157 protein-coding genes are annotated in these 172,678 nt (G+C 43.9%); 101 read left to right on the top strand and 56 right to left on the bottom strand.

The window, feature by feature from the left end:
* Positions 1-394 precede the first annotated feature (394 nt).
* Complete coding sequence (locus ACTS60_RS09000) at positions 395-994, top strand: hypothetical protein (RefSeq protein WP_440887958.1); 600 nt, start codon at positions 395-397, stop codon at positions 992-994.
* 73 nt (positions 995-1,067) lie between these two features.
* On the opposite strand, the gene ACTS60_RS08995 is transcribed toward ACTS60_RS09000, so the two are convergent.
* Both ACTS60_RS08995 and uspA read right to left on the bottom strand, forming a co-directional pair.
* Complete coding sequence (locus tag ACTS60_RS08995; protein WP_010444899.1) at positions 1,068-1,946, bottom strand: carboxylate/amino acid/amine transporter; 879 nt, start codon at positions 1,944-1,946, stop codon at positions 1,068-1,070.
* Positions 1,947-2,016: 70 nt separating this feature from the next.
* The gene (gene uspA / locus ACTS60_RS08990) at positions 2,017-2,442 is read right to left on the bottom strand and encodes a universal stress protein UspA (RefSeq protein WP_010444901.1); all 426 of its coding nucleotides are present in this window, start codon (positions 2,440-2,442) and stop codon (positions 2,017-2,019) included.
* A 210-nt stretch (positions 2,443-2,652) separates the two neighbouring features.
* Here uspA and ftnA point away from each other — a divergent pair, with 210 nt between their 5' ends.
* The 3 genes from ftnA (at position 2,653) to ACTS60_RS08975 (ending at position 4,935) form a co-directional block, all read left to right on the top strand.
* Positions 2,653-3,180 carry a non-heme ferritin gene (gene ftnA, locus ACTS60_RS08985; RefSeq protein WP_010444903.1) on the top strand — a complete coding sequence of 176 codons (528 nt, stop codon included), beginning with the start codon at positions 2,653-2,655 and terminating at the stop codon, positions 3,178-3,180.
* Between the two features lie 90 nt (positions 3,181-3,270).
* Positions 3,271-3,594, top strand: a complete 324-nt coding sequence (gene uspB, locus ACTS60_RS08980) for a universal stress protein UspB (protein ID WP_440887957.1) — start codon at positions 3,271-3,273, stop codon at positions 3,592-3,594.
* Between the two features lie 147 nt (positions 3,595-3,741).
* Entirely contained in the window at positions 3,742-4,935 is a 1,194-nt protein-coding gene (locus ACTS60_RS08975; protein ID WP_010444909.1) for an NAD(P)/FAD-dependent oxidoreductase, read from the top strand.
* Between the two features lie 42 nt (positions 4,936-4,977).
* Here ACTS60_RS08975 and ACTS60_RS08970 read toward each other — a convergent pair whose 3' ends face one another.
* Together ACTS60_RS08970 and ACTS60_RS08965 are read right to left on the bottom strand one after the other, a co-directional pair.
* Positions 4,978-7,425: a sensor domain-containing protein gene (locus tag ACTS60_RS08970; RefSeq protein ID WP_440887956.1), complete on the bottom strand. Its 2,448-nt coding sequence runs from the start codon at positions 7,423-7,425 to the stop codon at positions 4,978-4,980.
* Between the two features lie 199 nt (positions 7,426-7,624).
* Positions 7,625-8,530 (bottom strand): DMT family transporter, encoded by a 906-nt coding sequence (locus ACTS60_RS08965; RefSeq protein WP_010444912.1) that lies wholly within the window; start codon positions 8,528-8,530, stop codon positions 7,625-7,627.
* Between the two features lie 169 nt (positions 8,531-8,699).
* Here ACTS60_RS08965 and rmuC point away from each other — a divergent pair, with 169 nt between their 5' ends.
* The 9 genes from rmuC (at position 8,700) to ACTS60_RS08920 (ending at position 16,375) form a co-directional block, all read left to right on the top strand.
* Positions 8,700-10,232, top strand: a complete 1,533-nt coding sequence (rmuC, locus tag ACTS60_RS08960; protein WP_440887955.1) for a DNA recombination protein RmuC — start codon at positions 8,700-8,702, stop codon at positions 10,230-10,232.
* Positions 10,233-10,310: 78 nt separating this feature from the next.
* Positions 10,311-11,090 carry a bifunctional demethylmenaquinone methyltransferase/2-methoxy-6-polyprenyl-1,4-benzoquinol methylase UbiE gene (ubiE, locus tag ACTS60_RS08955; protein WP_440887954.1) on the top strand — a complete coding sequence of 260 codons (780 nt, stop codon included), beginning with the start codon at positions 10,311-10,313 and terminating at the stop codon, positions 11,088-11,090.
* 11 nt (positions 11,091-11,101) lie between these two features.
* Complete coding sequence (locus tag ACTS60_RS08950) at positions 11,102-11,737, top strand: ubiquinone biosynthesis accessory factor UbiJ (RefSeq protein ID WP_440887953.1); 636 nt, start codon at positions 11,102-11,104, stop codon at positions 11,735-11,737.
* Positions 11,734-13,368, top strand: coding sequence for a ubiquinone biosynthesis regulatory protein kinase UbiB (ubiB, locus tag ACTS60_RS08945; protein ID WP_440887952.1), 1,635 nt, complete (start codon positions 11,734-11,736; stop codon positions 13,366-13,368). The genes ACTS60_RS08950 and ubiB overlap by 4 nt, the downstream gene beginning before the upstream one ends.
* 48 nt (positions 13,369-13,416) lie before the next feature.
* A complete protein-coding gene (gene tatA / locus ACTS60_RS08940) occupies positions 13,417-13,665 on the top strand; it encodes a Sec-independent protein translocase subunit TatA (protein WP_005429959.1) in 249 nt (82 codons plus the stop codon).
* Between the two features lie 3 nt (positions 13,666-13,668).
* On the top strand, positions 13,669-14,067 hold the full coding sequence (gene tatB / locus ACTS60_RS08935) for a Sec-independent protein translocase protein TatB (RefSeq protein ID WP_440887951.1): 399 nt from the start codon (positions 13,669-13,671) through the stop codon (positions 14,065-14,067).
* Positions 14,068-14,135: 68 nt separating this feature from the next.
* Positions 14,136-14,885 carry a twin-arginine translocase subunit TatC gene (gene tatC, locus ACTS60_RS08930; protein ID WP_440887950.1) on the top strand — a complete coding sequence of 250 codons (750 nt, stop codon included), beginning with the start codon at positions 14,136-14,138 and terminating at the stop codon, positions 14,883-14,885.
* A 253-nt stretch (positions 14,886-15,138) separates the two neighbouring features.
* Positions 15,139-15,936: a glycoside hydrolase family protein gene (locus ACTS60_RS08925; protein WP_206361397.1), complete on the top strand. Its 798-nt coding sequence runs from the start codon at positions 15,139-15,141 to the stop codon at positions 15,934-15,936.
* Positions 15,926-16,375: a lysozyme inhibitor LprI family protein gene (locus ACTS60_RS08920; protein WP_045386162.1), complete on the top strand. Its 450-nt coding sequence runs from the start codon at positions 15,926-15,928 to the stop codon at positions 16,373-16,375. The genes ACTS60_RS08925 and ACTS60_RS08920 overlap by 11 nt, the downstream gene beginning before the upstream one ends.
* Positions 16,376-16,439: 64 nt before the next feature.
* On the opposite strand, the gene ACTS60_RS08915 is transcribed toward ACTS60_RS08920, so the two are convergent.
* Positions 16,440-17,204 (bottom strand): TatD family hydrolase, encoded by a 765-nt coding sequence (locus ACTS60_RS08915; RefSeq protein ID WP_182026427.1) that lies wholly within the window; start codon positions 17,202-17,204, stop codon positions 16,440-16,442.
* 186 nt (positions 17,205-17,390) lie between these two features.
* Between ACTS60_RS08915 and hemB the strand changes: the two genes are divergently transcribed.
* The 4 genes from hemB to ACTS60_RS08895 all read left to right on the top strand — a co-directional run bounded on the left by hemB (position 17,391) and on the right by ACTS60_RS08895 (position 22,650).
* Entirely contained in the window at positions 17,391-18,452 is a 1,062-nt protein-coding gene (hemB, locus tag ACTS60_RS08910) for a porphobilinogen synthase (RefSeq protein ID WP_440887949.1), read from the top strand.
* Positions 18,453-18,575: 123 nt separating this feature from the next.
* Positions 18,576-19,010, top strand: coding sequence for an N-acetyltransferase family protein (locus tag ACTS60_RS08905; protein WP_440887948.1), 435 nt, complete (start codon positions 18,576-18,578; stop codon positions 19,008-19,010).
* A 606-nt stretch (positions 19,011-19,616) separates the two neighbouring features.
* Positions 19,617-22,409 (top strand): DNA polymerase I, encoded by a 2,793-nt coding sequence (gene polA, locus ACTS60_RS08900; RefSeq protein ID WP_440887947.1) that lies wholly within the window; start codon positions 19,617-19,619, stop codon positions 22,407-22,409.
* 193 nt (positions 22,410-22,602) lie between these two features.
* The gene (locus ACTS60_RS08895) at positions 22,603-22,650 is read left to right on the top strand and encodes a hypothetical protein (protein WP_438356636.1); all 48 of its coding nucleotides are present in this window, start codon (positions 22,603-22,605) and stop codon (positions 22,648-22,650) included.
* A gap of 516 nt (positions 22,651-23,166) precedes the next feature.
* On the opposite strand, the gene yihA is transcribed toward ACTS60_RS08895, so the two are convergent.
* Positions 23,167-23,826, bottom strand: a complete 660-nt coding sequence (gene yihA, locus ACTS60_RS08890) for a ribosome biogenesis GTP-binding protein YihA/YsxC (protein ID WP_010444941.1) — start codon at positions 23,824-23,826, stop codon at positions 23,167-23,169.
* A 159-nt stretch (positions 23,827-23,985) separates the two neighbouring features.
* Here yihA and ACTS60_RS08885 point away from each other — a divergent pair, with 159 nt between their 5' ends.
* The 5 genes from ACTS60_RS08885 to hemN all read left to right on the top strand — a co-directional run bounded on the left by ACTS60_RS08885 (position 23,986) and on the right by hemN (position 28,598).
* Positions 23,986-24,603, top strand: a complete 618-nt coding sequence (locus ACTS60_RS08885) for a c-type cytochrome (RefSeq protein WP_010444943.1) — start codon at positions 23,986-23,988, stop codon at positions 24,601-24,603.
* A gap of 743 nt (positions 24,604-25,346) precedes the next feature.
* Complete coding sequence (locus ACTS60_RS08880; protein ID WP_440887946.1) at positions 25,347-25,985, top strand: class I SAM-dependent methyltransferase; 639 nt, start codon at positions 25,347-25,349, stop codon at positions 25,983-25,985.
* Entirely contained in the window at positions 25,985-26,527 is a 543-nt protein-coding gene (gene yihI / locus ACTS60_RS08875) for a Der GTPase-activating protein YihI (protein ID WP_440887945.1), read from the top strand. Before ACTS60_RS08880 ends, yihI begins: the two co-directional genes overlap by 1 nt.
* Before the next feature lie 7 nt (positions 26,528-26,534).
* A complete protein-coding gene (locus ACTS60_RS08870) occupies positions 26,535-27,023 on the top strand; it encodes a DUF2489 domain-containing protein (RefSeq protein WP_440887944.1) in 489 nt (162 codons plus the stop codon).
* 183 nt (positions 27,024-27,206) lie between these two features.
* On the top strand, positions 27,207-28,598 hold the full coding sequence (hemN, locus tag ACTS60_RS08865) for an oxygen-independent coproporphyrinogen III oxidase (RefSeq protein WP_440887943.1): 1,392 nt from the start codon (positions 27,207-27,209) through the stop codon (positions 28,596-28,598).
* A 67-nt stretch (positions 28,599-28,665) separates the two neighbouring features.
* Here hemN and add read toward each other — a convergent pair whose 3' ends face one another.
* The 6 genes from add to glnA all read right to left on the bottom strand — a co-directional run bounded on the left by add (position 28,666) and on the right by glnA (position 37,254).
* Positions 28,666-29,670 (bottom strand): adenosine deaminase, encoded by a 1,005-nt coding sequence (gene add / locus ACTS60_RS08860; protein WP_440887942.1) that lies wholly within the window; start codon positions 29,668-29,670, stop codon positions 28,666-28,668.
* A gap of 112 nt (positions 29,671-29,782) precedes the next feature.
* Positions 29,783-32,329 carry an EAL domain-containing protein gene (locus ACTS60_RS08855; protein ID WP_440887941.1) on the bottom strand — a complete coding sequence of 849 codons (2,547 nt, stop codon included), beginning with the start codon at positions 32,327-32,329 and terminating at the stop codon, positions 29,783-29,785.
* Positions 32,330-32,426: 97 nt separating this feature from the next.
* Entirely contained in the window at positions 32,427-33,830 is a 1,404-nt protein-coding gene (glnG, locus tag ACTS60_RS08850; RefSeq protein ID WP_440887940.1) for a nitrogen regulation protein NR(I), read from the bottom strand.
* Between the two features lie 59 nt (positions 33,831-33,889).
* Entirely contained in the window at positions 33,890-34,978 is a 1,089-nt protein-coding gene (gene glnL, locus ACTS60_RS08845; RefSeq protein WP_440887961.1) for a nitrogen regulation protein NR(II), read from the bottom strand.
* Between the two features lie 79 nt (positions 34,979-35,057).
* Complete coding sequence (locus ACTS60_RS08840; protein WP_440887939.1) at positions 35,058-35,648, bottom strand: DUF4124 domain-containing protein; 591 nt, start codon at positions 35,646-35,648, stop codon at positions 35,058-35,060.
* A 196-nt stretch (positions 35,649-35,844) separates the two neighbouring features.
* Positions 35,845-37,254, bottom strand: coding sequence for a glutamate--ammonia ligase (glnA, locus tag ACTS60_RS08835; RefSeq protein WP_440887938.1), 1,410 nt, complete (start codon positions 37,252-37,254; stop codon positions 35,845-35,847).
* A gap of 530 nt (positions 37,255-37,784) precedes the next feature.
* Between glnA and typA the strand changes: the two genes are divergently transcribed.
* Both typA and ACTS60_RS08825 read left to right on the top strand, forming a co-directional pair.
* Positions 37,785-39,614, top strand: a complete 1,830-nt coding sequence (typA, locus tag ACTS60_RS08830) for a translational GTPase TypA (protein WP_440887937.1) — start codon at positions 37,785-37,787, stop codon at positions 39,612-39,614.
* A 75-nt stretch (positions 39,615-39,689) separates the two neighbouring features.
* Positions 39,690-40,232, top strand: a complete 543-nt coding sequence (locus tag ACTS60_RS08825; RefSeq protein ID WP_440887936.1) for an AAA family ATPase — start codon at positions 39,690-39,692, stop codon at positions 40,230-40,232.
* A gap of 31 nt (positions 40,233-40,263) precedes the next feature.
* On the opposite strand, the gene ACTS60_RS08820 is transcribed toward ACTS60_RS08825, so the two are convergent.
* Complete coding sequence (locus ACTS60_RS08820; protein ID WP_005448522.1) at positions 40,264-40,905, bottom strand: DUF2959 domain-containing protein; 642 nt, start codon at positions 40,903-40,905, stop codon at positions 40,264-40,266.
* A 35-nt stretch (positions 40,906-40,940) separates the two neighbouring features.
* Between ACTS60_RS08820 and ACTS60_RS08815 the strand changes: the two genes are divergently transcribed.
* From ACTS60_RS08815 to ACTS60_RS08805, 3 genes are all read left to right on the top strand, one after another.
* A complete protein-coding gene (locus tag ACTS60_RS08815; RefSeq protein ID WP_440887935.1) occupies positions 40,941-41,885 on the top strand; it encodes a virulence factor BrkB family protein in 945 nt (314 codons plus the stop codon).
* Positions 41,857-42,291, top strand: a complete 435-nt coding sequence (dtd, locus tag ACTS60_RS08810) for a D-aminoacyl-tRNA deacylase (RefSeq protein ID WP_038884235.1) — start codon at positions 41,857-41,859, stop codon at positions 42,289-42,291. The genes ACTS60_RS08815 and dtd overlap by 29 nt, the downstream gene beginning before the upstream one ends.
* Before the next feature lie 108 nt (positions 42,292-42,399).
* Complete coding sequence (locus ACTS60_RS08805; protein ID WP_440887934.1) at positions 42,400-43,317, top strand: bifunctional GNAT family N-acetyltransferase/hotdog fold thioesterase; 918 nt, start codon at positions 42,400-42,402, stop codon at positions 43,315-43,317.
* On the opposite strand, the gene ACTS60_RS08800 is transcribed toward ACTS60_RS08805, so the two are convergent.
* The 4 genes from ACTS60_RS08800 to hslR form a co-directional block, all read right to left on the bottom strand.
* The gene (locus ACTS60_RS08800; protein WP_440887933.1) at positions 43,303-45,480 is read right to left on the bottom strand and encodes an AsmA family protein; all 2,178 of its coding nucleotides are present in this window, start codon (positions 45,478-45,480) and stop codon (positions 43,303-43,305) included. The genes ACTS60_RS08805 and ACTS60_RS08800 overlap by 15 nt on opposite strands.
* A gap of 120 nt (positions 45,481-45,600) precedes the next feature.
* Positions 45,601-47,229 (bottom strand): phosphoenolpyruvate carboxykinase (ATP), encoded by a 1,629-nt coding sequence (gene pckA / locus ACTS60_RS08795; RefSeq protein ID WP_010444979.1) that lies wholly within the window; start codon positions 47,227-47,229, stop codon positions 45,601-45,603.
* 336 nt (positions 47,230-47,565) lie between these two features.
* Positions 47,566-48,441 carry an Hsp33 family molecular chaperone HslO gene (gene hslO / locus ACTS60_RS08790; protein ID WP_440887932.1) on the bottom strand — a complete coding sequence of 292 codons (876 nt, stop codon included), beginning with the start codon at positions 48,439-48,441 and terminating at the stop codon, positions 47,566-47,568.
* A gap of 31 nt (positions 48,442-48,472) precedes the next feature.
* Positions 48,473-48,859 carry a ribosome-associated heat shock protein Hsp15 gene (hslR, locus tag ACTS60_RS08785; RefSeq protein ID WP_440887931.1) on the bottom strand — a complete coding sequence of 129 codons (387 nt, stop codon included), beginning with the start codon at positions 48,857-48,859 and terminating at the stop codon, positions 48,473-48,475.
* A gap of 250 nt (positions 48,860-49,109) precedes the next feature.
* Here hslR and gspC point away from each other — a divergent pair, with 250 nt between their 5' ends.
* From gspC to ACTS60_RS08725, 12 genes are read left to right on the top strand one after another with little or no spacing between them, the layout of a single operon-like run.
* The gene (gene gspC / locus ACTS60_RS08780) at positions 49,110-50,033 is read left to right on the top strand and encodes a type II secretion system protein GspC (RefSeq protein WP_440887930.1); all 924 of its coding nucleotides are present in this window, start codon (positions 49,110-49,112) and stop codon (positions 50,031-50,033) included.
* 36 nt (positions 50,034-50,069) lie between these two features.
* Positions 50,070-52,094 carry a type II secretion system secretin GspD gene (gene gspD / locus ACTS60_RS08775; protein WP_440887929.1) on the top strand — a complete coding sequence of 675 codons (2,025 nt, stop codon included), beginning with the start codon at positions 50,070-50,072 and terminating at the stop codon, positions 52,092-52,094.
* Positions 52,094-53,593, top strand: coding sequence for a type II secretion system ATPase GspE (gene gspE, locus ACTS60_RS08770; RefSeq protein ID WP_010444984.1), 1,500 nt, complete (start codon positions 52,094-52,096; stop codon positions 53,591-53,593). The genes gspD and gspE overlap by 1 nt, the downstream gene beginning before the upstream one ends.
* Positions 53,593-54,813: a type II secretion system inner membrane protein GspF gene (gene gspF / locus ACTS60_RS08765; protein ID WP_440887928.1), complete on the top strand. Its 1,221-nt coding sequence runs from the start codon at positions 53,593-53,595 to the stop codon at positions 54,811-54,813. Before gspE ends, gspF begins: the two co-directional genes overlap by 1 nt.
* 60 nt (positions 54,814-54,873) lie before the next feature.
* Positions 54,874-55,317 carry a type II secretion system major pseudopilin GspG gene (gene gspG, locus ACTS60_RS08760; RefSeq protein WP_440887927.1) on the top strand — a complete coding sequence of 148 codons (444 nt, stop codon included), beginning with the start codon at positions 54,874-54,876 and terminating at the stop codon, positions 55,315-55,317.
* A 31-nt stretch (positions 55,318-55,348) separates the two neighbouring features.
* Positions 55,349-55,948, top strand: a complete 600-nt coding sequence (gene gspH / locus ACTS60_RS08755) for a type II secretion system minor pseudopilin GspH (RefSeq protein ID WP_440887926.1) — start codon at positions 55,349-55,351, stop codon at positions 55,946-55,948.
* Positions 55,929-56,324 carry a type II secretion system minor pseudopilin GspI gene (gene gspI / locus ACTS60_RS08750; protein WP_440887925.1) on the top strand — a complete coding sequence of 132 codons (396 nt, stop codon included), beginning with the start codon at positions 55,929-55,931 and terminating at the stop codon, positions 56,322-56,324. Before gspH ends, gspI begins: the two co-directional genes overlap by 20 nt.
* Positions 56,311-56,988 (top strand): type II secretion system minor pseudopilin GspJ, encoded by a 678-nt coding sequence (gene gspJ / locus ACTS60_RS08745; protein ID WP_440887924.1) that lies wholly within the window; start codon positions 56,311-56,313, stop codon positions 56,986-56,988. Before gspI ends, gspJ begins: the two co-directional genes overlap by 14 nt.
* Positions 56,981-57,991, top strand: coding sequence for a type II secretion system minor pseudopilin GspK (gspK, locus tag ACTS60_RS08740; RefSeq protein WP_440887923.1), 1,011 nt, complete (start codon positions 56,981-56,983; stop codon positions 57,989-57,991). Before gspJ ends, gspK begins: the two co-directional genes overlap by 8 nt.
* Positions 57,960-59,159 carry a type II secretion system protein GspL gene (gene gspL, locus ACTS60_RS08735; protein WP_440887922.1) on the top strand — a complete coding sequence of 400 codons (1,200 nt, stop codon included), beginning with the start codon at positions 57,960-57,962 and terminating at the stop codon, positions 59,157-59,159. Before gspK ends, gspL begins: the two co-directional genes overlap by 32 nt.
* A 7-nt stretch (positions 59,160-59,166) precedes the next feature.
* The gene (locus ACTS60_RS08730) at positions 59,167-59,658 is read left to right on the top strand and encodes a type II secretion system protein M (RefSeq protein WP_440887921.1); all 492 of its coding nucleotides are present in this window, start codon (positions 59,167-59,169) and stop codon (positions 59,656-59,658) included.
* 1 nt (position 59,659) lies between these two features.
* Positions 59,660-60,421 (top strand): type II secretion system protein N, encoded by a 762-nt coding sequence (locus ACTS60_RS08725; protein ID WP_440887920.1) that lies wholly within the window; start codon positions 59,660-59,662, stop codon positions 60,419-60,421.
* 288 nt (positions 60,422-60,709) lie between these two features.
* On the opposite strand, the gene cysQ is transcribed toward ACTS60_RS08725, so the two are convergent.
* From cysQ to ACTS60_RS08705, 4 genes are all read right to left on the bottom strand, one after another.
* Complete coding sequence (gene cysQ / locus ACTS60_RS08720) at positions 60,710-61,537, bottom strand: 3'(2'),5'-bisphosphate nucleotidase CysQ (protein ID WP_440887919.1); 828 nt, start codon at positions 61,535-61,537, stop codon at positions 60,710-60,712.
* Between the two features lie 43 nt (positions 61,538-61,580).
* Positions 61,581-62,150 (bottom strand): ADP compounds hydrolase NudE, encoded by a 570-nt coding sequence (nudE, locus tag ACTS60_RS08715; RefSeq protein WP_440887918.1) that lies wholly within the window; start codon positions 62,148-62,150, stop codon positions 61,581-61,583.
* Between the two features lie 174 nt (positions 62,151-62,324).
* A complete protein-coding gene (gene nfuA / locus ACTS60_RS08710) occupies positions 62,325-62,909 on the bottom strand; it encodes a Fe-S biogenesis protein NfuA (protein ID WP_409582139.1) in 585 nt (194 codons plus the stop codon).
* 97 nt (positions 62,910-63,006) lie between these two features.
* The gene (locus ACTS60_RS08705; protein WP_440887917.1) at positions 63,007-63,729 is read right to left on the bottom strand and encodes a ComF family protein; all 723 of its coding nucleotides are present in this window, start codon (positions 63,727-63,729) and stop codon (positions 63,007-63,009) included.
* 79 nt (positions 63,730-63,808) lie between these two features.
* Here ACTS60_RS08705 and bioH point away from each other — a divergent pair, with 79 nt between their 5' ends.
* Both bioH and ACTS60_RS08695 read left to right on the top strand, forming a co-directional pair.
* Positions 63,809-64,576, top strand: a complete 768-nt coding sequence (gene bioH / locus ACTS60_RS08700) for a pimeloyl-ACP methyl ester esterase BioH (RefSeq protein WP_440887916.1) — start codon at positions 63,809-63,811, stop codon at positions 64,574-64,576.
* 129 nt (positions 64,577-64,705) lie between these two features.
* Positions 64,706-65,170, top strand: coding sequence for a hypothetical protein (locus tag ACTS60_RS08695; RefSeq protein WP_038883402.1), 465 nt, complete (start codon positions 64,706-64,708; stop codon positions 65,168-65,170).
* Positions 65,171-65,271: 101 nt separating this feature from the next.
* Here ACTS60_RS08695 and ACTS60_RS08690 read toward each other — a convergent pair whose 3' ends face one another.
* Positions 65,272-67,593: a Tex family protein gene (locus ACTS60_RS08690; protein ID WP_440887915.1), complete on the bottom strand. Its 2,322-nt coding sequence runs from the start codon at positions 67,591-67,593 to the stop codon at positions 65,272-65,274.
* 212 nt (positions 67,594-67,805) lie between these two features.
* Between ACTS60_RS08690 and ACTS60_RS08685 the strand changes: the two genes are divergently transcribed.
* A complete protein-coding gene (locus tag ACTS60_RS08685; protein WP_440887914.1) occupies positions 67,806-69,686 on the top strand; it encodes a putative ATP-dependent zinc protease in 1,881 nt (626 codons plus the stop codon).
* A 71-nt stretch (positions 69,687-69,757) separates the two neighbouring features.
* Here ACTS60_RS08685 and greB read toward each other — a convergent pair whose 3' ends face one another.
* Complete coding sequence (greB, locus tag ACTS60_RS08680; protein ID WP_440887913.1) at positions 69,758-70,243, bottom strand: transcription elongation factor GreB; 486 nt, start codon at positions 70,241-70,243, stop codon at positions 69,758-69,760.
* 510 nt (positions 70,244-70,753) lie between these two features.
* On the opposite strand from greB, the gene ompR reads away from it, so the two are divergent.
* Positions 70,754-71,473 (top strand): osmolarity response regulator transcription factor OmpR, encoded by a 720-nt coding sequence (ompR, locus tag ACTS60_RS08675; RefSeq protein WP_005430151.1) that lies wholly within the window; start codon positions 70,754-70,756, stop codon positions 71,471-71,473.
* A 125-nt stretch (positions 71,474-71,598) separates the two neighbouring features.
* Positions 71,599-72,891, top strand: a complete 1,293-nt coding sequence (gene envZ, locus ACTS60_RS08670) for a two-component system sensor histidine kinase EnvZ (protein ID WP_440887912.1) — start codon at positions 71,599-71,601, stop codon at positions 72,889-72,891.
* A gap of 78 nt (positions 72,892-72,969) precedes the next feature.
* On the opposite strand, the gene ACTS60_RS08665 is transcribed toward envZ, so the two are convergent.
* The 13 genes from ACTS60_RS08665 to ACTS60_RS08605 all read right to left on the bottom strand — a co-directional run bounded on the left by ACTS60_RS08665 (position 72,970) and on the right by ACTS60_RS08605 (position 88,771).
* Positions 72,970-74,361 (bottom strand): uracil-xanthine permease family protein, encoded by a 1,392-nt coding sequence (locus ACTS60_RS08665; protein ID WP_009698969.1) that lies wholly within the window; start codon positions 74,359-74,361, stop codon positions 72,970-72,972.
* A 234-nt stretch (positions 74,362-74,595) separates the two neighbouring features.
* Positions 74,596-76,677 (bottom strand): ATP-dependent DNA helicase RecG, encoded by a 2,082-nt coding sequence (gene recG, locus ACTS60_RS08660; protein ID WP_440887911.1) that lies wholly within the window; start codon positions 76,675-76,677, stop codon positions 74,596-74,598.
* Between the two features lie 131 nt (positions 76,678-76,808).
* Positions 76,809-77,492, bottom strand: coding sequence for a tRNA (guanosine(18)-2'-O)-methyltransferase TrmH (gene trmH / locus ACTS60_RS08655; RefSeq protein WP_440887910.1), 684 nt, complete (start codon positions 77,490-77,492; stop codon positions 76,809-76,811).
* A gap of 53 nt (positions 77,493-77,545) precedes the next feature.
* Complete coding sequence (spoT, locus tag ACTS60_RS08650) at positions 77,546-79,666, bottom strand: bifunctional GTP diphosphokinase/guanosine-3',5'-bis pyrophosphate 3'-pyrophosphohydrolase (protein WP_010445035.1); 2,121 nt, start codon at positions 79,664-79,666, stop codon at positions 77,546-77,548.
* 39 nt (positions 79,667-79,705) lie between these two features.
* On the bottom strand, positions 79,706-79,978 hold the full coding sequence (gene rpoZ, locus ACTS60_RS08645; RefSeq protein ID WP_005379346.1) for a DNA-directed RNA polymerase subunit omega: 273 nt from the start codon (positions 79,976-79,978) through the stop codon (positions 79,706-79,708).
* 216 nt (positions 79,979-80,194) lie between these two features.
* A complete protein-coding gene (gene gmk / locus ACTS60_RS08640; protein WP_071234844.1) occupies positions 80,195-80,818 on the bottom strand; it encodes a guanylate kinase in 624 nt (207 codons plus the stop codon).
* A 317-nt stretch (positions 80,819-81,135) separates the two neighbouring features.
* Positions 81,136-82,350 carry a tetratricopeptide repeat protein gene (locus ACTS60_RS08635; protein WP_440887909.1) on the bottom strand — a complete coding sequence of 405 codons (1,215 nt, stop codon included), beginning with the start codon at positions 82,348-82,350 and terminating at the stop codon, positions 81,136-81,138.
* A gap of 11 nt (positions 82,351-82,361) precedes the next feature.
* Complete coding sequence (locus ACTS60_RS08630) at positions 82,362-82,994, bottom strand: energy transducer TonB (RefSeq protein WP_440887908.1); 633 nt, start codon at positions 82,992-82,994, stop codon at positions 82,362-82,364.
* A 4-nt stretch (positions 82,995-82,998) separates the two neighbouring features.
* Positions 82,999-83,406 (bottom strand): ExbD/TolR family protein, encoded by a 408-nt coding sequence (locus ACTS60_RS08625; protein ID WP_010445055.1) that lies wholly within the window; start codon positions 83,404-83,406, stop codon positions 82,999-83,001.
* A 25-nt stretch (positions 83,407-83,431) separates the two neighbouring features.
* A complete protein-coding gene (locus ACTS60_RS08620) occupies positions 83,432-83,959 on the bottom strand; it encodes a MotA/TolQ/ExbB proton channel family protein (RefSeq protein ID WP_440887907.1) in 528 nt (175 codons plus the stop codon).
* A 9-nt stretch (positions 83,960-83,968) separates the two neighbouring features.
* A complete protein-coding gene (locus tag ACTS60_RS08615) occupies positions 83,969-85,330 on the bottom strand; it encodes a MotA/TolQ/ExbB proton channel family protein (protein WP_440887906.1) in 1,362 nt (453 codons plus the stop codon).
* A gap of 3 nt (positions 85,331-85,333) precedes the next feature.
* Positions 85,334-86,098, bottom strand: coding sequence for a DUF3450 domain-containing protein (locus ACTS60_RS08610; RefSeq protein WP_105064651.1), 765 nt, complete (start codon positions 86,096-86,098; stop codon positions 85,334-85,336).
* 72 nt (positions 86,099-86,170) lie between these two features.
* A complete protein-coding gene (locus ACTS60_RS08605) occupies positions 86,171-88,771 on the bottom strand; it encodes a TonB-dependent receptor plug domain-containing protein (RefSeq protein WP_440887905.1) in 2,601 nt (866 codons plus the stop codon).
* Between the two features lie 826 nt (positions 88,772-89,597).
* Here ACTS60_RS08605 and ACTS60_RS08600 point away from each other — a divergent pair.
* The 11 genes from ACTS60_RS08600 to ACTS60_RS08550 all read left to right on the top strand — a co-directional run bounded on the left by ACTS60_RS08600 (position 89,598) and on the right by ACTS60_RS08550 (position 101,096).
* Positions 89,598-90,623 carry an ABC transporter permease subunit gene (locus ACTS60_RS08600; RefSeq protein ID WP_440887904.1) on the top strand — a complete coding sequence of 342 codons (1,026 nt, stop codon included), beginning with the start codon at positions 89,598-89,600 and terminating at the stop codon, positions 90,621-90,623.
* A 1-nt stretch (position 90,624) separates the two neighbouring features.
* Positions 90,625-91,668, top strand: coding sequence for an ABC transporter permease (locus tag ACTS60_RS08595; RefSeq protein ID WP_440887903.1), 1,044 nt, complete (start codon positions 90,625-90,627; stop codon positions 91,666-91,668).
* Positions 91,669-91,706: 38 nt separating this feature from the next.
* Positions 91,707-93,536 carry an extracellular solute-binding protein gene (locus tag ACTS60_RS08590; RefSeq protein WP_440887902.1) on the top strand — a complete coding sequence of 610 codons (1,830 nt, stop codon included), beginning with the start codon at positions 91,707-91,709 and terminating at the stop codon, positions 93,534-93,536.
* A 9-nt stretch (positions 93,537-93,545) separates the two neighbouring features.
* Positions 93,546-94,403, top strand: a complete 858-nt coding sequence (locus tag ACTS60_RS08585; protein WP_010445063.1) for an ABC transporter ATP-binding protein — start codon at positions 93,546-93,548, stop codon at positions 94,401-94,403.
* Positions 94,404-94,439: 36 nt separating this feature from the next.
* Entirely contained in the window at positions 94,440-95,279 is an 840-nt protein-coding gene (locus tag ACTS60_RS08580; protein WP_010445064.1) for an ABC transporter ATP-binding protein, read from the top strand.
* A 162-nt stretch (positions 95,280-95,441) separates the two neighbouring features.
* Positions 95,442-95,867 (top strand): phosphate-starvation-inducible protein PsiE, encoded by a 426-nt coding sequence (locus ACTS60_RS08575; RefSeq protein WP_440887901.1) that lies wholly within the window; start codon positions 95,442-95,444, stop codon positions 95,865-95,867.
* Positions 95,868-96,037: 170 nt separating this feature from the next.
* Positions 96,038-96,409 carry a hypothetical protein gene (locus ACTS60_RS08570; protein WP_440887900.1) on the top strand — a complete coding sequence of 124 codons (372 nt, stop codon included), beginning with the start codon at positions 96,038-96,040 and terminating at the stop codon, positions 96,407-96,409.
* A 198-nt stretch (positions 96,410-96,607) separates the two neighbouring features.
* A complete protein-coding gene (locus ACTS60_RS08565) occupies positions 96,608-97,561 on the top strand; it encodes a DMT family transporter (RefSeq protein WP_440887899.1) in 954 nt (317 codons plus the stop codon).
* A 603-nt stretch (positions 97,562-98,164) separates the two neighbouring features.
* On the top strand, positions 98,165-99,769 hold the full coding sequence (locus tag ACTS60_RS08560) for a DUF6056 family protein (RefSeq protein ID WP_440887898.1): 1,605 nt from the start codon (positions 98,165-98,167) through the stop codon (positions 99,767-99,769).
* Positions 99,769-100,116: a GtrA family protein gene (locus ACTS60_RS08555; RefSeq protein WP_274792294.1), complete on the top strand. Its 348-nt coding sequence runs from the start codon at positions 99,769-99,771 to the stop codon at positions 100,114-100,116. Before ACTS60_RS08560 ends, ACTS60_RS08555 begins: the two co-directional genes overlap by 1 nt.
* Positions 100,116-101,096 carry a glycosyltransferase gene (locus ACTS60_RS08550; RefSeq protein WP_440887897.1) on the top strand — a complete coding sequence of 327 codons (981 nt, stop codon included), beginning with the start codon at positions 100,116-100,118 and terminating at the stop codon, positions 101,094-101,096. Before ACTS60_RS08555 ends, ACTS60_RS08550 begins: the two co-directional genes overlap by 1 nt.
* A gap of 117 nt (positions 101,097-101,213) precedes the next feature.
* On the opposite strand, the gene ACTS60_RS08545 is transcribed toward ACTS60_RS08550, so the two are convergent.
* Positions 101,214-102,080: a YicC/YloC family endoribonuclease gene (locus tag ACTS60_RS08545; protein ID WP_143691710.1), complete on the bottom strand. Its 867-nt coding sequence runs from the start codon at positions 102,078-102,080 to the stop codon at positions 101,214-101,216.
* Between the two features lie 174 nt (positions 102,081-102,254).
* On the opposite strand from ACTS60_RS08545, the gene rph reads away from it, so the two are divergent.
* Together rph and pyrE are read left to right on the top strand one after the other, a co-directional pair.
* Positions 102,255-102,971 carry a ribonuclease PH gene (gene rph / locus ACTS60_RS08540; RefSeq protein WP_440887896.1) on the top strand — a complete coding sequence of 239 codons (717 nt, stop codon included), beginning with the start codon at positions 102,255-102,257 and terminating at the stop codon, positions 102,969-102,971.
* 104 nt (positions 102,972-103,075) lie between these two features.
* Positions 103,076-103,717 (top strand): orotate phosphoribosyltransferase, encoded by a 642-nt coding sequence (pyrE, locus tag ACTS60_RS08535; protein ID WP_005379384.1) that lies wholly within the window; start codon positions 103,076-103,078, stop codon positions 103,715-103,717.
* Positions 103,718-104,096: 379 nt separating this feature from the next.
* Here the strand turns inward: pyrE and ACTS60_RS08530 are convergent, their stop codons facing one another.
* The 3 genes from ACTS60_RS08530 to coaBC all read right to left on the bottom strand — a co-directional run bounded on the left by ACTS60_RS08530 (position 104,097) and on the right by coaBC (position 107,015).
* Positions 104,097-105,047 carry a Kdo(2)-lipid IV(A) acyltransferase gene (locus ACTS60_RS08530; protein WP_440887895.1) on the bottom strand — a complete coding sequence of 317 codons (951 nt, stop codon included), beginning with the start codon at positions 105,045-105,047 and terminating at the stop codon, positions 104,097-104,099.
* A gap of 5 nt (positions 105,048-105,052) precedes the next feature.
* On the bottom strand, positions 105,053-105,643 hold the full coding sequence (slmA, locus tag ACTS60_RS08525; RefSeq protein WP_043046348.1) for a nucleoid occlusion factor SlmA: 591 nt from the start codon (positions 105,641-105,643) through the stop codon (positions 105,053-105,055).
* A gap of 169 nt (positions 105,644-105,812) precedes the next feature.
* Positions 105,813-107,015, bottom strand: a complete 1,203-nt coding sequence (gene coaBC, locus ACTS60_RS08520; RefSeq protein ID WP_440887894.1) for a bifunctional phosphopantothenoylcysteine decarboxylase/phosphopantothenate--cysteine ligase CoaBC — start codon at positions 107,013-107,015, stop codon at positions 105,813-105,815.
* A 207-nt stretch (positions 107,016-107,222) separates the two neighbouring features.
* On the opposite strand from coaBC, the gene ACTS60_RS08515 reads away from it, so the two are divergent.
* From ACTS60_RS08515 to ACTS60_RS08470, 10 genes are all read left to right on the top strand, one after another.
* Positions 107,223-108,896, top strand: a complete 1,674-nt coding sequence (locus ACTS60_RS08515; RefSeq protein ID WP_440887893.1) for a methyl-accepting chemotaxis protein — start codon at positions 107,223-107,225, stop codon at positions 108,894-108,896.
* Between the two features lie 113 nt (positions 108,897-109,009).
* A complete protein-coding gene (gene radC / locus ACTS60_RS08510) occupies positions 109,010-109,684 on the top strand; it encodes a RadC family protein (RefSeq protein WP_071234852.1) in 675 nt (224 codons plus the stop codon).
* Between the two features lie 303 nt (positions 109,685-109,987).
* Complete coding sequence (gene rpmB, locus ACTS60_RS08505) at positions 109,988-110,224, top strand: 50S ribosomal protein L28 (protein WP_005467944.1); 237 nt, start codon at positions 109,988-109,990, stop codon at positions 110,222-110,224.
* 13 nt (positions 110,225-110,237) lie between these two features.
* On the top strand, positions 110,238-110,408 hold the full coding sequence (rpmG, locus tag ACTS60_RS08500; RefSeq protein WP_004410866.1) for a 50S ribosomal protein L33: 171 nt from the start codon (positions 110,238-110,240) through the stop codon (positions 110,406-110,408).
* An 87-nt stretch (positions 110,409-110,495) separates the two neighbouring features.
* Complete coding sequence (locus ACTS60_RS08495) at positions 110,496-112,028, top strand: phosphoethanolamine transferase (protein ID WP_440887892.1); 1,533 nt, start codon at positions 110,496-110,498, stop codon at positions 112,026-112,028.
* Positions 112,029-112,109: 81 nt separating this feature from the next.
* On the top strand, positions 112,110-112,586 hold the full coding sequence (locus ACTS60_RS08490) for a hypothetical protein (protein ID WP_440887891.1): 477 nt from the start codon (positions 112,110-112,112) through the stop codon (positions 112,584-112,586).
* A gap of 105 nt (positions 112,587-112,691) precedes the next feature.
* Positions 112,692-113,501, top strand: a complete 810-nt coding sequence (gene mutM / locus ACTS60_RS08485; RefSeq protein ID WP_440887890.1) for a bifunctional DNA-formamidopyrimidine glycosylase/DNA-(apurinic or apyrimidinic site) lyase — start codon at positions 112,692-112,694, stop codon at positions 113,499-113,501.
* Between the two features lie 22 nt (positions 113,502-113,523).
* Positions 113,524-114,276, top strand: coding sequence for a glycosyltransferase family 25 protein (locus ACTS60_RS08480; protein WP_440887889.1), 753 nt, complete (start codon positions 113,524-113,526; stop codon positions 114,274-114,276).
* A gap of 9 nt (positions 114,277-114,285) precedes the next feature.
* Positions 114,286-114,768, top strand: coding sequence for a pantetheine-phosphate adenylyltransferase (gene coaD, locus ACTS60_RS08475; protein WP_440887888.1), 483 nt, complete (start codon positions 114,286-114,288; stop codon positions 114,766-114,768).
* Entirely contained in the window at positions 114,755-115,690 is a 936-nt protein-coding gene (locus tag ACTS60_RS08470; RefSeq protein WP_440887887.1) for a glycosyl transferase family 90, read from the top strand. The genes coaD and ACTS60_RS08470 overlap by 14 nt, the downstream gene beginning before the upstream one ends.
* Positions 115,691-115,730: 40 nt before the next feature.
* On the opposite strand, the gene ACTS60_RS08465 is transcribed toward ACTS60_RS08470, so the two are convergent.
* The 3 genes from ACTS60_RS08465 to ACTS60_RS08455 are packed head-to-tail and all read right to left on the bottom strand — an operon-like array spanning position 115,731 to position 118,376.
* Positions 115,731-116,519 (bottom strand): glycosyltransferase family 2 protein, encoded by a 789-nt coding sequence (locus ACTS60_RS08465; protein ID WP_440887886.1) that lies wholly within the window; start codon positions 116,517-116,519, stop codon positions 115,731-115,733.
* Positions 116,516-117,283: a glycosyltransferase family 2 protein gene (locus ACTS60_RS08460; RefSeq protein WP_182026395.1), complete on the bottom strand. Its 768-nt coding sequence runs from the start codon at positions 117,281-117,283 to the stop codon at positions 116,516-116,518. The genes ACTS60_RS08465 and ACTS60_RS08460 overlap by 4 nt, the downstream gene beginning before the upstream one ends.
* A gap of 37 nt (positions 117,284-117,320) precedes the next feature.
* Positions 117,321-118,376, bottom strand: a complete 1,056-nt coding sequence (locus tag ACTS60_RS08455) for a glycosyltransferase family 9 protein (RefSeq protein ID WP_440887885.1) — start codon at positions 118,374-118,376, stop codon at positions 117,321-117,323.
* A 121-nt stretch (positions 118,377-118,497) separates the two neighbouring features.
* Between ACTS60_RS08455 and ACTS60_RS08450 the strand changes: the two genes are divergently transcribed.
* From ACTS60_RS08450 to ACTS60_RS08405, 10 genes are all read left to right on the top strand, one after another.
* A complete protein-coding gene (locus ACTS60_RS08450) occupies positions 118,498-118,878 on the top strand; it encodes a diacylglycerol kinase (RefSeq protein ID WP_440887884.1) in 381 nt (126 codons plus the stop codon).
* Between the two features lie 10 nt (positions 118,879-118,888).
* A complete protein-coding gene (locus ACTS60_RS08445) occupies positions 118,889-119,602 on the top strand; it encodes a 3-deoxy-D-manno-octulosonic acid kinase (RefSeq protein WP_440887883.1) in 714 nt (237 codons plus the stop codon).
* Between the two features lie 80 nt (positions 119,603-119,682).
* A complete protein-coding gene (rfbB, locus tag ACTS60_RS08440; RefSeq protein ID WP_440887960.1) occupies positions 119,683-120,747 on the top strand; it encodes a dTDP-glucose 4,6-dehydratase in 1,065 nt (354 codons plus the stop codon).
* Positions 120,747-121,631, top strand: coding sequence for a glucose-1-phosphate thymidylyltransferase RfbA (rfbA, locus tag ACTS60_RS08435; RefSeq protein ID WP_440887882.1), 885 nt, complete (start codon positions 120,747-120,749; stop codon positions 121,629-121,631). The genes rfbB and rfbA overlap by 1 nt, the downstream gene beginning before the upstream one ends.
* Positions 121,621-122,700: a DegT/DnrJ/EryC1/StrS family aminotransferase gene (locus tag ACTS60_RS08430; protein ID WP_440887881.1), complete on the top strand. Its 1,080-nt coding sequence runs from the start codon at positions 121,621-121,623 to the stop codon at positions 122,698-122,700. The genes rfbA and ACTS60_RS08430 overlap by 11 nt, the downstream gene beginning before the upstream one ends.
* A gap of 77 nt (positions 122,701-122,777) precedes the next feature.
* Complete coding sequence (locus tag ACTS60_RS08425; protein ID WP_440887880.1) at positions 122,778-123,836, top strand: 3-deoxy-7-phosphoheptulonate synthase; 1,059 nt, start codon at positions 122,778-122,780, stop codon at positions 123,834-123,836.
* 27 nt (positions 123,837-123,863) lie between these two features.
* Complete coding sequence (locus ACTS60_RS08420) at positions 123,864-124,901, top strand: Gfo/Idh/MocA family protein (protein WP_318119337.1); 1,038 nt, start codon at positions 123,864-123,866, stop codon at positions 124,899-124,901.
* Between the two features lie 17 nt (positions 124,902-124,918).
* The gene (locus ACTS60_RS08415; RefSeq protein WP_440887879.1) at positions 124,919-126,061 is read left to right on the top strand and encodes an ATP-grasp domain-containing protein; all 1,143 of its coding nucleotides are present in this window, start codon (positions 124,919-124,921) and stop codon (positions 126,059-126,061) included.
* Positions 126,062-126,191: 130 nt separating this feature from the next.
* Positions 126,192-128,513 carry a glycosyltransferase gene (locus tag ACTS60_RS08410; RefSeq protein ID WP_440887878.1) on the top strand — a complete coding sequence of 774 codons (2,322 nt, stop codon included), beginning with the start codon at positions 126,192-126,194 and terminating at the stop codon, positions 128,511-128,513.
* A gap of 95 nt (positions 128,514-128,608) precedes the next feature.
* Positions 128,609-129,466 (top strand): glycosyltransferase family 2 protein, encoded by an 858-nt coding sequence (locus tag ACTS60_RS08405; protein WP_440887877.1) that lies wholly within the window; start codon positions 128,609-128,611, stop codon positions 129,464-129,466.
* Positions 129,467-129,523: 57 nt separating this feature from the next.
* Here the strand turns inward: ACTS60_RS08405 and waaA are convergent, their stop codons facing one another.
* The 9 genes from waaA to ACTS60_RS08360 all read right to left on the bottom strand — a co-directional run bounded on the left by waaA (position 129,524) and on the right by ACTS60_RS08360 (position 139,004).
* Positions 129,524-130,792 carry a lipid IV(A) 3-deoxy-D-manno-octulosonic acid transferase gene (gene waaA / locus ACTS60_RS08400; RefSeq protein WP_440887876.1) on the bottom strand — a complete coding sequence of 423 codons (1,269 nt, stop codon included), beginning with the start codon at positions 130,790-130,792 and terminating at the stop codon, positions 129,524-129,526.
* Positions 130,786-131,841: a lipopolysaccharide heptosyltransferase II gene (gene waaF, locus ACTS60_RS08395; protein WP_440887875.1), complete on the bottom strand. Its 1,056-nt coding sequence runs from the start codon at positions 131,839-131,841 to the stop codon at positions 130,786-130,788. The genes waaA and waaF overlap by 7 nt, the downstream gene beginning before the upstream one ends.
* Positions 131,838-132,560 (bottom strand): glycosyltransferase family 25 protein, encoded by a 723-nt coding sequence (locus ACTS60_RS08390; protein WP_440887874.1) that lies wholly within the window; start codon positions 132,558-132,560, stop codon positions 131,838-131,840. Before ACTS60_RS08390 ends, waaF begins: the two co-directional genes overlap by 4 nt.
* Positions 132,557-133,543: a lauroyl-Kdo(2)-lipid IV(A) myristoyltransferase gene (gene lpxM / locus ACTS60_RS08385; protein ID WP_440887873.1), complete on the bottom strand. Its 987-nt coding sequence runs from the start codon at positions 133,541-133,543 to the stop codon at positions 132,557-132,559. The genes ACTS60_RS08390 and lpxM overlap by 4 nt, the downstream gene beginning before the upstream one ends.
* 89 nt (positions 133,544-133,632) lie before the next feature.
* Positions 133,633-134,574: an ADP-glyceromanno-heptose 6-epimerase gene (gene rfaD, locus ACTS60_RS08380; protein ID WP_440887872.1), complete on the bottom strand. Its 942-nt coding sequence runs from the start codon at positions 134,572-134,574 to the stop codon at positions 133,633-133,635.
* A 499-nt stretch (positions 134,575-135,073) separates the two neighbouring features.
* Entirely contained in the window at positions 135,074-137,272 is a 2,199-nt protein-coding gene (locus ACTS60_RS08375) for a YjbH domain-containing protein (RefSeq protein ID WP_440887871.1), read from the bottom strand.
* 2 nt (positions 137,273-137,274) lie between these two features.
* Positions 137,275-138,036 (bottom strand): capsule biosynthesis GfcC family protein, encoded by a 762-nt coding sequence (locus tag ACTS60_RS08370; protein WP_440887870.1) that lies wholly within the window; start codon positions 138,034-138,036, stop codon positions 137,275-137,277.
* The gene (locus ACTS60_RS08365; RefSeq protein WP_440887869.1) at positions 138,036-138,707 is read right to left on the bottom strand and encodes a YjbF family lipoprotein; all 672 of its coding nucleotides are present in this window, start codon (positions 138,705-138,707) and stop codon (positions 138,036-138,038) included. Before ACTS60_RS08365 ends, ACTS60_RS08370 begins: the two co-directional genes overlap by 1 nt.
* A 72-nt stretch (positions 138,708-138,779) precedes the next feature.
* Entirely contained in the window at positions 138,780-139,004 is a 225-nt protein-coding gene (locus ACTS60_RS08360; RefSeq protein WP_020904330.1) for a hypothetical protein, read from the bottom strand.
* A 529-nt stretch (positions 139,005-139,533) separates the two neighbouring features.
* Here ACTS60_RS08360 and ACTS60_RS08355 point away from each other — a divergent pair.
* The 21 genes from ACTS60_RS08355 (at position 139,534) to ACTS60_RS08255 (ending at position 165,526) form a co-directional block, all read left to right on the top strand.
* Positions 139,534-140,049 (top strand): porin family protein, encoded by a 516-nt coding sequence (locus tag ACTS60_RS08355; RefSeq protein ID WP_440887868.1) that lies wholly within the window; start codon positions 139,534-139,536, stop codon positions 140,047-140,049.
* A gap of 67 nt (positions 140,050-140,116) precedes the next feature.
* On the top strand, positions 140,117-142,789 hold the full coding sequence (locus tag ACTS60_RS08350; protein WP_440887867.1) for an SLBB domain-containing protein: 2,673 nt from the start codon (positions 140,117-140,119) through the stop codon (positions 142,787-142,789).
* Positions 142,790-143,094: 305 nt separating this feature from the next.
* Entirely contained in the window at positions 143,095-144,069 is a 975-nt protein-coding gene (locus tag ACTS60_RS08345) for a Wzz/FepE/Etk N-terminal domain-containing protein (RefSeq protein WP_069508758.1), read from the top strand.
* Between the two features lie 103 nt (positions 144,070-144,172).
* On the top strand, positions 144,173-145,441 hold the full coding sequence (locus tag ACTS60_RS08340) for a hypothetical protein (RefSeq protein ID WP_440887866.1): 1,269 nt from the start codon (positions 144,173-144,175) through the stop codon (positions 145,439-145,441).
* Positions 145,442-145,470: 29 nt separating this feature from the next.
* Entirely contained in the window at positions 145,471-146,505 is a 1,035-nt protein-coding gene (locus ACTS60_RS08335) for a glycosyltransferase (RefSeq protein WP_440887865.1), read from the top strand.
* Positions 146,492-147,604 (top strand): CgeB family protein, encoded by a 1,113-nt coding sequence (locus tag ACTS60_RS08330; protein WP_440887864.1) that lies wholly within the window; start codon positions 146,492-146,494, stop codon positions 147,602-147,604. Before ACTS60_RS08335 ends, ACTS60_RS08330 begins: the two co-directional genes overlap by 14 nt.
* 101 nt (positions 147,605-147,705) lie before the next feature.
* Positions 147,706-148,941 carry an oligosaccharide flippase family protein gene (locus ACTS60_RS08325; protein WP_440887863.1) on the top strand — a complete coding sequence of 412 codons (1,236 nt, stop codon included), beginning with the start codon at positions 147,706-147,708 and terminating at the stop codon, positions 148,939-148,941.
* Entirely contained in the window at positions 148,929-150,080 is a 1,152-nt protein-coding gene (locus ACTS60_RS08320) for a glycosyltransferase (protein WP_440887862.1), read from the top strand. The genes ACTS60_RS08325 and ACTS60_RS08320 overlap by 13 nt, the downstream gene beginning before the upstream one ends.
* Positions 150,081-150,094: 14 nt before the next feature.
* The gene (locus ACTS60_RS08315) at positions 150,095-151,099 is read left to right on the top strand and encodes a GDP-mannose 4,6-dehydratase (RefSeq protein ID WP_069508747.1); all 1,005 of its coding nucleotides are present in this window, start codon (positions 150,095-150,097) and stop codon (positions 151,097-151,099) included.
* Positions 151,100-151,109: 10 nt separating this feature from the next.
* A complete protein-coding gene (locus ACTS60_RS08310; protein ID WP_440887861.1) occupies positions 151,110-152,195 on the top strand; it encodes a glycosyltransferase family 4 protein in 1,086 nt (361 codons plus the stop codon).
* Between the two features lie 16 nt (positions 152,196-152,211).
* On the top strand, positions 152,212-153,330 hold the full coding sequence (gene gmd / locus ACTS60_RS08305; RefSeq protein ID WP_069508743.1) for a GDP-mannose 4,6-dehydratase: 1,119 nt from the start codon (positions 152,212-152,214) through the stop codon (positions 153,328-153,330).
* 88 nt (positions 153,331-153,418) lie between these two features.
* Positions 153,419-154,378, top strand: a complete 960-nt coding sequence (gene fcl / locus ACTS60_RS08300) for a GDP-L-fucose synthase (RefSeq protein ID WP_440887860.1) — start codon at positions 153,419-153,421, stop codon at positions 154,376-154,378.
* Positions 154,379-154,616: 238 nt separating this feature from the next.
* On the top strand, positions 154,617-156,059 hold the full coding sequence (locus tag ACTS60_RS08295; protein WP_031845824.1) for a mannose-1-phosphate guanylyltransferase/mannose-6-phosphate isomerase: 1,443 nt from the start codon (positions 154,617-154,619) through the stop codon (positions 156,057-156,059).
* 22 nt (positions 156,060-156,081) lie between these two features.
* On the top strand, positions 156,082-157,509 hold the full coding sequence (locus ACTS60_RS08290) for a phosphomannomutase (RefSeq protein ID WP_440887859.1): 1,428 nt from the start codon (positions 156,082-156,084) through the stop codon (positions 157,507-157,509).
* Between the two features lie 83 nt (positions 157,510-157,592).
* Positions 157,593-158,783: a mannose-6-phosphate isomerase, class I gene (gene manA, locus ACTS60_RS08285; protein WP_025586892.1), complete on the top strand. Its 1,191-nt coding sequence runs from the start codon at positions 157,593-157,595 to the stop codon at positions 158,781-158,783.
* 6 nt (positions 158,784-158,789) lie between these two features.
* Positions 158,790-159,551, top strand: a complete 762-nt coding sequence (locus tag ACTS60_RS08280) for a glycosyltransferase family 2 protein (protein WP_440887858.1) — start codon at positions 158,790-158,792, stop codon at positions 159,549-159,551.
* Positions 159,552-159,553: 2 nt separating this feature from the next.
* On the top strand, positions 159,554-160,456 hold the full coding sequence (locus ACTS60_RS08275; protein ID WP_440887857.1) for an NAD-dependent epimerase/dehydratase family protein: 903 nt from the start codon (positions 159,554-159,556) through the stop codon (positions 160,454-160,456).
* Positions 160,457-160,470: 14 nt separating this feature from the next.
* Entirely contained in the window at positions 160,471-161,019 is a 549-nt protein-coding gene (locus ACTS60_RS08270) for a sugar transferase (protein ID WP_005496908.1), read from the top strand.
* Between the two features lie 160 nt (positions 161,020-161,179).
* On the top strand, positions 161,180-163,129 hold the full coding sequence (locus ACTS60_RS08265) for a polysaccharide biosynthesis protein (RefSeq protein ID WP_069508736.1): 1,950 nt from the start codon (positions 161,180-161,182) through the stop codon (positions 163,127-163,129).
* A 157-nt stretch (positions 163,130-163,286) separates the two neighbouring features.
* Positions 163,287-164,453, top strand: a complete 1,167-nt coding sequence (locus ACTS60_RS08260) for a nucleotide sugar dehydrogenase (RefSeq protein ID WP_188015419.1) — start codon at positions 163,287-163,289, stop codon at positions 164,451-164,453.
* A 68-nt stretch (positions 164,454-164,521) separates the two neighbouring features.
* Positions 164,522-165,526, top strand: a complete 1,005-nt coding sequence (locus tag ACTS60_RS08255) for an NAD-dependent epimerase (RefSeq protein ID WP_440887856.1) — start codon at positions 164,522-164,524, stop codon at positions 165,524-165,526.
* Between the two features lie 29 nt (positions 165,527-165,555).
* Here ACTS60_RS08255 and ACTS60_RS08250 read toward each other — a convergent pair whose 3' ends face one another.
* On the bottom strand, positions 165,556-166,905 hold the full coding sequence (locus ACTS60_RS08250; protein ID WP_440887855.1) for an MBL fold metallo-hydrolase RNA specificity domain-containing protein: 1,350 nt from the start codon (positions 166,903-166,905) through the stop codon (positions 165,556-165,558).
* A 1,099-nt stretch (positions 166,906-168,004) separates the two neighbouring features.
* On the bottom strand, positions 168,005-168,775 hold the full coding sequence (gene tpiA, locus ACTS60_RS08245; protein ID WP_005428123.1) for a triose-phosphate isomerase: 771 nt from the start codon (positions 168,773-168,775) through the stop codon (positions 168,005-168,007).
* Positions 168,776-169,046: 271 nt separating this feature from the next.
* On the opposite strand from tpiA, the gene ACTS60_RS08240 reads away from it, so the two are divergent.
* The 3 genes from ACTS60_RS08240 to ACTS60_RS08230 all read left to right on the top strand — a co-directional run bounded on the left by ACTS60_RS08240 (position 169,047) and on the right by ACTS60_RS08230 (position 170,891).
* Positions 169,047-169,394: a 5-carboxymethyl-2-hydroxymuconate Delta-isomerase gene (locus ACTS60_RS08240; protein WP_440887854.1), complete on the top strand. Its 348-nt coding sequence runs from the start codon at positions 169,047-169,049 to the stop codon at positions 169,392-169,394.
* Between the two features lie 65 nt (positions 169,395-169,459).
* Positions 169,460-169,882, top strand: coding sequence for a DUF805 domain-containing protein (locus ACTS60_RS08235; RefSeq protein WP_440887853.1), 423 nt, complete (start codon positions 169,460-169,462; stop codon positions 169,880-169,882).
* 718 nt (positions 169,883-170,600) lie between these two features.
* Positions 170,601-170,891: a GIY-YIG nuclease family protein gene (locus ACTS60_RS08230; protein WP_440887959.1), complete on the top strand. Its 291-nt coding sequence runs from the start codon at positions 170,601-170,603 to the stop codon at positions 170,889-170,891.
* On the opposite strand, the gene ACTS60_RS08225 is transcribed toward ACTS60_RS08230, so the two are convergent.
* Positions 170,885-171,229: a DUF3135 domain-containing protein gene (locus tag ACTS60_RS08225; protein ID WP_440887852.1), complete on the bottom strand. Its 345-nt coding sequence runs from the start codon at positions 171,227-171,229 to the stop codon at positions 170,885-170,887. The genes ACTS60_RS08230 and ACTS60_RS08225 overlap by 7 nt on opposite strands.
* A gap of 132 nt (positions 171,230-171,361) precedes the next feature.
* A complete protein-coding gene (locus ACTS60_RS08220) occupies positions 171,362-171,976 on the bottom strand; it encodes a helix-turn-helix transcriptional regulator (protein ID WP_440887851.1) in 615 nt (204 codons plus the stop codon).
* Between the last annotated feature and the right edge of the window lie 702 nt (positions 171,977-172,678).

Genomic DNA, 172,678 nt, shown 5'->3' with positions numbered 1-172,678 from the left:
ACCTGATAAGCCGATAACGCAGTAGAAAGGAGCCACAAACGCTGCCCAAAGGGTTCGGCTAAAAGCGTTTTACTCTTTGTTGAGAGGATTTTGCTTAGAATAACTAGGCTACAAACCTCTCGCCGCGATTAAAACGCTTTTGACTAGGCGTCCCCATCCGAACAAAATTTAACCGCAAAAGGTCAACAGACCCTAAACACCTGACGACAAAATACTTCTTCTCACAGCGCCTCATTAGGCGCTGTGTTTGTATCTGGCGTTTGCTCCGCTTATTGATACTTTTCTCTTGCTAATTCGGCATACTGACTGTATATCTAACTAAGAATTATTATTATTACACTTGTGTGATGTCGTAGAGTAAGACAGTCGAGAATTGGGAAGCTGGAGTAGTAGCATGGCGAAACGATTATGTAAGATGAGCCGCAAACAGATTGCTGAGAGTTTGGGTGACATCCACCGCTTGGTGGTAGCGCCTAAGTTTATATGCCGCTCTTGTGCTCGTTCTTCTGCATCCAAAGATACCTTATGTAAACCTGCCGCGATTCCTCCTCAAAAATGCCAAGATAAACTGCTGTCCGAGCAACAAAGTTGTGGTTTGTTGGCAGAGGCGTTACCAACCCCATCTCTTACACAAGATACGCCAATCATCATGGTGCCTGAGCAAAGCGCAGAGAAAGCGGCGATCGTGAAGCGCGTGGTGGAACGAGTGAAAGAGAAAAAACTGGCAGCGAAAGTGGCAGCCGTAACCTCAGCCACCCAGCTAGAGACACCAGCGATGTTTGATTTATCAGATAAGAAAGCGCTGAAGAAGGCGAAGAAAGCGGTTAAGAAACACTACAAGCAGCAGAAGAAGTTGCTTAAGTTAGCCAAAAAGCAGCAAAAACTGCTGAAACGCCAACGCAAGCTCGAAGCACGTAATGCCAAGCTAGAGGTGCAGCTACCAACGCCACCTAATGCGTTGATGAACACAAGCTCGCAAGCCAAAGTGCATTAATCAAATCAACAAAAAACGCTCTCCAGTTGGAGAGCGTTTTTTTATGGTTGGAATGTTTGTTGGGATCGATGTATTACTTGTTGGCGTAACTCATCTCTACGCGCTTTTTCACCCAAGTCTCATTGATCCACAGCGACAGCATGATGATCGCGCCGCCAATAGCAAGTCGCGTCACATCAACATCGCGGTTCCAAATCACGATATTCACAATCAATCCAGCAGGGACAAGCGCGTTGTTCATCACCGCAAGTGCGCCAGCATTGACCATAGTCGCGCCTTTGTTCCACGCAAAGTAACCAAAGCCTGATGCGATCAAGCCGAGGTACGTCAAAATACCCCATTGTGTTGCTGTGGTTGGCATCTTGTCTAAGTTACCCATTAGAGCAAAAGCAACGGTCGCCACGCACAATGCACCTAAGTAGAAATAACCAAACACCGTATGCTGCGGCAGATCCACCGGTTCGGTTTCCATAATGTACTTGTAGCCGACCTGACCGATGGCAAAACACAGGTTTGCCCCTTGTACGACCAAAAAGCCCATCAAGAAGTTTTCATTGATGCCTGCAAACTTAATCCACGCCGCGCCTAGCACCGCAATTGCAGCGGTAACCAAATACCAAGGCGAGAAACGACCTTTCAAGAAGTCATAAATCAAGGTGACATAAATAGGCGTAAATACGGTGAACAGTAGTACTTCTGGTACAGAAAGGAGTAGGAAAGATTGGTAGTAGAAGCAATACATCAAACCGAGCTGGAAGCCGCCGACGATCATCAGTTTTGCAATCAGAGACTTGCTTACGCCACGGAATTTTAAGAAAGGAATGAAGACGAGGCTCGCCAACGCAACGCGCATGAAAACGGAGAACCAAGAATCGACCTGACCGGCTAGGTAAACGCCGATCAGGCTAAATGAGAATGCCCAAAGTAGGGTAACTGCGGATAGATAAGCCATGGATGAGAATCTTTATCAACAACAAATGTGCCCGCAGTCTAACCAAGTTTTAAGGTCACGCCAATGCAAATTAGTCTTTTAGCGGTACGACCAGCATGTCGACTGGTGAGCAGTTAATGAGCTGACGAGTCGATGAGAGAATCTTGCTCCAGAAGTCTTGGTGATGACCACAAACGACCAAATCGATACTGTAGTCTTGAATGGTATCGCACAGTTCGTTACTTAAATCACCGCTACCAACCAAAGTATGCGTGATTGGGTATCCCGCATATTCCTCAAAGTTGGCCAATTGTGTGCGCGACGCTTCCATTGCTTGGTGTTGCGCCTCCGCCATATTGATATCGATAAGCCCGGTGTAAAGTTCGGCGTAATTCACATCGATATGAATGAAAGAGACTTTCGCATCCAGAGGTTTAGCCAGTGATACGGCTTTCTTAATCAACACTTTACTGTCGTCTGATAGGTCAACTGCCACAAGTATGTGTTTGTAACTCATATTGCCATCTCCTTGATAAGGTCATACTGTCAGATTAGCACTAAGTCTAAGATAATTTTGCTGAAGTGATCTCATATCAATCTAGTAGGTAGAATCTCATGGCAAAGGAATCATGTTATAGTGGCGTTATACCCAAGTGACTTTGTTGTCCTTGAACCATCTCTTTTGAGGTTACTTGGGTATATTGCATGCACATAAATAGGAGTTAACATGCTGTCTCAAACTATGGTTGAACAATTGAATGAGCAAATTAACCTAGAATTTTTCTCATCCAATCTATACTTACAAATGAGTGCTTGGTGTGAAGACAAAGGTTTTGAAGGTGCGGCTGAATTTTTACGCGCTCACGCCGTAGAAGAAATGGAGCACATGCAACGTCTTTTCACTTATGTGAGTGAAACTGGCTCAATGCCAATCCTGGGTGCAATTGAAGCACCAAAGCATGATTTTGCGAGCCTAGGTGATGTTTTCCGTGAAACCTATGAACATGAGCAAATGATCACGGAAAAAATCAACAAACTAGCGCATGTTGCATTTACAAGCCAAGACTACTCAACGTTTAACTTCCTACAGTGGTACGTGGCTGAACAGCACGAAGAAGAGAAGTTATTTAAAGGGATTTTAGACAAGATCGAATTGGTTGGTGAAGATGGTAAAGCATTGTTCTTCATCGATAAAGATCTAGCACAAATGGCAAAAGAAGGTTCATCTTCAATCATGGATGCTCCAGCTGCATAACGCGTTCTCAACGCGATAAGTAGCGGGTAAAGGACGAAGCATTGGTCGTCTTTTTCTCTTGAGCATCATTGAAGATGTAGGGAGGAAAAGATGATCAGTGGAGACACAATCTTATTTGCGCTAATGGTTGTAACGGGACTGAATATGGTTCGTTACTTAACCGCTCTTCGTTCTCTTATTTACATCATGCGTGAAGCACATCCTTTGCTGTATCAGCAAGTGGATGGTAATGGGTTTTTTACTACTCATGGCAACGTCACCAAACAAGTGAGGCTCTACCATTACATTAAGAGTAAAGAGTATCACCATCATCACGATGAGATTTTTACGGGTAAGTGTGAGAGGGTACGTGGACTCTTCATTTTATCGACCGCTTTACTCGGTGTAACCCTACTGGCTGCCTTCATTCTATAAGCCAGCAAGCAGTGCTTGGAATTTAAGCGCTTTTCCCGCTCGACTTTTGTCGTTAGAATAGCGCCCGCAGAAAGCAAGGATGTGCATTACGCACATCCTTTTTTATTTTTGGATTTACCAATCTAAATAAGTAATTGAGCGTTACCGATGAGTAAGAAATTTGATGTTGTTGTAATTGGCGCTGGCGCGGCAGGTTTGATGTGTGCTGCGGAAGCAGGTAAGCGCGGACGCAGTGTGCTCGTGCTGGATCATGCGAAAAAGCCAGGACGTAAAATCCTTATCTCAGGTGGTGGTCGTTGTAATTTCACTAACTACGATGTTTCCGCAAACAACTACTTATGCCAAAACCCGCATTTCGTGAAATCGGCGCTGTCGCAGTACACCAACTGGGACTTTATTTCGATGGTCAGTAAGCATGGCATCGAGTTTGAAGAGCGCGATCACGGACAGCTATTCTGTGTTGATGCGTTTACTGCAAAAGACATCGTTAAGATGCTACTAGCAGAATGCGACATGCCAAACATCCAACAACGCTACCAATGTGACGTACATTCGATTGAGAAAACTGACGCGGGCTTCCGTCTGCATGCGGGTACTGAAAATATCGAATGTGAATCTTTGGTGGTTGCCACCGGCGGTCTGTCGATGCCTAAGCTTGGCGCGACGCCATTTGGCTACAAGATTGCTGAGCAGTTCGAGCTTCCAGTGATTACCACTACGGCAGGTCTAGTGCCGTTTACGCTGCATAAAGAAGACAAAGAAGATTTCGCTGAGCTATCGGGCATTGCGATTCCAGCAGAAATCACCGCGCAAGACGGCACCATGTTCAAAGAAGCGCTGCTGTTTACTCACCGCGGCTTATCTGGTCCATCGGTTCTGCAGATTTCTTCGTTCTGGAAAGCGGGTCAGAAGGTGACAATTAACCTCGTGCCAAACGACGACATCGCAGAGTTGCTAGAACGCAGCCGTGAGAAGCATCCGAACCAATCCCTAAAGAATACACTGGCGAAAGTGCTGCCAAAACGTTTAGTTGAAGTGCTGATCGAGCGTAAAGAATTAGCAGATAAACCACTTAAACAGTTCAACCCGAAAGAGATGGCAAACATCGTTGAACGTCTAGAGAACTGGGCTGTGGCACCAAACGGCACAGAAGGCTACCGCACCGCGGAAGTTACTTTAGGTGGCGTAGATACTGATCACCTGTCTTCAAAAACCATGGAATGTAAGAACATCAAAGGTTTGTACTTCATCGGTGAAGTGATGGACGTAACTGGCTGGTTAGGTGGTTATAATTTCCAGTGGTGTTGGTCGAGCGGCTTTGTCGCGGGTCAGTGGGTGTAATTAGATCGAATAAAAAGACCGAGCTAGTGCTCGGTCTTTTTATTAATGAAACAGCCTTTCTGGCAGTACTGGAGCGCTAAATCGGTAGCCCTGCCCGTACAAACATCCTTTCTCTTTTAAATATTTTGCTTGTTCGTCTGTTTCAATACCTTCTGCGACTACCTTCAATGACAAGCTATTGCTCATTGCGATGATGGCATCAACAATGGCTTTACTATCTTCATTACTTGGCACATCAGAGACGAATGAACGGTCTACTTTGAGCTTAGTAATAGGTAAGCCTTTTAGGTATGACAATGAAGAGTAGCCAGTACCAAAGTCATCCAGTGAAATCTCAACGCCGAGCTCTCTTAGTTGGTTTAACGACTCAATGGCATGTCGCGGGTCGTTCAACAAAAAGCTCTCGGTAATTTCTAGATCCAACAAGTTTGCGGGAAATTGAGTGCGTTCGAGAATGTCTTTCAATCGCTCAATAAAGCCGTTTTTTTGCAATTGAAGTGCTGAAACGTTGATCGCCATTTTTCCGAAGGCGATGCCTTTATCTAACCAGTATCGGCCTTGTTTGCATGCTTGCTCCATGACCCAAGGACCAATCACTTGAATCAAACCTGTTTTTTCAGCGATTGGGATGAAATCCGCTGGAGAAACTTGGCCAAGTTCTGGATGTTTCCAACGTAGTAGGGCTTCTACGCCGATTAGGCTTTTATTACTGAGTTGATATTGTGGCTGATACACGAGATACAGTTCGTCTTTCTCAATGGCTTCGTGCAAAGCAGATTGCAGGCGGACGTGAGATACCGATTTATCGGTTAGCTCTGGAGAGTAGAAAGCATAACCATTTCGTCCATTCTTCTTAGCAAGGTACATCGCCGTATCGGCATTTTTAAGTAAGGTTTCACTGTCTCGACCATCTTCAGGGTAGAGCGCAATACCGATGCTGGTTGATACTCTCAGTGATTCGTGGTTTGCCAATGAAAAAGGCTTTTTGAAGACAGTGAGAATGTCTTTAATCGTCGTGATTAGGTGCTCATTGTCATCGATCTCTGGCAAAATGATCACGAATTCATCACCACCAATTCGAGCTACATGAGCCGATAGATCAAGGACATGTTGCAGTCTTTCCGCAAGTTTTGTTAGCAATTGGTCGCCACAAAAATGACCTAAGCTGTCATTGATATGCTTGAAGTGGTCAATATCAAGGAATAGCGTAGCAAAAGACTGTTGGTTTTTTTGTCCGCTTTCAATGTGTTGTTCTAGCAGAGTGATTAGGTGTGTACGATTTGGCAGATTAGTGAGCGGATCATAAAATGCCATGCGTTGAAGCTTCTCTTCATGCGCTTTGCGAACGGTAATATCTTCAAATACGCAGATATAATTAATCAGATGATTCTTATCATCTTTTACTGCACTGATGGTCGCTAACTGCGGATAGATACACCCATCCTTTTTGCGATTGATAAATTCGCCTTTCCATTGCCCTTTTGTTTCTAGCTGATGCCACAGCTCTTGATAAAAGCGGTCATCATGATGTCCAGAACGAAGAATATTAGGGTTTTTACCTATCACCTCTGCGGCTGAGTAACCCGTGATATGAGTAAATGCGCTGTTAACGTCTAAGATATTGGCGCGACGATCGGTGATCACCATCCCTTCTTGAGAGTTATTGAATATCTTTGAAGCGAGAGAAAGTTGCGTTTCTATCATCTTCCTGCGGGTAACGTTGCGTGTCATACCCAAAATACCAATCAGCTCACCAGCATGGTTGCGGACGGGTGATTTGATGGTTTCTAGCCAAGTCGGGTTATTGTTGTCATCAATCAAAGAGCACTCTTCAACAGTGTTTTGGCTGCCTGTCGCGATCACCAACTGGTCGGTATCGATGAACTTTTCCGCGCGAGCTTGGCTAAATAACTCAAAGTCGTTTTTCCCGACAATGTCATTGCTGGTCATGTTCCATGCTTGTTCCACACTGCGATTGGTCAAAGAGTAGCGGCCATCAATGCTCTTTATCCATGTATGATCATCAAGACAATCAACAAACTCTTGCAAGCTTGGTAGCAGCGACGTGTCTTGGTGCAGGTGTCTTGATTGCTCGCGATGAAAGCAAGTGCCCGCATCAAAGCTAATGCGCCCTGCGAGTGAAGATAGCCAGCCCTCTAACTCAGCGCCGTTATGGTTATCATGAACAAGAGCAATCGCTGCAAATAGCGTTTCATCGGGCAACCAGATAGGGCAGTAGCTTAATACTTGATTGGCAAAGCTGATACTTTCTACAGTTAAACTTGGGGCTTGGAAATCGCTTGTTGCAGAAGCGAGCTGGACAGCAATATCGCGACTGTGCCCAGTGGTGGTTTTAACTTCACTTAACTGCCATTGGCGAGTGTAGCTAAAAGTAAATAACTGACCTTGGGCTTGATAAGCTTGGCAGCACTGCTCAAGGGCTGCTTGCCAAGTATTAAGTTGGTCTGGTGAAATTGCAAAGCGAAACATATTAAATTAATTATCCTGACATGCCCCTGTTTGGCGCGCTACCACGTGCACCAATATGAGTAGTTAATTTGGGGCTTTGGTTATATCGTATCCAAAGCCCCCATAAATCCAAGTCAAGAATGAGAGATAAGATGAGTAATTTGTTAGCTATCTCTCTTTTTAACGAAATTGCATTTGGTTTTGTAAAGTTTCGCTTTATTTATTGCTGGGGCTCTGAAAGCTGCTTTTTGCCAAATTTTACTTGTTGGATCACCAAGCCGCTGATGATCAGCACCAAGCCTATCAAAGTGGATGGATGAATCTCTTCGCCAATGATGGTGGCAAGTAGCATTAAAGAGATGAACGGTGAGGCAAAAATCAGATTGCTAATGCGAGCTGTGTTTTCGGTTAGCTTCAGTGCTGATAACCAAAGTACGAAGGTGACCCCCATCTCAAACAGACCCACGTAGGTCACTGCCGCCCAGCCTTTCGCGGTGATTTGGCCCCAGTCTGCACCTTCGTAGATACTCAAGCCAATCGCAAATGGGATGGCAACCAAAAAGCCAAGGAGTACGCCAATTACAGGATCGGCTTTGTTTTTGGTATTGAGAATCCAGTAACTTGCCCAAAGCAGAGTCGAGAGCAGAGCTAGCCCGACACCAAGCGGACTTTCAAAATCCATCCCTAACACATTGCCTTTGGTGGCAATCACGATGACTCCCAAATAACTAAAGCAGCATGCGATCCAGTCTTTACTTCGGATTTTTTGGCCTAAGAAAACCGCCGCCATTAAAGTCAAGGTGATCGCCCAACTGTAGTTGATCGCCTGTGCTTGGGAGGCGGGTAGCAAATCATAGGCCTTGAACAAAATCAGGTAGTAGGCCAGTGGGTTAATTAAACCGAGCAGTAAGTAGTACCAAGGATTAGAAAGAAACGTCGAGCTGAGCTGATTGAGCTTACCCTGCACACCACACACCATGATGAGTGCGATGGCTGAGACAATACTCGCCATGGTCAGCATCTGAATTGGTGTGAATTCCGCTAAAGTCAATTTAAATGCGGTCGCTACTGTTGACCAAAGTAATACCGCTGATAGCCCAAATCCTAGGGCGCGACGCTCGTTCATGATGCCTCTGTGTGATGAAGTACCGCTCATTGTTGTTGGTTTGAGCTGGTGTGAGTATGTTGTACGGAGCACCTAGTGTATGCGAGGATTTTTCATCCAACAAACTGGACATTTATCCAGTATGTAAATACCATTGTTAAAGATAAAAAACACAGGCTAACTCGCTATTATGCAATGGATTCTTGAGCATCAATCTCTCATTTTGTCTTCTCTTTTTACCGCGACTATTAGCGGCATTGCAGTGGGTTGGTGGGTCAAACAACGTTTTGCCACGCAAACCCAGCTACTTGAACAGCAGCTCTTTTCTGAAAAACAACTTCATCAACAACAACTTGAGCAAGTGAAGCAAAGCCTTGCTGAGGCGCAGCAAGAACTAGATGAACTCGATGATGAACGCGATAAAGCAGCATTCGAGGTGCGCCAAACCCATGGTAAATTGATGGCGGCGATGGAAAAGTTGCGTTATTTCGAAGCAGTAAAACAAGAGCGCCAGCAGTATTTTGATGAGCTAGGGCAGATGCGAGAGCACAAATCACGTCTTGAAACCCAACTTGGTGAGCAGCAAGCGCGCCACGAGCAAATCAACCAAGCCAACGCAGAAAAGCTTCAGATTCTTGAGCAAGCAGAAGTGCGTTTGAAGCAGCAATTTGAACACTTAGCGAATCAACTATTCGAAGAGAAAACCGCCAAAGTCGACATGCAAAACCGCCAAAGTTTGGAAGGTTTATTGTCTCCACTAAAAGAGCAGTTAGAAGGGTTCAAAAAGCAAGTCAACGACAGCTTTAGCCAAGAAGCCAAAGAGCGTCATACCTTAGTACACGAACTTAAAAACCTACAGCGCTTGAACGAGCACATGACCCGAGAAGCGGTCAATCTTACTCAAGCGCTGAAAGGTGACAACAAACAGCAGGGTAACTGGGGTGAAGTGGTTCTGGCTCGTGTATTGGCAGAATCTGGCTTACGTGAAGGGCACGAGTACCAAACTCAGGTGAGCTTGCAAAACGAAGCAGGCAAACGCTATCAACCGGATGTGATTGTTCACTTACCGCAAAACAAGCAAGTGGTAGTCGATTCGAAAATGGCACTGGTGGCGTACGAGCGCTACTTCAACGCAGAGAATGACATTCAACGTGAGCAGGCGCTGAGCGATCACTTAGCCGCACTGCGCGCCCACATCAAAGGCTTGAGCCTTAAAGATTACCATCAGCTAAAAGGCATCCAGAGCTTAGACTACGTACTGATGTTTATTCCGGTCGAGCCTGCATTCCAAGTCGCAATTCAAGCTGATCCGAGCCTAGTCAAAGACGCAATGGAACAAAACATTATTTTGGTCAGTCCTACTACTTTGCTGGTGGCACTACGTACGATAGATAACTTGTGGCGTAACGAGCGCCAAAACGAAAACGCCCAACTGATCGCTGAACGCGCTGCGAAGCTGTATGACAAACTGCGCTTGTTTGTAGACGATATGGAAGGGCTTGGCGGCGCATTAGACAAAGCCAACCAAACGTACCAAGGCGCGATGAATAAGTTGGCGACAGGGCGCGGTAATGTGATTCGCCAAGCAGAAAGCTTTAAGCAACTTGGCGTTGAGGTAAAACGTCCTATTTCTCCTGATCTTGCCCAGTTAGCGCAGAGTGAGTCATTTTCGGAAAATGCTCCTTTAGTAGAAAGACATCCGGCTGAGGATAAAGTAAACTAATCGCCCGCAGTGCAGTGGGCGACCATATTTGTCAGCTATCGCCCCGAAGTGAGAAAGTGCTGCCCAAGAGGAATCAGAATGACGGACACAAGTGTGCAATCAAATACAGCATTAGATAATGACACTACCCACTTTGGCTTTACCACAGTGGCAAAAGAAGAAAAAGTGACCAAAGTTGCCGAAGTTTTCCACTCAGTGGCAGCGAAATACGACATCATGAATGACTTGATGTCAGGTGGCGTTCACCGCCTTTGGAAGCGTTTTACTATTGATTGCAGCGGCGCTCGTCCGGGACAACGCGTTCTTGACTTAGGTGGTGGTACTGGCGACCTGACGGCGAAATTCTCGCGTATTGTTGGCGACCAAGGCCACGTGATCCTAGCGGACATCAACAACTCAATGCTAAATGTAGGTCGTGACAAGCTACGCGATAACGGCATTGTAGGTAACGTGCATTACGTGCAAGCAAACGCAGAAGAACTGCCTTTTCCAGATGATTACTTTGACGTAATTACTATCAGCTTCTGCCTACGTAACGTAACGGATAAAGACAAAGCGCTGCGCTCGATGTTCCGCGTATTGAAGCCGGGTGGTCGTCTGTTGGTGCTTGAGTTCTCAAAACCAATTCTAGATCCGCTATCAAAAGTGTACGACGCGTACTCTTTCCACCTATTGCCGAAAATGGGTGAGCTAGTGGCAAATGACGCAGACAGTTACCGTTACCTAGCAGAATCTATCCGCATGCACCCAGACCAAGATACGCTGGAAGGCATGATGAAAGAAGCAGGCTTCGAAAACACCAAATACTACAACCTAACGGGTGGTATTGTGGCGCTGCACCGCGGCTACAAATTCTAAGGATAAGCGGTATGCCATTTGAACCTCTTATCACTGCCGTTATTGAAACGACACTAAATACGCTGATTAAAGACGATCCTGAATTGGGTCGTCGTTTGTCACGTCTTAAAGGTCAGGTGATTCAAATTCATCTGAAAGAAATCAATAAGACATTGACGTTCATCTTCAGCCAGCAAATCGATGTTTTGGGCAACTACGAAGGTCAGCCAGATTGTTATCTGTCGCTGAATCTAAGCGTCCTGCCTGAGCTGCGCGATCAAGCCAACATCACTCGCCTTATCAAGCAAGACAAACTTGAGCTTGAAGGTGACATTCAATTAGCACAGAAATTCTCTCAATTGATGGTGGATTGCAAACCCGATATCGAAGAGTGGCTGTCTCGCGTGACGGGTGATGTCGTGGCTCATACGTTTGTGCAAGGCACCAAAAACGTCGGCGGTTTCTTTGCTTCTCAAGCAGAAAAACACCAACGTCATCTTGCTCAAGTAGTAACAGAAGAGTGGAAACTAGCCCCTGCACCATTGGAAATCGCCCACTTCTGTGATCAGGTGGACGATGTTCGCAGCCAAGCTTCTCGCGTTGAAGCTCGACTTAACGTACTGTTAAATAAATTCGATTTGGATAAGCCTGCGCTGGAGAAATCATGACGCCAGCAGAAATAAAGCGCTTATACCACATCATCAAAGTTCAGCTGGAATATGGCTTGGATGAGTTGCTGCCAGAGCATCAACTGACCAAAGCGCCGCTTTTGATGCGCAGAAGCTTATTCTGGATTAAGAACAAGCACCCTGAGAAACCATTAGGTGAGCGTCTTCGTCTCGCTCTACAAGAACTTGGTCCGGTTTGGATTAAGTTTGGTCAGATGATGTCGACTCGTCGTGATCTTTTCCCTCCACATATCGCCGATCCTCTTGCGCTTTTGCAAGACCAAGTTGCGCCATTTGATGGGCAGTTGGCGAAGGAGCAAATGGAACTGGCACTGGGTGGTCCATTAGATAACTGGTTCACGGAATTTGATATCAAACCGTTAGCGTCTGCGTCGATTGCCCAAGTGCATACGGCGCGTTTAAAAGACACTAACCAAGAAGTGGTATTAAAGGTCATCCGTCCAGATATTCGTCCGGTGATTGATTCAGATCTAAAACTGATGCACCGGATGGCGCGTATAGTCGCCGGAGCGATGCCTGAAGCACGTCGTTTAAAACCAGTTGAAGTGGTTCGCGAGTACGAAAAAACCTTACTTGATGAACTCGATTTGCGTCGCGAAGCAGCGAACGCGATTCAACTGCGTCGCAACTTTGAAGGCAGTGAAGAGCTTTACGTACCAGAAGTTTTTCCTGACTTTAGTAATGAAACTGTCATGGTTTCTGAGCGAATATATGGCATCCAAGTTTCTGATATTGAAGGCTTGGAAGCGAATGGTACTAATATGAAATTGCTCGCGGAACGCGGTGTGAGTGTGTTTTTCACTCAGGTGTTCCGAGACAGCTTTTTCCATGCCGACATGCACCCGGGCAACGTGTTCGTTAAGCCGGAACATCCAGAGAACCCGATGTGGATTGGGCTGGATTGTGGGATCGTTGGTACACTTAATAGTGAAGACAAACGCTATCTGGCAGAAAACTTCCTCGCTTTCTTCAATCGTGACTACCGCCGCGTAGCGGAACTGCACGTTGACTCAGGGTGGGTGCCTGCCGATACCAATGTCGATGAATTTGAATTTGCGATTCGCATTGTGTGTGAGCCAATTTTTGCTAAACCACTGTGTGAAATCTCTTTCGGTCATGTACTGTTGAACCTGTTCAACACGGCACGTCGATTCAATATGGAAGTGCAACCGCAGCTTGTATTGCTACAGAAAACGCTGTTGTACGTCGAAGGGTTAGGTCGCCAGTTGTACCCGCAACTTGATTTGTGGGAAACAGCAAAGCCCTTCCTTGAAGAATGGATGATGAATCAAGTCGGTCCGCAAGCTTTGGTTAATGCGATCAAAGACCGCGCGCCGTTCTGGGCAGAGAAGTTACCGGAACTGCCGGAGCTGCTTTACGATAGCCTTAAGCAAGGTAAAGCCATGAATCAACGCATGGATCAGCTTTATCAAGGTTACCGTCAGAGTAAGCGTCAGCAGGCGACAGGAAAGTTTTTATTTGGTGTTGGCGCCACTTTAGTCGTATGCTCGGCAATATTGGTGGATAACGCTTATGAGCAGCTATCGATGGCCTGCGGTATCGCAGGGGTCACATTTTGGTTGCTTAGTTGGCGAGCTTATCGTCGATAGACGTTAAACTCTTGAAATAAATTTGTTTAAAGACCCGAGGTAAAAAGAATGGGTGGTATCAGTGTTTGGCAACTTCTAATCATTGCTGTAATTGTTGTATTGCTATTCGGAACTAAGAAACTACGCGGTATCGGTGGCGATCTGGGTGGTGCCGTTAAGGGCTTCAAAAAAGCGATGAGCGAAGATGAACCTGCGAAGAAAGACGACAAAGACGCAGACTTCGAGCCAAAAAGTCTAGAAGAGCAGCAAAAGAAAGAAGCAGCTCCTGAATCGAAAAAAGACAAAGAGCAGGCGTAAAACGTGTTTGATATCGGTTTTTGGGAACTGGTATTAATATCTGTTGTTGGTCTGGTTGTTCTTGGTCCCGAGCGTTTGCCACATGCCATCCGCAGTGTCTCTCGTTTTGTCGGAGCAGCGAAGAGTATGGCAAACAGCGTCAAAGACGAGTTGTCACACGAGCTGAAAGTTCAAGAACTGCAAGAAAACTTGCGCAAAGCTGAGCAAATGGGGATGGATGATCTGTCTCCTGAGCTGAAATCTTCAGTCGAAGAGTTGAAGAAAGCGGCGCAATCTGTAAACCGCCCTTACGCGGAGCCAACCAAATCAGAAGCGGAGCCTAAACCAGAGGCACCTGCGACTGAAACCGTTGAGAAAGCGGAAGAGATTAAGGTTACAGCGGCAGATAAGAAAGCCGAATAGTCTCATTAGGAGGAGCTACTAGTGATTGGTAGCTCCTTTTTGATCAGGTTTTAAAAAAGAGGTTTGCCATGTCTACCGTCGAGCAGACACAACCTTTAATTAGTCATTTATTGGAACTTCGCAACCGACTGCTAAAAGCTATTGCCGCAGTATTGGTGGTGTTTGTTGGGCTAATTTACTTCTCTAACCACATCTACGAGTTTGTTTCAGCACCTTTGGTAGAACGTTTACCTGAAGGTGCAACGATGATCGCAACCGATGTGGCTTCACCGTTTTTCACACCTTTGAAGCTAACGCTAATTGCTTCGGTGTTTATTGCGGTGCCGTTTATCTTGTACCAAGTTTGGGCATTTGTTGCGCCAGGTTTGTACAAGCATGAGCGTCGATTGATCATGCCACTGCTGTTTTCAAGCTCACTGCTTTTCTACTGCGGTGTGGCGTTTGCCTACTTCGTGGTCTTCCCGCTGGTGTTTGGCTTCTTTACCGCTATCTCACTTGGTGGGGTAGAGTTCGCAACCGACATCTCGAGTTACCTCGATTTTGTACTGGCGCTGTTTATGGCGTTTGGTATTGCGTTTGAAGTGCCTGTAGCGATTATCTTGCTATGTTGGACTGGTGCCACCACACCACAAGAGCTGAAAGAGAAACGTCCATACATCATCGTATGTGCGTTTATTGTCGGTATGTTACTGACGCCGCCGGATATGATCTCGCAAACACTACTCGCAATTCCGATGTGTTTGCTGTTTGAGGTGGGTTTGTTCTTCGCGCGTTTCTACACACGTAAAGACAACGAACAAGAAGAAGTGGAAGAGTAAGCTAGAGGTTATAGGCCTGCGCCTTTCATTAATCGAATATAGAGCCCTGCTTTTAGCAGGGTTTTTTCGTATTGGAAGAAGGAGAAATGAGGTGTTAGTGCTGACAATGTTACGCAATAGAAAGCTCTATTATTTAGAAGACCGTCGAAAAAACGATTTCGGTAGTTGTAAACGGTCATAGCATCTACGTTTTGCGACAGACTCAGTTAACTAAGTGTTTTAGCATCTCCTGAATATCAAGGAGGGTAGCATAGTGAAATTACTGAAATCTGTAGGCATTCAAGGGCATAATTTACCGAGTGATATTAAAACTGTTCAACAGAGCTTGAATTTATTAGCTCCAAACAAACTAGCACTAAAAGCTCTAGCTATAGATGGTAAATTGGGCCGAACTCCTTCAAAGTCAAAGACCGTGGAAGCTATTAAGCTTTTTCAGAAGAAAGTAGTTGGAATGAGTCGTCCTGATGGGCGAATTGATGTCAATGGCAGGAGTCACCGAAAACTAAAAGAATTACTTTTAAGTGTAACTCCAAGTGTAAATAGTGCACAGAAATCCTCGTATACACTGAGTATCAAAGGGGCGAATTTGCTTAAAAAAATAGAGCAATTAAAGCTTCTTCCATACGATGATCAAAATGGCCAATCTATCTCGCACTGGAATAAAGGGGCAACAATAGGTTACGGACACTTAATCTCTCAAGTTAACTGGGATAAGTATAAAAATGGAATTGATGCCAAGGAAGCAGATTTACTGTTCACAAAGGATGTTAAGCCATTTCAAGATGCAGTCAGAAATAGTCTGAAGGTTAGTGTTTCGCAAAGTCAGTTTGATGCAATGGTGATTTTTGCATTTAATATTGGCGTAGGTGGCTTTAAAGAGTCGAGTGCATTGAAACTAATCAATAACCCAGAAGCAAAAACAAGTTATCCAAGTTTGGAAAAAGCTTGGAAGGCATGGAATAAATCTCAGGGTAAGACAAATAAAGGTCTAATAAATCGCCGGGCTTGTGAATGGACGATTTTTACGGAAGGAGTTTATCGTGGTTGGTAAGAAATTTATGACATATATCCTGACTTATTGTTTTGTCTTTTTTTCCAGTTCTAGCTTTGCAATCGATAACCCTGATGCTGTTGATTATACCCAACGGTATTTGGAAGTTGTGAGTCAATACGAGAGTCAGTTGAATGCAATAGATTCAACAGGTGTTGATGTGTTGGCAAAATACTCTAACTATATGGATTTTCTGGATTCAGAATTGAACAACGCCTATGGTTTGGCTAGAGAAAAAATACCTTCAAAAGAATTTGATAACTTAAAGCAATCACAACGTCAGTGGATTAAATATCGCGATGCAGAATTTGAGTTTATTGATGTTAATTGGGTACAAGAAAACTTTGGTACTTCCTCAAGGTTATCGCGATTCCATTACAAAGCGAGCGTAATTAAATCGAGAACGACCCAACTGTATGATTATGTGAAGAACTACTAGGTTTGGTCGGTTGTCTGAAGCGGTCAACGGTTTGCCGCTTCAATATGATTATCTAAAGATGGCCTTATGATAGAGCAAACAACTTTTCTGCATTATTAGTGGTGATGCGATCCACTTCCTCGATTGGCACTTCAAGCAATTCCGCTACGCGTGCTGCCACCAACGAAGTATAAGCCGGCTCGTTACGTTTACCACGATGTGGTACAGGCGCTAGGTATGGGCAGTCTGTTTCTAGAATTACCCAGTCCATATCCAGATGCGGGATGACCTTATCCATACCACCATTTTTAAACGTAGATACGCCACCCAGACCTAAGTGGAACCCAAGCTCGTTGATCGCTTGCGCTTCTTCTACGCTACCGCCAAAACAGTGGAATACACCACGTAAGCGACCGTCTTGTTCTTGACGAAGTAAGGTCAGCGTTTCTTCAATAGAGTCACGTGTATGGATAACGACAGGTAAATCCATCTCTTTAGCCCAGTTTAACTGAGTGACAAACGCCATCTCTTGCTCTGCGCGGAAAGTTTTATCCCAGTAAAGATCGATACCGATTTCGCCCACTGCAATGAAGTTGTGCTTATCAAACCAGCCACGAATGATTTCCAGTGTTTGTTCCACATTGCCGTCCACGTAACAAGGGTGTAGCCCCATCATTGAACGACAAACCTCAGGGTAAGTTGCTTCGGTTTTTAGCATCGGCTCAATAGATTCAAGATCGATGTTTGGCAGCAGAATTCTATCGATGCCTTGTTCTAAAGCGCGCTTCACCACCTCGTCGCGGTCGTTATCAAATTCGCTAGCGTAAATATGAGCGTGAGTATCGATCATCGTTGGTCTCTATGGTTTATCGGTATATGGAATTAGTGAGAAGTATACTTGAGTGTGAGTGCTGGGTCATTTTCGGTTTTTTTCATGCCGTTTTTCCATATTGCTGCTCGCAAGGTACATCAAGAGTGATATGATTTTGCCACCAGATGATTTGATCATCTTAACCTTCCAGACAAGGAGAAAGTGGTGTCTGTATCAATTCAAGGTCCATTCCCTGCACGCCGTATGCGTCGTATGCGTAAGCACGATTTTAGTCGTCGTCTGATGGCTGAAAACCAAGTTTCAGTAAACGATCTGATTTACCCAATGTTTGTTTTAATGGGTAAAGATCGTCGTGAAAGTGTTGAATCGATGCCGGGTGTAGAGCGTTTGTCGATTGATTTAATGCTAGAAGAAGCACAATACCTAGCGAACCTAGGCGTACCAGCAATCGCGCTTTTCCCTGTCGTAAACCAAGACGCTAAAAGCTTATGTGCGGCTGAAGCCTACAATCCTGAAGGTTTGGTTCAGCGCGCAGTACGTGCATTAAAAGAGCACGTACCTCAAATCGGTGTGATCACAGACGTGGCACTCGACCCATTCACTACACACGGCCAAGACGGCATCATCGATGAAGATGGCTACGTGATGAATGATGAAACAACCGAAGTACTTGTAAAGCAAGCGCTGTCTCACGCAGAAGCGGGGGCAGACGTAGTTGCTCCGTCAGACATGATGGACGGTCGCATTGGTAAAATCCGTGAAGCTCTAGAAGAAGCGGGTCACATCCATACCCAAATCATGGCCTACTCTGCGAAGTACGCATCAAACTACTACGGTCCATTCCGTGATGCAGTCGGCTCAGCATCGAACCTAAAAGGTGGCAACAAGAAGAACTACCAAATGGATCCTGCGAACAGCGATGAAGCGCTACATGAAGTGGCTCTCGACATCAATGAAGGCGCGGACATGGTGATGGTTAAGCCAGGTATGCCTTACCTTGACGTGGTTCGCCGCGTTAAGACTGAGCTACAGGTACCGACGTTCGCTTACCAAGTTTCTGGTGAGTATGCGATGCATAAAGCGGCCATCATGAATGGTTGGCTAAAAGAGCGTGAAACCGTGATGGAATCTTTGCTTTGCTTCAAACGTGCTGGTGCTGATGGCATTCTGACTTACTTTGCGAAAGACGTAGCAGAGTGGCTAGCGGAAGAAAATGCACAAGCTGCGGAACACCTAGTGAAGGCTCAAGAAGCGACTGACGAGTAATTATCGCTCAATGAGAAAAGCCAGACCGACAATAGTTGTCGGTCTGAATATACCCAAGTACCCTCAAGACGGAATACACACGGCTGAAGTTACTTGGGTATATTTATTTCTGGAGAGTAAAAAATGACAATGCTGATTCGTGAAGGCACGCTGGAAGATGCGATCCAAGTGGTGGCTCGTGTTACCGAGTTTGCTCGTGGTGAGACGGTTGGATCCATGGCGGAGCGCCTTGGAGATAAAAAAAGTTTAATCTTAGTGGCTGAGAAAGCGGGCGCGATCCTTGGCTTTAAAATTGGTTATGAATTAGATGATCACTCTTTCTACAGCTGGTTTGGTGGCGTGGCCCCAGAAGCGCGTAATGAAGGTGTCGCGCAGATGTTGTTGGAAGCACAAGAAGAATGGGTCGCTGAGCAGGGCTACAAAACCTTAAAAGTGAAATCACGTAACCAATTTCCTGCCATGCTTCGCCTATTACTAAGAAATGGCTACATCATTGAAAAATTTGAAGAAAAATCTAACTTACGTGAGTCTCGAGTGCATTTCATTAAGGCGCTATAAAAATAAATGAGATTTTTTCTCATTTAATTGTTGATTATTAAATGAGAATCATTATTATTAATCATGTCTTAGGGAATGAGGAAAGTTCACAAGGACGTTGAATTACCAATTAACCTGGTGTTGAGAAGGTGATGAGACAATTTTCCCAGAACTTGCACGAATTCTTTTTGACACGACATTGCTCACATTGCTTCCAGTGTAATTTATAGCTTCTTGGTCAAGCTGCCATACAAATGGAAAATAGCTTTACCGCTTCTGCTAGGCGACCCTATATGGGTCGCTTTTTCTTTTCTAATTTTTCTATTTGACGCCATCATTTTTAACTTTTCCACATAACATGATCATTTTAGGATCGTTGATCTTTTCATCTTTCCATAAATATATTTTTTAAAAACAGCATCTTAAGTTAATCTTTTTTGCTTTTTTACGGATAAGGAAAACCAGTGGATAACTTCTACTAACAGACTTATCCACAGTTAAGTGGTTTTTGTTTGTACGAACCGGGGATATTTCCGAGAGTTGGATCGAGCGAACAAGATAGATTCGGATCAGCAGTCATGGCATTCTAAGCAGATCTATTAAGTACTGATTTGGATACAGACAATTATGGCAAGTATTCCTGAAAATCCGTTGATTCTGATCGACGGCTCTTCTTATCTATATCGCGCGTTTCACGCTTACCCTGGCACGATGAGTAACGGTGAAATCCCAACCAACGCAGTTTACGGTGTAGTGAACATGCTACGCAGCATGATGCGCCAGTTTGCATCGGATCGTATTGCAGTGGTTTTTGATGCGAAGGGTAAAACCTTCCGAGACGATATGTATCCAGAATACAAAGCGAACCGTCCACCAATGCCGGACGATCTTCGTTGCCAGATTGAACCACTGCACAACGTGATTCGTGCTATGGGCCTACCACTGATCTGTATTCCTGGCGTGGAGGCTGATGATGTGATCGGTACTCTGGCGTACCAAGCATCGCAACAAGGCATGCCTGTTTTGATCAGTACTGGCGATAAAGATATGGCGCAGCTGGTGGATGACAACGTTACCTTGATCAACACCATGACCAACGTCGTGATGGATCGCGAAGGTGTGGTTGAGAAGTTTGGTATCCCACCAGAATTGATCATCGACTACCTAGCGTTGATGGGCGATAAAGTTGATAACATCCCTGGCGTTCCGGGTGTGGGTGATAAAACCGCAACGGCTCTGCTACAGGGCATTGGCGGTCTGACAAAGCTGTACGAAAACCTTGATGATATCGCAGCACTTGGCTTCCGTGGCTCGAAAACCATGGCGAAGAAGCTAGTCGACAACAAAGACAATGCCATGTTGTCTTACGAGCTTGCCACCATCAAGCTGGATGTGGAGCTGGAAGAGACTCCAGAATCATTGCTAAAAGCAGAACCAAGCACAGATGAGCTGATCAAACTGTACGGTCAGTTGACGTTTAAGTCTTGGTTGAATGAGCTATTAGAAGGTGGCACAGGTGCGGTTGAAGCGGATGAATCAACTGGCGCGGCGCGTGGTGGCTCTGCTTCATCTAAAGCCGATATGGATACCTCAGCGGTAAGAATCGACCGTAGCCAATACGAAACCATCCTAGATGAAGCTTCATTTAATGTTTGGTTAGACAAACTAAAAGCGTCTGAGTTATTTGCGTTTGATACCGAAACCGACAGCCTAGATTACATGGTGGCAAACTTGGTTGGCTTGTCATTTGCAATTGATGAAGGCATTGCTGCTTATGTACCAGTTGCTCATGACTATCTAGATGCGCCTCAGCAACTGGATCGTGATTGGGTATTGGCACAGCTAAAGCCGATTCTTGAAGATGAGGCTCAGGCGAAAGTCGGTCAGAACCTAAAATACGACGCTTCTGTGCTGGCTCGCTACGGTATTGAGATGAAAGGCATCAAGCACGACACCATGTTGGCGTCTTACGTATACAACAGCGTAGGTGGCAAGCACGATATGGATAGCTTGGCATTGCGCTTCCTACAGCACAGCTGCATTTCATTCGAGCAAATCGCAGGCAAAGGTAAGAACCAGCTAACCTTCAACCAAATTGAGCTTGAGGAAGCGTCTCCATACGCGGCAGAAGACGCGGACGTGACACTTCGTCTACATAACCGTCTATCCGCCAACATCGATCAAGATGAAAAGCTAAAAACGGTTTACGAAGAGATTGAAATGCCACTAGTGCCGGTTCTGTCTCGTATTGAACGTACTGGTGTTCTGATTGATGACATGAAGTTAGGCGCACAGTCGGTAGAAATCGCAGCTCGTCTTGAAGAGCTTGAGCAAAAGGCATTCGAGATTGCAGAGCAAGAGTTCAACATGAACTCGCCTAAGCAGTTGCAAGCAATCCTATTTGAGAAAATGGGTCTGCCGGTTATTAAGAAGACGCCTTCAGGTACACCTTCTACTAATGAAGAAGTGCTGCAAGAGCTGGCTTTGGACTACCCACTACCAAAACTGATTTTGGAATACCGTGGTCTGGCGAAGCTAAAATCAACTTACACTGACAAATTACCGAAGATGATTAACCCATCAACGGGTCGTGTACACACATCTTACCATCAAGCGGTAACCGCAACGGGTCGTCTATCATCGACCGATCCTAACTTGCAGAACATCCCAATTCGTAACGAAGAAGGTCGCCGTATTCGCCAGGCATTTATTGCTCCGACTGGCTACAAGATCTTGGCTGTTGACTACTCGCAGATTGAATTACGTATTATGGCGCACTTATCGGATGACCAAGCACTGCTTGACGCATTCCGCCATGGTAAAGATATCCACGCGGCAACAGCTGCAGAAATCATGGGCGTTGCAATTGAGGATGTTTCAAGCGAGCAGCGTCGTCGCGCAAAAGCGGTTAACTTTGGCCTTATCTACGGCATGAGTGCATTTGGTTTGGCGAAGCAGCTAGGTATTCCGCGTGGTGAAGCACAAGCTTACATGGACAAATACTTCGAGCGTTACCCAGGCGTGATGCAGTACATGGAAGACACGCGCAGTGCTGCTTCTGCCCAAGGGTATGTAGAAACTATCTTTGGTCGTCGTCTGCACCTGCCTGAAATCCAATCGCGTAATGGTATGCGTCGTAAAGCGGCAGAGCGTGCAGCGATCAACGCACCGATGCAAGGCACCGCAGCGGATATCATCAAGAAAGCGATGCTACTTGTTGATCAATGGATTCAAGAAGAAGGCAATGGTCGAGTGAAGCTTCTGATGCAAGTGCACGATGAATTGGTGTTTGAAGTCGAAGAGACGTCTTTGTCCGAAATTGAAAGTAAAGTACAGAATTTGATGGAATCTGCGGCAGATCTGAAAGTTCCTCTTGTCGCTGATGCAGGCCATGGTGACAATTGGGATCAAGCACATTAGTCATTTTTAAATCAATTCTGTCAATTAAACATGAGCCAACGCACAAACGCTGGCTTTTTTGCGCCAATAAAAAAGAGATTTGATTGTGATAATTGTTGTTACTTAATAAAAGATTCATGAAAAAAAACTACAAAAGTTCTTTGCAAATCTGACCAATTGTTGTACATTATCTCTCGTAGGGTACAGAGGTAAGATGTTCTATCTTTCAGACCTTTTGTTTCACGTTATTGGATTAGGCTGATTCAGCCGCCCCAGTCAGTTTTTGACTGGGGCGTTTTTTATTGGGCGAAAGAAAATTTTTCTTTTTGATCAGTAATTTAAATTAAACCCTCAAAAACCTTCTCTTCTGACCTTTCTAAGTCACTGCAAAGTCTCGATTTTTCCTTCAAGTTTATTGCGTTCTTCATGCTGTAAATTTACACCAGTCACACTATTATTTTTTCTTGAAAGAAACTAAGTGACGCATTTTTAATGTTCCATCTGACTTAACTATCTGAATATTAAAGTTATTGGAAGGTTGGGGTGGGAGTGTTTGGCTCGAGGCAGGAAATAAGATTGCTTTTTAACCTATTGAAATCGAATCTCAGTTCAGTAATGCTTCGCCACATAACAATAATTACCAATTTTTCTCTCCCGTTATCCCTGCCAGGAAGGTGGGGATTTTTATTGCCAGAATTTCACCTCTTTTACCTCCAGGTAGAAAAAAGCCCCGCCAAAAGGCAGGGCTGTGTCGAAAAATTTTAACAAATTTTGTTAATTATTCTTCGCCGCTCTCTTGAGCATCTTGCTCGTCTTCTTCAATCAAGTGTGCAAATGCTGGTGCAAACCAAGTATCCAGTTTGGCACGCAGCTGATCGACCCCCAGACCTTTCAGTGAAGAGAACACATCAACTGATACGTCACCACCAAATGTCTCCACTTGCTTGCGGATTTTTAGTAGCGTTTGTTTGCGAGCACCGCTTTTCAGTTTGTCTGCTTTAGTCAGAAGAACTTGAACAGGGATGCGGCTGTCGATAGCCCAAAAGATCATTTGCTGGTCGAGATCTTTCATTGGGTGGCGAATGTCCATCAGAACCACTAAGCCTTTTAGGCATTCGCGTTTTTGCAGGTATTCACCTAATGATTTCTGCCACTTATTTTTCATCTCAACAGGAACTTGAGCAAAACCGTACCCAGGCAAATCAACAATGTGACAACCTTCTTCCACTTTGAAAAGGTTGATCAATTGAGTACGACCAGGGGTCTTTGATGTCTTGGCTAAGCTCTTTTGGTTAGTTAGACGGTTAAGTGCACTCGATTTACCAGCGTTTGAGCGTCCTGCAAACGCAATTTCGACACCTTCGTCCTCTGGTAAGTGACGAATATCGGGTGCGCTGGTGATGAAATGCGTGTTTTGGTAATGAATTTTTACGCTCACTGTTAACTCCATCTCGACTTTGTGTAGTCGATTGATTACTTTTTTGTGAAATTGTGTAAAATAACCGTGCTCGGCATAAGGTCGCCTATTGTACCATGAGTGTACACGGTATGTTCACATTCCGTGGTACTGGAAGCTTGATAATTATAATGGAATGTCATGAAGAAATTAGCGCTAATTTTGAGTCTTTTAGCCAGCTGCTCAGTATGGGCCCAAGGTAGTATTGAAGCTGGTAAAGCAAAATCACAAACCTGTGTCGCCTGTCATGGAGCAGATGGCAACAGTGCAATCGCAATGTACCCTAAACTAGCAGGTCAGCACGCTAAGTATCTTGAGAAGCAGTTGAAAGATCTAAAGCTTGGTATGACAAGCGGTGGTAAACAAGGTCGTTACGACCCGGTTATGAGTGGCATGGCTATGCCATTAACCGATACAGATATCGCTGATCTTTCTGCGTACTATGCCTCGCTGCCTATTTCAGAGCAGTCAACACCAGAAGATGTGGTGGCTAAAGGTAAAACACTGTACACAGCTGGTGATGCAGAGCGCGGTTTAACCGCATGTATCGCATGTCACGGCCCTCGTGGTAACGGCACTGAGCTTTCAGGTTTCCCTAAAATTTCTGGTCAGCACGCTGACTACATCAAAGCTCAGCTGATCAAATTCCGCGATGGTAATCGTGAAAACGATATGAACGCCATGATGCGTGATATCGCGAAAAAAATGACAGATGAAGATATCGAAACTCTGTCGAAATACGTTGGCGGTCTGCACTAAATCCCCTACAAAGTTCGAGCACAGTTATACAAATATGCCCTAGCGTTTTCGCTGGGGCATTTTTGTTCGTGATTTTGATCACTCGTGAACTTCCCTCCAAAAGCGTAGTTAGCTCGGTATTTTGTGAGACATTCGCCATACTTGATCGATGTGATTTCTCGCTTCTTGTTTTAAGTTGTTGATAGGTTGGGTAATTTGTTTTGGGAGAGAAAATCCTATCAATAATTTCTTTCTATGACTTGTCGGTTTTTATCCAATCTGTAAAGTAGAAGTTGTTCACAGGGAGTGAATCTCAGGAATTTAGACCATGGATATAAGGTCTCCAAGGACGCAAACGAAGGACGTTTGATAGTCGGAAAAGGGACTTAGATAGGCAAGGAGCCTATCAGATATGGATGGTCATCTAGTCTAACGGTTAAGACAGCGAAACGGATCAAGCTCAGGAAGTAGCTCAGTAGACAGGAAGTTAACGGATAGCCAAAACTCATCAGGAAGATGAAGAACAACACTTTTTGGCAGGGAAAGCTTGAAAAACAAAAGGATTCTTGGTGCACCAAATGAGTGCAACACAGTTTCGCCATTTATAATGGCATTCAGAAAGCGACAGTTTAACTGTCGCTTTTTTTATATCGACAATTCCGATAAAAACTTTTTTAACAAAAACTGCTGAAAAAGTATCCAGTAACACTCCAATCTGAGTCCACTTTCTGGTATGTTTCGCATCCCTGTTTGAGGAAGTCAGCATGCACACCTGTCCTTTATGCCAGAATCAGCGCACTCACCACTTTTTTGAAGACAAGCAACGCGAGTATCTTCAGTGTGAGCAGTGTAGTTTGGTATTTGTTAATCCAGACCAACGTTTGGATGCGAAAACCGAAAAAGCTCACTATGATCTGCATGAAAACAACCCCGAAGATACGGGATATCGACGGTTTTTATCGCGTATTGCTGATCCAATCGCAGAGCGAATTTCACCACAATCGAACGGAATCGACTTTGGTTGTGGTCCGGGCCCAACGCTTTCCTTAATGCTAGAAGAAGCGGGGCACAACATGGCGTTGTACGATCTTTACTATCACCCAGATACTGGTGTGTTGGAAAAGCAGTACGACTTCATGACAGCAACAGAGGTGATCGAACACCTCTACCACCCAGAGATGGTGTGGATGCAATGGTTGAATTTAGTTAAGCCTGGTGGCTGGATAGGCCTGATGACCAAAATGGTTATCGACGTAGAAGCCTTTCGGACATGGCATTATAAGAATGACCCAACGCATGTGGTGTTCTTTAGCCGTGACACGTTCCAGTTCCTAGCTGAGCGGGATAAGCTCGAACTTGAATTTATTGGTAATGATGTAATTTTACTGAGGAAGACCCAGTAATGAGCCGTAAAAAGAAATCAAGAAAGCCGGGTGCCTCTGGCGCACCTGAGTTTGTTGTAACTCGTAACCGTACAGAATCAGATGTTGAAGGTCGTCTGCGCAAGCGCGCGAAAAAGCGTAAAGGCTTGAAGACAGGCAGCCGCAACTCAGAAGTGAATGAGCAGAAGAAGCAGTCTGCTGCACAAAATCGCGATCCTCGTTTGGGTAGCAAGAAGAAAATTCCTCTGATTGTCGAGCCTGCTAAGAAGATGACGAAGCAAGAGCGTCGTCTATCGGCTGAGCAAGAGCTAGAGATGCTAGAAAACGATGCGCAATTGAACGTATTGTTGGATCGTATTGAAGCGGGCGAAAACCTAGGTACGGGTCTACAGAAATACGTAGACGAGAAGCTTGACCGTATCGAGAAGCTGATGGATCAACTTGGTCTGCTAGAGCCGGAAGAAGAGGAAGACTTTACTGCACCAGCAGCGAAGGGTACTCGTAACGATGACGATCTACTTGCAGACTTCGATGATATTAACTTCGACGACTACAAAGGATAATTAATCCATGAACGTAACCTTATTAGCGATTGCAGGTGCAGTGATTATTATCGCGCTAGCTTCTTATGCAGGTTACCTTCTGCTTCAATTGAAAAAGCAAAAGGAATTGCAGCTGAAGCATCAAAAGTTGGCGATTGATAAGCGTAATGCCAACATTTTTGAAAACGTGTATACCTTGTGTCTAGCAGGCATTCAAGGTCAGTGTGATTTGTCGGAAATCAGCATTCGTGTTTATAACATCATGGACTATGTTCAAGGTGAAGACCGCATTGATTTTGACGCTACATATCCTGCTATTTCTGAGCTTTACCATATTGTAAAAGATATGGCGCGCGGTGAAGACCGACAGCAACTTGCGAAGAAAGAACGTATGCAACAAAATCTAGATCGTCATAAAGCAGAACAGCGCTTAACGGATACGATCATAGAAGAACTCAAAGTGTTGCAGAAAAACGTTCAGCCACTGAATAACCAAATCAATATTCAGATGATCTAATTCATACCCCCAACGGTTTCCTTATCGTTATGGGGGTACGTGATCACGCTAGCACTTCTTTGGTTTTATACTTAAAAAGCCGCCAGCGGTTACCGTAGTTGCCATTATGGTATGGCAAAATAGCGGTTTCTGAATATCGGGTGACGGCTTTCGTCTCCCTAGCATCTAACGGAAAGTACCACCATGTCGAATCAACATATTGAATCGAAACAGCAAATCGTCTGGGACCAAGCGGTATTGGATAAGTACAACTATTCCGGTCCGCGTTACACCTCGTACCCAACGGCACTGGAGTTTCATGAGGCATTCACCATTTCGGACTACGATATGGCATGCACTCAATACCCAGACCGTCCGTTATCACTGTACGTTCATATTCCGTTCTGTCATAAGCTTTGCTATTACTGTGGCTGTAATAAAGTGATTACTCGCCATTCGCACAAAGCTGACGAATACCTAGATGTACTTGAGCACGAAATCCGTCAACGTGCGTCGTTGCTGGGTGAGCGCACAGTGACTCAACTGCACTTTGGTGGTGGTACACCAACTTTCCTATCTGAAAAGCAAATCACGCGTGTGATGAACTTGCTGCGTCAAGAATTCTCTTTCAGCGCTGATGCGGAAATCAGTATTGAAGTCGACCCACGTGAAATCGAGCTAACCATGCTGGATCATCTTCGTGGCGAAGGCTTTAACCGTTTGAGTATCGGTGTGCAGGACTTCAATAAAGAAGTACAGCAGCTAGTGAACCGTGAACAAGATGAGGAATTCATCTTTGCAATGGTAGCGCGAGCGAAAGAACTTGGCTTCCGCTCTACCAACCTTGATTTGATCTACGGCTTACCGAAGCAAACTAAGGCGTCTTTTGCTAAGACACTAGAGCAAGTGCTGGAAATGCAGCCGGGTCGTTTGTCCGTGTTTAACTACGCGCACATGCCTCAACTATTCGCTGCACAGCGTAAGATTAAAGACGAAGACCTACCCAAAGCAGATGAGAAGATGGCAATTCTGCAAGACACCATCGCTACGCTAACGGGTGCGGGCTACCAGTTCATCGGTATGGACCATTTTGCCAAACCGGATGACGAGCTGGCAGTTGCTCAGCGTGAAGGTATTTTGCACCGCAACTTCCAAGGTTACACTACGCAAGGTGAGTGTGATTTAGTGGGCTTCGGTGTTTCTGCTATCTCGATGATTGGTGATGCGTATGCGCAAAACCAGAAAGAGCTGAAGAAGTACTACGCACAAGTGAATGACCTGCGTCATGCGCTGTGGAAAGGGGTTTCTCTGGACTCGGATGATTTGCTACGCCGTGAAGTGATCAAGCAACTTATCTGTAATTTCAAATTAGACAAGACTGCGATCGAATCAGAATTTGGCGTGAAGTTTAATCAATACTTCCAAGAAGATCTTCAGCTTCTACAGACATTCATTAACGATGAGTTAGTGGAAGTCGATGATAGCGAAATTCGTGTGACGCTCCGTGGTCGTTTGCTGATTCGCAATATTTGTATGTGCTTCGATAAGTACCTACGAGCAAAAGCGCGTCAGCAGCAATTCTCTCGCGTGATTTAATTTCTCACAGATTACGAATACAAAAAATGCCAGCAGATGCTGGCATTTTTTATGTCTTTCGCGGAAATTAAACGCGATCTTTCACTTTTTCTTTCAGTTCAGTTTTTTCTGCATCTGATAGGAAAGCGATGTCTAGACCGTTGATTTGCGCTTGGCGAATTTGCTCTTGAGTCAGGCCTGCTGCTGGTGCTGCCACTTCGTATTCGTATGGCAGTTCAATGCCTTCCACCGCTGGGTCGTCCGTGTTTAGACACGCTAGCACACCGTGCTCTAAGAACTGCTTAAGAGGGTGGTTTGCTAGAGATTCAACCGTGCTGGTTTGGAAGTTCGAAGTTAAGCAAGACTCGATGCCAATGCGGTTTTCCGCTAGGTAATCCATCAGTTTAGGATCTTGGATTGCTTTAACGCCATGGCCAATACGAGTTGCGCCAAGCTCTTGAATCGCTTGCCACATGCTTTCCGCGCCTGCTGCTTCACCTGCGTGAATAGTGACGTTTAGACCAGCATCTCGTACTTGTTTGAAGTGAGAAACAAAACGATCGCCAGGTTGACCAAGTTCATCACCAGCAAGGTCTACTGCTACGATGTGATCTTTCTGGCTTAGGATGCCTTCCAGTTCCTGTTGACAAGCGTCTGTACCAAACGTACGGCTCATGATACCGATTAGGTTGGCCTTTATACCAAAGTCACGCATACCTGCTTGCACACCATCAACCACGGCTTCTACTACGCCAGCTATTGGTAGTTTGTGTTTCATTGCCATGTAGTAAGGCGAGAAGCGCAGCTCTGCGTAATCAATTTGTGCGTTAAGTGCGTCTTCAACGTTTTCGTAAGCAACGCGGCGACATGCATCTAGATCGCCCAACACTGCCACGCCCCAGTCTAGCTTAGAAAGGAAAGCCACAAGAGATGGTTCTGCTTCGACAATTTGAACGTGTGGTGTAAGAGACTCAATATCGTATGCTGGAAGCGCTACACCGAACTTTTGACCAAGTTCGAGAATCGTTTGAGTGCGGATATTACCATCAAGGTGACGGTGCAAATCTGTAAGGGGTAGATTCTTAGTTATCATTATGTCGATCCAGATAATTGTGAACAGGAATAGAATTGCAGTTAAGTATAAATAACAGTTAGGTAGATTGTCAGTAGAGGATGACTACGAAATCAACAATTTCAGCTCTTTTCTACTTCATGTTAACCAAATGTGTTGGCCATTCTTCGATAGGTAATGGACGGCTATAATAGAAACCTTGAACCTGTGTACAGCCCAGTAAGCGCAGAAGCCGCGCTTGTTCAGCTGTCTCTACACCCTCTGCGACGACATTAGCTTTCAAACCTTTAGTGATGGTAATGATGGCGGCAAAGACAGAGTTTTCCAAATTGTTTGGGTTTAACCTATTTGTGAACGTCCGGTCTATCTTGAGACAAGTAAATGGCAAGCTATCAAGATACGCTAGTGAAGAATAACCGGTACCAAAGTCGTCAATGGCAATCCCAACGTTCATTTCGCGTAGCTTAAGCATATTATCTAAGGTTGTTGGGTCTCCACCAACGATTCTAGACTCTGTGATTTCAAGTGTTAGATTTTGAGCACACAATCCTGTTTGAGATAAAACGTCTGCCACATCTGCGATAAACTCAGGGCATGACAGCTGGTTAACAGATACATTCACGTGCAGTTGGAAATCCTTGTGCCAACGACCACCTTCAATGGCTGCTTGAGTTTCTTGGCAAGCTTTGAGCAAGATTTGATGACCGATTTGCTTGATCATGCCACTCTCTTCAGCCAGTGCTATAAAGTCTAACGGTGACACAACACCATCTGCGCTGTGCCAGCGTGCCAGCGCTTCTGCACCAACAACTTCTCCACTCGATAGATCAATAATTGATTGGTAATACGGAATAAACTCTTCTTGCTCAATACCTTGTTGGATTTTGGCTATCATTTGAGTGCGAAACTTGGATGCGCTGGCCATCTCAGGGCTGTAGTAACATACTCCGGAATGGGTTTCTTGTTTGGCGTAATTCAATGCAATGCTGGCATTACGTAACCATTGCTGCATTTGGTGTTCAGGCTGCGTTTCCACAACACCAATTGCAATGTTCATAATGACAGTTTCATCTGCACAGAGAAACGGAGAGTCGAAGACCTGCTGAACCCGTCTCACTGTTAAGCGCACTTCTTCTTCTTTTTGTAAGTTTGGTGCGTAAATAGCAAATTCGTCTCCTCCGATGCGAGCTAAAATAAACTCGTCACCAAATTGCTGATCAAGGCGCTCAGCAATACGAAGCAGTAATTGGTCACCATTGTGATGGCCGACACTGTCATTGATGTCTCTAAAGCGATTCACGCCAAGCAAGTACACGCGGCCTCCGATCTGGCTTGGCATGGTGCAGCTCATCTCAATCAAGCCCTGTCGACTATATAAACGAGTTAATGGGTCATGTATCAATTGCTCACGTAATGCTTTGAACGATACTTTTAGGTTGTTCGCCATCTCATTGAATGCGTGTACTAAAGTCGTGGTTTCATAAACGTAACCGGGCCGAGGCATGGATCCATCCCAATTGCCTTTGGCGAGGTTTTGCGCTGCTGAAGCTGTTGCATTGATCGGTCGAGTCACGCGGTTAAAGATAAACCAAGTGCTAGACATACCTAGTAGGGTCACGAGCAGGCCTACAAACCAACTCTTTCTTTGACTATTTGGCAGTGTTCCGACCAAGTCAGACTCTGAGACAGTAATACCAATAAACCAAGTGAGTCCATAATCATCGGTGTAAGGCGTCATTCGGCTGAATAAGCGTTCGCCCGAGAGATCTAGTTGAAAAGTATAAGGTTGTGAGGTTGAGTTCAAAGCAAGCTCACTGATTCTAGAGGCACTATTCTGGATTATTGGGTCGGAACTTTCTTTTGCGAGTAATCGCTGACCTTTATGAGTGAACTTGGTTCCCCAAGAGACGACACTGCCTGCGCTTGACTGTGCTACCAAGCGATGATCTTCATCCATAATAAACACGGAAGCTTTGGTATTCTGTTGCAGTTCTCTCAAGAAGGCATTGAAGGTGTTGATTCGAACATCTGCGACTAGCACACCAGCAAAGTCACCATGCTCAAAAACAGGAGTCATCGCAGATAGCGTGATTTCTTGGCGCTCATCCGCATTCGCGTAGATCGGTGACCATGTCGGTTGATGAGTTTCTGCTACGGGCGTATACCAAGGCCGAACTCGAGGATCGTACTGTGAGATGACCGAGCGTAAACCAGAGTTTTGTGTTTTTCCGTTATAGATGGCCAAGTTGCCTTTAGTTCGCTTGTCTTGAATCATTAAGGTGTATTCACCGTTTGCTTCGCGACGGAAGCCGGCGAAGTCACCAATGATCGAGCCAAAAGCAATCACATCTAATTGGGGAATAGAGCTGTAGAGATCTTGAAATGCGCTTAATAGATACGACTCAATATCTGTCGTGTTATTCGGGTGAAATAAGTTATGAAAGCTCGCACTGTGGCCTAATGCTTGGACTGCAGCAAATGGTTTTCTTAAATAGTCATTCAGGTGATCATGAACGCCTTCTGTCAGCACAGTTAACTGTTTGTTGCTGATGTCAGTCACGACCTCTTCATAGCTCTGCTTTTGGACAAAGATGATCACCCCAATTGCAAATAGAAATATTAGCAAGAAAGGAATCAAAACAGCAGTGCGTAAAGTGATTTGTGTAGTCGGTGATGACATTGCTCAGTATTTATTATGGGTTGCTATACCGTAATTGTACTGATGTTCTTATCACCAAGCGAGTCAATTTTTACTCGCTTGGTGATTAAATATCAAACTAGTACAACTCTTTTAACTTTCTGGTTAATGTATTTCTTCCCCAGCCTAATACTTTAGCGGCATCTTGTTTGTGACCTTTAGTATGTTCTAACGCCGCTTCTAATAAGATTCGCTCAAATTCAGGTAATGCGTAAGAGAGTAGCTCTTTGTCACCAGCTTCTAGGGCATGTTTGGCCCAGTCAGCAAGCTGTTCTTGCCAGCTTTCCCCTGTTGACTCCGTTTTGACTTTCTTTTCTTCTAGTAGCTCTTGCGGCAGATCATTAGGCAGCACTTCACTGCCACTTGCCATAACGGTCAACCAACGACAGATGTTTTCCAATTGGCGCACATTACCTGGCCAATCAAGACGATTAAGAATTTCGACTGAAGATGGATGCAGTGTTTTGGTTTCAACACCGAGCTCATCGGCAGCTCGGACGAGGAAGTGCTGAGTGAGTTTCTCAATGTCTTGTTTACGTTCTCTTAGGGCGGGGATCTGAACACGAATTACATTGAGTCGATGGAACAAATCTTCGCGGAAATCACCTTCATGGACCAGTTTTTCTAGGTTTTGGTGTGTTGCAGCGACGATACGCACATCAACGCGAATAGGAGAGTGCCCCCCAACGCGATAGAACTGACCATCCGCCAACACGCGCAATAAGCGAGTTTGAATATCCAATGGCATGTCACCGATTTCATCCAAAAACAGTGTGCCACCATTGGCTTGCTCAAAGCGGCCTTGTCGAACGCTGTTTGCACCAGTAAACGCGCCTTTTTCGTGGCCAAACAGCTCGGATTCAATCAGGTCTTTTGGAATCGCGGCCATATTGAGGGCGATAAAAGGTTTGTTGGCACGCGGACTATGGCGGTGCAGTGCATGAGCAACTAGCTCTTTACCTGTACCTGATTCACCGTTGATCAGTACAGAGATGGAAGAGCGAGACAAGCGGCCAATCGCACGAAATACTTCTTGCATGGCTGGCGCTTCACCGATGATTTCTGGCGTATCGGTAGGGAGCTCTTCGTGAGACAACTGATCGCGCTTGGTCTCTTGGCTATGAGCTATCGCTCGCTCTACCAGCGTAAGTGTTTCATCGATATCAAATGGTTTGGGTAGGTATTCAAATGCGCCTTTTTGGTAAGCATTCACCGCAGCATCCAAATCTGAGTGAGCCGTCATGATAATCACGGGCAAATCGGGATAATCACGTTGAACTTGTTTTAACAGCTCCAAGCCATCGATGCCTGGCATACGGATATCCGAGACCAATACATCAGGCACCTCGCGATCCAGTGCCATCAGTACACTTTCCCCATCTGCGTAGGTGTCGCATTTGATGTTGGCGGAGGAGAGGGTTTTCTCCATTACCCAGCGAATCGAACTGTCGTCATCGACGACCCAAACATATCCTTTACTCATGTAATAAATCCTTGCAGCAAAAGCCTAAAGCTGACGAAAAACCAAGTCATTTAATCAAGTCAGATTGGCAAATAAATCGTAAAAGTGGTGTGACCCGGCCAGCTCTCGACATCAATCTTGCCGTTATGCTGGTCGATCAGATTTTGGGAAATAGACAGGCCAAGACCGGTACCGCCTTCTCGACCACTGACCATTGGGTAGAAAAGGGTATCTTGTAGTTCTGGTGGAATGCCCGGACCGTTGTCAGTGATCTCGACGCGCGCGGCGAGTTTGCAGCGTTGGCCATGAATGTTAGCTTGATGCACCGTTCTGGTGCGTATGGTTATTTTACCGTGTTCTTGGTGAGACAGAATCTGTGCTGCATTACTGACGATGTTGAGCATGGCTTGCTCGATTTGGTCAGCATCCATCAGGATTTCTGGCAAGCTCGGATCGTAGTCGCGCTCGATCACAATGGAATGTTGAGATTCCAATTCCACTAACTGGCGCACTTTCTCCAGTACTTGGTGAAGGTTTTCTTGGGTCTTTTTACCCGGCTTTTGTGGTCCAAGAAGACGATCCACTAAGGCTCTTAATCGGTCTGCTTGCTCGATAATGATTTGGGTATATTCCTTCAATGAAGGATCGGGAAGCATTTTTTCTAATAGTTGTGCCGCCCCGCGTAAACCGCCGAGTGGGTTTTTTATTTCATGAGCGAGACCACGCACCAAGAGCTTTGCCGCTTGTTGCTGGGCGTGTTGGTTAAGCTCTTGAGTCAGGCGACGTTGTTGGTCAATCTTACGCATCTCAACCAGCAGCATTAATTGCTTTTGCCACGTGATCGGACTAACAGTGACTTCCAGCATTAAAGGACGCCCATCAACAACGAAGGTCACGTCACTGTCGGTAATGCTTTGGCCGCTTTGCAGTGGTTGAGTGAGTAGCGCGAGATCTAATGACGCATGCTGAATCAGCTGAGATAGCGACTGCTCAACAATGCGCTTAGCACTTTGCGAAAACAATAACTCTGCCGCAGGATTGGCATAGCGCACGGCTAATCCATCATCGAGAATTAACGTTGCTGCAACCATGTTATTGAGAATGGCACTGGAGAGACTGGTATCCACATTACGTCCTTGTCTGCGTGATTGTTGTGCATTGCACCAAATTGGTGCGATAGAACGTAAGTATGGCGAATAAACCTCAGAAGAAAAAGTAAAATAACACTCCGAGCATCTGTTATTTGCGCTATTTCTCTGGTTTTGGCCTTGGCAATTTAGGCTTCACACTCGCTCTATGTAAATGCACTGTTATAGGGCTAGTAGATGCAATAAGCTTGCCGCTTCTTTTGGCGTGCACGGCAAGGGTATGGGTGCCTCGGTCGATGTTACTCAGTTGCCAAGTGAGGCGGCCTTGTGGCGCCCCATATGGTTTTCCATCAAGGATCAGTTGTAGTTGTTCTCCAATCCCCAGTTTGCGGTTAGCTTCAAGCTGAATGTTGATTAATCCGCTGTTGCTACGAATGGTTTCATCATGTTGTGGGGTAAGTATCGATAAGGAGAGTGGCTGAGGTTTTTCAGCTTTCTCTTCTGCCGTTTCGGTCGTTTCCTCTCGCGTTTTAGCTTGAGGGGCTAACGATTCTGTGCTCTGGACTTTAGGTGCTGGTGCGCTGGCTTCTAAGTTAGGAAGAGCGATGGCTTTCGCCCCTTGATTAGGAGTGTCACTAAAGTGAATGACCCCGTCTTTATCTACCCAAGTGTAAGCGACTTGAGCACAAGCGGTTGACGCAATCAGCAGGCCACTGAGTGCGCACAGAGTTGGGATAAGCTGAACTTTCATGGCTCACCTTCTTTTGATCGATGATTTCACGTTTCGGTTGCCTAGACTTCTGATCAATATAGATAAAGGCTCTGGCGTATTTTTGTTATCCCTCCATGTTAAATGGGCAACTTTGGTGAGCGTATACAAAAAAGGCTCGCCTGCGAGGCGAGCCTAATAATTTGTAACTGAGCTTACATTTTACACAAGGTAAAACTTAAACAGAGTAGTAAAGTTCGAACTCAAGTGGGTGAGTTGTCATGTTTACTCGTTCTACGTCTTGAGCTTTAAGATCGATGTAAGAATCGATGAAGTCATCAGAGAATACACCGCCTGCAGTTAGGAACTCACGGTCTGCATCTAGTTCTTCTAGCGCGTCTTTTAGTGAGTATGCCACTGTTGGGATTTCTGCTGCTTCTTCAGCTGGTAGATCGTAAAGGTCTTTATCCATCGCTTCGCCTGGGTGGATCTTGTTCTTAATACCGTCAAGACCTGCCATTAGCATTGCTGCGAAACATAGGTATGGGTTAGCCGCTGGGTCACCAAAGCGAACTTCGATACGACGTGCTTTAGGGCTTGGTACCACTGGGATACGGATAGAAGCAGAGCGGTTACGTGCAGAGTAAGCAAGCATAACTGGCGCTTCGAAGCCTGGTACAAGACGCTTGTACGAGTTCGTTGATGGGTTAGCAAATGCGTTGATTGCACGAGCGTGTTTGATGATACCACCGATGTAGTAAAGCGCCATTTCAGATAGGCCGCCGTACTTATCTCCAGCAAAAAGGTTTACGCCATCTTTTGCTAGAGATTGGTGAACGTGCATACCAGAGCCGTTGTCACCAACTAGTGGCTTAGGCATGAATGTCGCTGTCTTACCAAATGCGTGTGCAACGTTGTGTACAACGTACTTGTAGATTTGGATTTCGTCTGCTTTTGTTGTTAGCGTGTTGAAGCGAGTTGCGATTTCGTTTTGACCCGCAGTTGCTACTTCGTGGTGGTGCGCTTCAACAACTAGGCCCATCTCTTCCATCACTAGACACATTGCAGAACGGATATCTTGAGATGAATCCACAGGAGCTACTGGGAAGTAACCACCTTTAACGCCTGGACGGTGACCTTTGTTACCTTCTTCGTAATCAGAACCTGTGTTCCAAGCTGCTTCTACGTCATCGATCTTGAAGAAAGAACCAGACATGTCAGTTGCGAACTTAACGTCGTCAAATAGGAAGAACTCTGGCTCAGGACCGATCAGTACTGTGTCAGCAACGCCTGTAGAACGCATGAAGTCTTCAGCGCGCTTAGCGATAGAGCGAGGGTCGCGGTCATAACCTTGCATAGTTGCAGGTTCAAGGATGTCACAACGGATGTTTAGCGTTGCATCTTCTGTGAATGGGTCAAGAACCGCAGATGATGCGTCTGGCATCATAACCATGTCTGATTCGTTGATACCTTTCCAGCCAGCAACAGAAGAACCATCGAACATCTTACCTTCTTCGAAGAAGTCTGCGTCAACTTGGTGAGAAGGTAGAGAGATATGCTGCTCTTTACCTTTAGTATCAGTAAAGCGTAGGTCAACAAACTTAACTTCGTTTTCTTGGATCAGCGATAGAACGTTTTCTACTGACATCTTGGATAACCTCCAGTGTTAATAAAGCGGTAAAAGCTCGATTTATGATTTCTTGATTAAATCCAGCATTGATTAATCTACTTGATATTTTATTAATCGATGCTGGTTTCTCTAAAGCCAAAACCGTGCCAAAAAAATTATTCCATTAATTTCAATGGATTGCGTTTTTAAGTGCGAGTTTGGTGCAAACGATTGCACCAAAATGATCTAACGACGCACCAAAGTGGTGCATGTTTGGATTGCTGCACCACAATGTGACAAACACGTTGCTTATTTAGTCTAGTTTTTGAGCGAGAGTCAATTTGTATTACGCAACGATTGGAATAAAATTGCGTTGAATCAATTCGCTTTAACGAGGAAAGTGGGCATCAAGCGTAAATTTCGCAGAAAAGCTCGGGAGTAGATCACATATTTCTATGCTTTTTGCTAAAATCTGGTACATTATGGCCGTTTTTTTAATCAGCAAATGTCACCAGAGAGCACCCGTTCTCAGCGTGGGGGCATTTCATCTATCTAAGTGAATCAAATCCATGGCTACTCCACAGATTGATAAATTAAGAAATATCGCGATCATCGCGCACGTTGACCACGGTAAAACAACACTGGTTGATAAACTACTACAACAATCAGGTACTCTAGAGTCTCGCGGCGAAGCTGAAGAGCGAGTCATGGACTCAAACGACATCGAAAAAGAGCGTGGCATTACCATTCTTGCTAAAAACACAGCAATTAACTGGAATGACTACCGCATCAACATCGTAGATACTCCGGGACACGCGGACTTCGGTGGTGAAGTAGAACGTATCATGTCGATGGTAGACTCAGTGCTACTTATCGTTGACGCGGTTGATGGCCCAATGCCACAAACGCGTTTCGTAACACAAAAAGCATTCGCACACGGCCTTAAGCCAATCGTTGTTATCAACAAGATTGACCGTCCAGGTGCTCGTCCTGATTGGGTTATGGACCAAGTATTTGACCTATTCGACAACCTAGGTGCAACTGACGAACAGCTAGACTTTAAAGTGGTTTACGCTTCAGCACTAAACGGTTGGGCTACTCTAGAAGAGGGCGAAACTGGCGAAAACATGGAACCACTATTCCAAACTATCGTTGAAGAAGTAGCGGCTCCAGAAGTTGACCTAGACGGTCCACTACAGATGCAAGTATCTCAGCTAGACTACAGCTCTTACGTTGGTGTTATCGGTGTTGCTCGTGTAACTCGTGGTAGCGTGAAAGCAAACCAACAAGTAACAGTTATCGGTGCTGACGGTAAAACTCGCAACGGTAAAGTAGGTACAGTAATGGGCTACCTAGGCCTAGAGCGTCACGAAGTTGAGCAAGCTAACGCAGGTGATATCATTGCAATCACTGGCCTTGGCGAGCTAAAAATCTCTGACACTATCTGTGCACAAAACCAAGTTGAAGCTCTACCACCGCTGTCTGTTGATGAACCAACAGTTACTATGACGTTCCAAGTAAACACGTCTCCATTCGCTGGTAAAGAAGGTAAGTTCGTTACTTCACGTAACATCCTAGAGCGTCTAGAGAAAGAACTAGTACACAACGTTGCACTGCGTGTTGAGCAAACTGACGATCCAGACAAATTCCGCGTATCAGGCCGTGGTGAGCTTCACCTATCTATCCTGATCGAAAACATGCGTCGTGAAGGCTTCGAGCTTGCTGTATCTCGTCCAGAAGTAATCATCAAAGAAGAAGATGGTCAGCTAATGGAACCGTTCGAGACAGTAACTATCGACGTTATGGAAGAGCACCAAGGCGGCATCATGGAGAACATCGGCCTACGTAAAGGTGAGCTGAAAGACATGTCTCCAGATGGTAAAGGCCGTGTACGTATGGACTTCGAAATGCCATCTCGTGGTCTGATCGGTTTCCAAACTGAGTTCATGACACTGACTTCTGGTTCTGGTCTTCTTTACCATACGTTCGATCGCTACGCGCCACACAAAGGTGGTAACATTGGTCAACGTGTAAACGGCGTACTAATCGCAAACGCGATGGGTAAAGCTCTGACTAACGCACTGTTTAACCTTCAAGAGCGTGGTCGTCTATTTATCGGTCACGGTGTTGAAGTTTACGAAGGCATGGTTATCGGTATTCATAGCCGCGACAATGACCTAACAGTAAACGCACTGAAAGGTAAGCAGCTAACTAACGTTCGTGCATCTGGTACAGATGACGCACAGGTTCTTACTCCGCCAATCAAGATGACTCTTGAGCAAGCGCTAGAGTTCATCGATGATGACGAACTAGTAGAAGTAACACCTGAAAGCATCCGTATCCGTAAGAAATTCCTAACGGAAAGCGATCGTAAGCGTGCTTCACGTTCAGCAAAATAATCTGCTGTAACGGATTCGATTAAGAAGAGGCCCCGAGTTATGCTCGGGGCTTTTTGTATCTGAAGGAATAACATTATGAATCCAATTGTGATTACTGGTGGCCCAGGGGCGGGCAAAACAACCTTGTTGAATGCGCTAGGTGAATTGGGCTATGCCACCTTTGCTGAAGGTTCTCGTACCTTGATTGAGCAGCAAAGCCAGTTGTACAACGGTATTTTGCCTTGGACGAATCTGCCGGAGTTCGCCAACTTATGCCTTGAGTTAATGGGGAAGCAAAAGCGAGAAGCGCTCAATCATGATGTGGCTTTCGTTGACCGTGCTATCCCTGACATCGTGGCATACCTACAAGTGGGTGGCTGTTCCGTTGAGCAAGCTTTCTTTAAAGAGAGTATTGGGTACCATGGTCAGGTACTGACTTGTCGACCAGAAGTCTCTGTCTATGTACAAGATGAAGTGCGTCCGCATAGCTTTGAAGAAGCTCTGCAAATTCATCAAACTCTTCTCGATACTTACCATGAGCTTGGATATGAAGTGGTGGAAGTGCCATGGGGAACTGTGAATGAGCGAGTAGAGTTTGTTCGAAGCGCCGTTGGCTTGGTCGGAGAGGGTATAAACTAAAAGCTCCTCACGAAGAGGAGCTTTTTAAGTTTTACTTTTGATTCAGCTGTTGCAAGAACTTGTCTGATTCAGCAATCGCGGCATTCATTTGCTTGATAGCGTATTGGATGTCTTTCTCTAGGCTAGAGAATTCACCCTTCAGAGAGCCAATCGCACTCGCGTTCAAGTTATGCTTTAGGTAAAGCGTGTTGTCACGCAGTGTGTTCAGCACTGGCGTCATCTTGTCTTCCGCACGCTTCATGGCGTTAAGCATGGTTTTGTAAGATGCTTTGGTTTCACGTAGTTTCTGTTCGCTAGAGCGACGCAGCTTCGCACTGGTGTATAGGTCTAGCTCGCCTTGCCACTCATCAAACAATGCATCAGACACATCTTCAATCGCAGCAATACGGTCGCGTACGTCTTGCGCCGCTTTTTCGCTGTCTTCGTATTTGTCATTAATGTTGTTGTAGACGCTTTCTAGTTCGCCGCCATCAAAGTTGGTTAAGGCAGAAAGGGCTTCTAATGCACTGGTGAACTCTTCTTGTGCATCTTGTTGTGACTCTTTGGCGTCTTCCACGCGATCTACCATGATATCGCGCTTGTGGTAACCCACTTGCTCCATTGCTGAATAATATGCGGACTGACATCCTGTCAAAGTGAAAATTGATAGTACAATTGCTAATAAATAAGGCATTCTTATGTCCTCGACGCTAATTTATGGGATGAACTATGAACCAGTTATCAGAGAGTTACAAGGTGAGATTGAGCAAGCTCGTGCCGGGGAGCGTCGCGTTTTTCAAATATTTGCTCAAGCGTATGACGCACGATCGCGTTAACGTTAATGCAGGCTATCTAGCTTACATCACTTTGTTGTCTATTGTGCCGATGTTGACGGTATTATTGTCGATTTTGTCAAAGTTTCCGGTATTTGAGAATGTCGGCGAAGTGCTGCAGGGTTACATCATCGATAACTTCGTCCCCGCTTCTGGTGATGCAGTCAGAACCGCGCTGCAAGAGTTTGTCTCAAACACAGGCAAGATGACCGCTGTAGGTGGTGCGTTTTTGTTTGTTGCTGCTCTGATGTTGATTTCCAACATTGATAAGAACTTAAACTACATCTGGCGAGTGAAAGACAAGCGTCGCCCTGTGTTTTCTTTCTCCATGTATTGGATGGTGTTGACCCTTGGTCCGATTCTGGTTGGCGCGAGCATTGCTGCGACTTCCTACGTGACCTCGCTAAAGCTGATAGAAAACGAAACCTTGTCGGGCGCTTACAACCTGTTTTTGCGCTGGCTGCCATTGTTATTGTCCTTCTTTGCATTCATGGGTTTGTACTTCTTAGTGCCAAACAAAAAAGTTTATCTATCCCACGGTGCCATTGGTGCGGCTATCGCCGCGGTGCTGTTTGAGTTGAGTAAGAAAGGCTTTGCGTTCTACATTACCCAATTCCCGTCATACCAGCTGATTTACGGTGCGCTCGCCGCGATTCCGATTCTGTTTGTGTGGGTGTATTTGTCTTGGCTGATCGTATTGATTGGCGCGGAAGTCACGGCCGCTCTGGGCGAAAGAGAGCACTGGAGTGACGACTTAGAAATGATACACTCGACCGCTGAATTACAATTAACAGATGAAGGAAGCGAGAGTCGTGATAGCGCTAATTCAACGAGTCAGTGAAGCCGCCGTTCGTGTAGACGGTGAAGTCGTCGGTGAAATCGACCAAGGTCTACTTGTCCTACTTGGTGTAGAGAAGGACGATGATGAAGCAAAAGCAAAACGTTTGATGGAGCGTGTAACCACTTATCGTGTGTTTGAAGATGACGAAGGCAAAATGAACCTCAACGTCAAACAAGTGAACGGTAAGGTTTTGGTGGTGTCTCAATTTACGTTGCCAGCAGACACTAAAAAGGGCACTCGCGCAGGCTTTTCTCGCGGCGCGCATCCTGCGGATGCAGAACGTTTGTATGACTACTTTTCTGATCTGTGTGAGGAAGTACTGCCCACGCAACGTGGCCGCTTTGCAGCAGATATGAAAGTGTCATTGATTAATGACGGCCCAGTGACTTTTTGGTTACAGGTCTAATCTGGAAACCTTAGCTGCATAGTCTAAGCTTTAAGCCCAAGTGAATTGATTTTACTTGGGTTATTTGCCTTATGGCTTGTATTTGATTTGTGCTTTCAAAGGATTGATATGTTCAAACTAATAACTCCAAAAACTGAAAATCAGCTTAACAAGTACTATCAATTTCGTTGGCAGATGCTGCGAGAGCCATGGCGTATGCCCATCGGTTCTGAACGTGATGAGTATGATGGTATGAGCCATCATAGGATGATTACTGACAGTCGTGGCCGTCCGATGGCGATCGGTCGTTTGTACATTACTCCAGATAACGACGGTCAGATTCGCTACATGGCGGTGAAGAACAATCGTCGCAGCAAAGGTATGGGTTCACTGGTGTTGGTGGCGCTTGAGTCTCTGGCACGACAAGAAGGCGCGAAGCGTCTGGTATGTAATGCCCGAGAAGACGCGATTGCCTTCTATGAGAAGAATGGCTTTGAGCGTCGTGGTGAACTGACCGACGAGCGTGGCCCTGTACGTCACCAACAAATGGTGAAGCCGCTTGATCCAATGGCCGATGTGCTTCGTCGACCTGAATGGTGTACTGAGCTGCAACAACGTTGGGAAGCGCAGATCCCGATTGCCGATAAAATGGGGATTAAAATTAACCAATACACCGGCTATCAGTTTGAATGCAGCGCACAGCTTAACCCGAATTTGAATCCACATAATACGATGTTTGCTGGTTCAGCCTTTACCTTGGCGACTCTTACAGGGTGGGGGATGGCGTGGTTGTTAATGAAAGAGCGTGGCTTGCACGGTGATATCGTGTTGGCGGACAGTTCGATTCGTTATCGCCATCCAGTTGAGCAGAACCCAGTAGCGAGTACCTCGCTTGATGGCATTAGTGGGGATTTGGACAGACTCGCATCAGGGCGTAAAGCACGCATTGTTATCCACGTGGTGATTTACAGTGGCGACGTGCCTGCGGTGGATTTTGTTGGTACGTACATGTTGCTGCCAAATTACTCTAAGCTACTCAGCTGTTAGGTCCGTTGATTCTAGTTTTTCTTGTGGCGCATCCTGTTCTTGCGATGCGCCCGGTTCTATCTTGGAGTTGCCTGCTTCTGAAGTGGTGCTTTCTTCAGGTGGCTTTTCTTCGATAAAAGAGCTTTCTTGAACAGAGAGAAGCTGCTCTTCTAAGTCCGGTACTGTAGTCGCTTCTTTTTCTTCTACCACTACTTCTTCACTTAACTCTTCCTCATATTGCTCTAAGTTGATCGGTTCAATGCTTATGCTGTTTGTCGCTTTGGGTGAACTCTGTTTGGGTTCTGCTGACTCAGTCTGTTTGACGCATTCATTTGTGTCGACTTCTCCACTTAGCAGGTCACCTTGAATTGAACCACATGTTTCTTTGAGCTGATAAATCGCACCACTAAGCGGGTTGTTGGCCATATCAAACTCTCCCGAAATCTTACCCGAAATGGCTTTGCCTGAAATGGTTACTGGCTGAAGCTTCACTTCGCCCCGCTGGGCTTGTAAACGTACTGGGCTGAAAGTGATCGCTTTGAGTGAATCATCAGCTTGTGACGTTAAGGTGGTATCACGCAAGTTGGCTTCTACTTCCCCCGATAAGCTGTAGGCAAGCATGTTTTGATCGCCCGCTAGGCCTTTTAAATCGAGACTTAAATCGGAAAAACCATTAACCGCAAGTACCGTTGGTAAATAGGGGTGAAGCAATTGCAAGGGAATGCCATCGGCGTTGAGGTTCAGCGCCCAAGGTTGACTGGTGGTGCTGAGGTCAATTTGTCCCAAGCCTTCGATATAGCCTTGTTCCAGAGGTGCGAACAAACGTGTTAGCTGCCAGAAACCATTGTCACTTTGTGTTGATATTGCGGCGTGTGATGAGAGGACTTGGTCGTAGCTGGCGTTCACGACGCTGGCATCGAGCTTACCGCTCCAAATGCCCCAGTGACCGTTGCTGCGTTTTATTTCAAGCTTATCGCCTTCCAAATTCAAGCCAGAAAGCTGCCAGTAAGGTTGTTTGGATAATTGGATGACTTGGCTGCGTTCAATCTCTAACTGCTTTACATCGACTTGTTGGAGCCTTTCTGTGGCGGTTTGCCACCAGTCGACCTTTTCGTCAGGTTGGATGGCCCATTTCAATCCAATGATGGTCGCGCTGTTAATTTTCCAGTGCTTTGGTTCAAACATACCTGATAACTGTACAGTGCCTTGTTGCCAGTCCAAACTCAGTTCCTGTAGTTGAATAGAACCTGGTTTTAGTTGAGCGTTTAAGCGAGGCTCAATGGCGGTTTGACCTTGGAAACTGACGCTGTCCGCTTGTAAAGAAACCTGCGCCGTTGTGTTCCACAATGATAGAGGTAGAGACGCGTTTTCGAGCGACAGTTCTAGGTTTTGCCAATGCCAATCACTGTACTCGATATCCGCATTTAGTAGGTCGAGGCTATTGATATGGTTGATGTTAATTGGCAGTGCTTGCCAAGGTTTAGCAAGCAGGGATTGCAGTTGCTGATTATCGATTTTTAGCTTATTTACGGTCACATTCACTAGTGACCAGCCTTGCGGATACTGCTCACCCTGACCGGAGACCTCACTGCCACGCCAGTTAAATGAAGCGCCATAAAGGGTGCTGTCTTGTGCTTTGTAATCGACATCGAGCAATAGTCGATTGAACGCTTCCCCTTTCCAGTAGAGTTGGTCAGCGGAAAACTGAATCTCACCATAGGGAATGGTTTGTGTTTTTGTTAGCCAGGTTGGCTCTTGGATCTGGATATTTAAGTTTCGAGCAGTATAGCTGTCATCGGCATAGTTGATGTTTTTCAGAGCGAGTTGATGAAGCAAAATATTGCTTGGCATCTGGACTTGAGGCAAGCCATGCTGTGCTTCTACGCCATCAATTAATAGGCTGTCCAATATCCATCGGCCATCGCGTCGAATATCTGGATTAAACCAAAGGTCGACTTGTTCAATGTAGGGTACTTGCTCTGATGCCGTTGTGACGCCTTGTAGAGATACATGATAAGGAAACTGATATTCGACACTTTTGGCTTGCCAATCAAGGGATAATGGCTGTGAGATAAGCTGCCATGTTTGTGGTGCGTATGATGTTGTCAACAAACTCGCGAGTACGATTGGTACACAAATCAATATGACAAGAGCGAGTGCGAGAATCCTTATTACTGTCTTCATTCCATTGAGAACCTTTGGCCAGCTTGCTGCTTAGAGTGTATCAATATTGAAGAGGTTTCAATAAAAAGCCCCTCAAAAGAGGGGCTTGTGAAGTGTTTTTGTAACTAAATCACGTTGAACTTAGTCAACTTGTGGGCCAGCGGCTACGAGTGATTTGCCTTCTGCATTATCCGTGTATTTATCAAAGTTATTGATAAAGCGCTCTGCTAAATCTTTGGCTTTGCTTTCCCATTGTAGTGGGTCAACGTAAGTATCGCGTGGGTCAAGGATGCTTGGGTCTACACCTGGTAGAGCAGTCGGTACTTCTAGGTTGAAGATAGGGATATGTTTAGTTTGAGCGTTTTCAATCGAACCATCTAGGATGGCGTCAATGATACCGCGCGTATCTTGGATAGAAATACGCTTGCCGCTGCCGTTCCAGCCCGTATTGACTAGGTAAGCCTCAGCGCCTGCTGCTTCCATACGTTTTACAAGAACTTCAGCATATTTAGTTGGGTGTAGTGTGAGGAATGCTGCACCGAAACACGCTGAGAAGGTAGGCGTTGGCTCAGTGATACCACGCTCTGTACCTGCTAACTTCGCAGTGAAGCCGGATAGGAAGTGGTACTTAGTTTGCTCAGGTGTCAGCTTAGACACAGGAGGCAGTACGCCAAATGCGTCAGCCGATAGGAAGATAACTTTATTTGCATGCCCGCCTTTTGATACTGGCTTAACGATGTTGTCGATGTGATGTAGTGGGTAAGACACACGGGTGTTCTCGGTCTTAGAACCATCATCAAAGTCGATAGAACCATCGCTGCGAACCGTAACGTTTTCTAGCAGGGCATCACGACGGATTGCGTTGTAGATGTCTGGCTCAGCTTCTTTCGATAGTTTGATGGTCTTCGCGTAACAGCCGCCTTCAAAGTTGAATACGCCGTCGTCGTCCCAGCCGTGCTCGTCATCACCAATCAGTGCGCGTTTAGGATCTGTCGATAAGGTGGTTTTACCTGTGCCAGATAGACCGAAGAAGATCGCTACATCGCCTTCTTCACCCATGTTTGCACTGCAGTGCATTGATGCGATGTCTTTAAGCGGTAGGAAGTAGTTCATCATCGCGAACATACCTTTCTTCATTTCCCCGCCGTACCATGTACCGCCGATCAGTTGCATGCGCTCTGTTAGGTTGAATACCGTGAAGTTTTCAGAGTTCAGACCGTGCTCTTCCCACTTCTCATTGGTGCATTTCGCACCGTTCATTACCACGAAATCAGGCTCAAACGTTGCCAATTCTTCCTCTGTTGGGCGGATGAACATGTTTTTCACGAAGTGTGCTTGCCACGCAACTTCAGTGATCACTCGAATGCTCAAACGAGTGTCTGGGTTTGCACCACAATAACCGTCAATCACAAATAGACGTTTACCTGAAAGCTGGTTGGTCACTAGCTCTTTTAGGTCGTCCCATACTTCTTTGTTGATTGCTTTGTTGTCATTTTTCACTGCATCAGAAGTCCACCACATGTGCTCTTCTGTTGTTGCATCTTTTACAATGTACTTATCTTTTGGTGAGCGACCAGTAAAGATACCAGTGTCTACGGCAACTGCGCCGAGTTCTGTAACCACACCACGTTCATAACCAGTTAGGTCAGCACGGGTTTCTTCCTCGAACAGCATTTCGTAGCTTGGGTTACGAACAACCTCTTTAACGTTGTGCAGTCCGTGTTTGGTTAGATCAAGTGTTGCAGCCTTTGTATGTTCCATAACGGTCATAGGTGCTCCTTATAAGGATTTTTGTAGGGATTTTGTAAGAATGTTTTAATTTTATCTGCTCACCATGCTAGCAACGGGGCGGGGAGAAAACAGGGAGATAGCTCAAAAAATATCCATGATTTCAGTATGGTTTTAGGTAACCCGTCACATATCGGTACGAATAGTTTATCGTGCGCGCAAACCTTTGCGCTAGAGCAAAATGATTATTAATTATTTAAAATTAAGCAGTTGCTTTATTACGTTTAAAGCGAGGTTATACGTGGGTTTGATCACAAAAAGGCCAGCGTGATGCTGGCCTTTTGAAGGGTAAATTACAAGCTTGTTAAGCTATGAAAATTAATGCACAATTTTGCTGTCAGGAGTTGACTGAGTGTACAGGTCGGTTACTTCAGACTCGTCGAACGTGTATGACGTGCCGCAGTAATCACAATGTAAAGAAATTGATCCTTCTTCAGCTAAAATGTCATAAATTTCAGTTTTATCAACCGTGATGATTGCAGCACCGCAGCGTTCACGAGAACAACCACAGTGGAACTCAACAGGTTGTGGTTCGTATAGACGAACTTTATCTTGGTTGTAGAGACGGTATAGCAGCTCATTCGCAGGTAGCGTGAACAGCTCTTCATTTTTTACCGTATCCGTTAGTTGCTCTAGGTGCTCAAAGTCTTCTGGCGTACCTGTGCCATCAGGCATGACTTGAATCATCATACCAGCAGCATGTGCTTTGCCTTCGTGTTCACCAGTGCGGATCCATAGGCGAGTTTTTAGCTGCTCTGAGTTGGCGAAGTAGCCTTCGATAACGTCAGCTAGAGTGTCACCTTCTAGGCCTACTACGCCTTGATAGCGCTCGCCTTTCTTCGGCTCGATAGTGATCACTAGGTAACCTTTACCCATCATCTCGTGAAGTGTTGCGTTGTCAGCGATGTCGCCTTCCCAACGAGCCACGCCACGGATCTTCTGATCGTGGTCGCCATTGATAACTGCCAGTGATACAGGACCATCACCTTGTAGTTGGATAGTGATTGAGCCTTCGAACTTCAAAGTTGCAGTTAAAAGAGTGGCCGAAACGAGTAGCTCACCCAACAGTTTTTGTAGTGCTGCCGGATATTCCTTGCTGGAGATAATACGTTGGTATGCTTCATCCAATTGTACCAACTCGCCACGTACTGAAAGATCTTCGAATAGGTAGCGGTTTAAAACATTGTTTGCCATGGAGTGCGTTCCTCGTCGGTAATTCCGGCTTTTATTGGTGTTTGAACTTAATGATGTCTCGGCGCTGCTTTTTATCTGGGCGGCGTTCCGGACTTGGGTTGTGGGCGTTAAGCTTACGCTGCGTAGCGTGTTCTTCACGCTTAGCTATACTTTCAGTGGTTTCGCTGTAAAGTGTTTGAGCGATCGGTGCACCACGGCGTTGATCTGAGATTTTCTCGATAATAACGATTTTCTCTTCATTGCCTTGGCGCAAGCGCACCTCTGCTCCAAGTTCAACGATCTTGCTTGGCTTGCTTCGTTGTCCATTATAATGGACTTTGCCGCCATCGACCATATTCCGAGCGATGGAGCGTGTCTTGTAAAATCTGGCCGCCCACAGCCATTTATCTAGCCTTACGGCTTCATTTATGGAACTCATATAACTCTGTCATATCTAATCACTGCGATAAATGTGATATCGAGTGGTGGATTATTCACCTACAAATGGAGTCAAGGCCTAATTTTTTCAAGGGAGTTGGCAAAAACGGCATAAGAAAACAGAGCAAAAACTATCTTGTGATATAGTTCACTGCTCTTTGTTGACTAGTAAAGTTGTTGCAAATTTTTCAGGGTAACGTCGGTCATTTTGAGTGTTTATCGGCGAGCGTAACAATAAAGGAATTTATTAAGTGAAGCGTTTGGAGCTAAGTGCTGGATTGTTGAGTAGCCCGCTATTGGCTCGTATCAAGTCCAACAATCTAGCTATTCAATCTAAACTCAGTTTGATAGCAACGTGCATATTGATTGCAATGATCGGGTGGGTATTAGGCAAATTGGTTTGGCTTGCAATGCCTCAGTCTTCTAGCATTGCCAAATGGCAGCCATCTTCTAATTCTTCGGTCAGTACTAACAAATCTGATGCCATCGATTTCTCAGCGATCCAAAATGCCAACCTATTTGGCAAGTACAGCGAGCAAAAGCCCGTTGTGGTTGAGCAACCGATCGTAAAAGACGCCCCTAAAACGCGTTTGAACCTTACCTTGGTAGGTGCCGTGGCGAGTTCGAATGCGAATACTAGCCTTGCGGTTATTGCCAATCGTGGTAAGCAAGCGACTTATGGTATTGGTGAGGAAATTGAAGGTACTCGAGCTAAGTTAAAAGCTGTCTTGGTGGATCGTGTGATTATCGACAACCAAGGGCGAGATGAAACCTTGATGCTTGAAGGGGTTGAATACAAGAAGCTATCCCAGACAGCACAATCAAGACCCGTGGCAAAAAATAATGCTGAAGAGGCTTCTGTTTCTGAAGAGAAGCTGGATCAGATCCGTGCAGAGATTGCGCGTGACCCTAAACGAGTTTTTAACTACATCAGCATTTCAGAAGTAAAGAAAGATGGCAGTACGATTGGCTATCGCGTTTCACCAGGGCGTGAAGCTTCTTTATTTAATGATGTAGGTTTGCAAGCAGGTGATATTGCTGTGGAGTTAAATGGTATCGACTTACGTGATCCATCTTCACTAGCAAAACTGGCTCAGGAAATGAGTAACCTGCAAGAATTGAACTTAACTGTTGAGCGAGATGGTCAACAGTACGACATCTATATCCAATTTTAATACTTAGGCACTAAGCGTAAGTTCAGGGAGACATACGTGAAACATTGGTTAAGCAAAAGCGCGTGGCTACTTGCTGGCAGCCTACTCTGCACCCCAGGCGCAATCGCGAATGATTTTAGCGCGAGTTTTAAAGGCACGGACATTCAAGAGTTCATTAACATTGTTGGCCGAAACTTAGAGAAGACGATCATTGTTGATCCATCGGTGCGCGGTAAGATCGATGTACGCAGCTACGATGTTCTGAATGAAGAGCAATATTACAGCTTCTTCCTCAATGTTCTTGAGGTGTACGGCTACGCAGTTGTAGAAATGGACAACGGCGTATTGAAAGTTATCAAAGCGAAAGACTCGAAAACTTCGGCGATACCAGTATTAGGGGATTCCAGTGCAAAAGGCGACAGTGTGATTACACGTGTTGTTGCGGTACGCAATGTATCGGTGCGCGAACTGTCTCCTTTGCTTCGTCAGCTTATCGATAACGCTGGTGCTGGTAACGTGGTTCATTACGACCCTGCCAATATTATTTTGATTACAGGGCGTGCAGCGGTGGTGAATCGTCTTGCTGAAATCATCAAGCGTGTTGACCAAGCCGGTGATAAAGAAATTGAGCTGGTAGAACTACGTAATGCTTCTGCAGCTGAGATGGTACGCATCGTCGAAGCTCTGAATAAAACGACTAACCAAAAGAGCACGCCAGAATTCTTAGAGCCAAAAATCGTAGCGGATGAGCGTACTAACTCGATTCTGATTTCAGGTGATCCGAAAGTTCGTGCTCGACTTAAGCGCTTGATTCGTCAACTTGATGTTGAAATGGCAACCAAAGGCAACAACCGTGTGGTTTACCTTAAGTACGCTAAAGCGGAAGACTTGGTGGACGTACTGAAAGGTGTTTCCGACAACCTACAAGCTGAAAAACAAGCGGGTCAAAAAGGCGCTTCCTCAACCAAGCGCGGTGAGGTGGTGATTGCAGCCCATGAAGCGACCAACTCTCTAGTGGTGACGGCTCCGCCCGATATCATGATGGCTCTCCAAGATGTGATATCTCAACTGGATATCCGTCGTGCTCAAGTTCTGATTGAAGCTCTGATTGTTGAAATGTCTGAAGGCGATGGCATTAATCTAGGTGTTCAGTGGGGCTCGTTAGAAACAGGTGCGGTGATTCAGTATGGTAATACCGGAGCTCCGATTGGTCAGGTTATGGTTGGCCTAGAAGAAGCGAAAGATACCACCACCACGAAGGCGGTTTATGATACTGACGGTAATTTCCTACGTAATGAGACGACGACAGAACAAGGTGACTACTCAACACTAGCGAAAGCTTTAGGTGGCGTGAATGGCGCTGCGATGAGTATTGTAATGGGTGACTGGACAGCGTTAATCAGTGCTGTTGCTTCTGACTCAAACTCTAACATTCTGTCTTCTCCAAGCATTACAGTCATGGACAATGGTGAAGCATCATTCATCGTTGGTGAGGAAGTTCCGGTAATTACTGGTTCAACTGCTGGCTCGAACAACGATAACCCATTCCAAACGGTTGATCGTAAAGAAGTAGGTATCAAGCTAAAAGTGGTACCGCAGATCAATGAAGGTGATTCCGTTCAGTTGAACATTGAACAAGAAGTATCAAATGTACTGGGCGCAAATGGCGCGGTAGACGTTCGTTTTGCTAAACGTCAGCTAAATACGTCGGTTATGATTCAAGATGGTCAAATGTTGGTACTTGGCGGTTTGGTTGATGAGCGTGCATTAGAAAGTGAATCTAAAGTACCACTACTGGGCGATATTCCGGTGATTGGTCATTTGTTTAAATCAACCAGTACTCAAACTGAAAAGCGCAACCTGATGGTATTCATCAAGCCAACAATTATTCGTGATGGTATGACGGCTGATGGTATTACCCAGCGTAAGTACAACTTCATCCGTGCTGAGCAGCTTTACAAAGCGCAAGAAGGCTTGAAGTTGATGGAAGATACCAAGATTCCTGTGATGCCTGAGTTTGGTCATGAACGACAATTGGCACCTGAAATCCAAGCCTTTATCGATCAAATGGAAGTGAAGTAATGGTTGATATGCTAGACACCGCGCCAAGTTTGCGTCGTCTGCCATTCAGTTTTGCTAACCGCTTTAAACTGGTATTGGAGACAGAACACCCTGAGCGCCCTCCAGTGCTGTATTACGTAGAGCCGCTAAGTGCAGCGGCTTTGGTTGAAGTTCGACGTGTTCTGAAACATGCATTTGTCCCTCAGCCCCTTGATAAAGAGGCGTTCGATAAAAAGCTGACCGAAGCTTATCAACGTGACTCTTCAGAAGCACGTCAACTGATGGAAGACATTGGTGCAGATGATGACTTCTTCTCATTAGCTGAAGAACTACCACAAAATGAAGACTTGCTTGAGTCGGAAGATGACGCGCCCATTATTAAGTTGATCAACGCCATGCTTGGCGAGGCGATCAAAGAAGGTGCATCGGATATCCACATCGAAACGTTTGAGAAAACATTGTCTATCCGTTTTCGAGTAGATGGTGTCTTGCGTGAAGTATTAGCTCCAAGTCGTAAACTTGCCCCATTACTTGTATCTCGTGTAAAAGTAATGGCGAAGCTGGATATTGCTGAAAAACGCGTGCCACAAGATGGTCGTATTTCTCTACGTATTGGTGGTCGAGCAGTCGATGTTCGTGTATCCACCATGCCTTCATCGCATGGTGAGCGAGTAGTAATGCGTTTGTTAGATAAAAACGCGACTCGTCTAGACTTACACAGCTTAGGTATGACGCCTTCCGTTCATGATAATTTCCGTCATCTGATCGGTCGTCCTCACGGCATCATCTTGGTTACTGGTCCTACAGGTTCAGGTAAATCAACCACTTTGTATGCTGGCCTACAAGAGATAAACAGCAACGAGCGCAACATCCTTACCGTAGAAGATCCTATCGAATTTGATATTGATGGTATCGGCCAGACGCAAGTGAACCCGAAAGTCGATATGACGTTTGCTCGTGGTCTACGCGCGATTCTTCGTCAAGATCCAGATGTGGTGATGGTTGGTGAGATCCGTGACTTAGAAACCGCACAGATCGCTGTTCAAGCGTCTTTGACTGGTCACTTAGTAATGTCGACACTGCATACCAATACCGCAGTTGGCGCGATAACGCGTCTGCGTGATATGGGTATTGAACCATTCTTAATTTCTTCTTCATTGCTTGGCGTTCTTGCTCAGCGCTTGGTAAGAACACTTTGCCAAGACTGTAAAGAACCTTATGAAGCGGATAATGAACAGAAGAAGTTATTTGGTTTAACAGAGCATGATTCGCTGACTTTGCACCGTGCGAAAGGATGTGAAACCTGTAACCAAAAAGGCTATCGCGGCCGTACTGGTATTCATGAACTTTTGATGCTGGATGAGAACGTTCAAGAATTGATTCATCGTGAAGCCGGTGAACAGGAAATTGAAAAAATGATTCGTTCGCACACACCAAGTATCCGTAGCGATGGTCTAAGCAAAGTGCGCCGAGGTATCACCTCTCTAGAAGAAGTGATGCGGGTGACTAAGGAAGCATAATGGCGGCTTTTGAGTACAAAGCACTTGATGCTACGGGTAAGCGCAAAAAAGGCACGATTGAAGGTGATAATGCTCGTCAAGTGCGCCAACGCCTAAAAGAACAGGGTATGGTTCCAGTTGAAGTGGTTGAGGCCAAGGCAAAAGCTGCCAAGTCTTCTGGTGCTTCAGGTGGATTCAAACGCGGTATCAAAACCGCAGAACTTGCTCTTATCACTCGACAGCTTTCGACACTGGTTCAGTCTGGTATGCCGTTGGAAGAATGCTTAAAAGCAGTCTCTGAACAGGCAGAAAAACCTCGCATTCGTACCATGATCGCTGCTGTGCGCTCCAAAGTGACAGAAGGCTATCCGTTGGCGGATAGCTTGGCTGATTATCCTCATATTTTTGATGAGCTGTTTCGCTCTATGGTTGCAGCAGGCGAAAAGTCAGGGCATCTAGATACCGTATTAGAACGCTTGGCTGAGTATGTCGAAAATCGTCAGAAAATGCGTTCGAAGCTAATGCAAGCCATGATTTACCCTGTGGTTTTGGTGGTATTCGCTGTCGGTATTGTTTCTTTCCTACTGGCAACTGTGGTGCCAAAGATCATTGAACCAATCATTCAAATGGGGCAAGAGTTACCTCAATCTACACAAATTTTGCTGGCGGCCAGTGAGTTTGTGCAAGAGTGGGGGCTAGGCATTTTTGTCGTGCTGGTGGTGTTGTTTTACGGTTTAAAGTTAGCACTGCAAAAGCCTAACTTCCGCCTAGCATGGGACCGAAAAATCCTTAGTTTACCTTTGCTTGGGAAAATTTCGAAAGGACTCAATACGGCTCGCTTTGCTCGCACACTATCTATCTGTACTTCCAGTGCCATCCCTATTCTAGAGGGCATGAGAGTCGCTGTTGACGTGATGTCAAATCGCTTTGTAAAGCAGCAAGTCTTGTTGGCAGCAGACAATGTGCGTGAAGGTGCAAGCTTACGTAAAGCCTTAGATCAAACTCGCTTATTCCCTCCAATGATGCTGCACATGATTGCCAGTGGCGAGCAAAGTGGTGAGTTGGAGAGTATGTTGACTCGAGCGGCGGATAACCAAGATCAAAACTTTGAATCGACGGTCAATATCGCTTTAGGCATCTTTACACCAGCCCTAATAGCTTTGATGGCTGGACTCGTACTTTTCATTGTTATGGCGACATTGATGCCAATGCTTGAAATGAATAACTTAATGAGTGGATAAATTCTGAATCAAGGCTTGTCTATAGTGACGACGACTTGAATCTAACTTTCGGAGAAAATAATGAAAATGAAACGTAGTAAACAACACGGCTTTACGCTACTAGAAGTGATGGTTGTTGTTGTTATTTTGGGTATTTTGGCGAGCTTTGTTGTGCCTAACTTGCTAGGTAATAAAGAGAAAGCCGATCAACAAAAAGCGATTACCGACATCGTGGCATTAGAAAACGCATTAGACATGTACAAGTTGGATAACAGCGTTTACCCAACAACGGATCAAGGTTTGGAAGCATTAGTTTCTAAGCCGTCTAACCCAGAGCCTCGCAACTACCGTGATGGTGGTTACATCAAGCGTCTACCAAATGACCCATGGGGTAATGAGTACCAGTACCTAAGCCCTGGTGACAATGGCACCATTGATATCTTCACGCTAGGTGCAGATGGTCAAGAGGGTGGTGAAGGTCCAGCTGCTGATATCGGCAACTGGAACATGCAAGATTTCCAATAAGCTCTAGCTTAAACCAGCACTGATGAAACGAATGCAAAAACACCTCGGTTTTACATTAATAGAAATTCTATTAGTGCTGGTTTTGTTATCTCTTACCGCTGTTGCGGTCATTACTACTTTACCTACCAGTCAGAAAGATTTATCCAAACAATACGCACAAAGCTTTTACCAGCGAGTGCAATTGCTAAATGAAGAGGCGGTATTGAGTGGTAAAGATTTTGGTGTTCGCGTTGATGACGCAAAATCTACCTATGCTTTATTAAACTTAACTCAGGATGGCTGGCAACCTTTGGAATTGAAGCAAATTCCAAGCAGTACCAAGTTGGAAGATGGAATCGCAATGCAACTTGAGTTAGGCGGTGGAGCTTGGGATAAAGATGACCGCTTATTTGAGCCTGGCTCACTGTTTGATGAAGATATGTTTGCTGATGAAGAGGAAAAAAAGAAAGAGAAACCGCCACAAGTGTTTATTTTTTCCAGTGCAGAGCTAACGCCTTTCACGTTGTCGTTCTATCCACAAGATGGTGATGCAGAGAACGATGGCTGGCGTGTTATTGGTAAAGAAACTGGGGAAATAAAACTATTCGCGCCAGGTGAAGAGGCGGAAGAGGATGACAATGCGACCTTCTAAAGCAAGCCTTATAGGTATCGCACCTAAACGAGCGAGAGGCATGACCTTGTTGGAGGTGTTGGTTGCATTAGCGATTTTTGCAACGGCAGCGATCAGTGTTATTCGCTCAGTCAGTCAGCATATTAATACCGTCAGTTACTTAGAAGAAAAAATGTTTGCAGCAATGGTTGTTGATAACCAAATGGCGAATGTCATGTTAGACAGTAGCGCGTTGAAAGCGAAAAATGGCACCGAAGAACTTGCCGGCCGAACGTGGTATTGGAAAGTGACGCCAGTCGCTACGACGCAGCCATTGCTGAAAGCATTTGATGTCAGTGTCGCGGTAGAAAAAAAAGCCAGTCCAATCGTAACGGTACGAAGTTATGTGGACAAGTAAATACACGAACAGGCGAACCGCTCGCCATACAGGCTTCACCTTAATTGAGGTGTTGGTATCTATCGCTATTTTTGCCAGTTTAAGTGTTGCTGCATACCAAGTTGTCAGTCAGGTTCAGCGCAGTGACGCATTATCCCAAGAAAAGATCCAACGTCTTAATGAACTGCAACGAGCGATGGTCATGATGGACAATGATTTTCGTCAAATGGCGGTAAGACACAGTCGTACCAATGGAGAAGAGCCAGCCAAGCAGCTGATTTTTTGGTCTGACTATTTACTGGACTCCGATGTCAAAGGCGTCATGTTTACTCGTTTAGGTTGGCACAACCCGCAGCAGCAATTTCCGCGTGGAGAAGTGACGAAAGTCGGTTATCGGATTAAAGATAACGTTCTTCAACGAGTGTGGTGGCGTTATCCAGATACACCAGTGGCTCAACAAGGCATCGTGACGCCTTTGCTGACACAAGTTGAAGAGTTCAACCTTCGATTTTATGACGGTAAACAGTGGAAAAAAGACTGGGATTCTGCCGACTCACTACCCAAAGCGGTTTCTGTTGTGCTGACGCTAAAGGATTATGGTGAGATCAGCCGGACGTATCTTACTCCAGATGGTGAATTCCAATCGGGAGAGAAAAGTGAGTCAGGAGGCAACAACAATGGCTAATCGTCAGCGTGGTGTTGCTTTAATTATTGTATTGATGCTTCTAGCAATCATGGCGACAGTCGCTGCCAGTATGTCTGAACGATTGTTTTTACAATTTCAGCGCGCGACTAACCAAATCAACTACCAGCAAGCGTATTGGTACAGCCTAGGTGTCGAAGCATTAGCTAAAATTGGTATAGAGCAGAGTTACAAAGACAGCGACACCATCAATTTGAGCCAGCCATGGGCGATAAAAGATCAAATCTATCCGTTGGATTATGGGCAAGCGGCGGGAAGAATCGTTGATAAACAGGCGTGTTTTAACCTTAATGCTCTTGCCAGTGTTCAGCCAACGAATGATCAAACAACCCGACCATACTTAGTACAAACGTGGGTAAACCTATTGGAAGAGGCGAATGTTGAACCCTATCAAGCCGAGGTGATCGCTGACTCAACATGGGAATATGTTGATAGTGATACTTCTGTACGTTCGACTGCCGGGGTTGAAGATAGCACTTATGAAAGTATGAACCCTGCTTACTTACCACCAAATGGGTTGATGGCAGACAGCAGTGAATTGCGCTCAATTTACCAAGTAAGTGGCGAAATTTATCGAAATCTTGCGCCGATGGTTTGTGCTATACCAACAGATGATTGGCGACTGAATGTAAATACCATTGAAGTCGAGCAAGCCGCGATATTAGTTGCGATGTTTTCTCCGGGCTTGAGTAGCAGTGATGCTGTACAACTGATAGAGAAGCGCCCATTCGATGGATGGGACAGTATTGATGATTTTTTGTCTGAGTCCGAACTGACAGGTGTCAGTGGTGATATTAAGAAGAAAGCAAAAGGCTATCTGGGTGTAGATAGTGCTTATTTTGAATTGGATGCTCAGGTCTTAGTGGATGAATCGCGTGTGCGAATCCGCAGCCTTTTGCAAAGTACGAATCGAGAAACAGTGACGGTTGTCCGCCGTCGTTTTGGAGGGATCAGTGAGCGAGTTTCTGACCGTTCGGCTGAGTAGCGAACAACAAAGCACCATACCGTGGGTGGTATGGTCAACACAACAGCAGGAAGTGATCGCCAGCGGAGAATTAGCCGGTTGGGAACACTTAGATGAGTTGGCGGCTTATGCAGAGCAACGTCAAATCATCGCACTACTTGCTGCTAGCGATGTCGTGCTAACCGAGGTGGATATTCCTCCGGGAGCGGCACGTCAGTTTGATAGTATGCTGCCTTACTTGGTCGAAGACGAAGTGGCGCAGGATGTAGATAGTCTGCACTTTACTGTTTTAGAGAAGCAAGCGAATAGCGCTCATGTTTGTGCTGTGGAACGCGCTTGGGTTCATACCATTTTGCAGCGCTTTGCTAGCCAAGGTTTGACTATCAAGCGTATCCTTCCTGATGTATTGGCACTGCCAGTCAGTGAGCACAGTACGGCTGTCTCGCTGGGAGAACAATGGTTGATTCGTCATAACGAATACCATGGCGCGGCAGTAGATAATGCATGGCTTGAACTCTATCTTTCCGCCTATGGGCAAGAGCAAACAGAGTGGAAACTGGAAAGTTATAGCACGATCCCGGATAGCAATATTCCTGATATATGGGTTGATAAGCCGGTTGAAATGCCAATGGCTTTGCTGGCGGAAGGTTGTGCCTTAAGTAATGTCAACGTGCTAGTCGGGGAGTTTAAGCCCAAATCATCATGGGGTAAGCACTGGAAAGTATGGCAAAAAACAGCGGTGGCCGCTGGAGTCCTGCTGGTGGTTTTGGTCGCTCAACAGCTCTTTACAGTTCACAAGTATGAAGCCCAAGCCCAAGCCTATCGCGCTGAAAGTGAACGTATCTTCCGACAAGTTTTCCCGGGTAAAAAACGCATTCCAACAGTGAGCTACTTAAAGCGCCAAATGAACGATGAAGAGCGTCGATTATCCGGTGGTGCTGGTGATGAAGCTATGATGACATGGATAGCTGCATTGCCTTCGACATTGGGGCAGGTAAAAGACTTAGAAATCACAAGCTTTAAATATGATGGCAATCGAGGTGAAGTAAGAATTCAAGCTCGAAGCTCTGATTTCCAACCATTTGAGCAAGCAAGAGTGAAGTTGTCAGAAAAATTCAATGTTGAACAAGGTCAGCTCAATCGCAGTGATAATGTTGTGATGGGTAGCTTTGTATTGAAGCGTTTGTGAGGTGATGATGAAAAATTTAATCATGTCGATTCAGGCTTGGTGGAGTAGCATCTCGCAACGTGAGCAACGGTTAGTGCTAGGTTGTGGTGCGTTGGCGGCCATAGGGATTATCTATTGGGGGATACTGCAGCCTATCACCCAAAGAGCCGAGTTGGCTCAATCTCGAATCCAAACTGAAAAACAGTTACTTAGTTGGGTCGAAGATAAGGCCGATGATATTACCGCGTTACGTAGAAGTGGTGGTGTAAGCTATTCAACTCAACCGCTGAACCAGATTGTTTCTTCCTCCGCCCGTCGTTATAAGGTTGAGCTGATTCGAGTTCAGCCACGAAATGAAAGTGTGCAAGTGTGGATTAAACCTCTTGCGTTTAATCAATTTGTAGATTGGCTCCGTTACCTAAAAGAACAACAAGGTATTGAAGTGGAGTTTTTGGATATCGATCGTACCGAGCAAGCAGGTATGATTGACGTCAATCGTTTGCAGTTTAAGCGAGGTTAGGGTGAAGCGAGTACTTCTTTACGTTTTTATATTTGTCGCCTTTTTCTCATTTAGCTTAATTGCAGGGTTGCCTGTATCGTGGGTTATGCAACAAGTACCTCAGGTGAGAGGCTTGGATATTCAAAATGCTCAGGGCACCGTGTGGCAGGGTAAAGCGTCTTCCGTGTATTGGCAGCACCAAAACTTAGGTGAAGTTAACTGGGATTTTCAACTATCGGGCTTATTTACAGGTAAAGCAGAATTTGCTGTACGCTTTGGGCGTGGTAGCAATATGGACGTACGTGGTCGTGGTTTGGTTGGCTATAGCCTAACGAGCGGTCCGTATGCCGAAAATCTTGTGGCGTCTATTCCTGCAGCAAAGGTCGTTGAGCAGACGCGCCTTCCTGTACCAGTGAGCGTTGATGGCCAACTTGAGCTGAATATTCGTCATGCGACGTATGCGGCTCCTTGGTGTAAGACTGGCGAAGGTACGTTAGTTTGGAATGCAAGTGGTATTCAAAGCCCGCTAGGCAGCCTTGAACTTGGTCCTGTGATTGCCGATCTGAGTTGTAAAGACAGCATGCTATCAGCATCTGGTGAGCAGAAGAGTAAGCAAGTATCAGCGGCATTTTCTGCTGAGCTAATGCCAAACCAGCGTTACTCAACTAAAGCTTGGTTCAAACCTGGTGCGGAATTTCCATCGAGCATGAGTGAGCAGCTTAAGTGGCTAGGTAATCCAAATGCTCAAGGACAATACGAGTTTAATTATCAAGGGCGCTTTTAGCCAAACTTGGAATTTATAGCATCATTAAAGAGCTGCCAATGTGCAGCTCTTTTTGCTTTTGGATCATAGTAGGCCAAACCCTCTATTCGCTGTACATGAAATTTAGCTGATTATTGCTGTGCATTATAAGTATTTGATTTGTTGGTGTATAAATCTTTATGTACAGCTGTGAAAGCATTTAGATCATAGTAGGCTAAATACTTGTATCGCTGTACAAGATACAAAAATAAAGGCCACGAACAAAATTCGTGGCCTTGGAAAATTCGGTATTGGTCGTTCAACTAGCGATCAATCTTTGCGTTGTAGGATCTCACTCCAAGGTAAACCTGCATCACCAAGAACAATAAAGTTTGGGTTCTCCAGCGTCTCGCGTTCGTTGTAAGACAGAGGCTCAAGTTGGGTGCTGAGAATACGGCCTCCCGCCTCTTCCACAATACACTGTGTGGCTGCGGTATCCCATTCCCCCGTCGGACCTAAGCGCAAGTAACAATCCACCGCACCCTCTGCGACTAAGCAAGCTTTTAGTGCCGCAGAGCCGAGTGGAATCAAGTCGTAATTCCAAGTGCTACTCATACGGCTTGTGATGCGGTTGATGTCTTGACGACGACTGATCGCGATAGCAATGTTTTGTCCCGGATGTTCATGCTTATGAGTCTGAATTTTTACGCTTTCAGACATGTCTGGAATTTTCCACGCTCCCTTACCGCTGTAGGCATAGTAAGTGACACCAGAAACTGGGCCGTAAACTACGCCCATAGTTGGTTTGTTGTTGTCGATCAGCGCAATGATGGTCGCAAAGTCACCACTACGTGCGATGAACTCTTGCGTGCCATCAAGTGGATCGACGAGCCAGTAGCGCTCCCATTTTGCTCGCTGTTCTAAACTGATATCGGCTGCTTCTTCAGAAAGCACAGGGATATCGGGGGTCAGTTCACTCAATTGTTTCGTAATCAGTTTATGCGCAGCAATGTCGGCACTAGTGACTGGGGTTTCGTCGCTTTTGGTATAAGCTTCATACTGTTTGTTTTCGTAGATATCTAGAATCAGTTGACCCGCACTGCGGGCGATCTCGATAACTTGTGGTAGTAGGTGTGATAGATCTTTTGTCATTGGCATCAGTAATGGTCCTTTCTCACAATTATTGCGCGGCTGGTTGGCCTTATTGATTTTGGTTGTGAGTGGTGTTTGGTAAGTGCTTAAGTGCCAACATCAGAGCAGTGATACTGCGTGCCTCACAAAAGTCGAGATGAGTGAGTAACTCTTCTGCTTGTGCTAGCGGCCAGCGAACTACCTCTAATGGCTCCGGCTCGTCACCTTGTTGTCTTTCAGGGTATAAACCTTGTCCCAAGAATAGAGTCATCTTGCTTGAAAAGTAAGAGGGAGCAAGGATTACTTGCTTTAATGGTGTCAGAACGTTCGAGCCAAAGCCTATTTCTTCTTTTAGCTCCCGATCTGCGGCTTGGATTGGCGTTTCTCCTGGATCAATCAATCCTTTTGGAAAGCCCAATTCGTATCGCTCGGTGCCTGCTGCGTATTCTCGAACAAGGAGCAAATCTCCTTGCTCAGTGACAGGGACAACCATTACCGCATCGCGGCCGCTTGGTTTCATACGCTCATAGGTACGAAGCTCACCATTGGAAAAGCGAAGGTCGAGGGCTTCCACGGCAAACAGCTTAGATTGTGCGACCGTCTGACAAGAGAGTATCTCTGGTGGGGTCCGTTTCGACATGCGCTGGCTCCTTTGTGTCGTTAACTCATCAGGGGAAATGAGATTTCCTAATATATGAGAAGAAAGCTTGAGTTTCTAGCGTGATGATTCAGCATCACGAAATTGAAAACAAAAATGGGAGGCAAACGCCTCCCATTTCTCGTCGATATTCATTGCTAACAAGTCATCAACGACTTAGTAGTATGAGTGATCACCGCGATCGTGCTCTGTTGCATCACGAACCGCTGTCAGTTCACCAACAAACTGGTTAAGCAGTTCTTTCTCGATGCCTTCTTTTAGCGTTACATCAACCATTGAACAGCCGTTACAGCCGCCACCAAATGCAACGATTGCAATGCCATCGTCTGTGATTTCAACTAGGTTTACGTGACCACCGTGGCCTGCAAGTTGTGGGTTTACTTGAGTTTGGATCACGTACTCAACGCGCTCTACTAACGGTGCGTCGTCAGACACTTTACGCATTTTTGCGTTAGGTGCTTTTAGGGTTAGTTGAGAGCCCATTTTATCTGTAACGAAGTCGATTTCCGCATCTTCAAGAAACGGTAAGCTTAGCTCGTCAACAAATGCAGAGAAACCACTGTATGGGATTTCTGTGTCAGTACCTTCAACCGCTTCAGGTGGGCAGTAAGATACGCCGCATTCAGCGTTTTGTGTTCCTGGGTTAACGACGAACACTCGAATGTTAGTGCCTTCAGGCTGTTGGCCCAAAAGGTTAGCGAAATGTGTTTGCGCTGTTTCTGTAATAGTAATATTTGACACGACGAATACCTGAGTAATTTTGTAGGCTATTGCTGCTATTTTACTCTTGTTAGCGTAACGGTCTAGTGTTTTTGCTACTAAGGCATGGCAAAGCGTTCTAGATCGTGTTTGGAACAGGAGTTCGGCAGATGCAGTAAATATCAATTCTTTCGACCCCAACTTCAAGTAGTAATTGACATAATTGTCGGACCGTACTGCCTGTGGTAACTACATCATCAACAATGGCGATGTGGTTTTGTTCGGGGATTCGATTTAGCTTAAAGGCATGAGCGAGATTCTCTGCCCTAAGCTGTTTTCGGTAATGTCGTTGCGAGCGGGTATAACGTACTTTACTAAAAAGCTGAGTATCGTGTGCTTGCGATAAGTTTTGTGCAAGGTAGCGAGTTAAGATTGCACTTTGATTGAAGCCCCTAGTTAGGTAGCGTTTCCAATGAATGGGGACGCTTGTCAATAGTGGGGCAGGGTCCGAGATTTGATCTGCAAGTTGTTGGCAAAGTCCCGGTACTTGCCATAATTCACGACGGTCTTTAAATCGCTGAATCTCTCCTGCCAATGGGAAGTCGTAATCACCCAAGGTGTAAAGTTTTTGCCAGGGTGGTGGATCCGCTAAACAAGTTCCGCAGACTAACTCTCGCTCTGAATCTGTCGGGCTAAGTTGAAGTCCACAGCGTAAACACCTTGATTGAGGTTGTAGTAGCTTTGTACAGCTGGAGCACCAGCGTAGAATGGATGACTGGCCGTTATCGAGCGGGAACTGACAAAGTGCACATTGGCTACCAATAAGGTGAAACATGATGTTTTGCCAGTGATGAGATAACATACAGTTTCCTTTAGTGAGAAAACTAGCTTATCAGCATTGAAATGGTTATCCGTTCAAATTAGTAGGAGAGGTTGAGAGCATGAGCACGAAATTGCACTGGCAGTCATTTGGCCAAGGGCCGGATTTAGTCTTGCTTCATGGTTGGGGTATGAATGGCGCGGTTTGGCAGCAAACGGTTGAAGAGCTTCAGTCTCAGTTTACATTGCATGTTGTGGACTTACCCGGCTATGGACATAGTGCAAGCAGTCATGCGCAAGATCTCGCTGAGATAGCAGAAATGGTACTTCAAGGCGCACCAGAAAAAGCGGTGTGGCTAGGATGGTCATTAGGTGGATTAGTGGCTATGCATGTGGCATTGAATGCGCCAGACCGAGTGAATAAGTTAATCACGGTAGCAAGCTCGCCTAAATTCGCGGCACAACGTCCATGGCGTGGCATTCAACCTAATGTGCTAAGTGCGTTTACTGAACAGTTAATGGAAGACTTTTCACAAACGATTGAACGTTTTATGGCGTTACAGGCGATGGGTAGCCCGTCCGCTCGTCAAGATGTTAGGCAACTTAAACAGGCAGTACTATCTCGACCTCAGCCAAATCCGGCTTCTCTGCTAGTTGGCTTAAATATTTTGGCGGATGTCGATTTGCGTGAGCAGCTTGCTCAGCTCACCATGCCAGTGTTGCGTCTATACGGTCGTTTGGATGGGTTGGTTCCGGTCAAAGTTGCCCATGATCTACAAGATGTTATACCGAACTCAACGCAATATATCTTTGCCCAATCTTCCCATGCTCCTTTTATGACCGAACCGCAGACTTTTTGCGATCAGCTTATTGAATTTGTAACTAAATGATAACTGGATGCAACAAGTTGCTAAAGTTGTATGAAAAATGGTCGATAAACTGATTGCTGAAGCACAAGGTTTCATTTGTTTGCTTTGGTAAATTGACGAGTTTGGGCGATTCTTTGAGGAGGATTCGCAATGATTGTGTCACCGACCACTGTGAGTGTGCCACTGATCGCCCCATCCGTGAATGTGCAAACGGAGCAGGCTGCACGAGATAACAAAGTTCGTGAACCTGTTGCACCAACGGTCGCTTTAGCGAAAACTAACGCTGAAAGAAAAGTTAAAAGTGATGATAAAAGGCGACGTCAGTCTTCCTGGGATCCTTCCGAGCATCCCGATTATGAAATGGAGACCGAGGTTGATACTCAATATCACGAAGAGCCGAAAGATGCCCTAGCGCGACTTTTCGATCTTCTCGCACTGAGTACTTATAGCAACAGCCAAGGAAAGAGCTATGCGATTCGATTCCGCTTGCCTAAGCGCATTTTGGATGCAGCGGTCAAAGAAGGATTAATGGAAAAACGCAGGAAGGTGATTAAGTTTCATTATGGTCACTCGGTTGCGCCCCATACACCGTCAGAAGTGATAGCAGTATTATGACGATTCAATATCCTACTCAAACAAAAACGCTCCAAGCAGATTAACTGATTGGAGCGTTTTTTTAGCTGTGAAAGCTCGTTCGCGGTGAAGCCTAGGCGAGATTACTTTTTCGCTTTAGCAAATGCTGCCGCAAAAGCACCACCCATTGCGCTATTAGATGACGAATCATCATGGCGAGGCTGACGACGTTGCGGTTGGTCATTACGACGAGGGGCAGCTGATGAGCGTTGACTGCGGTTGTCTTGACCCGGCTCGTCGTTCATACGCATCGATAATGCGATACGCTTGCGCTGCACGTCCACTTCCATCACTTTTACTTTGACGATGTCGCCCGCTTTCACCACTTCACGTGGATCCGACACAAAGCGATCTGTCAGTGCAGAAATGTGTACGAGACCATCTTGGTGAACGCCGATATCAACGAAAGCACCGAAGTTTGCTACGTTCGATACCACGCCTTCTAGAATCATGCCCGGCTCCAAGTCAGATACCGAGTTTACGCCTTCTGCAAATGTCGCCGTTTTGAATTCTGGACGCGGGTCACGACCCGGTTTATCCAGCTCTTTGATGATATCGGTAATGGTTGGAACACCGAAGTTATCGTCGGTGTAATCCACCGCATGCAGACCTTTTAAGAAGCTTGAATCACCAATCAGTGCTTTGATGTCTTTGTTGTTTTTCTCAGAGATCGCTTTTACCACTGGGTACGCTTCTGGGTGAACCGCAGACGCATCAAGTGGGTTTTTACCATCCATGATTCGTAGGAAACCTGCACACTGCTCGAACGCCTTAGGGCCTAAACGAGGCACTTTCTTCAAGGTCGTACGTGCTTCGAAACGACCGTTTTCATCACGGAAGTCGACAATGTTCTGCGCGATAGTGCTCGACAAGCCCGCTACGCGCGTTAGTAGTGCTGCAGAGGCGGTGTTTACATCAACACCGACCGCGTTTACACAGTCTTCCACAATCGCATCTAGACGTTTTGCCAGCATAGATTGGCTAACGTCGTGTTGGTATTGACCCACACCGATCGACTTAGGATCGATTTTCACTAGCTCTGCTAGCGGATCTTGCAGGCGACGAGCAATTGATACCGCACCACGCAGAGACACGTCCATATTTGGGAATTCTTTCGCTGCAAGCTCAGACGCTGAGTAAACTGATGCACCCGCTTCGCTGACGATGATTTTCTGAACTTTCAGGTTGCCACGTTTGATGACGTCTGCGACAAAGCTGTCGGTTTCACGTGAAGCCGTACCGTTACCAATCGCAATCAAATCCACGTTGTACTTGCGTACTAACTGATCAACGATTTGCGCTGATTTGTCGTATTGCTTTTGCGGTGGGTGAGGGTAGATGGTTTCGGTTGCAAGCACTTTACCAGTCGGATCGACAATAGCGATTTTTGAACCGGTACGCAGACCTGGATCTAGACCAAGTGTTGCACGAGGGCCTGCTGGTGCCGCCATCAACAAATCTTTTAGGTTGGTGGCGAATACTTCAATCGCTTCGATTTCCGCGCGCTCTTTCATTGCGCCCATCAGCTCGGTTTCCATGTGCATCGATACTTTGATACGCCATGCCCAGCTGATCACTTGCTTACGCCATGTATCCGCCGGTGCGCTGCTGAGTGTCACGCCGTAGTGGTCAGCAATAATGGTTTCGCAGTAAGACTGACGTACGCCTTCTTCCTGTTCTGGATCGGCATTCATTGCCAATGTCAGGAAGCCTTCATTACGACCACGTAGCATTGCTAGTGCACGGTGTGATGGTACTTTGCTTAGTGGTTCGTTGTGGTTGAAGTAGTCTTTAAACTTCTCACCTTCTTGCTCTTTGCCTTCAACGACGCGTGCGCCCATCTCTGCATTACGGTTTAGGTGACCACGGATTTTCTCTAGTAGGTTCGCGTCTTCAGCGATGCGCTCCATGATAATTGCGCGCGCGCCATCCAGTGCAGCTTTGGTGTCTGCCACACCTTTTTCTGCATCAAGGTATTTGCTTGCTTCGCTTTCTGGCTCAGTTTGCGGATGATTCCAAAGCTGGTCTGCGAGTGGTTCAAGACCGGCTTCAATCGCGATCTGACCTTTGGTGCGACGCTTTGGTTTGTAAGGTAGGTACAAGTCTTCAAGACGAGTCTTGCTGTCTGCCTGAGTGATCTCTTGTTCTAGCTCTGGCGTAAGTTTGCCTTGTTCTTGGATCGATTTCAGGATGGTTTGACGGCGATCGTCCAGCTCACGAAGGTAAGACAGACGGCTGTCTAGAGTACGCAGTTGGGTGTCATCAAGGCCGCCCGTCACCTCTTTACGGTAACGTGCAATAAATGGGACCGTGTTACCGTCATCGATAAGGGTTACAGCTGCATTAACTTGCTCAGGGCGAACATTCAGCTCTTGAGCAATCAGGCGACAGATAGCTTGGCTCATCCGTGTATTCTCTTTAATTTTGTTTGGGTATTGGTTGTGTATAGAACATTGGGGCCATTCATGGAATTTGCAATGTTTTAAACTTGTAACTCAAAAATTTACTGAGCGCTGGTGGACATTGGTCAGTTTTGTGTCAAAACTGTAATTAAATTCAGAACTTATTTAAAAATGACTGCCTATATTCTGTACCCTGGCACTTACGGAAAACAATAATGAAAAAAATGTCTTTGGCTGTGGCGCTTTCAGGTGCCTTGTTAGTCGCTCCATTTTCTTGGTCGCAATCTTTATCTGCGACTACTCAATATCCAATCTATCAACTTGACGGCAAAGTGGTTCTCGGTCGTGTTGAAAGCGTTTATTACAGCGAGATTCCAGAGCTAAGTGATGTTCCTTTTATCGGCAAGATTGATACCGGCGCCGACACGACCTCAATGCACGCAGAAAACATTCACGTCAGCAGCAGCAACCCAGAATACAAAAGCCTCAAAGATAGCAAGCTGATGTGGGCAATCATTGATGATCTTGGTGGCACCAAAGCCAAGTGGGATGCTGACAGCTTTAAGCCGTACCAAGTGACGGTGAGTTTCACTATTCATCATCCGTACACAGGTAAAGAAATTAAGATCACTGATGATCTTGAACGCATCAGTGCGATCCGCAGCCGTACCAGTGAAAAACCAATTTTACGTCCGACGGTAAAAATGCCGATGACCATTGCAGGGCACACTGTGGATACTGTGGTCAACCTTACCAAGCGTACTCAATTCTCCGCACCTATTTTGATCGGTAAGACTTACCTTGATAACAACGCTTGGGTGTTCGCTGGTTACGATTACCTGCAAGAGCAACAAAAGGCGCAGATGATCGGCAAGAAAGAAACGGTAGAAGTCGAAGGGGTGCCATACAAGGTGAGCATTTCAACTTCTAGCCGTTACACCAACGTGCATGCGCTCAACATCAAAGTGGATAAGAAGAAAAAACAAGTTTCTTTCATCCTTGAAGGTGATAACGGCAAGCGTCATCCAATGACCCTACCATTAGTACGTATGCTAAAAACCAGCAAGAGTGAGCGTCCTTTGGTTTATCTTCCGGTTAAAGTGAGCGAAACCGAAACGCAACAATGGTTGGTTTACTTGCGTGATCGCAGCGGCTTTAGCTCGCAAATCCGCCTGGGTAAAGACGTTGCAAGCCAGCATTTCGTGATCGATACCGATAAAGAGAACTTGCTCGGTGGTGTTGAAAAGTCATTTAAGGATGCTCTGAAATCTAAGCCGTTGGTTATCTCGCCAGAAGAGTCAGTCAACATTGATGGTCATGTACTGCCAGCGTATCCAACCTTCGCGGTGAAAACGCCGCTGTTGCGTGTGGATGGCTTTGAATTAACGGAAAAAGACAAAAAAGAAGTGGTGACCTTCTACCTGCCAAGCGCGAAGGGTAAGGAAGAGAAAATCACCAAACGCGTATTGAAGAAACTCAAAGTGGGAGATTCAGTTCGTCCAGTCGTTGAAGGTGAATTCCTATTTGGCGATGAAGAGAAGACCATCGAGTTTGCCATTGATGTGCTAGAGAAAGACGATCAAGCACAGCCGTTCTTTTTGTTTGGGCATAACATGGCAAAAGGCGGGGTGTTGCTAAACACACGTGCAGATCACTTGCTAGATGCGCGTCCACTGTTTAAAGCTGGTCACATTGAGGTGGCGGAAGTGGAAGGCATGTCTTTCCCTGTGAAGCTGGATACAGGTGCGGATGTGAGCTCGATTAACGCTAAGAACATTAAACAGTTCAAGAAAGATGGCAAAAACATGGTGAGCTTTACCTACGAGAACGACAGTGGCATGAAGAAGGAATTTACTAAGCCTGTTGTTGATATGATGCGTATTACCGCCAAGAAGGGTGAAAAAGCCAATGTACGTCCTGTGGTGGAAATGCACGTTAAGCTGGGTGAGCTAGAGAAGAAGATTCGCGTTAACCTGCAAGACCGTAGTCGCTTCCATTACAGCATGATCTTGGGTAAGAACTTCTTGAAGCACGGCGCGGTCGTTGCCAGCGACACTAACTTCATCGTGACCGAGAAGCCTGATTACGAAGAATAACCTTCAAGGTTGATATCTAAAACACAAAAGCCGCACTCACGAGTGCGGCTTTCTTTTATCGGATCACTCAATCAATTTTCTTCGGCTTGATAGCGAATACAGTTGATGAACCATTCTTTATAGCCTTCCGGCGTTCTTACGGCGAATTCGTCGTCGACTTCTTTCTTCAATAGCGCGCGAGCCATTGGTGAATCAATCGAGATATAGCCTTTCGCATCGCCATAGATTTCATCGGGCCCAACGATACGAAAACGCTTCACATCGCCCGCTTCATTCTCAATTTCTACCCAAGCACCAAAGAACACTTTGCCTTCTTGCTGTGGTGAGTAATCCACTACTTTGACTTGCTCTAAGCGTTTGCGTAAGTATCTGACGCGACGGTCTATTTCACGCAGGCGTTTTTTGTTGTACTGATAATCTGCGTTTTCGCTTCGGTCGCCCAAGCTTGCTGCCCAAGTGACTTTTTTGGTGACTTCTGGGCGATCTTCTCGCCATAAAAAGTCGAGTTCTGTTTTTAGGCGATTATAGCCTTCACGGGTAATTAAATTGGTTTTCATTAGAAGTAAATCAGCCGTTATTGGATTCTGTTGATCATATACCCAAGTAACCTCAAGATGCTAGGTTCAGCGAGAATGACTTGGTTTGTAGACGCGGCGGCGATTTAAAGGTCTAGTGGGCCTAAATCAAGAATCGGCAACAAAGTATACAAGCCAAGAGCCTTACTATTTGTAAAGAGTGCCCTTCGGGAGCGTGTAATTGACCCGCTTTTATTATTAAACCAATGGCTGCGTCAAACAACTTGGGAAGAGCTGGCTATTACACTGCGTTGTTTTCCTTGATCTCGAATCAATGACAGCGCTCTGAATCCGTATCTTGAAGTCACTTGGGTATAGCAGCCTTGATTTTGTCTGACTGTAAATTGTTGTGATGGGAAGAAAAACAACGTGAAACATCGAAATAATCCATCAAAATCGTGGTTAAGATAAAAAGAGTAACAATTTGCACAAGCACGTTTGAAAAAACAGTGATACATTTTTGACAATAGATGCCTCTGAAAGGATGTTTCAATGCAGGAAAATCATAAAATATTAGTGGTTGATGACGATGCTCGTTTGCGTGCTCTGTTGGAGCGTTACCTTTCTGAGCAAGGTTTTCAGGTGAGAAGTGTCGCTAACGGCGAGCAGATGGATCGTCTTCTGACCCGTGAAAACTTCCACCTTATGGTGCTGGATTTAATGTTGCCGGGCGAAGATGGCTTGTCGATTTGTCGTCGTCTACGTCATGCTAACAACATGCTACCTATTCTTATGCTGACGGCGAAAGGCGACGAAGTCGATCGCATCGTTGGTCTTGAAGTGGGGGCCGACGATTACCTACCAAAGCCGTTCAACCCGCGTGAACTGCTGGCTCGTATTAAAGCGGTACTTCGCCGCCAAACGGTTGAACTGCCAGGTGCGCCAAGCACGGAAGAGAAAGTGGTGGAATTTGGTGACTTCCGTCTCAACCTCGGAACACGTGAAATGTTCCGTGGTGACGAAGCGATGCCACTGACATCAGGTGAATTCGCGGTGCTGAAAGCACTTGTGACCAACGCTCGTGAGCCGATGTCACGTGATAAGCTGATGAATATGGCTCGTGGTCGAGAATATTCAGCGATGGAGCGTTCTATCGACGTTCAAATCTCGCGTCTACGCCGTATGCTAGAAGACGACCCAAGTAAGCCGCGCTACATCCAAACTGTGTGGGGCTTAGGTTACGTGTTCGTCCCAGACGGCAAAGAAGCGTAATATCCTCTAAGGTCTGCCGATAATATACGGCTGCTCATATTCCACCCTCAAACTTCCTTCCTGTTTGAGGGCTGGAAACTCGCAATTAATGTTGTTCAATAGGAACAGTCCATTAGGAATTCTCCATGCGAATCCGAAGTTCATTTACACAATCCATTCTGCTGTTCATCTCTTTGCTTCTCGCTAGCCAAGTCTTTTCTTACTACGCCGTTTTTAACTACGCGTTGATGCCAAGTTTGCAGCAGTTCAATAAAATTCTCGCCCATGAATTGAATCTGGTGCTCGATGAAGATGGTCTACTCAAGGCTGACGCGCCGCTGCGCCACCAACTGCTGGAAAACTTAGGCGTGACGGTACACAGCGTCGATAGCGAGATGATGAATGAGTTCAATCACGCGATGTCGATTGATTTGATGTCGGAAGAGATGACGCAAGAGCTCGGTTCTCCAACGGAAGTGCGTTTGCTGCTTGGTAGTGAAAGCTACATTCTGTGGATGCGTATCGATCAGCTGCCGAACTCCATCATTCGTATTCCGCTCTCTGAGCTGCAAGAAGAAGATTTTGCGCCGCTGTTTCGCAATAGCTTAATCATGGCATTGTTGATCATTGCTGGTGGTTGGTTGTTTATCCGTTTGCAAAACCGACCTTTGATTGCGCTAGAAAAAGCCGCTAAAGGAGTCGGTCGAGGTGAAATTCCCCCGCCATTGCCAGAGAAGGGTGCCTCGGAAATCCGCTCAGTAACTCGCGCATTTAACCAGATGTCGAAAGGCATTCAAGAACTGGAAGAAGATCGTGCGCTACTGATGGCAGGCATCAGCCACGACTTGCGCACGCCACTGACGCGTATTCGCCTTGCGACAGAAATGATGTCACCTGAAGACAGTTACCTAGCCGAGGGCATCATCAGTGATACCGAAGAGTGTAACGAGATCATCAGCCAATTTATGGACTACCTCAAGCCAGTAAACAAAGAGTCGTTTGAGCAAGTAGACATCAATACCATCACCAGCGATGTAGCAACGTCGGAAGGGGGTTATGAAGTCGAAATCGAAACGGACCTCAACCCAACGATGCTAACCGCGAAAGGCAGCCCAATCGCGATTAAACGCGCGGTGAGTAACTTGGTGGTTAACGCTCTACGATACGGTAATGGCTGGGTGAAAATCAGTACGGGCGTCACCGCCGACAAACAGTTGGTGTGGGTTTGCGTTGAAGACAATGGTCCGGGCATCGAGCAATCGCAAATCGCACGCTTGTTTGAACCTTTTACTCGTGGTGATACTGCACGTGGCAGTGAAGGGACAGGCTTGGGCTTAGCCATTGTTAAGCGCATCGTCAGTCAACACTCTGGCTCGGTTGTGGTACGTAACCGCAGTGAAGGCGGGTTAAGCGCACAAATCAGCTTCCCAACCAAGTAAGCTTTCTTAGCTCAATCGATTCCAATAAAAAAGCCCAACCAAAGTTTGGTTGGGCTTTCCGATCATCCTAGTGCAAGGTTAGGATTCTTTTACCTCTTGAGCAACCAGCTCATCTTCCTCTTCCAATTTCTCTGGAAGCAGTAGGTTCAATACGATAGCGGTGATGCCGCCAGCCGCCACGCCTGTTGAGAAAATACTCTTAATGAACTCAGGCATGAATTGCAGAATTTCAGGTTTTTGTGCAATGCCCAAACCCATTGAGAACGACAGCGCCATAATTAGGATTGCGCGGCGATCGAGGTCGACACGCGAGATGATGCGCACGCCCGCTGCGGCAATGGTACCGAACATCACGATAGTCGCGCCGCCCAGCACTGGCTCAGGAATCAGTTGAACAAAGCTTGCCACACCTGGGAAAAGCCCCAGAATTACCAACATGCCTGAGATGAAGTAACCTACGTAACGGCTTGCTACGCCAGTGAGCATGATGATGCCGTTGTTTTGGCTAAAGGTAGAGTTTGGGAAGCTGTTGAATACCGCCGCAATGGCTGAGTTTAGACCATCTGCCAATACGCCACCTTTGATGCGCTTCATGTAAACCGGACCTTTTACTGGCTCGCCGGAAACTTCAGACGTTGCGGTGATGTCACCAATTGCTTCTAGCGCTGTGATAAAGAAAATCAGAACCAGTGGAATAAACAACGACCAGTCGAAGCTTAAGCCGTATTGCATTGGTATCGGCAGTGCGATGAGGTCAGTTTCGCCAAGTGTTGACGTGTCGACCATGCCCATGAAGTACGCCATGACGTAGCCAACCAGCATTGCAATTACAATTGATGCAACACGTAGGTATGGGTTCTTTGAGCGGTTAAGAATCACGATCAAGCCAAGTACTGTGCCAGCGAGAGCTAACTTGTCTAGGCTACCGAAAGAGCCATCGCCCATTGCAGCATAGCCTCCGCCCATTGATACCAAACCCACTTGGATAAGCGTCAGGCCGATAAGCGTCACGACGATGCCAGATACCAATGGAGTGATGATGCGGCGTGCGTGTTCTAAAACGCGAGATAGCAGGATTTCTGCAAAAGACGCTACCAAGATAGTACCGAAAATCGCTGCCATCATGGTGCTGATGTCCGCGCCGCCGGCTTTAAGAGAAAGACCCGCACCAATGATTGGACCAAGGAAGTTGAAGCTGGTGCCTTGCACTGAAAGCAAGCCAGAGCCGATAGGTCCAAAGGTACGAATTTGAATAAAGGAAGACACGCCAGATGCAAACAGCGACATGCTGATGATGGTGTTGGTTTGGTCAGCAGGCACACCCAAAGACTGACAAATGATCAGAGAAGGGGTGATAACGGCTACGAACATCGCCAATAAGTGCTGAAGTGCAGCAAAAATGGTCTGAGGTAGTGGTGGACGATCGTTTAACTGATAGACCAGTTCCGAAGTTCGGTTTGAAGTTGTCATGTTTGTCTCGCTAGTCGCAATAATTCTTGCCCCAGAGCTCGCTGAATGGGAGTGCTGGGTGGAGTTGACGTTATGACCTGTGATTGCTGTTAATCAGTGTCAACTCAGGTTGGTTTGATGTGACAAGGCGCACACCATAAATTTTGTGCGGGATTATAGATGGATTTATTCAAAAAGCAAACGTTTGCTTTGGTGTTAATAGAAAAGGCGAACTAAATTGCTCGCCTTAATCTCCTACGCTTTGGAGTAAATGTCGCGTTCACCTAGCCAACGGTCAATGATCGCTGTTGCCTTAGTTGGGTAATTGTCATGAATGTAGCGCGCAATGCGTTGAACTTCTGGAATTAAGCGCTGATCTCGCACCAAGTCGGCAATTTTAAAATCTGCCAAGCCAGTTTGTTTGGTACCAAGAAGCTCACCCGGCCCACGAATCTCTAAGTCTTTCTGTGCAATCACGAAGCCGTCGTTGCTTTCTCGTAATACGCCTAAACGTTTTTGCGCAGTTTTTGATAGTGGCGAGTGATACAGCAGCACACAATGGCTAGCCACTGAACCTCGACCAACACGACCTCTAAGCTGGTGCAACTGAGCCAAACCTAAACGCTCTGGATTCTCGATGATCATCAGGCTGGAGTTGGGGACGTCTACGCCAACTTCAATCACCGTCGTTGCGACCAACAAATGCAGCTTATTGTCTTTGAAATCCTGCATCACCGCTTGCTTCTCAGCGGGCTTCATTCGTCCATGCACGAGACCAATTTTTACGTCAGGCAGTTTACGTTGCAGTTCTTCTGCAGTATCGGCGGCGGCTTGAGCCTCCAAGACTTCAGACTCATCAATTAAGGTACATACCCAATACGCTTGTTTGCCTTCGTTTAAGCAGGCATTGCGTACTCGTTCGACGATATCATCGCGCTTAGTGTCTGGAATCGCGACCGTCTGGATTGGTGTTCGACCTGGCGGTAATTCATCAATCACCGACGTTTCTAAGTCAGCATAAGCTGTCATGGCTAATGTTCGCGGAATTGGCGTTGCTGTCATGATGAGCTGGTGTGGATAAGCGCCTTGTTTTGCGCCTTTCTCACGTAGCTCTAAGCGCTGGTGGACACCAAAGCGGTGCTGTTCATCAATAATAACCAAAGCAAGATGATGAAACTCAACATGCTCCTGGAAAAGGGCGTGAGTGCCCACAACCATTTTCGCTTCACCATTGGCAATTCGGGCTAGTTCGGCTTCTTTGGCTTTACCTTTCAATTTGCCTGCAAGCCAACCGACCTGAATGCCCATTTTCTCAAACCAATTAGCGAAGTTAATCCCGTGCTGTTCGGCGAGCAGCTCGGTCGGTGCCATTAAAGCGACTTGATAGCCGTGTTCAATGGCTCTGACTGCTGCGAGTGCGGCAACTAAAGTTTTTCCCGAGCCTACGTCACCTTGAACAAGGCGCATCATTGGGTGCGTTTTTTCTAAGTCAGCTTCAATTTCTTTAACGACTCGTGCTTGAGCATTGGTCGGCGAGAAGGGCAATTGAGCCAGTAGCTGCTTTTTCAGTGAGTCACACGACGCCAAAGGCAATGCAACGTCCTGTTGTCCTTTGCTGCGCACTGCCAACATAGAGAGGTTCTGCGCCAGTAACTCTTCCATGATCAAACGAATTTGAGCAGGGTGCTTGCCTTCATCAAACTCATCCAAATTAATAGTTGGAGGTGGACGATGAATCGTATGCAGCGCTTGCGACATGGTTGTCTGGTGATTGTACAAACCAGAAGGCAGCAATTCTTGTACTGCGGCTTTATCGAGTAGTGATAAAGCTTGTTCCGTCAGGTTACGCAAAGTGATTTGACGCAATCCATCGGTGGTTGGATAAACGGGGGTTAAGCTCTGTTCCACATCCGGTTTTTGTTCACTTGCATAAAACTTGTAGTCAGGGTGAACAATTTCTAAGCCCATCCCGCCACGCTTAATTTCACCGTAAGCGTGTACTAACTTACCATTCGAGAAATTGTTCTTCATCGCGGCAGTAAAGTTAAAAAAGCGTAGGGTAATGGTGCCATTGCCGTCGCTGATTTTTACTGTCAGCATTTTGCGTTTGCCGAAAGTAGTATCGACAGCCATGACTTTGCCCTGTACCGCCGCCCAAAGCCCAGCATGCAGTTTGGCGATTGGGTAAATGCGAGTGCGATCTTCGTAACGAAGAGGAAGGTGGAACAGCAAATCTTGAACGCTATGCAAGCCAACTTTGGCGAGTTTTTCTGCGACTTTAGCGCCAACTCCAGACAGAGAAGTTAAAGGAACAGCAGATAACATTTGGGCAGACATAGTGGGCTCAAGAAAATAGTTAACATAGCAGTATGTTAACCACGAAGCTGTGTTTTTGTACAGGGAAAAATACAGCTTCGTGAGGAGTCGAATTTCGCTCCTTCGCCGCTATTCAGGATGACAAGAGTTGATTATTTACTTTGCATCTCTCTCCACCACGATTCGTCAGCCACAATTTGGCCTTCGTCATCAAGTTGTGGATATTCTAGCCCTTTGCGTTTCGCTACCTTTGCTAAGACCGGATGTCCTCGTTCAAACAGGATGCGGTTGATGGTCTCTTTTGGCAGTGCACTTTCCTCACGTTCGTACATACCAGCGGCTTCACGCTGACGCTGCGCTTCATAAAGAATCACAGCACTGGCGACTGAGACATTCAAAGACTGCACCATACCGATCATTGGAATAATGATGTCTTGGTCTGCGAGTTTCTTCGCTTGCTCTGAAGCGCCAATTTTTTCGCTTCCCAGAATGATTGCCGTTGGCTTGGTGTAGTCGATTTCACGAAAATCGACCGCGGTGTCCGAAAGGTTAGTGACCAGAACTTGCATGCCTTGCGCTTTGAGCTCGGTAATCGCAGTTTCAATCGAATCGTGAGTATCCACTTCGACCCAGTTGCGTGCTCCGGCTGAGGTGTGGGTCAGTGTGCGCATTTTGTCTGGCCAAATTGCATGAACTTTGTGTAAGCCTGTTGCGTCTGCGGTGCGGATCACGGCGGAAACGTTGTTTGGTTTATGAACTTCTTCAAGGCACAAAGTGAGGTCGGTTTGGCGTGCTTTTAACACTTGATGGATGCGGTTGTAACGTTCTAAATTCATAATAAATAGGGATATAAAAAAATCGCCACCCAGAGTGTGGGTGGCGATAGAGTTTAGTTCTTTCTTCGTCTGACTCGAGTCGCCTGTGGCATGGTCTTAATCTTACGCATGATGCCAGCAAGGTGAACACGATCTTTGGTGGTTAGTAGAACGGTAACGGTGTACAAGCGACCGTCGCGTTCTTCGGTTGAGAGACCGTGAATGTTCGAACCGGTTTTCGAAATCACATTGGTCAATTCCGCTAGCGCACCTTGGTTATTGAGCATATCGACTTTCAGTTCAGCAATGAATTCTTTGTCGTACTCTTCAGACCAAGCGACTGCCATGTATTTGTCTGGCTCTTTTTGGTATCCGCGTACGTTTGGACACGTTTCACGGTGCACCACAAGACCACGACCTGGTGATACGTGGGCAATGATGTGGTCATCCGGAATAGGGTGACAACAATTCGCGAAAGTCAGTAGCAGACCTTCTGCACCACGGATTGGCAGTTTCTTGTTAGATTCGTTTGGAATCGAGCTTGTGGTGGTCAATTCATCAGTGTCACCTAGTAAGCGACGCGCGATGACGATGCTCATCAATTCACCCAAACCAATGGCTGCTAGCAGATCATCGACGCTTTCTAGGCGCAAATCAGTCAGCACTTCTTGGATGTTTTCTGGGTAGATTGAATCAATCGAATGACGACCTAAAGCGTGATTCAGTAGACGACGACCTAAGGTAATCGACTCTTCACGACGCATGGTCTTCAATACTTGACGAATCTTAGTGCGAGCGCGAGAAGTCACGACATAGTTTAACCAAGCTGCGTTTGGACGCGCACCTGGTGCACTGATGATTTCTACTGTCTGACCGTTTTTTAGTGCCTTACTTAGTGGGTAAGGGTTACGGTCAACACGAGCACCAACACAAGAGTTACCGACATCAGTATGTACGGCATAGGCAAAGTCGACAGCCGTTGCGCCTAATGGCAATTCAACGATACGACCTTTTGGTGTGAAGACGTAAATCTCATCTGGGAATAGATCCGATTTTACGTTTTCAATGAATTCAAATGAGTTACCCGCGCTTTGTTGTAGCTCAAGCAGGCTTTGCATCCAACGCTGAGCTTTCACTTGCGCTGTGGTACCAGATTTGTCGCCTTTGTCTTTGTATGACCAGTGCGCAGCGACACCTTTGTCCGCCATTTGATCCATATCTTCGGTACGGATCTGAACTTCAACTGGCACGCCATGTGGGCCAACCATAGAAGTATGTAGCGATTGGTAGCCGTTCGCTTTTGGTACCGCAATGTAATCTTTCATACGACCAGGACGCGGCTTATACAAGCTGTGTACTTGGCCTAGAACGCGATAACAAGTATCGGCAGTATCAACAACCACTCGGAAAGCGTAGATATCCATGATGGTGTGGAAGCGCTGCTCTTTGGTTTTCATCTTGTTGTAGATGGAGAACAGGTTCTTCTCACGGCCTAACACGCGCGCATTCAAGCCAACATCTTCCAGTCGACCTTCAATTTCGCTATGAATACGCTGGATCATCTCTTTACGATTACCGCGTGCCGCTCGTACCACTTCTTTTAAAACGCGGTAGCGGTTTGGGTAAAGCGCTTCGAAGCCAAGTTCTTCGAGTTCCGTTTTGATATTGTGAATACCAAGACGGTGAGCGAGTGGAGAGTAGATCTCTAGTGTTTCGCGGGCAATACGACGCTTTTTATCCGGGCGTAGGGCACCCAACGTGCGCATGTTGTGCGTGCGGTCAGCTAGCTTGATGAGAATGACGCGAATGTCTTGCACCATGGCAAGTACCATTTTGCGGAAGTTCTCAGCTTGCGCCTCTTTGCGATCGCGGAATTTGAGTTTGTCCAGTTTAGATACACCATCAACCAGCTCTGCCACGGTATTGCCAAACTTCTCTTCAAGGTCTTCTTTAGTAACATCACAGTCTTCTATGACGTCATGTAATAAAGCTGCTTGAAGGGTTTCGATATCGAGGCGCATTTCAGCCAAAATTCTGGCTACAGCAACGGGATGGATGATGTATGGTTCACCGCTAGAGCGGGTTTGCCCTTCATGGGCATCTCTTGCTACCACATAAGATTGACGCAGAGCCTCAATTTGAGGCTCTGTTAGGTATTCTTGGGCAACGTCTTTGAGGCTATCGAATAGATACAAATTATAGGCCCGGAAGGTTGTTGAATTCTAAAGTCAGAATTAACGGTTGTGAGCGATGCTGCTTACTGCCGCTAGCTCTGCCGCTTCTTGCTCTTGTTGTTCTTGACGTTCACGAGCGTCTAGAACTTCTTTAGTAATTAAACCTTCTTCGATTTCGCGTAGAGCGATAACCGTTGGCTTATCGTTCTCTTCTGGCACTAGTGCATCTTTACCGCCAGTTTGCATTTGACGAGCGCGGCGAGCCGCAATCAGTACTAGGTCGAAACGGTTGCCAACTTTTTCAACAGCGTCTTGAACAGTTACGCGTGCCATGAGGACTCCAAATAGTTAACTAAATTTTGAATGACGAGAAAGTATACAGTCTCAAGGCGTTATTTGCTAGCGATAAGACGTGTAACAACAATGACTTTCTATATAAGCAATATAAGCTTCCTTACCGTAATAAAGAAGCAAAAATTCATTTTTATATCTAAGCTGCTTAGAATTATAAATTCCGCTTCGAAGAAGAAGCTTAGATATCAGCAAGTTTTACTCTGCTAGAAGTGCGTCAAGCATACCTTTATATTTAGCAGCTTGCTTTTCTTCCTTCAATCTTTCCGCGCGCAAAATGGCTTTGAAATCCATTAATGCGGTGTCGAAATCGTCGTTAACGATTACGTAATCGTACTCGTTGTAGTGTGAGATTTCAGACTTCGCTTCTGCCATGCGTTTTGCTATCACTTCTTCACTGTCTTGACCACGAGTGTTTAGGCGGCGTTCTAGTTCACCGTTTGAAGGAGGCAGGATAAAGATGCTCTTCGCTTCTGACATTTGCTCACGAATTTGACGTGCGCCTTGCCAGTCGATGTCTAGAAATACGTCGATGCCTTTGTTTAGCGTTTCTTCAATCCATACGCGTGATGTGCCGTAGTAGTTACCGAACACTTCTGCGTATTCTAAGAAGTCGCCTTTTGCAATCAGAGCTTCAAACTCTTCTTTGGCAACGAAATGGTAGTGGACACCGTTTTCTTCACCTGGGCGCATGCCACGGGTTGTATGAGACACAGACACTTTCATTGCGTATGTTGGATTACGTTCCAACATTGCTGAGATCAAGCTAGATTTACCTGCGCCGCTAGGTGCAGATACGATATAGAGAGTACCTTTGCCCATTGTACTGTTCCACTTTTGGTTGGATTGAGTAAGTGCCGAGAGAAAGTATCGACAATGTAATAACGATAGCACTGGCAATGATGGTTTCACCACCAAAGGGATTGAGATTGGTGATAATCCCGCCAGAAAAATGGAGGCGAAGAGTATCACGATCTTTAATGGGTTGCCAGTTGATCTTGCGGATCTGAATTTAGTTTAAGGCTATTCAAGTCCATTCGGTTTATAACGAAAAAAGGGGAAGCTTTCACTTCCCCAGGCGTGCGACTGACTCACACTTAAACCTTTCATAATCAAGCAAGTTTTCTCAACTATTCAGGTTATCCTTGCGTCTCCAAGAAGTTGATCCACGGACTGACAACCGCTTTCATATCTGGAGATTGAGCTGCGCTCTTCATCGCTTTTAAGGCATTCATTGGCTGCTTCAGTTCGAAATAAGCCATACCTCGAATATAAGATAACTCGCCTTTTTGGTCTCGTTTCGCATCTGGAGCTGCCGTTTTAGCGAACTTCGCGGCTTCAGTGTACTGCTTGTCTAAAATCATCAAGCGAGCAATTTTGATCTGTGTTTTTGCTTTTGGCTCTAAGTTATAAGCTTGCTGATAAACCGTTATCGAGCTGCTTAGCTCTTGAGCTTGCTGCCAAAACTCTGCCAATTTTTCTAAATTGGCTACACTGCGCTCGACATGACCTTTTTCCATTGCCTCTTCCAGTGTTTTGGCCGCTCGGAAAGGGACGCCCTTGTAAGCTTGGAAGTTGACTAAGCGAACGTACTCTTTCTCCTCATCAAATAAGCCCATTTTATGTGCCATCTCGAGAGTTGAAAGTGCATTTCGTTCTTGGTCTAGCTCCATGTAAATACCGGATAACTGAGTCCAATAACGCTTATTTTTTGGGTACTTAGTCGTCAAGATTTTCAGCACACCAGCAACACTTTTGAACTGTTTCAGTTCGTAGTGTGATGACATAAGAAGTTGATACCAAGATTCACTTGGGTTCTTTGTCATCGCAATGGCTTTCTTCGTTGGAGGAATTGCATTCTTGTAATCTTCCAGCTGAACATAAGCACTTGCTAACGTGATGTAGGCATGAGCTTGAGGCTTTTCTTCGGTCGTTTCTGCAATCTTGAACCACTCTTTCATCGTGCTTACCGATTGCTTAAACTTCCCTTCAGCCAAATAAAGCTGTGCCAAGCTATAACGAACTTGTTGAGCTACAGGAACCGGTAAAGCATTGAGCTTTAGCGCTTCTGCGAAATACTTTGCCGCTTTAGGGTAGTTATCTTTAAGGGAATAAAGAAAGCCCATTTGCTGCAAAAGTACGGCTCGGTCGTATTGCTTTTTACTACTGCCTTCTAAAGCTGAGTTGAGTTTTGAAATTGCCTCAGAATATTTCTCTGTTGCAATTAACTCTTGAACTTTATTGACCGTTCGAAACGTTCTGTCAGACAACTCAGGTGTATTGGCAACAGCAGACGCGCTGTACGCGCCTGCCATTACTAATAGAGAAGCCAACAACTTAGTATATGCTTTCATATTGCGACTCCTTAATTGGTAGAGAACTCGATTTCTTGAGAAAGGCGAGAACTGACAGCCTGTCCATCAACCATTTTAGGTTTAAAGGTCCACTTAGAGACTGTTTTCTTCGCTGCTTTACCCAAGCCCAACTTACGCGGGGTTTCTTTCAAGACTTTGACATCTTGGACGCTACCACGCTCGTTGACGGTAAATTCGATTAATACAATACCTTTTTCAATCCCTGCTTGAGCCGCTTTACGAGGCATTTGAGGTTGGAATGTTGCTAGAGGTACAGGACCTCCGCCACCTGCCAGCTTAGCACCACTACCTTGTGAGTAGTGGCCAAGTACTGAGCCACCAGTTACGTTTACTGGTAGGTCTAGCTTTGGCATATCCATCGGGACTTGATCCATCACCGGCTTAACCGTAGACGTAACCTTCATTTCTGGAGGTGGCGGCGGTCTTTTCGGCGGTGGTGGTTTAGGAAGTTCGCGTTTTTTCTCCTGTATTTTTTCGTCCGGTTTAATGCGAATGAATTCCACCATTCGAAGGTCTTCATTCGACACTAGCTCGTGGCGCTCTTTGTTTACCAGCTTGTCCATCCCCCAGAACAATCCGAGGGAGACAATGAGCGCCAGTGCAATGGAGGCCAGATACCGCATAAGCTTAATCCTTATTGGTTGCGGCAATGGAGATGCTTTCTACACCTGCCATCTTAATCTGGTCCATTACCTTCACGACTACGCCAGCATTTGCTTCGGTATCCGCTTGGATAACAACGGCACCATCTGGGCTTTCAGCACGTAGACGCTCGATGTTGGCACGTACAGCATCAACTTCGATACGGCGCTTATCAACCCAAACATCTCCGGCTGCGCCGATGGCTACCATGATGTTACCTTTCTTCACGGTTTGCGCTGAGCTCGCCGTAGGACGATTTACTTCTAGACCTGCTTCTTTAACAAACGATGTTGTTACGATAAAGAAGATCAACATGATGAATACGATGTCTAGCATCGGTGTCATATCGATAGCGGCTTCTTCGCTGCTATCACTGCTATAGCGTCTCTTCATGACCTATACCTCTAATTCCGTTTACTCAGGCAATGTGCTTTAGCTTATCTTCAAGCTTCTGCGTGGTGACTTTGGCTAAATGATCAAGACGAGTACTAAAGAAAAGTCCTGATAGAGAAGCCACCATTCCCGCTAATGTTGGGATTGTTGCCTTTGAGATCCCCGAGGCCATTGCTCGAGGGCTTCCTGTTCCTGTTACCGCTAAGATGTCGAATACCTGAATCATGCCGACAACGGTGCCGAGCAGACCAAGTAGGGGACAAAGTGCAATCAATACTTTGACGATTGGTAGTCCCTTTCTATTCTCAATATCCTGACGAGATACCATTTCTTGTCGGATCATCTTTGCGTTCCAGCTTTTATGTTCTGGACGCTCTTCCCAAAAGCTAACGGCTTTTTTCATTGCTTTGGGAGCGACGGCAGCAAAGTAAAACCAACGTTCTAACAATACCGCCCATAACATGAAGCTGAGGATAAAGATGGCGACGAGTACATCACCACCCATTCCCAAGAAGCGCCTAATTGATTCAAGTTCTCCAACTAACCACCACATAATGCCTCCTTAGCTTTCGGCTTTATGCAGTTTTTCCTGATAGCGAGCGATGAAGCCTGCACTCTGTTCTTCAAGAGTTTGAACCAAACGACGACCTTTACTGTGTACGATGGTGTACAGGAACAGTAGAGGAATTGCGACAACCAGGCCAAGCATCGTGGTAACAAGTGCTTCTGAGATACCGCCAGCCATTAGCTTCGGATCACCTGTACCAAATAGTGTGATGGCTTGGAACGTACCGATCATACCCATAACGGTACCTAGTAGACCTAGAAGTGGTGCTACAGAAGCGAACAGCTTGATTGAGCTGATAAAGCGTTCAATGCTCGGTGCGTTACGTAGGATGATTTCGTCCAATTTCGCTTCAAGATCTTCCAGGTTGTCACCTTTATGCTCTTGGTAAGCTTGGATAACTTCACCTAGTGGGTTGCCTGGAATAACCGTGTCCGATTTCGCTTGCTTACGCATTTTACCGCCGATAACCAATAGGCGTAGGTAACAGATAAGCGCGATCATTGCACCGATAGCACCCATAGCTAGGATGACGTAACCAACGATACCACCTTGGTCAATACGCTCCTGAACAGTAGGGCTTTGTACTAGTAGAGACAGAATCACCCCACGAGATGGGTCGATAAACAGTGGTTCGTATGTGCCGTCTGCTGATTCAAAACCACCCACAAGGCGAGTGATGTTTTTACGAGGTTGACGTGATAGCTCTTCAAACTTGCCTGTTTGAGGTACGTAAGTAACGTATTTGCCATCTGCGATTGCGTTAAACTCACCAACTAGAGTGACGTCACTTACCGCTTCTTTACCTTCGCCGTATACGACTGTTGCTGGTGTCGTTGTTGTATCGCCAGAAGCTACCACTTGCTGCAAGATAGTGTGCCAGAATGCTTCAAGTTCTTGCGTCGAAGGCAGTTCTTTACTTTCTGCTAGTTTTGAAAGTAGTGCGTCACGCTCAGGGAATTGAACCGCATTTTGTGAAGCTGCGAATAGGCCTTTAAACTCACCCGCATACTGACGAACGACGCCAAACATTTCGCCTAGCGTACCAGAGCGAACACGTAGTGTTTCCGTTAGTTCGGTAAGCTGTTTGTCGTTTTCGTCAAACGTTGCTTTTAATTGGTCGCCAAGTGCTTGCTGCGATGCTAGCTCTTCACGAGCTTGTTGTAGCAAGGCTGCTTGTTGGTCACGATCCTTTTTAAAAGCGGCCTCTCGAGCTTTGTTTTCTTTTGATTCAACAATACTTTCTGATTTTACGTTTTTCAGTAGTTCAGAAAGTGTTTGAGGTGTTTCAGCTTGAACACCAGAAATCATAAATAAGCTAGCAAGTAAACCAGCTGCTACAGTTTTGAATCCTTTCATTGCTTATTCCTCCCCAGCAAACACAGGCAATTTGATTAGCGCTGGTGGCGCTTGTTTCTTCGCGATACGAAGGCCTTGCTGTACAGCGATACGGTAGTTTTCAGGTAGAGACTCCCACTGGCGAGTCTGTTGATTCCACATACCTGTTTCACCGCCGTCCGGAGATTGGAATAGAAGCGCAGTACGACCGATACGCAGGAAGTCGTAGGTCACGGTCTCACCGTTGCGCTCTAGGCTGGCTTTGTAAGATTCAATTGAGCGAGAGAAACCTTCTTCGATTTGATACGCTTCCATCACCTTACGGAATTTTTCTGAAGTGGTAACGTCTGCGCGATCCATTAGGTCACGTAGTTCAGTTACACGTTTATTACGCTCTTCTTTTTGGAATGGTAGATCAAGAGTCACGAATTCATCGAGAGCATCGATCATTTTAAGAGTCAGTGGCACAACTTCGGTTGCGGTCTGATCAATTTGAGCGATTTGGTTGTTTAATGAGTCCAGCTCTCCCTGCTGCGATTGCACCATACGGTTAATCTGCTCATTGTAGACTTTCATGCTGTCGATTTGACGCAGAAGGCCTTTGTATTCCGCCAGCATGCTTTCTGCACTTTCGGCGTAGTTATCGATTTTCTGTTGAGAAGCCTCGGAAGACTTTGTTGCTTTTGCTTGAGTTGCGACCACAGTTCCTGAGTCAGCAGCGAGTGCTGATCCACTTACCGTTAGAATCGCGGCAGTAATTGCACTTACGCCAAATTCCTTTAACGTCATAGTAGCATCCTTGTCAGTGTATAAAGTCAGTCGAATAGGGCGCAGGAAAAGCTCCTGCGCCAAAAGGTTTAATTAAAAGTTTTGAGAGTAGTTCAAGAAGAATACTCGGCCTTGAATGCTGTACAGCTCATCATTGTAAGTAACACCGTCAGATTCAAATGCTGGATCTTCGTCTGTTAGGTTACGTACACCTGCTGTTAGCTTCGCATCCCATGGAGCCATGTAGTTGTATGCTACGTTGAACGTAGTGTAGCTTGGGATTTTGCCTGTTTTGTTGTAGTTCTTATCTACATCTTGTGCTTGAGACGCAATGTGGTCTGCTGAGAAGTAGATGTCATGGTCACTCAGTACGTTGAAACCAATACCTGTTTGGAAACGGTACTCAGGTAGGCCATTACGACCAACTTTGTTGTTTGTTGGGCCGTCTACATACTCTGGGCTGCTGTAATCAAGAACATAAGTACCAGCAAAGTCGTATCGAACAGTCGTTACATCAAAGTCATACAAGTAGTTCACTTTCAAATCGAGTCCTGACGTTTCAAGAGTACCGATGTTTGATAAAGGAACAGTTGCATGTGTAATGCTGCCAGCAGCATCACGAGTAATGTTTGAGTTTGACTGACCGCTGCTACGTTCTTGGTCAATCATGCTTTGCAGCGTGTTCATTACGATGGTGTCTTCAATACGAATGTTGTAGTAATCCGCTGTTACAGATAGGTCTTCGATTGGAGAGTAGCTAACACCAAAGTTAAACGATGTTGACGTTTCTGCATCTAGCTCATCGTTTGAAGTACGCGTTGTTGTGTACTGTTTCTCTGGACAATCAGCATCAGCGATACCTTGGTCTTCACAGTAAACATAGTCTTTCGCGTAATCGTTAGACTCACTATCAGCACCGTATAGGTTGCTTAGAGATGGAGCACGGAAGCCCATACCAGCACCAGCACGGAACATTAGGTTATCTAATGGCTGGTAACGGAACGATGCTTTTGGAGATACAGCGCTACCAAAATCACTGTAATGGTCGTAACGCAGTGCTACGTTCATTTCTAGCTCATCAGTAAATGCTACCAATGATTCTGCGAAGAATGCGTATGTCTCACGGTCACCTGCAGCTGAGTTACCTGCACTACCGATGATGTTGCCTGCTTCACTTTGTGAATCGTATTGGTCAAAGTAGCTGTACGTTGTTGCTTCAGCACCGATGTATAGAGGGATAGTAATATCGCCAACTTCTGCGACATCAAACTGTAGACCGCCGTTTACCTGGTGCATTTCCATCTGAGATTCACGAGCTGTTGTTGCTGCTAAATCTGCAGTGGCATCAGCACTAAACTCACCGTTTACAAATTTACCATCGTTTGCAAGTGCTTCTGCTGGTGTTCTAAGTACATAACCAGTACCACGTTCGTTACTGTTCGAGTAGTTCAAGTGGTATCCAGCTTCCCAGATAACTTCACCGAAACCATCGGTGTAGAAAGAGCCATCAAGACCCGCTTTCATATCCGCTTGGAAGTCAGTTACGTTTGTGTCACGAGTACCAACGTTCGTGAAACGATAGTAAACACTTGCTGGGCCTTTCGTTGGATCAAGACCGTTTTCTGCGAAGAAATCAGCGCCACCATCCGTGCCTGGATCAATTTGGAAATAACCTGCAGCTGGAGCAAAACGACCAAAACTCTCGTTTCGGCTCAATAGCATTTGTGCATTGAACGTTGTGGTATCTGACAGGAAGATATTACCATTTACAAATACTGTATTTCGTTCAAGAGAAGCAGTTTGCGCAGCTTCTGCTGTGTAATCATAGCCACACATTGGGCCAAGACCTGGGTATTCGGTAATACCAACAAAGCCTTTTGATGAATCACACTTTTCATCTGTTTCGTAGCCGTTTAGAGGCTTCAATTTACCATCATGGTAAACGTTGCGGCCGTAGATACTGACACCAGACATGTCGAAGTAGTTTGATGAGCTGGTATTCTTTGAGCTCAGGTAGTCACGGTCTCGCAAGTAAACCTCACCCTTTGAGTCATGCTCAAAAGAGAAGTAGATATTACCTTTATCGCCAGAAGTACCCGTTACGATAGAAAAGTTTTGCTCGTCACCGCCTTCTTGTGATGGGATACCACCACCCACAGTGACATTAACGCCTTCAAACTCATCTTTTAAGATAACGTTTACTACACCAGCAACGGCATCTGAACCGTATACTGCAGAGCCGCCGTCAGCCATTACTTCCACGCGCTCAACGATTGCTGCTGGGATTACGTTCAAGTTAGCTGCGCCACCACCCATGGTTGCTGAGCCAGGTAGACGTTTGCCGTTAATTAGTACAAGAGTACGAGACGCACCTAAGCCACGTAGTGACATCGTTGCTTGACTCTGCCATGAGCTACCAGAGCTTTCACTGTATGAACCGAAAGAGTTGTATGAAGATTTACGTAGTACATCAGCGATAGAGATGTCACCAGCACGCTCAATTTCTGCGCGACCAATAACTGCTACTGGAGTGCTTCCTTCCATAGATGCACGTGTAAGACGTGAACCAGTAACTTTCATTTTCTGAAGTTTTTCAACTTGCTGCTCTTCTGCTTGTGCCGCAATAGGTGCCACTGCAACAGTACCTAGTGCGAGACTTATCGCAACAGACAAAGCGGTTGTGTTTTTATACATCCTTGTTGCTCCGTTTCCGTTTCTTATTATTTCCTGTGTCGGCTACTTACCGACTTTTTGTGACGTTAATATTTCGTTAACGCTTATGGCATGTATACCTGAGATGAAAAAAGGAAGTCAAACCAGTGGTAAAGGGAGATAAGTAAATGTAAAAAAGATGTAAAAACCTAAAGGTGACATAAATCACAGAATATTTTCCTGTGAGTTCTTTATAAAACGAGATCAAATTTTAATAAAACACCGTATTTTGTGTTTCTTGTAAACAGTAATGTCTTATGTTGTCTATGGTTTTTAAGTGGGTTATGAATCCTGAAAACTAGGCTATGTGTAGCATATTATTCTTATGGGGTCGTTTTATGGAATGGGCGGCATGTTAACTCGATCGCAATGGGTGGTATCAAATTATGATACCCATTGTAGTGAAAGGGCTCATTGGTATTTTTAGGTCAAATTGCTCTTTGCTTTTTGTGTGTTAATAGTCACTGGTGGTGCATGGTTATGTAAGGTTTTCACTCTAAAGTGCCTAGGTTGATATTCTGTATGAATGATTTTTGTGGTTTTTTATATTTTTTTACAAAAACATTTTCATTTTTCGACATCAAAGGAAGTTTGTCATGTTTTGGGCTCAAACACTTGAAGCGCGCGGAGTTTCAAGATAAATATGACGCTGAAATTGTTGCAGTAGTGGAAAAAACTAGTTATTGAAACTCAGGGAGTGCGTTTTAATAGCTTTAGTTGCTACGTTATCGAATTGCACCATTTTGGGCCGGAAACCTCCTCCCCGAACCCGCCTAACAATGGACAGTAGACATGGAGTAAGTTGTATATGCTGTCGTATTTTTTACGCCGATTAGCATTAGTGATTCCGACGTTCTTAGGGATTACTATTCTAATCTTTGCTATCACTCGATTTGTACCTGGTGGCCCAGTTGAGCGAATGTTGTCTCAAATGCAGTCTCAAGGTGACGGTGCTGCGGCTATGACCTCTGCGGGGGGTAATACAGCACTTTCAGAAGATCAAATCGCTGAGTTGAACGCTTTTTATGGTTTAGATAAGCCTGTCACAGAGGCTTATATTGATTGGTTAAGCCGGTTATTGGTTTTAGATTTCGGTGAATCAACCCGTTACTACGAACCTGTTTCAGACATGATTGCTGAGCGCCTGCCAGTTTCACTATTTTATGGTGGAATGACTTTTTTTATTAGTTACTTTATTTCAATTCCGCTTGGTTACTATAAAGCGTTGAAGCACGGTTCTGTGTTTGATTCCGCTTCTTCTATTCTTATCTTTGTTGGCTATGCCTTACCCGGCTATGTAGTTGGTGTTTTGCTGATTACTTTGTTCAGTTATCACCTAGAGTGGTTCCCAATGGGGGGCTTTGTCGGGGATGGCTTTGACGACTACGAAACCTTCGTTGAACGTGCCAAAGACATAATGTGGCATGCTGTATTACCTCTGATTTGTTATCTAATTGGTGATTTTGCCACGTTAACCATGACGATGAAGAACAACCTGATGGAAAACCTGTCATCAGATTACATTCGTACTGCTATCGCAAAAGGTTTGCCATTTAAGAAGGCTGTTCGTAAGCACGCACTTCGCAATAGTCTTATTCCTATCGCATCCCACTTTGGTAACTCTTTGCTGTTCTTTATGACGGGTGCATTCTTGATTGAGGTAATCTTCAATATCGATGGCATTGGACTGCTTGGTTATGAATCGATTATGGAGCGTGACTACCCAGTAGTAATGGGCATTGTTGCTATAAATGCGATGCTGCTTCTTATAGGTAACATCATCTCTGATATCTGTGTTGCTTTAGTCGACCCTCGTGTGAAGTTTGGAGCGTAATATGATTAAAGTTAGCCCATTAACTCAAAAGAAAATCCGCCATTTCAAAGATATTAAACGTGGCTATTGGTCATTTCTAATCTTGTCGACCATGCTGATTCTATCGCTGTTTGCTGAGTTATTGATCAACAGTAAAGCGTTGGTAGTGAAGTACGATGGTAGCTACTACTTCCCAGTTGTGAGCGACGTTCGTTTGGGGAGTGATTTTGGACAAGCATCCTCAAGCGAAGCGGATTACCGAGAGCTCCAGAAAGTATTTGCAGCGGAAGGTAGTGATAACTTTGTTATTTTACCTATCGTACCTTGGAACCCGTATGAGCAAGACTTTAGCGGTGACTTTCCCCCAACGGCGCCAAGTGCTGAAGACAAACATTATTTGGGCACCGATGTTATCGGCCGAGATATTTTAGCTCGATTAGTATATGGCTTCCGTACCGCAATGGGTTTTGCGTTACTAACGATGGCCATTTCTTATGCTATCGGTACCGCGGTGGGTTGTGCGATGGGCTTCTGGGGCGGAAAGTTCGACTTGTTCGTTCAGCGCCTCATTGAAGTTTGGTCAATGGTACCGTTCCTGTACGTCATCATGATCCTAGTATCGATTGTTCAGCCTACCTTTACTTTATTCGTCGCCATTAACGTCCTCTTTGGTTGGATGGGGATGACTTGGTATATGCGAACCATGACTTATAAAGAGTCTGCGCGTGAATACGTCATGGCAGCTCGTGCATTAGGCGCTTCAACTGGTCGTATCCTGTTTAACCACATTTTGCCAAACACAATGGTAATGATTGTGACGCTTGCGCCATTTACTATCGCCGCCAACATTACCGCGCTAACGGCTCTGGATTACCTCGGTCTTGGCTTGATGCCACCAACTCCAAGTTGGGGCGAACTGTTGCAACAAGGTAAGTCGAATTTAGACTCGCCATGGATTGTTTCATCAGTTGTGGCTTCAATCGTACTGGTATTGGTCATGGTGACCTTTATCGGTGAAGCGATTCGAGCGGCATTCGACCCGAAAAAATTCACACGCTATGTTTAAGCAAGCATTGTGAGCAAAACATAAAAAAGGGAAGTTTTATGAATAAATTATTTTTAGCGTCTACGCTGAGCGCCCTGAGTTTTGGTGCGATGTCATCGACGCTTCCGACTGACTTAAACTGGCATACGAATTGGGATGCCCCGTTATATGCATCAGAAAATGCTAAGTTTGGTGGCACTTATCGTACCTTCATGTCTAGTTTCCCTCAGACACTTCGCAGTGTTGGCCCAGATTCTAACTCCGGGCTGCGCGGATGGTTTGCTGATGATGCACCAAACTTAGTACGGAAGCATCCAAACACGCTAGAGTGGATTCCTGACCTAGCCAATGAATGGGCGTTCGATGACGATAACAAAACTATCTATTTCAAGCTAAACCCAAAAGCCCAGTGGTCTGATGGCAAGCCAGTTACTGCTGATGATTTTGTCTTCATGCTTAAGTTCTACCGCTCTAAAGACATCGTTGCGCCATGGTATAACGAGTACTACACCAATGTGATCGCGGATGTCATCAAATACGATGACCACACCTTGGCTTTCGTCTCTGGTTCAGAGAAAAACCAAGAAGATCTACTGTATACGCTTGGCTCCTTGACCCCTCGACCTGCGCATTTTTACGCTAATCCATCAAAAGATGAAAATGGCGATGGCATCGATGACAACTTTGTTCGCAAATACAACTTTAAGAGTGAGCCAACGACGTTTGCTTACTACCTAGATAAAATCAAAAAAGGCAAAAGTGTTACTTTTAATCACGTAGGGGAAGATTGGTGGGGTTACTCCAATCCATACTATAAGAATCGCTACAATGTAGAAAAAGTCCGCTTTACCGTGATCCGTGATGCAGATATTGCGATGAAGCACTTTGAAAAAGGCAAGCTTGATTCATTTGGTTTGGTAAGGCCGATTCTTTGGCATGATAAGACCAAAAGTGCGCCATATGAGAAGGGCTATATCACCAAGTTTTGGGGTTACAACCAATATCCAGAAGGCGCTGGCGGCTTATGGCTGAATACTGCTAACCCAATGCTAAGTGATTTGAATGTGCGCAAAGGGATCGCATTGGCGAGTGACTTTGATGGCATGATCGAAAAACTCACTCGTGGGGATTATGTTCGTAAACCGAATGCCTTAGGCGTAGGGCGCGGTGATTATGATTTGAAAGATGCCATACCACCAAAGTTTGAGCCTGAAAAAGCAGTGGAATACTTTGAGGCGGCGGGATTTGACCAAATTGCTGAGGACGGTATCCGTGTTAACGATAAAGGTCAGCGATTAAGTTTTGCCATCACGTATAGCTTTGCTGGTCATACGCCGCGAATGTCATTTCTCAAAGAACAAGCCAAACTTGCTGGTCTTGAGTACACATTAAACTTGGTGGATGGTTCATCGGCGTTTAAATACATCTTAGAGAAGAAGCACGAGGTGGCTTTCTTAACGATGGGAACAGCAGAGGTTCCTGCATACTGGGAGTATTTCCATTCAGTGAATGCGAACAAGCCGCAAACGAACAGCCATGCTAATTACAGCTCTCCAGAACTAGATGCACTTATTATGGATTTCAAACATGAGTTTGATATCGATAAAAAACGTGCGCTTTCTCGTCAAATCCAAACCGTTATTAATGACGCTGCCGTAATTGTTCCTGGATATATGGTGCCATATACCCGCGAAGGTCATTGGCGTTGGATGAAGTATCCTGAGCAGCCAATGACGAAACGAACGTCGATGCTTTTCCCTAACGCGTTTTCTCCAGGCCTTGGTGTGTTCTGGTTAGATAAAGATACTAAGAAACAAACCGAAAAGGCGATGAAGTCAGGTAAAACTTTTGAGCCACTTGTTGTTGTTGACGACACTTATAAGCTGTAAGGATGTGTTATGGAAAACGATGTAATCCTAAGTGTTAAAGATTTAGAAGTTGAGTTCACGACCGACGACGGCCCGGTAAAGGTACTGCATGGTGTCAACTTTGATGTTCGTGCCGGTCGTACGCTTGGTTTGGTAGGTGAGTCGGGCAGTGGTAAGAGTGTGACCTCAATGTCCATCATGGGTCTGTTACCTAAGCCTTACGGTAATATCATTAATGGTGAGATTAACTATCGTGGCACTAATCTCGTGACGCTCCCAGCAGAAGAGATGTACGCCATGCGTGGTGACCGTATTTCGATCATTTTCCAAGATCCGATGACGGCACTGAACCCGGTGCATTCTATCGGTCGCCAGCTTTGTGAAGTGCTAGAGCTGCATCGCCCAGAATTAGGGAAAAAAGAGCGGGAAGCTTATGCCATTGAAATGCTGGCGAAAGTTAAAATTCCAATGCCAGAAAAGCGCTTGAACGAGTACCCACATAACTTATCAGGTGGTATGCGTCAGCGTGTGATGATTGCGATGGCGTTGGCATGTAAGCCTGACATTTTGATTTGTGATGAACCAACTACCGCGCTGGATGTAACCGTTCAAGCATCTATCCTTGACTTAATGAATGAGCTTCAAGAAGAGACGGGCATGGCGATGATCTTCATTACCCACGATCTTGGTGTGGTTGCCGAAGTGTGTGATGACGTGGCGGTGATGTACGGTGGTCGTATTGTCGAAAAAGCGGAGATTTTTGAGCTATTTGATAATCCACAACACCCTTACACAGAGCGCTTGATGGGGTTGATGCCTAGTTTGGATAATGAACCCAAACAGATGATCGACATTAAGCCAATTGATGCCAGCATGTTTGCTAGCTAACAGGTGCAAAGTGAGCACGTCATAAAAGAGGATGTTATGGCTAAAGAAGTATTAAGAATTGAAGATCTTAAGCAGCACTTTGTATCTGGTAAAGGGCTGTTTAAGAAAGGCTACACCATTAAAGCGGTTGATGGTGTGTCATTATCAGTAGGCGAGGGGGAAACTCTTGGCCTAGTGGGCGAGTCTGGTTGTGGTAAAAGTACCTTGGGCCGCACGATTCTCAAGTTGTATGAGCCAACTGAGGGCAAGATTTTCTTTGAAGGCAAAGACATCACCAAGTTATCCGTAAAGCAGATGCGTTCTCTGCGTAAAGATATGCAGATCGTATTCCAAGACCCAATGGAATCACTTAATCAGCGTCATACTATTGGCATGATTCTCGAAGAGCCGTACGTGATTCACAATGTGGGCACATCTGCAGAGCGTAAGCAGTGGGTTAAAGAGCTACTGGTTAAAGTAGGTCTGCCTGAAACCGCAGTAAACCGTTACCCACATGAATTCTCTGGTGGTCAGCGTCAGCGTATTGGTATCGCTCGTGCGATTGCGCTAAAGCCTAAACTGTTGATTTGTGATGAGTCGGTTTCAGCGTTGGATGTATCGGTCCAGGCGCAGATCTTGAACTTGCTACTGCAGCTCCAGCAAGAGATGAACCTTGCAATCATCTTTATCTCTCATGACTTGTCTGTAGTGAAGCATGTGTCTGATAAAGTGGCGGTGATGTACTTTGGTAAAGTAGTAGAAGCCGGAAACGCGAAGGAGATCTACGCGAACCCTCAGAACGATTACACCAAAAAGCTTTTATCGGCGATTCCGATTACACACCCGAAATACCGCAAGAAAAAGCGTTTAGCAGAAAAAAAGCAGCAAGTGGCGTAACGCCATCCGCTGAGTAAAATCATCATCGAAAAACGCTCCACTTAGTTGGAGCGTTTTTATTATGCGTTTTTTTCTCGCTGGAGAGAGGGCGCGTCTTCAGCTTCTTTAAAATAGCGTGCTACACTGCAAACTTATTCCTTTGATTTTTTTGGATAGTTGGCCATGCCGTCGCATTTACCTAAATCATTCAGCCGCCCATTTCTGAAACTTTTTCATCTGCTTGAAGCTGTGCTCTTGGTCGCCATTACTTTGGCTACTGTATGGGCAATGGTTGAAGAGTTTGTCCACATCTATGTGCAAAAGCGTGTTTCACTTGATGATATCTTATTGATGTTCATCTATCTGGAAGTGCTTGCCATGGTCGGGCAATTTGTAATGAACGGTAAGATCCCTGTTCGTTACCCGATCTACATTGCCATGATGGCCATTGCTCGTTACATCACGCTTGGTATGAAAGATCTCGACTCCGTGATGATCGTATGGCTTTCTTTAGCCGCGTTTATTCTGGCTGCCGCAACCTTGGTTATTCGAGTAGGCCATCATTATTGGCCGTATATAGATAATCAAACCGCCGAAAAAGACGAATGATGTTATTAAGCCTCGCCCAGTGCGAGGCTTTGTTTTGGCGTGAAGGAAAATTACACCCAAATGGCATTGGGGTAAAAAAGTGTAAAGTCATCTCAAGCCATCTTGTTTCTTGCTCTATTGATGAGTATCTTCACACTAACCTTTTCTACCTGTTTTGATGAGATATTGTGATGTTGGCGAAAAGCACATCGACAATTTATTTTCTGTTGAGTGTTTTGATTGCATTTGCGCTTTCAAGCGGTACCGCTCGTGCAGAAATACCATCAACAGTGAGCCATATCACGGCGAGTGAGTCTCTGCATATTAGCTACTGTGATTTAACCTTTGGCTCAGTAGAACAGGACGAGCCCGGTTGTTGTGAGCCGGGCGGGACATGCTTTGAAAAGCAGTGTTGCTCCCATGGTCACGCGTCGGGTAGCGCTGTTGTTGAAACTCAACTGCGCTCTTATGAAGCACCGTACAGAGATGAACTGGCGGTAAGCAAAACGGTACTCTACACCAGTGCAGACATGCACGCTCACTATCGCCCTCCGATAGCTTAATTCCTATCTCGCAGCGTATCGCTGCCAACAATGTTACTGCACGAATTGCCGTGTGAATTTGTTATGCGTGTGAATAGCTCTCTATTTGCACCATCCTGTGATGGGAATGAAAAATGAAAACTAATCTAATTGCTCGTAACGAGCACCTTGCTGTGCACCTGCCAAACCTTGTTATCAACCGAAAAGCGGGAGGTCGCCATGACGCATAAGCATTTACCGATCATCTTGTTTGTGTCTGTGTGTTTAATTTGGGGCACCACGTGGTTTGCGATGGAAGTGGCGGTGCAAACTATTCCGCCCATTTTTGCTACCGGACTGCGCTTTTTGATCGCAGCGCCGCTATTAATCATGTTGGCGAAACACCTCAATCAGCCCCTGTTCTTTCCTAAGGGAAAAGTATTTTGGATGTTCGTGGTCGCGATTTTCTATTTCGCGATTCCATTTACCTTGATGATTTTTGGCGAACAGTACATTTCATCGGGTCTTGCTTCGATCATCTTCGCCAATATGCCAATCGCAGTCATGGTGACATCGAGCTTATTCCTTGGGCTTAGGTTACGTAAATCGCAGATTGCCGGTCTTTTGGTCGCGGTATTGAGCTTAGTTTTGATTCTGGCGAAAGAGATGAGTTTAGGTGGCGAGGATTATCTGCTGGGCTTTCTTGCTTTAGGTGGGGCCGTCGCGATTCATGCGGTGATGTATGTGTTTGTCGAAAAGTTCTGTAAGGGCATTCCTGTACTAACTTACAATGCCTTTCCAAGCTTTGTTGCCTCAGTTCTGTTGTTTATCACGTCACTGCTTGTCGAGCAGCCAGACATTTCTCAGTTCTCGATCGATTCGATTACCGCTGTGATTTATCTCGGCATGTTTGCCAGTGTCGGTGGCATCGTGGCGTACTTTAAGCTTGGACAAGTGTCGACGCCGTTTACTGCCTCGATTTGCTTCCTGTTCTTCCCGTTGATCGCACTGAGTCTTTCTACATGGATTGCTGGTAACAGTTTGTCGTTGGTTTCTGTTGCCCTGCTGCTGCCATTGCTCGGCGGTATTTTTGTGACTAAAGCTGAACCTTCTTTCTGGCAGCGTCTTCGAGTTAAGTCTGTAAAGCAAAAGCCAGTGCTATGCGAGCATTGTATGAAGAATCTCAATGCCTAACGCAGACTAAAGTTCATAAAAAAGCCTCTTGTGATAGGGGCTTTTGACGTCATTCAATCTACTTTGTTCACTGTTTAAGCAGCAATAAATCTAACAATTAGTATTGCTGTGGCAGATACAATCAAACTCGTGCTTTTGGACTTAGCAGTAAACAGTCGGGCTCAGTACTTTCCCACGGTTCTCGATAAAGTAGCTGAGCAGTCGTGCTTGCAATGACTCTAAATGAGCTCATCGCCATCAATCACTAGCTGATTTTTGTCAAGGTAGAAAGAAATAGGGTACTCATGTTGTAGTACAAAGAGCTTTGCAGTTGAAGAGTATTTAAGGCTTTGTTGTATTTAGAGGTTCAGAATAGCAATTTGTTACAAATAAAATGCTCATGAAATGGATGGGCCAGTGCGACTTTTATTTCCCTAAAGTTACCTTGAATGACTCGAAGTAAGAAGTAGCAAACAGTCGGCACGCTTAGACTTTTCTATAAAATCTATTTACCCAATGATGTGCATTCGTCATCAGTGAATCTTTGCTTAAAATCTCAACTCAACAATAAGGGTAATGACCCCTCCTAGTAAACATAAAGCACATAGCATACTATTAGGCAAAATGTTAAAAAAAACGATCTGTGCGATTATGTTCGACTTGGTTAGACATCGATATTTCTTTGTTACGGCAATGCTTGTTGCCTTTATGTTTTTCCTCAACCTTACTTTTCCTCTCATCTCTGATGACTTTTGCCATCTTTTATCATCTGGTGATGTCGATGCTGTTGTGCGTTCATATACAACATGGAATGCTAGATTAGGTGAGTTATTATCCGTTTTCTTCACAGGGTTAACGGGAACGTCTTTTGCGGTCGTAAACTCGCTTGTGTTTGCCATCATTATTGGCTTGGTATTTCCACTTTTGTTTGCCCATCAAGGAAAAAGCAAAGACGATAGCTTGTTTATAATCACTTTCTTTACGCTATTGTCACTTTCTACGGTATTTGGTGCGGTCTTACTCTGGCGTGCTGGAGCCGTAAATTACGCTTGGTCGTTGGCCTTGTGTTTAATTCATTTCGTTGTTTATCGCTACCATTATGCGGGAGTTAGTAGTTGGTACGAGAGGTCTAATCTATTCGTTGTCGGATTATTTTGCCTTCTAAGCTTTGCGGCTGGTATGAGTAGCTTTGATTTAGGTGCTATTGGCTGTTTGATCCACTTAACGATTCTGTCGTATCGAAAATACACGCGTCAAACAACGCAGGTCCGTTTTGTTGTCCCTATACTCTTCTACATTGCAGGCTTCTTAGCGCTGTACACTGCCCCTGGCACTTCAGTCAGAGCTCAAGGTGTTGAAGACTATGTCTCTTTGGGTCAGCTCATTACTTGGCTTTACACTTTTGAATTACCAACGTTTACATCGCATTATCTGAATGCTGTTGGTAAATCGATGTATAAAACGAATTACTTTGTTGCTCTAGCTTCTATTGCTTGTACTTATTTTGTGTTCAAGTTGCAGTCGCAATATCGTTTTATGCCAGTAACCGCGAAGCAATGGGTTATGGGCTACATTACGGTATTAGCGACTTTATTAGTGTTGTTGTTATCTAATGAAATGAAACCGTCAGGCGATGCTTTTGGGGCGACAATTTTATTTGCTAACTTTTTAGTTTCCTGTATTGCTTTAGTTTTCCTCCTAAGAACCAACAATCATGTACAGCATCGCTCAACGGCTATTATGCTTGTCTTCCTTCACTGCATTCTTATTGTCGATGTCTCTGCTTATAGTGTCGGTGTGCTACCTGCTCGTAGGGCATACTTCACGGCAAGTGTGCTATGTGCGTTTATTCTGTCGATTTTTGTACAGTTAACGTGGAAATCTAAGATCCGAGCCTATGTGTTTATTCCATTGTTTACTTTGAGTGCAAGCATCGTGGCTCTTGAAACTATTGGCTTACGAATAACAGAATATGTCCTTGTTACCAAGCCATTATCAAAGCTGACAAGTAGTGATGACATGTTGATTCCTCAAGAATACAAATTTCTGAAAGCACCTCAGTTTTATGATTGGGGGACGTTCTCGACAGATGAAAGTGATTTCGCGAACAGTTGTTTTGCTCAATATCAAGGCATTAACAGTGTTACTCAATTACAGCCAACGCAACATGTGTCTCTTAAAGATTATATTCAGTACCTCGTTACATTACAGAAAACACAGCCACAATAATGTTCACTCGTTACACGCTAGTCGGAGTGGTAAATACCGGCGTCCATTTTATTAGTTTTTTTTCTCTGATTGCTTTGGGATACGCCCAAAGTATCAGCAACCTTGCTGCATTTAGTTTGGCAGTATCGTGCTCTTATTTACTGAATGCGAAGTTTACATTTAAGGCAAGGTATAAGCCGATTGAGTATGCCATCTATGTAGTATTTATGGGCTCTTTAAGCTATTTGATCGGCTATTTGGGTGATTACTTGATGTTGCCGTCACTTCTTTCGTTGATAACCTTTTCAGCCTTGAGTTTAGTCATAGGCTATAGGTTCTCGAAGTTTCTTTTTAAAAAGGAAAAATGATGCTTATTTCTCTTGTTGTTCCCGTTTTCAATGAACAAGAAACTGTTGAAACGTTTTATCACGCAGCGAGAAATGATCGCTTCCTCAAAACGAAAAATGTTGAAATTGTCTTCGTTAATGACGGCAGTGCAGATAAAACTGCGTCATTGATTGAGAGACTAGTAGCAAAAGATGCCAATGTCCGTCTCATCAACTTTTCTCGTAATTTTGGTAAAGAACCTGCCTTATTCTGTGGCCTAGAGCACTGTCGCGGCGATATTGTGATTCCGATGGATGTTGACCTCCAAGACCCAATTGAGTTGATTGAGACTATGTATCACCAATGGGAAGGTGGCGCTAAGATTGTTTTGGCAAAGCGAGCGGATAGAAGTCGAGACCACTGGATGAAGCGTGTAACCGCTAATTATTTTTACAAAGTGCACAATGCTTTATCTCATTCAAAGATTGAGGAGAATGTTGGTGACTTTCGTCTTATGGATAGACGAATTGTAGACATCATTATCAGTTTGCAAGAAAGAAATCTGTTTATGAAAGGTCTTCTTTCATGGCCTGGGTTTGAGCCTGTGATCGTTGAATATAAAAGACCAGAACGATGTGCAGGGACAACCAAATTCAATACTTTTAAGCTATTAAACTTGGCTATAGAGGGGATTACGAACTTTAGTACGTCGCCATTAAAATTGGCCAGTTATGTTGGTTTCGGAATTTCATTCTTATCAATCCTCTATGGCATCTCTATTATTATGCAAAAACTGCTGTTTAGTATTGATGTCCAAGGGTACGCATCTCTGATGACTGTGATGGTTTTTCTTGGCGGTGTTCAGCTGATAACTATCGGTATTCTTGGTGAATATGTAGGACGTATATACACTGAAGTGAAAGCGAGACCTCAATACATTATTGATTCTATTAAAGAGTCGGAGCAGGGTGATAGTTTGCAGAATGGGACCCCTGAAACGGATGCTAAACCTGTTGGTTAATTCCCTGTATTTCAGACCTTCAGATCAAACCGTGGTCAATCTTACTTGGCCACGGTTGGTATTAAATAAGGCTCCATCTAGCAATAGTTGATGGCAGTAAGCGCTTTTATATAAATCTTACTCAATATTTTGGATCTGCTCGCGCATCTGCTCAATCAGAACTTTTAGTTCAACACCTGATGCAGTGATGTCTGTGCTGATAGATTTTGACGCTAGCGTGTTCGACTCACGGTTAAACTCTTGCATCATGAAGTCCAGACGACGGCCCACTGCGCCACCTTTCTTCAGGATGTTTGTGGTTTCTTTTACGTGAGAATCAAGACGGTCTAGCTCTTCCGCTACGTCTGATTTCTGTGCCAGAAGGATCAGCTCTTGCTCTACGCGAGATGGGTCTAGTTCAACTTTCGCATCTTCAAATTTTGAGAATAGACGCTCACGTTGCCACTCTAGGATTTCAGGCATACGTGCACGAACTTTAACTACTTCTGCGGTGATCGCGTCTAGACGTTGCTCGATCAGCGCTTTCATGTTGTCGCCTTCACGACCACGCGCTTCAATGAACTCACTAATTGCTTCATCAAAGGCAGCAAGCAGTTCTTTGTTAACCTCATCCATGTTCTGCTCTGGCGTTTCCATCACACCTGGCCATTGCATTACTTGGAATGGGTTGATGCGGCTTAGTTCGCCCGTCATGTGCATCACTTGTTCAGCCGCTTTGATCACTTGGTTTGCCAGTGCTTCGTTGATGCTTAGTTCAGCTTTTGCTGCTGGGTTTGCTTCAAAGCGTAGGCTACATTCTACTTTGCCGCGTGCTAGGCGCTTACGAAAACGCTCACGCAGTACAGGCTCAAGAGCGCGGAACTGTTCTGGCATGCGGAAGTAAGTTTCTAGGTAGCGTTGGTTCACACTGCGGATTTCCCACACTGCGCTGCCCCAATCGCCTTTTACTTCTTTGCGCGCATACGCTGTCATACTGTAAATCATCGAATTTTCCTGTCTTCTAATTTGCTGAAAATTACCCCGCAATAGTAGCACAGCCAGAGAGTTGTGGCTTTGCTATTCTGTGTAGAGATTGTCCAGATAGCTTTATTTAATCGATTCCGCTATAATCTGCGCCCAACCAAATCGTCTTCTCCTCATTACTTAAGGTAGATGCCCATGCGTCCAAACGATCGCAAGGCGGACCAAGTTCGCCCAATCAAAATTACTCGTAACTACACAGCTTACGCTGAAGGCTCAGTGTTAGTTGAATTTGGTAACACCAAAGTGTTGTGTAATGCGACCGTTGAAGAATCTGTGCCTCGTTGGCTAAAAGGTCAAGGTAAAGGCTGGGTAACAGCTGAATATGGCATGCTACCTCGTGCGACTCACTCGCGCACTCGTCGTGAAGCAGCGAACGGTAAGCAAGGTGGCCGTACAATGGAAATCCAACGCTTGATCGCACGCAGCCTACGCGCGGTAGTTGATCTACAAGCAATGGGTGAGTTCATGGTCACGGTTGACTGTGATGTTATCCAAGCAGACGGTGGTACTCGTACAGCATCTATCAGCGGCGCAAGCGTTGCTCTAGCGGATGCGTTCCAACACCTAGTGGATAACGGCAAGCTAAAAGCAAACCCAATGAAAGGTCACGTAGCGGCAGTTTCAGTTGGTTTGCTAGGTGATGATGTTCTGTGTGACCTTGAGTACGTTGAAGATTCAGCGGCAGACACAGACATGAACGTTGTGATGACGGAAGAAGGCAAGATGATTGAAATTCAGGGCACCGCAGAAGGTGAACCGTTCAGTCATGAACAGCTGATGGCACTGTTAGAGTCGGCGAAAGTCGGCATCACGGAAATTGTCGCAGCGCAGAAGGCGGCGTTAGCCAATTGATTTTAGTAGCTCCCATTATGGGGGCTATTTTTTTATCTCGACAATAGAGAAATGAATGATTGTTGAGAAGAGACACAAGAAACCAAGGACATAGAGAGAAAATAATGAAAGCATACCAGCGTGAATTTATTGAGTTTGCACTTGAGAAAGAAGTTCTTAAGTTTGGTGAGTTTACTTTGAAATCTGGCCGTAAAAGCCCGTACTTCTTTAACGCTGGTCTTTTCAATACTGGTCGTGACCTAGCGCGTCTTGGTCGTTTCTACGCAGCGGCACTTGCGGATTCAGGCATCGAATTTGATGTACTGTTTGGTCCTGCTTACAAAGGTATTCCAATCGCGACTACGACAGCAGTAGCGCTAGCGGATCACCACGACATCGATACGCCTTACTGCTTCAACCGTAAAGAAGCAAAAGATCACGGTGAAGGTGGCAACCTTGTGGGTTCAGCGCTTGAAGGTCGTATCATGCTGGTAGATGACGTAATCACAGCAGGTACCGCAATTCGCGAATCAATGGAAATCATCCAAGCAAATGGTGCAGACCTAGCAGGTGTGTTGGTTGCGATTGACCGTCAAGAAAAAGGCAAAGGTGAACTGTCTGCGATTCAAGAAGTGGAACGCGACTTTGGTTGTGCCATCATCTCAATCGTAAGCCTGACTGATCTTGTGACTTTTCTTGAAGAAAAAGGTACAGACAAAGAGCACCTAGAAGCAGTAAAAGCGTACCGCGCAGAATACGGCATTTAAGGGAAGAGATAGGTCCTTGGAAAGTAAAGTCCTAGGACCTAATGTTTTGAACGCCGGATTGCGTATATTTTTTCTTTTTGATTTATAAGGAAAATGCTTGTCATTCTGAACAGTGAGGAACGAACGTGATTCAGAATCTACTGTCCGAGTTTGACTTCTCTAAGGCAATATACAGTAACTAAATAGTCCACTAATAGTAGATTCCGGATGCTCGCTTGAGCTCGTCCGGAATGACGCTATTAGGTTTAGTTAATGTGTTTCCGTAGGCGAAGCGCAGCGTGTTCTTTATTCCAGTGACTCTTAGCCAGTAATGAACTGCACAAACTGTTACTGCGCTCCACCTAGGATCCTAGGCTCTAAAACCTAGGGCCTATGCGACTCACTTATAGCGAATGCCTTTCGGTGTATTCTCATCTGCCATTGTTTTATAGCGTTTGTGTAGCCACATCCATTGCTCTGGTGCGCGTAGAATCACTTCTTCTACAAACTTGTTCATGTAGGCAGCAGCGGCGACGTCGTCTTTTTGCGGGTAATCGGCTTCAATGCACTTATCAGCAATGATTTCGTACTTGCCATCTTCATTACGAAAACCAGAGCCCGGAATAATTGAACATTTAGACGTGTAAGCCAGAATACTGGTACCGGTTGTAGTACATGCATCCTCGACTGCGAAGAAAGGCACAAACACAGACTTGTTACGGCCGTAATCATGGTCTGGTAAGTAGAACAAACGTTCACCGCTCCGCAGCACACGAATCATCTGCTTAACGTCTTTACGGTCAATCAGTTTATTGCCATTGTGCGTGCGTCCCCAATACTGAATAAAGTTGTATGCTGGGTTGTCGTGTGGACGGAATGCTCCGTACCCTGCAACACCTAATACCGCAAAAGCACGAGCAGTGATTTCTAAGTTCAGCGCGTGAACGCAGCATAGTAAGACACCTTTTCCATCTGCCGCTTTTTCACGTAGCGCATCAAGATCTTTTTCAACGATCAGATTTTTGAAACGCCATGTTGGCCAAAACCAAGTAATGCCAGTTTCAATCAATGCCATGCCGGTGTTTTTGAAGTTTTCTTCAACGATGCACTGAATTTCTTCTGCTGTTTTATCTGGGAAGGCTAACTCTAAGTTGCGCTTGGCGATATGGACTCGCTTTTGACCATAACGCATACCGATATGACCAAGAGTTCGGCCTAGTGACAGTAATAAGCGGTATGGGAGGAGATTGACCACAATGGCTAAAGCGCCAAACCCGAGCCAAACTCCCCAATTACGAGGGTGGAGAAGGGAAAAAGAAAACTCGGGTTGTGCGTATTTTTCTTTACTCATAGTCTCTACTTTATTTGTGCACTAAGAAGAGCCCAATATTCGTCAAAATTCGCGGTAGGTTGGTATTTGAAATCACTGCGAACAAAGCGGTTTAGGCTACCTTCAACTTGTCCAAGGATTTGAGCGGCTAGAATGCGTTCTTCGACTGGGAACGATTTGCCTTCACGGATCTTACGTTCACGCAGGATCTGGCGAAGTTGCGTTTCAATACGCTCAAACAGTTGGTTGATACGTTCACGTAGGCGCTCATTTTCAAACATTAAAGCATGGCCAGAAAGAATACGTGTCAGGCCAGGGTTACGTTCTGAGAATGCTAAAATAAGGTGCATCACCATGCGAATACGCTCTAGCGTATCCTTTTCATCATCTAAAATACGGTTGATTCGAGTCATCAAAGCTTCTTCAATGAATTCAATCAAACCTTCAAACATGCGAGCTTTACTAGGGAAGTGGCGGTAAAGTGCGGCTTCTGACACCCCGACTTGTTTTGCCAATTTTGCCGTAGTAATGCGTGAAGCGCCTTCTGTAGATTCAAGCATCTGTGCGAGTGCTTGCAAGATTTCTTCACGACGATTGGATTTTTTACTGCCGGCCATTTAGTTACTTCCTTTCAAAATACAAAGTTGAGCGGAGGGGATTATAAGACGCTATTTGGCATCACACTAGACCAGCGAGGGTGTAATGGGAGCTTTAACACCCTCACTTGTCATCTTTGTACCAAATTTGTGCCAGTTTTTGATGAAAACCGAATGGTGTTTCGAGTCGTTATGGCATCAACTCGAGCATTTTTTCCATAATTTTAAAGCTTAGGGCTTCCTTGGATTCCAATGCTAATGCCTGATCGCCTTGTGGCCAGAATAAAGTGATGGCGTTATCGTTGCTGTTAAACCCTTGACCTTCAACTGAAACATCATTGGCGCAAATCATATCGAGGTTTTTCTTCAACAGTTTGCCACGTGCGTACGTTTCGACGTCATTCGTTTCGGCAGCGAAACCTACCGTAAATGGGCGTTGTTCGGTCATCGCTGCGACGGCCGCAACAATATCAGGGTTTTTGACCATTTTGATGGTCATATGATCATTGTTTTCAGTCTTTTTCAACTTTTGAGACGCGACATCCTCAGGACGGTAATCTGCCACGGCAGCACAGCTGATAAAGGCATCGTGGTTTGCGGCATGAGCCATGACTATATCGTGCATCTCTTGTGCGCTAGCCACATTAATTCGCTCTACTCCGGCTGGCGTGTTCAAGCTTACTGGGCCGCTGACAAGTGTCACGTTAGCGCCCAATTGTGCAGCAGCATTCGCCAACGCAAAGCCCATTTTTCCTGAGCTATGGTTAGAGATGTAACGCACGGGGTCAATGGCTTCTCGGGTTGGACCCGCAGTGATCAGAATCGATTTATCAGCTAACAGTTTTGGTTGGAAAAACTGTTCACACAGATGAACAAGCTGCATTGGCTCTAGCATTCGACCTGGGCCTACATCGCCACACGCTTGCTCGCCTGCTGCAGGGCCCCAAATGTGCATACCGCGGCGTGCTAGTGTTGCGATGTTTTCTTGGGTTGCGATGTTGCGGTACATCTGCTGATTCATTGCAGGAGAAACCGCGATTGGTGAATCGGTTGCAAGTACTAGCGTGGTCAATAAATCATTGCCCATGCCAGCCGACATACGTGCAATCAAGTCGGCAGTCGCAGGTGCAAGAAGAACCAAATCTGCCCATTTTGCCAGTTCAATGTGGCCCATCGACGCCTCTGCAGCAGGGTCTAACAAGCTGTCCGATACCGGACGGCCAGAAACAGCCTGCATGGTTAATGGAGTGATGAACTCCTTCGCCGCTTTGGTCATCACTACTTGAACTTGCGCGCCTCTTTCTATTAGGCGACGGGTTAGCTCCGCACATTTATACGCGGCAATTCCGCCACTGATGCCGAGTAGAATTTTCTTTCCTGCTAGTGTTTGCATGTGAGATCTCCAATTTTTCTGGCGACGAGTTTAGCACAAGTGAATCTTTCATCGCCCAGGCAAATCTGTCCAGAAGCTAATCCACATCAAACAACAGAATATTAGTAACCGAACGTTGTAGAAAAGTTTTGCTTACTTCACAGACAATTCTTGTGTGCTCGGCAAGATAGAGAGAAAAGAACGATAACAAGGTAGTGGAAAATAAAAATGGTATTGAAAAGTCGAAGTAAATTGCTGCTGGTTACTCTGATCCCTCTGCTATTGATCACCACATTGATCTCTGTGGTGTACTACATCAATAGTAGTAATAGTTTAGAGGCGGAGTTGGTACGGGATAGGCAAGAGCTCATAGAGACCCGGAAGAAAGAGTTACAAGCCTACATGATGATGGGGGTGACAGCGATAAAGCCACTTTACGACACGGATGTGAATGGCAGCAACAAAGAAGCAGCAAAAGAAATCCTCAAAGCAATGCGTTTTGAGAGTGATGGTTATTTCTTTGCTTACGACTCAAAAGGTGTGAACACGCTGCATGCGATTAAACCATCTTTGGAAGGTAAAAACCTCATTGGCCTGAAAGATGAAAATGGTGTAGCAGTCATTGGCGGATTGATTGACGCCTCTAAAAATGGTGATGGCTTCCTTTATTTCTCATGGCATAAACCTTCAATTGATGCTCAGGCTCCAAAACTAGGTTACGCAGAATACTTATCGAAATGGGACTGGGTGCTGGGTACTGGTATTTATATCGATGATATCGATCAGCAAGTGGCCGCACAGCGTGAACTACGGACACAAGAATTGAACGAGCATACGCTATCTGCAGTTACGATCTCAGTTATTGGCCTTATCATCACAAGTATTCTAACCAGTATCGCTGTGACTAAAGGTATTCAACCTTTACAACACATAGCGACATCACTCAAAGATGTTGCTGCTGGTGGAGGGGACCTAACAGCACGTCTGAAAATCGAAAGTAAAGATGAAGTGGGAGAAGTTGCGACAGCGTTTAATGAGTTTATGGATAAGCTCCACCCGCTTATGCAAGACATTCATCGCTCTGCTACCACGGTACAAACCGTATCGGGTGAACTTGATCAACAAACCTCTCAAGCGAGTGGGCAGATGCAAAATCACTGCTTAGAAACGGAAAAAGTAGTGACGGCGGTAACACAGATGAGCATGACGGCGAAAGAGGTGGCGACTAACACGAACGCGACGGCGCAGGCGATCGATGATGCCAATGATCAGGTGACGGAAGCGCAGCGGGAAGTCGACCAAGCCATTGATGGCATTAGTAAGCTGGTCGAAGAAGTGAATAGTACGTCTGAAGCGATTTCTGAATTAAGCCAGCAAACCGAGCAAATTACCAAGGTGCTGGATGTGATTGGTGAGATTGCGGAGCAAACCAACTTGTTAGCTTTGAATGCTGCGATTGAAGCGGCACGAGCGGGTGAACAGGGGCGTGGCTTTGCTGTCGTTGCAGACGAAGTGCGTTCATTGGCGAGTCGAACTCAGAACAGCACTCATGAAATTGGCGATATGCTTAAACAGTTGCAAAGCGGAGTCTCTAGAGCGGTAACAACGATGGCTGCAAGTCAAGAGCGTGGAGTGAAGACAGTAGAAGAGTCATCGCTGATTCAGCAGTCATTATCTGGTGTGCATCATTCCATCGGCACCATCCGTGATATGGGGATTCAAACGGCGTCTGCTGCAGAAGAACAAAGTGCCGTAGCAGAGGACATTAACCAGAATTTGGTGGCAATACAGCAAATTGTGAATCACATCAATGATACGTTGCAGAGTTCGGAGCATATTAGTACCAAGTTATCTCGATCAGGATCTGAAATGCACGATCTCGTAGGGCATTTTAAACTCTGATTGATCTCTTTATTACAAAGAAAAGTAGTGGCTAACGAAAAAAGCGAAAGTCGGCTTCGACTTTCGCTTTTTATTTAGTGCAATAGGGGCAGTTTAACGAACAGGTCCCATTGATGATACTTAAAACCTTGCCCAGTGAATCGATGCCAAGAGAGAAACTGCTTCATAGAGGGCCACAAGCATTGAGCGATGCAGAGCTACTAGCAATTTTCCTTCGTACTGGCACACAAGGAATGAATGTGATTGAGCTGGCAGATTTTCTCATTCAAGACTTTGGATCGCTTCGCCAGCTGTTTTCTGCCTCAGAGCAAGAGTTCTGCCAACATAAAGGGTTAGGACAAGCGAAATACGTGCAGTTACAAGCCGTTTTGGAAATGACACAACGCTATTTAGCCGAGACATTAAAACGTGGTGATGCGTTAACCAGCCCAGAACAAACCAAACTTTATCTTTCTTCTATATTAAGGGACCGTCAAAGAGAGGCTTTCTACATTCTTTTCCTAGATAACCAACATCGGGTAATAAAAGATGAGATTTTATTCGAAGGAACACTCGATGCTGCATCGGTTTATCCAAGAGAAGTAGTCAAACGCGCCTTGCACCACAACGCCGCTGCATTGATTTTGGCTCACAACCACCCGTCAGGTGTGGCGGAACCTAGCCAAGCAGATAGAAGGATTACCCGGCGTTTAATCGACGCTTTAGCGCTGGTGGATATTCGAATTTTGGACCATTTCGTTATCGGTGATGGCGAAAGCGTTTCTTTTGCAGAAAGAGGGTGGATATAACTGTGCATTTTTTAGGTTGTTAGTTGCTAAAAATCTGCTATCATCCTCGCCACTAAATTTTTAACTGAATTCAGCTTGGACTGCTAGAAAAAACCTGCTGTCTAAAAAAAGATCACGAAAACCTGTAAAAAGGATCTGTTCGGGTCTTGAGCAATGCATATCAAGTTAGTATAATGCGCGACCTTTGATAGCCTTGTATGGATTTTCCATAGCGGTTCTTAACCTCTAACTTCTTTCCAAGAAATAGAGAGGTTCGGCCACCAAGGTTGATATCGAGCTGAAACGATTTTGGAGAAGACATTCATGTCACGAGTATGCCAAGTAACTGGTAAGCGTCCAGTAACGGGTAACAACCGTTCACACGCACGAAATGCTACTAAGCGTCGTTTTCTGCCGAACCTACAAACTCATCGTTTCTGGGTAGAGAGCGAAAAACGTTTTGTTAAACTACGCCTTACTGCAAAAGGTATGCGCATCATCGACAAGAAAGGTATTGATACTGTTCTTGCTGATATTCGTGCACGTGGCGAAAACGTTTAAGAGGAAATAGGCAATGGCAAAGAAAGGCGTTCGTGAGAAAATCCGTCTAGTATCTTCAGCAGGTACTGGCCACTTCTACACAACTGATAAGAACAAGCGTAACATGCCAGGCAAATTTGAGATCAAGAAATTTGATCCAGTTGTACGCCAGCACGTTATGTACAAAGAAGCGAAAATCAAGTAATTGATTGAGTCTCTTTGACGATTAAAAAACCCAGCTCTCGAGCTGGGTTTTTTATTATAAGCAGTAGTTATTAGGAGCAGAACTAATATGCACTTTGGATTTAAAGCCTTGCAGTTCGTGATACTGGTACTTCTAGCGTTAATGCTGACCATCGCTTTGGGGTATGAAGTTAAAGCTGATGGTTTGATTCTGTTATCAATTACCATCGCATTTTTAAAGAACTACCGAGTTGGGCAGTGGTTATTTGGTGCTTTCGTCATCATCGCCGCTTGTTACATTCCCGTCTCATGGAATTATGGTTACCCAAACCTCACAATTACCTCCTCTCTTATTGAAACCAACCCATCAGAAGCTTTCGAGTTTTTTAATGACCTAGAGATTAAAACGCTGGTCATTGCGGCTATTTTTGCCTTTTTTGGTTTCTTCATGTTCAAGTTTGTTCCGCCGCTAAGAGGCCGGAAAACGTCAGCAGTTTGCTTAATCTTATTCTCATTTCTCTTGTTGAGTAAGCCAGTAAGAACCATTATCGACCGTAACGTTAATGCCAATTACACCCATGCACTGCTTTCTTACATGCGTTACCCACCAGTACGATTCTTCTTTGATTGGTATGATTCTTACGATAAGTACTACCAATACAATGCTGAAATAATGGCTCAGAAAGAAGTGCCTTCATCTTGGGTAATCACCAAGAAACCTGCTTCTGCGAGAAATACGATTTTTATTATTGGTGAAAGTGTTCGCAAAGATTATATGAACACTTATGGTCTACCACTCCAGAACACACCGTTTATGTCGAGTGCGCAAGGACAGGTATGGACAGAGTTTTTATCCCCAGGCCCAAATACATTCACTTCGGTCATGCGCTATGTAACCATGAACGATGGCATTAACCTTGAGTTGAACAACAACATTAATACCTTGGCTGAAAAAGCTGGGGTTGAAACTTTCTGGATCTCTAATCAAGGTCGTATGGGCCAGTTTGATACAGGCATTAGTGCGATAGCTAACTATGCTGAGCATGTTTCGTTTACCCGCAGTGGCAGTTTTAGAGATTCTAATGTCTATGACTCAACGCTTTTACCAAGCGTGCAACAAGCCCTAACCGCGAATGAGAAATCCAAGCTGATCGTTGTGCATTTGATAGGCTCTCATCCACGTTTTTGTGACCGTATTGAAGGCGAAGTTGAATTCGACTTTAATGGTGACAAGATTTCTTGCTATATCGAGTCGATTAAACAGACTGACCATTTAATCCAACGTATTGACGAGATGGCGAAACAACAACCAATTCCTTACAATTTGGTTTATGTATCAGATCATGGTTTAGGGCATAGAGATGGTGGTCAAAATCTTCGACATGACCCTTCCGTTAAAGCGTCTTACGAAGTGCCATTGTTTGTCACAGGTTCTGAGTTTACAACGAGGGAAGTCATTGATTATCCTCGTAACGGATTTACTATGATGAAAGCCATTTCTGAAATGATGGGAGTCTCTAGTCAGCGTTTGGATGCTCTACCATCTTTCTTCTCTTCGCATGCCGATGAGCCAGAGGTGAACAATGGTGAAGGTGAGTTAATCAAATTCAATACGCTGAATGACGATCCTATTCAATCATGAATGAACGGTGAGTCTGAAAAACCTACAGTAACACTATGCTGTGTTGCTGTAGGTTAAGCGCCCAAGAAGCGAGGTAACGGTATGTCACGCAGAGTTCAGCGACGTCGACGCTGGAATAACATTTTAATCTTGGGCGTTATTGCCTTCATGGTGATTCTCAATGCACCAAGCTGGATCAAAACCTACCTTATCGATGAGCAAGTCGATCTTTATCCGAACTTACTGCGCTCTGATCATGAAGTGAGTGCCATCTATTTTGCTGGCTGGGAAGTCGAGAAGCAAAATGGCCAGTGGCAATCGAACATCAAAGCTCATATCCCCGTACAAGAAATCATAACTCGCTGGCAATCACTAGAGGGAACTGAGCTTACCTCTGAACAATATGAGCAGTTAAAGCCGCGCCTTTCTTCTCCTGAGAGCATTGAAGTTTGGTATCAAGGGTTGGAAGAACCACAGCGAATTACTTTTTATCGCCTCAATGACTTTTGGCTATTTTACAATTGGCAAGGTAAGTGGATCGCCATTTCTGTTGATGGCAACTACATCATGCCAAAGTAACGTTTGGATAGAATAACCCTTTGTTAAAGCAGTGTTTGTAGTGATGCTTTTCTATTATGCTAATTGTTCATTACTGTTGTGCTTGGTGCTGTTAAGGAGAATCAAATGCCTGAATTACCCGAAGTTGAAGTGAGCCGAATGGGAATTAGTCCGCATATGCTTGGGCAAACGATCAAGGCATTTGTGTTCCGAACTCCGAAACTGCGCTGGGATATTCCGCGAGAGCTGAAGCGACTAGAAGGACAAGTCATTCGTCATATCAGTCGTCGCGCGAAATACCTATTGATTGAAACGGATGAGGGGACCGCGATTGTTCATTTAGGAATGTCGGGTTCACTGCGTGTGTTAGATGCTGACTTTCCGGCGGGTAAACATGATCATGTCGACCTTAAGTTAACCAATGGCAAGATTTTGCGCTATAACGATCCGCGACGTTTTGGGGCGTGGTTATGGAGCGCCCCAAATGAGTCACATGCGGTATTAGAGAATATGGGGCCTGAGCCTTTAACGGAAGAGTTCAATGCAGATTACGTGGCGGAGAGAGCCAAAGGTAAGCGTGTAGCGGTTAAGCAGTTCATTATGGATAACAAAGTGGTGGTGGGGGTAGGTAATATCTACGCCAACGAATCTTTGTTTAAGTCTCATATCCACCCAATTCGCCCTGCTGGCAAGTTAACCCAAGAGGAGTGGCAGCGTTTAGTCAAAAACATCAAGCTGACACTCGAGGTGGCGATAAACCAAGGCGGCACTACGTTAAAAGACTTCGCTCAAGCTGATGGTAAGCCGGGGTATTTTGCACAAGAGCTTCAAGTTTATGGTAAAGCGGGAGAGCCATGCCCTGAATGTGGTACGATTATCGAAACCGTAAAAATAGGGCAAAGAAATACGTTTTTCTGTCCTCAGTGTCAGCAGTAATCCTCTTAGAGAAATAGATCCTATGACCAGTTTTCTAGATCACGTGTTTGTTATTCATGTTAGTGAAGGCTATGAAGAGCGCAGACACCATATTGATAAGCACCTTCCAGAGAGAGGGATTGCTAACTTTGAATATATGCTTCGTGGCGATATCAAAGATCTGACTCCAGAAGTGAAAGCGAAGTACTTTACAGGAAACGACAAGCTACCAGAGCTGTCTTGTGCGTATAAGCATATTCTTGTCTATGAAGAAATGGTCAAGCGAGGTATTGAGCGAGCTTTAGTTCTGGAAGATGATGCTTTTCTGGCGAACGACACATTGGCACAGCTGCAACGCGTTGATGAAGAAATGCGTGATGAAGTGAACTTCATTGTGAACATTGAACACAGCAATCGCTCCGTTCCTTTTAAGGTAAAAAAGCCAGGCCAGCTGTGTTACCTCGCATCACATACAAAACGCTGCGGTGGATATGTCATTCACTTGGATGTCGCGAAGAAAATCGTCGCCTTCTTTGAGTCTAACCAAACGGACTTGCCTATCGATGCATTTCAAACACATATGCGTGATGTCTTGAACTACAACACGTATTGGATGGATCCGCCAGTTGTGTTTCAAGGCAGTAAAAATGGTGCATTCGAAAGTGAATTGAGCCAAAGAAAGAAGAGTAAGTTTACTGGGCTAACTTCTTTTTTCCGAGATGGTTATCAGCGCTATATTGTAACTAACTTGAGTAAAAAGCGTTTAGCGAGCTTTGAAAACGTCAAAAAACACTGAGTACAGCCAATGAAAGTGATATATCCAGGCACCTTTGATCCCGTAACTAATGGGCATTTAAATTTGATCGAACGAACGCATGAGATGTTTGATGAAGTTATCATTGGTGTTGCTGCAAGCCCGTCCAAAAATACGATGTTTAGCCTTGAAGAGCGAGTGGCTTTGATGGAAGAGGTTGTTTCTCATCTTCCGGGTGTCAGCGTAAAAGGCTTTTCTGGGTTATTGGTGGATTTTGCTAAACATGAACAGGCAAAAGTGTTAATTCGAGGATTACGTACAACGGTAGATTTTGAATACGAATTTGGTTTAACCAATATGTACAGAAAGTTGCTACCGGGTCTTGAAAGTGTGTTTTTAACACCAGAAGAAGAGTTTGCGTTCCTTTCCTCGACGATTGTTCGTGAGGTAGCCATTCATGGCGGCAATATTGAACAATTTGTACCAGAGCCAGTTGCTAAGGCTATCGAGAAAAAATTGAATGAAAGACAGTAAATTTCCTTACTACTTTTCCAATGCATTGGCGCTATTAATACCGGGGTTCGTTTATCGAATGCAGGCAAAGCGAATGCTAGCCAATGTCAGTAAAGCTGAGCAAGATTACCTTTTGGATAGAGTCGCTTATTACAATAAGTGCAACCAAGTATTCTCAGCCGCTCCCAATGAGGAGAGCTTTGCGAAAATTAGCTCATTTAAAAAGACGAAGGGATGGACTTACTACTTCGATATAAAACAGGTGGTTCGTTATTTCTCCCCTGATTATGCTTTTAATTACTTGAATGGTGACGTGGTGCATGTACCAAACGTCCCAAGTTTTATTAAAAGCCGTCCGATCAGCGATGAGAATCAAAACTCCATCGTACTGAAACTGAATCAAGTCCGTCACTTTAAGTTTGTTGACGATAACATGGCTTATCAAGACAAAAAAAACATGGTGGCATGGCGCGGTGTCGGGTTTCAGCCTCATCGACGTAAAGTGATTGAAGCTTTTTATGATCACCCTCGTTGTAACATCGGTCAAACTCGACCTGAAGAAGGGCAACCTTGGGAAAAGGGCTTCATGAGCATTGAAGAACAATTGCAGTATAAATTTCTTCTCTGTATTGAGGGAAATGATGTTGCAACTAACCTTAAGTGGGCCATGTCTTCAAATTCATTGGTGATCATGTCTAAACCCAAGTATGAAACTTGGTTTATGGAAGGTCGTCTACAGGCGGGGGTTCACTACGTCGAAGTCAAAGAGGATTACTCTGACTTAATTGAGAAGATGGATTACTACCTCGAGCATGAGCAAGAAGCATTGGACATTATTGCTAATGCGCACCAATGGGTAGAGCAGTTTAAAGATCTAAAGCGAGAGCGTTTAATTTCTTTGATGGTTGCGGATAAATATTTCCAGTTGTCGGGACAAAAATAAAAAAGGGGCAGATCGCCCCTTTTTTGCTATTCAGACTGTCTTAATCGTTAAGGAACTGCTCTACACCATTTTCGCAGCGCTTCAGTTTATTCTTGATCGTATTGTCTAAGATCTCATCGTTCTGCCCAAGCGACGCGCGTGAGTTTTCTACATGGTATAGATGGTAGCCCACACCCGCGAATTTTAAGTACAGGCGTGATTTGCCTGAGTTTAGCATGCGATGAACGAACTCACTGTCTTCACGTCCCCAGCCAACAAAATCTTGGTTGAAGCCATTGACCTCGATAACATCTTGTCGCCAAAACGCCATATTACAGCCGCGAGTAGCCTTATCGTTGTTACGCTCGTAGGAAAACCAGTTCGATAGCAGCGAGTTTGTGATGCAGTTCTTGCGGTTGCGGATGCCCTTGCTAAACACAGAAGGAACCAATCCGTTTTCCATAATTTCACGACTGCATGCTTCGTCAGTCAGAACTCGACCACCTTGGACGAACCAATTGGGCTTTGCTACACGCTTATGTGATTCGACAAAGGTTTGAGATAACACCATATCGCCATCGATCATAATCAGGTAATCGCCAGATGCTTTGGCGATAGCACGGTTTCTGCTCATGGATAATTGAAAACCGTTATCTTCATGCCAGCTGTGCAATAGTGGAACTGGAAAACCTTCACGCATTTGGTCAATCATCGCTTGGGTGTCTTCTCGGGACCCATCATCCGCCACAATGACTTCATCAGGCAAAACGGTTTGGCGTTTAACACTTTCCAACACGGATTTTAGCGCTTCTTTCCAGTTGTAAGTCGTGATAATTAAAGTTGTTTTCATTGTTTCTTTGCCTGTTCACGTAGATAAAGGTCGATGTATTTAACAAACGTAGAGTGCATGCAGAGCCAAGCCAAAATAAAACCATGTTTGCCATCTAAAAAGCCACGTTTAAGTACATACATTTTTAGGAAGCTGGCTAACGCATGAAGAATAGCAGTGCCAAGACCAGACTTTTTCTTTCCTTCTCGCTCATCAGTCCATGCTTTTAGATAGCCAGTGGTTTTATTGATGTAATGGTGCAGATGTTCGTAAGTGTAATGATGCAAACGGCCATCAAGTTTGATCGCAGGATAGCCTTTGTCTTCAACCTTCTCATGCACCAATGCATCGTTGTACTGCGTGTAGGAGGTGCGGTACAAGCGTACAATCCAATCCGGAGACCAGCCTGAGTGATAGATGAATTTACCAAACGCCGCGCTCAAACGGTTTATTTTGTATACGACATTGGGCTTATCGGCTTCTACGGCTTTTAAGATACTCTCTTTCAGTTCTGGTGTGACTTGTTCGTCAGCATCTAACCAAAGTACGTAGTCGGCGGTGACATACTGCTGTGCAAGTTGACGCTGTTTGCCAAATCCAGGCCATTCCAAATTAGTGTAAAACTTGTCGGTATATTGTCTGGCGATTTCTTCAGTGCGATCAGTACTGCCTGAATCAAGAAGGACAATCTCATCAGCCCAATCTTTTACTGTGTCCAGACAAGCTTGCAGGTGCTTCTCTTCATTTTTGACGATTAAGGCAACGGCTAAAGTGGGTTTAGACAAGGTAATTTCCTTCTTAAGCAATCTTATATAGGGGAGTTTACTGGTATTGTGGATACAAATCTTCTACGACTTGATCAAACATAGTCATGACACGATCACTAGTGATACGGTCCATTGCCTTTTCATCTTTTGCTCGAGTTCGCCAACTTAGCTCTTGGCTTGTTTTACCGGTCTCAGCAAAAATAGTCTCTTCATACACCGAAACCGCGTATTTCAAGTAGTTATAAGGGCCAACGCGGACAGGGTTATGATGTGCATATAAGCCAATGATTGGTGTTTGCATCGCACTTGCCATATGAGCGGGGCCTGTATCTGGGGCAATGACCATCTCAACCTTATCAATCAGTGCCAGCATTTGCATGATGGAACTTTCCCCAACTAAGTTTAAGCAAGGCTGCGTAAGCAAAGATTGGATGCGTTCTGCTAAGTCGACTTCTACTTTTGCTGGGCTACCCGCTAAGATGACGTTCCAGCCTTTCTCACGAGCGTGATTAATCACATCAACATAGCCTTCTGCATTCCAGTTCTTATAAGCTTTGCTCGCGCCAGGTACCAACAATAGATTTGGTTTGCCCGTTTGGAGTTTCGCTTCTGCCCAATTTGCATCTTGCTCTGAATATGACAGTGACCAAGTTAATTCAGATTGAGGTACACCAATTTGATGAGCAAACGCCATCAGACCATCTGCAACATGCAAAGAGCTTGGTGATGGTACTTTGACGTTAGTGAACAAAGTTTGAAAGTCTTGGCTACGATCAGAAGAGAAGCCAAGTTTGTATTTCGCTTTAATGCCTAGGGTCGCTACGCTCGCTCGAATGGCATATTGCATATGAAGTAAGGCATCGAACTGGCGTCCTTTGAGTTGCTTCCACAATGACTTATAGCCTTCAAGTCCTGCTTTTTTATCAAAAACAATCACTTCTATGCCATCAATTGCTTGAAGCAATTGAGCTTCAAGTTTGCCAGTAATCCAAGTGATATGAGTATTAGGCCATTGTTTTTGAATCGATTGAACCGTCGCGATGGTATTGCAGACGTCACCAATGGCAGACAGTCGTAATACGCAAAGTGATTTGGGAGCAGAAGGGAACATACTAAGTGCCTGAAGAGTAAAAAAGAACCACTAGATTATGCAGACACCCAAGATAAATGTAAAATACCCCACTTTGCGAATGACATGCCTTTCTATGGCAGAAGTAAAGTAGGAACAAATAATGACGACGGGTAAACCGGGTAATACTGGTATCAAACGTATTGTGAAAGCAACAGGTTATTCTATTCAAGGGCTCAAAGCTGCTTTTAAGCATGAAGCAGCCATTCGCCAAGAGTTAGGGCTGCTAGTATTTGCTATCGTCTTGGTTAGTCTATTTGATGTGACTATGGTTGAACGCATCTTGATGTTAGGCGTTGTTGTTCTTGTTTTGATTGTCGAGTTGCTGAACTCTGCAATAGAAGCCGTCGTCGATCGAGTTGGCGTTGAATATCACGAGCTTAGCGGGCGAGCAAAAGACATTGGTTCTGCTGCAGTCTTGGTTGCTCTTGGTTTTGCTGGTTTTACTTGGGTTTATATTCTTATTGGTAACTATTTGTTTTAACGGGTAGTTTATGATTGAAAAGTTACAGAAGAAGAATCAATGCTTGTGGTTCGACGCTGACCTCATTGATGCGACATCTCAAGCCGTTTTCGACGCCGAATATTGGCGTAGAGAGGGCAAGATTGTCGGGAGTGCGACGGGAAGGGGCACAACATGGTTTATTCAGTTGCAACAACTGCAAGCTGCGTTGCGTCATTATCGACGTGGCGGCTTGTTCGGCAAACTTGTTAAAGATCACTATTGGTTTGTCGGATGGGAGAAGACCCGAGCGATTGAAGAGTTCAAGCTGTTATTGCGATTAAGTGAGTCTGGCGTTAATGTTCCGCGTCCAATTGCAGCTCAAGCAACCAAAGTAGGTCTATTTTATAAAGCGGATCTAATCAGTGAACGAATTCCAAATGCTTCAGACTTGGTCAGTATCTTGCAAGAGAAATTACTTTCAGAAATGATGTATCGTAAAATTGGGCAGGAAGTTGCCAAGATGCACAACGAGAATGTGAATCATACTGACCTTAATATCCATAACATACTGATAGATAATAATGAAAATGTATGGATTATTGATTTTGACAAGTGTCAGGTTGAGCACAGCTCTGGATGGAAAAGCGCCAATATATCGCGATTGAAGCGTTCATTTCTGAAAGAGCAAGATAAACGCCAGATTAAGTGGCAAGAAATTGACTTTGAAGCCTTGCTAGATGGTTACCAAGTCGCTCTACGTTGAGCGCAGTAATTGCAGGCTCAAAAATACTCACTTTGAGCACATACACCAAGGTTAAGCTCAAACGATAGGCAATGAAGAGAATGAAAATTTTAGTGACAGGTGGGGCCGGTTTTATCGGTTCGGCTGTAATTCGTCATATTATTCGTAACACACAAGATGTTGCTATTAATCTAGATAAACTGACTTATGCTGGTAATCTCGAGTCCCTGTCTGAGATCGATAGCAGTGAGCGTTACTACTTTGAGCAAGTCGATATTTGTGATCGCGTTGAGCTTGATCGCGTATTTGCTCTGCATCAGCCTGATCTTGTGATGCACCTTGCGGCTGAATCTCACGTAGACCGTTCTATTGACGGGCCTGCGGCATTTATTGAAACCAATGTCATGGGCACGTATCACCTACTTGAAGCCGCTCGTCAATATTGGTCTACGCTTGATGAGGCGCGCAAAGCCGCTTTCCGTTTCCACCATATTTCTACCGACGAGGTGTATGGCGATCTAGAAGGCACGGATGACTTGTTTTCCGAAACAACTTCCTATGCGCCGAGCAGTCCGTATTCCGCTTCTAAAGCGTCCAGTGACCATCTGGTTCGTGCATGGCAGCGTACATATGGCTTCCCGACATTAGTTACTAATTGCTCAAACAACTACGGGCCTTATCATTTCCCTGAAAAGTTAATCCCACTGATGATTTTGAATGCCTTGGATGGCAAGCCGTTGCCTGTTTATGGTGACGGTATGCAAATCCGTGATTGGCTGTTCGTCGAAGATCATGCTCGAGCACTTTACAAAGTGGTGACTGAAGGTGAAATCGGTGAAACATACAACATCGGCGGTCATAACGAAAAAGCAAACATTGAAGTGGTGAAAACGATCTGTTCGTTACTTGAAGAGTTTCGACCAAACAAGCCAGAAGGTATCGACTCTTATGAAGCTCTAATCACTTATGTGAAAGATCGACCAGGTCATGATGTGCGTTACGCCATTGATGCAACAAAGATAGCTCAAGAGCTGAATTGGACACCCGAAGAAACGTTTGAAAGCGGTATTCGTAAGACCGTTGAATGGTATTTAAATAACCAGCAATGGTGGCAGCGAGTGCTTGATGGCTCCTATAGCTTAGAGCGATTGGGAGGTGGGGAATAATGAAAGGAATTATTCTGGCTGGTGGTTCTGGTACTCGTCTATACCCAATCACGCGAGGCGTATCTAAGCAGTTACTGCCTGTATACGATAAACCAATGATCTACTACCCACTGTCAGTACTTATGCTTGCTGGTATTCGTGAGGTTTTGGTGATTACCACTCCTGAAGACCAATCAAGCTTTCAGCGATTGCTTGGCGATGGGAGTGATTTTGGCATTTCACTTGAGTATGCAGTTCAAGCATCTCCAGAAGGGCTTGCACAAGCTTTTATCATTGGTGAAGAGTTTATCGGTACTGACTCTGTATGTTTAGTGCTTGGTGACAACATCTTTTATGGTCAAGGCTTCTCTCCAAAGTTAAAGAAAGCGGTTGAGACGGCAGAAAGTGGCAATGGAGCAACGGTGTTTGGCTACCAAGTAAAAGACCCTGAGCGTTTTGGTGTGGTTGAGTTTGATGCTGACAGAAAAGCAATCTCTATCGAAGAAAAACCAGCTAAACCAAAGAGTAATTATGCTGTGACTGGGCTGTACTTCTTTGACAACAAAGTCGTGAGTAGAGCTAAGCAAGTAGAACCATCAGAGCGAGGTGAACTGGAAATCACCACATTAAATCAAATGTACTTAACAGCAAACGAACTCAATGTTGAAATGTTAGGACGTGGGTTTGCTTGGTTAGACACAGGTACGTACGAAAGTTTGCTCGATGCTGCTCAATTTGTTTCGACGATAGAGAAACGACAAGGGTATAAAATTGCATGTTTGGAAGAAATTGCCTTTAACAATGGTTGGATTAGCAAACAGAAGTTAATGGTGGCAGCGGATGCCCTTAAGAAGAACAATTATGGTCTCTACCTATCAAGCATTGTGAACGAAGATGACAATTAAACTTAACAGTCCGCTCGCACCTGATTTGACTAAGCTTTCAAAATATTTATCTCAAGTTAATGAGAGTGGTTGGTATACAAACTTTGGCCCCTTGCACCAGCAGTTGACACAAAGGTTAGAAGAATTCTTAGGTGTGGAAAACTTATTGTTGGTTTCAAATGGGACATTTGCATTGCAAGTTGCTGCGAAAGTGCTTCAAGTTGAGCGCGCATTAACCACGCCATTCAGCTTTGTCGCGACATCAAGTGCTTTATTGTGGCAAAAAATGGATATTAGTTTTTGTGATATCGATGCAGATAGCTACAACTTGTCACCTGAAGCTGCCCAAAAAGCACTACGACAAGAAAGTTTTGATGGCATTGTAGCGACGCATGTCTATGGTAACCCCTGCGATGTAAAAGCTTTCGAAGCGCTAAGTCAGCAGCATAACGTTAAAGTAATATACGATGCTGCCCATGCATTTGGTGTTGATGTGGAAGGAACATCAGTACTGAATTTCGGTGATGCAAGTACATTAAGCTTCCATGCAACCAAGATCTTTCACACCGTAGAAGGTGGTGCCATTGTTTTTAAACATAGGAATGATTTCGAACGTGCAAAAGAGCTGATTAACTTTGGCATACAGAGTAATGGGGCTTTAGGGCAGCCTGGTATCAATGCTAAATTGAATGAATATCAATGTGCGGTAGGGTTGACTCTTTTAGATGAGATTGACGTCATTATTGCTCATCGTGCGAAGCTTCTGCTTAAATATAGACACGAACTCGCGGGTATTGTTGAAATGCCCAAATGGCATCAAGAAGCTTCATTCAATGGCGCTTATATGCCGATTTACGTAGAAGTTAACGATCAAGATAAACTTCAGCGTGCTCTCGACAATAACGGCATTCAGTATCGCCGTTATTTTACTCCTTCGTTAGACCTTGCCTATCCAGAGCAGAGAAGCTTTGGGTGTGTGACCAGTCAAATGAAAGCGCAGGGAGTCTTTTGCTTACCACTTCATGGTTATATGACCGAAGTGGAAGTTTCTAAGGTGGTCTCAGTCGTTAAGGACGCGCTAAGCCAGTAAATTCGCTTTATAGATACGACTCATCAAATCAAGTGATTTGATGAGTCGTATCTTATTTCAATAAAACTGATTGATTGATGAAAGAACAAGTAAATACAGCAAATTTGGATAATAACTTAGCGTTACTCTCACCCCGTCAGGTGATGGAGCATTGCCATAAGAGCAGCGCATTAGCGGTTCAGACGATTGGACGTAATCGCGATGCGATCAAGCAGATCGTATCAGGGGGCGACTCAAGACTATTAGTTGTTGTTGGGCCATGCTCAATTCACAATGTCGAAGAGGCGATAGATTACGCTCAGAAAATCGCGCAAGCACGACAAATGTACTCTGAAACACTTGAAATAGTGATGCGAGTCTATTTTGAAAAGCCAAGAACCACAGTGGGATGGAAGGGGTTGATCAATGACCCATACCTAAATGGTAGCTTTGAAATAAACGACGGAATCAAAATTGCACGTAATTTGCTGGTTTCTCTTACAGAGATGGGTATCCCAGTCGCTTGTGAATTCTTAGATATGATTACTCCGGGTTACCTTCAAGATTTAGTCTCTTGGGGAGCGATTGGCGCAAGAACCACTGAGTCGCAAATCCACCGTGAGCTTGCTTCAAACCTCCCGTTCCCGATTGGTTTTAAAAATGCGACCAATGGTAACGTCAATGTCGCAATGGATGGCGTAAAGGCAGCCCAAGCAAGGCACTTTCAGTTGACCATAGATCAGCATGGTCAGGCTTCTGTGGCGCATACATTAGGTAATCCACACGGGCATATTATCTTGCGTGGTGGCTTAGAGCCGAACTACCAAGAACACCATGTTACGTCTAGCTTAGAAGAGCTAAAGCAAGGTGGTCTAACACCAAAGTTAATGATCGATTGCAGTCATGGCAATAGTTCAAAGCAGTACCAGCGCCAGAGAGTGGTAGGACAAGATATTTGTCGACAGCTAGAGAATGGTGGCGATGGTATTATGGGTGTAATGATTGAATCAAATTTAGTCGAAGGCCGACAAGATTTAGCGGACGGTAAGGCTTTAGCCTACGGTCAATCTGTAACAGATGCGTGTATTGACTGGGAAAGTACACTAGAAATGTTGGCAGAGTTGTCCGCTTCTGTATCGCAAAGAAACTCACAGTAATGTAGAAAGATGACCAAGAGTAAAGTAATGAAGTTTTTAGTAATTGGCCCAGGGTTAATTGGCCGAAAGCACATTCAATTGATCCAAGAACATCCAAAATGTTCAGTCGAGGCGATCGTTGCCTTACACCCAGAGATGCATGATAACTACCTTACCGAAGCGGGCATTCCAGTTTATGGAACGCTAGAGCTAGCGTTTGAACATCATACATTTGATGCGGTAATTATTAGCTCGCCAAATGAATTTCATTATGAACATGCGTTAAAGTGTATCGATAATAACTTACCGATATTAGTAGAAAAACCTCTTACGGATACCTTAGAGCGAGCGGCTAGTTTAATAAAATACGCTGAAGACAAAAGCGTACCAGTGCTCGTTGGTCATCATCGAACTTACAGCTCGTTTATGCCTATCGCCAAAGAAATAATTGGTAGCGACAAGTTTGGTAAATTGGTGTCAGTACAGGGCAGTGCTCAGTTCTTCAAGCCGGGCCATTACTTTGTTGAAGGGGAATGGCGCACTAAAAAAGGTGGCGGCCCGATCCTAATTAACTTGATCCACGAGATAGGAATAATGCGAGAGCTATGTGGTGAAGTCATCAAAGTCTTCGCTTTTGCTTCGAATACCACTCGTGAGTATGAAGTGGAAGATACGGTGGCGATCAACTTTGAGTTTGATAAAGGTTGTATCGGTACTTTTATCCTGTCTGATTGTGCAGCCAGCACCAAGAGTTGGGAAATGACAAGCGGTGAAAACCCGGCGTATCCTCATTATCCTAGAGAAGCTTGCTATCACTTTGCAGGCACCAATGGTTCATTGGACTTCCCTAGCATGGATCTTACTTATTATCGAGAGGTTGAACATGCCTCTTGGTGGAAGCCTTTTACGCATGAGAATGTACCGGTTGAAGCGCAAGATCCGTTACGTTGCCAACTCGATCACTTTGTTGATGTTATTCAAGGTCTAGCAAGTCCACTTGTTAGCGGACGAAGTGGTTATAACAATATGCGAGTGCTGGATGCAATACAGCAGTCGATATTAGAAGAAAAACCGATTTACCTGTAATTAAGTGGGACAACAGTTTGAGTAAAGTATTGCTTTTGGATACAGCCTTTGCGTCTGTACCCATTTATAACTATCTGATTAAACAGGGTCATAGCGTTTACGTAATGGGCAACCGCGCAGGTGATGCCTTGGCTATGAGAGCTGGACCGAAATGGATCAATCAAGATTACAGCCAAATTGAGTCTGTAAAGCACATTGTTGCGGATCACGAGTTTGATTATATCTTGCCAGGATGTACTGATTTATCGATAGAAGTGTGCCAAGAAGTTGTGGATAAGTACGACTTTTTTGATGCCCCGGAAGCTTATCAGTACTTGGGGGATAAAGAACATTTCAGAAAAATGTGTGCGGAACTAAATTTGTTGTCTCCGCAACGCAAACAACGTGAAGATTTCCCATTACCTGGCCGCTATATCTGCAAACCAGTGGATGCGTTTAGTGGTCGAGGCGTATCAGTTATTGACGGTATGGACACAGATTCGGTTGCTAATGCTGATGAAGTTGCTCGTTCGGTTAGCCATACTGGGCGCTCGCTATTTGAGACGTTTGTTGAAGGGCAGCTGTATAGTTACAGTGCTTTTATTGAACAACGTAAAGTAGTAGAGAGCTTCGTGGTTATTGAAGGCTCATCTTCTAACCCATATGCCGTCGATACCAGTTATGTCGATGATGAGTTCAATGAAGACGCGCGTGCTGTTCTGAAAAAGAGTATCGAAGCGATTGCACAGCACCTTCAGCTTCGTGATGGCCTGGTTCATTTGCAGTTTATTCTTGCGGATGGTCAACCATACTTAATCGAGATTACAAGACGATGCCCTGGCGATCTCTATTCTAAGCTGATTGAATACAGTACAGGGTTTGATTACGCAGGCAAGTTCGCATCTTATTTTATTGGTGACACATACTTTACAGCGGTAAATCAAAGCGTTCCTATCGTCAGACACACCATGGCTTCAAATGAGTTAACACATTATGAAGCCTGTGAATTTGTTGATTCCTTGAAGGTGAAAGCGTTCTATCCATTGTTGAGTCTTGGTTCTGAAGTTCAACCGAATCAAAAAACGCGAGTAGCGATATTGTTCTCACAAGAAGAAGACAAAAATAATAGCTACGATAAGTATCTAGCAAGAGAACAATATACTTTGTCAAAGGAAGTATAGTTTTAGAGCTACAGGCTGATACATGGTGTATTAAGAGTAGCTTCACGAGTTGTAGTAAAGAGTAAAATTAATGAACTTGTATGCCTTGTTGTATTGCATGGCAGCGAGTCTAGGGTTAAATAGGTTTGATATGAGACTGTCAGTAGTAATAGCTGCTTACAATCAACAACATAGCTTGGGTGTATGTGTCGATTCCGTTGTAGAGCAAATCAATAAAGACAACGATGTAGAAATCTTGATTGTGGACGACTGTTCTACAGATAGCACTGCGAGAGTGATCCAGGAATTAGCAGATAAATATCAAAACGTAAAGGGCTTTAAAACCGATACAAACAGTGGGCCAGGTGGCGCTCGCAATGTTGGTATTGAAAACGCAAGTCACGATTGGATTCTCTTTCTTGACAGTGATGACTTACTGGCGCCAGTTGCTATCAGTAAGCTGAGTCAGCACGTCAAGTTGGATGAGTCAAACCTACTTAATCAGAATGCGCTCGACTATGTGGCTTATGACTTTAAGTTTTTGTCTGATGATTCCAATGAGTCGGGCTCTAGAACCGATCTGGTTTCACTTAAGCAATCGAAAGAAACACTGATAGAAGACTATTTGTCCCTAAAGATGGATGGCTCAGTCATATTTACCTTAATGCGTAAGCAGTTTCTTGATGAGAATGGTATCCGCTTTTTCCAGGGTTATCATGAAGACGTTGACTTTATGCTTAAGGTTTACGCGAAAGCACAGCGCTATTCTATCCTAAACGACGTTATTTATATAAAAGACAACCGGACAGGGTCTATTGTGAATACCATCTCCACTAAACATATTGTCGGTATGTTTAGAGCGTATGCGGAGATGCACAAGTTTATGGCTGAATCGGGTCTAACAAGTGCGAACTATCAGCGTTCATATCTATTGGGAATCGTTGGAGTCGTTGCGACTCGAATTCGTCAAATATGCTTATCAGAAAACAGCGCTGATCTATACGCCTGCCTACATCAGCAATTGGAACAGTTATCTCGCGACACCAAGGTAGACTTTTCGTTACTTGAAGATGAGTTTGAGACGAAGTACATCAAAATCTTTAATTACTTCGTAAATGCTTTTGATCCGAAAGAAATGCGCTCGGCTGAAAAGGTGAACAAATATCTAGCTGACATACAACCAAAGAGCTGGAGTTGTTACGACTTGCACAACAGTTTGTTTTTTGCCCCAGATCAGGTGAGAACGTGTTGTAAGCGTTTTTTCCGTGATGGAGAGATGAAGGGGGATGTCGCTCTTTTGACGCCTTCCGAGTATGCATTCTCAGACTATAACGTTGCTAATATCTTTGATGAGAAGAAAAAACTCTTTATTGAAATAAATAAGGGTGAGTCAGATAGATGTACAGGTTGTGATTTCCTAGAGTTTAAAGACTGGGGGCAAATGAAGTGCGAGTACATCTCTTTTGAGTACCACTCAGTATGTAATATGAAGTGTGTGTATTGCAGCGATACGTATTACGGGGGCGAAAAGAGTAAGTATGATGTACCTAACCTTCTCACTGAGCTTCAAGACACAGGTAATCTTACTGACTGTAAAGCAATTGTATGGGGTGGTGGCGAGCCGACGTTAGGAGCAAACTTTGACTCTATGCTTAAGCAAGTGAGTGATAAGTTCCCTGCGATTCAGCAACGTGTTATTTCGAATGCAACCAAGATGTCTCGAAGCATCGAAGATGGCCTGCAAAACAATACTATCTCACTAGTAACCAGTATTGATGCCGGTACAAAAGAAAAATTCATGGAAGTCAGAGAGCACAAGCAGTTTGAACGTGTACTGAAAAACCTCCAGAAGTATGCTGAATTTGGCGCTGAGAATATAACGGTTAAGTATATCTTTTTGGATCAAAACGCGACGTTAACTGAAGTTCAAGCCTTTATCGAAAAGATTCGTGAATATGGTTTGAATCAGTGTAACTTCCAAATCAGCTATGACTTCAAAAAGGAATGGGTTTCCAACCATGATTTAGCTTTGATCACCATAATGCATGGTGAACTCGTTAAGTTGAACGCTCCTTTGGTCGTACTTGATGACCTGCTTATTTCTAGGGTTAAACGCTCAGATATAGATTATCAGCAAGTGAATCGCATGCTGGTTGATTATGGCTATGATTGTTATGTGTTAGATGAAAATAACAAAAAAGAAGTGGTCATTTGGGGGGCAGGCAAGCAAACAGAAGCATTATTGTCGAATGCACGCTTCAATAGCCTTTACAATGTTGCGTACCTTGTTGATAACACACCAAGTAAAATAGGCACTAAGATGGATGGCTATGACATATTTTCTCCTGAGGTGCTGATGAAAGATAATAAGAAAGTGCTTATTTCAGCAGTTCAAAATAGTGTGTTAATAAAGAGAAAGTTCCTAGAATTAGGCCTTAAAATGGAAGACTTAGTTAAGGATATGATTATCTAAACGGATTGAGAGCTCACAAGGTGAGCTCTTTATTTTTATCTTTATCAATAGCGTTAGTGTTGCGCTAGTTGTTTGATTTTTGCTAGGTATTTCCTGTGACAATAAAAGTATCGGTATTCTGCCTTTGCTATAACCATGAAAAGTTTATAGAAAAAGCGTTACTAAGCATTGTGAACCAAAAGACAGACTTTGAATTTGAAGTGATTATTTTTGATGATCTGTCACCAGATTCAAGTCGAGATATCATTGACCGAGTGATAGAAGAAAATCACACAAAGTGTCACTTTGTGAAACTCTATACAGAAGAAAATCAGTACTCTAAAGGGATCACTATCGGCCCAGTAGTGTTGCCTCAAGCGCGAGGTGACTTCATCGCTTTCTGTGAGGGGGATGACTATTGGTTGGATGAAAATAAGCTTCAGAAGCAATACGACGAGATGGTTAAAAGGCCGGAAATAAATGCTTGTTTTCACCCCGTCTATTCATTGATTGGTGAAGAGCTGGTTGACAAAAAGTATGGTTATCTTGGTGAAGAAAACGAGATCGTCTCTTTTAAGACGATCATCAAGAAGGGCGGAGGCTATATGCCAATGGCTTCTTTATTCATTCGTGCCAAGCCATTTTTAGAGTTAACGACTTCGAACCCGGACTTTTTTCACCATAACTGTGAGCATTCGGTAATACAAATTATCAATAGCGTCGACAAAGGCGCACTTTACATACCGGGTTATATGTCAGTGTATCGTAGTATGCATGAGGGCTCTTGGAGTCTGCAGCAAGCGAAAGATCCGATTGCCGAAGATCGTGAATTTGAGCAATATAAAAAACGAATCTTAGGGCTAAATCGGATATATGGCTATAAATACTGGCCAACCTTTATTTCTATATACTTAAAGAAATCGAAAAAGCATTACAGAAAGAAAATAAAGCGTTGGTTTAAAACTAAAGCTTAAAATAAAGCCGAGTATCAACTCGGCTTTATTATGATTTATTCGGCGAAATAGAGCGTTTTAGACCGACATGATTGCAATGGTTGTGCGCTGTAAAGAGCCAGAGTTCGCTGACATAAAAGCGGCAAGTTTTGCAGTGAGGTGCTCTCGAGCGACTTGGTTATCAACGAGTGCGATAATTGCTTTAGCAAGTTCTTCATCATTCTCGATGATTTCTATCAGACTTTTCTGCTTCATATCGTTGATGATTTCTTTAAAGTTGTAGAAACTTGGGCCAGATAGTACGGGAATGGATAGGGCCGCTGGTTCTAATACATTGTGTCCACCCACTTTATCTCCAATTAGGCTGCCACCCATAAAGCAGATATCTGCCGCCCCTAACAGTAGCAGCATCTCTCCCATCGTATCGGCAAGGTAAACCTGAGTTGAATCTGCTATGTCGAGTTGTTCTGTTCGACGTACGGTGTCAAAGCCTAATTGTTGGCTAAGTTCAAACATTGCGTCAAAGCGCTCAGGGTGACGAGGAACTAAGATCAAAATAGCATTTGGATGTGATGCCAATACTTGCTTATGCGCCGCTAAGACCTGCTCATCTTCACCTTGGTGGGTACTTGCTGCAATCCAAATGGGGCGATGAGCCCCTAGCTTTGCTCTTAGCTTCTTCCCATTTTCTCTAATTTCATCTGAGATTTGGATATCGAACTTAATAGAACCAGTTACCGTTAACTTCTCTTTTGAAACTCCTAAACGTTCGAAGCGCTCGGCATCAGATACCGACTGGCAAAGTATCTGCGTGAGGCACGGGTGAAGTAAGTTAAACAGAGGCTGAACTTTGGCGTAGTTATTACAGGACTTTTCAGACAGGCGCGCATTCACCACAGAGATTGGAATCTCTGCTTTATGAACCTCGTTCAATGTATTTGGCCAAAGCTCAGTTTCAATGATAAGCATCTTGCTTGGGTTGGTGACTTTAAGAAAACCACGCACCGCAAAAGCAAAATCGATAGGCATGTATCGATGTTCAACCAAATCACCGAGCTTGGCTATTTGCTCAGCGCCTGTGCTGGTGGTGGTTGTCACCAAGATTGGCTGGTCAGGGTGCTGCTGCTTTAATGCCTTAATTAAAGGTGTCGCCGCAATAGACTCTCCAACAGAAACTGCATGAATCCAAATTGGCCGTTCTTTGCAATCTAGCGCTGGTGTTCTACCAAAGTGTTCTTTCCAACGTTGGCCAAATTTAGGCTTGTTTGGTTTACTTTTATATAAGCCAAACAATAGCAGTGGTGCAGCAAGTGTAAGTAATAAAGTATACAGTGCACGCACTAGCATACACTTACCTCTATGGCATCCAGTCTGGCAATACTATCAAGCACTTGCTTTGGTGATAGCTCTGTTAAGCACTTGAGGTGTTTAAATTGGCACTCGCGCTTAAAGCAAGGGCGGCACTCGATATCGGTATGAACAATTTCAACCTTCTCTGCCAGTGGTGGTGTGTACTTGGGTGATGTTGAACCATAAACCGCAACAAGGTTACAACCAACAGCGGCAGCAACGTGCATTAAGCCTGAATCATTCGCAACCACGGTGCGACATGCAGCCAGTAAGTCTACGGCTTCGATAAGGCTGGTTTGCCCTGCGAGTACGTAAACGTGGTCATGCAATTCTTGAGGGACTAGGTTCTTTATATTGTTGCAAGTGTCTAGGTCTTTTTGCGAACCGAACAACCATACTTGTTTGCCTTGCTTCGCCATCTGAGTCGCCACTTCTGCGTAATGTGCTTCAGGCCATTTCTTAGCTGGCCCAAACTCCGCACCAGGGCACAAACCAACCACAGGGGATTCTTGATTCAGATTAAACTTAGCGATCGTTGCACCTTGCTCTTTCTTGTCAATAAACAAGCTCGGGCGAGGCAGTGTCTCCAATCCGCCCAATGAGGAAGAGTCCTTCATCTCGGCTTGAGGGTAGGCAAGGGCGACATAGCGCTCAACCATATACTGAAAAGACTTCATATTTGGGCGTAAGTCGTTCAACAGCCCAAAGCGCATTTCGCCTTTCCAGCCAGTTCTTAGCGGGATATTAGCAAACCACGGAATTAAGGCAGACTTCGCAGATTTCGGCAAAATATAAGCATGATCGTATTGCTTCTCTCGCAGCGACTTACCGATTTCACGGCGGCCTAACAAGTTAAATTCACCATGGCCGATCGGCATATCAATCGCTTGGTTAATCTCTGGCATCCGCTCAAGAATCGGTTTACACCAACCTGGTGCAATAACATCGATAGTGCAGTTTGGGTGTTGCTGTTTAATGACTTTGTACAGTGACTGTGACATCACCATATCACCAACCCAAGATGGTCCGATAATGAGTATTTTCATGCTTTATTCTTCCAGTACATAAACTTAAGAATGGATTCGTAGCTTCTGAAGAGTTCTGCGTAAATCTTGTTCAGTACGGTCATCTTTGATTTGTCTTTGCGCTTCGCACCAATGGTTGAGGCTATTTGAGCTCTGGTGAACAAATCTGGCGCAATACTGTAGGTTTGAACGTGATGACGCCATGGCTTTTCCATATAGTCATCTACAGGTTCTACAAAGGTGCTTGCGTGCTGAATAAACTTTTGAGCAGCAGCAGGAGAAATCATATAGGCCGTTGTTCCACAAGTGCCGGCTGCGTAGCCACCAAGTTGGTATCCATCGCTGAGTGGTACAATCGGCTGGAAAGCTCGCTTCTGAGTTGCCGACAGCTTGATGTATCCATAGTGTGGTACTTGGGCAAAAGCATCAATGAGCACTTGGCTTAGATTACTTACAGGGTCGACATTGTCTTCAAGAATCATGATTGGCTCATTGAGCTCAACACAGCGTTTCCAAAGTTCATAATGACTAGCAAAGCAAGCCACTTCACTGGTTTTTAGATGGTAGCCTTTTCTTGCTTGAGTGACTTTCGGTACTGCTTTGTCTGAATGCGGAAAGTTCTCTTGTGAGCCGTCTATCGCATCAAAGAATTCAAACTCAACGCCCTCAGCGGCAAGCTTCTTAGACATACGCTCTCTACGGTCAATAGAGCGCGTTAAACTTACGACAAAAATTTTCACTGTATTTTCCAATCGTCGTTGTATCGGGTCTTGAATAAGTTGTAGTAGTTATCGCCATTTTCTTGCGAATGCAGTAGCTGTAACACCCACATGTACTGTTCTGGCTTATCTTTTACAAAGTATTCAATCGCTTGGTTACATGTTCTCGCGTCTTGCTCTTCGCCTTTATCCAGCTCAAATGCAGGTAAGATTTCAATATCAAACTGACCTGTTTCACCGTTTATTGAGGCGAATAAAGGTAGAACTTTGGAGCGAGATAACTTGGCGATCTTCCCTAGCCCTGGCAGGGTCGCTTTACGAGTTGCAAAGAAGTCGACAAACACACTGTGTTCAGGGCCATGATCTTGGTCTGGCAGATAGTAACCAATGTATCCATCACGGATTGATTTTAAGAATGGCTTGATACCACCAGAGCGTTCATAAACTCGACCTCCGTACTGAACACGTTGTTTGTGCATCAACCAGTCTGTGACTTCATTTTTCTGTTTCTTCGCCATTGCAGATACTGGCATGCCCATCGAAGCCAGTAAAATCGCAGGTACATCAATCGCCCAAGAGTGAGGCACCATGAGAATGACATTTTCACCGTTATCGATATGATTTTTTAAAATATCTAAGCCGCGAATTTCACAGTTGTTTTGCAACCACTTAGAGGAGCGAAGGCTCAGTAAGCCAAAGCGGATAAAGAAGATGGCTGCCGTGAACAGTGTCTTCTCGATCATCTGCTCTCTTTCTTCGAAGCTTTTTTCTGGAAAGCAAAGCTCAAAGTTTACCCTTGCGCGATGAGCAGGGCCTTTATGTGATTTTGATAATTTTGCTGCCAGTGTTTTAGCCAGCCATTTTTGCAGGCCAAAAGGAAGAAGGGAAAGAGGCAGAAATAGAATGACACCTAACCAAGAGCCCCAGTATTTAGGCGCCAAGAAGTGGCGTGCGAATTCGGGATTGTATGCTTTAGGGTCGTAATCGTCTCGTTGAATAGTCATTAATGAGCTCAATTCTTCGGTGTTAAGTCGTTGCGATACGCCTATAGAAAGTTAGCCTCTAGCAAAGGGCCAGAGGCTAACGAGACAGGTTACTGGTTTTGGATTGCTAGATATTCAGCAACGCCTTCTGCAACAGTCTTAAATTCGACATCGCAGCCAGCAGCACGAAGCTTGGTCAGATCGGCTTGGGTAAATTCCTGGTAGGCACCTTGTAGGTGTTCTGGGAAAGGAATAGTTTGAATTTCGCCTTTGTCATGGTGAGTGATCACGGCCTTCGCTACTTCTTCAAAAGACTCTGCACGGCCAGTACCACAGTTGAAAATACCTGATACGCCATTTTCTAGGAACCAAAGGTTCACTTTAGATACGTCACCTACGTAGACGAAATCACGTCTGAACGATTCGCTACCAGCAAACAGTTTAGGGTTTTCACCCGCCTTGATTTGGTTGTTTAGATGGAACGCAACCGAAGCCATGCTGCCTTTGTGATCTTCACGTGGACCGTATACGTTAAAGTAACGGAAACCAGTGATTTGAGACAGTGTTTCACCGTGCTCTTGGGCATCTTGCCATAGGCGGCGTACATAGTTATCGAACTGTTGCTTCGAGTAACCGTATACGTTTAATGCGCCTTCGTACTCACGTTCTTCTACAAACGTCTCTGTTTCGCCGTATGTTGCTGCTGATGAAGCGTATAGGAATGGAATCTCACGATCTAAACAGTAATGTAGAAGCTCTTTTGAGTACTCATAGTTGTTTAGCATCATGTACTTGCCGTCCCACTCAGTGGTCGCAGAGCAAGCGCCTTCATGGAAAATAGCTTCGATAGGGCCGAAGTCATCGCCAGCCATGATTTGGGTAAGGAAATCATCGCGGTCCATGTAATCAGTGATGTCTAGGTCAACTAAGTTTTTAAACTTCTTACCATTTTTAAGGTTGTCGACAACCAAAATATCGTTGAGACCCGCTTCGTTTAGCGCTTTCACAATGTTGCTGCCGATCATGCCAGCACCACCAGTTACGATGATCATAGAACTTCCACCATAGGTTAAAATTTTCTCAGGAATTCTAGCAAGAAACAGAAATTAGCGCTATGGATGGGGATAAAACAAGTTCCTAGGTTTGAAAGGAAGGTTCTAGGACCTAATGTTTTGGATTACGGATTACGGATTACGGATTACGGATTACGGATTACGGATTACGGATTACGGATTACGGATTACGGATTACGGATTACGGATTACGGATTACGGATTACGGATTACGGATTACGGATTACGGATTACGCGCAATCGTTGGCTTTGAATTATAAAAACAATACCGGTCATTCTGAACCGTGAGGAACGAACGTGATTCAGAATCTACTAACAGGGCTTGATACACTTTAGTGACAAATGGCAATTAAACAGAGTGCTGATAATAGATTTCGGAGACTCGCTTGAGTTCGTCCGGAATGGCTCCCTTAGAATCCATAACCTAGTAACCTTTTAAAAAACAAAAAGGGAGCCGCAGCTCCCTTAAATAGTTTTGTTATTCAGCGTTTGACGCGTTTGGTCTTTGATACCAAGGGTTGCGCTCGTCAGTAAGCTCAATCAAGCTGTACTTACGACCTAGCTTCTGACCACCATCGCGAGTCAGTGGCTGCCAGCTAAAGAACGCGCGGTTGTTGCTCGGTTTCACCGTCATGATGTCAAATGGAATCGAGATGTAGAAGCCTTTCGTAAAGCTACCTTCACCGAACTCGTCAGCCGACAAATCACTCATTGATGCAAATGCACCAGCAATGACACCACTCTTAAACTGCTTAGACACGTTTACTTGTGTACCAATATCGCCCGCTAGGAATTGACCAACATCAACCTGAATCATCAAATCTTGTAGGAAATCCCATTGAGGGTAGTAGTAACCAGACACAAAACCAGTAAAGCCTTTGTCAATAACTTGGAATGGACGACCATACTCTGGAACGTATTGCCATTTCTCATCGTAAACGCCGAAGTAGCTTTGAGGATCACGTTGAGAGATCAAGTTAACATCCGCGCCAATTGCCCAGTTTGCCCCTTTCGGTCGGTATAGAAACTCGGTACCCACGCCAGCGAACATACTTTCTAGATAACCGGCATAGAATTGCTGGTCCATGGTATCCGAGTACTCTTGGAACCAAGTTAACTGTAGGTTGGACATGGTTACCGCATGTTCATTTTGATAAGCGCGGAACATGGTACGCACACGAGGAATCGAGGTAGCGTCTGGTGGCGTTACATAGTTAAACTTGTCGTAGTTGTTGTACCAATCCCAGTATAGCGAACCGCCAATTTCTAGGTTATCCGTCAGCCAGTAAGAGGCGCTGCCACTTAAACCAACACTAAACAGATAGAAATCTTCTGGGTTGCCTAAAGTTTGAGCCAGTTTTGGTGAGAAGCCCCAATCAAAGCGCTCAAAGCCGTCGTAAGCAGGTTTACCTTGCGGTTTATCGCTCGAGGTTGATGTTGCATCTTTGATATTTGGGTTGATGTAGTTAACTTCTGCAAAGTCACGGTATTTCTCTTTGGAGATAACCGTTTGATCGCCGATCAAACCACGACTGCGTTCATTGATGGTAAAGGTATCAATGTTGTCTGGCATTTCGTTGTAAAGGACTGCCGCTGCTTTTTCATGAGCTTCGTTGCGATCACGATACTTTTTCTGCTCGCCGACAACAGAAACGGTATTGTCTTCAACATAGAGTTGAGTGTTTTGGTAGCCAGCAATTTTATCTAGCTCCTCAGTAATACGTTCCCAATCTACATCAGACAGTTGCTCTGGTTGCTTGTCTTCAACTTCTGGCGTTGGAGTATCACGCCAGAAAGACGGCATATCATTAAAGTTGGTGTAAAGGCTAACTCCGGCAACGAGTGTATCACCGCGCTCATAACTCAAGCGCAGATCGGCCATATGCCCTAAACGATACAGAACACCAAAGTTCCAAGGCGTATGAGGTGTCATGTCTACACCACCACGTACCACAGGGAAGTCTTCGCTGTAATCATTGCTGTCATATTCGAGCTTAAATCGCAGTGGTGCGTGCAAAGTTTGATACTCGACACCGCCAAAGAGTGCTGCCGGACCTTTAAACCAACGTTCAAAATCCACACTACCGCCATTACCTTTAAAGTCTGAAGGGCGTTCGCAGAAACTATCAGATAGCTTACAAGCAGGGTTGCTGATGTTGTCGCGCGTGCCTAAGTAGCCCCAGCCCATACCTAACGTAAAATCAAAGGTACCGAGGTTTGGGTTAGAGTAACGTTTTGTCGCAGCAACAAACTCACCATCAAACAGGCCAGTACCGGCAAAATCACGTACACCAACAGAAAGTTCTGGTAAGTACTCTGATTCTTGCAACAGTCGAACTTTAAAATCGATACCTTTGTCGGTGTATTTGGTATCACCAGAAAAGCTTGGGTCGTCGCTATAGAACAGATCGTTCACCATGGTGTAGCGAATGGTCGTTTCTAGCCAAGGTATCACTTGCAGTGTGACATTGTAAAACAGGTATTCATCGCTGCCAGTAACAGCAAAGTTAAACTCGCCTTCAGGTGCCATACGGCCAGTGGGTATTTGCATTAAGCCGACACCACCAAAGTCCATTTGTGATGGTTGTAGTGGTGGCGCTTCGAACGGCATGTCTTGAGCCCACACCAACGCTGGACCCATTAAAGAAAGGGATAAACTGGTTCTGATCAGGTTCATGTTTAGTTCTTCGATGAGGTTGGTTTACGTTGTGCAAGTAGAGCGACAATATCTTTATCCATTTGTGAGCTTTCGAACTCATCAAATGGGATGTACACCATGGTAAGTGGTGGCAAGTAATATTGAGTAGTTAACCAACTGCCATGGTGAGGATGAACGACCTTGCCATCTGGGTAAATTAGGATTGGCGGATAAGCAAGTTCACCAATATCGCTTGAACCTAGATTATTGACCTGCTCGTGCAGAGCGATACCCGCTTGGTTTTTTACAGCGTAGACTTTTTCCACATTACCCACATACAGCACTTTCTCTTCACGGTTTGGAGCACTTAACGCAAGTTGACCTTGTAAAAGCGGGTTGTCAAATTTATCCAGACGGATGTGATCAACGTCAATGGCGGAAAGCACACGAGGCGCAAACTGACTTTGTTGGATAAACTTGTAAAATGGGTGCGCAACTAAATTATGTTGAATCATTTGGTTCAACACCGAATTCTTTAAGGCTGTACTTTCTTGCACTGCCGTTTCGGAATTATCAAATAGCGCAACAGCTAAAGGGTATTGTAGGGCGACTTGTTGTTCCTGTGCATGCGTTAGTATGCTCTCTAAGCGTGCCGCTTGTTGAAACTGCAGTGCTTTGCTCGTTCCGACAAGTTCAACATTAAGCGGTGAAGATGGGTGATTTTGAGCTTGAACGGTAGTAGGTGTCGCCAGAATCGTTGCCGTTAAACTTAAGCTTAATAAAGATAGCAGTCGTTTATTCATTATTTGCTGTATCCTTTTAAAATCGTCAGTTCAACAGGTACCATGTTTGGACCTAAGTGTTGACGCGTTTTCACCACTTCTCCCTTACTGTTTACCCAATATTGGTTATCTACGCTTTCCTCTAAACTGGTAAAGGTGACAACCTCTGTGTAAACATCAGTAACGGTAGATGAAATAGGGGTTACAACGGTTTCTTGACCTTGACGAGAACGCTCGACTTTAGCCGGGAAGCCATAGCGGTATTTATCGGCCCAATCGTAAGAAAGGACATATTGCTCTAAGGGTTTGGAGTATTCAGGAACAGTGCCATAGATACCCGCTAGATTGGTGGTTTGCAAACCAATGGTTTTAACGATATGACCGTTCTCTGTTACCACCATTGCCTTGTCTGCACTTACCCACTTTAGTTGGGTGTTGCCGGTTAATGGGTTTTGCTCGGCAAAGGCTAATACCACAAAGACCTGTTTTTGGTCGCCAATTTTTAGGTAAGCGCTGGCATAAGGAACCGCTTCAATTTCTTCTGGTGTTAGCTCGACATCGATGTAGTTGCCATAAGCTTCTTGGACAGTCGCGGAAACGTCATTAAATTTTTGTGTACAGCCGAAGATTGAGCTCAGTAAAGGTAGGGCAATAAGTAAGCGCATCCATTTTAGCGATAGAAAGGTGTTCATCATTCCCTCATTACAAATAAAATCGCCCTGAATAGTTCAGGGCGATTGTTTCCATATCTACAAAACTAAAAATTATTTAGTTACTGAAGTAGAAGTAGAAGTAGAAGTAGAAGTAGACGTTGAGTCGCTGTCTGACGCTGCAACTGCTACTACAGTTACTGCTGCTGCTGCACCTACTGCTACTGCAGTTGTGCCAGTTGCAGATGCTGCTGCTGTACCAGTTGTACCAGCTTCAGTCGCAGCAAATGCAGTTGATGCGCTTAGAGCCATAAGAATAGCTAGAGCTGTGTTCTTCATTATTAATCCTTGTATTTCAGATTTTAAAACATCGATGTTTGGTCTGCTTATAACACACCATCTCTCATTTTAGTTAAAAAACGACCAGCATGTAAATAGTTTCCTATGGGAATTTACCTAACATTAAAGAAAGACTTATAAGAATCGGGTAACGGCTAGGCGTTATATAGGGTACATCAGTTCTTTAGAGCTACTGTTTTTATTAATTAATATGCCGCTAGTTATAAATAGAACATCGAGGTGGAGCGCCCCTTGCCGTTTTGCGCTAATCCATGCATAATTTGCCAGCTTTTGTTTAGTGTTTATCAAGACTGTTTTTTTGAACGGCTAGTCGCAAAAGTGAGGCTTAAAAAGAACAATTATATCAATAAACCGGATAAGTCTGGAATCAGCGAACAGTGGCTAACGCATAATGCCGCCGGGCGGTAGCGTGGAAACGCACAAGTGAAATAGACAATAGTTAACCGACATTCACTGCGCGCGTCATTCATAATGTGCAGCGGTCAGTCGACACCCAAGGAACACTTACGTGATTAATAAACGACCATGGCTAGGGGCGTTGAGTGCAATCAGCTTAGGCTTGTGCTCATTTTCTGCCTCAGCAGATTTTTATGCTGGTGCGTTAGTCAGTTACTCTAACGCCGAATTTCATCACTCCTCTTCTTCAGTAACCGAGGGAAACCCTTTCCTTCTTCAAGCGCAAGCTGGTTACTTCTTCAATGATTACCTCGCTTTTGAAGCGCGTTACGGAACCTCTGTACAACGAGAAAGCGGACTGGCAGTAGACAGCCTCGCGAGTGGTTTTATCAAGTTGAACATGCCTGTCTCCGAACGTATCGCACTTTACGGACTTGCTGGTTATTCGAGTGTTAAGATCGATCAACAAAACGTAGGCTCAAATAAAGATCAAGGTTTTAGCTTTGGTTTAGGTATGCATTACGCTTTAGACAAGCAGAATGCCATTGTGTTTGAGTTTGTTGATAGCACATCTGAAGATCAGGTTCGCTTAAATGCGCTTACCCTTGGCTTCCAACACCGTTTTTAATTAAAAAACCTAGTGCCTAGTTTTGTGGCTAGGATTTTTAACTCCTGACTTTAAATAGCGAATTATCATGCTCAAAGGATATTTCTCGATAGGCGCTTACATCCTGGCAAGCCTATTTGCGCCTTTTACTTATGCGCAGACTCCAACCCCAGAACAAATTCAGATGTTTCAGAACTTACCTGCTGATCAGCAACAAGCACTGGCGAGTAAGTATGGTATATCTATTCCATCCGGCGCTTCGTCTCAGCCAAGCAGTTACCAAAATCCTCAAGTGGTTGAACAACGTCTGGTTGCTAGCAGCGCGACTGAAGCAAAAGTAAACGACGCCGAAAAAGACGAGCAAGGTCTAAAGCGTTTTGGTTTAGATTTGTTTGCAGGTTCACCTACGACGTTTGCACCAATCAGTGATGTACCTGTTCCGGCTGACTACACGGTAGGAGCTGGTGATGAAATCGTTATCCAACTGTTTGGTAAAGAGAATGCGACGCATCGCCTTCGTGTTAATCGCGCTGGTATCATTAATTTCCCTTCTCTTGGTCCTGTTCAAGTGGCAGGCATGACATTCTCTGATGTGCGTGATTCTTTAAATCAGCGTGTAAAAGAGCAAATGATCGGGGTTCGCAGTGATATTTCGTTGGGCGAAATGCGCACCATGCAAGTGTTTGTTATGGGTGATGCGTACAAGCCTGGCGCTTACACGGTGAGTGCCCTAACCACGATCTCTCAAGCGATTTATTATAGCGGTGGCTTTAGTGAGAGTGGCGCCCTTCGTAACGTGCAACTTAAGCGCAATGGTCAGGTAATTCGTAAACTGGATATGTACGACCTGCTACTTAAAGGTGATGCGCGTAACGACATCCGCTTGTTACCGGGAGACGTGGTCTTCATCGGCGCATTGGGTAACACGATTTCAATTGATGGTGAAGTAAACCGTCCTGCAATCTATGAAATCAAACCCGGTGAAACCTATAAGCAAGCGATTCAAATGGCTGGCGGTTTTACGGCTAATGCTTATAGCGATCAAATCGAAGTGAAGCGTTACGCCGCTAAAGGTGCTCGCGATGCCTTAACACTGAACTTTAGTCAGTCACATGACCAACAAACCAAAGTTAAAGATGGTGATGCGGTTAATGTGCTTAAGAAAAATGAAGAACTGACCCGTTACGTACAAATTGAAGGTGATGTTCGTCATCCGGGCTTTATTGAGTGGGAGAACGGTCTGCGTATTGCAGATTTATTCCAATCCGTTGATACCTCATTTAATTCTACTGCAGATGTAAGCTATGCTGTTGTTGTACGTGAGACTAATCCTCAACGTGATATCGAGGTTTACCAAGTTAACCTTGCTAATGCGATTCTTTCTCCAACAAGTAAAGATAACTTGAAACTGAATTCTCGCGATCGAGTCTTGGTGTTTAATCGCTTCAATAATGAAGATTTAGATACATTAGCGGACCAACAGACAGTTACCAAAGCGAAAACCTTAGAGCAGGCTCAACTTCAAGCACAACAAGAACAGTTGAAAGAGCAAGAAGTCATGACCTCATCAGTGGCGGTGTCTTCTGCGACGCCACTAGAAAAAGATTCAAAGCAACCAAAGATCGTGTTCCGTGGTAAAGAAATCACTAAAGATGACTTTGAAGCATTAAAACAAAATACGCGCCGTACGTTGCTTGCTCCTGTGCTGCTGCAACTTCAACAGCAATCTCGTTTAGGTTTGGCTCCGCAAATTGCAGAAGTCTTCGGTGAGGTAAAACACCCTGGGCGTTACCCAATTACCCCACGTATGACGATTTCGACCTTAATCGAGGCAGCGGGTGGTTTAACTTATAACGCATTCACCATCAATGCCGAGTTAGCACGTACGGTAATTAGTAGTAAAGATGAGCGTGCTTCTATTGATGTTGAGCGTATTGATTTGCGCCAAGCCATCAAAGGAAGTACCACTGATGATGCAGTTATTGTTGGTCGCGATCGCCTAAACATTCTTGAGAAGCCAAACGTCAAATTGCAAAGTACGGTAACATTGCAAGGTGAGGTTCGCTTCCCTGGTACTTACACCGTTCGTCAGGGTGAAACCTTAGGTGAACTATTAGAACGTGCTGGTGGTTTAACTGAATTTGCACATCCGCAAGGGGCTATATTTACTCGTGAAGCATTGCGCCTTCAAGAGCAAAAGCTATTAAACCAATATGCTGCAGATATGCGAGCAGAAACCGCGAAGAAAACCTTCCGTGCAGACAGTAATATGGGGTCGGTGATCTCTGACCCAGATAAAACCCTAAAGTTTGTTGAAGAAGCAAGTCGTAGCAAAGCGCTTGGTCGAATGGTCGTACAGCTAAATCGTATCCTTAAAGACGAGCGTTCTGCGGACTTTATGTTAGAAGATGGTGACTTCCTATTTGTACCGACCTTCCGCAACACGGTTTCCATTATGGGTGAAGTTCAAGTTCCAATTACATATCTACTCGATAACAAACTAGATGTGGATGATTACTTGAACAAAGCAGGTGGCGCGAAAAAACAAGCAGATGAAGATCGTATGTTTGTCGTGCGTGCAGATGGCTCAGTTTACAAACCAACATCGGGTTACTGGTTTGGTAATAATCATGAAGAGCTAAAAGCGGGCGATACCATTGTTGTACCAATTGATACTGACTACCGTGATGCATTAAGCACTTGGACAGCTGCCACGCAGATTCTTTACCAAACAGGTGTAGCGATCAACGCGTTGAAGTAAGGAACGACAAGGTCATTCCAATCAGCTTAAAACAAGATTAGAAATACATTGATAGTAAGAGCTTATGTAACGATTGAAGTTACATAAGCTCAATTTTATGAACATTATTAATCAAAACGGCAAATACTACTCTGAACACCAATAGTGGCATTATTCAGCCGTAGCCCGTCATTCCAGCGAGTCGAAGCGAGACTAGGAATCTTGTCACAGCGCGGTTGTGTTTTGAAAGTCGGAGAATAATCTTTCAAATTTCACCAATCTCTGAGTCCAGTATAACGAACTTCAGAGCTTAGGATTAAATACTAATGGAACAACAAAAAGACCACAATCCAAACTACCTACCATATCCACCTCAGTCTCAGTCCACAGGTGATGAAATCGACTTGCGTGAACTGTTCGGCGCATTGTGGAAAGGAAAGTGGATAATTATCGCAACAACATTTATTTTTGCTATTGGCTCTGTGCTTTATGCTTTGAGTCTTCCAAATATCTATAAAGCAGATGCGTTACTAGCTCCAACAGAAAGTTCAAATGGTGGTGGTTTGTCAAAAATGGCTGGGCAACTAGGTGGTCTAGCTGCATTGGCGGGAGTGAATCTGGGGCGAGGGGAGACCTCTCAAGCAGATCTTGCTGTTCAAGTCATGAGATCTCGCCAATTTTTAGAATCTTTCATTACTAGACATGATCTGATAATTCCTTTAATGGCTAGTGAAAACTGGGATATAAAAAATAATAAGCTTGTTATAGATGAAAAAATATACAACCCTAAAACTGAGGAGTGGCTTCGTAAACCCCAAGGTTTACGGGGAGCAAAACCATCTTTACAAGAAGCGACTGATGTATTTAATAAGGATATTTTAAATATTATACAGGAGAAGGACAGTGGACTTTATGTTTTATCTGTGAAGCACTATTCTCCTTATATTGCTCAACAATGGGTATCTTGGTTGATTGAAGACATAAATAAAGTAATGCGAGAACGTACGATTTCTGAATCGAGTCGAAATTTAAGTTATTTAAATACGCAATTACAAAAAACAGCAGTTGCAGATATGCAAAGTACTTTTTATAAGCTAATTGAAGAACAAACTAAAAGTTTAATGCTTGCTGAAGTACAAGAAGAATTTGTTTTTAATACTATTGATCCTGCGGTTGTTCCTGAAGTGAAAGATAGTCCATCTCGTGCCATAATTTGTGTCTTAGGCACATTGTTTGGTATTGGCTTCGGCGTGATTATTGTATTGGCGATTTTTGCAATTAAAAAGGAACGAGGGGTTTAAATACCAACGTTTCATGAAGAATACGTAGTTTGAAAAACGCAAGTGCTGATTAGATTATAAAAAATAGAGAGCTCTAACTAAATGTGGTATATAAAAAGGTAAGATGTCAAACATTAAATTTATCATACCTATAGTCATTCAAATCTTTGTTGTGGTTATTTTCTCTTTCAATGGTAACAGCAACTTAATATGGCTATTGGTTTTAGCTATAAATGTAATATACCTCGAGCGCTTTGTAAAAGCGATACCGTTGTTTATTATGTTTCTTTTCTTTTTTTTATATACAGTAGAATTGAGAAACTATTTTATAAACGGGTACTATATTTCTGCTTGGTTTAGTTTTCAAAATGCGTACTACTTAAATAAAGCAATGGTGTTGAATGGTTTCTTTTTAGTATCATTTGGTAGTGTGCTGTATAATGTGAGAAGTTTTAATAACTTTTCTATCAAATCAAGCCCCGATCGTGTTGTTTTCTACGTATCCCTTCTTCTATTCGTCATATGTACTACATATGGTTTGTCTGGTGACACCGTATTTACTACTAAATATGGTGCTGGTGAAATTAATAAATCACCTTTATTTGAATATTCTTTAGCAGTTTTGTTTGTTTCAATTATTCATTGTAATAGGTCAAAACTTCAAATGGTATTATTATATACCTGTGTCTTATATTATTGTTTAAAGTCGACTATCTATGGAGGTAGAGTCGAAGTTATTCAAATCGTATTGCTTTTTTCTTACTTTTTTACCAATTTTTTTAAGAAATGGAGTCTAAAAAGGTTATATATATCAATATTTTTGTCGATGGCATTGATTTTGATTGTTGGTAAGATAAGACATGATCCAACGCTCATCATAAATTTAGTTAATGATCCACTGTCTATTTTCTTCCAAAAGCCTTTGGAAGGGAGAAGTATTGTTTCGACTAACTATGGTGATGTTTTACAATCTTCAGCTCGAATGATTGGTCTGTCAGAAACAGGCCATTGGTCATTGGGTTTTAGGTTAGAAAGCTTCTTATCATATCTATTTAATATCTTTCTCTATGGAACAGAAGCAAAATCATATTCAAACTTAGCGTTATTGGACCAAAAAACTTTTGGTGCTGGTGGCGGAGGATTAATCTCTGCTTATTTTTACGTATGGTTAGGTTGGTTCGGACCTATAATTGCCGGTACCATAATAGGATATGTTATAAGATATGCTTCACATTCGAGAAATAATTATATAATCGTATACGCATTTTGTATTCTCTTTACGTTTCCTAGGTGGTATGCATACACACCAATTGGATTCACAAAGTTATGTCTTATAACTACAATGTTATATTTTGTTACATTTAAAGTAAAGAAAATGTTAAGCAAGATCTAATGCAATAATAAACATGATGAGAAAAGTTTATGTATGATAAAGTCATTATTACTCATTTGCCAACATTCTATAAAAACAATCTTTATAATAAAATTAATGAAAAACAATCAATATTTGTTATTTATATATCACTAGATACAGAAGAAACTCGAAGTAATGATTTTACTGGGCTAGAAAATGTAGAGTTTAACTATGTAATACTTAATTCTAAGAGCTTGCAAAGAAGAAGTTCTATATTATCAACCATTCGATTGTTAAAGTTGTTAACAGAGATTAAATATAAAGAAGTTATACTATCAGGCTGGGATTTACTCGAGTTTTGGTTTGTAAGGTGTTTTATAAATCATGACAAGTCACTCGCTCTTGAATCAACTATATATGATAGTTCACACTTAGGCCTTAGAGGGAGTATCAAGAAGCTGTTCTTAAGAGGAGTCTTTAAAGTGTATGCTTCTGGTGAACTACATCATGACTTGCTCAAAGTACTAGGCTATAAAGGGATTGTGAAAATAACGAATGGTGTAGGTATAATTAATCAAGACCAAAAAATAGAATCTAGAAAAAATAATAAATATTCTAAAGATTTTCTATTTATAGGTCGACTTACTGAAGTTAAAAACTTAGAGCGTCTAATTGAAGCGTTTAACGTTTTAGAAAACTATAAGTTGAAGATTATAGGCACAGGTGAAAAAAGCTATGAGTTAAAATTAAAATCAATCTCAAAAAATAATGTTGAGTTTCTTGGTGCTATAGAAAATAAATATCTCAAACAATACTTTTTGGAAACCAACTTTCTGATTTTGCCTAGTTTGTCAGAAACTTGGGGTTTGGTTGTTGATGAAGCTCTATTCCATAATGTCCCGGTTATAATATCCGAAAAATGTGGTTCTGTCGAACTAATTGAAAATAATGTTAATGGATTACATTTCGAGCCAGAAGATACAAAACAGTTGGTTAACATTCTAAAATCTATTGATTGTCATATGTATAATGAAATCCTCATGAATCTAAGTAGTGATTTTATTCTTGAAAAAAATAAAGAGCAAGTTAATGCATACTTCTAAAAACTCAAAGATGAAAGTTCTAATTGTTGGTGAAAATTCATTTGAAATATATGAGAGTGCGTTTTCTAGAGCTTTCAAAAATCAAGGTCACATTAGTCATATATTCTCATGGAAAGAATATTTTAACAAATACGATAATGAATCAGGGGTTTTAAATAAAATATTTAGATTTTGTCTCCGCGTTCAAAATAAATTATTGCTAGGTCCTGTTATCGATAAAGTTAACCGTGATTTATTAAGTGCAGCAGAAAAAGATGATTTCGATTTGGTTTTTATATATCGTGGTACACATGTATATAAAAGTACTATTCGGACATTAAAAGAAAGAGGTGTGTTAGTTTATGGGTATAATAATGATGATCCATTTAGTAATGCAAAAGTTGGGAGATTATGGAAACATTATCTAGCTTCAATAAATGAATACAACCATATTTTTTATTATAGAATGAAAAATGAAGCTGAATATGTTGATTTTGGTGTTAAAAACATTTCCTTATTAAGATCTTATTATATTTCTGATAGGAATTATCTAATTGATAGTGATGGTAAGAGTAAATATAAGAATGATGTGGTTTTTATTGGGCACTTTGAAAATGATGGAAGAGATGAAATAATATTAGAGCTTTTAAAGTTGGGCGTTGATGTTAAATTATACGGTACTCAATGGCACCGTTCACCTTTGTTTTCAGAAATAGTGAGGTTAAACGGAGAAATAGTCCCAGTATATAAAGAGTATAATGAAGTTCTAAATGCTGCAAAAATAGCGTTAGTATTTTTGTCAAAAAGGAATAATGATACTTATACTAGGCGCGTGTTTGAAATTCCAGTAACTAAGACAGTAATGGTTTCAGAATATTCAGACGACTTAAGTATGATGTTTGATGAAAATAGTGAAATATTATTGTTTAAAAATAAATCAGAAGCAATAACTAAGATACAAAACTTGTTAAATGATTCAGTTACCCTTAATAAAATAGCTGATAACGCTTATAATAGAGTTTTGAAAGACGGACATGAAGTGAATGATCGCGTTAAACAGATTATAGACGTTTATAGAAAAGAAAAGGAGATGTGTTTATTTCACGAAGGTGAAAATTAAAATAATGCTCTTTTCAAACTAGTTATGAATAGACTTTTTATAATTTTTTCCTTGTTTTAAGTTTTATACTAGTTTCATTTAATATTTGAAAATTAGCCAATATGGAAAGAATTAATAGAAATTTTAAATATTTGACAATTCTAAATTTATGTACATTAGGGATACCGTTAATAACATACCCTTTAATGACCAATACTATTGGATTAGAAAGGTTTGGTAATATAATTTACGTTCAATCAATTGTTGCGTATTTTATTGTTTTTGTTGGGCTTGGGTTCAACTTATCTATCACAAAAAGAATTTCAAATATCGACAGCAAAGATGAGATAAATAGAATTTTTTGGAACGTGATTTATATAAAGTTTTTACAGGCCATTGTCTTAAGTATTCCATTTATCATTATATGTTACTATCTAAACCTTGACCTTGTATTATGTTCCTTGCTTTATCTTACTGTATTTGCAGATGTTTTTTTTCCTGTTTGGTATTATCAAGGTATCCAAGAGATGAAATCAATCACGGTAGTTAATGTTATATACCGTGTGCTATCTTTGGTTTTGGTTGTTGCATTTATTAATGAGGAAAATGGGATCATTATCTATGCATTAGTTTTTGGTGTTACTCCATTGCTCGTTAACTTAATCAATTTGTTCTATATAAGCAAAAGAAATAGAATTTCTTTATGTTCGTTTGACTTCAGTTTTTGTCAATTACTATTTATTGAGACGCTTCCTATTTTTTGGGGGTCTATAACATCAATTATTAAAGATAGAACAAATATATTATTAATCGGTGCGTTTGTTGGGAAGTCAGAAGTTGTAATTTATGACTTTATAATAAAGATTATATCTCTTTTGTCTGTTTTCTTTTCTAATTTAACAAATGCTCAGTTTCCGGAGATAGCTAAAAACAAATCTTCGAGATTGTTTAAAAAATATTTAAGATTGATAGTCTTAACTTCTTTTGTTATTTATTCCGGAAGCGTTGCTGTTTTATACTGTTTTTCAGAAGAGATAGTTTTATTAGTTTTTGGTTCTCGAGATCATTTTAGCTTATTTGCTTTTTTGTCTGTCATTTTGTTTTTGTTAATCCCGTTGCGTAGCATTAGTTATCAGATAGGTTTGGGTGTTTTAATTTCTAATGGTTATTCAAGAGATTATTCAAACAATCTTATGCTTTCGGCATCATTATATGTTCTATTTTCAGTGTTGTTATATTTTTTAGAACAAATGAATGTATATACAATATGTTTGAATTTAGTAATAACAGTTATTTTAGAATTGCTTCATAGATTATGGATCTGTAGGAGGCGAGGAGTATTATATTGGATAATTTAGGAAAGGTTTTATTTGACCTAAGTGCTACTCAGAGTTCAAATGAATCCCCTGTACACGGCGGTGGTGAATACGCAAAATACGTATTTAAAGCTGCAATGAAATATAAGTCGAGATTGATCTGTTTTTATCTAAATGATAGAAAGTTAGATGATGAAATTTATAATTTATGTAAGCAAGAGAAGATCGAATTATTACCTATTTCTGATAAGAACGAAGTGACGAAAATTATAGAGAGAAGTGATATCGTTGCCTTTTATTCGGCGCTCCCTTATGACTTTGCGAATGTTGACCTACATAATAAAAGGTTTATCGGTACAGTTCATGGTTTGAGAGGCGTCGAATTCCCAACTGACAAGTTTGAGTATGTTTATAGGATTGGTAATTTAAATAAACTAAAATCACGTATAAATAGATTAATTAAAAGAAAGTCAAAACGAAGAGAGTTGGCAAAGAAATCTTTTGCAAAATTATTTGAAAAGGAAAATTTTGAAATAATAACTGATTCGATACATTCTAAATACAGTTTTATTTCATTTTTCCCGAACTTAAAAGTTGAACAAATATCGGTTTATCGATGTCCATACGAATTTGACACTCAGTTTAAACAACAAAATAAATCTCGTGACTATTTTCTTTTGGTAAGTTCAAATCGATGGATAAAAAACAACTTTAGAGCGATTTTGGCGTTGGATGAAGTGTTTAGCGAGCAAGATATAGACAAGAAAGTTATAGTTCTTGGTTCCAATGGTGTAGATTTTGCTAAGTATATCAAAAATAAAGAACGATTTATATTCAAGGATTATGTGAGCGAAAAGGAATTAAACACACATTTTTCTGAAGCGTTTGCATTTATTTATCCTACTTTGAACGAAGGTTATGGTTATCCACCAATAAAAGCGATGGAGTATCAAACACCTGTAATTGCATCCGCAATCACAAGCGTCACTGAGGTTTGTGAAGATGCTGCTTTATACTTCAACCCTCTTTCTGTTAGTGAGATGAAAACTAGGATTTTAACTATTTTAAATCAACCAGATATAAAGAAACGTTTAGTATCAAATGGTGATAAAGTTGTTGCTAAATTAAAAGATAGTAATGAAACTCAGTTATCCGATATCGTTGAACATATATTTAAATAAAAGTGAGATTTAATATGCCTGTAGCAATTGTTACTGGAGCTTTTGGTCAGGACGGAACTTATTTATGCGACTTACTGCTCTCCAAAGGTTATAAAGTTTATGGAATAGCAAATAATTGTACTCCTAAAAACGAATTACATGAGTCTTTCATAGCAAATCCTAACTTTTCAATTTTGCAATATGATATAGGAAATTACGATGACGTACTTAAACTAATTAAGGTAACATCACCTGATGAGATATATAACTTTGCAGCTTACAGCTTTGTAGCTGATTCTGATGATAATTCTTTTCTTCTTCATAAGATTACTGCTTCCGCTCCCGTTAACTTTGCTGAAGCTATTAGGTGTGTTGACAAAAGAATAAAGTTTTTTCAAGCATCTAGCTCTGAGGTTTTTGGGGGTTCTAATGTTTCACCCCAAAAAGAAAGTACAATGCACGCACCTAGAAATTCTTATGGTATAGCTAAAAGCTATGCTCATAAGATGCTTGAGCAATATAGAGAGCATTACGACTTGTTTATAGTGATTGGGATTCTATATAATCATGAGTCTCCTTTGCGAGACAAAAAATTTGTAACGAGAAAGATAACTTCAACTATAGCTAATATAGCAAAAGGTGAGCAAGTCGTTTTGGAGTTAGGTAATTTAAATGCGGTACGAGACTGGGGGTACGCCAAAGAATATGTTCAAGGTTTTTGGCGATCTATGCAGCTCAAAAAAAGTGAAACTTTCATTTTTTCTACTGGGATTAAAAGTACCGTAAGGGAGTTTGTTTCTTCCTCTTTTGCTTCGATTGATATTAATATTCATTGGAAAGGGTGTGGCACTGAGGAAGTAGGATGTGATGATGACGGTAATGTTTTAGTTACAGTTAATGATATTTTTTATCGGGAAAATGAGAAAGTTTTATTAATCGGTGACGCATCTAAGGCAAGTGATTTGATTGATTGGAAGGCTGAGGTTGAATTGTCTCAATTATGTAATTTAATGGTTCAAAACGATTTAGATAAGAAATGAGAGTACATAAATGAATAACCTTATTTTTTATGGTGAATTGCCTGGTGAGGTAAATCATGGCATAAGTATTTCTAACGCAATCAATCTTGAACTTCTTTCGGAAGAATATAATATAATAAAAATTGAAGAAATTGTTCTTTTCTCTAAAGGTCCTGTGAATTATTTATTTCATAGGATAATTAGTATAATTCTTATTTTCTTCAAAATTGTTAATTGCAAAATAAAAAATAAAAATGCTAGTAAGTTTTATGCCGTCCTTCCTACTTCTAATTTAGGTGCTATAAAAACACTACTTCTTGTCTTTTTAGTACGGCTTTTTTATTGGAAAATAGAAGTGATATTACATGTTCATCGAGGTGATTTTATAAGTTTTAGAAATTCTTCTAATCTCTCTTTTATATTGATTAAGCTTATCTTTCTATGGACGGATAAAATTATCTGTCTATCATCTGATTTGAGAGTTTATATTGAAAATAATTTTTCTAAACAAGCTTTTTCACTCGAAAACTGTCTTTCTAAAGAAATTCCTTTTTGTGATGCCAAAAAATATGACAATAGATTGAGAATTCTATACTTTTCGAATATAACACAAGAAAAGGGAATTTTTACTCTTTTGGAAGCGATAGAAAATATTTCAGACTCTAAAAATAACTTAGACGTTGAAATGAGTGTTTTTGGTAGTTTTGCAAATGAAAAAGTTAAGAATAAATATGAAATAGTCACAAGGCCTTTAAAGTATATAAAATATAAAGGGGTGATTAATGGGGATGAAAAGTACAATATCTATAAAGAGCATGATGTTTTCATTTTACCGTCTTTTAATGAAGGTCAACCAATATCAATAATCGAGGCAATGAGCGTCGGAACACCTATTATATCGACAGATGTTGGCTATGTTAAGGATATGTTTTGGAGTGAATATCCTTACATTTTTGATGCAGGAGATGTTAAAAAATTAGAAAACTTGGTTCTTAATTTATCTCGGCTTAAAGCATCAGAACGAAGTTCTTTAAGTCAAAGACTACATTTTCATTTCTTAGAAAAATTCTCAAAAGAAAAGCACAAGCAAAATTTGCTTAAAATTTTTAGTTGTTAAATAACAGGAAATTGTCATGCCTAACAATTCAAAAGTCGCATTTATATCAGGTATTACTGGTCAAGATGGTTCTTACTTAGCTGAACTTCTAGTTGAAAAAGGTTATGAAGTTCACGGTCTTATTCGTCGTGCGTCATCATATAACACAGAACGTATCGATGCATTAGTAAACAACGGTGCCAGTGTTAAATTGCATTACGGTGATCTAACGGATTCTTCAAACTTAACTCGTTTGGTTAAAGAAATTCAACCTGATGAAATCTACAACTTAGGTGCTATGTCACATGTGGCGGTTTCTTTTGAGTCTCCGGAATATGTTGCTGATGTAGATGGAATGGGTACTCTTCGCCTTCTTGAAGCGATCCGTATCAACGGTTTGGAAAAGAAAACTCGCTTTTATCAAGCCTCAACTTCAGAGCTATATGGCGAAGTTCGCGAAATTCCTCAGCGTGAGACAACTCCTTTTTATCCACGATCTCCATACGCTGTAGCTAAAATGTACGCGTACTGGATTGTAGTTAACTATCGTGAGTCATACGGCATGTATGCATGTAATGGCATTTTGTTTAACCATGAGTCTCCGCGCCGTGGTGAAACTTTTGTAACTCGCAAGATTACTCGTGCTATTGCTAACATCTCTCAAGGTCTGGAATCTTGTCTAGAACTTGGTAACATGGATGCGTTGCGTGACTGGGGGCATGCTAAAGATTATGTTCGAATGCAATGGATGATGCTTCAACAAGAGCAGGCTGAAGATTTTGTTATTGCTACTGGTAAGCAGATCTCTGTGCGCGAGTTTGTTCGTTTGTCAGCGAAGGAAGCGGGGATCGAACTTGAATTTTCCGGCGAGGGTATTGATGAAATCGCTACTGCTATTGCTGTTGACGCAGAAAAAGCACCAAAAGTGAATGTTGGTGATGTTGTTGTAAAAGTAAACCCTCGATTCTTCCGTCCAGCAGAAGTAGAGACATTACTTGGTGACCCAAGTAAAGCGAAAGCTAAACTTGGCTGGACTCCAGAGATCACTGTAGAAGAAATGTGTGCGGAGATGGTTACGTCTGATATCGACAAGGCAAAACAACACGCACTTCTAAAAGAGCACGGTTTTGACGTTGCGATCTCTCTAGAAAGCTAATTAATCAAATCAGTAAAGCTGATTGGTTTATATTGCAGAGCTCCTCATTTCGGGCTCTGCTTTTTCTGTTTATATTATCGGTATTAGTATGAAAAGAGTATTTGTAGCTGGTCACAAAGGTATGGTTGGGTCCGCTATTGTTCGTCAACTATCTAAAGACAGTTCCGTAGAAATTATTACCAAAGATCGTCAAGAGCTCGACTTGTTAGATTCACGGGCTGTCGAGAGTTTTTTTTCCACTCACAGCATTGATCAAGTTTACCTTGCGGCAGCTAAAGTTGGAGGGATTGTTGCCAACAACACTTACCCTGCCGAGTTTATTTATCAAAATTTGACGATTCAAAACAATATTATTCACTCTGCCCATCTACATGGTGTTCAAAATTTACTATTCTTGGGATCGTCTTGCATCTATCCAAAATTTGCTCCACAGCCCATGTGCGAAGACTCTCTATTAACTGGTGTATTAGAGGAGACTAATGAACCTTATGCGATTGCTAAGATTGCAGGTATCAAAATGTGCGAGTCTTATAACCGTCAATACGGGCGTAATTATCGTTCAGTAATGCCAACCAATTTATATGGTGAAAATGACAATTTTCACCCTCAGAATTCTCACGTTATTCCTGCATTATTACGTCGTTTCCATGAGGCGAAGCTGAAAGGTGATGATACTGTTGTTGCTTGGGGGACTGGGGAGCCAATGAGAGAGTTTTTGCATGTAGACGACATGGCTGCCGCTTCTATTTATGTGATGAATTTAGACCAGGATATATATCAAAAGAATACAGAAGATATGCTCAGTCATATCAATGTCGGTACTGGTAAAGATTGTACTATTCGTGAATTAGTTGAGACGGTCGCTAAAGTCGTAGGGTTTGAGGGTACCATAGAATTTGATGTAACCAAGCCTGACGGAACTCCTCGTAAATTGATGGACGTGTCGCGCCTCAAAAGACTTGGATGGGTTGCTGAAACAAATTTAGAATTAGGTTTAACATTGACTTACAAATGGTTCCTTGAAAACCAAGATAATTTACGAAATTAAGTCCACAATATCTACTTAGATAATCGACTACTCATTATTATTTAAAATGATAATTACTACTATTTGTTTTAAATGGCTGAAATGGTCGATTGTTTCGGATTTTTTCTTTGACGAATTTTTTGAGGTTTTATAATCGATTCGCTAATGTTCTAAAAATATAAGCTTATAAATTGTTATAATTTAAACCTTAAAATTGAGTGATACTCTCATCATATTCTCACTTAACAACGAGTTGACTATGCTTATTCCTGTAATTATGGCCGGCGGCTCTGGCAGTCGTTTATGGCCACTATCTCGTTCAAAATATCCTAAACAGTTCCTTGCAGTAACTGGTGAACAAACCATGCTTCAACAAACGTTGAGCCGCATGGGTGGTCTAGAACACAATGCGCCGTTTGTGATCTGCAATGAAGAACATCGATTCCTAGTTGCTGAACAGCTTCGCCGTATTAATGGCAATCATAGCGGAATACTCTTAGAGCCAGTAGGGCGTAATACTGCTCCCGCTATCGCTTTAGCAGCAAAATTTGCCCTATCTGAAAATCAAACTTCAGGTGAAGATGCTTTGATGTTAGTTCTTGCTGCTGATCATGTGATTAAAGATACTCAATCTTTCCATCAATCGGTGCAAGCTGCTATTCCGTACGCACAACGTGGTGATATGGTCACTTTCGGTATCAAAGCGAATGCACCAGAAACAGGTTATGGCTACATTAAAACCGGTGCTACGGTTACTGCTGCGGATGAGAGTCGAGGCTTTAGTGTTGATAGCTTTGTTGAAAAGCCGGATCTCGAAACCGCAAAGCAATATCTAGAGGATGGTAGCTACTTGTGGAACAGTGGTATGTTTTTATTCAAAGCATCTACTTATCTTGAAGAGTTAGCAAAGTTCCGACCAGATATCTTGAAAGCATGTGAAAGTGCTTACGATAGTCATTTTGACGATCTAGATTTTATTCGCATGTCATCCGAACTATTCTCACAAATCCCAGACGAATCAATAGATTTTGCCGTAATGGAAAAAACAGAAAAAGCTGTTGTTGTTCCAATGGACGCAAATTGGAGTGATGTTGGTTCTTGGTCTGCACTCTGGGATGTGAATGATAAAGATGAACAAGGCAATGCAACTCGCGGTGATGTGTTAACTGAGCAGACTCAGAATAGTTATATTTATTCACAAGATAAACTCGTTGCTACCGTTGGCATTGAAAATCTTATCGTTGTAGAGACGAAAGATGCAGTGCTAGTTGCGGATAAAGACAAGGTTCAAGATGTAAAGTCGATTGTTCATCAACTAAAACAACAAAACCGAGCAGAGTGTCAGCAGCATCAAGAAGTATATCGCCCATGGGGTTCTCATGAGACGGTATCTGAAGGTGAGCGTTACCATGTGAAACAAGTGTTAGTTAAGCCAAAAGAGAAGACAGCTCTTCAGATGCACCACCATCGAGCTGAGCATTGGGTTGTCGTGTCAGGTACGGCTAAAGTGACAAAAGGTGATGATACTTTCCTTCTTACTGAAAATCAGTCAACTTATATTCCAGTAGGGACTCCGCACTCCGTAGAAAACCCAGGACAAGTGCCTTTGGAGCTTATTGAAGTTCGTTCTGGATCGTACTTAGAAGAAGATGATATTGTTCGCTTTGATGAGCAAGCATCTAAGTTTGGCGGCGACTACTAACTACTTATTGAGATAGGAAATTATGGTAACAAAATTAATCAGTAGTGAAGTGCTTGGTGCTTCAGGCGTTCAATTTGGTACTAGTGGCGCGCGAGGACTCGTTACTCAGTTTACATCGGACGTCTGTGCTGCATTTACTCACGCATTTGTGGCATCAATGCGTCGCAATTTTACTTTCAATCAAATGGCTGTGGCTATTGACAACCGCCCTAGCAGCCCAGCTATGGCAAAAGCAGTCATTCAAGCGCTTACCGATGCAGGTATTGACGCTGTTTACTATGGTGTTGTACCCACTCCCGCTCTAGCTTTTACCGCAATGCAAGACAATATGCCTTGTATCATGGTGACTGGGTCTCATATCCCATTTGACCGCAATGGAATTAAGTTCTATCGTCCAGATGGAGAGATTACTAAAGCAGATGAAGAAGCAATCTTAACCGAGAAGGTAGACTTTAGTGCTATCAATGACCTGCCTGAGTTAACGATTAATTTCCGTGCGGCAGAGCTTTACCGAGCACGTTATACCGATTTGTTTGATGCAGATTTACTGGCAGGGAAGCGTGTTGGTATATATGAGCATTCAAGTGCCGGGAGAGATATTTACCAAGGACTTTTTGAATCGCTTGGGGCTGAAGTTATATCATTGGAGCGTACTGACGAATTTGTTCCAATTGACACTGAAGCCGTTGCTGAATCTGATAAGGAAAAAGCACGCATTTGGTCGAAGAAATATAATTTGGATTTTATATTTTCGACTGATGGAGACGGTGATCGTCCTTTAGTTGCTGATGAGAGCGGCGAATGGTTGAGAGGTGATATCTTAGGCTTACTTTGTTCGCAAGCGCTTCAAGTCGATGCATTAGCAGTTCCTGTTAGTTGCAATACTATTATTGCTGAATCCCCTGAATTTAAAGCCGTATCTAAAACACGAATTGGCTCGCCTTATGTTATCGCTGAATTTTCCGAATTAGCCAAAACTTATAAAAGAATTGCAGGGTTTGAAGCTAACGGAGGATATTTGCTCGGGAGTAACGTTTTGGTGAATGGGAAATCTCTAAAAGCACTGCCAACCCGAGATGCTGTTTTACCTGCGCTTATGCTGCTCTCTTTAGCGAAAACATCATCAATCAAAAGCTTGGTAAGCAATCTCCCACAGCGCTTTACGCATAGTGACCGTATTCAAAACTTTGCAACTGAAAAAAGTTTATCGATATTGGAAAGTGGTCGTCAAAACACTAAACAGCTATTAGATTCTCTAGGGTTGTCAGAGGTTAATGCTGTTAGTATTGATAATACTGACGGATTAAGATTAGAGCTATCTAACTCTACAATCATCCATTTACGTCCGTCTGGTAATGCTCCTGAACTTCGTTGTTATGCGGAAGCTGAACGAATGGAAGATGCTATTGCTTTGGTGGATAAAGTGTTAGGAAATATCAGATTAGTTTAGTTTTTGAGCACTTAATATTTATAGGTAACCAATAATGGAGCTATGCGCTAAAGCATAGCTCTATCTTTCTGAGCGTCAGTTTTATGATTTACACTTTAAATAACCCAGTAAAGAACTTTCCTTGGGGAAGTCGTACTGCGATTCGAGACTACTTTGGTATCGATAATTCAAATTTAGAGCACCAAGCTGAAATATGGATGGGAGCTCATCCCTCCGCTAGCTCCAGTGTTTCTCAAGCTGGTGTTGATATCTCTTTATGCGATGTTATTGCCAGTAACCCAGACTATTGGCTAGGGAAGGAAACCAAGGAGAATTTCTCATCGCTTCCTTTTCTTATGAAAGTTCTAGCAGCAGAAGAGCCGCTATCGATACAAGTTCACCCATCGAAAAAAGCTGCCGAATTAGGCTTTGCTAAAGAGAATGAGCAAGGGATACCTCTAGATGCAGCAAATCGCAATTATAAGGATGCTAATCACAAGCCTGAGCTTGTTTATGCTCTCACTCCTTATTTAGCTATGAATGGTTTTCGAGAGTTTAGAGAGATTGTTACAAACTTTGATGCTATTGGCCTTCCAGTGCTAGAAGATCTTTTTCAGCCTTTTAAACAAGATCCTAACCCACGAACTCTTGCTGAGTTTTTTGCTGCTATTCTTGCGCTAGAGGGGGAACTTAAAGCGCAGGCAATTAGCCAGCTTCTTAACTCGTTAAAAATGATAGATAAAGACCATTTTGCATACCAAGCTTCATTGCTTATCTCTCGCTTTTCTCATCTTTACCCTGAAGACGTTGGCTTGTTTGCTCCGTTGTTTTTAAATGTTATTGAGTTACAACCAGGCGAGGCTATGTTCTTGTATGCTGAAACCCCTCATGCCTATATCCATGGATTAGGTGTGGAAGTCATGGCTAACTCTGATAATGTTTTGAGAGCAGGTTTAACGCCTAAACATATTGATGTTGAAGAGTTAGTAAAAAATACACAGTTTAAGCCTATTGCTTTTGAAAACTTGATTTTGAAACCAACTGATAATCAAATGGATCGAGAGATTTACCCTGTACCTGTTAAAGATTTTAAATTTGATGTATTGAATCCTCAGAACTCAATTTCTTTAACAACATCCTCACCAGAGATACTGTTGTGCTTATCGAATCAAGTGACGCTTATTACAGGTATGGAGAGTAGGGTGTTGTGCAAAGGGGAATCTGTAGTTCTTCCTGCATCGTTAGGTGAATATTGCATTTCAGGAAAAGGTTCTATCGCAAGAGCTTATTGTTAGGTGGCTATGAAAGTTTCGATTATTACCGTTTGCTATAATTCTTCAGCAACAATAGAAGATACGATTAAATCCGTTAAATCTCAGACATATAAAGACATCGAGTATATCATTATCGATGGTGGTTCCACAGACAACACTAACCAAATTATCAATAACTATTCAGAATGTGTTGATTTACATATCAGTGAAAGTGATGAGGGGCTGTATGATGCGATGAATAAGGGAATAGGAATGGCGACAGGCGATGTTGTTGGGATCCTTAACTCCGATGATTTTTTTTGTACTGAACATAGTGTCGCGGATCTAATATCTGGATTTGTTTCTGACGATATCGATGGTGTTTATTCTGATCTAGTTTACGTACAAGAAAAAGATACTTCTAAAGTAACTCGTCTCTACAGTTCAAAGGTATATAAGCAGTCACTTATAAAGTTCGGTTTGATGCTGCCGCACCCAACTTTCTATGTTAAGCGTAGTGTCTATGAGAAATGTGGATTATATAAAACGGATTATAGAGTCGCTGCAGATTTTGAGCTAATTGCGCGTTGCGTATCTAAAGGTACTAAACTCAACCGAGTACCCAAAATAACTGTAAAGATGCGTGAAGGAGGGATTAGCTCAAGCGGCTTGTTGTGGAGAGTCCATCAAAATGCCGAAATAGTACGAGCGTGTCGAGATAATGGTATTTATACAAACATAGCGATGGTTGCGTTGAAACTACCCTACAAAATATTCACGTTATTAACTAGAAAATTTGTGAGTGTTTAGTTATGACTATATTGGTTACGGGAGCAACAGGTTTTGTTGGTCAAAACCTTACTCAATTAAATCAAAACTTTCGTTGTGTTATTCGTGCGGGTGAACATCATTCCTTTGCTGATAGTTATACGGTTTCGACGATAGATGCATCGACGGATTGGAGTAACTGTTTTGAGGGTGTTGATGCCATTATTCATTTAGCTGGGCTAGCACACAATAAATCATATACGGATGCTGAATATCGAGCTGTAAATACCGATGGTACACTAAGGTTAGCTTTAAAAGCTGCTGAGGCTGGTGTTAAGCGCTTTGTTTTTGTCAGCTCAATTGGTGTGAATGGGACTAACTCTTACGATAGTGCTTTTTTACCTAGTGACGTAGCTGACCCTCACAACTCTTATGCACAATCAAAGCATGAGGCGGAATTAGGGCTTTGGGATATATCTAAACAAACAGGGTTAAAAGTCGTGGTCGTTCGACCAACGTTGGTCTATGGTCCTAATGCTCCTGGTAATTTTGGTATGCTTACGAAGCTAGTCAATAGTATCCCCTTTCTGCCATTTGGCTTAGCTAATAATCGTAGAGACTTCATATCAGTCGGTAATCTGGTTGATCTCTTAATTGTGTGTGCCAAACACAAAAATGCACCCGGAAATATATTTTTAGCAAGTGAGAGCAATACAATCTCGACAAGAGATTTTGTTAACGCTATTGCAGCTGGGCAAGATAGAAAAGTGTTTCAAATCCCAATCCCAGTTAGTTTTATGCGTCTTGCGGGTCTCGTGATTGGAAAGTCAGCAATGATTGAACAATTGTTCGGAAATTTAGAGGTCGATTCCTCTAATCTGAAAGATATATTAAATTGGACACCTCCATATTCTATGAAGGATTCCATGGCCATGTTACGTAAATAGGAACTAGATAAGTAATGATTCGTTTTATTGATTTTTTTGCAGCTTTTTTTGGGTTGCTTTTTTTATGGCCGGTACTTCTTATCGTTATCATTATTGGTTTCTTTGACACAGGCTCCCCGATTTTTGTGCAAGAGCGCGTTGGGCGCAATAAAAAACCATTTAAGTTGGTTAAGTTTCGTACTATGTCGGTAGATACTCAATCGGTAGCGAGCCATTTAGCGAGCAACGCATCTATTACTAAGCTTGGTTTTTTTCTGCGCAAGACAAAGATTGATGAATTACCGCAGCTCATTAATGTTTTGAAAGGTGAAATGAGTCTTGTGGGACCTCGTCCAAACTTGTTTAACCAGCACGAACTGATCATTGAGCGCGACGCGCTTGGTGTTTATGATGTGCTACCGGGAGTCACCGGACTGGCTCAAGTTCAAAATATCGACATGTCCACACCAAGTTTATTAGCAAAAACTGATAAAAAAATGATCGATACATTAACACTAAAAGATTATTTCAAGTATATCATGATGACCGCAACAGGGAGTGGTTCTGGTGATGCGGTAAAGTAGGAAGCAGAAAAGTGCTATGATGGAGCGGTGGCAGCCGTTCTTTTGCGTTTTATTGTATCTATCTCTTACTATTCGCGTTCGCCTCTATTCCGGTGAGAGTTCTGTTTTCGTGTTAAACTAATGCATGCTATCTCCGATAAAACCACACACAAGAATTATTATGCAACGTCTACAATTTATATGGCAACTTTCTCGAACTAACAAAAGAATTGTTAGTGTATTGATCGATATCATATTGATCTTTATGGCTTTTCATTTGGCAATCCTAGTTCGTTCTGGAGAAACCAACTATTTCACTTATCCTGAAGTTTGGGGAATTCAAATTGGGGTAACAGTAGTTACGATCGCTGTTTTTGCTCGATTGGGACTTTACAGAGCAGTTCTCCGCTACTTAACCTTTCAAGCGTTATTTGTTGTAACTGCTGGAGCTGTTATTTCTGCTACGCTTGTTGCTGCTCTTAGTTTCTATATGAGCGACCCTTTTCCAAGAACAGTTCCTATCATCTATGGTGCATTTCTTGCTCTTTTCTGTGGGGGACCCCGTGTCATAGTTCGTTCTTTGATTGCTCAAAGCTATTCAACGCACAGTAAAGAGGTTCTCATTTATGGTGCAGGATCTGGGGGGCGACAATTGGCGATGGCATTAAGAAGTAGTGGAGACTATCGCGTAAGAGCATTTATTGATGGTGACTCAACTCTTTGCAATACGATGATCTTAGGGTTGCCTGTTATTGCTATTGAAGACGCAATGCCCCTCATAAATAAATATGATGTTTCTCAAGTCTTACTCGCAGTGCCAAGTGCTAAACGTTCACGTCGTAAGGTTATTCTGGACGAATTAGCTAAGTTACCTGTTGAAGTACTCACGGTCCCTGATATGACAGATATTGTGTCAGGTAAAGCTAAAATTGATGAGCTTAAGGACGTCGCGATTGAGGATTTACTTGGGCGAGATCCAGTAGCGCCTCAACAAGTGTTGCTAGAAGCGAATATCAAAGACAAAGTGGTTATGGTGACAGGTGCTGGTGGTTCTATTGGCTCTGAATTGTGTCGTCAAATTGTGGAGCAGTCACCTAAGTCTATTATTTTATTTGAGTTGTCTGAATTTGGTCTGTATCAGATTGATCGCGAACTAAATCAACTTAAAATTGAAAAAGGGCTAACTTGCGACATTATTCCTTTGTTGGGATCTGTTCAGCGTCAACATCGTCTAGAAACGACAATGTCTTCTTTTAAAGTTCAAACGGTATATCACGCTGCAGCATATAAACACGTTCCATTAGTCGAATTTAACGTAATTGAGGGTGTGCGTAATAATATCTATGGGACTTATTATACTGCGTGCGCCGCGATTAAAGCCGGTGTTGAATCATTTGTATTAATCTCTACAGATAAAGCCGTCCGTCCTACTAACGTGATGGGGACCACTAAACGAATGGCAGAACTTGGTTTACAGGCTCTTGCTGATCAAGAAAATGCAAAACCAAATGGCACTCGATTCTGCATGGTACGATTTGGCAACGTCCTCGGCTCTTCAGGCTCCGTGATTCCTGTGTTTAAACAGCAAATCGCATCAGGCGGGCCAGTAACCGTGACTCACCCAGAGATCACTCGTTTCTTCATGACCATTCCTGAAGCTGCACAGCTAGTTATTCAAGCTGGAGCAATGGGTAAAGGAGGCGATGTATTTGTTTTAGACATGGGTGAGTCAGTAAAAATTACAGACTTAGCAAGTAATCTCATTCAGTTATCTGGTCTTGAAGTAAAATCTGAAGTTAACCCTCATGGTGATATCGAGATTCAATTCTCAGGACTTCGTCCTGGTGAAAAGCTTTATGAAGAACTACTCATTGGTGACAATGTAAAGCAGACGGCGCATGAACGAATCATGACGGCTCATGAGGTGCATTTACCTCTGGAAGAATACGACCTATTGTTGAATGAACTTGATTTTGCCTGTCATAGTATGGATCACGAAAACATTCGTACATTACTATTGAGTGCTCCAACAGGCTTTAATCCTACAGATGGTATTGGCGACTTAGTTTGGAACCATAACCAATCTGAAGTTGATTATTCAGACTCTATAAAATTTATGAGTCAATCTTGAACTCTGAACTTAGGTAAGTTTGTTGAACAATTAAATAGAATTTAAGGACAGCCGAGCTCCTTCTGTTAGGTTATTCTACTTATTGTGGAAGTCGTTGTCCTCGCTCATTTTTTTGCATTTTGGTATCCTCTGCCAAAAATAAATGAAGGATTAATCCATGAAAATCGCAGTTGCTGGGACTGGCTATGTAGGGCTTTCTAACGCTATGCTGTTAGCCCAGAATCACGAGGTGATCGCTCTAGACATCATTTCTGAGAAGGTTGACTTACTTAACCAGCGCAAGTCGCCGATTGTTGATACTGAAATTGAACACTTTTTGGCGCACAAAGAGTTAAATTTTGTTGCGACTACGGATAAGGAAAAGGCTTATTTATCTGCAGATTATGTTGTGATTGCAACGCCTACTGATTATGACCCTCAAACTAATTACTTTAATACATCTTCTGTTGAAGCCGTGATTAAAGATGTTATGTCAATTAACCCTGAAGCAGTTATGGTGATTAAGTCAACTGTTCCTGTTGGCTATACCGCTCGAATTAAGGAAGAATTGGGGTGTGAGAATGTCATCTTCTCACCTGAGTTCTTGCGAGAGGGCAAAGCGCTTTATGATAACCTTCACCCTTCACGTATTATTGTTGGTGAACGCAGTGAACGTGCAGAAGTATTTGCGAACTTGCTGGTGGAAGGGGCAGTAAAAGAAGATATTCAAGTTCTATTTACTGACTCTACAGAAGCTGAAGCAGTAAAACTCTTCTCGAATACCTATCTTGCTATGCGTGTTGCGTACTTTAATGAGCTGGATTCTTACGCAGAAGCTCACGGTTTAGATACTCGTCAGATCATTGAAGGTGTTGGTTTAGATCCTCGCATTGGTAATCATTACAACAACCCATCTTTCGGCTACGGCGGCTACTGCTTACCAAAAGATACCAAACAGCTTTTAGCAAACTATCAAGAAGTTCCAAACAATATTATTGGTGCTATCGTTGATGCTAACCGTACACGAAAAGACTTTATTGCAGATTCGATCATTAAACGCCAGCCAAAAGTAGTAGGCGTATATCGTTTGATCATGAAAGCTGGGTCAGACAACTTTCGTGCGTCTTCAATTCAAGGCATTATGAAGCGTATTAAAGCAAAGGGTATAGAAGTTGTCGTTTATGAACCTGTGCTTCAAGATGCTGAGTTTTTCCATTCACGTGTTGTGAAAGATCTGAATGAATTCAAAAAATGCTCGGATGTGATTGTTTCCAACCGCATGGTGGAAGAGTTAGCAGACGTAGCTGAAAAAGTTTATACACGCGATCTATTTGGTAGTGACTAACCTCACACTTGATTAAGTTAAGCCAGTCTTATTTGATTGGCTTTTGTTTCTTTAGGAATCGGTTAATTATGAAATACTTAGTAACTGGTGCTGCTGGTTTTATTGGTAGTGCAACAGCAGAGAAGCTTAATGCTGCAGGGCATGAAGTTGTTGGTATCGATAATCTAAATGATTACTACGATGTAAGTTTGAAACATGCTCGACTCGCTCGTATTGAAAATTCACTGTTTAAATTTGTAAGTGTAGATATCGCGGATCGCGAAGCGATGGAGAAGCTGTTTGCAATTGAGAAGTTTGATCGCGTTATCCACCTGGCTGCCCAAGCTGGAGTACGTTATTCACTAGAAAACCCACATGCTTATGCTGACTCAAACTTGGTCGGACACCTAAATATTCTTGAGGGATGCCGTCAAAACAAAGTAAGCCATCTGGTATATGCATCTTCGAGCTCTGTGTATGGTCTTAATGCAAAAGTTCCTTTTGCCACTTCAGATAGTGTTGACCATCCAGTATCACTTTATGCGGCAACGAAAAAGTCTAACGAGTTAATGGCTCATAGCTATTCTCATTTATATGACATCCCAACAACAGGTTTGCGCTTTTTCACTGTGTATGGTTCTTGGGGGCGTCCGGACATGGCCCCATTTATTTTCACTAAGAAAATTCTTGATGGCGATACTATCGATATCAACAATAATGGTGATATGTGGAGAGACTTTACCCATGTAGATGATATTGTTGAAGGTGTAGTCCGTATTGCAGACGTCTTACCTGCTCGAAATGAAAGCTGGACTGTAGAATCTGGAACTCCAGCAAGCAGTTCTGCTCCATATTCTGTTTATAACATTGGTCATGGCTCTCCTATCAACTTGATGGACTTCGTTAAAGCGATTGAAGATGAGCTTGGTATTGAAGCGAAGAAAAACTTCCGCGAAATGCAGCCTGGGGATGTTTATCAAACTTACGCTGATACAGAAGATCTATTTACCGCTACTGGTTACAAACCAAAAGTAACAGTTAAAGAAGGCGTTGCTGAGTTTGTTTCTTGGTATAAAGAGTTTTATAACAAGTAGTAAATAAAGGGGTGAGAGCCCCTTTATTGTCAATAAATTACCTCAATCCCCTCTGCTTCCAACTTCTCTCCTAACTCTTTTTTTGCTTCTTTCTCTCCATGTATCAAATGCACGGCTTTTGGTTGTGCTGGAATACCAGTAACAAACTTCAATAAATCGCTTTGGTCCGCGTGTGCAGAATATCCAGAGATGGTATGGATCTGTGCATTGGCTTCGATTAGTTGGTTATCGATATCCACCGTGTGGCTGCCTGATTGGATTTCTCGCCCTAAGGTTCCTTGCGCTTGATAGCCCGCAAACAACACATCATTTCTTTCGTCTGGTAAGAGTGCTTTTAAGTAATTGACGATTCTTCCTCCTTCGCACATACCGGATGCCGCGACGACAATCGCAGGCTCATCGGTGGAGGCTAGTCGATTCACTAATGCTTGATGTTCTCTATGGCTTTCCACAGTAATGCATTGTTCAAAGGCGAGGGGATGACGATGATTGTTGAGCTTTTGCTTTGCTTCTTTTCCCCACAATTTTTTGAAACGGCGGTAGGTTTTAGTGACTTTTTTTGCAAGCGGTGAGTCTAGGATTATAGGTAAAGAAGATGATAAGTCGCGTTGGTGGATCAGTTGTTCAATGTCGAACAGCAGTTCCTGTGTACGTCCTACGCTGAAAGCCGGGATCAGAATTACGCCACCGTCTTGCAGTGCGTGATCGATAATGGTGTTCAAGCGCTCAGTTCGAGTGGCAATGTCTTCATGCTCTTTGTTACCGTATGTGGACTCTATGAACAAATAGTCGGCACGCTTTGGCGGCTTTGGATCGGGTAAGAGCGGGGTATTGGACGGACCTAGATCGCCCGAAAATACAATGACTTCATTATTGGGGAGTTTGAATTCTACGTAAGCAGAACCAAGAATGTGTCCTGCAGGTTGAAAGCGTAGGTAACATTGTTTGCCAAGTGGCAGCCATTGTTGGTAGTCATGGGGTTTTAGCTGTTTTTTAATGACATTGAGGACTTGTTGACGCTGATGGAAGTTCAAACCTAGTTGCAGTTTGAGCCCATCTTCTAGCATCAATGGGACCAGTTCTGCGGTCGCTTTAGTGCAGTAAATGGGGCCTTTAAATCCAGCAGCAAGTAACCAAGGTAGGCGTCCAATATGGTCGATATGAGCATGAGTCAGGACTAATGCTTTGATGTGCTTAACCGGAAACTCAATATCCAATGATGCCCTGCGGTTGCCAAAATGGATGTCTTTGCCTTGAAAGAGTCCGCAATCGATCAAGATGCTGCCGTGTGGCAGTTGCAATTCATGACAAGAGCCAGTGACGGTATGTTTCCCGCCATGGTGAATCACACTGGCGATGTCTGATATTGGGGTTGTCATGTCGATTGCTCCTCCTTGAACAAGCATAGGTAACTATAAATCCAGAGGGCAGGGTAAGTGAATAGAGTTGGTTGATTGAATGGAATTGAGTGGGAATGACTGGAAGTGCGATTAGGTTCTTTGTTTTGATGTAAGGCGTTTTTCGTTACTTAACTTTCGGTTTTACACATGTGGTAATTAGATTCCTGATGTCGCTCAGGCTCCTCGGAATGACGGATGTCTTTTGGGTATGTCTGTTGTTTGGGTGCTTTGAGTTGGGGCGTGAGGTGAGTAGATTTCTGATGTCGCTTGGTCTCCTCGGAATGACGGATGTCTTTTGGGTATGTCTGTAGTTTGGTGGGTTTAAGTTTGGCGCGTGTGGTGACTAGATTCCTGATGTCGCTTGGGCTTCTCGGAATGACGGGATGCTTTTGGGGATGTCTGTTGTTTGGGTGCTTTGAGTTGGGGCGTGGGGAGAGTAGATTCCTGATATCGCTTGGGTTACTCGGAATGACGGGATACTTGTGGGATATGTCTGTAGTTTTGCTGGTTTGATTTGGTCGCGTGTGGTGAGTCGATTCCAGATGTCGCTTGGGTTCCTCGGAATGACGAGATGCTTGTGGGTATGTCTGTGGTTTTGCTGGTTTGATTTGGTCGTGTGTGGTAATTAGATTCCTGATGTCGCCTGGGCTCCTCGGAATGACGGATTTCTTTTAAGTTACGTCTGTTGTTTGGTGGGCTTAAGTTTGGCGCGTGTGATGAGTAGATTCCTGGTGTCGCTTGGGCTCCTCGGAATGGCGGGATTCTCATAGGATATGTCTATTGTTTTGCTGGTTTGATTTGGGCGCGTGTGGTGACTAGATTCCTGATGTCGCTTGGGCTCCTCGGAATGACGGGATGCTTGTGGGTATGTTTGTTGTTTGGTGGGTTTAAGTTTGGCGCATGTGGTGAGTAGATTCCTGATGTCTGTGGTTTTGCTGGTTTGATTTGGTCGTGTGTGGTGATTAGATTCCTGATGTCGCTCGGGCTCCTCGGAATGACAAAACTCATTAGATCGTAGGCAAACAAAAAGGGATGCGTGATGCATCCCTTTGTTATTTCTGCTTAATAAAAAGCGAAATTAAGCTTTAGCTGCTGCCGCTGCTTTAGCGATAGCTACGAAGCTCTTAGCGTCTAGAGAAGCGCCGCCAACTAGAGCACCGTCGATGTCTGGTTGTGAGAAGTAAGCTTCAGCGTTTTCTGGCTTAACAGAACCGCCGTATTGGATGATTACTTGTGCTGCAACTGCTTCGTCTTTCGCTGCGATTAGTGCGCGGATAGAAGCGTGGATGCGTTGTGCATCTTCAGCTGTTGCTGCTTTACCAGTACCGATAGCCCAGATTGGTTCGTAAGCGATGATTGCGCCGTTTAGAGCTTCAACACCGTAAGTGTCGATAACTGCGTTGATTTGACGTGCACATACTGCTTCAGTTTCGCCAGCTTCGTTTTGAGCTTCAGATTCACCGATACAGAAAACAGGCGTTAGACCGTTTTCTTTTAGGAAGTTGAATTTCTTCGCGATGAACTCGTCAGATTCGTTGTGGTATTCACGACGCTCTGAGTGGCCGATGATGATGTGAGAAGCACCGAAGTCTTTCAGCATTTCTGGAGACATGTCGCCAGTGAAAGCACCGCTGTTGTTTAGGTCAGTATTTTGTGCACCTAGGATAACTTTGTTACCGCCTTCTGCGATTACGCGCTCAGCAAGGTCGATGTAAAGAGCTGGTGGAGCTACTGCTACGTCAACACCTTCAACGCCTTCAAGCTCAGCGTTAATACCAGTTAGTAGCTCAGTTACCATTGCTTTGCTACCGTTTAGTTTCCAGTTACCCATCACTACAGGACGACGCATAGGAATATCTCCCTTATCTTTAATGTAAATAGTCTATTAATGTAAAAAATCTACGTAGGAATATAACAGAATAATGTGAACAGATCATGATTGGCGTCATGTCTTATTCGGCTTTCTTCATCTGGTCGGTGCTGCATTAGTTCTGTTATTTTTGTCAAAAGCAATCGATTGGTGATCGCGTAGACAGAATGATAGTCCATTCCTCGGAAAATGTGTCTTAGATTGGTATTACTGTGGGTTAAAAATTAGCCGTAATACGAAAGGAATCAAAATGCCAAACTTAGTTTTAGAATATTCCAACTCGGTCGATGAGCGTGTGAATGTCCAGGGATTATTAGAAGACTTACATAAACTCACGCTAGATAGCGGTCTGTTTGAGCCTGCATCGGTCAAATCACGCGCCTTACGTTGCCATAACTGGTTAGTTGGAGAAGAAGGCGATAGTGTCGATTTTATTCATATTAGCTTTGATTTGCTGGCTGGTAGAAATGCCGAGCAAAAACGTGAGCTCTCAAGAGCTTTGATGGTCGTTTTACAAGAGCAAGCGAGTCATGTACGCAGCTTGACGGTGAATGTTCGAGATATGGATATTGATTGTTTTCAGAAGGTGGTAAATTAGCCACAAGATTTTTATTTAGTGCACCAACCTAAAGTGAGTGCACTTTCAATTAGTTGAGTGTGTTGATGTCGATTAAAGAGCTATTGTTTTCTTTCCAAGGGCGTATAGGCCGTAAAACGTATTGGATTTGGAATGTTATTTATTACATCCTGATTCTAGGTTTTGGCGCTGGCATTAGTAAGCTATTCCCAGCGTTTTCTTACATCTTATTGCCAGTTTTCTTAATGATTCTGCTGATTCCTGATTTGGCGATTACCACGAAACGCTGGCATGACCGTGGTAAGTCGATTTACTGGTTAGCGTTAAACATTCCTTTGATTATTGGACGAGTCGCAACGCCAATGACTAACCCAGCCGCGCAGGAAGCTTCAACACCACAAATGCTAATTGCTTCAGTATCACTGATCTGTGGTTTGTGGATTTTGATTGAGTGCGGTTTCTTGAAGGGTACTGCTGGTCAGAACAAATACGGTCCCGAGCCGGAGTAAGGTTCTTGGGTGTCGTACTCGTTGAAAGTAGATTCTTAGTCTCGCTGAGGCTCGCTAGAATGACGGATTTCTTTTACTTCATCGTGGGTTAAAGTAAATGTCATTCTGAGCAACGAGAAACGACAGTGGTTCAGAATTTACTGCTAGGTTGTACTGTAGCTTAAGTATGGATGCCAATAGCTTGCTGGAAGTAGATTCTTAGTCTCGCTAAGGCTCGCTAGAATGACGAATTTCTTTTACTTGATAGTGGGTTAAAGTAAAAGTCATTCTGCGCAACGAGAAACAAGAGTGGTTCAGACTTTACTGCTCGGTTGTACTGTAGCTTAAGTATGGATGCCAATAGCTTGCTGGAAGTAGATTCTTAGTCTCGCTGAGGCTCGCTAGAACGACGAATAACTTTTACTTAATAGTGGGTTAAAGTAAAAGTTATTCTGAACAGCGAGAAACGAAAGTGATTCAGAATCTACTGCTAGGTTGCACTGTAGCTTAAGTATGGATGCCAATAGCTTGCTGGAAGTAGATTCTTAGTCTCGCTGAGGCTCGCTAGAATGACGGATTTCTTTAACTTCATCGTGGGTTAAAGTAAAAGTTATTCTGAGCAGCGAGGGACGAGCGTGATTCAGAATCTACCCACCGAGCGCTCCGAATTTGAAGTAAACAGGCCGAACTAGTGAATTACAATGGAAAAGTAATAGTAGATCATTAAGGAGAACGAACTATCGACAAGGTACCTTGCGTCTACATCCTAACTTCAAACAACAACTCCGTTCTCTACATTGGTGTTACCAGTCAGTTACCACAAAGAATATGGCAGCATAAAAACGGCATAGTAGAAGGCTTTACCAAGAAATATAATGTCCACAAGCTCGTCTACTTTGAGTTGTTTGAAGACATGTCGACTGCAATTAGTCGTGAAAAACAACTGAAGCAATGGAAGCGAGAGTGGAAATTAGAATTAGTAAGAAAATCTAACCCTAACTTTCTCGATATATCCAGTAGTGTTCAGTAAAAATCACTGCGGCCTTTAAATGCGATTAGCTCAACTACATCTGCCTTTTGTGATGGCTCACCATCTCCCTCTAGTGCCTCTCTGAACTTCATCATTTGCTTCTGTAGTTCATTCATCAGGACGACGTTAGTGTGATTGGGGTTTTTACAATTATCAATCATACGATCAATGTGACTTTGCTGAGCCCATAGGCGCTCTTGCATTTCATTCGAAGCGGAGTCGATCATCTCTTTAGCCATATCATGACGAAACTGCTCAAAGGCTTCAGGATCCTTCTCTGCCATGCGAACCATTTCTTCGAAGGGCGGTAAGTGCTGAGTCTTAACTGTATTTGGCATAACGATACTTCCAATTCCATCTGGAACATTTTTAATGATAGTAAAGTAAGCGTAATTCAGTTCTATCTCTTGTATGTGGCAACGTAGAGTCTGTCTTAACTTTAAGACAGTATGCTGTTGAGGGAGTGATTTCTACTCATAGATACGATATACACAACGGCGTTGACCGTTGATGATGTGTTCTGTGCGCTCGATGGTGATGTGCTCACCAAGAAGAGATTGGAATACATTAAGCTCTGACGAGCACAAACTCGGGCAGCGGGTGGCGGCTTTACAGATAGGGCAGTGGTTTTCGATAAGAATAAAGCCGTGTTCATCTTGTTCAAGCTCTGCCATATATCCTTCTTGTTCACGAAGAGAGACAAGCGTTTTGAGTTTGTTTTCAAGAGGATCGTGTTGCTGGATGTATTGCTGGTAGTTTTGCTGGGTTAACTTTTCTCGTTCACTCGTCACTTTAACTAGGCCATCTTTGCCAAAGATATGCTCAACCGCTTCGATAAATTGAATCGTTAACTCGCCATGACGATCGGTAAACTGCTCGTGTCCTTTTTGCGTTAAAGACCAATGGCGAGTCGGGCGACCCACTTTTACTTTCATATCGTAAGTAGACAGTATTCCATCATCTTCTAACCCTTGTAGGTGCTGACGTGCCCCCATGGTTGTCATACCTAGTTCAGAAGAGAGTTGTTTTGCAGTGACAGAGCCGTCACGCTTAACGATTTGTAAAATTCTGTCTACGGTCTTCATATACCCACCATCTATAAAACAGTACATATTATGCGCGATAGGCTTAGTAAAGAAAAGTGTTGACTTAATTTGAGTGGGGATTTGTTGGGTCTATGTTTATACGCACAAATATATGTCGTCATTCAGAACAACGAGGAACGAGTTTGGTTCAGAATCTACATTCCAAACACTATAGAGGTGATAAGGCTCATGCCCCCCAGCGCGCTGATAATAGATCCTTAGTCTCGCTTGAGCTCGCTAGGATGACGAACTCTTTTGGTTTATAGCTCGCTAAAGTAATCGTCATTCTGTACAACGAGGAACGAACGTGATTCAGAATCTATCGTTCGCTTGTGCTTTGATTTAAGGTGAATGAGGAAGAGTTGGTGGGCGTTGTTACTAGATCCTTAGTCTCGCTGGAGCTCGCTAGGATGACGAACTCTTTTGGTCTAGAGCTCGCTAAAGTAACCGTCATTCTGAACAACGGGGAACGAGTGTGATTCAGAATCTATCGTCCGTTTGCGCTGTGGATTAAGGTGAGTGGGGAAGACTCGGGATTTGCTGTTGGGAGTTTCTTAGTCTCGCAGGAGCTCGCTAGGATGATGAACTCTTTTGGTTTTCAGCTTGCTAAAGTAACCGTCATTCTGAACAACGAGGAACGAGTGTGATTCAGAATCTATAGTCCGTTTGTGCTTTGATTTAAGGTGAATGAGGAAGAGTTGG

Origin of the sequence: Vibrio sp. WZ-1 (assembly GCF_052037695.1) — a bacterium.
Classification (GTDB): Bacteria; Pseudomonadota; Gammaproteobacteria; order Enterobacterales; family Vibrionaceae; genus Vibrio.
The sequence above is the reverse complement of the archived record's forward strand: the minus strand, read 5'-3'. Positions and strand labels throughout refer to the sequence as shown.

Coding starts and splice junctions, on each gene's coding strand:
- ACTS60_RS09000 (WP_440887958.1), top strand. CDS start 395: ATGGCGAAACGATTATGTAAGATGAGCCGCAAACAGATTGCTGAGAGT.
- ACTS60_RS08995 (WP_010444899.1), bottom strand. CDS start 1,946: ATGGCTTATCTATCCGCAGTTACCCTACTTTGGGCATTCTCATTTAGC.
- uspA (WP_010444901.1), bottom strand. CDS start 2,442: ATGAGTTACAAACACATACTTGTGGCAGTTGACCTATCAGACGACAGT.
- ftnA (WP_010444903.1), top strand. CDS start 2,653: ATGCTGTCTCAAACTATGGTTGAACAATTGAATGAGCAAATTAACCTA.
- uspB (WP_440887957.1), top strand. CDS start 3,271: ATGATCAGTGGAGACACAATCTTATTTGCGCTAATGGTTGTAACGGGA.
- ACTS60_RS08975 (WP_010444909.1), top strand. CDS start 3,742: ATGAGTAAGAAATTTGATGTTGTTGTAATTGGCGCTGGCGCGGCAGGT.
- ACTS60_RS08970 (WP_440887956.1), bottom strand. CDS start 7,425: ATGTTTCGCTTTGCAATTTCACCAGACCAACTTAATACTTGGCAAGCA.
- ACTS60_RS08965 (WP_010444912.1), bottom strand. CDS start 8,530: ATGAACGAGCGTCGCGCCCTAGGATTTGGGCTATCAGCGGTATTACTT.
- rmuC (WP_440887955.1), top strand. CDS start 8,700: ATGCAATGGATTCTTGAGCATCAATCTCTCATTTTGTCTTCTCTTTTT.
- ubiE (WP_440887954.1), top strand. CDS start 10,311: ATGACGGACACAAGTGTGCAATCAAATACAGCATTAGATAATGACACT.
- ACTS60_RS08950 (WP_440887953.1), top strand. CDS start 11,102: ATGCCATTTGAACCTCTTATCACTGCCGTTATTGAAACGACACTAAAT.
- ubiB (WP_440887952.1), top strand. CDS start 11,734: ATGACGCCAGCAGAAATAAAGCGCTTATACCACATCATCAAAGTTCAG.
- tatA (WP_005429959.1), top strand. CDS start 13,417: ATGGGTGGTATCAGTGTTTGGCAACTTCTAATCATTGCTGTAATTGTT.
- tatC (WP_440887950.1), top strand. CDS start 14,136: ATGTCTACCGTCGAGCAGACACAACCTTTAATTAGTCATTTATTGGAA.
- ACTS60_RS08915 (WP_182026427.1), bottom strand. CDS start 17,204: ATGATCGATACTCACGCTCATATTTACGCTAGCGAATTTGATAACGAC.
- ACTS60_RS08905 (WP_440887948.1), top strand. CDS start 18,576: ATGACAATGCTGATTCGTGAAGGCACGCTGGAAGATGCGATCCAAGTG.
- polA (WP_440887947.1), top strand. CDS start 19,617: ATGGCAAGTATTCCTGAAAATCCGTTGATTCTGATCGACGGCTCTTCT.
- ACTS60_RS08885 (WP_010444943.1), top strand. CDS start 23,986: ATGAAGAAATTAGCGCTAATTTTGAGTCTTTTAGCCAGCTGCTCAGTA.
- ACTS60_RS08880 (WP_440887946.1), top strand. CDS start 25,347: ATGCACACCTGTCCTTTATGCCAGAATCAGCGCACTCACCACTTTTTT.
- yihI (WP_440887945.1), top strand. CDS start 25,985: ATGAGCCGTAAAAAGAAATCAAGAAAGCCGGGTGCCTCTGGCGCACCT.
- ACTS60_RS08870 (WP_440887944.1), top strand. CDS start 26,535: ATGAACGTAACCTTATTAGCGATTGCAGGTGCAGTGATTATTATCGCG.
- hemN (WP_440887943.1), top strand. CDS start 27,207: ATGTCGAATCAACATATTGAATCGAAACAGCAAATCGTCTGGGACCAA.
- add (WP_440887942.1), bottom strand. CDS start 29,670: ATGATAACTAAGAATCTACCCCTTACAGATTTGCACCGTCACCTTGAT.
- ACTS60_RS08855 (WP_440887941.1), bottom strand. CDS start 32,329: ATGTCATCACCGACTACACAAATCACTTTACGCACTGCTGTTTTGATT.
- glnG (WP_440887940.1), bottom strand. CDS start 33,830: ATGAGTAAAGGATATGTTTGGGTCGTCGATGACGACAGTTCGATTCGC.
- ACTS60_RS08840 (WP_440887939.1), bottom strand. CDS start 35,648: ATGAAAGTTCAGCTTATCCCAACTCTGTGCGCACTCAGTGGCCTGCTG.
- glnA (WP_440887938.1), bottom strand. CDS start 37,254: ATGTCAGTAGAAAACGTTCTATCGCTGATCCAAGAAAACGAAGTTAAG.
- typA (WP_440887937.1), top strand. CDS start 37,785: ATGGCTACTCCACAGATTGATAAATTAAGAAATATCGCGATCATCGCG.
- ACTS60_RS08825 (WP_440887936.1), top strand. CDS start 39,690: ATGAATCCAATTGTGATTACTGGTGGCCCAGGGGCGGGCAAAACAACC.
- ACTS60_RS08820 (WP_005448522.1), bottom strand. CDS start 40,905: ATGCCTTATTTATTAGCAATTGTACTATCAATTTTCACTTTGACAGGA.
- ACTS60_RS08815 (WP_440887935.1), top strand. CDS start 40,941: ATGAACCAGTTATCAGAGAGTTACAAGGTGAGATTGAGCAAGCTCGTG.
- ACTS60_RS08805 (WP_440887934.1), top strand. CDS start 42,400: ATGTTCAAACTAATAACTCCAAAAACTGAAAATCAGCTTAACAAGTAC.
- ACTS60_RS08800 (WP_440887933.1), bottom strand. CDS start 45,480: ATGAAGACAGTAATAAGGATTCTCGCACTCGCTCTTGTCATATTGATT.
- pckA (WP_010444979.1), bottom strand. CDS start 47,229: ATGACCGTTATGGAACATACAAAGGCTGCAACACTTGATCTAACCAAA.
- hslO (WP_440887932.1), bottom strand. CDS start 48,441: ATGGCAAACAATGTTTTAAACCGCTACCTATTCGAAGATCTTTCAGTA.
- hslR (WP_440887931.1), bottom strand. CDS start 48,859: ATGAGTTCCATAAATGAAGCCGTAAGGCTAGATAAATGGCTGTGGGCG.
- gspE (WP_010444984.1), top strand. CDS start 52,094: ATGGTTGATATGCTAGACACCGCGCCAAGTTTGCGTCGTCTGCCATTC.
- gspF (WP_440887928.1), top strand. CDS start 53,593: ATGGCGGCTTTTGAGTACAAAGCACTTGATGCTACGGGTAAGCGCAAA.
- gspG (WP_440887927.1), top strand. CDS start 54,874: ATGAAAATGAAACGTAGTAAACAACACGGCTTTACGCTACTAGAAGTG.
- gspH (WP_440887926.1), top strand. CDS start 55,349: ATGCAAAAACACCTCGGTTTTACATTAATAGAAATTCTATTAGTGCTG.
- gspI (WP_440887925.1), top strand. CDS start 55,929: ATGACAATGCGACCTTCTAAAGCAAGCCTTATAGGTATCGCACCTAAA.
- gspJ (WP_440887924.1), top strand. CDS start 56,311: ATGTGGACAAGTAAATACACGAACAGGCGAACCGCTCGCCATACAGGC.
- gspK (WP_440887923.1), top strand. CDS start 56,981: ATGGCTAATCGTCAGCGTGGTGTTGCTTTAATTATTGTATTGATGCTT.
- ACTS60_RS08730 (WP_440887921.1), top strand. CDS start 59,167: ATGAAAAATTTAATCATGTCGATTCAGGCTTGGTGGAGTAGCATCTCG.
- cysQ (WP_440887919.1), bottom strand. CDS start 61,537: ATGCCAATGACAAAAGATCTATCACACCTACTACCACAAGTTATCGAG.
- nudE (WP_440887918.1), bottom strand. CDS start 62,150: ATGTCGAAACGGACCCCACCAGAGATACTCTCTTGTCAGACGGTCGCA.
- ACTS60_RS08705 (WP_440887917.1), bottom strand. CDS start 63,729: ATGTTATCTCATCACTGGCAAAACATCATGTTTCACCTTATTGGTAGC.
- bioH (WP_440887916.1), top strand. CDS start 63,809: ATGAGCACGAAATTGCACTGGCAGTCATTTGGCCAAGGGCCGGATTTA.
- ACTS60_RS08695 (WP_038883402.1), top strand. CDS start 64,706: ATGATTGTGTCACCGACCACTGTGAGTGTGCCACTGATCGCCCCATCC.
- ACTS60_RS08690 (WP_440887915.1), bottom strand. CDS start 67,593: ATGAGCCAAGCTATCTGTCGCCTGATTGCTCAAGAGCTGAATGTTCGC.
- ACTS60_RS08685 (WP_440887914.1), top strand. CDS start 67,806: ATGAAAAAAATGTCTTTGGCTGTGGCGCTTTCAGGTGCCTTGTTAGTC.
- greB (WP_440887913.1), bottom strand. CDS start 70,243: ATGAAAACCAATTTAATTACCCGTGAAGGCTATAATCGCCTAAAAACA.
- ompR (WP_005430151.1), top strand. CDS start 70,754: ATGCAGGAAAATCATAAAATATTAGTGGTTGATGACGATGCTCGTTTG.
- envZ (WP_440887912.1), top strand. CDS start 71,599: ATGCGAATCCGAAGTTCATTTACACAATCCATTCTGCTGTTCATCTCT.
- ACTS60_RS08665 (WP_009698969.1), bottom strand. CDS start 74,361: ATGACAACTTCAAACCGAACTTCGGAACTGGTCTATCAGTTAAACGAT.
- recG (WP_440887911.1), bottom strand. CDS start 76,677: ATGTCTGCCCAAATGTTATCTGCTGTTCCTTTAACTTCTCTGTCTGGA.
- trmH (WP_440887910.1), bottom strand. CDS start 77,492: ATGAATTTAGAACGTTACAACCGCATCCATCAAGTGTTAAAAGCACGC.
- rpoZ (WP_005379346.1), bottom strand. CDS start 79,978: ATGGCACGCGTAACTGTTCAAGACGCTGTTGAAAAAGTTGGCAACCGT.
- gmk (WP_071234844.1), bottom strand. CDS start 80,818: ATGGGCAAAGGTACTCTCTATATCGTATCTGCACCTAGCGGCGCAGGT.
- ACTS60_RS08635 (WP_440887909.1), bottom strand. CDS start 82,350: ATGAAAGCATATACTAAGTTGTTGGCTTCTCTATTAGTAATGGCAGGC.
- ACTS60_RS08630 (WP_440887908.1), bottom strand. CDS start 82,994: ATGCGGTATCTGGCCTCCATTGCACTGGCGCTCATTGTCTCCCTCGGA.
- ACTS60_RS08625 (WP_010445055.1), bottom strand. CDS start 83,406: ATGAAGAGACGCTATAGCAGTGATAGCAGCGAAGAAGCCGCTATCGAT.
- ACTS60_RS08620 (WP_440887907.1), bottom strand. CDS start 83,959: ATGTGGTGGTTAGTTGGAGAACTTGAATCAATTAGGCGCTTCTTGGGA.
- ACTS60_RS08615 (WP_440887906.1), bottom strand. CDS start 85,330: ATGAAAGGATTCAAAACTGTAGCAGCTGGTTTACTTGCTAGCTTATTT.
- ACTS60_RS08610 (WP_105064651.1), bottom strand. CDS start 86,098: ATGACGTTAAAGGAATTTGGCGTAAGTGCAATTACTGCCGCGATTCTA.
- ACTS60_RS08605 (WP_440887905.1), bottom strand. CDS start 88,771: ATGTATAAAAACACAACCGCTTTGTCTGTTGCGATAAGTCTCGCACTA.
- ACTS60_RS08600 (WP_440887904.1), top strand. CDS start 89,598: ATGCTGTCGTATTTTTTACGCCGATTAGCATTAGTGATTCCGACGTTC.
- ACTS60_RS08595 (WP_440887903.1), top strand. CDS start 90,625: ATGATTAAAGTTAGCCCATTAACTCAAAAGAAAATCCGCCATTTCAAA.
- ACTS60_RS08590 (WP_440887902.1), top strand. CDS start 91,707: ATGAATAAATTATTTTTAGCGTCTACGCTGAGCGCCCTGAGTTTTGGT.
- ACTS60_RS08585 (WP_010445063.1), top strand. CDS start 93,546: ATGGAAAACGATGTAATCCTAAGTGTTAAAGATTTAGAAGTTGAGTTC.
- ACTS60_RS08580 (WP_010445064.1), top strand. CDS start 94,440: ATGGCTAAAGAAGTATTAAGAATTGAAGATCTTAAGCAGCACTTTGTA.
- ACTS60_RS08575 (WP_440887901.1), top strand. CDS start 95,442: ATGCCGTCGCATTTACCTAAATCATTCAGCCGCCCATTTCTGAAACTT.
- ACTS60_RS08570 (WP_440887900.1), top strand. CDS start 96,038: ATGTTGGCGAAAAGCACATCGACAATTTATTTTCTGTTGAGTGTTTTG.
- ACTS60_RS08565 (WP_440887899.1), top strand. CDS start 96,608: ATGACGCATAAGCATTTACCGATCATCTTGTTTGTGTCTGTGTGTTTA.
- ACTS60_RS08560 (WP_440887898.1), top strand. CDS start 98,165: ATGTTAAAAAAAACGATCTGTGCGATTATGTTCGACTTGGTTAGACAT.
- ACTS60_RS08555 (WP_274792294.1), top strand. CDS start 99,769: ATGTTCACTCGTTACACGCTAGTCGGAGTGGTAAATACCGGCGTCCAT.
- ACTS60_RS08550 (WP_440887897.1), top strand. CDS start 100,116: ATGCTTATTTCTCTTGTTGTTCCCGTTTTCAATGAACAAGAAACTGTT.
- ACTS60_RS08545 (WP_143691710.1), bottom strand. CDS start 102,080: ATGATTTACAGTATGACAGCGTATGCGCGCAAAGAAGTAAAAGGCGAT.
- rph (WP_440887896.1), top strand. CDS start 102,255: ATGCGTCCAAACGATCGCAAGGCGGACCAAGTTCGCCCAATCAAAATT.
- pyrE (WP_005379384.1), top strand. CDS start 103,076: ATGAAAGCATACCAGCGTGAATTTATTGAGTTTGCACTTGAGAAAGAA.
- ACTS60_RS08530 (WP_440887895.1), bottom strand. CDS start 105,047: ATGAGTAAAGAAAAATACGCACAACCCGAGTTTTCTTTTTCCCTTCTC.
- slmA (WP_043046348.1), bottom strand. CDS start 105,643: ATGGCCGGCAGTAAAAAATCCAATCGTCGTGAAGAAATCTTGCAAGCA.
- coaBC (WP_440887894.1), bottom strand. CDS start 107,015: ATGCAAACACTAGCAGGAAAGAAAATTCTACTCGGCATCAGTGGCGGA.
- ACTS60_RS08515 (WP_440887893.1), top strand. CDS start 107,223: ATGGTATTGAAAAGTCGAAGTAAATTGCTGCTGGTTACTCTGATCCCT.
- radC (WP_071234852.1), top strand. CDS start 109,010: ATGATACTTAAAACCTTGCCCAGTGAATCGATGCCAAGAGAGAAACTG.
- rpmB (WP_005467944.1), top strand. CDS start 109,988: ATGTCACGAGTATGCCAAGTAACTGGTAAGCGTCCAGTAACGGGTAAC.
- rpmG (WP_004410866.1), top strand. CDS start 110,238: ATGGCAAAGAAAGGCGTTCGTGAGAAAATCCGTCTAGTATCTTCAGCA.
- ACTS60_RS08495 (WP_440887892.1), top strand. CDS start 110,496: ATGCACTTTGGATTTAAAGCCTTGCAGTTCGTGATACTGGTACTTCTA.
- ACTS60_RS08490 (WP_440887891.1), top strand. CDS start 112,110: ATGTCACGCAGAGTTCAGCGACGTCGACGCTGGAATAACATTTTAATC.
- mutM (WP_440887890.1), top strand. CDS start 112,692: ATGCCTGAATTACCCGAAGTTGAAGTGAGCCGAATGGGAATTAGTCCG.
- ACTS60_RS08480 (WP_440887889.1), top strand. CDS start 113,524: ATGACCAGTTTTCTAGATCACGTGTTTGTTATTCATGTTAGTGAAGGC.
- coaD (WP_440887888.1), top strand. CDS start 114,286: ATGAAAGTGATATATCCAGGCACCTTTGATCCCGTAACTAATGGGCAT.
- ACTS60_RS08470 (WP_440887887.1), top strand. CDS start 114,755: ATGAAAGACAGTAAATTTCCTTACTACTTTTCCAATGCATTGGCGCTA.
- ACTS60_RS08465 (WP_440887886.1), bottom strand. CDS start 116,519: ATGAAAACAACTTTAATTATCACGACTTACAACTGGAAAGAAGCGCTA.
- ACTS60_RS08455 (WP_440887885.1), bottom strand. CDS start 118,376: ATGTTCCCTTCTGCTCCCAAATCACTTTGCGTATTACGACTGTCTGCC.
- ACTS60_RS08450 (WP_440887884.1), top strand. CDS start 118,498: ATGACGACGGGTAAACCGGGTAATACTGGTATCAAACGTATTGTGAAA.
- ACTS60_RS08445 (WP_440887883.1), top strand. CDS start 118,889: ATGATTGAAAAGTTACAGAAGAAGAATCAATGCTTGTGGTTCGACGCT.
- rfbB (WP_440887960.1), top strand. CDS start 119,683: ATGAAAATTTTAGTGACAGGTGGGGCCGGTTTTATCGGTTCGGCTGTA.
- rfbA (WP_440887882.1), top strand. CDS start 120,747: ATGAAAGGAATTATTCTGGCTGGTGGTTCTGGTACTCGTCTATACCCA.
- ACTS60_RS08430 (WP_440887881.1), top strand. CDS start 121,621: ATGACAATTAAACTTAACAGTCCGCTCGCACCTGATTTGACTAAGCTT.
- ACTS60_RS08425 (WP_440887880.1), top strand. CDS start 122,778: ATGAAAGAACAAGTAAATACAGCAAATTTGGATAATAACTTAGCGTTA.
- ACTS60_RS08420 (WP_318119337.1), top strand. CDS start 123,864: ATGAAGTTTTTAGTAATTGGCCCAGGGTTAATTGGCCGAAAGCACATT.
- ACTS60_RS08410 (WP_440887878.1), top strand. CDS start 126,192: ATGAGACTGTCAGTAGTAATAGCTGCTTACAATCAACAACATAGCTTG.
- waaA (WP_440887876.1), bottom strand. CDS start 130,792: ATGCTAGTGCGTGCACTGTATACTTTATTACTTACACTTGCTGCACCA.
- waaF (WP_440887875.1), bottom strand. CDS start 131,841: ATGAAAATACTCATTATCGGACCATCTTGGGTTGGTGATATGGTGATG.
- lpxM (WP_440887873.1), bottom strand. CDS start 133,543: ATGACTATTCAACGAGACGATTACGACCCTAAAGCATACAATCCCGAA.
- rfaD (WP_440887872.1), bottom strand. CDS start 134,574: ATGATCATCGTAACTGGTGGTGCTGGCATGATCGGCAGCAACATTGTG.
- ACTS60_RS08375 (WP_440887871.1), bottom strand. CDS start 137,272: ATGAACCTGATCAGAACCAGTTTATCCCTTTCTTTAATGGGTCCAGCG.
- ACTS60_RS08370 (WP_440887870.1), bottom strand. CDS start 138,036: ATGAATAAACGACTGCTATCTTTATTAAGCTTAAGTTTAACGGCAACG.
- ACTS60_RS08365 (WP_440887869.1), bottom strand. CDS start 138,707: ATGAACACCTTTCTATCGCTAAAATGGATGCGCTTACTTATTGCCCTA.
- ACTS60_RS08360 (WP_020904330.1), bottom strand. CDS start 139,004: ATGAAGAACACAGCTCTAGCTATTCTTATGGCTCTAAGCGCATCAACT.
- ACTS60_RS08350 (WP_440887867.1), top strand. CDS start 140,117: ATGCTCAAAGGATATTTCTCGATAGGCGCTTACATCCTGGCAAGCCTA.
- ACTS60_RS08345 (WP_069508758.1), top strand. CDS start 143,095: ATGGAACAACAAAAAGACCACAATCCAAACTACCTACCATATCCACCT.
- ACTS60_RS08340 (WP_440887866.1), top strand. CDS start 144,173: ATGTCAAACATTAAATTTATCATACCTATAGTCATTCAAATCTTTGTT.
- ACTS60_RS08335 (WP_440887865.1), top strand. CDS start 145,471: ATGTATGATAAAGTCATTATTACTCATTTGCCAACATTCTATAAAAAC.
- ACTS60_RS08330 (WP_440887864.1), top strand. CDS start 146,492: ATGCATACTTCTAAAAACTCAAAGATGAAAGTTCTAATTGTTGGTGAA.
- ACTS60_RS08325 (WP_440887863.1), top strand. CDS start 147,706: ATGGAAAGAATTAATAGAAATTTTAAATATTTGACAATTCTAAATTTA.
- ACTS60_RS08315 (WP_069508747.1), top strand. CDS start 150,095: ATGCCTGTAGCAATTGTTACTGGAGCTTTTGGTCAGGACGGAACTTAT.
- ACTS60_RS08310 (WP_440887861.1), top strand. CDS start 151,110: ATGAATAACCTTATTTTTTATGGTGAATTGCCTGGTGAGGTAAATCAT.
- gmd (WP_069508743.1), top strand. CDS start 152,212: ATGCCTAACAATTCAAAAGTCGCATTTATATCAGGTATTACTGGTCAA.
- fcl (WP_440887860.1), top strand. CDS start 153,419: ATGAAAAGAGTATTTGTAGCTGGTCACAAAGGTATGGTTGGGTCCGCT.
- ACTS60_RS08295 (WP_031845824.1), top strand. CDS start 154,617: ATGCTTATTCCTGTAATTATGGCCGGCGGCTCTGGCAGTCGTTTATGG.
- ACTS60_RS08290 (WP_440887859.1), top strand. CDS start 156,082: ATGGTAACAAAATTAATCAGTAGTGAAGTGCTTGGTGCTTCAGGCGTT.
- manA (WP_025586892.1), top strand. CDS start 157,593: ATGATTTACACTTTAAATAACCCAGTAAAGAACTTTCCTTGGGGAAGT.
- ACTS60_RS08280 (WP_440887858.1), top strand. CDS start 158,790: ATGAAAGTTTCGATTATTACCGTTTGCTATAATTCTTCAGCAACAATA.
- ACTS60_RS08275 (WP_440887857.1), top strand. CDS start 159,554: ATGACTATATTGGTTACGGGAGCAACAGGTTTTGTTGGTCAAAACCTT.
- ACTS60_RS08270 (WP_005496908.1), top strand. CDS start 160,471: ATGATTCGTTTTATTGATTTTTTTGCAGCTTTTTTTGGGTTGCTTTTT.
- ACTS60_RS08265 (WP_069508736.1), top strand. CDS start 161,180: ATGCAACGTCTACAATTTATATGGCAACTTTCTCGAACTAACAAAAGA.
- ACTS60_RS08260 (WP_188015419.1), top strand. CDS start 163,287: ATGAAAATCGCAGTTGCTGGGACTGGCTATGTAGGGCTTTCTAACGCT.
- ACTS60_RS08255 (WP_440887856.1), top strand. CDS start 164,522: ATGAAATACTTAGTAACTGGTGCTGCTGGTTTTATTGGTAGTGCAACA.
- ACTS60_RS08250 (WP_440887855.1), bottom strand. CDS start 166,905: ATGACAACCCCAATATCAGACATCGCCAGTGTGATTCACCATGGCGGG.
- tpiA (WP_005428123.1), bottom strand. CDS start 168,775: ATGCGTCGTCCTGTAGTGATGGGTAACTGGAAACTAAACGGTAGCAAA.
- ACTS60_RS08240 (WP_440887854.1), top strand. CDS start 169,047: ATGCCAAACTTAGTTTTAGAATATTCCAACTCGGTCGATGAGCGTGTG.
- ACTS60_RS08235 (WP_440887853.1), top strand. CDS start 169,460: ATGTCGATTAAAGAGCTATTGTTTTCTTTCCAAGGGCGTATAGGCCGT.
- ACTS60_RS08225 (WP_440887852.1), bottom strand. CDS start 171,229: ATGCCAAATACAGTTAAGACTCAGCACTTACCGCCCTTCGAAGAAATG.
- ACTS60_RS08220 (WP_440887851.1), bottom strand. CDS start 171,976: ATGAAGACCGTAGACAGAATTTTACAAATCGTTAAGCGTGACGGCTCT.